This is a genomic window from Enterobacter asburiae, assembly GCF_024599655.1.
GTDB lineage: Bacteria > Pseudomonadota > Gammaproteobacteria > Enterobacterales > Enterobacteriaceae > Enterobacter > Enterobacter asburiae_D.
Window position 1 is genome coordinate 115,343 of record NZ_CP102247.1, and the last position, 230,686, is coordinate 346,028.

The following is a 230,686-nucleotide window of genomic DNA, read 5'->3' on the forward strand; positions in this document are numbered from 1 at the left end:
CTGCTAACGTGTCACTCTAAATGAAAGGAGCACCACCATGAAATGTAAACGTCTGAATGAAGTTATTGAACTCCTCCAGCCCGCCTGGCAAAAAGAGCCAGAGCTAAATCTGATGCAATTTTTACAGAAACTGGCGAAAGAGTCAGGTTTTGACGGCGATCTGGCAGACCTTTCTGACGACATCCTGATCTACCACCTTAAAATGCGTGACTCTGCCAAAGATGCTGTTATTCCTGGTATTCAGAAGGATTATGAGGAAGATTTTAAGACTGCATTATTGCGCGCCCGAGGCGTAATTAAAGAGTAAAAGCTTGTAAGCGGCGGCACCGAAATCGCCACAAGATGATATCCTGAATCATTCGTATAATTTCCGGATGATCGGATGAACGACCAGGCTTTTACTTTCCAGACATTACACCCGGACACCATTATGGATGCCCTGTTTGAACAGGGTATTCGGGTGGATTCCGGGCTAACACCGTTAAACAGCTACGAAAACCGCGTCTATCAATTTCAGGACGAGGATCGTCAGCGCTTCGTCGTAAAGTTCTATCGTCCTGAACGCTGGTCCGCAGAACAAATTCAGGAAGAGCATCAGTTTGCTCACGATCTGCTGGATGACGATGTTCCCGTTGCCGCACCGCTAAAATTCAATAACCAAACGCTCCTCACGCACGAAGGGTTTTACTACGCTGTATTCCCGAGCCTGGGTGGTCGACAGTTTGAAGCGGATAATATCGATCAGATGGAGTGGGTTGCCCGCTATCTTGGGCGTATACACCAGACGGGACGCAAAAAAGCCTTTATTGCTCGCCCGACTATCGGGATTCAGGAATACCTTCTTGAACCGCGGGGAATATTCGAAACGTCTGCCATGATCCCCACTGCGTTAAAGGATGATTTCCTCAACGCCACCGATAAGCTCATTGCTGCAGTTAAAACCTGCTGGCGCGACGATATTGCCGTTCTGCGCCTGCATGGTGATTGTCATGCTGGAAATATCCTCTGGCGTGATGGCCCGCTGTTTGTCGATCTCGATGATGCGCGTATGGGGCCAGCGGTTCAGGACCTGTGGATGCTTCTCAATGGCGATAAAGCCGAGCAACGCATGCAGCTTGAAACCATTATTGAAGCTTATGAAGAATTTAGCCCGTTTAATTCAGACGAAATTGCCCTGATTGAGCCTTTACGTGCGATGCGTTTTGTTTATTATCTCGCATGGTTAATCAGGCGTTGGGACGATCCCGCATTTCCCCGGAATTTCCCGTGGCTTACCGGAGAGGATTACTGGCGTAGCCAGATATCTACATTTACTGAGCAGGTCAAGGTTCTTCAGGAACCCCCTCTGCAATTAACGCCGATGTATTAATTAGACACACCCAGGAGAGAGTTAATCATGAAAAAAATTTGGCTGGCGCTGGCAGGTATGATTCTGGCATTTAGCGCTTCTGCTGCGCAGTTTACCGACGGCAAACAGTTCATCACGCTGGACAAACCGGTTGCTGGCGAGCCACAGGTTCTGGAGTTCTTCTCGTTCTACTGCCCGCACTGCTATCAGTTCGAGCAGGTTCTGCATGTTTCTGACAACGTGAAGAAAAAGCTGCCAGAAGGCACCAAAATGACCAAGTACCACGTCGAGTTCCTGGGCCCATTGGGTAAAGACCTGACTCAGGCGTGGGCTGTTGCTATGGCACTGGGCGTGGAAGATAAAATCACTGCGCCAATGTTTGAAGCCGTACAGAAAACCCAGACCGTTCAGACCACAGCGGATATCCGTAAAGTGTTCGTTGATGCCGGCGTGAAAGGTGAAGATTATGACGCTGCATGGAACAGCTTTGTGGTGAAATCTCTGGTGGCTCAGCAGGAAAAAGCGGCTGCTGACCTCCAGCTTCAGGGCGTTCCGGCGATGTTTGTTAACGGCAAATACCAGCTGAACATGCAGGGCATGGACACCAGCAGCATGGATATCTTCGTACAGCAGTATGCTGATACCGTGAAATACCTGGTTGAGAAGAAGTAATTTCGCTGATGTAAAAACGCCGGTCACTGACCGGCGTTTTTGTATGAAGATTTAATCTTGTCTATCTGTTCGTCTTTCTCTTTCCAGATCGTATTGAGCCACTGCTGGAAACGACGTTTGAAATTCTTATCGTTAACGTAATCACCGTGCAGCCCGGCATCTATCGGGACCAGATCGACACGCACAACAATGCGCGTCAGTTTGCCGCTGAGCATATCGAAGAATGGCGTCTTATCATTTTCCGGATAGCAGAGCGTGACGTTCAGGAGTTTATCGAACTGTGCACCCAGTACGTTAAGCGCCATCGCAATACCCGCCGCCTTCGGCGGCAGCAGATGCTGATAGGGAGACCGGGTTTGTTGATGCTTCTCTTCCGTAAACCGGGAGCCTTCAACAAAGTTCACGATGGTCGTTGGATGCGCGCGAAACTTTTCGCAGGAACGGCGCGTGGTCTCCACATCTTTGCCGCGACGCTCGGGATGACGAATCAAATAGCTGCGCGAATAGCGTTTCATAAACGGCATATCGAGCGCCCAGCAGGCCAGCCCGATAAAAGGCACCCAGGCGAGCTGCTGTTTCAGAAAGTATTTGTTCATCGGGATGTGTTTGCGAAAAAGCACGCATAACACCACGATGTCCGCCCAGCTGTGGTGATTGCAGATCAGCAGATACCAGTTCTTCTTGTTAAGGCTCTCCAGCCCTTTGATATCCCACTTCAGATGCGGGTTAAGGCACAGCAGTATCGCCAGTCCTTCGCACCAGCAGTACATCATGAAGTTACAAAATGCGGACACGGCTCGCCACACCGCGGGGACAGGCAGCAGCAGTTTAATGATTCCGGCGAGAATGATCGGTACAGAGCAGGCGACCGTCACCAGAATAGTTAAAATAATGCTTAACAGTAATGTTATTGCAGCGAGCAATCTCGGCATGATGAGCTTTTTCAGGTAGTTAGCTGTAAATTCGCGGCCGGCTATGCGACGCTGGGCGCTGATTTTACCAGAAAACAGACAAATTAATGGCGCTTTCATGTGATGATTTGGCCGCTTTTACCCTATCGTAGAAGATTCCACTGTGATTCTGCGCTTATCAAGGCTTATATCCACATAGACTAAATTGCCATCAGTTGGCCATATAGATAAGATCTAATGCCATAACAGCATGATAATTAAGATCTAAAAAATATCGCATATGTGTTTTTTGTGTCTGTTATTCATATGAAGTGAAAATATGCACAAACTTATCCACAGTTTGATTTTTGCGAGCGATCCTCACGATCGCAAAATCTTTTCCGGTATCAGGCGCTAATAACTGATGTTTTCATCCTTCTGTGGCATCCTTTACCCATAAATTGATTAAAGGCACGGACATTATGGTTCAGATCCCAGAAAACCCTCTTATTCTCGTCGATGGCTCTTCTTACCTGTATCGGGCATACCATGCGTTTCCTCCTCTGACCAATAGCGCAGGGGAACCCACCGGCGCAATGTACGGCGTGCTGAACATGCTGCGCAGCCTGATCCTTCAGTATCAGCCAACCCATGCGGCTGTGGTCTTTGATGCGAAAGGTAAAACTTTCCGCGATGAGCTGTTTGAGCATTACAAATCTCACCGTCCGCCAATGCCTGACGATCTGCGTGCGCAGATTGAGCCGCTGCACACCATGGTAAAAGCGATGGGGCTGCCGCTGCTGGCCGTCTCTGGCGTTGAAGCCGATGACGTCATCGGTACGCTGGCGCGTGAAGCAGAAAAGATGGGGCGTCCGGTACTGATCAGCACCGGTGATAAAGATATGGCGCAGCTGGTGACGCCAGGTATCACCCTGATTAACACCATGACCAACACCATTCTGGGGCCTGAAGAGGTGGTCACAAAGTATGGCGTGCCGCCTGAGCTGATTATCGACTTCCTCGCGTTGATGGGCGACTCCTCGGATAACATCCCGGGTGTCCCTGGCGTCGGTGAAAAAACCGCGCAGGCGCTGCTTCAGGGGCTGGGCGGTCTGGACACGCTGTACGCGGAATCGGATAAAATCGCCGGGCTCTCCTTCCGTGGCGCAAAAACCATGGCCGGAAAACTGGAAGAGAACAAAGAGGTGGCTTATCTCTCCTATAAGCTGGCGACAATCAAAACCGATGTCGAACTGGAGCTGGGTTGTGAGCAGCTTGAAGTGCAACAGCCTTCCGCTGACGATCTGCTGAGCCTGTTTAAGAAATACGAATTCAAGCGCTGGATCACTGACGTGGAAGCCGGTAAATGGCTGCAGGCAAAAGGGGCCAAACCTGCTGCAAAGCCGAAGGAGACGATCGTCGTTGACGCAGAAGAGCAGGCGGAAGAAGAAGCCGTGGCGCTTTCCTTCGACAACTACGAAACCATTCTTGAAGAGTCGCAGCTGATCGCCTGGATCGAGAAACTGAAAAAGGCACCGGTCTTTGCCTTTGATACCGAAACTGACAGTCTCGATAACATCTCAGCCAATATGGTTGGCCTGTCATTTGCGACAGAGCCGGGTATTGCCGCCTACGTTCCTGTGGCGCACGATTACCTGGATGCGCCGGAGCAAATTTCCCGTGAACGCGTGCTTGAGCTGCTGAAGCCGATCCTGGAAGACGAAAAGGCGCTCAAGGTTGGGCAAAACCTCAAGTACGACCGCGGCATTCTGCAAAACTACGGCATTGAACTGCGCGGGATTGCCTTCGACACCATGCTTGAATCCTACATTCTGGACAGCGTCGCGGGCCGTCATGATATGGATTCCTTATCTGACCGCTGGCTGAAGCACAAAACCATCACCTTTGAAGAGATTGCCGGTAAAGGGAAAAATCAGCTCACCTTTAACCAGATTGCTCTTGAAGAGGCGGGGCGCTACGCGGCGGAAGACGCCGATGTCACGCTGCAATTGCACCTGAAGATGTGGCCAAAACTGCAGAAGCATGAAGGACCGCTGAACGTGTTCCAGCATATCGAGATGCCGCTGGTGCCCGTGCTGTCACGCATTGAACGTAACGGCGTGAAAATCGACCCAACGGTGCTGCATAACCACTCCGGGGAGCTGGCGCAGCGCTTGACCGAGCTCGAGCAAAAAGCGCATGAGCTTGCAGGCGAGCCGTTTAACCTCTCTTCACCGAAGCAGCTGCAAACCATTCTGTTTGAAAAGCAGGGCATCAAGCCGCTGAAGAAAACCCCAGGCGGCGCACCGTCAACCTCTGAAGAGGTGCTGGAAGAGCTGGCGCTGGATTACCCGCTGCCAAAAGTGATTCTGCAGTACCGTGGTCTCGCGAAGCTGAAGTCCACCTACACCGACAAGCTCCCGCTGATGATCAACCCTAAAACGGGTCGTGTGCACACGTCGTATCATCAGGCTGTCGCGGCGACCGGTCGTCTCTCATCAACAGATCCTAACCTGCAGAACATCCCGGTACGTAACGAAGAAGGCCGCCGTATTCGCCAGGCTTTCATCGCGCCAGAGGATTATCTGATTGTCTCTGCTGACTACTCGCAAATTGAGCTGCGCATTATGGCGCATCTGTCCCGCGACAAAGGCCTGCTGACCGCGTTTGCCGAAGGGAAGGATATCCACCGGGCAACCGCGGCGGAAGTCTTCGGCCTGCCGCTGGACAGCGTGACCAACGAGCAGCGCCGCAGTGCTAAGGCGATCAACTTCGGCCTGATTTACGGCATGAGTGCATTTGGTCTTTCGCGCCAGCTCAACATTCCGCGTAAAGAGTCGCAGAAGTATATGGATCTCTACTTCGAGCGTTATCCGGGCGTGCTGGAATATATGGAACGCACCCGCGCGCAGGCGAAGGAAAAAGGTTACGTCGAAACCCTGGATGGCCGCCGTCTCTACTTACCGGACATCAAATCCAGCAACGCGGCGCGTCGCGCTGGCGCAGAGCGTGCGGCGATCAACGCCCCGATGCAGGGTACCGCGGCGGACATTATTAAGCGTGCAATGATCGCCGTTGATGCCTGGCTGGAAGAAGAGAAGCCTCGCGTGAAAATGATCATGCAGGTACACGATGAACTGGTATTTGAAGTGCACAAAGACGACCTAGACGCCGTGTCGAAGAAGATCCACGAACTGATGGAAAGCAGCATGACGCTAGACGTGCCGTTGCTGGTGGAAGTGGGAAGTGGCGAAAACTGGGATCAGGCTCACTAACGGTTCTTCGCATAACGCGCTTTTTATGTAAGTTTGCAACATAACAACGCGCGTTTTGTGACGATCATTAGAATTCCCTATGTAAAGAATGAAAAAAAACTACAAAAAGTGCTTTTTCTGCAGCACAAAAAGGGGTAGAGTTATCGACGTAGGGTACAGAGGTAAGATGTTCTATCTTTCAGACCTTTTACTTCACGTAATCGGATTTGGCTGAATATTTTAGCCGCCCCAGTCAGTAATGACTGGGGCGTTTTTTATTGCGGCAAAGAAAAATTCAGGCAAAAAAAACGCGGCCATCGCCGCGCTCGGTATTACTCTTCTTCCGCTTCCGTCGCGGGTTCCAGCTCGCTAAACCAGGTGTCGAGCTTCTGACGCAGCTTGTCCACGCCCTGCTTTTTCAGGGAGGAGAACGGTTCAACCTGCACATCACCGTTGAACGCCAGCACCGCTTCGCGAACCATATTCACCTGCGCTTTGCGCGCGCCGCTTGCCAGCTTATCGGCTTTCGTCAGCAGCACCAGCACGGCGATGTCGCTTGCTACAGCCCAGTCGATCATCTGCTGATCCAGATCTTTCAGGGGATGGCGAATATCCATCAGCACCACCAGACCTTTCAGGCACAGGCGTTTTTCCAGGTATTCACCCAGCGCACGCTGCCACTTGATTTTCATCTCTTCCGGTACCTGCGCGTAACCGTAGCCCGGTAAGTCGACCAGGCGTTTGCCCTCAGCGACTTCAAACAGGTTGATCAGCTGGGTACGGCCAGGTGTTTTTGAGGTACGCGCCAGGCTCTTCTGATTGGTCAGCGTATTCAGGGCGCTGGATTTCCCCGCATTGGAGCGGCCAGCAAATGCCACTTCAATACCGGTATCAGAAGGAAGGTGGCGAATATCGGGCGCACTGGTGACAAAATGCGTCTGTTGGTAGTTCCAGGTAGTCACGTGGTCGTCTCCAAAATCGTAATCTGAAGGGGATTATACCCGAATGCAGGCAAAAGGCTTTTCTGATTGCTATGACCTGTAGGCGAATGCCCCAACCGGTGTGAGAGATCGGCCTGTGATGCTATGGGAGATTTCAGAGAATTCGCAGGCGTCAAAAAAGCCAAACTGTTTTAAATCATAAGCTTATTTCCGGGTAATTGTCTGAAAATCCCTTTTTGTACCGTTTCGTTGCTTGTTAGTTTAACGGAACAAGGTAAAGTGTGCGTCAGGGCGAGGAAGCCAACAGGATATCGACTTAAGGACAAGGGTCAGGAACGCCAGGAGGCGAAGACGCAGGATTGTCAGGATGACCAGCGCCTGGAGGCGTTTTAACAGGAAACGGAACCGTATCACGGACGGTATTTGCCAAGGGATAAACAGGGTTTGTTGTTGGCAAACATGGATTGTCTGACCCGCTAAGGGTTGTGAGTCAGGAAAAAAGGCGACAGATTGCTCTGTCGCCTTTTTTCTTTGCTTGCTTTCTGCTAGATTTCGCCGCAATTCTATACTGAAGAAAACGACTTAAAGATAAAACATCATGAAAAAACCAACCTCCGCTGCGGGCGCGAAACGCCCTGCAAAAGCACGCCGCAAAACGCGCGAAGAACTGAACCAGGAAGCGCGCGATCGTAAACGCGACAAAAAACATCGCGGTCATACTGCGGGTAGCCGTGCCAACGGTGGTGGTGCAGCGGGTGCTTCTGCAAAAGGCAAACAGCAGAAAGACCCTCGTATCGGCAGTAAAACTCCCATTCCACTGGGCGTGACAGACACCCCGGTCACTAAGCAGCACAAACCAAAGAGCGAGAAACCTATGCTTTCACCGCAGGCTGAGCTGGATTTGCTGGAGAACGATGAGCGCCTGGACGCGCTGCTGGAACGTCTTGAAGAGGGTGAAACCCTGACCGCTGAAGAGCAGTCATGGGTGGATGCCAAGCTGGATCGTATCGATGAACTGATGCAGAAGCTGGGCCTGTCATACGACGATGACGAAGATGAAGAAGAAGAAGAAGACGAGAAGCAGGAAGATATGATGCGTCTTCTGAAGGGTGGAAACTAACATTTGCACCCGGCAGGCACGATAGTCCTGCTTATAACCCTTCCGGTTATATGTTATCTGGTGTGGTTATTCGTTAAACTACGGCGGTTGTCGCGGCGAAAGAAGTGGCTGCGCACCCGAGTGATGGCCCGCAACGGGGCCAGAACGGGCCGCCGTATACGAACGCGACACCAACGGAAGGAGTGAGCATGTCAGCACCAACTATCGACTGGGATTTGGCCCTAATCCAGAAATATAACTATTCCGGGCCGCGTTATACGTCATACCCCACCGCGCTGGAGTTCTCCGATGCCTTCGGCGAGGGTGATTTCCAGCAGGCTGTCGCGCGCTATCCTGAGCGTCCGCTGTCGCTCTACGTCCATATTCCGTTCTGCCACAAGCTGTGTTACTTCTGCGGCTGCAATAAAATCGTTACCCGTCAGCAGCATAAAGCCGACCAGTATCTTGATGCGCTCGAACAAGAAATTGTGCATCGCGCACCGCTGTTTGCTGGCCGTCACGTCAGCCAGCTTCACTGGGGCGGCGGTACGCCAACCTATCTGAATAAAGCGCAAATCAGCCGCCTGATGACCCTGCTGCGCGGCAATTTCAGTTTTAACGCCGACGCTGAAATCTCGATCGAAGTCGATCCGCGTGAAATTGAGCTGGATGTACTGGATCACTTACGCGCCGAAGGCTTCAATCGTCTGAGCATGGGCGTGCAGGATTTCAATAAAGAGGTTCAGCGTCTGGTGAACCGCGAGCAGGACGAAGAATTTATCTTCGCCTTACTCAACCACGCGCGTGAGATTGGTTTCACCTCGACCAATATCGACCTGATTTACGGCCTGCCAAAGCAGACGCCGGAGAGCTTCGCCTTCACCCTGAAGCGCGTGGCCGAACTCAACCCGGACCGCCTGAGCGTCTTTAACTATGCGCACCTGCCGACGCTCTTTGCCGCCCAGCGCAAAATCAAAGATGCCGATCTTCCTTCTGCCCAGCAGAAGCTGGATATTCTGCAGGAAACCATCACCTCGCTGACCGAAACCGGCTATCAGTTTATCGGGATGGATCACTTCGCCCGTCCGGATGACGAGTTGGCGATTGCTCAGCGGGAAGGCGTTCTGCACCGCAACTTCCAGGGCTACACGACGCAGGGCGATACCGATTTGCTGGGGATGGGCGTCTCCGCCATCAGTATGATTGGCGACTGTTACGCGCAGAACCAGAAAGAGCTGAAGCGCTACTACCAGCAGGTTGATGAAACGGGCAACGCGCTGTGGCGCGGCATTGCGTTAACGCGCGACGACTGCATCCGTCGTGATGTCATTAAGGTGCTCATCTGCAACTTCCGTCTCGATTTCAGCGACGTTGAGTCGCAGTGGGATCTGCATTTTAGCGATTATTTTGCGGAAGACCTGAAGCTGATTGCACCGCTGGCGAAAGACGGGCTGGTGGATGTGTCAGAGAGCGCGATTGAGGTCACGCCGAAAGGGCGTCTGTTGATTCGTAATATCTGCATGTGCTTTGACGCCTATCTGCGTCAGAAAGCGCGCCTGCAGCAGTTCTCGCGGGTGATTTAAGGCGCATTGCCAAAAGCACGAAACGTAGGCCGGGTAAGGCGAAGCCGCCACCCGGCTTTTACGTTCAACTCGCTAGCTAAACAGCCCAACCAGCGCCGCGCACAACATAGCCGCAACGGCTGTTTGTGGCGTGTGGCTTTCAGCGGCTCCGCTAGAGAGCATATTCACGATTGTTTCCAGCATGATGTTCACCCCCAATTTCCGGGCACGATCATACAAAACTCATCGGAACAGTAAAGCGCAAAATAACGGCAATTTGCGCTCAATTAATAACCTTTACACAGCGGCGTACGATCACTCCATTCCCAGCTCTTTAAGCTTGCGCGTCAGGGTATTACGTCCCCACCCCAACAGGCGAGCGGCTTCCTGCTTATGACCCTGCGTATGACGAAGCGCGGTGGTTAACAGCGTACGCTCCATCTCTGGCTGAGCTTCAGACAGCAGGTTTTGATGACCGGAACGCAGCGCGCGGTCGGCCCACTGTGCCAGCAGCGTCGCCCAGCTGTCCGGCAGCGCGTGCCCGGTACTGCTTTCAGGTGCGGTCGCTTCAAACAGCTCGGCCGGTAAATCCTGAATCAGCACTTCCTGCCCGGCGGCCATTACGGTTAACCAGCGGCAGGTATTTTCCAGCTGACGCACGTTGCCCGGCCACGCCAGACGCGTCAGAGCGGCATCGGTTTCCGGGTGAAGCTGCTTGGCTTCCACACCCAGCTCGCGGGCGGCCACCTGCAGGAAATGGCGTGCCAGGCGGGGAATATCTTCCCGACGCTCACGCAGCGGCGGCAGATGAACGCGGATGACGTTCAGACGGTGGAATAAATCCTCGCGGAATTTTCCTTCCTGCACGCGTTGCTCCAGGTTCTGGTGGGTCGCGGCGATAATACGCACGTCCACCTTCACCGGCGCATAGCCGCCCACGCGATAAAACTGCCCGTCGGCCAGCACGCGCAGCAGGCGGGTCTGGACATCCAGCGGCATATCGCCGATTTCATCCAGGAACAGCGTGCCGCCGTCTGCCTGTTCGAATCGCCCCTGACGAATGGTATTTGCGCCGGTAAATGCCCCTTTTTCATGGCCGAACAGTTCGGACTCAATCAAATCCTTCGGGATCGCCGCCATATTCAGGGCGATGAACGGCGCTTTTGCCCGTGGGCTATGGCGATGCAATGCATGCGCTACAAGCTCTTTACCGGTTCCCGATTCACCGTTAATCAATACGCTAATGGATGAGCGGGACAAACGGCCAATAATGCGAAATACGTCCTGCATCGCCGGCGCTTCGCCGATGATGTCTGTCGTTGGCCCAAAATCGGGTGCGTGGCGCGGCTGTTGCTGTTCCTGATAATGGCTAATCGCACGCTCAACCAGCGCCACCGCTTCGTCGATATCAAACGGTTTGGGCAGGTAATCGAACGCCCCTTGCTGATAGGCGCTTACTGCAGCATCCAGATCGGAGTGCGCGGTCATTATGATGACCGGGAGCATAGGGTGGCGTTGTTTGATCTGCTTTAACAGCGCCAGCCCGTCCATGCCCGGCATACGAATATCCGAAAGCAGAACATCTGGCGTTTTGGTGGTGAGTGCGTCGAGCACTTCGCTGCCGCTCTCAAACGTCGTGCAGCTTAATCCCGCCCCTGTGAGCGCGCGTTCAAGCACCCAACGGATGGAGCTATCGTCATCGACTACCCAGACTATCCCTCGTTGCATAAACGTCACCTTTATTTTTTAATCGGCAGGAAAACCGAAAACTCGGTATGTCCCGGCCAACTGGTAAATTCAATTTTCCCGGAGTGTTGATCGATCAAACTGCGGGCAATGGATAAGCCCAGGCCGGTACCGCCTTCGCGACCGCTTACCATCGGGTAGAACAGGGTATCCTGCAGATGCGATGGAATGCCGGGCCCGTTATCCTCAACGTCAATTCGGGCCGCCAGCCGGTAGCGCACGCCGTGTAACGTGAGCTGGAAGGCGGTGCGGGTGCGTAAAATAATCTCGCCCCCTTCAGGTCCCAGCGCCTGCAGGGCATTACGCACAATATTCAACAGGACCTGCTCAATCTGGTCCGGGTCATGGGCCAGTTCCGGCAGGCTTGGGTCGTAATCACGTACCAGCGTGACGTTCTCCGGCAGCTCCATTGAGACGAGCTTCACCACCCGTTCAGCCACTTTATGGATGCTTTCAGTGACGTGCATTCCCGGCTGCTGTGGCCCAAGAAGACGGTCTACCAGATTCCGCAGACGGTCCGCCTGCTCAATGATGACGTTGGTATACTCCGCCAGCGCGGGGTCGGGCAGCGCCTTGGTCAGAAGCTGCGCCGCGCCGCGTAATCCACCCAGCGGGTTTTTGATTTCATGCGCCAGACCGCGCACCAGGTCACGGGCGGCAATTTGCTGCGCATGCTGAAGCTGTTCCTGGCTCAGTCGACGCTGGTTATCCATCGGCGCCATTTCCAGCAGGATCATCCCATCGGGAAGACGCTGCGCGGTCAGCGACAGAATGTGCGAGCGCCCGTCGATCACCAGCGTCACTTCGTTATCGGTAAACCCCTGGCCAGCCTGCAAACTTTCCTGCATCAGGCCAATATTCAGCGAAAAATAGCTCAGGAGTTCAGGAAGCGGGGTGCCGAACAGTTTACGTGCGCTTTGGGCGAGCAGCTGCTGCGCCGCCGGGTTGGCGTAATGAACGGCCAGCTCGTCATCGACCAGCAAAATGCTGTTAATCAAAGAATTGAGGATCTGCCCAGCATCGGGCAGCGTGCCAGTTGCCATTCAGCAGTCTCCTGGAGTTGTTGCACTGTTTTAGTGCAGTATAGCGTTTTCGGCGTAAAAAGCGCGTGAGATCAGGTTGTTGGTGGAGAAAAAAGCCCATCCGGAGATGGGCTAAAAGTTTCCACGGCAACTACCCCCGGCGCTTATCACGCCGGGTAAAACAACTTTATTAAACGCTGTAGTACAGCTCGAACTCAACCGGATGCGGAGTCATACGTACACGGTCGTTCTCTTCAATACGCAGAGCGATGTAAGCGTCGATCGCTTCATCAGTAAACACACCGCCCGCAGTCAGGAACTCACGGTCTGCGTCCAGCGCCTGCAGGGCTTCTTCCAGAGAACCAGCAACCTGTGGGATCTCTTTAGCTTCTTCTGGCGGCAGGTCGTACAGGTTTTTGTCCATCGCTTCGCCCGGGTGGATCTTGTTCTTGATACCGTCCAGACCGGCCATCAGCAGTGCTGCGAAGCACAGGTATGGGTTAGCCGCTGGATCCGGGAAGCGCACTTCGATACGACGTGCTTTAGGAGAAGCCACCACCGGGATACGGATAGAAGCAGAACGGTTACGTGCAGAGTAGGCCAGCATCACTGGCGCTTCGTAGCCCGGGACCAGACGCTTGTAGGAGTTAGTGGTTGGGTTTGCCAGGGCGTTGATCGCTTTAGCGTGCTTGATAACACCACCGATGTAGTGCAGCGCCTGCTCGGACAGACCGGCATATTTGTCGCCAGAGAACAGGTTGGTCCCGTTCTTGGACAGAGACATGTGGCAGTGCATACCGGAACCGTTATCGCCAAACATTGGTTTTGGCATGAAGGTCGCGGTTTTACCGAAACGGTGCGCAACGTTGTGCACAACGTATTTGTAGATCTGAATCTCATCCGCTTTCTTGGTCATGGTGTTGAAGCGGGTAGCGATTTCGTTCTGGCCAGCGGTCGCCACTTCGTGGTGGTGCGCTTCAACAACCAGGCCCATCTCTTCCATGATCAGACACATGGTAGAACGGATGTCCTGTGAAGAATCGACCGGAGGAACCGGGAAGTAACCGCCTTTCACGCCAGGACGGTGACCTTTGTTACCACCTTCGTATTTGGTGGAAGAGTTCCATGCGCCTTCGATGTCGTCGATAGCCACGTGGGAACCAGAAATTGAAGCGCCGAAACGGATGTCGTCAAACAGGAAGAACTCTGGCTCTGGCCCGAACAGAACGGTGTCCGCGATGCCGGTAGAACGCAGGTACTCTTCAGCACGTTTTGCGATAGAACGTGGGTCGCGGTCGTAGCCCTGCAGCGTGCCTGGCTCGAGGATGTCGCAACGGATGATCAGGGTTGGTTCTTCGAAGAACGGGTCAATGAGCGCAGTAGTCGCGTCCGGCATCAGAACCATGTCGGATTCGTTAATGCCTTTCCAGCCACCAATGGAGGAGCCGTCAAACATTTTGCCTTCTTCAAAGAATTCGGCGTTCACCTGATGAGCAGGGATTGTGACGTGCTGTTCTTTACCTTTGGTATCGGTGAAGCGCAGATCAACAAACTTCACTTCATGTTCGTTCAGCATCGTCAAAACGTGTTCAGCGGACATACTTAACTCTCCAGATTGGTCATTGTCGTCGTGGTAACGAGGTCTTCAATTTCTGTTTGTACTGGCTGTTGCCATGTATTTTTTATAAAGCGAAATCTGTGCCAACTTTTAAAACACCCCAAAAAGGCGTTATCATGCGCACCATAGTGCAAAAGGGCTGCACCACGATGGATTTGTTGCACCAGTATAGTGCTTCAATGTGAACATTGAGCACCATATTGGTGCAATTTACGTTAAAGTGCCCTTTTACCGCTCCGTGAAAGCGATCACAAAGCATCTCTGCAATACTTGTTTGCGGGGGATGTTTGTGATCCTGTTTTGTAGTGCGATTAATCCGTGTACAATAACGCGCTATTTCTAAATGCCTGAGGCAAAGTTGTGATCGAAAATTTGCGTAACATCGCCATCATCGCGCACGTAGACCATGGTAAAACTACCCTGGTTGACAAGCTGCTGCAGCAATCCGGTACGTTTGATGCGCGTGCCGAAACCCAAGAACGCGTGATGGACTCCAACGATTTGGAGAAAGAGCGTGGGATTACTATCCTCGCGAAAAACACCGCGATTAAATGGAATGACTACCGTATCAACATCGTTGATACCCCAGGGCACGCCGACTTCGGTGGTGAAGTTGAACGTGTAATGTCCATGGTAGACTCCGTTCTGCTGGTCGTTGACGCAATGGATGGCCCAATGCCACAGACGCGCTTCGTGACCAAAAAAGCTTTTGCCCATGGTCTGAAGCCAATCGTTGTTATCAACAAAGTTGACCGCCCTGGCGCGCGTCCTGACTGGGTTGTCGACCAGGTCTTCGACCTGTTCGTTAACCTCGACGCGACCGACGAGCAGCTGGACTTCCCTATCGTTTACGCCTCTGCGCTGAACGGTATCGCAGGTCTGGACCACGAAGACATGGCTGAAGACATGACCCCGCTGTATCAGGCGATTGTTGACCGTGTTCCTGCGCCAAACGTCGATCTCGACGGCACCCTGCAGATGCAGATCTCTCAGCTCGACTACAACAACTACGTTGGCGTAATCGGCATTGGTCGTATCAAGCGCGGTAAAGTGAAGCCTAACCAGCAGGTTACTATCATCGATAGCGAAGGCAAAACCCGTAACGGTAAAGTCGGTAAAGTACTGACTCACCTGGGTCTTGAGCGTATCGAGAGCGACATCGCTGAAGCAGGCGACATCATCGCTATCACCGGTCTGGGTGAACTGAACATCTCCGACACCATCTGCGATCCGCAGAACGTCGAAGCACTGCCAGCCCTGTCCGTTGATGAACCAACCGTATCCATGTTCTTCAACGTCAACACCTCTCCGTTCTGTGGTAAAGAAGGTAAGTTCGTTACCTCTCGTCAGATCCTTGACCGTCTGAACAAAGAGCTGGTGCACAACGTTGCGCTGCGCGTTGAAGAAACCGAAGACGCTGATGCATTCCGCGTTTCGGGTCGTGGTGAGCTGCACCTGTCTGTTCTGATCGAAAACATGCGTCGTGAAGGTTTCGAAATGGCGGTTTCCCGTCCGAAAGTAATCTTCCGCGAAATCGATGGCCGTAAACAAGAGCCGTTCGAAAACGTAACGCTGGACGTTGAAGAGCAGCACCAGGGTTCTGTGATGCAGGCACTGGGTGAGCGTAAAGGCGACCTGAAAAACATGAATCCAGATGGCAAAGGCCGCGTACGTCTTGACTACGTGATCCCAAGCCGTGGTCTGATCGGCTTCCGTTCAGAGTTCATGACCATGACCTCCGGTACCGGTCTGCTGTACTCCACCTTCAGCCACTACGACGACGTTCGTCCGGGCGAAGTGGGCCAGCGTAACAACGGCGTGCTGATCTCCAACGGTCAGGGTAAAGCGGTTGCGTTTGCGCTGTTCGGTCTGCAGGATCGCGGTAAGCTGTTCCTGGGTCACGGTGCTGAAGTTTATGAAGGCCAGATCATCGGTATTCACAGTCGTTCTAACGACCTGACCGTAAACTGCCTGACCGGTAAGAAACTGACCAACATGCGTGCGTCCGGTACTGACGAAGCAACGGTTCTGGTTCCACCGATCAAGATGACTCTGGAGCAGGCTCTGGAATTCATCGATGATGACGAACTGGTAGAAGTGACTCCACAGTCAATTCGTATCCGTAAACGTCACCTGACCGAGAACGATCGTAAACGTGCTATGCGCGGTGCGAAAGAAGAGTAATACGGTCAATCCGTAGTAAAAAAAGCCGCTGAGAAATCAGCGGCTTTTTTGTTGTTATTTGAAGCTGTATTTCACCCCCAGCATCCCCTGGGTATCGCTGTAGCCTTTGTCGCCCATCTGCTGAGCCACGTTGCCCCATACGCTAAGCTGCGGCGTAATCTGTCCCTCTACACCTGTCTTAAGTTCACCGATATTGCGAGTACCGCGCATTTCATTGCTGACGTCATCCATGCGGATGCGCGTGGTCTGGGTATTGTGGATCCAGTTCGCCTCGATAAACGGCTGGAAGGTGCGGGATTTACCGTCGTCAATCGCGTTATGTCCGCTGATATAGGCCTTCACGCCGAGACGTGTCATCAGGTTCCCCTGAGTCTCGTCTTTCACCCGCGTGCCGTTGCGCTCGCGATGGTCGTCAGCCTGCACGTCCATCCAAACGGCCTGCGCCTTCGGCTGGAGCCAGTAGCTGTTGCGGCCGCTTTCACCCACCTTAACGCTATAGCCAGCTTCTACAGAGGCGGTTACGCCGCTGGAGCGATAACGCTCAGTCGCCTGATCCTGCCCCATCACCTTATTGTCGAACCAGTTATACAGCATCCAGCTATCAACGTAGGTACCACTTTTATCCGCGTCGTTTGCGTACCAGGTACCGTACAGGCCGACGCTATAGCCATTCACTTCGCCACGCGAGTGGTATCCGGTCAGGCTGGAAGCACTCCGACTCTGGCTGTTGCCGTAGCCCGCCATCAGGCCGAGATGCCACCGATCCAGGCCATCTGTGCTCCACTGGGCTACATCACCACCCAGCTGCAGCACGTAGCGATTGGCGGTCGTTTTTAACTGGCCGCTGCCGTCTCTGAAACGCGTATGGCCGCCGACGTTACGCATCCACAGGCTCGTTACTTTTTCCTCGCCGGTGAGCATGTCGGTGTACTGCGTTTCACCCAGACGGTCGTGCAGGCGGGTCATAAACAGCGTATTTGCCGCATAGCTGTTCGCCTGATAGCTACCAAATTCCGGGCGATACTGATGCTCGCTTTTCGGTGGTGCAGCAGGGGGAACCGGTTCCTGCGGCGGAATCACCGGATCGACGGGTGGATCTACCGGGTCGACAGGCGGGTCCACAGGGTCAACAGGTGGGTTTACGGGATCCACCGGTGGGTCCACAGGGTCAACCGGTGGGTCAACGGGCTCAACCAGGCTGGTCAGAAACCAGTTTTTCCCTTTTTGCACAACGTTATAGTCATAGCCTCCCGCCACGATACGGCTGGCCTTCTCAAACGTTCCGTCAGAGTTGCCGCCCACGCTGACAATTTCAATCCCTTCTACGGTTTGTGCGCCAGTACCGCCAATGTTATTCACTTCCACCCCGGTATGACCGGAGGTGTTGCCTTCAACGATCAGTTTGTCCGTTTCCGAGGTATCGTCAAACAGCACGGTATTGAAAACCAGCTTGCCGCCGTTGCCGATAAAATCGTCGCTGATGGTCAGGGTTTGCCACGCCGCATCCTCAGCATGCTGGAAGTTAATCGTGCCGCCCGCATTCAGCGTCAGGCTGGTCAGCGTCGAGCTGTCGCGCATATTCCACACGGCATCATTCATCGTAAGCGCGATTGTCCCGGTACCGTTGGCGTTGCTCTCAATATAAGACGCCCCGTTCCAGAGTGAGTTGTCATCCATATTCAGCGTAATGGTACTGTTTTGAGTCGGAAGCGTGCTGGTGGCCGCGACGCCGCCTGCGGAGAGGATATCGCCGTTGAGGACGAATTTTCCGCCCGCAGAGGCATCAATCACGCCACCGTTGCCGGCGTTCAGGGCATAGCTTCCGCTGTCGCGCTGGCCTGCGGTGGTAATGGTTGCGCCACCCTCGAGCGTTATCACGCCGCGTGACCAGGCATACATCCCGTGCGGCGCCTGCGCGGAGCTGCTGGTTTTCTCGCTGCTGTTGACCGCAATGATGACGTTATCTCCAAGATTCACCGCGCCTGTGTACGCATAGACGCCATGCGCGCTGGCTCCGTTGGTGGTGATGGTCGCGCCCTCATCAAGGGTGATGGTTGACGAACCGGTAGAATAAACCCCGGAGGCGCTGGCCGCGTCGGTAGTTATCGCCGCTTTTTTTCCCAGCTCAATTTTGGATGCGGAACCTGCATACAGGCCGTAGGCCGATGTGCCGTACGTTTCGATGGCGGCCTCATTCCCCAGACGAACGTATGAGCCGCTCTGGTTGGTACGAATCCCCTCGGCGTAGGTACCACGCGTTACAATATGCGCACGATCGCCGACGATAACGTTATTTTTTGCCTTTGACGCATCGTTTAGTGCATTGGCGCTGATCCCTCGACCGGTACTGCCGGTGGTTTCGATATAGAGATCGTCACCCACATAAATATTGGCGGAGCCGAGAGAGCCCTGGCTGAAGGAGCTATATCCGGCATTGATGCCGTCACCGCTTTGGCCATTGACGTAAATATGGGTGCGGTCGCCGGTAATGATAAACACCGGGTTGTCCGGCGTGTTCATACCATGGGTGCGAATGCCGTCCACGTCTTTACCATTATTGGCGGCCACTTTTGACTGGGTGCGAATAGTGAGATCGTCACCAAATATCACCCCCGGGCTGCCGGACGTGGAGTTCTGAATAACGGTGACCGAATGCTCAAAGGCTTCCGCCCCTGGTCCTTCGAGGGTGATCCCATCTCCGTAGATCGGGATATTACCCGCGCTGTACTGGTAGACATAGTTAGGATCGCCGGTATTTTTGCTAAAGTTCGCGTTTGCCGTTGCAGGAATCAACGCCTGTATTTCTGCAGGCAAATCCGTTACTGCTCCGGAGGCAGGTAAATTAGCAAAATCTATTACCGCCGCATGTGCGGTAAATAGCGCTGACGATAACGCCAGAGAAATCGCCGCGGCGACTGGTGAGTGTTTCATTAAATATGGCATAGATAGCCCCTTTCTTTCAGGCGTAGAACATCCTCCACAGCATTAAATGTGGGTATGTTAAGTGGTTGAAATTACAAAATAGAAACGAGAATTTTATGAATGCTGGTACCTAACTTCCTCTCAAGTCGTATTTTATGAACATAAATTTTTTTAACATCAATGCTGTCTGTTTTTATAATCTCCTGGAGGCACGCTCCTGATAAAAATCGGTTAAGTAAAGTGAATTCGACGGTATTCAACGTACTTCCTCGTCTGCTATTCACCCTTCTACCGGAGAAAAGATGGTTAATTTTTTCCTGTAATATAACGTCCTTATCATCCGAATAAATAACGCCCTTTATTTCACTGCGGTGATTGAATAAATAATTAGCTAGCGCCTCCAGCCTGCGGTCCGTGATAATCACGATGTTCATGTTGGTTATCGCCAGACGTTCAATCCATTGCGGATCGGCAAGTACGCGCAGGTTGTACATCGAAAAATCCACAAAAATAAATCCACGTGATAAGTGATTCTTGTTCCCGTGCAATATTTTATTTTCAACTGCAGTCTGCAGGAAATGGTTACCAACCGGCCAAACCGCGAACGAGGCGTTGCCACAGTATTGTGATCGTACTGCGTTATCTGGATATAACTGACAGGACAATTCACAGCTTATACAGCGGACAACCTTTTGCGACGATGTTATCATCCAGTCCACTCCTGTCTTATTTTCATAGTCAATATTTCACTGCCGCTCAAATGTGTCAATCTTGAAACATATTTGGTGAACCTGCCTTATTTACGAAAAACAATGGCAGGGAATATAAATTCCTGGTGGTCTCTATTCCGTCAGGCCGTCGTCAAAGCGAAAGAACATCAGCTGGCAGAAGAAACCAGGAATATTCATCAATCCTTTAAGATTATTCGACGAAAAAAAGTCGAAAAGGAGATTCACGAAATAGCACTAATAGCTAAAAATTCGTTTCTTAAATCTGCCGTTACGTCAGTCTTTTCTCTGGTTGCGGCTCAATATAATTATTTGACCTGGCGAAGTGTAATGAAATCTCATTATGTCGTTTTAGATGAGGTAAGCCTAAGAAAAGCGGCTTGTAACAGATTGAAAAATAATACGTTGTTTTTAATCTTAGGTGGGGTGGTATCGCGTCCTAATCCATCTGACCTATAATGTTGTTAAATATACGAATATGTTTTTAGCGTATAAAGTTAAGCATTGTTATTGCAGAGGAAAGGAAAATTGTATCTCATTAACAAGTTGGTCGAGTATGATCCAGAAAACAAAACGCTGGCGAATCATATTACCGGGCGCTCGATACAATTGCAGCTTCCTGCCAATCTCTGTTTTCTTTATCTCGTCACTCATCCTGGGGAAATTATTTCGCAAAACCAGTTAATGGTGGTGGGGTGGGGGGAGCGCAATGACGTCACCACACCGAATACCTTTTATCAGGCCATTTTGACATTACGCAATGCTCTGGCTGAGGTGGGGTTACCGCGCGATACGGTAAAAACGATTTCTCGCCGCGGGCTGATGCTTTCCGAAGCCACTCAGGTTGAAGTATTTAGCCCAACCGCTGAGCTGACAATCGTCAATAAAGACGTGGCAATAGCCGAAAGCACCGCGAGGCAGAAGCCGGCCTGGCTGATAATTACCACCGCGACGCTTTTGCTGATCGCGCTTATCAATGGGGTGATATTATATAAAAACCACCAGAACATGCCGTTTAGTCACTTTATTCCACTTTCAACGGGCAGCACGACCAGCGCCTGCCAGCTTTTTTATGCGCCTAATGAACATATTCAGGATCATTACTTGACTCTGTTAAAAAACAATCCCGGTCTGTGCGCCGAAAAACGATACGTTTTTCTCATCGGCTATAGTAAAACGGAGCGGATCGCGGCGTTTGTCTGTAATAACGATGCGCGACGGGACTCGGCAGCATTATGTACCACGCATTATTTTTGGGCGCATGAGCAATGAAAACACTCCGGAACCGTATTATTTTGCTGGTGGCGTTTCTGATGGCCGCTATCACCAGCAGCTGGTTAGCGTATTCGCATTTTTCGAGTACGCCGATACGCTGTACGGGAGATGTGGAATGGACGATTGGTAAAAACCGATTTGTGGGTACGGTGTCCTGGCGGATGCAGCATCGGGAGGGGTCTACCGTCATTAATGGTAAATTATTTGGTCAGACGGTTTCTGAAGTTAACCGGACCATCTATTTTCACTACAGCTATCATCAGAGCGCGCGCGTATTAAATAACGATCGGATTGTTAAAACCTTCGCCGATGATGCGGATGAGGTTGATATCAACGCCACGCTGCCGGGTTTTTATCGTACGCCGGGAAGAGAGCTGAGCCTGATGATCGATGAGTATCGCGGGGCCTGGCTTTTCGCCGCGTCAAACGTCCCTTCACTTTACTGTCGTAAAAACGCGCCGTAGAAATCGATCGCACACCTTAGACAGCACGCATAGTCAAATCTCTCTATTCCCGCTACAGTTACTTCTCCACGGCGAGCAGGAGATAACCATGCTTTATATCTTTGATTTAGGAAACGTAATCGTCGATATCGATTTTAATCGCGTGCTGGGTGCATGGAGCGACTTTAGCCGCGTTCCGCTGGCGACACTGAAGCAGAATTTCGCGATGGGCGAGACCTTCCATCAGCATGAACGCGGCGAGATTAGCGATGAAGAGTTCGCTGAACGCTTCTGTCAGGAGATGGATCTCCCGTTAAGCTACGAGCAGTTTTCACACGGCTGGCAGGCAGTATTTGTCGCCATCCGGCCTGAAGCGATCGACATCATGCATAAGCTTCGCGAGCAGGGCCATCGGGTCGTCGTGTTGTCAAATACCAACCGTCTGCACACCACGTTCTGGCCTGAGGAATACCCTGAAGTTAAGGCGGCAGCCGATAAGATCTACCTTTCGCAGGAGATGGGGATGCGTAAGCCTGAAGCGCGAATTTATCAGGCTGTTCTGCAGTCAGAGGGATTCACCGCGGCCGATGCGGTCTTTTTCGACGACAACGCCGATAATATAGAGGGAGCTAACCAGTTGGGTATTACGTCAATTCTGGTGACCGGAAAAGAGACGATACCAAACTACTTCGCGAAACAGCTATGCTAAAAACCGTTCATCAAAAAGCCACGCATCATACTCGCCCGCTGAGGGCCTGGCTGAAACTGCTCTGGCACCGTATTGATGAGGACAACATGACCACGCTGGCGGGTAACCTCGCCTACGTGTCGTTACTCTCATTAGTGCCGCTGGTGGCGGTCATCTTTGCCCTGTTTTCCGCCTTTCCGATGTTTGCGGACGTCAGCCTGCAGCTTCGTCATTTTGTCTTCGCGAATTTCATTCCTGCAACCGGGGATGTCATCCAGAACTACATTGAGCAGTTTGTCGCCAATTCCAGCAAGATGACGGCAGTGGGGGCATGCGGTCTTATCGTCACTGCGCTGCTGTTGATGTATGCCATCGATAACGCGCTGAACACGATCTGGCGGAGTAAAAAAGCGCGGCCAAAAGTGTATTCCTTTGCCGTGTACTGGATGATCCTCACGCTGGGGCCGCTGCTGGCCGGGGCGAGCCTGGCGATCAGTTCGTATCTCCTTTCCTTGCGCTGGGCGAGTGATCTCAACGGCGCTATCGATAATGCGCTTCGCATCTTTCCGTTGATCCTGTCGTGGCTCTCGTTCTGGCTGCTCTATAGCGTCGTGCCGACCACGCGCGTGCCTAACCGCGATGCGGTTGTGGGGGCGCTGGTGGCGGCGCTGCTTTTTGAGCTCGGTAAAAAAGGGTTTGCCCTCTACATCACCATGTTCCCGTCTTATCAGCTAATTTACGGCGTGCTGGCGGTGATCCCCATTTTGTTTGTATGGGTCTACTGGACCTGGTGTATCGTCTTGCTTGGTGCCGAAATAACTGTCACTCTCGGTGTATACCGCGAACTGAAAAAAGCAGCAGAAGCTGAAAAACAACAAGAAGCAGACCAACCATGATTGCATTGATACAGCGCGTAACCCGTGCCAGCGTCACCGTGGAGGGAGAGGTGACGGGTGAAATTGGCCCAGGACTTTTGGTGTTGTTAGGTGTCGAAAAGGATGACGACGAACAAAAAGCCAACCGCTTGTGTGAGCGCGTGCTGGGCTACCGTATTTTCAGCGATGCGGAAGGCAAGATGAACCTGAACGTCCAGCAGGCGGGCGGCAGCGTGCTGGTGGTTTCCCAGTTTACGCTGGCAGCGGATACCGAGCGCGGCATGCGCCCGAGCTTCTCCAAAGGCGCCGCGCCGGATCGTGCAGAAGCACTTTACGAGTACTTTGTTGAGCGTTGTCGCCAGCAGGAAATGAATACGCAAACCGGACGATTCGCTGCAGATATGCAGGTTTCGCTGGTGAACGATGGCCCCGTCACATTCTGGCTCCAGGTATGAGCCAACTGGCGGCGTGGCCGCGGGTAACAAGAGAGAGTACAGCTATGTATCACCTTCGAGTACCGCAAACGGAAGAAGAGTTAGACGCTTATTACCAGTTCCGCTGGGAAATGCTGCGCAAGCCACTGCATCAGCCAAAAGGCTCTGAACGCGATGCCTGGGACGCGATGGCCCACCATCAGATGGTGATGGACGAAGAGGGTAACCTCGTCGCCGTTGGGCGCTTGTATATCAACGCCGATAACGAAGCGTCTATTCGCTTTATGGCGGTTCATCCCTCCGTGCAGGACAAAGGACTGGGGACGCTAATGGCGATGACCCTTGAGTCCGTTGCCCGTCAGGAAGGCGTTAAGCGCGTCACCTGTAGCGCCCGCGAAGATGCCGTAGAATTCTTCGCCAAACTTGGTTTTGTAAATCAGGGGGAGATCACGACCCCGCAAACCACGCCGATTCGTCATTTTTTGATGATCAAACCCATCGCCACGCTGGATGATATTCTTCATCGCGCCGACTGGTGTGGTCAGCTGCAGCAGGCCTGGTATCAGCACATTCCGCTCAGTGAAAAAATGGGCGTGCGCATTCAGCAGTACACCGGACAAAAATTTATTACCACCATGCCGGAAACCGGCAATCAGAACCCGCACCACACCCTGTTTGCCGGAAGTCTTTTCTCGCTGGCCACGCTCACCGGCTGGGGGCTTATCTGGCTGATGCTGCGCGAGCGCCATCTGGGCGGCACCATCATTCTGGCCGATGCCCACATTCGCTATAGCGCACCGATAAGCGGCAAGCCGACCGCCGTGGCCGATCTGGGGTCACTGGGTGGCGATCTTGATCGTCTGGCACGCGGTCGCAAAGCGCGCGTACAAATGCAGGTCGAACTGTTTGGCGATAAAACACCGGGTGCGGTGTTTGAAGGCACCTACATTGTTCTTCCGGCGAAGCCTTTTGGAGCGTATGAAGAGGGTGGGAACGAGGAGGAGTAATCGCCTGTTCACTCTTGTCGGATGTGATGAATCCGCCATGCGATATCCCGCACAACATCTCGCGCTGATTGGCTAATTCCACCAAGCTGGAAGAAGCCATGTATTACTCCCAGCCATCGCTGAGCGGTACACGTCACTCCTTGCTCCGTGAGGCGTTGAAACAGCGCCTCTCCTTCATCGCATAACGGATCGTACTCAGCGGTAACGATATGGACAGCTGGCAGGCCGCTGAAGTCTTCTCGCCACAGCGGGCTAACCTCAGGATGCTTACAGTCGGCTCCAGCCAGATATATTTCATAGCCGCTCAGCAGGGTATCGCGAGTAATTACGTAATCCATGCCGTTGAGGGTATAGCTTTCAAAACTGGCCGTGGCGTCGAGCATGGGGTAGATAAGAATAAGCTGTACAGGTTGCCAGAGCCCTTTAGCCTTAAGCCGCAGCGCCGTCACAAGCGCCAGGTGTCCCCCCGCGCTGTCTCCACAGAGAGTGATCTGATTCCTATCCACGCCCAATTTGTCTGCATACTTCCAGATCAAATCCGCACCTTTTTCGGCATCGTCATGTGCGGCGGGGAAGGTATGCTCCGGCGCCAGCCTGTACTGAACCGCAATCATCCGGCAATTGCCGTAACAGGCTAACTGGCGGAGTTGGTTATCATGGGTATCAAAGCCGCCGCTGATGAAGCATCCGCCGTGATAGTAGATGGCTGCAGGCAATATTTCAGGGGTATTAAGAGGTGAAAATACCCGAATGGTAAGGCCCTCAAGCACTAGCGTCTCCACCTGAACGCGCGTTTCTGTCTTCCCGGCAAGCCCCGTGCTGGCAATGTACCCTGCTCGTCGTACCTCAATGGTCTGTCGACGTGACAAAGGCCGGCCTGCTGCGATAAACCCCTGAACCAGCTGCGCAATACCCTGTTCCAGTGCCATGAAAATTCCCTTTAACTGTATGGATATACAGTTTTATGACCTGGTTTGATTCAAAAGAAAACAAGAATATTGTCGAGGACAAAAAACCGGAAAGCGGCCCGCAAAGGTGAGTCATGTTTTTATTATCTGCTTCAGCCACACCTGTAAAGCGTATGCCTTGCCTGGAAATAATCAGGGATGAAATAGTCAGGGGGGATATGAGTTCTTTGGCGGGCCCTGATATGGGCAGAATACTTATCGGTACATCTGATGTCGTGATTCTACGGCTGGATAATCTCAGGCACGAAAGACTTTTCGGGCATCACCGGGGTCGTTTCACCTTACCAGCTGTAGGCCGGGCAAGCTCGCGCCGCCCGGCACTGTCAGAGGAAATTACTCCCCTTCACCCGGGAACAGGAACGGGTTGATCGAGCTGCGGGCAAAGCCCTCCTGCTCCATCTTCGCGTCCAGAATCAGCGAGGCGAGATCGTCGGCCACCGCTTCGACTTTCGGGTCTTTTTCCTGATACAGAATCTTCAGGTAGGTCCCGCAGTCGCCGCAGCTTTCCGCTTTCACCGCCGCTTCTTCATTTTCCAGCGACCAGTAGTTCAGATCGCGGGTCTGCTCGCAGTTGCTGCACTTGATGCGCACCACGTGCCACTCGGTTTCACACAGGTTGCAGTGCAGGTAGCGCAGCCCCTGAGTGGTGCCGATTTGCACCATGCTCGATACCGGCATGGAGCCGCAGACCGGGCAGAACTGGCGCGCTTCACCGTATTCGGCGCGGGCTTTGCCAGGGATCAGGCTGGCCATTTGCGCCCAGTAGAGCGACAGCGCAGCCCAGATAAATGGCGCTTTATCGCTGCTGACCAGAGAGAAGTCAGAGGCAAACAGCGCGCTCGCCATCTCTTCCAGCTCCAGGTCAGAGGCTTTTTCCAGATTCTCAATGACCGCCAGCGCGGTGCCGCTCATCTCCGGCTTCAGCTCGGCAATCAGCGAATGCAGCAGCTTTTGCCAGTGCTTGTCGCGCGGGAGGACGTGAATGTCCAGCGGCGGCTTGCCCTGCGCGTTGGCTTCTTTGATGCGCGCGGTCAGATCCATTTGCAGCGGGTGGTCGTACAGCACCACTTCCTGCGCGTGGGCAACCAGCGCGGCAAAGCGCAGAAAATCACCCAGCGGGTTGTTCTCTGCCAGCTCGCGCAGACGCTCTGCGCGGCGGTTGTAGAGGTTCTTGAGTCTGGGGAATAACAACGGCGGAATATAATCCGCCGTGCGTTTCTCGCTCGACCCCAGCTCATCTTGCGGGATTATGCGAATACTCATTCAGATGACTTTTCCTGTTTCTGGCGGACCTCTCGGTACCAGCGCGGGTGATGTTTCTTCGCCCACGTACTGGTTACCCATCCTTCCACCATCGCGGTAATGGTGCCTTTCACCCAGAGGGCGGCGTAGATATGCACCATGATAACCACAATTAACGCCACTGCGGCAAATGAATGCAACATCAGCGCGAATCGGATCACCGGGATTGAGAAAGCAGGCGCAAAGTACGGACGCCAGATGATCACGCCGCTTACCAGCAACAGGACCAGGAAGATAATCGCCGCCCAGAATACGCATTTCTGGCCGAAGTTATAACGCCCGGTATCACCCACTTCCTCGTTGACGACGATCTTACGAATATTCTTCGCCCAAAAGATATCATCCCGATTGATTAGGTTATGGTGCCAGTAGCGGAAAAACATGATGATAAACGACGCGAACATGATGACACCCACAAACGGGTGCAGAATACGCGCCAGCTGTGGTGTCCCCATGATCTGCATCAGCCAGTTGAAGGATGGGAAGAAGAACCCCAGCCCGCTTATCGCCGCCAGCATGAAGCAGAAGGCGGTGACCCAGTGGTTGATGCGTTCCGGCGCGGTGTAGCGCACGATGGTGTCACGTTTTCTCATTTGCGCACCTCGTCTTTCTCTTCATGCAGGTTGTCGTCTTCCTCTTCCGCGCGGTTCGGACCAACGCCGACGTAGTGGAAGATGCTCGCTGCGAAGGTGGCAGCAAAACCGACCGCTGCCAGCGGTTTCCAGATGCCTTTCCAGAACTTCACGGTGGCGCTGATTTCCGGGTTCTCCGGCAGGCCGTGATACAGGTTCGGCTTGTCGGCGTGGTGCAGCACGTACATCACGTGCGTACCGCCAACTCCGGCCGGATCGTACAGGCCCGCGTTGTCGTAACCACGTGTTTTCAGCTCGCCCACGCGCTCTGCCGCCAGCGTTTTCATATCCTCTTTGGAGCCAAAGTGGATAGCGCCGGTTGGGCAGGTCTTCACGCACGCTGGCTCCTGGCCGACGGTGACGCGGTCAACGCACAGCGTGCATTTGTAGACGCGGTTGTCTTCCGGGTTCAGGCGCGGTACGTCGAACGGACAGCCCGCGATGCAGTAGCCACAGCCGATGCACTGTTCGGACTGGAAGTCGACGATGCCGTTGGCATACTGAATGATAGCCCCTTCTGACGGACATGCCTTCAGGCAGCCCGGATCCGCACAGTGCATACAGCCGTCTTTGCGGATAAGCCATTCCAGTTTGTCGTTCTGCTCCACTTCCGAGAAACGCATCACCGTCCAGGACTTGGCGGTCAGGTCCGCCGGGTTGTCATACACCCCGACGTTGTGACCCACTTCGTCACGCAGATCGTTCCACTCCGAGCACGCCACCTGACAGGCTTTACAGCCGATACAGGTGGTCACGTCGATAAGCTTCGCCACTTCCTGCTGGTGGTCCCGCGCCTGAGGCGCGGGCGTGAAACTGTTTGTCGCGGAACGACGGATAATGTCTTGAGATTGATAAGCCATAAGTCGTCTCCGTTACACCTTTTCCACGTTCACGAGGAAGGCCTTAAACTCCGGCGTCTGCGTGTTCGCATCGCCGACGAACGGCGTCAGGGTGTTCGCAATGAACCCTTTCTTCGCCACGCCCTCATAGCCCCAGTGGATCGGAATACCGATGGTATCCACCTGCTGACCGTGAACGTTCAGCGTGCGGATACGCTTGGTCACCACCGCCTTGGCTTTAATATAGCCGCGGTTAGAGGAGACCTTCACGGTATCGCCATGGGCGATGCCGAGCTTGCCCGCCAGCTTCTCGCCGATCTCTACAAACTGTTCCGGCTGCGCGATGGCGTTAAGCAGCGCGTGCTTGGTCCAGTAGTGGAAGTGCTCGGTCAGACGGTAGGTGGTACCCACGTACGGGAACTTGTCCTTTTTACCCAGCGCTTCGAAATCGCCCTTAAAGATACGGGCTGCCGGGTTAGAGACCACGTTCGGGTGCAGCGGGTTGGTGCCCAGCGGCGTCTCAAACGGCTCGTAGTGTTCCGGGAACGGACCTTCCGCCATCTTATCGATAGCAAACAGGCGTCCCATCCCTTCAGGCTGCATGATAAACGGCCCAACGTCGCTGCCCGGTGCGGCAGTGCTGTAGTCCGGAATATCCACGCCGCCCCATTTCGCGCCGTCCCACTTCAGAAGCTGACGCTTCGGATCCCACGGGTTGCCCTGCGGGTCAGCGGATGCGCGGTTGTAGAGGATGCGGCGGTTGAGCGGCCACGCCCATGCCCAGCCCAGCGTATTGCCGAGGCCCGACGGGTCGGCGTTATCGCGGTTGGCCATCTGGTTGCCTTTCGGCGTCCAGCTACCGGCAAAAATCCAGCAGCCGCTGGAGGTCGTGCCGTCATCGCGCAGGTGCGCGAAGGTGCTGAGCTGATCGCCTTTCTTCGCCAGCACGGTACCGGTGGCCGGGTCGATAACGTCCGCCAGCGCCTTACCGTTGCTCTCCATCGCCACTTCTTCTGGGGCAGGGTTTTCCGGCGTCGAGTAGTTCCAGGTCATGTTCAGCACCGGTTCCGGGTTCGCGCCGCCTTCTGCCGCATACATCTTACGCAGGCGTAAGAAGATGCCGGCCAGGATCTCGCCGTCGTTCATGGCGATGCCCGGGGCGTCCGCGCCTTTCCAGTGCCACTGCAGCCAGCGTCCGGAGTTGACGATAGAACCGTTCTCTTCCGCGAAGCAGGTAGACGGCAGACGGAACACTTCGGTCTGAATCTTCGATGGATCGACGTCGTTCGATTCACCGTGGTTCTGCCAGAAGGTCGAGGTCTCGGTATTGAGCGGGTCAATCGTCACCAGGAACTTCAGCTTCGACAGCGACTCAACAACCTTGTTCTTGTTCGGGAACGAGGCAACCGGGTTAAAGCCCTGGCACAGATAGCCGTTCACTTTGCCCTGGTGCATCATCTCGAAATACTGCAGAACGTCGTAGCCTTTGTCCCACTTCGGCAGCCAGTCAAAGCCCCAGCTGTTTTCCGCCGTCGCTTTGTCGCCGAAGAAGGCTTTCATCATTGAGACGAAGAACTTCGGATAGTTGCCCCAGTAGTTCACCTGGCCTTCGAGCAGCGGTTTAGGCGTGCTGGCCGTCAGGTAGGTTTGCAGATCGGTCTGTTTCTCGCTTGGCAGGTTCATGTAACCCGGCAGGCTTTGAGACAGCAGGCCGAGGTCGGTCAGACCCTGAATGTTGGAGTGACCGCGCAGGGCGTTCACGCCGCCGCCTGCCATCCCCATGTTGCCGAGCAGGAGCTGAACCATCGCCATGGTACGGATGTTCTGCGCACCGATGGAGTGCTGCGTCCAGCCGAGGGCGTACAGGAACGATGCGGTTTTGTCTTTCGCGCTGGTTTCTGCGATCAGCTCGCACACCTTCAGGAAGTCTGCCTTCGGCGTCCCGCAGATGTTTTCGACAACCTCCGGCGTGTAGCGGGATACGTGCTCTTTCAGCAGGTTCCACACACAGCGCGGGTGTTGCAGGGTGGTATCGCGCTTCGCAAAGCCTTTTTCATCCAGCTCGTAGTTCCAGCTGGTTTTGTCGTATTTGCGTTTTTCGGCGTCGTAACCGCTGAACAGGCCATCTTCGAAGTGGTAATCCTCACGCACGATCAGGCTGGCGTTGGTATAGGCTTCGGTGTATTCGCGGTTATATTTTTCGTTGGTCATCAGGTACAGCAATACGCCTGACAGGAAAGTGATGTCAGTACCTGAACGAATAGGGGTGTAGAAATCCGCCACTGACGCAGTACGCGTAAAGCGGGGATCGATCACAATCAGTTTCGCACCGTTGTGGATTTTGGCTTCCATCGCCCAGCGGAACCCGACAGGGTGCGCTTCAGCGGCGTTACCGCCCATCACCACAATGAGGTTGGCGTTCTTGATGTCGACCCAGTGGTTGGTCATCGCACCGCGACCAAATGTTGGAGCAAGACTTGCTACCGTTGGTCCGTGTCAGACACGCGCCTGGTTGTCGACCGCGAGCATACCGAGTGCGCGCGTAAATTTCTGGGTTAAATAGCCTGTTTCGTTGCTGGAAGCAGAGGCACACAGCATCCCGGTGGAGAGCCAGCGGTTGACCGTAACGCCGTCGGCGTTCTTCTCAACAAAGTTGGCATCGCGGTCTTCTTTAATGTGTTTTGCGATGCGGTCGAACGCCTCTTCCCAGCTGATTTGCTGCCATTTGTCGGAGCCAGGCGCGCGATATTCAGGGAATTTGAGGCGGCTTTCGGAGTGGATAAAGTCCACCAGACCGGCCCCTTTCGGGCACAATGCGCCGCGGTTGACCGGATGATCCGGGTCGCCTTCGATATGGAAAATAGACGCTTTGGCGTTTTTAGCACCGTCGCCGAGGCTATACATCAACAGCCCGCAACCGACAGAGCAGTACGTACAGGTATTACGGGTTTCACGGGTGCGCAGCAGTTTATACTGCCGCGTTTCCGCCAGCGCTACGCCGGGCGCAAAGCCCAGTGCCGCTGCCGTGGTGCCTGCCATACCGCCAGCGCAGATCTTAAAGAACTGCCTTCTGCTGACCTGCATGGGTCACTCCTTGTTTCGACATTGCTTACATATGTAGTTTTGACTTCGCGGCTGAAGATTGACCGCAAAGGAAAAAAATTTGCGTTAATCCCTCAATTCCACGAGGGATATCATCAGAATACCACAATGTCGGTACAGCTGTTCTAATGGCGTTAATACAAAGTGAACGTATTATCACCATGTTGATTATAAAGTGTGATATCGATCACATTAACAGCTCCGCTTGTTAAAGGGGTGTAGCGGGTGTCGGGTTGCACCCCTTCTAAATGAGTAGGAGAATGATTGTTGAAAAGTTGATCCATACTATGCGTAACGCCTGTGGATTATGCTGCAATAGCAGGCTCACCTCCGTGGTTGTTCAGGAATACCGCTGTGTCTAAACAAAACCGTGCTCCCCACTCGTCACCACTGCCTGCGGGCATTGTGGAACTGTCGGTACACAGACCGCCCCACATCACCCATGCCACGCCGGATTTTCTGGCGGAAGAGGTGCCCGTTGCGCTCGTTTACAACGGTATCTCCCACGTGGTGATGATGGCTTCGCCGAAGGATCTTGAGCTGTTCGCCATCGGTTTTTCCCTCTCGGAAGGCATCATCGACCATCCGCAGGAGATCTACGGCATGGACGTGGTGCAGGCGTGCAACGGCCTTGAAGTGCAAATCGAACTCTCCAGCCGCCGCTTTATGGGGCTGAAAGAGCGCCGCCGTGCGCTGGCCGGCCGTACCGGCTGCGGCGTCTGTGGCGTTGAGCAGCTCAATGATATTGGCAAACCCGTTGCGCCACTGCCGTTTACTCAGTCCTTTGATCTGGCTCACCTCGACCATGCGCTCGAGCACCTGAACGATGTACAGCCCATCGGCCAGCTGAGCGGCTGCACGCACGCGGCGGCATGGGTGTTGCCGTCGGGCGATATTGCCGGCGGACATGAGGACGTTGGCCGCCACGTGGCGCTGGATAAGCTGCTCGGTCGCCGGGCGCGTGAAAGTGACGTCTGGCAGCAGGGCGCGGCGCTTGTTTCCAGCCGCGCCAGCTATGAGATGGTGCAAAAATCCGCGATGTGCGGTGTGGAAATTCTGTTTGCGGTGTCGGCGGCGACCACGCTGGCAGTAGAGGTGGCGGAGCGCTGCAACCTGACGCTGGTGGGCTTCTGCAAGCCGGGAAGGGCGACCGTTTATACCCATCCACAGCGGTTAATGGTTAATCAATAATTTTGAATGATAATAGCAAATCCTTCCGCTTTTAGTTGTTCAGGATGAGGGCTAGTATTTATCTCATCAAGGCACGGTGCCTTACCTAAACAACTTAATGAAAGGGTTTATATTATGAAAAGCATCAAAACTTTTGTCGCTGTAATCGCTCTGGCTACTTCTTTCGGTTCTTTCGCTGCACAGACCGTGACCGCAACCGCGTCAACCATTGATGGCGCAGAAGCGAAAATCGCGGCTCAGGCTCAGGAAGCCGGCGCGTCATCTTACAAAATTACCCAGGCGTTCTCAGGTAACCGCGTACACATGACCGCTGAACTGACTAAATAAGCTGTCACACCGTCGAAAGAGCGCCCTCGGGGCGCTTTTTTAGTTTATGCCCGCCACGCGCAGCAGCGCGGTTACCACAGCCGCCGCTACGATCACCACAATTAACGGCATCTTTCTCCAGGCCAGAAATACCGCAAACGCCACGCCCAGCACGCGCGCCATTCCTGCGAAATGTTCGCCTTCATAAAACGTGGTCGCCAGCGCCACGGAAAACAGCAATACCGTTGCCGCATCTGACAGCAGCGCCTGCGAACGCTCTGACAATGCCAGCCTGCTGCCCAGTTTCGCCCCGCCAAGACGCATCAGATACGTTCCAGCAGACAAAATGGCGATGCCGAGAATAAAAAACGTCATATTTCCCATTATTTTTTCCTCGCAGCGAGACCCAGTAAAGAGAGCAGCACCGGTAATCCCACCGGGGCAAACGGCACGGCGGCCAGCGACACAACGGCACCGCTGCAGGCGCGGATGAGCGTGGTACGGTTTTTAAACGCGGGAACCACCAGCGCCAGCAATATGGCCGGGAATACCGCGTCCAGGCCAATGGTTTCCGGGTCCGGCAGCAGTTTGCCGACCATGGCGCCCAGCAGGGCCCCCAGCGGCCAGACAATCGCCACGCCTAAACCACATAACCAGTACGCCGCTTTGCGCTGTTCGGCCGTTTTTTGCGAAAGGCCAAAGACCACGCTTTCGTCGTTCATGATGTGGCAGCCTAAAAGGCTCAGGCCACGCTTGCCCACCAGTTCACGCACCGTCACGCCAAACGGCACGTGCCGCGCGTTGACCAGCAACCCCGCGGCCGCAGCCGCCAGCGGGTTACCGCCGCTTGCCACAATGCCGATAAACATAAACTCTGACGCGCCCGCGAGTACGGTGATGGAGAGTACAAACGGTACCCAGACCGGGAAACCGTAGGCCATCGCCAGGGAGCCGTATGACATCCCGACCACGCCAACCGCGAGGCAGACCAGGATGATTGCTTTTATGGTGTCGCCTTTCAGGCAAGAGAGATGATGCTTCATACATTTTTAGCCATATCGAACGTGTATCCATTATAATGAACGCAACAGAAGTGTTTTTCAAGATGAACGATTCGTTCGATTTATAGAACAAAGAGGCCGTTATATGACGCAGCCAATCAGCCTGATCGCTAAAAGTCTGGTGCGGGAACGCCTGCGAACCGGGCTTTCACTGGCGGAAATTGCCCGCCGCGCCGGGATCGCTAAATCCACCCTTTCCCAACTGGAGTCCGGCAACGGTAACCCTAGCCTGGAAACGCTGTGGTCGCTTTGCGTGGCGCTGGATATTCCTTTCGCCCGCCTGCTAGAGCCGCAGTTGCCGACCACGCAGGTGATCCGCCGTGGTGAAGGGACGAAAGTGGTCGCTGGACAGGCTAACTATGAAGCCATTTTGCTGGCAGCATGCCCCCCTGGCGCGCGCCGCGATGTCTATCTTCTGATGACCCAGCCGGGTGCAGACCGTATTTCCCAGCCGCATCCGCCGGGTTCGGTAGAGCATATTATTGTGACGCAGGGACGGGCGCTGGTTGGTCTGCTTGACGCGGCGGAAGAGCTCGGCCCGGGAGATTACATCTGTTATCCAGCCGATCTGCCGCATATCTTTAAGGCGCTGGAGCCGGATACGCACGCGCTGCTGGTGGCGGAACAAAACTAACAGGGGTCCGACATCCTCGCTGCAGGAGGATGTCGGCTACGTCTTCACGCCAGGTAAAACACCTCGTTCAGCTCGGTACTCACCGGGCTATTATCCAAATTTGACGGCATGACATCCCGCATGTGTTTCCACCAGCGTTGGCAAACCTCGGTGTTCGCTACCGCGCTCCAGCGCTCCTCCGATTCAATCTCTACGGTCGCAAACAGCAGGTTGCGGGCTTTATCGAGATAAATGGCGTAGTGGTGTGCGCCATGGTCTTTCAACACCGATTCAAGCTCGGGCCAAATCGGGTTGTGGCGACGCGCGTACTCCTCGTGCGCGTCCGGGTTCATCTGCATCACAAACGCTTTGCGGATCATAATGCCTCCAGATAGAGCTCGCGAACTTCCTCACGGCTGGCGGTGCGCGGGTTACACGGCGCGCACGGGTCGGCGAGGGCCTTATCCAACCAGCCTTCAATATCGGCTTTGGTGACGCCGAGCTGGCTGAAGCCCGCAGGGATACCGACGCGGGCGCTCAGGTCGCGAATCGCCTGAATGGCGGACATGCTGGCGGCTTCATCGCTCATGCCGCGGGTATCGACGCCCATTGCCTGCGCTACACGGGCGAAGCGTGCGACTGCGTTCGGGCGGTTAAAGCTTTCAACGATCGGCAGCAGAATGGCGTTGCATACGCCGTGCGGCAGGTTGTGCGTCGCGCCCGGCTGGTGCGCCAGGGCGTGTACCAGACCCAGACCGGCGCTGTTAAACGCCATGCCCGCCAGATACTGACCAAACGCCATCTGCTCGCGCGCTTCAAGGTTATGGCCGTTGTCGACCGCTTCCGGCAGCCACAGGTTGATCAGGCGAATCGCTTCCAGCGCGTTGGCGTCGGTCAGCGGATGCGCGCCAACGGACACGTAGGCTTCAATGGCGTGGGTCAAGGCATCCATACCGGTTGCGGCGGTCACGGAGGCGGGAATATCGAGCATCACGCTGGCATCGTCCACGGCGATGTCCGGGATGATGTTCGGGTCAATAATCACCTCTTTCACCTGACGCGCGGAGTCGATGATCACCGCATTGCTGGTCATCTCCGCCGCCGTGCCTGCGGTGGTGTTGATCGCCACCAGCGGCACGCCCGCGTTTTTCACCTTGCCGACGCCGGAATAATCGGTTGACGGGCCGGGGTTGGCGGTGAGAATTTTAATCGCCTTGGCGGTATCAATCGGGCTGCCGCCGCCGAAGGCAATCACGTAATCACACTCCGCGTCCCGGTAAGCCGAGAATCCTTTTTGCACCAGCGCTTCCGTCGGGTTCGGGAACACCTCATCGAACAGGTGATACGACATCTGATGGGCGTCCAGCGCGGTAAACAGGCTGTCGAGCAGGCCCAGCTTTACCAGCTGGCCGTCGGTGACAATCAGCGCTTTTCCCCACTGCTTGTTTGCTACCAGGTTGACCATATCGCCGATTGCGCCCGCGCCGTGAAGGCTGATTTTTGGAAGTGCCAACATAAAGCTCATGATAATTTTCCTTAACGATCAACGTTTTTCCTGCGAAAGCGTTATGCGTATAAATCCAGCGCGGACCGCAACGGGCTCACGCCAAAGCGTTTGCCCAGTGCGATCAGTTCTTCCCGGGTGATGGTTTGCTTCATGCCGCCCATGGAGTACACCTTCACCAGCACTTCCGCTGATTTCTCGGCGGTGTCGATCAGGCCAAAGGTTTCATCCAGCGTTGGGCCGCTGCCGAAGACGCCGTGGAACGGCCACAGCACCAGAGAATGCTTCTGCATATCCACGGCGGTTGCCTGGCCGATTTCGTCGGTACCCGGCACCATCCACGGCAGAATGCCCACGCCGTCCGGGAACACCACCAGACACTCGGTGCTGCCTTCCCATAGCTTGCGGGTGATGAAGTCGGCGCTGTTTTCCAGCACGTAGGTCAGGGCGATCAGGTTGGTGGCGTGGCAGTGCATGATCACGCGGTCTTTGCCGTGAGTCGCCTTGATGCGCTCGCAGTGGGAGAGGAAGTGCGCCGGCAGTTCAGACGTGGGCACCGCCTCGTCGGTCAGGCCCCACAGAATGTGGTAGCCCGCGCCGTCGCTGTCCACCTTCACCACGCCGAGATTGGCCTGCGGGTCGAGCTGGACGTTGCGGAAGAACTTGCCGGAGCCGGTAACGATAAACGGTGTGTTGGCGAGCAGCGGCATCGGCTGGCTCAGCGCAATATAGCGCGGCGTCTGGTGGAAATCGGCCGTGAACGGTTCGATATCCGCGTCGTCCAGGCGCAGCGTCAGGTTGCCGCCGTTGCGCTCGTCCCAGCCCTTCAGCCAGGCGTCGGAGGTGGCTTTGATCATGCCCTGGACGAACCAGGAAGTGGTGATGGTCTGCATAGTTTTCATTTCCAGTTATCGCGGTGAGAGTTCCCCCTCACCCTAACCCTCTCCCCAAAGGGGCGAGGGGATGGTTTGCTCCCTCTCCCCTTTGGGGAGAGGGCAGGGGTGAGGGGGCAGTTACCCGCGCTGACTCAACACGTCTTTCTCGTACGCCCGCACGTTGTCCAGCCACTGGCTGCCCGCCGGGGCGTCGTTACGCTGGCAATACATCTCCCACACCGCCTGCCACGGCAGGGATTTCTGCTCTTCCAGCAGCGCCAGACGCGCGGTGTAGTTGCCGTTAGCCTCCAGCTGTTTTAGCGCGGCGACAGGCTCCAGCAGCGCGCGCAGCAGGGCTTTCTTCATGTTGCGGGTGCCGATAACCCACGCCGCGATGCGGTTGATGGAGGCATCGAAGAAGTCGAGGCCGATGTGCACGCGGTCAAAGAGGTCGTGACGGATGATTTCGCTGGCAATCGCCTGGGTTTCGTCATCCAGCAGCACCACATGGTCGCTGTCCCAGCGCACCGGACGGCTGACGTGCAGCAGCAGGCGCGGCACGTAGAGCATGGCGGCGGAGATTTTGTCGGAGATCACCTCGGTCGGGTGGAAGTGGCCGGCATCCAGGCACAGCGCGGTCTGGCGGCTGGTGGCGTAACCCATATAGAACTCGTTCGAGCCAACGGTATAGCTCTCGGCGCCAATGCCGAACAGCTTGCTCTCTACGGCGTCGATGTGGTGCGCCGGGTCCAGCTTCTCGCTGAGAGCCTCATCCAGCGCGGCCAGCAGGCGCTGGCGCGGAGCCAGACGATCGACGGTGATGTCCTTCATGCCGTCCGGGATCCAGATGTTCATCACCGACGGCGTGCCGAGCTGCTCGCCGAAATACGCCGAGACGCGGCGGCTGGCCTTCACGTGGTCGATCCAGAACTGGCGGATGTCGTCGTCCGCGTGGGCGAGGGTAAAACCGTCCGCGCTCAGCGGATGTGAGAAGCAGGACGGATTAAAGTCCAGGCCCAGCCGGTTGGCTTTGGCCCACTCCACCCAGTTCTTAAAGTGTTCTGGTTTGATTGCGTTGCGCGCCACCGGCTCGTCGGATTCGAGATAAATCGCGTGCAGGTTCAGCCGTTTTGGCCCCGGGATCAGGCTCAGCGCCAGCGCCAGGTCGGCGCGCAGTTCGGTCGCGTTACGCGCTTTGCCAGGGTAGTTACCCGTGGCCTGAATACCGCCCGTCAGGGAACCGCCCGGGTTCTCGAAACCGGCGACGTCATCGCCCTGCCAGCAGTGCATGGAGACGGGCAGACGGTCGAGCTGGCGCAGCGCCTCTTCGACATCCACGCCGACGGCGGCGAAACGCTGTTTAGCCAGGCCCCAGGCTTGTTCTAATTGAGTGGTCATGCGCAAAGCTCCTTAGTCAGTCGGTTTTGCTGAAACTGCGCCCGAAAGCGGGCAATTTCACGGCAGGGATTGGGGGTAAAGGTGGTCAGGCTGGCGTTCGCCGCCACCACCGAACGGAAGTCGTCAACGTTGGAAAGTTCGTCCAGGGTCATCAGCTGGATGCCGATATTGCCGAGCGTGGAGGCCTCCACGGGACCTGCTATCACGGTGATGCCGCAGGCATCCGCGCAGAGCTGGTTTAGCAGCTGGTTCTGGCAGCCGCCGCCCACGATATGCAGCTGGCTGAACGGTTTTCCGCGAAGACTCGCCAGCTCGCTGAGGATGTCGGCATACAGCAGGGCGAGGCTGTCAAAAATGCAGCGCGCCAGTTCGGAAGGGCTGGACGGCACCGGCTGTCCGCCCTCAACGCAGGCGGCCTGAATTTCGGCGCTCATATGCGCCGGGTTGATAAAGCGGTCATCGTTCGGGTTGATCAGGAACGTGCAGGCCTTCAGCTTCTCGGTTTCGGCGATAAGCGCAGGCAGGTCGGTAATGTTCTGCTCTTTCAGCACCCGCTGGAGCAGCCACAGCCCCATGATGTTTTTCAGTACGCGGTAGCGGCCTTCGGCACCGCCTTCGTTGGTAATGTTTGCGGCCATCGCGGCGTCGCTGGCGTACGGGGTTTTGCTCTCAAAGCCCATCAGCGACCAGGTGCCGGACGAGAGGTATGCCGCGTCTTTACTCGCAAGTGGGGACGCTATCACCGCGCTGGCGGTATCGTGGCTGGCGACGGCAACGACGGGGATTGCGTTCCCCTGGGGGCAAATCCAGTGACCTATCACATTGCCCGGGTGGGTTGGCGTGCCGAACCAGGAAGGCGACGCCCCCGTCCAGGCCAGCAGATGTTCGTCCCAGCTATCCGAGTTGATATTGACCAGCTGCGTGGTGGTGGCGTTGGTATATTCCCAGTTCATGTTGCCGGTCAGGCGATAGCTCAGGTAGTCCGGGATCAGCAGCGCATGAGCCACGTCCGCGACCAGCTCCGGCTGTTGCTCGACCAGGGCACGCAGCTGATAAAGCGTGTTAAACGGCAGAAACTGGATGCCGCTGCGCCCGTAGATGTTGTCCTTGCCAAGCTGGGCGATAGCGTGCGCCATCAGGCCGTCGGTGCGGCTGTCGCGATAAGACACCGGTAAGCCGACACGCTCGCCATGGCTATCAAGCAGAACGTAGTCCACGCCCCAGGTATCGATGCCGATGCTGTCGATGCGAATGCCATCGTCGCAGACGTTGTTCAGTCCGATACGGATCTCCGCCTCCAGGGCATCGATATCCCAGGCCTCAAAACCGTCCTGCTTTTGCAGGCAGTTGGCGAAACGGTGCATTTCGCGAAGCGAAAGCGTGTGCTGCTCACGGTCCCAGCTCGCGAGCATTACGCGGCCGCTGGATGCGCCTAAATCGACAGCCACACAATGGCGAAAAGTCATGGTCGGGTCCTTTCTTTAGTCATTAGCGGTGAGTGTAAAAAAGGGAAGAAAAAGTCACCTTCTCACCACTGACAGGCCAAATCTCGCGCTGGCAAGAAAGCAAAGGTGAATGTGAGGGAGTTCACAGTTTCCGGCAGCGGCGGGATCCTCAGGCAGTGTGACGCTGGCCGCATTTCCCGATCTTTCCCCCTGTTTCTTGAAAAATGGACAGCTTTTGCGAGGTTTACTACCAAAAATTGAAGGTGAGCGAGGGAGGCCTTAATTACTATTTTGAGAACATTTTTCATTGGTGGGGGCCGTTATGACCGTACTGCACTGCGTGGATTTTTTTCCTTCAGGAGGTTCGCCTGTCGCGATTGAGCCGCGGCTTCCTCAGGCTGCGTTCCCGGAGCATCATCATGATTTTCATGAGATTGTGATTGTTGAGCGCGGGACGGGGATTCATGTCTTCAATGGTCAGCCCTATACCATCAGCGGCGGTACGGTGTGCTTCGTGCGCGACCACGATCGGCACCTGTATGAACATACCGACAACCTGTATCTGACTAATGTGCTCTACCGTTCCCCGGATGCGTTCCAGTTTCTTTCGGGGCTGAATCAGCTGTTGCCCCAGGAGCAGGACGGACACTATCCATCGCACTGGCGGGTGAATCAGTCCATCCTGCAGCAGGTGCGTCAGCTGGTGGGCCAGATGGAGAAGAGTGAGGACGGGCAGGAGACGCACGCCATTGCCACGCGCGAACTGCTGTTTATGCAGCTTCTGGTGCTGCTGCGCCGCAGCAGCCTGGTGGAAGGGCTGGAAGATAACAACGCGCGCCTGAACCATCTGATGGCCTGGCTGGAAGATCATTTCGCCGAGGACGTCTGCTGGGAAACGCTGGCGGATGATTTTTCACTGTCGCTGCGTACCCTGCATCGCCAGCTTAAGCAGCACACCGGGCTGACGCCGCAGCGCTACCTTAACCGCCTGCGCCTGATCAAAGCGCGTCATCTTTTACGTCATACCGACGAAAGCGTCACAGATATTGCCTACTGCTGCGGTTTTGGCGACAGCAATCACTTTTCAACGCTGTTTCGCCGGGAATTTAGCTGGTCGCCGCGCGATATTCGTCAGGGGAAAGACGCGATGCTTCAGTAACGCGAGGGCAGTCACCGTTTTATTTCCGCAAAAAAGCTAATAGTGACAGGTTATTCGGCGTAGAGGTCGTGGTGTGGCTGCTCAGTTAATTCTTCGCAAAGATGATTTTTATGCCTCCGCGAGTCAGGCCGTCACGGTGGCCGATCGCTACCCGCAGGACGTGTTTGCCGAACATACCCACGAGTTTTGCGAGCTGGTGCTGGTGTGGCGCGGTAACGGCCTGCACATCCTCAACGACCGTCCCTACCGCATTACGCGCGGCGATCTGTTCTATATTCGCGCGGAGGATAAACACTCCTACGCCTCGGTTAACGACCTGGTGCTGCAGAACGTTATTTACTGTCCGGACAGGCTCAGGCTTAACGTGGACTGGGCCGCGAACATTCCAGGCTTTCATGATGCTAAGGGTTCTCCACACTGGCGCTTAAGCAGTAACGGCATGGCTCAGGTCCGGCAGGTTATTTCTCAACTGGAGCAGGAGAGTCAGAAAAACGACCCGGTGGCTAACCAGCTGGCGGAGTTGCTTTTCGCCCAGCTGGTGATGACGTTGAAGCGCCACCGTTACGCCACTGATAACCCCTCCGCCACGACGCAGGAAGCGCTGCTGGATAAGCTCATCACCCGGCTTGCGGGCAGCCTGAATAAAAACTTTGTACTGGAGAAATTCTGCGAGCAGGAACAGTGCAGCGAGCGCGCGCTGCGCCAGCAGTTTCGCACTCTGACCGGGATGACGGTGAACCACTATCTGCGCCAGCTGCGCATCTGCCATGCACAATATCTCCTGCAGCATACGGAGTGGATGGTCAGCGATGTGGCGATGTGCTGCGGCTTTGAGGACAGTAACTACTTTTCAGTGGTGTTTAACCGCGAGGTGGGGATGACGCCGGTACAGTGGCGTCATCGCAGTCGAAAAGGGTCGTAATCAATTTGCCATGCCGAGGCCGACGATATTGGCAGCGATAATAATCACCACGCAGCCGAGGCTCAGTACGCCAACCGGACGACGTCCGGCGTTCTTCCACTCTTTCAGCACCAGCCCTACCAGCCCGCCGCAAAGTACGTAGAAGCTCATGTGCAGCATCCAGCTTATGTAGTCGTACTGCGCCGGAATACTGGCGTGGCCCCAGGCGTAGAAGAAGAACTGCAAATACCACATCAGGCCGCCGAGCGCGGAGAGCAGCACGTTGGTGATGATAAGCGATGTTGCCAGCGAGAAGTCGGTTTTTACCGACAGGTTTTTGACTTTTGCCAGACGAATAAAGCAGAAGCCCAGGTTAACCATCGCACCGCCACCCATAATCACGACATAGCTCGGCAGCGCAACGTACAGCGGGTCGACGCCCAGCGCGGCGGCCGCTTCGTGCATCGGTTTGGCGGCGTTCATGGCAAACGACATGCCGGCCGAGAAGATGCCGCACATCACCGCCAGCAGCAGGCCTTTCTTCAGGTTAAAATCCTCGGCCTTAATGCCCATCTTGCGCTCTTTCAACTGCCCCGCGCGAGTCACAATTCCTACGCCAATGACCGCCACCAGCACGCCCAGGAGCGTCATCCGCCCACCCTGAGTATTAACAAGCACGTCGAAGTTGCCGTTGAGAATTGGCGTCATCAGGGTACCGACGATCAGCGTGATGCCAATCGCGATACCAATACCCATCGACATGCCGAGATAGCGCATGGTGAGGCCATAGTTGATGTTGCCGACGCCCCACATCGCGCCGAACAGGAACACCGGCAGCAGGGTGGAGGCGCTGAAGGAGGAGAAGTAGCCCCAGAAATCGGGCAGCAGCATGGCGCTAATGGCCCAGGGCAAAATCAGCCAGGAGACGATCCCGCCGACGGACCACATGGTTTCCCAAGACCAGCCCCTCACTTTTTTAAACGGAGCATAGAAACAGGCTGCACTGGCAGCGCCTATCAAATGCCAGAAGATACCCATCGTAATCGCATGATTCATTTTTACACCCTCATCGTTTTTATCGTCAGTGGCTTCCCACCGACTTGAGGAGTGTAAAAATTAGGCGGTTTGGGAACCTTCAGAAGGTTGCCGCACATGTGTTCTGGATGGCAATCAGCACGTTAACCGCGTGAGCAGACGCACATTTCCGCTATTAATCGAAAAACCAATAACCATATAAAAACTACGGCATTGATAATCATTTTCAATATCATTTAATTAACTATAATGAACCAACTGCTTACGCGGCATTAACAGCTGTGCCGCCCGACAATAATGGAGAGGATTATGAGTTATACACTGCCATCCCTGCCGTATGCCTACGACGCACTGGAACCGCATTTCGACAAGCAGACGATGGAAATCCATCACACTAAACACCACCAGACCTATGTGAACAACGCGAACGCCGCGCTGGAAAGCCTGCCAGAGTTCGCTAACCTGTCTGCTGAAGAGCTGATCACCAAGCTGGACCAGCTGCCAGCGGACAAGAAAACCGTTCTGCGTAACAACGCTGGCGGCCACGCAAACCACAGCCTGTTCTGGAAAGGCCTGAAGACCGGTACCACCCTGCAGGGCGACCTGAAAGCGGCTATCGAGCGCGACTTCGGCTCTGTTGACAACTTCAAAGCGGAATTCGAAAAAGCCGCTGCAACCCGTTTCGGCTCTGGCTGGGCGTGGCTGGTTCTGAAAGGCGACAAGCTGGCGGTAGTGTCTACTGCTAACCAGGACTCCCCGCTGATGGGTGAAGCAATTTCTGGCGCATCCGGCTTCCCAATTCTGGGCCTGGACGTGTGGGAACACGCTTACTACCTGAAATTCCAGAACCGTCGCCCGGACTACATCAAAGCCTTCTGGGACGTGGTGAACTGGGACGAAGCAGCAGCACGTTTCGCCGCTAAAAAATAAGGTTGCATTGACGCCTGTGAGAAGCGAGTCTTATGACTCGCTTTTTTTGTATCTGCGTAATGGAGGCAGCCATGCATTACCCGGTGAACGTGTTTACAGGCAAGGTCAGGGAGTACGACGGCAGCCGCCCAAGCGCCATCGCCAAAATTCAGGTCGACGGCGAGCTGACGTTAACCGACCTCGGGTTGGCGGGTGACGAGCAGGCCGAAAAGAAAATCCACGGCGGGCCCGAGCGCGCGCTGTGCCACTATCCTCGCGAACACTATCAGCACTGGAAAACCGAGTTCCCCGAGCAGGCGGACCTCTTCGTCGCCCCCGCGTTTGGCGAGAATCTCTCCACCGAAGGGCTCACCGAAGAGAACGTGTTTATCGGTGATATCTACCGCTGGGGCGATGCCCTGATTCAGGTGACGCAGCCGCGCTCGCCGTGCTTCAAGCTCAACTACCATTTCGGCATTCAGGATATGTCTGCTCAGCTGCAAACAGCAGGCAAAACCGGCTGGCTGTACCGCGTGGTGCTGGCAGGGCAGGTTTCAGCGGACGCGCCGCTTGAGCTGGCGTCGCGCCTGAGCGATGTGTCTGTTTATGACGCCTGCGCCATTGCCTGGCATATGCCGTTTGACGACGAGCAGTATCACCGCCTGCTGTCGGCGGCGGGGTTATCGACCAGCTGGACAAGAACGATGCAGAAGCGGCGTTTAAGCAGCAGGATCGAGGATAATTCGCGGAGATTGTGGGGGAAGTAGTCCTCCGCAGAAAGTAGGCCGGGTAAGGCGAAGCCGCCACCCGGCACTAACAGCTACGAACGCTTATACAACGGTAGCCACAGCGTTAACCGTAGTCCACCCAGCGGGCTGTCGTCGGCTTTCACCCAGCCACGGTGCTGCTGCATGGCGGTTTCAACAATCGCCAGACCCAGTCCCGTACCACCCGATTCCCGGTCGCGCGCCTCATCGGTACGATAGAACGGACGGAAAATCTGCTCGCGGTCTTCCGGGCTGACGCCGGGGCCGTCGTCATCGACAATGACGGTGATCCCGTCTTTATCCACCGAGAACGCCACCTCAATCTTGGTATGCGAGTAGCGCAGGGCGTTACGCACGATGTTCTCCAGCGCGCTTTCCAGCGTGTTGGGGTTACCGTATAGCGGCCACGGGCCCGGCGGGAAGTTGACGGTGAAGGATTTACCCATCTGTTCCGCTTCGAACGCTGCGTTGTCCAGCACCTCGTGCCACAGGTGATTGGCTTTCACCGTTTCGCTCACCAGCGCGTTTTTCTGCTGATTGCGCGACATCACCAGCAGATCGTTGATCATGCTGTCCAGGCGGTGAGCTTCCGTCTCAATACGCTCCAGCTCTTTGCTCTCACCGCTGCGGCGGCGCAGGAGCGCGGTGCCAAGCTGCAAGCGCGTAAGCGGGGTACGCAGCTCGTGCGAGATATCCGACAGCAGGCGTTGCTGTGCGGTCATCATGCGATCGAGCGCGCTCACCATCTGGTTAAAACTGGTCCCGGCGGCCAGGAACTCCTGCGGTCCGGCTTCCAGTTCAGGGTGTTGTCGCAGGTTACCCTGCGCCACTTCATCGGCGGCATTCTTCAGCTTACGCGCCGGTTTTGCCAGGCTCCACGCCAGCCATAACAGCAGCGGCGAGCTGACCAGCATGGTGACAATCAGCAGCAGGAGAGGGCGGTCAAACAGCAGGTTGATAAAATCAGACTGGGAGTTACTCGCCGGACGGATCAGGTAGAGCTGATAATTATCCTCTCCGTCTCTGACGGAGAAAGGCCCCACCATTTCTACGCGGCCATATTTCTTCTTCTGGGGATGATCGGCGTTATCCGCCTGGCCAATGAAGTTGCGGATAATCTGCATTTCATTGCGATCGGCCCCAATGACGCGGCCTTCGCTGGTCACCAGCAGCAGGCGTTGTCCGGGCGGCGCCCACTTGTCGATAGCGCGAAACAGCCTGCGCCACCACATTAAATCGTTCGGCGGATCGTTTGCCAGCTCGGCTTCCACGTGCTGCTCGATCATCACGCCCTGACGCTGCTCGCTGTCGAGCAGCTCCGTCATCTGGCGTGAGTCGAGTTTTGGCAACATCAGTACGAGCATTAAAACCAGTGCCAGCGTCAGCCAGAAGATGGCGAAGATGCGGGCGGTTAAGCTTCCTATCATGAAGCGGAAACCATCAGATAACCGCGACCACGCAGGGTTTTAAACCATGGATGACCGTCTTTACGCTCCGGCAGCTTACGGCGCAGGTTAGAGATGTGCATGTCGATGGCGCGGTCAAACGGGGTCAGACGTTTGCCCAGCACTTCCTGACTTAAATGTTCACGCGATACCACCTGGCCGAGGTGCTGCGCCAGCAGATACAGCAGGGTGAACTCCGTGCCGGTCAGTTCCAGCGTCTGGCCATCAAAGCTCGCTTCCTGACGGCCCGGGTTCAGGCTCAGGGAGTCGACTTCAAGGGTGGGTGAGCTGTTGTCGGTATTTTGCTGCTGCTCGCTCCAGTGGGAACGACGCAGGATAGCGCGAATACGGGCAACCAGTTCACGGTCGTTAAACGGCTTCGGTAAATAGTCATCCGCGCCCAGCTCAAGGCCGAGTACGCGGTCAAGTTCGCTGCCGCGTGCGGTCAGCATAATAACGGGGGTCTGGTGTGTCTGGCGAAGTTCTTTCAACGTATCAATGCCGTTTTTCTTCGGCATCATCACGTCGAGCAAAAGTAAATCGATGCTGTCGTCAAGGAGACTCAGCGCCTGCTCGCCATCATGGGCAACCAGGACGTTGAAACCTTCCATGTCGAGCAACTCCTTTAAAAGGGATGTGAGCTCTCGGTCATCATCAACTAACAGGATTTTATTCATTGTTTAAATACCTCCGAGGCAGAAATTACGACATCAAGGCCGTCTAATCCATGACTTTACGTTGTTTTACACCCCCTGACGCATGTTTGCAGCCTGAATCGTAGACTGTCTCTCGTTGAATCGCGACACGAAAGATTTTGGGAGCAAGTGATGCGCAAAGTTACCGCTGCCGTCATGGCCTCAACGCTGGCGTTCAGTGCGTTTAGCCAGGCTGCTGTAGCTATCATCAGCGATAACAGTCCCTTACAAGAGGGTGCAACGCAGAACAGCAGCCAAAGCCATATGTTTGACGGCATAAGTTTAACCGAACATCAGCGTCAACAGATGCGAGATCTGATGCAGAGGGCACGACACGACCAGCCCCCTGTTAATGTTAGCGAAATGGAGACAATGCATCGCCTTGTCACCGCAGAAAATTTTGACGAAAGCGCTGTACGCGCTCAGGCCGAAAAAATGGCACAGGAACAGGTTGCCCGCCAGGTAGAATTGGCGAAGGTCCGCAACCAGATGTTCCACCTGCTAACGCCCGAGCAGCAAGCGGTTTTGAACACCAGACATCAGCAGCGAATGGACCAGTTGCGTGAGGTTGCACGGATGCAGCGAAGCTCAGAAACGACGTTTTTCAGTAGCAATAGCAGTACCCGTAGTAACCAGTAAACCCTGTTTTCCTTGCCATAGACACCATCCCTGTCTTCCCCCACATGATGTGGGGGTTTTTTTTATCCCTTCTTCTGCCACCCCCCCTAAATCAAGGGCTCATTATTTTCATTGCGACGATATATTCTTTTTTAAAATAGTATTTTTCTTAATTGTTTGTAAAATATGCAAGCTACTGATAAGAAACAAAAGGGGATATCATGTCAGGAATGGTTTTTTGCCGAGGATGTGGCAAGGAGTTGCACAGTACCGCTAAGGCCTGTCCGCATTGTGGCGCAAGCCAGGTTGCAGCAGGAAGTAAAAATAAGCTTACCGCAGCATTGCTCGCTTTCTTCTTAGGAGGCCTGGGCGCACATAAATTTTACTTAGGTAAGATTGGCCAGGGATTCCTTTACCTCATCTTTTGCTGGACCTTCATACCGTCAGTCATTGCCTTCATTGAGTTTATTATCTATCTGTGCACCTCTGAAGACGATTTTGCCAGAAAATATGGTTAAGTGCTGACTTAGCATTTTCAGGTTTCAAACCAGGAAAGCCCCTTTTTAACGGGGCTTTCTTATTGATGTACGCCACGGCTACTTCTCTTCATCTGCGACAGGTCTTTTGCTCGTTATTCTCTTTTGTTAACCGTTTATTCATCCTTCGACTCCCCATGCTTCCGTTATAATAGCGGCATGACATGACAGGAGCGTTTATGAATCAATCCTATGGAAGACTGGTAAGCCGGGCCGCAATGGCCGCGACGGTAATGGCGTCGTGTTTGCTGGTCATTAAGGTTTTCGCGTGGTGGTATACCGGTTCGGTCAGTATTCTGGCGGCGCTGGTGGATTCGCTGGTGGATATTGCCGCCTCGCTGACCAACCTGCTGGTGGTGCGTTACTCCCTGCAGCCAGCGGATGAAGAGCATACGTTTGGGCATGGCAAAGCGGAGTCGCTGGCCGCGTTGGCGCAAAGTATGTTCATTTCCGGTTCTGCGCTTTTCCTGTTTCTGACCGGCATTCAGCATCTCGTCTCCCCGACACCGATGAAGGATCCCGGCGTGGGCGTGATTGTGACGGTCGTTGCGCTTATATGCACACTTGTTCTGGTAACGTTCCAGCGCTGGGTTGTTCGCAAAACGCAAAGTCAGGCTGTACGGGCGGATATGCTTCATTATCAATCTGATGTTATGATGAATGGGGCTATTCTTATTGCGCTCGGTCTGGCCTGGTATGGCTGGCATCGGGCCGATGCGTTGTTTGCGTTAGGGATTGGTATCTATATTTTATATAGCGCCCTGCGGATGGGGTATGAAGCGGTGCAATCACTGCTTGACCGCGCCCTCCCGGACTCAGAACGTAATGAAATTTTTTCCATCGTGACTTCCTGGCCCGGCGTCAGCGGTGCACACGATCTTCGAACGCGGCAGTCAGGGCCGACCCGCTTTATTCAGATTCACATTGAAATGGAAGACAACCTGCCACTGGTACAGGCTCACGTTATTGCTGAGCAGGTCGAGCAGGCGATTTTGCAGCGTTTTCCTGGTTCAGACGTCATCATTCACCAGGATCCCTGCTCGGTTGTACCCGGTCATGTTGGGCTTTCGTAATTCGTTGTAAAAAAGTGAGCCAGGCCAGCATTTTGTGTATAAATTACCGCCATTTGGTCTGACCTGAATCAATTCAGCTGGAAGGGATTGATATACTATTTGCAGTATTCGTTGGTCGATAAGTTTCTTCCGGCAACAGATTTCAATTTTGCATTCCTAAGTTCAGAGGTAGTCATGATTAAGAAAATCGGTGTGTTGACAAGCGGCGGTGATGCGCCGGGCATGAACGCGGCAATTCGTGGTGTTGTCCGTGCAGCGCTGACGGAAGGCCTGGAAGTTTTTGGCGTTTATGACGGTTATCTGGGCCTGTATGAAGATCGTATGGTTCAGCTCGACCGTTACAGCGTGTCTGACATGATCAACCGCGGCGGTACTTTCCTCGGTTCTGCACGCTTCCCGGAATTCCGTGATGAACACGTTCGTGAAGTGGCTATCGAAAACATGAAGAAACGCGGCCTGGACGCCCTGGTGGTTATCGGTGGTGACGGCTCCTACATGGGTGCAAAACGTCTGACCGAAATGGGTTTCCCGTGCATCGGTCTGCCGGGCACCATCGACAATGACATCAAAGGCACTGACTACACTATCGGCTTCTTTACTGCACTGGGTACCGTTGTTGAAGCGATTGACCGTCTGCGTGACACCTCGTCTTCTCACCAGCGTATCTCTATCGTTGAAGTGATGGGCCGTTACTGCGGCGACCTGACGCTGGCGGCAGCCATTGCGGGCGGTTGCGAATTTATCGTCGTGCCAGAAGTTGAATTTAGCCGTGAAGATCTGGTGGCTGAAATCAAAGCGGGCATCGCGAAAGGTAAAAAACACGCGATCGTGGCTATCACCGAGCACATCTGTGACGTTGACGAGCTGGCGAAGTACATCGAAGCCGAAACCAAACGCGAAACCCGCGCAACCGTACTGGGTCACATCCAGCGTGGCGGTTCCCCAGGCCCTTACGACCGTATTCTGGCGTCCCGTATGGGCGCGTACGCTATCGATCTGCTGCTGCAGGGTCACGGCGGCCGCTGCGTCGGTATTCAGAACGAAAAACTGGTTCACCATGACATCATCGACGCGATTGAAAACATGAAGCGTCCGTTCAAAGGTGACTGGCTGGACTGCGCGAAAAAACTGTACTGATCGGCGTTTGTTTTGTGCCGGGTGGCGGCTTCGCCTTACCCGGCCTACAAGGCACGGTTCGTAGGCCCGGTAAGCGAAGCGCCACCGGGCTTTTTTGTTCGCACAATTTGCCTTTTTATTCCACTACGTTATAGCCAATCTTTTTTTATTCTTTAATCCTCGAATCGCTTTCTGGCACGCTGCATTCATCAAAACACTACATAAGAGAGCTGGGCGATGAATAAATGGGGCGTGGGTTTAACATTATTGCTGGCATCGACCAGCGTTCTGGCTAAGGACATCCAGTTATTGAACGTGTCATACGACCCGACGCGTGAACTGTACGAGCAGTACAACAAAGCGTTTGCAGCACACTGGAAGCAGGAAACTGGTGACAATGTCGTGGTTCGCCAGTCTCACGGTGGTTCTGGCAAGCAGGCGACCTCCGTCATCAACGGGATTGAAGCCGACGTGGTAACCCTGGCGCTGGCCTACGATGTCGACGCTATCGCCGAGCGTGGCCGCATCGACAAAAACTGGATCAAACGCCTGCCGGATAACTCCGCACCCTACACCTCGACTATCGTCTTCCTGGTGCGTAAAGGAAACCCGAAACAAATTAAAGACTGGAACGACCTGATCAAACCGGGCGTTTCTGTGATTACCCCGAACCCGAAAAGCTCCGGCGGCGCTCGCTGGAACTACCTCGGCGCGTGGGGTTATGCACTGCATCACAACAATGGCGACCAGGCCAAAGCGCAGGAATTCGTGAAGGCGCTGTATAAAAACGTTGAGGTGCTGGACTCCGGCGCGCGTGGCGCCACCAACACCTTCGTCGAGCGCGGGATTGGCGACGTGCTGATCGCATGGGAAAACGAAGCCCTGCTGGCTACCAACGAGCTGGGCAAAGACAAATTTGAGATCGTGACCCCGAGCGAATCGATTCTGGCTGAGCCGACCGTCTCTGTAGTCGATAAAGTGGTTGAGAAAAAAGACACCAAAGCGGTAGCGGAAGCGTACCTGAAGTATCTCTACTCACCGGAAGGCCAGGAAATTGCGGCGAAAAACTTCTACCGTCCACGCGATCCGGCCGTTGCGAAGAAATACGAAAGCGTATTCCCTAAACTGAAACTCTTCACCATCGATGACGAGTTCGGCGGCTGGACCAAAGCGCAGAAAGAGCACTTCTCTAACGGCGGCACTTTCGACCAGATCAGCCAGCGCTAACCATTAGCCAATGACACAGTAACCCGGCGTGAGAAATCCGCCGGGTTTTTTATTTGGTCATCATTTTGCGTTACTCTTTTGCCTCTATTGAAAACAGGGAACGCGTTGTGAAAAAAATTATCTTATTGATCCTCATTGTCATCGCCCTTGCCGCTGGCGGCTGGTACTGGATGAAGGCGGGTAATCCGAATGCGTTGCGACATATCGTTCTCGACCAGTGTGTGCCGAATCAGATCCAGAACCGTAACCCGGCGCCGTGTGCGCAGGTGAAAACGGATGCAGGCTATGTGGTATTTAAAGATCGCAACGGGCCGCTGCAGTACCTGCTGATGCCGACATATCGCATCAACGGTACCGAGAGCCCGCTGTTGACCGAAGCTCATACGCCGAACTTTTTCTGGCTGGCGTGGCAGTCGCGCAGCTTTATGACCCTGAAGCGTGGATCCGAGGTGCCTGACAGCGCCATTTCGCTGACGATTAACTCCCCGACGGGTCGTACGCAGAACCATTTCCATATTCATATCTCCTGCCTGCGCCCGGACGTGCGTGAGAAGCTCAACGCGGCGCAGGGAGAAATCAGCACCCAGTGGCTGCCTCTTCCTGGGGGGCTGGAAGGACATGAGTATCTTGCTCGCCGGGTGACGGAGAATGAACTGGTCCAGCGCAGCCCGTTTATGATGCTGGCAGAAGAGCTGCCGGAAGCGCGCGACCATATGGGGCGCTTTGCCCTGGCGATGGCGCAGCAGTCGGACGGCTCGTTTGTGTTGCTGGCGACCGAGCGCAATCTGCTGATGCTCAACCGCGCGTCGGCAGAGGAATTGCAGGATCATCAATGCGCTATCCTGAAGTAACCCCACCATAAATCGCGTTTACTCGGGCTGCCTGTCACCGTAGACTTGCTGAAAAATTCTACAGGAGACAGGTATGTCGCTCTGGTTAACGCATCCTCTGCTGCTGCCCTCACTGATCGTTGGCGTCACCATCGTTCTGTGGGCGACGTCGCTATTGCCGGAATTTATCACCGCGCTGCTGTTCTTCACGGCGGCGATGACCGCCAGAATCGCCCCGCCGGAGGTCATCTTCGGTGGTTTTGCCTCGTCGGCTTTCTGGCTGGTATTCAGCGGTTTTGTGCTCGGCGTGGCAATCCGTAAAACCGGACTAGCGGACAGGGCCGCCCGGGCGCTGTCGGCAAAGCTCACCGACTCCTGGGTGTTGATGGTGGCGAGCGTGGTGCTGCTGAGCTATGCGCTGGCGTTTGTGATGCCGTCGAACATGGGGCGTATTGCGCTGCTGATGCCGATTGTCGCGGCGATGGCAAAACGCGCCGGTATTGCCGACGGCTCCCGCGCCTGGTATGGGCTGGCGCTGGCCGTGGGGTTCGGGACTTTCCAGCTTTCGGCGACCATCCTGCCTGCTAACGTCCCTAATCTGGTAATGAGCGGTGCGGCGGAAGGCTCGTACGGCATCCATCTGAACTATGTCCCGTATCTGCTGCTGCACACGCCGGTGCTGGGCATTCTCAAAGGCCTGATCCTGATTGGCCTGATCTGCTGGCTATTTCCCGGTAGCCCGAAACCGCCGAAGGAACAGGCACCGTCTGATCCGATGGGGCGGGACGAAAAGCGTCTCGCCTGGCTGCTGGCGGTGGTGCTGGGGATGTGGGTGACGGAGAGCTGGCACGGCGTGGGGCCCGCGTGGACGGGGCTGGCGGCGTCGATCGTCGTCATGCTGCCGCGCATCGGCTTTATCACCGGGGAAGAATTTTCAGCGGGCGTGAACATGCGTACCTGCATTTACGTCGCGGGTATTCTCGGTCTGGCAATCGTGGTGACGCAAACCGGTATCGGAGCGGCGGTGGGCGAGGCATTGCTTCGCATTATGCCGCTGGATGCAGACAGACCGTTCACCAGTTTCCTGGCGCTGACCGGTATTACCACCGCGCTCAACTTCATTATGACCGCCAACGGCGTGCCGGCGCTGTACACCACGCTGGCGCAGAGTTTTTCGGACGCGACCGGTTTCCCGCTGCTGTCGGTGATCATGATTCAGGTACTGGGCTATTCCACGCCGCTGCTGCCGTATCAGGCGTCGCCGATTGTGGTGGCCATGGGGCTCGGGAAGGTGCCTGCAAGGGCGGGGATGGTGCTTTGTCTTGCGCTGGCGGTGGCAACCTATCTGGTGCTGCTGCCGCTGGATTATCTGTGGTTTAGCGTGTTAGGTAGGTTGTAGGGTTTTTGTAGGGCGGGTAAGCGCAAGCGCCACCCGCCACAAAGGCAATTACGCCTGTTTAGCCGCTTCTGCCGCTTTAACGATCACCGCGAAAGCGTCCGCTTTCAGGGATGCACCGCCAACCAGCGCGCCATCGATGTCTGGCTGGGTGAACAGCTCAGCAGCGTTGGAAGCGTTAACGGAACCACCGTACTGGATGATCACTTGCTCAGCGACTTTTGCGTCGGCTTTAGCAATGTGGTCACGAATGAATTTGTGAACCGCCTGAGCCTGCGCAGGGGTTGCAGATTTGCCGGTACCGATCGCCCAGACTGGCTCGTATGCGATTACCGCGCCTTCGAACGCTGCCGCGCCCTGAGTTTTCAGCACTGCGTCGATCTGACGTGCGCACACTTCTTCGGTTTTGCCCGCTTCGTTTTCCGCTTCGGTTTCACCGATGCACAGAACCGGGATCAGACCCTGCTCTTTCAGCACGGCGAATTTCTTCGCGATGAACTCGTCGGATTCTTTGTGATAGGTGCGACGCTCGGAGTGGCCGATGATGATGTATTTCGCGCCGATATCTTTCAGCATTTCAGCGGAGGTTTCACCGGTGAACGCGCCAGACAGGTTAACGTCAACGTTCTGCGCGCCCAGAACGATGTGGCTGCCGTCAGCGGCGTGTTTAGCCAGATCCAGGTACATATCCGGCGGAGCGATAGCAACCGCGCAGCCCGTCACGCCAGCCAGCTCTTTACGCAGGTTCGCAACCAGCTCGTTTACCATGTGGCGGCTGCCGTTCAGTTTCCAGTTACCCATCACTAAAGGATGTCGCATTTCAATTCTCCACGCTAAATAAGCGAATTAAGGAATATGGCCACCCTGTCGGGCAGCATGGTCTGTGAATCAGTATAGAGATTTTCCCTCGAAAGGCTTTGCTTTTTGTCATTAATTCGCCCCGCCGAGAGTGTCAGATAGTGCCAGCTTAATCGGTTCAACAGCGAAGGTCAGTCCTTTTTCGCCGTTGTCCGCCACAACATAGCGGATCGCGCCTTCGGTATCGGCGTAGTAACGCTTGTTTTTCCCGGCAGTAAGGAGTTTTTGCAGCTTTTGCTGACTTTGCTTTTTCGTCAGCGCAGGGGTGAAGGCCTGCAGTACCGCGCTCATGTACTCCAGCGCTTTCGCCTTAGCGGCTTTCTGCTCTGGCCCCTGTATCGGCAGCCAGGTGATTTGCATGCTTTTAATTTTTAACGTACCGCGCTCCAGCGCCGTGGAGGCATACAAATTCTCGTTAATCTTGCTTGCCGCACGGGTCAGGGTAGGCGCGTCGCGGGGGCCATCAATAGCGCGAAACTCATCCAGCGGGAGCGTTGGGTTGGCCTGATTGAAGGCTTCACGAAACTGGCTGATGGACTGATCGAACGACGGCGCGCCCGCCAGCAGATAGGGTGCTGTGGTCGGGGCAGTGGTTTCGGCGGCGTGCAGGGGATAACCCACGCTGAGCAGCGCTAAACACAGGAAGAGAGAACGTGCCGAACTTTTCATCAACATTGCCCCTGGCCGTAAGTGCTCATGATTAAAACGATATCTGGTCGGCTTGTCAAAAGGTCACAACTCCAGGGTAAAATGCGCGCTATACGATAATAAGGAACCTTACATGACCATACAGCAGTGGCTGTTTTCGTTCAAAGGGCGTATTGGACGCCGTGATTTCTGGATCTGGATGGTGACGTGGATTGTCGCCATGCTGCTTCTGTTTTTCGTTGCTTACAATGCCTGGCTGAGCACGCAAACGGCGGCCTTCGCGCTGGTCTGCCTGCTATGGCCAACGGCGGCGGTTGTGGTAAAACGGCTGCACGATCGCGGACGTTCCGGCGCGTGGGCATTTCTGATTATTCTGGCGTGGATGCTGGTAGCGGGAAACTGGGCGATGCTTCCGTCCATCCTGCCGTGGGTCGTGGGCAGGCTGCTGCCGTCGGTCATCTTCGTGATGATGATTGTCGATCTGGGCGCGTTTATTGGCACCCAGAGCGAAAACAAATACGGTAAAGACACCCTTGAGGTGAAATACCGCTGATCACCAGTAGTGTTCGGCGGTCATATGGCCCGGTCGGCGACGAAGGTGTTTCGTCATCTGCCGGGTATCCTTCAGAAGCTGCTGCGTGTCACGTACCATCTGCGGGTTGCCACACAGCATGACGTGGCTGGTTTCAGCGTTAAGCGGCAAACCCACCGCGTCTTCCAGGGCCCCACTCTCAATTAACGCCGGGACGCGACCGGTAAGCGCTCCTGCTACGGTTTCGCGGCTGACCACCGTCTGAATCTTTAACTTCCCGCCGTACTGCTCTTCAAGCGCCTGCATCTGCGGCAGGTAGCTCAGGTCTGCGGCGTAGCGCGCAGCGTGCACCAGCACGATGTTTTTAAAGCGCTCCAGGTCTTTGCCGTACTGCAAAATAGAGAGATAAGGGCCGATGGCCGTACCGGTTGCCAGCATCCAGAGCGTGTCACAGTCAGGGATCTCTTCAAGCACAAAGAAGCCTGCCGCTTCACTCACAATTTGCACGTCGTCGCCGGGCTTTAGGGCGGCAAGGCGCGGGCTGAGCTTACCGTCAGGAACGGTGACCAGATAGAACTCGAGATCCGGGTTATCAGGCGCGTTAACGTAAGAGTAGGCGCGCTGCACGCGCTCGCCGTCGACGTCCAGCCCCAGCTTCGCAAATTGCCCGGCTTTAAACGGGTTAACGGGAGCATGTACGGTGAGACTAAATAGCGCATCGGTCCAGAACTGTACCTTTGTGACTTTACCTGTTACCCAGTCCGCCATGATCTTCTCCTGTGCTGTTTCTCTGTTCTATCTTCCGTACTTGTGGTGACAATTTCCAGCCCGTCAGGGCCGGAAAGCTCTATCGATCAAACGGTTTTACAGAATGTGCGTCTGCACGTCCGGGTCTTTGCGGTCGAGATAGTGGATAGACTGGATGCGGCGAATGGTGCGTGATTTACCGCGGATCAGCAGCGTTTCGGTGGTGGCCATATTACCCTTGCGGGTAATGCCGTCCAGCAGATCGCCTTTGGTGATGCCGGTCGCCGAAAAGACAACGTTATCGCTACGCGCCATCTCGTCCAGAGCCAGCACTTTATTGGCCTCGATGCCCATCGCTTCGCAGCGCGCCAGCTCGTTTTCCCCGATACGGCGGTTCTCTTCGCTGTCGCCTTTCACCTCATGGCGGGGCAGCAGACGGGCCTGCATATCGCCATCCAGCGCGCGGATCACCGCCGCAGAGACGACACCTTCCGGCGCGCCGCCGATGCCGTACAGCACGTCGACTTCGCTGTCCGGCATGCAGGTCAGGATCGAGGCGGCAACGTCACCGTCCGGAATGGCAAACACGCGCACGCCGAGCTTTTGCATCTGCGCGATGGTGGCGTCGTGGCGCGGTTTTGCCAGAATCGTCACGGTCAGTTCGCTAAGGGGTTTGCCCAGGGCTTTGGCGATGTTGTGCAGGTTCTCTTCCAGCGGCAGGCTAAGGTCGATTGCGCCTTTCGCGCCAGGACCGACAATCAGCTTTTCCATGTACATATCCGGCGCGTTGAGGAAGCAGCCCTTATCGCCCACGGCCATCACCGCTAAGGCATTGGCCTGACCCATCGCCGTCATGCGGGTGCCTTCGATCGGGTCAACCGCGATATCCACGGCATCGCCTTTGCCGGTACCGACTTTTTCACCGATGTAGAGCATCGGCGCTTCGTCGATCTCGCCTTCACCGATCACGATGGTGCCGTCGATGTTGACTTGGTTAAGGACAATGCGCATGGCATGGACGGCTGCGCCGTCTGCGGTATTTTTGTCGCCACGACCCAGCCATTTATAACCTGCGAGGGCGGCAGCTTCGGTGACGCGGGAAAACTCGATAGCAAGTTCACGTTTCATGAGGTACTCGTGCAATCAAAAGGAATTGCACGAAGTTTATCACAGAGTGGGTAAGGTGCGGTCTGTACTCCCCTCACCCTAACCCTCTCCCCAAAGGGGCGAGGGGACTTAAAACACCCTCTCCCCTTTGGGGAGAGGGCCGGGGTGAGGGGGATTACTCTTCGTGCTCTTCCCACGCCAGGGCACGTTTCACCGCTTTCTTCCAGCCGCTGTAGCGGAAGTTACGCTCGGTGGTTTCGATGCCAGGGCGGAATTCGCGTTCAATAACCGCTTTTTCCTGCAGCTCGTCCAGGTTCTGCCAGAAGCCTACCGCCAGACCGGCAAGGTACGCTGCGCCCAGCGCCGTCACTTCACGCACTTCAGGGCGCTCAACGCGGGTGCCCAGAATGTCGGACTGGAACTGCATCAGGAAGTTATTTGCTACCGCACCGCCGTCCACGCGCAGGGCGTGCAGACGAATGCCGGAGTCAGCCTGCATCGCTTCCAGCACGTCGCGCGTCTGGTAGGCGATGGATTCCAGGGTGGCGCGAATAATGTGGTTAGAGTTCACACCGCGCGTCAGACCGAAAATCGCCCCGCGTGCATACGGGTCCCAGTACGGTGCGCCCAGACCGGTGAACGCAGGCACCACGTACACGCCGTTGGTGTCTTTCACTTTGGTCGCGAAGTACTCGGAATCGAACGCATCGCTGATCAGCTTCATCTCGTCGCGCAGCCACTGGATAGACGCGCCGGCCATGAACACCGCACCTTCCAGGGCATAGTTCACTTCGCCGCGCGGGCCGCAGGCGATGGTAGTCAGCAGACCGTTTTCTGATTTCACCGCTTTCTCGCCGGTGTTCATCAGCATAAAGCAGCCGGTGCCGTAGGTGTTCTTCGCCATCCCTTCTTTGACGCACAGCTGGCCGAATAGCGCCGCCTGCTGGTCACCGGCAATACCGGCGATAGGAATACGGGTGCCGCCTTTGCCGCCGATGTTGGTCTGACCGTACACTTCTGAAGACTTGCGCACTTCAGGCAGCATCGCGCGTGGGATATCCAGCGCGTCCAGCATCTTGTCATCCCACTCCAGGGTGTTGATGTTGAACAGCATGGTGCGCGAGGCGTTGGTGTAGTCGGTGACGTGAACGCGTCCTTGGGTCATCTTCCAGATGAGCCAGGTGTCAACGGTACCGAACAGCAGCTCGCCGCGTTTAGCACGCTCGCGTGAACCTTCCACATGGTCGAGGATCCATTTCACTTTGGTGCCGGAGAAATACGGGTCAACCACCAGGCCGGTGGCGCTGCGCACGTACTCTTCCATGCCGTCGCGCTTCAGCTGTTCGCAGATCTCAGAGGTACGGCGGCACTGCCAGACGATGGCGTTGTAAATAGGCTTACCGGTTTCACGTTCCCAGACAATCGTCGTTTCACGCTGGTTAGTGATACCAATCGCGGCAATCTCGTCGGAACTGATATCGGCTTTCGCCAGCACTTCGACCAGCGTGGAGCTTTGTGATGCCCAAATCTCCATCGGGTCGTGCTCTACCCAGCCTGGACGAGGATAAATTTGCTCAAATTCGCGCTGTGACACGCTGACGATGTTCGCGTCATGATCCATTACGACAGCGCGGGAGCTGGTAGTGCCCTGGTCGAGCGCAACGATATATTTTTTTTCGGTCATGGTATGTGTCCCGTAGTCAGATTACAGCGAAGCTTTTTGTTGTGCGGTAGAAGTCGTTTCCTTCTCCTCTTCCACACAGGTGTCGCACGGTAAGTGGCGACCAATTAATTTGCGGTAGCTAAACGCACCCAGCGCAGCCCCGAGAACCGGCGCAAACAGCGGTACCAGGAAGTAAGGAATGTCTTTGCCGCCGGTGAAGGCGACGTCGCCCCAGCCTGCGATAAAGGCGAACGCTTTTGGTCCGATATCACGTGCCGGGTTCATCGCGAAGCCGGTCAGCGGGCCCATGGAGGCGCCAATCACCGCAATCAGCAGGCCAATCAGCAGGGGGGCCAGCGGGCCGCGCGGAATGCCGTTTCCGTCGTCGGTCAGCGCCAGGATAACGCCCATCAGAATAGCGGTAATCACCATTTCAACTGCGAACGCCTGCACAAAATTGATATGCGGGTTAGGGTAGGTTGAGAAGATGCCTGCCAGATCCAGACTTTCGACGCTGCCGCGTACCATATGATGCGTCTGTTCGAAGTCGATGAAAAGATTGTAATAAAGCCCGTAAACTAACGCCGCTGCGCAAAACGCGCCGGCAAACTGAGAAAGAATGAAAGGTACAACTTTGCGTCCGTCGAAGCACGCGAACAGCCACAGTGCGATTGTCACCGCCGGGTTAAGATGTGCACCAGACACCCCTGCGGTCAGGTAGATGGCCATCGCCACGCCCAGACCCCAGATGATACTGATTTCCCACTGACCAAAACTGGCACCCGCCACTTTCAGTGCAGCGACACAGCCCACTCCGAAGAATATCAACAACCCGGTACCAAGGAACTCGGCAATGCACTGGCCTTTTAAGGTTGATGTCTGACTCATAATCGGAATCCTGAAGAAATTGATGTTTATTGTTAGCATGACCGCCCGTGACAGCCACGATGCCCTGTAGACATAGTGTTAATTTATCGTTAACGAGCAAAAACGAGAAATATCGAAATCAAAATGTGTGGTCTGCGTCAATAAAATGAGCGTTTTCGCGCCATAAGGCACATTTTTGCATCAGTACAGGAATGTGAGCTGAATCATTTCATTAACGAATCGGTTAACAATTTAGGGGTATATGACGCGAACGCACCAGGACCAGACCTAAAAGTGTTGCAAACCGCGATCTGCGCGGTGTGTCGCTGGACACAGAGCGCCGCGCTCCATACAATCGACGGTATATGTCGTGCGCGTTTATGTTAAAGCGTCGCCTTGCAATTCAGGAGAGGTAGCATCATGTCTTTAGAAGTGTTTGAGAAACTGGAATCGAAAGTACAGCAGGCGATTGACACCATCACCCTGCTGCAGATGGAAATTGAAGAGCTGAAAGAGAAGAACAACAGCCTGGCGCAGGAAGTTCAGAACGCTCAGCACGGCCGCGAAGAACTGGAGCGCGAAAACAACCAGCTGCGCGAACAGCAGAACGGCTGGCAGGATCGCCTGCAGGCGCTGCTGGGACGTATGGAAGAGGTTTAATTCTGTCGGGATTTAACTGAAATAGCCGGGTAGGCGTCGCCGCTACCCGGTTTTTTTACTCGATATCCAGCGCATCTTCCGACAGGATAATGCCGGTATTATCAGCATAAAGATGGTCGTGGAAGAAGAAGGTGACGCCGCCCGAAATTCACGCGTACGTCGCTTTCGCCAGTATTCGGTTCATGACCGATAAGCCCCTCAGTCCGCATGGTTCTGTCCGCCATATTTGGCTTTCAGCCGGGCAACGACCCGGTCCATTGCTCCGCGCTCTTTTGCAAACTTGCGGGCATAACGCTCCTTGCCCTGCAAGCCCAGCATCGGTCGCCAGACCTGCGGTGAATTATGCTCAGCGCCTTTATTGACAGGGTCATTCTCGTCTGGCTGACAGGCCGAAGCTACCTCCGCAGGCCATTCCGGTATTTTGCAGGTCAGCATGACCAGCCAGCGCGGAAAGCTGATGACGAAAAAGAAGGGAAGCTGCAGCGCATTCACCAGAAGGCCGAGCCGCCCGAACCACTGCTTGCTAAGGTAGAGCAGTCCGAACAGCCAGCCCTCTTTCTGCTTTTCAACCGGCGGGCACCAGGCAATGGAGTCCGCGAGGTCCGGGAGATACTCATCCCCTTCTTCCATATAGCAGCGGATAAATTCCCAGTACATGGTCAGGACATCGGGGTCACTCTCCAGATTGATCGGGAGAGGGATAGCCTTCGCTACCGTGTCTCCATCCTCTTCCGTAGTACAACCCACAATGGTCCACTGCGTTGAGAATCGCATCTTTGCTGAAGTCAGGACAAAACTAAGCTCCTGCCACGGAACGGACAACACCGTTCCACCGGACTGGTAGATATATACCATCCTGTTTTTACGGTTAAAGCGGATTGGATAGTAGGTGCTGAAAAATACCTCAGAGGTCATCATTCGGTATGTAAGCAGAGAGATCGGCAACGTAATAACCCACGTTAAAATAACTGCAAACCAGACGCCAAAACTGCGTCCCCCCCATCCCAATACCAGCCCGATAATGCTGTAGCAAAACAAACCAAAGAACAGACAAAAAAAGATTACCCCTGCCAGCGTCCACGTTCCGCGCCAGTTGTAAGAACGGTCAACCAGCTCCAGATAGGTTGAGTTCAGCCGCACCACGCTGTCAAACCCGGAAATTCCTGGAACATCCGGATCACCTGTTTTCTGCGAATAAATTTTAAAAACACCTTTATCGCTGAGATGACGAAATCCCTTATAGAACCGATTCGATGACGGGTCGACAGGGAATCGCTTAAAAGGGTTAAACATGTGCTCCTCCCTGTGCATTCAGGGCCATATAGCCGTCCTTTTCCATTTGTGCATTCGGCCAGATAGCCGGGATATCGCTTTCATCCGGCGGAATTCGTCGCCACTGTGTACTGAGAAGCCAGGTCTGTATATCGTTCCAGCTATGGCTTAACAACCAGGCTCCAGCACCCAGAACCAGCAGCATCCCGACAAATATTCCCGCCAGACCGATAAGCCCCTCAGTCTGCATGATTCTGCCTTCCATATTTGGCTTTCAGTCGGGCAACGACCCGGTCCATTGCTCCGCGCTCTTTTGCAAACGTGCGGGCATAACGCTCCTTGCCCTGCAAGCCCAGCATTGGTCGCCAGACCTGCGGTGGATTATGCTCAGCGCCTTTGTTGACAGGGTCATTCTCAGCCGGCTGACAGGCCGCAGCTACCTCCGCAGGCCATTCCGGGATTTTGCAGGTCAGCATGACCAGCCAGCGCGGAAAACTGAGCACGAAAAAGAGAGGCAACTGCAGCGCATTCACCAGCAGGCCGAGACACCCGAACCACTGCTTACTGAGATAGAGCAGTCCGAACAGCCAGCCCTCTTTCTGCTTTTCCACTGGCGGGCACCAGGCAATGGAGTCCGCGAGGTCCGGGAGATACTCATCTCCCTCTTCCATATAGCAGCGGATAAATTCCCAGTACATGGTCAGGTCTTCAGGGTCCCAGTTGACATTAATCGGGAGAGGAATCGCTCTCGTGACAGTATCTCCGTCATCACCCGTAAGACATCCCACAATGGTCCACTGCGTTGAGAGTCGCCCCTTCGTTGGGTACAGGACAAATTTGAGTTCCTCCCACGGAATGGACAGCACCGTTCCACCGGACTGGTAGACATATACCATCCTGTTTTTACGGTTAAAGCGGATCGGATAGTAGGTACTGAAAAATATCTCAGAAACCATTAGCCTGTATGCAGCCCAGGAAAGAGGAAGTGATATTAAGCACCAGACAACAATCAAATATATCCAGGTCTTAAGCGGATATCCTCCCTCCCAGAGCATAGGGATTAACAACCCTAGAAAACCGCGAATAAACATAATATAGAATATTATTGCGGCCCCAAGAGTTAAGACACCTCTCCAGTTGTAATACCGGTCAACCAGCTCCAGATAGGTTGAGTTCATGCGCACCACGCTGTCGAATCCGGATATGCCTGGAACGTCCGGATCGCCTGTTTTCTGCGAGTAAATCTTAAAAACACGTTTATCACTGAGGCGGAGAAATCCCTTATAGAACCGTTTTGAAGGATCTTTTGCCAATCGTTTGAAGAGATTAAACATGCGTCCCCCCCTGTGCGTTCAGGGCCATGTAGCCGCCCTTTTCCATTTGCGCATTAGGCCAGATAGCCGGAATATCGCTCTCACCCGGCGGAATCTGCCGCCATTGCGTGCTGAGCAGCCAGGTCTGTATATCGTTCCGGCTATGGCTTAATAGCCAGGCTCCAGCACCCAAAACCAGCAGCATCCCTATAAAAATCCCTGCAGGACCAAGGAAGAAGGCCGCCACAGATCCAGCCAGAGTGGCATCCGACACCCCAAAAAGGGAAATGATCGCAACCGTGATATCACTCCCGCCCCCGACAGTCATCATTCCGACACCGAGGGCATTAATCAGATGAGCTATGCCAACGCTGTAGTTGCCCTCTTTAATTCCAGCAACACCATTGAATACCTCAACTCCGGCGTAAACCAGCCCCCCACCGAGTCCAAATAATCTCCAAATCTCCGCCCCGACAACCTTCATCATTACGTTTCTTATCATCGACACAGTCGATGGCAGCTCCAGCCTCATCAGCGGCGTCATCGCCAGCTTCAGCGCTTCCGCCGTTGACGCTACCGCCATGCTGGCATTCGCCCCGAACACCGTCGCTGCTTTACCTTCGGACGGCAGGCCGCTCTCTTTCACACCGTACCCCAGCACCATCCACTGGAAGTACGCTGAGAACACCGTCCCGCCAAACGTCATGCCTTTCGCCGCCATCTCCGTCGCCAGCGTGCCGGGTTTCATCCCGCTCAGTTGCGCCACCGAGGAGCCCGGCGATTTCGGGAACAACATTCGCGCCAGCTCGTCCTCCGTGAGCATTGCCGTACTGAGCTTCGCCAGCCGCTCTTTAACCGGCAGGGCGGCCAGTGCCTTCGCCTCCTGCACGTCAATAATCCGCGGCAGAGATATTTTCTCCAGCGAGCGAGCCGGTAGCTCCTTCACCAGTCTCTCGGTCAGCTTACGCATCGCGGTATATAATTGCCCGCCGCTGCGTCCGCTCATTTCCAGCATCCCGGCCATTCCCCGGGTCATCGCCCCGACAAAGTTTTTCGTCCCCGGCACCACGCTGACGGCTGAGAACGCCTTACCCTGCATCGCCAGTATCCCGACAGCAAAGCGCACCGGCGTCCCTTTCACCATCAGATCCACCGATTTCATCATCGTGTCAGACCAGAGCATGCTGAGTTTTTCCAGCCCGGTCAGGATCGCACTGGCGTAGCTGCCGCTGTACTCCTTCGCGCCGTCCGCCAGACGGTCCCAGCTTATGCCCAGCCACCAGTCTGGTCCGCCGCTTTTCAGCTGTGCATTCACCTCGGCAATCCAGCCGCCATGATTAAAGAAGGCCGCCCGCTGAAGATAGTTTTCCGGCGTCAGCGGAGCCTGATTCAACTGCTGATCGATGTAGGTAATCACTCCGCCTTTGTCGTTCATTCCTGCCAGTACTTTCCCTACTGTCTGGATATAGCGTCCGCCGCTGTGCGCGCAGGTCGGATCAAAGTGCTGCACAAAGTAATTCGCCATCACCGGCCCCTGCAGCCAGGCCAGATACATCCGGGTGATGGGGATGACGGAACTGTTGTCATATTCGGTCAGCCAGTCTTTCAGCCTCTCACTGAATGCCTGTGTCTTCGCCCGGTCGATGTATTTTTCGTAGCTGGTCTGCCATGCCTCATCCACCCGGTCCTTCCGGCTGGCCTCATTCAGGACATGCATCCGGTCGGCCATGTCCGGAGCCGGAAATCTCGGTCCTGCCGGCGTGTCCCTGCCGTAGCGCATCTGGCGCTCATAGCTTTCATCCCCGGCTTCTGCCCGCAGGTAAAAATAATTACGCATTGCCAGTTCGACGCTGCCGAGCATGGTCAGCAATGCAGTGCCACGGCTCAACTCCGGATCCGTGGCGATAGCCTGCTGCATCCGGTAGCGTGCCAGGGCTGAAATCTCCGTCGCTACGCCAACCGGGTCAGACAACATCAGAATTGCACCGTTGCCCGCGTTCAGATTATCTGCCGCCTGTTGTAAATCGGCCGCAGAATGACTACTGACCGCTTTGAGGGGAGAGGGAGTCCAGGCTTTAAGGGTGCTGTTGCGCAGTCCTGGACTGTATTCAGCCACGCAGCTGGCGAGTTGACGGAAGGGCAGGGCCTGCTGGCCGCTGTGGCTGGCAAGCCAGGCATCCATATCAAATTTCTGCATATACTGGCTTCGCCAGGCGACATCTTCATGCTGTTTGCGTACCACCGGTGTCCACGACTCTTCAGACCACGCAAACCAGTACACCCCGTTAAGGATACCGGCGGGCTTTACCGGCAGTGTCACCAGGGAAGCGGTTGCCAGTTCATCTGGTCGGGTAATACAGGGGGTAATGTCCCCGCTTTCCACGCGCGGCGGCACGGTGCCATCCTCTGGAAGAGGATAAAAATAGCCGTCGCCGGTAGCATAATAGTTAATCCAGCGTTGTGAACGTTCCGCCCAGATGTATAAAAAGCCCTGCCTCAGCAGACGGGCGGTATAGTCTGCACCTCCTTCGGCCGTTACTGGTACGGTAATACTGCCGGGTAATGTCGGTAGCGCGTCGCCTTTTTCCATGATTGCCGGACGAACGGGCAGGACGGGTAAACCGTCGCGCTGGCAGAACTTACATCCCTTTTGATTGCTCATGATGAATCCATTCTTCTTCTGTCAGGTAAGCCCGTCCGGTAAGCAGGAAAGGTAACCCTGAAATTGTGGCGGTTATTTACTCATAATACACCGTAAAGACGTTAACCTAAGCTAAATTTTCTTTATGTCGTAAGCAGTTAGTGCGCACCTGCTGTGCAGGGAAAGTATGACGTGATATGCAAAATATGTGGCAAACGACGGCGATTGAATGAACGATTATTCTGGAGCGCCGAAACCGTCAGGAGACGCTCCGGGGGAGTGTTATTGCAGTATAAAAAGTGGAGATATCTAAACCTGTGTTAACTTCACGGTTTGGGTGACGATAAAAACAAAGGCCATCCGATAAAAGATGGCCTGTTAAATTACTCGATATCCAGCGCGTCTTCCGACAGAATAATGCCGGTATTATCGGCGTAGAGATGGTCCCCAGAGAAGAAGGTCACGCCGCCGAAATTGACGCGCACGTCGCTTTCGCCGATACCGTCACCCGCCGCCCCTACCGGTATGGCCGCGATGGCCTGAATCCCGATATCCAGGTCTTCCAGATCGTCCACCTGCCGCACGGAACCATACACCACAAGGCCTTCCCACTCATTCTGAACGGCAATGCCGGCCAGTTCAGCATCAATTAATGCACGGCGCACGGAACCGCCGCCGTCGACCACAAGAACGCGGCCGCGGCCATTCTGTTCGAGCAGATCGTACAGCAACCCGTTGTCCTCGAAACATTTCACCGTGACGATCTGTCCGCCAAACGACGACCGCCCACCAAAGTTGGAGAACAGCGGTTCAACGACGTTGACATCTTCCTGGTAGATGTCACAAAGCTCGGAGGTATCGTATTTCATAGGTTTAACGCTCAGTTGCTGCGAATGTGTTCAGTATATCGTGCGAAATGCGTTGTTGGCAAAATCATCAATTGTTAATTGATATTTGTCAGCTAACGCAGCGTCTGGCTTAACACAATCCCGATGACGAACAACAGGTTAGTCAGCAGCGCACCTTTTACCGTGCGCTCCAGCATTGGCGGCATGGCGGACGGACTGAGTTCACGCATCACAAAACGGGCCTGCTTAATCAGCAGCGGCGCGGCAAGCACAAACAGCCAGCCCCACAGGCTCTGCAAGGAAATCAGGTTAAACAGCGCCAGGCAAACCAGCGCGCCAATGAGCAGGCAGGCATGATAGCGGCGCGCATTAACCGGCCCCAGACGAACCGCCAGGGTGTTTTTGCCGTTCTCGCGATCGCTGTCGATGTCGCGCAGGTTGTTGATGTTGAGCACCGCCGTCGCCAGCAGACCGCAGGCGGTCGCGGGCAGGAACAGGGCAGGGATCACCGTATGCGCCTGCAGGTACCAGCTTCCCATCACGCTCAGCCAGCCGAAGAATACCAGTACGGAGATATCGCCAAGCCCAATATAACCGTAAGGACGTGTGCCGACGGTGTAGGTGATGGCCGCGATAATGGCCAATAAACCCAGCACCAGGAAGCCAATAAAATCGCTGGTGGTCTTAGACGCCACCGTCACCAGCGCCAGGCCGGATACGCAGATCAGCACCACGGTGATAATCAGCGCGCGTTTCATCTGCGCCTGGGTAATCACCCCTTTCTGCATTCCGCGCAGTGGCCCTATGCGGTCCGGCTTGTCGCTGCCCTTTACCGCGTCGCCGTAGTCGTTAGCGAGATTGGAGAGGATTTGCAGCAGGCCAGCGGTAATCAACGCCAGCGCGGCGACCAGCGGATCAAAATAACCCTGCCACCAGGCAAGGGCGGTGCCGACGATAATCGCGGCAAAGGCCAGAGGAAGTGTTTTAGGGCGCAGACTTTCGAGCCACGCCTGAGTACGGCTGATGTCAGTCATAAGTATTTAGCCAATAAAAATGGGGGCATTAGCCCCCATTAAACGTGATGAGAATCCAGTAACCGCGATTATAGGATAAAACGGCTCAGATCTTCATCTGCCACTAACGCATCCAGATGTTTACTCACATATTCTGCGTCAATGGTAACGGTTTGACCGTTAAGGTCGCTTGCGTCGTAAGAGATATCTTCTACCAGGCGTTCCAGCACGGTATGCAGGCGACGCGCACCGATGTTCTCGGTGGTTTCGTTGACCTGCCATGCGGCCTGGGCAATACGTTTGATACCGTCTTCGGTGAACTCGAGGTTCACGCCTTCGGTCGCCATCAGCGCTTTGTACTGTACGGTAGCAGAGGCATTCGGCTCGGTCAGGATACGTTCGAAATCTTCGGTGGTCAGCGCCTGCAGCTCAACGCGGATAGGCAGACGGCCCTGCAGTTCCGGGATCAGATCCGACGGGCTGGCAACCTGGAACGCACCGGAAGCGATAAACAGGATGTGGTCCGTTTTCACCATACCGTGCTTGGTGGAGACAGTGCAGCCTTCAACCAGCGGCAGCAGGTCGCGCTGAACGCCTTCGCGGGACACGTCCGGGCCGGAGCTGTTGCCGCCGCGCTTACAAATTTTGTCGATTTCGTCGATAAACACGATGCCGTGCTGCTCAACCGCGTCGATAGCATCCTGCTTCAGCTCTTCCGGGTTTACCAGCTTCGCCGCTTCTTCTTCAATCAGCAGCTTCATCGCGTCTTTAATTTTCAGCTTACGCGCTTTCTGCTTCTGGCCGCCCAGGTTCTGGAACATGGACTGCAGCTGGCTGGTCATCTCTTCCATGCCCGGAGGCGCCATGATTTCCACACCCATTGGCGCGGCAGCGAGATCGATCTCAATCTCTTTGTCGTCCAGCTGGCCTTCACGCAGCTTCTTGCGGAATGCCTGACGCGCAGCGGACGGTTCCGCCTGCTGTTCTGCCTGGCCCCAGTTGTTTTTTGCCGGTGGGATCAGCACGTCGAGAATGCGCTCTTCGGCCATCTCTTCCGCACGGTAGCGGTTTTTCTCGATTGCCTGGACGCGCACCATCTTGATCGCCGAGTCGGTCAGATCGCGGATGATGGAGTCCACTTCTTTACCCACATAGCCCACTTCGGTGAACTTGGTGGCTTCAACTTTAATGAACGGTGCGTTAGCCAGCTTCGCCAGACGACGGGCGATTTCGGTTTTACCGACGCCGGTCGGGCCGATCATCAGAATGTTTTTCGGCGTCACTTCGTGGCGCAGCTCTTCGTCAAGCTGCATACGACGCCAGCGGTTACGCAGAGCGATAGCCACGGAACGCTTGGCGTTATCCTGGCCGATAATGTGTTTGTTCAGTTCGCTGACAATTTCGCGTGGGGTCATTTCAGACATGGGAGATCCTTACGCTTTGGAGGTCAATTCTTCGATGGTGTGGTTGTGGTTGGTATAAATGCAGATATCGCCTGCAATATCCAACGCCTTCACCGCAATATCACGCGCGTTCATGTCGGTATTTTCCAACAGCGCGCGGGCTGCAGCCTGGGCATAAGGGCCGCCAGAGCCGATGGCAATCAGGTCATTTTCCGGCTGAATCACGTCACCGTTACCGGTGATGATCAGCGAGGCGGTTTCATCGGCTACCGCCAGCAGCGCTTCAAGCTTGCGCAGCATGCGGTCGGTACGCCAGTCTTTCGCCAGCTCAACGGCAGCTTTCACCAGATGACCCTGGTGCATTTCCAGTTTGCGTTCAAACAGTTCAAACAGCGTGAAGGCGTCCGCCGTGCCGCCTGCAAAACCGGCGATCACTTTGTCGTTGTAGAGGCGGCGCACTTTCTTCACGTTGCCTTTCATGACGGTATTACCCAGCGTGGCCTGGCCATCACCGGCGATTACCACATGGCCGTTACGGCGTACACTTACTATTGTTGTCACGAGCAGACCCCCTGGTTACAGAATCGGGAAACAGAAGCCCTGAGCCTGTGCTCAGGGCTGAATTAAATGATAGATGGGGGGGATTTTGGGGGTTTCAACCCCCGGAGGCGAGTCGAATGCAGTTTGTGTGGCCAGCCACTTTCAAACGCGAAATGGTGCCATCGGCATTTTCTTTGCCTTTGACCGGACCAATCACCACGCGATTCCAGCCGTTGTTGGTGGTAATACGCGAATCAAACCCTTCAAAGGCCAGTTGAGCACGTACCGTTTCCGCCTGCTCGGCGCCTTTGAACGAACCGCACTGTACCATCCAGCGGCGTTCGTCTTTTTTCTCCGCCGTCTGCTTCGGCGCTTCGGTCTCATTGGTGACCGGCGCGGCCTGCTGCGTTTTCGGCTGCTGTGCGGTGGTATGCGCTGGCGTCTGGAGCAGATCCTGATACGGCTGAGCCGCCTGTTTCTGCGGCTGCGTTTTCGGCGGCTGTTGGACAGGCTGAGACTGCACCGTACGCGTCTGCTGCTGGTATGGCTGTTCCGTTACCCGCGGCTGTGCTTTCGGCTGCTGCACCGGCTGGGTTTGCGCCCATTGCTGCTGTTGTTGCTGTTGCTGGATCTGCTGTTGCGCCTGACGCCGCTGCAGCGTTTGCTGGCGCTGCGCCGGGGTCTGCTCATTCCACGGCACTTCGTTCAGCTGCGTAGGCTGCTGGCGCATATCGGCCTGCATTTGTGCCAGTAGCTGACGCTGTTCATCCGTCAGCTGATTCGCATTCTGCACTTCACCACCCGCAGAAGGTTCGGTTGGCGCACGCACCCCAGGCTGACGGCTTTCCAGCTCTTTGATGTAGCGCCAGCGCTCTTCAGGCTTCGGAGGAAGGCCATTTCCGGCAACTTTACTGGCCTGAAGCGCCTCAGACTCTTCTTTTTTATGGTGCGTGATAAAGTACAGGCCACCAATAAAGGCGACGACTACAGCCGCAGCAATAGCGACCATTGCTGGCGATACAGCAGGCAGGTTACGTTGCTTTTTCCTTGAGCTACTCTTTTTGCGTCGCGAAGGTGCCGGCTGGCCGCGACGTACATAATCTCGTTGTGCCACTATCGTTTCGCTGTATTTATTCGTTCGTCAGTCCGCCATGTTACTTAAGCGGCGGGGCTTTGACCAGATAAGGGTATCCGAAAGACGTTTACTTTAAGTCAATGCCTGGGTAGTACCGCGAACAATCAGTTCGCAGTCCAGCAACCGCGAGCCGCTGCTAACTGTTTGACCGTGAAGCTGATCCAGCAGAAGCAGCATCGCTTCCCGGCCGATTTGATAGCGCGGCTGAGCGACCGTTGAGAGCGGCGGATCGCAAAATTCTGAAAGCGAAATATTATCGAATCCGATGATTGATAAATCTTTCGGTATCCGCAGGCCGCGGCGTTTAGCGTACGATAATGCGCCCAGCGCCATCACGTCGCTGTGACAAAATACGGCGGTTGGCGGTTCAGGCAGGTCCAGAAGTTTCTCCAGCGCTTGTCCACCCGCGGCGAAGGTAAAATCCCCGCGCGCAATGTAGTGTGGATCGACGGTGACGCCGGTACGGCGCAGCGCCTGGACGTAGCCCTGTAAGCGATAGTGACACAGCGGCATCTCTTCCGGCCCGGCAATACAGCCAATGCGCTTATGCCCCAGTTCCTGGAGATAGTTTACGGCGTTGAACGCGGCGGTGAGGTTATCAATATGGACCGTCGGCAGCTCCAGCTCTGGCGCAAACTCGTTGGCCATCACCATCGGCGGTAAATTACGCTGCTCTTCAATGCTGGCATCAAACGGCAGGCGAGAGCCAAGCAGCAGCATGCCGTCGATCTGCTTGGTGATAATGAGATCGATGAAGGTTTTTTCCTGCTGGTTCTGGTGAGCACAGTCGCCAATCAGCACCAGGTAACCCTGTTCCGCTGCGGTGACTTCAATACCGCGGATAATCTCGCTGAAGAAGGGGTCACAGATGTCCGGCACAATCACCAGAATGGTGCGCGACTCATTGCGTTTAACGTTACGCCCCATCGCCTGTGGGAAATAGCCCACTTCAAGCGCAGCCTGCTCCACCCGATTACGGGTCGCCTGGGAGACTTTATCCGGGTTCATTAATGCGCGGGATACCGTTGCCGTAGAGACTTGTGCTTTCTGGGCAACGTCTTTCATGGTCGCCGGTGCAACCTCTTTCCTGGACTTCAACGTCTTCTCCTCGCCTGAACACCGAACTTCTGACATCACCATTTTTACAGATAGTTAATGGAATCGGTTACAGAATTTTCATAAAAAGTGTGAGGAGCGTTAAATTTTTCGATCCGTCTTCAGCCTTCGATGGGATCGACGTCCAGTACCCACTTCACTTTTCGCGCTTCCGGCAGGGTATTAATCAGTACCAGCGCGCCGCTGACGATGTGCTGAAGACGAACCCGCGAGGGGTGCTGGAGCAAAATTTGCCAGCGGAAACGTCCGCCGCGTTTTGGGGCCAGCGCTGGAACCGGGCCCAAAATCCACAGCTGATTATCCACCAGCGGGCTGGCCTGCAGGAGGTTTCTCAGCTGCTGCAGGAAAAGCGGCGCCTGCTGGTTGTTATGGTCTTCCGCGCGGATGATGACGTGGCTGGTCCACGGCGGCAGCTGCATGGTCTGGCGTTCGGCCAGCGCCTGCTCGGCAAAGGCGTCATAGCCTTTGTGCAGGAGGGTTTGCAGCAGCGGGTGCTCAGGATGGTGCGTTTGCAGCACCACTTCGCCCTGTTTACCGGCGCGACCGGCACGCCCTGCTACCTGGGTATAAAGCTGGGCGAAGCGCTCGGCTGAGCGGAAATCTGCCGAGAACAGCGCGCCATCCACGTCCAGCAGGGCGACCAGCGTCACGTCCGGGAAGTGGTGGCCTTTGGCCAGCATCTGGGTGCCAATCAGGATGCGCGCGCCGCCGCGATGCACTTCCGCCAGTTGCTGTTCCAGCGCGCCTTTGCGGCTGGTGGTGTCCCGGTCGATACGCGAAATAGGCACGTCCGGGAAGAAAGGGCCAAGCGCCTGTTCCAGCTGTTCCGTTCCCAGCCCCACCGGCACGATATGCGTGGAACCACACGACGGGCACTGGCGCGGCACCGGACGCTGGCTGTCGCAGTGGTGGCAGCGCAAATGCCGCTGGGCCTGGTGGAAGGTATAGTAGTGGTCGCAGCGCGGACACTCGGCAATCCAGCCGCAGTCGTGGCACAGCAGGGCGGGCGCGAAACCGCGTCGGTTAAGGAACAGGATCACCTGGTTGCCCGCCTGCAGGTGCTGGCGCATTCGGGTAATTAAGGCAGGCGCAAGCCCGGCCTGGACCTGCTGACCTTTCAGATCCAGTACGTGCTGAATGGCCGGACGGGCATTCCCCGCGCGACGCGTCAGGCGCAGCATGTGGTATTTGCGCTGGCGCACGTTGTGCAGCGTTTCGAGCGCAGGCGTGGCGGAGCCGAGAATAATAGGGATCTGCTCACTGTGCGCGCGATAAACAGCCAGATCGCGGGCGTGATAGCGCCAGCCTTCCTGCTGTTTATAGGAGCTGTCGTGTTCTTCGTCGATCACGATAACGCCGAGATTTTTAAACGGCGTAAACAGCGACGAGCGGGTGCCGATCACAATCGCCGCTTCGCCGTTTTTCGCTTTCAGCCAGGCGCTGAGGCGTTCGCTGTCGTTCAGGCCGGAGTGCAGCACCTCAACCGGCGCGTTAAAGCGTTCGCGGAATCGGGCGATGGTTTGCGGCGTCAGGCCAATTTCCGGCACCATCACCAGCGCCTGTTTGCCCTGAGCGAGCACGTTTTCCAGCACGCTCAGGTAGACCTCCGTTTTGCCGGAACCCGTCACTCCTGCCAGCAGCCAGGCAGAGAAATGATCGGAGGCGCTATGAATCGCGCCCACGGCGGTGGCCTGCTCGGTATTCAGACGCAGGCGATCCCCTGAAACGGAGAAACTCTCGCGCCAGTCGTAAAGGGCTGGTGCTTCGCTTGCCAGTTCGCTTAGCCCTTTCTTTCTTAATGCCTGTAGCGCCGTTTCGCTGACCTCAAGCTCGTCGACCTGATGCCGCCAGATTTTCCCCTGACGCAGCGCCGCCAGCGCCTGCTGCTGTTTCTGCGAACGCTTCAGGCTGTTGATATCCACGGCCTGACCCTGCTCGGTAGCAAACCAGTACCACATCGGCGCGTGGCTGGCGCTCTTGCCCTGGCGCAGCATGATGGGTAGAGCGTGGAACAGGACGTCACCAATGGGGTGATGATAATAATCCGCCGCCCACAGCAGCAGTCGCCAGGTACTGGTGGAGTAAACCGGCTCGCTGTCCAGCACCTCAACGACCGACTTCAGTTCATTGAGCGGCAGTTCGCTTTGATCGCTGACGGAGACAACAATCCCCACGCGCTGCTGTTTGCCAAACGGCACGGTCACGCGACAGCCCGCTTTGGCGCTCATGCTGTCAGGCAGCAGGTAGTCAAAGGTACGGGGAAGCGGAACGGGCAGGGCAACGTGAGCGACGGGCATCGAATCTTCCTGACTTGAAAAGTGGCGCGTTAGTATACACATTAGTGAAAGCGGCGTGCGGATCAGTTTGCATACGTTGGTCAAATTCTGTATGATTCGCCGCCTTTGGTGTATATTACGCCAGAGAAATTACATTCAACATCGCGTGGTGTCTGGCGTTAGGGCTGGAAGAGCGACGCGGCCTTAACTGAGGTTCTCCCATGAAAAAAGATATTCACCCGAAATACGAAATGATTACTGCAAACTGTTCTTGCGGTAACTCTATCCAGATCCGCTCTACCGTGGGCCACGATCTGAACCTGGACGTGTGCGGCAAATGCCACCCGTTCTACACTGGTAAGCAGCGTGATGTTGCAACCGGTGGCCGTGTTGACCGCTTCAACAAGCGTTTCAGCATCCCGGGCGCTAAATAAGCATCCAGGAAAAACCGCCTTCGGGCGGTTTTTTTGTGCCTGTTATACCCCTTCTGAATAAATCACATCTTAATATTTATATCTAAAATAATTAATTACGTATCATTGTATTAAATATATTTGTCTGATTTATTCTTTAACGGATAGTGAACTGTATCTCTCATTTCTTTAATTCTTTGCCATCCTTTTGACGGGGGTGTCAAAAATTAAAAGGTTTCTCTCGTTTCGTAAACTTACACTGCGCCCGTCATACATTCTTATTTGCCATGACGACACAGTGGCTTTCAGGGTGCGTTTACTTCGAGGGAAATGTTATGAAATTGAAGCAACTCTTATTTGTGCTTCCGTTAATATCGTGCGCGGCGCAGGCGGGATATGTGGACTACCGACACGAGTATTACGACGATGGGCGTAATTACGACCGTGTGTACATGTCACACCGCTTTGGCACCGGCTTTGGCGTAGCGGTTGAGGCGGTATCGCGCTCCGATAACAAGCAGTCTAACGACGCGCTTAATAATATGGAAAGTAACAGCAACGAATATACCGCAAGCTATCAATTTACCTGGCAAGGTTTTATCTGGCAGCCGGGCGTCGCCGTTGAAATGGGTGATGACATGGCCATCTATAAGCCTTATCTGCGCGTGCAGTATAATATTAATGACAGCTGGTGGACGGCGTTTCGTTATCGTACGGAATACACTCGCCGCAATGCGGACGGAAAAGATGACCGTATGGTTTATCGTCCGGAAATGTGGCTGGGTTATAATATTGATGGCTGGATGTTCGAGCTAAACGGCATATATAAATTCGCCGACAACGAAGACCTGTATAACAATAAAAAAGAAGATTACGAATATAACTTCCGCGTGGCGTATAACATCGACTCGTGGATCCCCTTTGTGGAAGTGGGCAACGTCTCTTCCGGCTATAACACCGCCACCAGCGACGACCGCCAGACGCGTCTGCGCGTGGGTTTAGGCTACAACTTCTAAGTAACCATCCCGCTGAGTAACCTCAGCGGGATCGCACCGCAGTTAGTATTCCCACGTCTCCGGGTCAATGCCCAGTTCACGCATGATGACTTTCGCCTCTTCCGGAATTTCATCACTACGCTCTTTGCGCAGATCTTCATCGTTCGGCAACGGTTGACCGGTAAACGCGTGCAGGAACGCTTCGCACAGCAGTTCGCTGTTGGTCGCGTGGCGCAGGTTGTTCACCTGACGACGCGTACGTTCATCGGTGAGGATCTTCAACACCTTCAGAGGAATAGAAACCGTAATTTTCTTTACTTGTTCACTCTTCTTACCGTGCTCAGCGTATGGGCTGATATATTCGCCGCTCCATTCAGCCATGAGATACCTTTAATCCTCTCAGTCATTTATTTAAAGGTGCAAAACCTGTAACCACCCGTTTTGAACCGCAATCTTGCCTAGTTTACCGTAGAGACGATACCGTGGCACGGATATTGCCGCTGCAGCGTGCACTAAAGCATATAATTTTAACGGCTATTTGCGCATTGCTCAATCTATACGCAAAGAAGTTTAGATGTCCAGATGTATTGACGTCCATACTTTCAATGTTTACTCTGGTGCCTGACTTTTCACCTCATTCGCCAGGAAGCCCTCACCATGACGCGTAAACAGGCCACTATTGCAGTGCGTAGCGGATTAAATGATGACGAGCAGTACGGCTGCGTTGTCCCGCCGATTCATCTTTCCAGTACCTACAATTTCACCGGATTTAATGAACCCCGCGCGCATGATTATTCGCGTCGTGGCAACCCTACGCGTGACGTGACCCAGCGTACGCTGGCCGAGCTGGAAGGTGGCGCAGGTGCAGTATTAACCAATACGGGGATGTCCGCCATTCACCTGGTGACCACGGTGTTCCTGAAACCAGGTGACCTGCTGGTCGCGCCGCACGATTGCTACGGCGGCAGCTATCGCCTGTTTGATAGCCTGGCGAAACGCGGCTGCTATCGCGTGCTGTTTGTCGATCAAAACGACGAACAGGCGCTGAAACAGGCGCTGGCAGAGAAGCCAAAGCTGGTTCTGGTGGAAAGTCCAAGTAATCCATTGTTGCGCGTTGTCGATATTGCGAAAATTTGTCAGCTCGCAAGGGATGCGGGAGCGATAAGTGTAGTGGATAATACGTTCCTCAGTCCGGCCCTTCAGAACCCACTCGCACTGGGTGCCGATCTGGTATTGCATTCATGCACTAAATATCTGAACGGCCATTCTGATGTGGTAGCGGGCGTGGTGATTGCCAAAGATCCCGACGTTGTCACCGAACTGGCATGGTGGGCCAATAATATTGGCGTCACCGCGGGTGCCTTCGACAGCTATCTGCTGTTGCGCGGCATCCGCACGCTGTCGCCGCGCATGGAAGTGGCGCAGCGCAATGCCCAGGCGATTGTTGATTTCCTGAAAACCCAGCCGCTGGTGAAGAAGCTCTATCACCCGTCGCTGCCGGAAAACCAGGGGCACGAGATTGCCGCGCGCCAGCAGAAGGGATTTGGCGCGATGTTAAGTTTTGAACTGGACGGTGACGAGCAAACGCTGCGTCGCTTCCTGAGCGGGCTGTCATTGTTTACGCTGGCGGAATCATTAGGTGGGGTTGAAAGCTTGATCTCCCACGCCGCGACCATGACGCACGCAGGTATGGCACCCGAAGCACGTGCCGCCGCCGGGATTTCTGAGACGTTGCTGCGGATCTCAACCGGTATTGAAGATTCTGAAGATTTAATTGCCGATCTGGAAAATGCCTTCCGGATCGCAGCCAAGGGGTAATCATGAGTGTGATAGCGCAGGCAGGGGCGAAGGGTCGTCAACTGCATAAGTTTGGTGGTAGTAGTCTTGCTGATGTGAAATGTTACCTGCGTGTCGCAGGGATCATGACGGAATATTCACAGCCGGGTGACATGATGGTTGTCTCGGCGGCGGGCAGCACCACCAACCAGTTGATTAGCTGGCTGAAACTGAGCCAGACCGATCGCCTTTCTGCGCATCAGGTGCAACAGTCCTTACGCCGTTACCAGAGCGAGCTGATTGCCGGCCTGCTGCCTGCGGACGTGGCGGACGGGCTGATCAGCGCCTTCACGCATGACCTTGAGCGACTGGCTGCCCTGCTGGACAGCGGGATTACCGACGCGGTGTATGCCGAAGTGGTGGGCCACGGTGAAGTGTGGTCCGCGCGCCTGATGGCCGCCGTGCTGCAGCACCTGGGTGTGGAAGCGGCCTGGCTCGACGCGCGTGATTTCCTGCGCGCCGAACGCGCCGCGCAGCCGCAGGTGGATGAAGGGTTGTCCTACCCGCTGCTGCAACAGCTGCTGGTGCAGCATTCGGGCAAACGTATTGTCGTCACCGGCTTTATCAGCCGCAGCAACGCGGGCGAAACCGTGCTGCTGGGCCGTAACGGCTCGGACTACTCGGCAACGCAGATTGGTGCCCTGGCGGGCGTGTCCCGCGTCACCATCTGGAGCGACGTGGCCGGTGTTTACAGCGCGGACCCGCGTAAAGTAAAAGATGCCTGTCTACTGCCGCTGCTGCGTCTCGACGAAGCCAGCGAGCTGGCGCGTCTGGCCGCGCCGGTACTGCACGCGCGCACGCTGCAGCCGGTTTCCGGCAGCGATATCGACCTCCAGCTGCGCTGCAGCTATACCCCGGATCAAGGCTCTACCCGTATTGAACGCGTACTGGCCTCCGGTACCGGGGCGCGTATTGTGACCAGCCACGACGACATCTGCCTGATTGAGTTCCAGGTGCCTGCGGGCCAGGACTTCAAACTGGCGCATAAAGATATCGACCTGGTATTAAAGCGCGCGCAGGTACGCCCGCTGGCCGTTGGCGTTCACAATGATCGCCAGCTGCTGCAGTTCTGCTATACCGCTGAAGTGGCTGACAGCGCGCTGAAAATTCTGGATGAAGCGGGCCTGCCTGGCGAGCTTCGCCTGCGTCAGGGGCTGGCGCTGGTGGCGATGGTGGGTGCGGGCGTCACCCGTAACCCGCTGCACTGCCACCGCTTCTGGCAGCAGCTGAAAGGCCAGCCGGTGGAGTTCACCTGGCAGTCAGAAGAGGGCATCAGCCTGGTCGCCGTTCTGCGTAAAGGGCCAACCGAGAGCCTGATTCAGGGCCTGCACACCTCCCTGTTCCGCGCGGAAAAGCGCATCGGTCTGGTGCTGTTTGGTAAAGGCAACATCGGTTCACGCTGGCTGGAGCTGTTCGCCCGCGAGCAGGTCACGCTCTCGGCGCGTACCGGATTTGAATTCATTCTCGCGGGCGTGGTGGACAGCCGCCGTAGTCTGTTGAATTACGAAGGGCTGGACGCCAGCCGCGCGCTGGCCTTCTTTAATGATGAAGCCGTTGAGCAGGATGAAGAGTCGCTGTTCCTGTGGATGCGCGCGCACCCTTACGATGACCTGGTAGTGCTGGACGTGACCGCCAGCGAGCAGCTTGCGGATCAGTACCTTGATTTCGCCAGCCACGGCTTCCACGTCATCAGTGCGAACAAGCTGGCGGGGGCGAGCAGCACCGATAAATACCGCCAGATCCACGACGCGTTTGAAAAAACAGGGCGCCACTGGCTTTATAACGCCACTGTAGGGGCTGGCCTACCGGTTAACCACACCGTGCGTGACCTGATTGAAAGCGGTGACAGCATTCTGGCGCTGAGCGGTATCTTCTCCGGCACGCTCTCCTGGCTGTTCCTTCAGTTCGACGGCACCGTACCGTTCACCGACCTGGTGGATCAGGCGTGGCAGCAGGGTTTAACGGAGCCCGATCCGCGCGTTGACCTTTCCGGCAAAGACGTGATGCGTAAGCTGGTGATCCTGGCGCGTGAAGCCGGTTACGATATCGAACCGGATGCCGTACGCGTCGAATCGCTGGTACCTGCCGGCTGTGAAGAAGGTTCTGTGGACCATTTCTTTGAAAATGGTGAAGAGCTTAACGAGCAGATGGTGCAGCGTCTGGAGGCCGCGAACGAGATGGGGCTGGTGCTGCGCTACGTGGCGCGTTTCGAGGCCAACGGAAAAGCGCGAGTCGGCGTCGAGGCGGTGCGTCCTGAACATCCGCTGGCGGCGCTGCTGCCGTGCGATAACGTCTTCGCCATCGAAAGCCGCTGGTACCGCGATAACCCGCTGGTGATCCGCGGTCCGGGCGCGGGGCGCGATGTCACCGCCGGGGCCATCCAGTCCGATATCAACCGTCTGGCTAAGCTGCTGTAACCCCTCACCCTAACCCTCTCCCCAAAGGGGAGAGGGGACTGCTCGGTGCGGTCTTTTCCCCCTCGCCCCTTTGGGGAGAGGGCCGGGGTGAGGGGCCTTCTCACCCTCATCCTGAATTTCTCTCATCTTCCCTGAGCAAACCTCACCGTTATTGTTGATTATTTATGTTGACGTCCCTCCGCTTTTCCGTCATTTTTACATCTGGACGTCTAAACGTATAGAAGTTCACAACACAACAGACAACGACATGCGATTGATAGAGGTAAGGTATGAGCTTTTTTCACGCCAACCAGCGGGAAGCACTGAATCAGAGCCTGGCCGAAGTAAACGGCCAGATTAACGTCTCTTTTGAATTTTTCCCGCCGCGCACCAGTGAAATGGAGCAAACCCTGTGGAGCTCTATCGATCGCCTGAGCAGCCTGAAACCGAAGTTTGTCTCCGTGACTTACGGTGCGAACTCCGGCGAGCGTGACCGTACGCACAGCATCATTAAGGGCATTAAAGATCGTACCGGCCTGGAAGCGGCGCCGCACCTCACCTGTATCGACGCCACTCGCGACGAGCTGCGGGCCATTGCCCAGGATTACTGGAACAACGGCATCCGCCATATCGTTGCGCTGCGCGGTGACCTGCCGCCGGGTAGCGGCAAGCCGGATATGTATGCAACCGATCTGGTCGCGCTGCTGAAGGATGTGGCCGACTTTGATATCTCCGTTGCCGCTTATCCTGAAGTGCATCCGGAAGCGAAAAGCGCCCAGGCCGACCTGCTTAACCTGAAGCGTAAAGTGGACGCCGGTGCGAACCGCGCCATTACCCAGTTCTTCTTTGATGTGGAAAGCTACCTGCGCTTTCGCGACCGCTGCGTCTCCGCGGGCATCGACGTTGAAATTATCCCGGGTATTCTGCCGGTCTCTAACTTCAAACAGGCGAAGAAATTTGCTGATATGACCAATGTGCGCATTCCGCTGTGGATGTCTAAAATGTACGAGGGGCTGGACGATGACCCGGAAACACGCAAGCTGGTGGGCGCAAATATCGCGATGGACATGGTGAAGATCTTAAGTCGTGAAGGGGTGAAGGATTTCCACTTCTACACGCTGAACCGTGCAGAGATGAGTTACGCCATATGCCACACGCTCGGCGTTAGACCAGGCGTGTAACAAAAAAGAGCCCTCTTCGGAGGGTTTTTTGATTTATAAGGGTTTTATTTTCCTGCCATATCAGCAATGCTGCCTTTGACGTACAAAACTCATGTATTTTCCATGGGAAATTAAACGGATTTAACTATCGAATCTGTGGGTTATCTCAACTATACCTTATCAACAAGGGCGTATATCGTAACGGTAACACTGTAAAAGGGAGCAAAGCGATGAGCACGTCAGACGAGACCAATAAAGCGGCATCAGTCGGCAAATGCCCGTTCCATCAGGGCGGCGTCGATCACAGCGCGGGCGCAGGTACAGGCAGCCGCGACTGGTGGCCAAAACAACTCCGCATCGATCTTCTTAATCAGCATTCCAATCGTTCGAACCCACTGGGTGAAGACTTCGACTACCGCAAAGAATTTAGCAAGCTGGATTACTCCGCCCTTAAAGGCGACCTCAAAGCACTTTTAACCGACTCCCAACCGTGGTGGCCTGCCGACTGGGGCAGCTATGCGGGCCTGTTTATCCGTATGGCCTGGCACGGCGCGGGCACCTATCGCTCCGTTGACGGGCGCGGCGGTGCCGGACGCGGTCAACAGCGCTTTGCGCCGCTGAACTCCTGGCCGGATAACGTGAGTCTGGATAAGGCGCGCCGTCTGCTGTGGCCCATCAAGCAAAAATACGGACAAAAAATTTCCTGGGCTGACCTGTTTATCCTCGCGGGTAACGTGGCGCTGGAGAACTCCGGCTTCCGCACCTTTGGTTTTGGTGCCGGGCGTGAAGACGTCTGGGAGCCGGATCTGGACGTGAACTGGGGTGATGAAAAAGCCTGGCTGACCCACCGCGACCCGGAAGCGCTGGCGAAGCGCCCTCTGGCCGCCACCGAAATGGGCCTGATCTACGTTAACCCGGAAGGGCCAAACGCCAGCGGTGAACCCCTGTCTGCTGCGGCGGCCATTCGCGCGACCTTCGGCAACATGGGGATGAACGACGAAGAGACCGTTGCGCTGATCGCGGGCGGCCACACTCTCGGCAAAACCCACGGCGCGGGTGAAGCCACGCACGTCGGCACTGACCCGGAAGCCTCGCCAATTGAAGCGCAGGGCCTGGGCTGGGCGAGCACGCACGGCACGGGCGTTGGCGCAGATGCCATTACCTCCGGTCTGGAAGTCATCTGGTCACAAACCCCGACCCAGTGGAGCAACTACTTCTTCGAGAACCTGTTCAAATACGAATGGGTACAGACCCGCAGCCCGGCAGGTGCGATTCAGTTTGAAGCCGTGGATGCACCGGAAATCATGCCCGATCCGTTCGACCCGTCGAAAAAACGCAAACCTACCATGCTGGTCACCGACCTGACGCTGCGTTTTGACCCGGAATTCGAGAAAATTTCCCGCCGCTTCCTGAACGATCCGCAGGCTTTCAACGAAGCCTTCGCCCGTGCCTGGTTCAAGCTGACCCACCGTGATATGGGGCCAAAAGCGCGTTACATCGGCCCTGAAGTGCCGAAAGAAGATCTGATTTGGCAAGACCCGCTGCCGCAGGCGGTGTTCAATCCGTCGAAAGAAGACATTGAAAGCCTGAAGGCAGAGATTGTGGCATCCGGTCTGTCCGTGAGCGAACTGGTTTCGGTTGCCTGGGCGTCAGCTTCAACCTTCCGCGGTGGCGATAAGCGCGGCGGTGCCAACGGCGCGCGTCTGGCGCTGGCTCCTCAGCGCGACTGGGATGTTAACGCCGCGGCGGTTCGCGCGTTGCCGGCTCTGGAAGCTATCCAGCGCACCACCAACAAAGCCTCACTGGCCGATATCATCGTGCTGGCGGGCGTCGTGGGTGTTGAGCAGGCGGCAAAAGCCGCAGGCGTTTACGTCAACGTGCCGTTCACCCCAGGCCGCGTGGATGCGCGTCAGGATCAGACGGATATCGAGATGTTTAACCTGCTCGAACCGATTGCCGACGGCTTCCGCAACTACCGTGCGCAGGTGGATGTGTCCACCACTGAGTCACTGCTGATCGACAAAGCCCAGCAGCTGACGCTGACCGCGCCTGAGCTGACGGTGCTGATCGGTGGCCTGCGCGTGCTGGGTGCAAACTTTGATGGCGGTAAGAACGGCGTGTTCACCGACCGCGAGGGCGTGCTGAGCAACGATTTCTTCGTGAACCTGCTGGACATGAATACCCAGTGGAAGGCGACCGACGAATCTAACGAACTGTTTGCCGGAAGCGATCGCGCCAGCGGTGAAGTGAAATACACAGCCACCCGCGCCGATCTGGTCTTCGGTTCGAACGCCGTCCTGCGCGCGCTGGCAGAGGTTTATGCCAGTGACGATGCGCATGAGAAGTTTGTCCGTGACTTCGTTGCCGCATGGGCGAAGGTGATGGATCTGGACCGGTTTGACCTGCAGTAACCCTTGTGCCGGGTGGCGCTAACGCTTACCCGGCATACAGGCAAAAAAATCCCCGCTGATGCGGGGATTTTTATTCACGCTATTTACTCCCACTCCTGCAGGAACCGCTGCCCATACTGGTCGGCCACCAGCAGCGCCGCATATACCTGATCCGGCGTTACGCCGCCGGGCATGTTGTGGATGGTTTCCCCTTCGGCACAGGCGGCTTCCGCGATCAGACGCATTTTGGCCGGAATATCCTCTTTGATGTTCAGCTGTGCAAGCGTGATCGGCAGCCCAACGCTGTGACAAAGCGCGGCGACGGTCTCTATTTCTTCTACCGGCGCGTTTTCCAGTACCAACTGCGTCAGCGTACCAAACGCCACTTTTTCGCCGTGATAGAAGTGGTGTGCGTCCGGTACCGCCGTCATACCGTTATGAATAGCATGTGCCGCCGCCAGACCACCGCTTTCAAAGCCTACGCCGCTGAGATAGGTGTTGGCTTCGATGATGCGTTCCAGCGCCGGTGTAACCACATGCTGTTCTGCGGCCAGCATGGCTTTTTCACCCTCTTCAACCAGCGTGTTGTAGCACAGCTCGGCCAGCGCGAGAGCTGCCTGAGTACATTTGCCGCCCGCCATGGTGGTCGCACCGCTGCGCGAGCAGGCGCGTGCTTCAAACCACGTCGCCAGCGCATCGCCAATCCCGGCGGCAAGCAGACGTGCTGGCGCACCCGCCACCACTTTGGTGTCGACAATGACCATGTTCGGGTTGTGCGGCAGCATCAGGTAGCGATCGAACTCACCGCTGTCGGTGTAAATGACGGAAAGGGCGCTGCACGGTGCATCGGTGGAGGCGATAGTTGGCGCAATAGCTACGGGTACGTCCATAAAATGGGCCAGCGCTTTGGCGGTATCCAGCGTTTTACCACCGCCAATGCCCAGCACCGCCATGCAGTCGGCGCTGTCGGCCAGCTTTTTCAGGCGATCGATTTCATTTTGTGAACATTCGCCACCAAACGGCGCGATTTCGGCATGCAGTTCGGCTTTTTTAAAACTCTGACGCAGGGTCTCTTCGGCAAAACCCAGCACAAATTTATCGCCGACAACCAGCCAGCGATTGGCCAGGGGCTTCAGATAGTCGCCGAGACGGGTAAGCACATCAGCGCCCTGGATATATTTCCCCGGCGATTGAATGATACGGTCCATAACAGTTCTCCCTTAGAGGTTGAGGTTACCAAACGCGTTTTTCCAGTCCTGCTCGAACTTCTCTATGGCTGACTCTACCGCTGGCGTGCCGAGCATTTGTTGCGCTACGTCTAAGGGAAGCGTAATTGCTTCACATCCGGCGAGCAGGCAGTCCAGCGCCTGACGCGGCGTTTTGAAGCTGGCGGCCAGCACTTTGCTTTCCGGCGCGTGCAGTTCCAGCAGGGATTGCAGTTCCTGGACCGTGCGAATGCCATCACCGCCCTGAGCGTCAACGCGGTTTACATACGGCGCGACATATTTCGCGCCTGCCAGCGCGGCAAGCAAACCCTGTGCGGCGCTATAAACGGCGGTCCCCAGCGTGGTTATCCCCTCTTTTTTCAGCGCCTTAATAGCGGTAAGGCCCTCAGCCGTAACCGGGATTTTCACCACGATGTCCGGGATGGCGTTACTCAGACGTTTTGCCTCCGCCACCATGCCTTCTGCGTCGCGGCTCATGGTTTGAGCAAACAGCGTGCCTTCCGGTCCAATGGCTTTTTGCAGGCGCGGGAGCACGTCCCAGATGGATTCACGGCTGGCGGCAATGATGCTCGGGTTGGTGGTGACACCCGCAATAGGGAAGATGCGGGCCAGACGTTCAACTTCCGCCACGTTGGCGGTATCCAGATACAGTTCCATTACTCTTCCTCGTTTCAGAGTTCTAATTCGTGTTGCAGCAGGGAGGCGATGGCCTCTTCTGAGCTGGCGTTGACCAGCGCGCTGCGGAAATCGTCATGCATGATGCGGCGGGCCAGGCGGGAGAAAATACGCATATGCTGGTCGCCCGCGGCGTGTTTGTTCAGCGTCAGCATGATGATGAACTGTGCTTCTTCATCTCCCCACATGACGGGGGATTTCAGGCGCGCAACGCTGATGGTGGATTGCTCAATATGCTCAGACTTGCTGTGCGGAATGGCGAAGCTGAAGCCAAGTCCGGTAGAGAAAACGGCTTCGCGCGCCCACAGATCGGCCTCCAGCTTGCGGGGGTAGCGGCAACGTCCGGCGAGCAGCAGGTTATCGGTCATCCCTTTCATGACCTCTTCTTTACTGTTCCAGTCGTTATCCAGCGAAATACAGCGTGGCGTCACCAGCGGCGTGTCCTGCTGATTCATGCGGAACTGCGCCAGCAGGTGTTCCACTTCAAGCGAGGTGCGACACGCCATGGCCTGGTTCAGCAGCTGGCGGCAGGCGCGGCTATCAAGCTGTGCCAGGCGCGCCTTGGTTGCCGGAATGGCGGGCGACCCCATGCTCAGCTCGTCCAGTCCCAGCCCCACCAGCAGCGGCAGCACTGAACCTTTTGCGCCCAGCTCGCCGCACAGGCCAATCCATTTCCCCTGGCGATGGACGGCCTGTACCGCATAATCCAGCGCCCTCAGGAAGGCCGGGTTCAGGCTGTTGTAGTGGCGTGTGACTTTGGCGTTGTCGCGGTCGACGGCCAGCAGATACTGCGTCAGGTCATTGCTGCCGATGCTAAAGAAATCAATCTCTTCACAGCACTGATCGATGATGAACATCACCGAAGGCACTTCCAGCATGATGCCGAGCGGGATTTTTTCATCGAACGGAATATGTTCAGCGCGAAGCTGCTGTTTCGCTTCGGCAAGTTTCTCTTTCACCCACAGGATCTCTTCCATAGAGGAGATCATCGGGATCATGATCTTCAGGCTGCCGTGAGCAGAGGCACGCAGGATCGCCCGAAGCTGGGTGATGAAAAGGGCTGCATACTCTTCGTAAATACGTACGGCGCGGTAGCCGAGGAACGGGTTATTTTCCGCCGGGATATTCAGGTATTCCACCGGCTTATCGCCGCCAATATCCATGGTGCGCACGATAATGCTGCGCCCGTTTGCACTTTCCAGCGCCTGACAGAAAATGTTGTACAGCTCGTTTTCACCGGGCGCGCTGCTGCGGTCCATATACAGCATTTCGGTGCGGAACAGGCCAACGCCCTCGGCGCCGTTACCGAATGCCGCCTGCGCTTCCACCGCGTGGGCGATGTTCGCAGCAATCTCAATGCGCAAGCCATCGGCGGTTCTGGCTTCCCGATCGAGCCAGATACGCTGCTGCTCGCGTAGTGCCTGTTGTACCCGTGCTTCCTGGCGGTAGTAGCGCGCTACCGCATCGCTGGCGTTGACCACGACCGCACCGGCATTGCCATCAATAAATACGGGTTTATTGCGCCACAGCAGCAGGCTTTCACTGTCAACGCCCACCAGCGTCGGAATATTAAAGGAACGTGCAAGAATGACGGTGTGCGAGGTTGTTCCGCCGCTTTTTAACAGCAGCCCCTTAAGTAAGGTTTTATCGAGTTCCAGGAATTGGCCGGGCGTAAGATCATCCGCCAGACAAACGCTCTGCTGAGTTAGCTGTCCCGGTGCCGGGAAGCGTTGTTCACCATAAATCTGTTGTAAAAGTTGATAGCAGACATCGCGCACATCCAGCACGCGTTCCTGCAGATAGCTGCTGCTGGAACGAGAGAACGTATCGCAGAAATGGTTGGCTGTGGCGATTGTCGCTTGCGCGCAGCTTAGCCCCTGGCTCAAGCCCGCAAGCAGATGCTGGCGTAAAGAGGTATCCGTCGCGAGCGATCGATGTGCCTCAAGAATGGCGCCGGCGGTGCTGTCGCTGTCCAGCGCGCGAAGCTCAATGTTTTTCACCAGCAGGATGAGGCCGTTATCCAGCGCGGACTGCTCCTCTTCTGGGCTTTTTGCATCGGGCAAATCCGTCAGTGCATTGAGATCCAGCAAGGTCAGCAAGGTTAACACGCCCCGGGCGCTACCGCTGCAAACGGGCAGGGCGCGGAAAAGCGTTGGGTTAAGGCGCGAGAGGGATTCTGGCAGCGGATCGCGCTCAATATTGATGTCTTCTGCGAGCGGCGCATCACAGTGTGGAAACTCTTCCCGGAGCCACTGTTCCAGCTGTTGATGGGCGCTCTGCTCATCTTCGCCTTGGATCACCAGTCGACAGGCGTCGCCTGCCAGCGTGTCGGTGCCAATAAGTGCCAGTGCGCTCTTGGCATTTCCTTTGCGGTCAGTGCGCAGGTTATGCCACTCGATCTGTGAGATAAACGTATTGCACAGCGTCTCCACATGACTTGCCGGACGCGCGTGCACCCCGTTGGGCAATTCACAGGTAAATTCCACTACCAGAGCCATACACACTCCTGAAACCAATCATCATTCATTGGGGAACAGCATACGAGTGTGTTGATGGCGCACGCCATGTGACAAATCTGCCAAAAGCTGGACAAATGTAATATCAGGTGAAAAGTGAGATTTAACTCACAGGTTGTGGTGGTTTGTCTTAAGCGTAGCGTCTATCAGAAATATCGAGGCAGATCGCATTTTTATTTCGATATTACAAAAATCCAGTAAATGGCCTTTTTGTCTCCTGTCCGCCGTCTTCCTGATTGCCTATTGTTTGCCACAACATCTTTATGGTTTTAGGCCAGGAGCGACATATGAAAGAGTTGGTGCATATTCTCAAGAACACGCGGCAGCATCTGATGACCGGGGTGTCGCACATGATCCCGTTCGTGGTCGCGGGCGGTATTTTGCTGGCGGTTTCGGTCATGCTGTACGGCAAGGGCGCGGTACCGGATGCCGTAACCGATCCCAACCTCAAAAAGCTATTCGATATCGGCGTGGCGGGGTTAACGCTGATGGTGCCTTTCCTGGCCGCCTATATTGGCTACTCCATTGCCGAACGTGCAGCGCTTGCTCCCTGCGCTATTGCCGCGTGGGTCGGTAACAGCTTCGGTGCGGGGTTCTTCGGCGCCATTATTGCCGGGATCCTCGGCGGGATTGTGGTCTGGTATCTGAAAAAACTGCCGGTCCCGAAAGTCCTGCGCTCCGTCATGCCTATCTTCATCATCCCTATCATCGGCACCTTTGTTACCGCGGGCATCATGATGTGGGGTCTGGGTGAACCAGTTGGTGCGTTGACGACGGGCTTAACCCAGTGGCTGCAAGGAATGCAGCAGGGCAGCATCGTCGTGTTGGCCATCATCATTGGGTTGATGCTGGCCTTCGACATGGGCGGCCCGATTAATAAAGTCGCCTATGCCTTCATGCTGATCTGCGTTGCTCAGGGCGTCTACACCGTGGTGGCGATTGCGGCGGTAGGCATCTGCGTTCCACCGCTGGGATTAGGCCTGGCGACGCTGATTAATCGCAAGAATTTTACCGGTGAAGAGCGTGAAGCGGGAAAGGCTGCATTAGTGATGGGCTGCGTAGGGGTCACCGAAGGGGCCATTCCGTTCGCCGCTGCTGACCCTCTGCGTGTCATTCCCTCCATCATGCTGGGATCGGCATGTGGCGCAGTGACGGCTGCCGTGATGGGCGCGCAGTGTTATGCCGGCTGGGGCGGGCTCATCGTTCTCCCTGTGGTGGAGGGCAAACTGGGCTACATCGCGGCGGTCGCCGTAGGGGCTGTGGTGACGGCCCTTAGCGTCAACGTGCTGAAGAGTATTGCCCGCAAGAATGCAAAACCGGTCGATGAAAAAGAGGACGACCTGGATCTGGATTTCGAAATTAACTGAGTGAGGAAGAGAACATGGCCCGAATTATCGCAGTAACAGCATGCCCGTCAGGCGTTGCCCATACCTACATGGCGGCCGAAGCGCTGGAAAGCGCCGCGAAAGCCAAAGGCTGGGAAGTGAAGGTTGAAACGCAGGGGTCGATTGGTCTTGAGAACGAGCTGAATGCTGAGGATATCGCCGCAGCGGATATGGTGATCCTGACCAAAGATATCGGCATCAAGTTTGAAGAACGTTTTACCGGGAAAACCATCGTGCGCGTCAACATTAGCGACGCGGTAAAACGCGCCGACGCCATCATGAACAAGATTGATGCCCACCTGGCGCAAACCGCCTGACGTTCTCCCGCCCTTCGGGGCGGGCTTGTTTTCCGTTACAGGAGTTCCCTCATGACGAATCGTACCCAACGTTTGAAAGACGCACTTTTTGCCAGCCCACGTGAAATCTCGCTTGAGCGTGCTTTGCTCTATACCGCCAGCCATCAGCAGACGGAAGGTGAGCCGGTTATCCTCAGGCGTGCAAAAGCCACGGCGTACATTCTTGACCATGTGAACATCGCGATTCGTGAGGAGGAACTAATTGCCGGAAACCGGACCGTTAAACCGCGTGCGGGCATCATGTCGCCTGAGATGGATCCGTACTGGCTGCTTAAGGAGTTGGACCAGTTTTCCACGCGTCCGCAGGACCGCTTTGACATCAGCGATGAGGACAAGCAGACCTACCGTGACGTGCTGTATCCCTACTGGGAAAAACGGTCGATGAAGGATTTCATCAACAGCCAGATGACGGATGAGGTGAAAGCCGCTGTGGGGACGCAAATTTTCAGCGTCAACCAGACGGACAAAGGGCAGGGGCATATCATTATTGATTATCCGCGCCTGCTCAATAACGGCCTGGGTGCGCTGGTGGAGGAATTGCGCGAACACTGCGCCCGCGATGCGCAGAACACGTTTTATGCCGCAGCGCTGATTCTGCTTGAAGCGTCCCAGCGTCATATTCTGCGCTACGCCGCGCTGGCTGAAACGCTTGCAACCGTCTGTGATGACGCTTCACGGCGTGAAGAATTACGGAAGATGGCAGAAATCTCGCGCCACAACGCGCAGCATAAGCCACAAACGTTCTGGCAGGCGTGTCAGCTGTTCTGGTACATGAACGTCATTTTGCAGTATGAATCCAACGCCAGCTCGCTCTCTATCGGGCGCTTTGACCAGTACATGCTGCCCTTTTATCAGGCCTCGCTCTCACAAGGCGAAGATCCCGCGTTCCTGAAAGAGATTCTGGAATCGCTGTGGGTGAAGTGCAATGACGTGGTGCTTTTACGCTCGACCAGCAGCGCCCGCTATTTTGCCGGGTTCCCGACAGGCTATACCGCACTATTGGGCGGCCTGACGGAGAGCGGGCGTAGCGCGGTCAACGTGCTTTCCTTCCTGTGTCTGGATGCTTACCAGAGCGTTCAGCTTCCTCAACCTAACCTCGGCGTGCGGGTTAACGAACTTATCGACCGGCCTTTCCTGCTAAAAACGGCGGAGACGATCCGCCTGGGTACCGGCATCCCGCAGATCTTCAATGATGAAGTGGTGGTGCCTGCCTTCCTCAATCGGGGTGTGTCGCTGGAAGATGCCCGCGACTACGCGGTGGTTGGCTGTGTAGAGCTGTCGATTCCGGGGAAAACCTACGGTCTGCACGATATCGCGATGTTTAACCTGCTGAAGGTGATGGAAATCGCGATGCAGGAGAACGAAGGCAACGCAGGGCTGAGTTATGAAGGGTTGCTGGGGCATATTCGCGCCAAAATTAATCACTACATTGCGCTGATGGTCGAGGGGAGCAATATCTGCGATATCGGCCATCGTGACTGGGCTCCGGTGCCGTTGCTCTCTTCTTTTATCAGCGATTGTCTGGAAGCGGGAAAAGACATTACCGACGGTGGCGCACGCTATAACTTTTCCGGCGTGCAGGGGATCGGGATAGCGAATCTGAGCGACTCGCTGCATGCCCTGAAAGGGCTGGTCTTTGAACAGCAGCGCTTAAGTTTTGACGAGCTGTTAGCCGTGTTAAACGCTAACTTTGCCACGCCTGAGGGCAAAAAAATCCGCGCCCGGTTGATCAATCGCTTCGAAAAATACGGCAATGATATCGATGATGTCGACAACATCAGCGCTGAACTGCTGCGCCACTACTGTAAAGAGGTCGAAAAATACCGGAACCCGCGCGGCGGGCAGTTCACGCCCGGTTCTTATACCGTATCGGCACACGTACCGCTGGGGGCGGTGGTGGGGGCAACGCCCGATGGCCGTTTTGCCGGGGAGCAACTGGCAGACGGTGGGCTCTCGCCGATGCTGGGGCAAGATATGCAGGGCCCGACGGCGGTACTGAAATCGGTAAGTAAGCTGGATAACTATCTGTTATCTAACGGTACGCTGCTAAACGTTAAATTCACCCCAGCGACGCTGGAAGGCGATGCCGGGCTGCAAAAGCTGGCGGATTTCCTTCGCGCCTTCACCCAGCTTAAGTTGCAGCATATCCAGTTCAACGTGGTGAATGCGGACACATTGCGTGAAGCGCAACAGCGTCCACAGGATTTTGCCGGGCTGGTGGTACGCGTTGCCGGATACAGCGCCTTCTTTGTTGAGTTATCGAAGGAGATCCAGGATGACATTATCCGCCGCACAGCGCATCAGCTGTGACGTGGTTGAAACGCGGGCCGATGTGGCGCGTATTTTCAACATCCAGCGCTACTCATTGAACGACGGACGCGGCATCCGTACGGTGGTTTTTTTTAAAGGCTGCCCTCACCGCTGTCCGTGGTGCGCGAATCCGGAGTCGATCTCGCCGAAAATCGAGACGGTGCGTCGGGAGAGTAAATGTCTGCGCTGTGCTCCCTGCCTGCGGGACGCTGAGGAGTGTCCCTCCGGCGCGTTCGAGCACATCGGGCGCGATGTGACCCTGGATGAGCTGGAAAACGAGGTAATGAAAGACGATGTCTTCTTTCGTTCCTCGGGAGGCGGGGTGACGCTTTCGGGCGGGGAAGTGTTGCTGCAGGCGCCTTTCGCGACACAGCTTCTACAGAGGCTGCGTCGTTTCGGCGTGCATACGGCCATCGAAACGGCAGGCGATGCGCCGTTGTCCCGACTCATGCCGCTGGCCCGCCAGTGTGATGAAGTGCTGTTTGATTTGAAGATCATGGACACGGCGCTGGCCCAATCAATTGTGGCAATGAATCTTCCCAGAGTGCTGGATAATTTCCGCCAGCTGGTGGCTGACGGGATAAACGTGATTCCCCGTGTCCCGCTTATTCCTGGCTATACGCTTAACGAAACGAACATGGCGCGCGTGCTGGCTTTCCTGCTACCTTCAGGAATACGGCAGCTGCATTTATTGCCCTTCCATCAGTATGGGGAGCCAAAATACCGTCTGCTAGGACAGGAGTGGGGAATGCGGCAAGCGAGCCCGCCGACAGAAGATGAGGTGCTAGCGATGCGTCTACTGGCCGAGCGCGAAGGTTTCATTGTTACTCTGGGAGGCTGAACATGACAGTGATAACGGGACGTCATCTGGTGGCGGTGACCGCGTGCGTCAGTGGCGTCGCACATACCTATATGGCTGCCGAACGGCTGGAAAAGCTCTGCCAGCAGGAGAAGTGGAGCGTTAACATCGAGACGCAGGGAGCGCTGGGCGTTGAGAGCGAGCTTACGGAAGAGGACATTCAGCGTGCAGATGTCGTATTGCTCATTACTGATATCGAACTGGCGGGCAGTGAACGTTTCGAGCATACGCGCTACGTGAAGTGCGGTATTAACGCCTTTTTACGTGACCCACAAAAGGTGATGGGCGCGGTGCGTAAAATGCTATCCGCTCCGCAGCATACTCAGGTCATTCTGGACTAGCGGCCTTCCCGGTGAGCTGGCTGTGATACTGGCGACGGTACTCTGACGGCGAACGCTCCGTGTTCTTGCGAAATAACCGGCAGAAATAGTTGCTGTCGACAAATCCGCAGGCATGCGCCACCTCTTTCACTTTTAAATCATACCCTTTCAACAGCTGGCGCGCGTGTTCCAGCCGGGTATGCGTCAGGTATTCATTGAAACCCACAGCGCCCGTTTTCTGGAACAGATGCGACAGGTAGTTTGGGGAGATATAAAACGCCTGCGCGACGGATTCCCGGGTAAGCGGAGTGGCGTAGTGTTCGTCAATATAGACCCGAATCGCTTCAAAGAGAGCCTGACTGCGGGAGGCGGTTTGGATCTGACTCCCCAGCAGGTCGACGCAGTGGCTAAGCAGGCTGGCGATAATCAGCCGCGCGGTTTGCTGCTCGTGCGGTTGCATCTGCATTTCATGGAGCGTTTGTAAGAGTAGCGATCCAATGCGCGGACCGCGGCGGGCAACGTGCTGCTTCGCCAGGTTACGAACGTCTACACCATCCCAGTGCAAAAGGCTAAACCCAAGCTGCTGTTTACCAAACAGGATGCTCAGCGTGGTTGCGGGGGCTTGCCATTGTGGATTATTCCAGCCGCCAGCCGGGACGTATAAAACATCACCCTGATGTAAAACGCAGTCAGCCAGGTCTTTCATCGAACCTTCGATCACCATCTCCAGACGCGGAAAATCGACCTGCAAGGCAAATTCGGGGGCGGAGGTCGCAGGGTTTGCAAAATGCACCTGACGCAGCGGCGTTGTGCCGTTGATCAGGTCAGTCAGGATATGAGTGATGTCGTGGTGCATGGTGTGGATACCAGGATATTGCCGGGTGGCGCTAACGCTTACCCGGCCTACTTAACGTAGGCCCGTGCAAGCGCAGCGCCGCCGGGCGTAAAGCATTAGCCGGTGTTACGCATACCCGCCGCAACGCCCGCAATCGTCACCATCAGCGCCTGTTCAACGCGCGGATCCGGCTCTTTACCTTCCTCTTCCGCCAGACGCGAACGGTGCAGCAGCTCTGCCTGCAGAACGTTCAGCGGGTCGGTGTAGATGTTACGCAGCTGGATAGACTCTGCAATCCACGGCAGGTCCGCCATCAGATGTGAGTCGTTAGCGATGTCCAGCACCACCTTGATGTCGCCTTCCAGCAGTTCGCGCAGCTCTTTACCCAGCGCCCACAGCTCTGGTTTCACCAGACGCTGGTCGTAGTATTCCGCCAGCCACAGGTCAGCTTTCGAGAAGACCATCTCCAGCATACCCAGACGGGTAGAGAAGAACGGCCAGTCGCGGCACATGGATTCCAGTTCGTTCTGTTTGCCGTCTTCCACCACTTTTTGCAGCGCGGCGCCGGCACCCAGCCAGGCGGGCAGCATCAGGCGGTTCTGCGTCCAGGCGAAGATCCACGGGATCGCGCGCAGAGACTCTACGCCACCGGTTGGGCGACGCTTCGCAGGACGTGAGCCCAGCGGCAGTTTACCCAGCTCCTGCTCAGGCGTGGCCGAGCGGAAGTAAGGGACGAAATCTTTGTTTTCACGCACGTAGCCGCGGTACAGATCGCAGGAGATATCGGACAGTTCGTCCATGATATGGCACCAGGATACTTTTGGCTCCGGCGGCGGCAGCAGGTTTGCTTCCAGGATCGCGCTGGTATAGAGCGACAGGCTGCTGATGGTCACTTCCGGCAGGCCGTATTTGAAGCGGATCATCTCGCCCTGCTCGGTGACGCGCAGGCCGCCTTTCAGGCTTCCCGGCGGCTGCGACAGCAGCGCTGCGTGTGCCGGTGCGCCGCCACGGCCAATTGAACCACCGCGTCCGTGGAACAGGGTCAGTTCAATACCGGCTTTCTCGCAGGTTTTGATCAGTGCGTCCTGCGCCTGATACTGCGCCCAGGATGCCGCCATCACGCCCGCATCTTTAGCGGAGTCGGAATAGCCAATCATCACCATCTGTTTGCCCTGAATAAAGCCGCGGTACCAGTCGATATTCAACAGCTGGCTCATGACGTCGTTGGCATTGTTCAGGTCGTCGAGGGTCTCAAACAGCGGGGCGACCGGCAGAGCGTAGTCGATTCCCGCTTCTTTCAGCAGCAGATGAACGCCCAACACGTCGGACGGGGTCTTCGCCATGGAGATCACATAGGCGGCCACCGATCCTTTCGGCGCATCCACGATCGCTTTACAGGTGTTGAGCACTTCGCGGGTTTCGTTGCTTGGCTCCCAGTTGCGCGGCAGCAGAGGGCGCTTCGAGTTCAGCTCGCGGATCAGGAAGGCCTGTTTGTCGGCTTCGGACCAGCTTTCATAATCGCCGATGCCGAGATAGCGGGTCAGCTCGCCCAGCGCTTCGGTATGACGGGTACTTTCCTGACGGACGTCGATACGCACCAGCGGCACGCCGAAACACTTCACGCGGCGCAGGGTGTCGAGCAGTTCGCCGTTAGCGATGATGCCCATCCCGCAGGCCTGCAGTGATTTATAGCAGGCGTAGAGCGGCTCCCAGAGCTGTTCGTTCTGGCTGAGCAGGCCTTCCGGTTTTGGCAGGCGCTGACCTTTCAGACGCGCTTCCAGCCAGGCCTGAGTGGCCATCAGCTGACCACGCAGTTTTTTCATCAGGAAACGGTACGGCTCGCTGGCACCTTCTTCCCCGGCCAGCGCGCGCAGTTCCGGCGTTGCCTCAACCATCGACAGCTCGGAGATCAGCACCTGAATGTCTTTCAGGAACAGGTCGGTCGCTTTCCAGCGGCTCAGCAGCAGGACATGACGGGTGATTTCCGCGGTCACGTTCGGATTACCGTCGCGGTCGCCGCCCATCCAGGAGGTGAAGCGCACCGGAACAAAGTCGACCGGCAGGCGGTAACCGAGGTTCTCTTCCAGCTGTTCGTTCAGCTCGCGCAGGTAGTTAGGCACCCCTTCCCACAGGCTGTTTTCCACCACCGCAAAGCCCCATTTGGCTTCGTCGACCGGGCTTGGGCGATGCTTACGAATTTCATCGGTGTGCCAGGACTGGGCAATCAGCTGGCGCAGACGGCGCATCAGCTGGTTGCGTTCGTAGTCGGCAATGTCTTTGTTATCCAACTGCTTCAGACAGTTGTTCACTTCCACCATTTTGTGGATCAGGGTGCGACGGGTAATTTCGGTTGGGTGTGCGGTCAGCACCAGCTCCAGCGAAAGCGACTCCACCGCTTTTTTGATGGTGGCTTCGTTGAGGTCTGGCTGGTCTTTCAGTTTACGAAGGGTGCGGGCAATGACTTCCGGGTTGCTGGCCGCTTCGCCGTTTGGCGAAATGCTGTGGTATTGCTCAGCGGTATTTGCCAGATTCAGGAACTGGCTGAATGCGCGTGCAACGGGCAGCAGCTCATCGTTAGAGAGGTTCTGCAAGGTGGTGAGCAGCTCCTGACGACTGGCCTCGTTACCGGCACGGGAAGATTTAGACAGCTTGCGGATGGTTTCAACGCGGTCAAGGATGTTCTCCCCCAACGCATCTTTGATGGTATCTCCAAGCACTTTGCCGAGCATACTGACATTACTACGCAACGCGGAATATTGTTCGTTCATAAAAACCCAGTCACCCCATCATTTTTGTTTATGCCCAGGCGAAAATCTTCTGGACATTATTTTGTCATCTCCCTTTATAAAGCCACGTAAAACCCCCGTCGTCAATTGCTGCGAAAACGGTTCAGCAAACGAATAAATGCGGGCAATTTACGAAATTTAATTCGCATTGCGTCAGATAAGAGATGCTTATGGGAATGTGACGGAGATCATGCGATTTGTTGCCCTCACCCTAACCCTCTCCCACAGGGAGAGGGGACTCTTCGGTGCGGTTTTAATGCCAGCAGAAGTGATGCACAACCTGGGTAATCAGTTCGCGGGTGGGCTTGATGAAGCGGGTTTCCAGATATTCATCCGGCTGGTGCGCCTGGTTGATGGAGCCAGGGCCAAGGACCAGCGTTGGGCAAAGCGTCTGAATAAACGGCGCTTCGGTGCAGTAGTTCACCACGTCGGTTTTCTCACCGAGCAGTTTTTCCACCACTTCAACCAGCTGATGGTCCGGCGGGCATTCGTAACCCGGGATCGGCGGATGCAGTTCGGAGACCGTCAGGCGGCCCGGCCAGCGCTCGCTCACCGGGGCCAGCGCTTCATTCAGCAGGCCGTCGAGATCGCTCAGGGTCATGCCCGGCAGCGGGCGGATGTCCATATGCAGTTCGCAGCAGGCGCAGATGCGGTTGGAGGCATCACCGCCGTGCAGGCTGCCGAGGTTTAGCGTCGGATACGGCACGGTGAACGCCTCGTAGTGATAACGTTCTTTCAGATCGTCGCGCAGGGTCATGATGCGGCCGATGGCGTCATGCATCAGCTCGATGGCGTTCACGCCGCGCGCCGGATCGCTGGAGTGGCCGGACTGGCCCAGCACGCGCACGGCGGTAGAAATATGGCCTTTGTGCGCGCGGATCGGCTGCAGAGAAGTCGGCTCACCGATGATCGCGCAGTCCGGGCGGATCGAGGTGTTTTCAGAGAAGTAGCGCGCGCCCGCCATGCTGGTCTCTTCATCGGCGGTCGCCAGAATGTAGAGCGGTTTTTTCAGCTTCGTCACGTCCACGTCACGCAGCGCGTCGAGGATAAAGGCGAAGAAGCCTTTCATATCGGCGGTGCCCAGCCCGTAAAGCTTGTTGTCGTGCTCGGTCAGGGTGAACGGATCGCGCGTCCAGCGGCCATCGTCAAAGGGCACTGTGTCGGTATGACCGGCCAGCAGCAGGCCGCCCGCACCGGTTCCGGTGCTGGCAAGCAGGTTAAATTTGTGGCGTGTTCCGGGGACGGGCTGAACCTCAACGTTAAACCCAAGATCGCTAAACCAACCCGCCAGCAGATTGATTAAAGACTCATTGCTCTGATCCAGCGCTTCTTCCGTTGCGCTGATGGACGGTGTGGCAATCAGGGCGCGGTAGATCTCGATAAATGGCGGTAAGTTCATTTTCATTGTTGACACACCTTAGGTCGTGATAGTATCAATATTCATGCAATAAATGTGAATAAAAATACATTAACGTTGAGCATAAAGGAACCCGATGTTGAATACGCTGATTGTAGGCGCTAGCGGTTATGCGGGCGCAGAGCTTGTAAGCTACGTGAATCGCCATCCACATATGACCATAACCGCTTTGACCGTGTCAGCGCAAAGCAATGATGCAGGAAAGTTAATTTCCGATTTGCATCCGCAACTTAGGGGCATTGTCGATCTGCCGCTGCAGCCAATGTCTGACATCAGCGAGTTTACCGACGGCGTCGACGTGGTGTTTTTAGCCACCGCGCACGAGGTCAGCCACGACCTGGCGCCGCAGTTCCTGGCGGCCGGCTGCGTGGTCTTTGACCTCTCCGGCGCGTTCCGCGTTAACGACGGCGCGTTTTACGAAAAATATTACGGCTTCACTCATCAGCACCCGGATCTGCTTGAAAAAGCGGTGTACGGCCTGGCGGAGTGGAGCGCGGACAAGCTGAAAGAAGCGGACCTGATTGCCGTGCCGGGCTGCTACCCGACGGCGGCGCAGCTTTCACTGAAGCCGCTGATCGACGCAGGGCTGCTGGATCTGAGCCAGTGGCCGGTGATCAACGCCACCAGTGGCGTGAGCGGAGCAGGTCGGAAGGCCGCTATCTCTAACAGCTTCTGCGAAGTGAGCCTTCAGCCGTATGGCGTGTTTAACCACCGTCATCACCCTGAAATCACGACCCATCTGGGCGCCGAGGTGATTTTCACCCCGCACCTGGGCAGCTTCCCACGTGGGATCCTCGAAACTATTACCTGCCGCCTGAAGCCCGGCGTGAGCAAAGAGCAGGTGAACGAGGTCTTCACCCAGGCGTATGCGGATAAACCGCTGGTGCGCCTGTACGACAAAGGCGTGCCGGCGCTGAAAAACGTGGTCGGCCTGCCGTTCTGCGACATCGGCTTTGCCGTGCAGGGCGAGCACCTGATTGTGGTCGCCGCGGAAGATAACTTACTCAAAGGCGCTGCCGCACAAGCAATGCAGTGTGCAAATATTCGTTTCGGTTTCCCGGAAACGCAGGCTCTTATTTAAGGTGTGATGATGAACCCATTAATTATCAAACTCGGTGGTGTACTGCTGGACAGCGAAGAAGCGCTGGAGCGTCTGTTTACCGCGCTGGTGAACTATCGCGAATCACACCAGCGTCCGCTGGTGATCGTGCACGGCGGCGGCTGCGTGGTGGATGAGTTGATGAAAGGGCTCAACCTGCCGGTGAAAAAGAAAAACGGCCTGCGCGTGACGCCTGCTGACCAGATTGACATCATTACCGGCGCGCTGGCGGGTACGGCGAACAAAACGCTGCTGGCGTGGGCGAAGAAACACCACATCGCGTCCGTTGGCCTCTATCTGGGCGATGGCGACAGCGTAAAAGTGACCCAGCTCGACGAAGAGCTCGGCCACGTTGGACTGGCACAGCCAGGTTCGCCTAAGCTGATTAACACGCTGCTGGAAGGCGGTTTCCTGCCGGTGGTGAGCTCTATCGGCGTGACCGAAGAGGGCGCGCTGATGAACGTCAACGCTGACCAGGCGGCGACGGCACTGGCGGCAACGCTGGGTGCGGATCTGATCCTGCTCTCCGACGTGAGCGGCATTCTGGACGGTAAAGGCCAGCGCATTGCGGAAATGACGCCTGAGAAAGCCGAGCAGCTGATTGCTCAGGGCATTATTACCGACGGCATGATCGTCAAAGTGAACGCCGCGCTGGATGCCGCACGCACGCTGGGCCGTCCGGTGGATATCGCCTCCTGGCGTCACGCGGAGCAGCTCCCGGCGTTGTTTAACGGCACGCCGATTGGCACGCGTATTTTAGCGTAATTTTTTATTGAATGACCGTAGGCCGGGTAAGCGTAGCGCCACCCGGCGGAACTAACGAATAAAGGAAGCATGTTATGGCACTTTGGGGTGGGCGTTTTACACAGGCAGCGGATCAGCGGTTCAAACAGTTCAACGACTCTTTGCGCTTCGACTACCGCCTGGCCGAACAGGATATTGTCGGCTCTGTGGCCTGGTCCAAAGCGCTGGTGACGGTGGGCGTACTGACCGCAGACGAACAATTACAGCTGGAAGAAGCGCTGAACAATCTGCTGGAAGAGGTGCGTCTTAACCCGCAGCAGATCCTCGAAAGCGATGCTGAAGATATTCACAGCTGGGTGGAAGGCAAGCTTATCGACAAAGTCGGTCAGCTGGGTAAAAAGCTGCACACCGGGCGCAGCCGTAACGACCAGGTCGCCACCGACCTGAAGCTGTGGTGTAAAGACACCGTCGGCGAACTGCTGGCGGCCAACCGTCAGCTGCAGAGCGCGCTGGTGGAAACCGCGCAGAACAACCAGGACGCGGTGATGCCGGGTTATACCCACCTGCAGCGCGCGCAGCCGGTGACCTTTGCGCACTGGTGTCTGGCCTACGTTGAGATGCTGGCGCGTGATGAAAGCCGTTTGCAGGATACCCTGAAACGTCTGGACGTCAGCCCGTTGGGCAGCGGCGCGCTGGCCGGTACGGCGTATGAAATCGACCGCGAACAGCTGGCAGGCTGGCTGGGCTTTGCCTCCGCCACCCGTAACAGCCTGGACAGCGTCTCTGACCGCGACCACGTGCTGGAGCTGCTCTCCAATGCGTCTATCGGGATGGTGCACCTGTCGCGCTTTGCCGAAGACCTGATCTTCTTTAACTCTGGCGAAGCGGGCTTCGTCGAGCTGTCCGACCGCGTGACCTCAGGCTCATCCCTGATGCCGCAGAAGAAAAACCCGGACGCGCTCGAGCTGATCCGCGGCAAATGTGGCCGCGTGCAGGGCGCGCTGACCGGCATGATGATGACCCTGAAAGGGCTGCCGCTGGCGTACAACAAAGACATGCAGGAAGACAAAGAAGGGCTGTTCGACGCGCTCGACACCTGGCTGGACTGTCTGCATATGGGCGCGCTGGTGCTGGACGGCATTCAGGTGAAACGTCCGCGCTGTCAGGAAGCGGCACAGCAGGGCTATGCGAACTCTACCGAACTGGCGGATTATCTGGTGGCGAAGGGCGTACCGTTCCGTGAAGCGCACCATATTGTGGGTGAAGCGGTAGTGGAAGCCATTCGTCAGGGTAAACCGCTGGAAGATCTGTCGCTGGCCGACCTGCAGAAGTTCAGCGCGGTTATCGGGGATGATGTGTATCCGATTCTGGCGCTGCAGTCTTGCCTGGATAAGCGTGCTGCAAAAGGCGGCGTGTCGCCGAAGCAGGTGGCGCAGGCGATTGCGGATGCGAAAAACCGGTTGGTTTGATTTGTGCGGGCTGGTGCCCTCACCCCGGCCCTCTCCCACGGGGAGAGGGAGCAAACACTAAAAATGGCAACTTCGGTTGCCATTTTGCTTTTACCTCGGGCTTTTTTACGCAAAAAAAAATGCGGACCACGGGGTCCGCAAAAGTTCACGTTGGCTTTAGTTGTTCGAGTTTTGAGAGAAACTCGCTGACGGTGCAGGGACGTCAAGGGTCAAACACGTGCCGCCTCGTCTATGTGGTGTATTATTCAACAGAATGCTTGATAGGGATAATCGTTCGTTGCTATGCTATCTATCGCCATGAACTATCGTGGCGACGGAGGATGAATAATGAATATTCGTGATCTTGAATACCTGGTAGCGTTAGCCGAGCATCGTCACTTTCGCCGCGCGGCAGATTCCTGCCACGTCAGCCAGCCCACGCTGAGCGGTCAGATCCGCAAGCTGGAAGACGAGCTGGGCGTGATGCTGCTGGAGCGCACCAGTCGTAAGGTTCTGTTCACACAGGCAGGTCTTCTGCTGGTGGATCAGGCGCGTACCGTGCTGCGCGAGGTCAAAGTGCTCAAGGAAATGGCAAGCCAGCAGGGGGAGGCGATGTCCGGCCCGCTGCATATTGGCCTGATCCCAACCGTTGGCCCGTACCTGTTGCCGCACATCATTCCGATGCTGCACCAGACGTTCCCGAAACTCGAAATGTACCTGCATGAAGCGCAAACCCATCAGCTGCTGGCGCAGTTAGATAGCGGCAAGCTCGACTGCGCCATTCTGGCGCTGGTGAAAGAGAGCGAAGCGTTTATTGAAGTGCCGCTGTTCGACGAGCCGATGATGCTGGCGATTTATGAAGATCACCCGTGGGCGAACCGCGATCGCGTGCCGATGGCCGATCTGGCCGGCGAAAAGCTGCTGATGCTGGAAGACGGTCACTGCCTGCGCGATCAGGCGATGGGCTTCTGCTTTGAAGCGGGTGCGGATGAGGATACCCATTTCCGCGCAACCAGTCTGGAAACGCTGCGTAATATGGTTGCGGCGGGAAGTGGCATCACGCTGCTGCCTGCGCTGGCCGTACCGCGCGAGCGTAAGCGTGATGGCGTGGTCTATCTGCCGTGCATCAAGCCGGAGCCGCGTCGCACTATCGGCCTGGTGTATCGTCCGGGTTCACCGCTGCGCAGCCGCTATGAGCAGCTGGCAGAGGCCATCCGTGGTTCTATGGATGGCCATTTCGACAGCGCGTTAAAACAGGCGGTTCAGGCCGTTTAGTGCCGCGACCCGATAGGCTTCCGCCATGGTCGGGTAGTTAAAGGTGGTGTTAACGAAGTACTCAATGGTGTTACCACCACCTTTCTGCTCCATTATCGCCTGGCCGATATGAATGATTTCCGCGGCGCGTTCACCAAAGCAGTGAATGCCGAGGATCTCTTTCGTCTCGCGGTGGAACAGGATCTTCAGCGTCCCCACGCTCATCCCCACGATTTGCGCCCGCGCCAGATGTTTAAACTGCGCGCGACCCACCTCGTAAGGCACCTTCATTGACGTCAGCTGCTGCTCGGTTTTGCCGACTGAACTGATTTCCGGGATGGTATAGATGCCCGTCGGAATATCTTCGATCAGATGCGCCGTCGCTTCGCCTTTTACCAGCGCCTGTGCGGCAATACGTCCCTGGTCGTAAGCGGCTGATGCCAGGCTTGGGTAACCAATCACGTCGCCGACCGCGTAAACGTGCGGCAGGGCGGTCTGATACATGCTGTTGACCTTCAGCTGACCGCGGCTGTCGGTTTCAAGCCCGATATTTTCCAGCTGCAGTGAGTCGGTGTTGCCGGTACGGCCGTTGGCGTACAGCAGGCAGTCTGCTTTCAGCTTTTTACCGGACTTCAGGTGCATGATCACCCCGTCGTCACAGCCTTCGATTTTCTCGTACTCTTCGTTGTGGCGAATGACCACGCCGCTGTTCCAGAAGTGGTAGGAGAGCGAATCTGACATCTCCTGATCGAGGAACGCCAGCAGGCGGTCGCGGGTGTTGATCAGGTCAACTTTGACGTCCATTCCGCGGAAGATCGACGCATATTCGCAGCCAATGACCCCTGCGCCATAGATAATGACGTGGCGGGGTTCATGGTGCAGGCTCAGAATCGAGTCGCTGTCGTAGACGCGCGGGTGCGAGAAGTCCACGTCGGCGGGATGGTACGGGCGTGAACCGCAGGCAATCACAAATTTTTCAGCCGTGATGGTTTCGACCGAACCGTCGTGGCATTCGAGTGCCAGGGTGTGTTCATCCACAAAATGCGCGTTGCCCTGCAAAATCTCACAGTGGTTACGCTCATAAAACCCCTGACGCATGCGCGTCTGCTGGTTAATAACGGTATCCGCGTGATTCAGGATGTCAGCAAAAGATGAACGAAGAAGTCGGGAGTGGTCGCTGTAAAGAGGGTTCTGGTTAAATTCGATAATGCGGCTAACGGCGTGGCGGAGGGCTTTCGAAGGGATGGTGCCCCAGTGGGTGCAACCGCCGCCGACATTATGGTAGCGCTCGATGACCGCTACTCTGGCTCCCTGTTTCACCAGACCCATAGCAGCACCTTCGCCGCCGGGGCCGGAACCAATAACTATTGCGTCGTAATCGTAGGAATGTGGCATGGCAAGGCTTACCTGTTCTTATACATAAAAGCAACAGAATCATAACATCATTGCCAGAGTAACCCAATTATCGTTGTGCTTTTTTCCGGCAGTGGAGCACAAACCGCACGTAAACAATCATTCACAAAGCCAGGCAAACAGATTAATTTTATTCTCTGGTATAGTGCCATCAGGCCTTTGGAAGGATTCAACTATCGTGATGGGCGTAAGAGCACAACAAAAAGAGAAAACCCGGCGTTCGCTGGTGGAAGCCGCATTCAGTCAACTGAGTGCTGAGCGGAGTTTTGCCAGTTTGAGCCTGCGTGAAGTCGCACGCGAGGCCGGGATTGCGCCAACGTCCTTCTATCGTCACTTCCGTGATGTGGATGAACTGGGCCTGACCATGGTCGACGAGAGCGGCCTGATGCTGCGCCAGTTGATGCGCCAGGCACGTCAGCGTATCGCAAAAGGGGGCAGCGTGATCCGCACCTCCGTATCGACCTTTATGGAATTTATCGGCAATAACCCCAACGCGTTTCGTCTTCTTCTGCGCGAGCGTTCGGGGACATCGGCGGCGTTTCGTGCCGCCGTCGCGCGTGAAATTCAGCACTTCATCGCGGAACTTGCCGACTATCTTGAACTCGAAAACCATATGCCGCGTGCGTTTACTGAAGCACAGGCTGAGGCGATGGTGACGATTGTTTTCAGCGCGGGTGCCGAAGCGCTGGATGTCAGCATTGAACAACGCAAGCAGCTCGAAGAGCGACTGGTATTGCAGCTCAGGATGATCTCCAAAGGCGCGTACTACTGGTATCGCCGTGAACAAGAGAAACTGGCACATCAAACCGAAGAGTGAAGGTGAGTAATGAAACAGTCAGGTCAGGATAAAGGGACGCTGTTGCTGGCATTGATCGCTGGCTTATCCATTAATGGTACGTTTGCCGCTATTTTTAGCTCAATCGTGCCGTTTTCGATTTTCCCGCTTATTGCGCTGGTGCTGACGGTTTACTGCCTGCATCAACGTTACCTGAACCGCACCATGCCGGTGGGGTTACCGGGGCTGGCCGCTGCCTGCTTTATTCTGGGCGTATTGCTGTACAGCACCGTGGTTCGCGCGGAATATCCGGATATCGGCTCTAACTTCTTCCCTGCGGTACTGTCTGTGGCGCTGGTGTTCTGGATTGGCTCGCGCATGCGTAGCCGTAAGAGCCAGTTACCAGAGTAAAGGGTTTCGTCATTGTAGGCCGGATAAGCGAAGCGCCATCCGGCTTTTTTGGCAGGTGGCGCTTCGCTTACCTGCCCTACAATCCCAACATTACTTCGCCGTGAGCAGTACGCCGCACTCCATATGATGCGTATACGGGAACTGATCGAACAGCGCCAGACGTTCAACCTTGTGCGTCTGGCCTAATGTTTCGAGGTTCTTGCACAGCGTCTCCGGGTTACAGGAGATGTACAAAATGCGCGGGTACGCCTGCACCATCTTCTCGGTTTCGCTGTCCAGGCCACTGCGCGGCGGGTCGACAAAAATCGTCTCACACTGGTAGCTCTTCAGATCGATCCCTTCCAGGCGGTTAAACTGGCGTACGCCGTTCATGGCCTGCGTGAACTCTTCTGCGGCCATACGAACGATCTGCACGTTGTCGATATGGTTGGCGGCAATGTTGTACTGCGCGGCGGCCACCGACGGCTTGGCGATTTCCGTTGCCAGCACGCGATCGAAGTTACGCGCCAGCGCCAGCGAGAAGTTGCCGTTACCGCAGTAGAGCTCAAGCAGATCGCCCGTTGACCCTTCCGTCGCCTTCAGCGCCCACTCCAGCATCTGCACGTTCATCGCGGCGTTCGGCTGGGTGAAGCTGTTCTCGACCTGACGATACACCATCTCTTTACCCGCTACCGGCAGGCGCTCGTCGATGTAGTCCTGATCCAGCATGATTTTGGTTTTGGTCGCCCGGCCAATCAGGTGAACGTTGATGTTCTGCGCACGCAGCCCATCGCGCAGCGCTTCCGCCTGCTCGCGCCACTCGTCGTTAAGCGCTTTGTGATACAGCAGAGAGACAATCGCCTGATTGCTTTGCGTGGTCAGGTAGTCAATCTGGAACAGCTTGTTACGCAGTACCGGATTGTTGCGCACGCCGTCCATCATCAGCGTCATCAGTTGGTTAATGAGCTCGCTCGCTGCCGGAAAGCTGTCCACGCGGATACGGGACTTCGTCTGCTGATCGAAAATGATGTGGTACAGGTCGTCGCCGTCGTGCCAGATGCGGAACTCGGCGCGCATGCGGTAGTGGCTGACAGGAGAGCGGAACACCTCGGGAACGGGCGCGTTGAAAGGCGTCATCATACTTTGCAGGCGGACGACTTTCTCTGCCAGCTGCGCGTCGTACTGTTCTGTCGGGAGGTGTTCTGGGGTCATGATGCGTCCTGAGTGATAAAGAATTACGCGGGGATTGTAGGCATTGTTCAGGGGATGTCCAGATTTAATGGCCAATAGCTGTCTGGACATCCATACGTGTCTAATTGTAGCATTCTGTTTCCGGTCTCCTGAGAGTGAAAAGGGAATCCAGTGTAAATCTGGAGCTGACGCGCAGCGGTAAAGTCTGGCGGGATGAGCGTTGTAGACACTGTGAAAATGGGAAGTCTTCATCCTTATATGCCACCTAGCCCGAAGACCTGCCGGGATCACGTCGCATTTGGTTTCATCATCGCGTGCTATCGATGAGGCCTGCGGCATCCTTCTTATATTGTGGATGCTTTAACAATGATTAAAAAAGTATCGCTGTTGACGGCGTTGTCCGTCACGGCATTTTCGGGCTGGGCGCAGGATAGCGCCGACTCGTTGGTGGTGACGGCAAATCGTTTTGAACAACCGGCAAAAACTGTTCTGGCGCCGACGTCCGTCGTAACGCGTGAAGATATTGAACGCTGGCAGGCAAAGAGCGTGGTGGAAATCATGTCGCGTCTGCCTGGCGTGGATATCGCGCAAAGCGGTGGAATGGGCTCGAACTCTTCAACTTTTATTCGCGGAACGGAATCTCGCCATGTGCTGGTGCTGATTGACGGTATTCCTTTGAATAACGCCGGGATCAGCAACGTTCCCGATCTGAGCCAAATCCCGACCTCGCTGATTCAGCGTATTGAGTACATCCGTGGCCCGCGTTCGGCCCTGTATGGCTCCGACGCGATTGGTGGCGTGATTAACATCATCACCGGACGTGACAAGCCGGGTGCAGAGATCTCAGCGGGTGTCGGCTCTAAGGGTTATCAGACCTATGACGGCGCTTTCCAGCAGGTATTGGATAAAACCAAAATCACCATGGCGGGTAACTACACCTATACCCGTGGTTTTGACATCGCCGCAAAAGATGCGCCGCGCCAGCCTGACCGCGATGGCTTTATGAGTAAATCGCTGTACGGCTCCGTGGAACAGCAGATTACCGACAGCGTGAGCGGCTTCTTCCGTGGCTTTGGTTACGACAACCGCACCGCGTATGACGGTTACGATCACTACGACGCCAATTTTATGGTGGATGGACGACCTGATACTCGCCAGCTCTACAGCCAGAACTGGGATACCGGTCTGCGTTACAACCAGGGAATTTTCCAGTCACAGCTGGTGGCGGGTTACGGTCGCAGTAAAGATCAGAACTATGATCCGAAGAAAGGGCGTTACGCTGATTCCGCCACCATGGATGATGTGAAGCAGTACACCACCCAATGGCTCAACACTGTGGAAGTCGGTCACGGCAACATTGGTGCAGGTCTGGACTGGCAAAAGCAGAAGACGCAGGCCGGAACGGGCTACCTGGATAAAGGCTACGAGCAACGCAATACCGGTGTGTTTGTTTCGGCGATGCAGCAGTTCAGCAGCGTGACGCTGGAGGCGGCGGCGCGTAATGACGACAACTCCAACTTTGGTAACCATGGAACATGGCAAACCAGCGCCGCGTGGGAGTTTGTGGATGGCTATCGCGTGATTGCCTCCTACGGTACCGCTTTTAAAGCACCGACCATGAGCCAGATCCACAGCGCTTCTTACGGCAATCCGGATCTTAAACCGGAGGAGAGTAAGCAGTGGGAAGGGGGCTTTGAAGGCCTGACGGGACCGGTCAACTGGCGTATCACCGGTTATCGCAATGATATCGATAATCTTATTAGCAGCGATCCGCATACGTATCGTTACTACAACGTTGACGAAGCACGTATTAAAGGTGTGGAAGCGACGGCACAGTTCGATACTGGCCCGGTCGGACATCAGATTTCCTATGATTATGTCGACCCGCGTAATGCAAAAACCAATGAAGTACTGGCCCGCCGTTCTAAGCAGCAGGTTAAGTACCAGCTTGACTGGCAGGTATGGGATCTCGACTGGAACCTTGCCTACCGTTATCTGGGCACACGCTATGATGTCGCGATTGATCCAGACACCTATTCGTCAGAACGCGTGAAAATGGGCGGTGTCAGTCTCTGGGATGTCGCAGTTTCGTATCCTGTCACCTCACATCTCACAGTTCGTGGTAAAATAGCCAACCTGTTCGATAAAGATTACGAGACAGTTTATGGCTACCAAACTGCAGGACGGGAATACACCTTGTCTGGCAGCTACACCTTCTAATCCGCGTCCCACCGTGCTGGTGTTTGATTCCGGCGTCGGTGGGCTTTCGGTCTATGATGAGATTCGGCATCTTCTGCCGGATCTCCATTACATCTATGCCTTCGATAACGTCGCTTTCCCGTATGGGGAAAAGAGCGAAGATTTTATTGTTGAGCGCGTGGTTGAAATCGTCACTGCGGTACAAAAGCGCTATCCCCTTGCGCTGGCCGTCATCGCCTGTAATACGGCGAGCACCGTTTCTCTTCCCGCCCTGCGTGAAAAATTCCCGTTCCCGGTTGTGGGCGTCGTTCCTGCAATAAAGCCTGCCGCGCGTCTGACGGCGAACGGCATTGTGGGTTTGCTGGCAACGCGAGGTACGGTAAAGCGTCCTTATACCCGCGAGCTGATCGACCGTTTTGCCAACGAATGCCAGATTGCGATGCTGGGTTCGGCTGAGCTGGTGGAAATGGCTGAAGCTAAGCTGCATGGAAAGGCGGTATCACTCGACGAGCTGCGTCGTATTCTTCGTCCGTGGCTGCGGATGCCCGAACCCCCGGATACCGTTGTGCTGGGCTGCACCCACTTCCCGCTATTACAGGAAGAGCTGTTAGAGGTGTTACCGGAAGGAACGCGCCTGGTGGATTCCGGTGCGGCTATCGCCCGTCGTACGGCCTGGCTGCTGGAGCACGAAGCACCCGATGCGAAATCTACCGATGCGAATATCGCGTTTTGTATGGCCATCACGAAAGAGACTGAGCAACTTTTACCCGTTTTACGCCGTTATGGCTTTGAAACGCTCGAAAAACTGTCGCTGTAGCACGGTTTTGAGCAAAAAAGAGACGGTTGAAAGTTTTTTTTAAAAGAGGGGTTGTCAACGTCTGAGAACTCCCTATAATGCGCCTCCACTGACACGGAACAACGGCTTACAGGCCGCCGGGTTAGCGGGGTTCAGAGATGAACGCCAGCAGAGAAAAGCGAAAATAATCACTTGACTCTGAATGAGGAAAACGTAATATACGGGACCTCGCAACGGTGAGCGAAAGCCGCGTTGCACTGCTCTTTAACAATTTATCAGACAATCTGTGTGGGCACTCAAAGTGACATGGATTCTTAACGTCCTCGGACGAAAAATGAATACCAAGTCTCTGAGTGAACATACGTAATTCATTACGAAGTTTAATTCACGAGCATCAAACTTAAATTGAAGAGTTTGATCATGGCTCAGATTGAACGCTGGCGGCAGGCCTAACACATGCAAGTCGAGCGGTAGCACAGGGAGCTTGCTCCTGGGTGACGAGCGGCGGACGGGTGAGTAATGTCTGGGAAACTGCCTGATGGAGGGGGATAACTACTGGAAACGGTAGCTAATACCGCATAACGTCGCAAGACCAAAGAGGGGGACCTTCGGGCCTCTTGCCATCAGATGTGCCCAGATGGGATTAGCTAGTAGGTGGGGTAACGGCTCACCTAGGCGACGATCCCTAGCTGGTCTGAGAGGATGACCAGCCACACTGGAACTGAGACACGGTCCAGACTCCTACGGGAGGCAGCAGTGGGGAATATTGCACAATGGGCGCAAGCCTGATGCAGCCATGCCGCGTGTATGAAGAAGGCCTTCGGGTTGTAAAGTACTTTCAGCGGGGAGGAAGGTGTTGAGGTTAATAACCTCAGCAATTGACGTTACCCGCAGAAGAAGCACCGGCTAACTCCGTGCCAGCAGCCGCGGTAATACGGAGGGTGCAAGCGTTAATCGGAATTACTGGGCGTAAAGCGCACGCAGGCGGTCTGTCAAGTCGGATGTGAAATCCCCGGGCTCAACCTGGGAACTGCATTCGAAACTGGCAGGCTAGAGTCTTGTAGAGGGGGGTAGAATTCCAGGTGTAGCGGTGAAATGCGTAGAGATCTGGAGGAATACCGGTGGCGAAGGCGGCCCCCTGGACAAAGACTGACGCTCAGGTGCGAAAGCGTGGGGAGCAAACAGGATTAGATACCCTGGTAGTCCACGCCGTAAACGATGTCGACTTGGAGGTTGTGCCCTTGAGGCGTGGCTTCCGGAGCTAACGCGTTAAGTCGACCGCCTGGGGAGTACGGCCGCAAGGTTAAAACTCAAATGAATTGACGGGGGCCCGCACAAGCGGTGGAGCATGTGGTTTAATTCGATGCAACGCGAAGAACCTTACCTACTCTTGACATCCAGAGAACTTAGCAGAGATGCTTTGGTGCCTTCGGGAACTCTGAGACAGGTGCTGCATGGCTGTCGTCAGCTCGTGTTGTGAAATGTTGGGTTAAGTCCCGCAACGAGCGCAACCCTTATCCTTTGTTGCCAGCGGTCCGGCCGGGAACTCAAAGGAGACTGCCAGTGATAAACTGGAGGAAGGTGGGGATGACGTCAAGTCATCATGGCCCTTACGAGTAGGGCTACACACGTGCTACAATGGCGCATACAAAGAGAAGCGACCTCGCGAGAGCAAGCGGACCTCATAAAGTGCGTCGTAGTCCGGATTGGAGTCTGCAACTCGACTCCATGAAGTCGGAATCGCTAGTAATCGTAGATCAGAATGCTACGGTGAATACGTTCCCGGGCCTTGTACACACCGCCCGTCACACCATGGGAGTGGGTTGCAAAAGAAGTAGGTAGCTTAACCTTCGGGAGGGCGCTTACCACTTTGTGATTCATGACTGGGGTGAAGTCGTAACAAGGTAACCGTAGGGGAACCTGCGGTTGGATCACCTCCTTACCTTAAAGAACCTGCCTTTGTAGTGCTCACACAGATTGTCTGATGAAAAACAACAGTAAAAATCTCTGCAGGCTTGTAGCTCAGGTGGTTAGAGCGCACCCCTGATAAGGGTGAGGTCGGTGGTTCAAGTCCACTCAGGCCTACCAAATTTTTGCTGATGCTGCGTTGCGGCGACACTCACATACTTCAGTATGCTTCGTGTCACCACGCCTTGCCTCAACAAAAATTACCGGTACAGAGGTTGGCAAAACGATGGGGCTATAGCTCAGCTGGGAGAGCGCCTGCTTTGCACGCAGGAGGTCTGCGGTTCGATCCCGCATAGCTCCACCATCTTTTACTGCAAACACAAGAAAACTTCAGAGTGAACCTGAAAAGGTGCACTGCGAAGTTTTGCTCTTTAAAAATCTGGATCAAGCTGAAAATTGAAACGACACACATGTTATGTGTGTTCGAGTCTCTCAAATTTTCGCAATTTGATGATGAATCGAAAGAAACATCTTCGGGTTGTGAGGTTAAGCGACTAAGCGTACACGGTGGATGCCCTGGCAGTCAGAGGCGATGAAGGACGTGCTAATCTGCGAAAAGCGCCGGCGAGGTGATATGAACCTTTGACCCGGCGATGTCCGAATGGGGAAACCCAGTGTGTTCCGACACACTATCGTTAACTGAATACATAGGTTAACGAGGCGAACCGGGGGAACTGAAACATCTAAGTACCCCGAGGAAAAGAAATCAACCGAGATTCCCCCAGTAGCGGCGAGCGAACGGGGAGCAGCCCAGAGTCTGAATCAGCTTGTGTGTTAGTGGAACGGTCTGGAAAGTCCGGCGATACAGGGTGATAGCCCCGTACACGAAAGCACACAGGTTGTGAACTCGAAGAGTAGGGCGGGACACGTGGTATCCTGTCTGAATATGGGGGGACCATCCTCCAAGGCTAAATACTCCTGACTGACCGATAGTGAACCAGTACCGTGAGGGAAAGGCGAAAAGAACCCCGGCGAGGGGAGTGAAAAAGAACCTGAAACCGTGTACGTACAAGCAGTGGGAGCACCTTCGTGGTGTGACTGCGTACCTTTTGTATAATGGGTCAGCGACTTATATTCTGTAGCAAGGTTAACCGTATAGGGGAGCCGAAGGGAAACCGAGTCTTAACTGGGCGTTAAGTTGCAGGGTATAGACCCGAAACCCGGTGATCTAGCCATGGGCAGGTTGAAGGTTGGGTAACACTAACTGGAGGACCGAACCGACTAATGTTGAAAAATTAGCGGATGACTTGTGGCTGGGGGTGAAAGGCCAATCAAACCGGGAGATAGCTGGTTCTCCCCGAAAGCTATTTAGGTAGCGCCTCGTGAATTCATCTTCGGGGGTAGAGCACTGTTTCGGCTAGGGGGCCATCCCGGCTTACCAACCCGATGCAAACTACGAATACCGAAGAATGTTATCACGGGAGACACACGGCGGGTGCTAACGTCCGTCGTGAAGAGGGAAACAACCCAGACCGCCAGCTAAGGTCCCAAAGTCATGGTTAAGTGGGAAACGATGTGGGAAGGCACAGACAGCCAGGATGTTGGCTTAGAAGCAGCCATCATTTAAAGAAAGCGTAATAGCTCACTGGTCGAGTCGGCCTGCGCGGAAGATGTAACGGGGCTAAACCATGCACCGAAGCTGCGGCAGCGACGCTTATGCGTTGTTGGGTAGGGGAGCGTTCTGTAAGCCGTTGAAGGTGTGCTGTGAGGCATGCTGGAGGTATCAGAAGTGCGAATGCTGACATAAGTAACGATAATGCGGGTGAAAAGCCCGCACGCCGGAAGACCAAGGGTTCCTGTCCAACGTTAATCGGGGCAGGGTGAGTCGACCCCTAAGGCGAGGCCGAAAGGCGTAGTCGATGGGAAACAGGTTAATATTCCTGTACTTGGTGTTACTGCGAAGGGGGGACGGAGAAGGCTATGTTAGCCGGGCGACGGTTGTCCCGGTTTAAGCATGTAGGCGGGAGTTTTAGGTAAATCCGGAACTCTTCTAACGCTGAGGTGTGATGACGAGGCACTACGGTGCTGAAGTAACAAATGCCCTGCTTCCAGGAAAAGCCTCTAAGCATCAGGTAACATCAAATCGTACCCCAAACCGACACAGGTGGTCAGGTAGAGAATACCAAGGCGCTTGAGAGAACTCGGGTGAAGGAACTAGGCAAAATGGTGCCGTAACTTCGGGAGAAGGCACGCTGATATGTAGGTGAAGCCCCTGCGGGTGGAGCTGAAATCAGTCGAAGATACCAGCTGGCTGCAACTGTTTATTAAAAACACAGCACTGTGCAAACACGAAAGTGGACGTATACGGTGTGACGCCTGCCCGGTGCCGGAAGGTTAATTGATGGGGTTAGCGGCAACGCGAAGCTCTTGATCGAAGCCCCGGTAAACGGCGGCCGTAACTATAACGGTCCTAAGGTAGCGAAATTCCTTGTCGGGTAAGTTCCGACCTGCACGAATGGCGTAATGATGGCCAGGCTGTCTCCACCCGAGACTCAGTGAAATTGAACTCGCTGTGAAGATGCAGTGTACCCGCGGCAAGACGGAAAGACCCCGTGAACCTTTACTATAGCTTGACACTGAACACTGGTCCTTGATGTGTAGGATAGGTGGGAGGCTTTGAAGCGTGGACGCCAGTCTGCGTGGAGCCGCCCTTGAAATACCACCCTTTAATGGCTGGTGTTCTAACGTAGACCCGTAATCCGGGTTGCGGACAGTGTCTGGTGGGTAGTTTGACTGGGGCGGTCTCCTCCCAAAGAGTAACGGAGGAGCACGAAGGTTAGCTAATCCTGGTCGGACATCAGGAGGTTAGTGCAATGGCATAAGCTAGCTTGACTGCGAGAGTGACGGCTCGAGCAGGTGCGAAAGCAGGTCATAGTGATCCGGTGGTTCTGAATGGAAGGGCCATCGCTCAACGGATAAAAGGTACTCCGGGGATAACAGGCTGATACCGCCCAAGAGTTCATATCGACGGCGGTGTTTGGCACCTCGATGTCGGCTCATCACATCCTGGGGCTGAAGTAGGTCCCAAGGGTATGGCTGTTCGCCATTTAAAGTGGTACGCGAGCTGGGTTTAGAACGTCGTGAGACAGTTCGGTCCCTATCTGCCGTGGGCGCTGGAGAATTGAGGGGGGCTGCTCCTAGTACGAGAGGACCGGAGTGGACGCATCACTGGTGTTCGGGTTGTCATGCCAATGGCATTGCCCGGTAGCTAAATGCGGAAAAGATAAGTGCTGAAAGCATCTAAGCACGAAACTTGCCCCGAGATGAGTTCTCCCTGACCCTTTAAGGGTCCTGAAGGAACGTTGAAGACTACGACGTTGATAGGTCGGGTGTGTAAGCGCAGCGATGCGTTGAGCTAACCGATACTAATGAACCGTGAGGCTTAACCTTACAACGCCGAAGCTGTTTCGGCGGACGAGAGACAGAAGATTTTCAGCTTTGATACAGATTAACAGAATTTGCCTGGCGGCTTTAGCGCGGTGGTCCCACCTGACCCCATGCCGAACTCAGAAGTGAAACGCCGTAGCGCCGATGGTAGTGTGGGGTCTCCCCATGTGAGAGTAGGGAACTGCCAGGCATCAAATTAAGTAGTAAGCCGGTGCATAAATCCGGTGGTTACAAGCAGTCTTCGGTGGAGCGGTAGTTCAGTCGGTTAGAATACCTGCCTGTCACGCAGGGGGTCGCGGGTTCGAGTCCCGTCCGTTCCGCCACTTATTAAGACATTAAGCCTGCCTTCCTGGCAGGCTTAATGGCAAAAAACTTTAGGGGCGTAGCTCAGTTGGTAGAGCACCGGTCTCCAAAACCGGGTGTCGCGAGTTCGAGTCTCTCCGCCCCTGCCATATAGAATCCTTTGCTTCGGCAAAGGATTTTTTTTGCCTGAAACACGGCAGAAAACACTCTTCTTAATTTTCAGCCAGCATTTCTGCTGGCTGATGTATCAATCCATTACGTTGATTTTTAACAGATCTTTTATCTGCGATTGCTTATCACTGTTTTGCAGCCAAATCGCATACAGCGGCCTGGTAAGCGTGGTGGAATCCATCACTGTGTGCAGCCCGGCTTTAGTGTCTGCCCAGCGAACGGGTAACCAGGTACAACCTTTCAGCAGGGACAGCTGCTGACAGGCGATCTCTGCAGAGCTGGTCGTTAACTGCGGAACATCATCAGGTGCAATCAATCCCGTCTCGTGCTGCTGAAAATCCGGCCCCCATTCCAGGCGCAAATAGGTCAGGTCTGCCTTCATCATCGAAGGTTCTGAGGCGTAAAGTGCCAGGCCAAACTGCCCCACAATCTGGCTGCTAAATTCGTCCATCTTGGGTGCTTCGGTGGTGATCAGAAGATCAAGCTGGCGCTCATGAAGTTGCTTAACCAGCGACTGCCGTTGTGCAATTCTGGCCTCAAATTGCAGGTGCCCGTGTGAGTGATATAGCCGGGTAAGCCACTGACTTAGCATGCATTCCCACAGAGAAGCGCTGGCCCCTATCGAGAACTCATTATGCCTCGAAGTATGTGCCACCTCTTTACGTGCCGCCTGCCAGGTATTCATCAGCGTTTCTGCGTACGGCAGCAGTTTCTCGCCGGCAGGCGTTAAGCGAATATTGTTACGATGGCGGGTAAAAAGATTCACACCCAATTGATTTTCCAGCTGTCGAATACGAAAACTGACTGCTGACTGCGTCAGGTAAAGGGCTTCAGCTGCTCGCCCAAAGTGGCGTGTTCTGCTCACTTCAAGGAAAGTTTTAAGCAATTCCGTATCCACATCTTTCTCCGCAAAATTATTTGTCGTTATGATTTAAATGTTTTGTTTTACACTCTGTCAAGCGTAACTAATACTCCGCGCCATAAATAGCTCGGCCAAAGAATTAGGAGCGTGTAGGATGGCGGAAAGCTTTACGACGACTAATCGTTTTTTCGACAATAAACATTATCCGCGCGGGTTCTCTCGTCACGGCGATTTCACCATCAAAGAAGCTCAACTGCTTGAGCGCCATGGTTATGCCTTTAACGAGCTGGATCTTGGGAAGCGTGAACCTGCTACCGAAGACGAAAAACAGTTTGTTTCTGTTTGCCGTGGTGAGCGTGAGCCGGAGTCTGAAGCGGAACGTGTATGGATCAAGTACATGGCGCGCATTAAGCGTCCAAAGCGCTTCCATACGCTGTCTGGCGGCAAGCCGCAGATGGAAGGTGCAGAAGACTACACCGAGTCTGATGACTAGAATGAAGAGAAGGGGCTACGGCCCCTTTTTTTATGCCAGCAATTTCTGCAAATGCAGCAGTAAACGATCGATAGCGCGGTAGCTCAGCGCCTCCTGCAAATGTTTCCTCTCAATGTCAGTGCATCCCTCCACGTCAGCAATGGTTCTGGCCACTTTCAACAAACGCTGCCACGCACGTATGGACAGCCCGAACCGCGTCAACGTCTCCTCCAGCCATCCCGCATCCTCGACGTTAAGAGAACAGAACTGTCGGATCCCGGCATTATCCAGCCGCGCATTCAGCCTGTTCTGACGAGCGTACTGCCGCGTCTGGGCTGCAATCACCCGCTCGCGTACATCCGCTGAGCTTTCACCCGTTATACCCGTTTGCCTGAGCAGACCCGGCGGGGGAAGGGGGATTTCGAGGGATAAATCGAAACGGTCGAGGAACGGGCCGGATAACTTACCCAGATAGCGTAACGTCTGCTCTGGCGTACAGCGGTTATGGTTGCCCTGGTAGTGACCCGTCGGGCTGGGATTCATCGCCGCGACCAGCTGAAACCGCGCGGGATAGCTTATTTTGGCTCGCGTACGTGAGATATGTATCTCGCCGGATTCAATGGGCTCCCTCAGTGCATCCAGCACGCGGCGCTCAAACTCCGGCAGCTCATCAAGAAACAGAATGCCATTGTGTGCCAGCGAGATCTCTCCCGGCCCGGGGATAGACCCTCCGCCGACCATTGCCGTCAGTGAAGCGCTATGGTGCGGGGAACGAAAAGGACGACGGCGCCACTGTTTTTGCAACGACGTCGAACTGATAAGGCTGTATATGGCGGCGCTTTCCAGCGCTTCATGATTATTAAGCGGTGGAAGCAACCCACTCAACCTGCTTGCCAGCATTGTTTTACCCGTACCCGGCGGACCAATTAACAAAAGGTTGTGTCCACCTGCAGCCGTAATCTCCAGCGCCCGTTTCCCTTGCTCTTGCCCCATAATCTCGCTGAGATCCTCTGGAGCATCCGCTATAGCATCATCACATTCCTCCGGCTCGGACAGTTCATGTCGCCCTTCCAGCCAGGCACAAACTTCCTGTAAATGCCCCGCGATGAGGCACCCCTTCTCGGCGATAAGACTCACTTCTGATGCGTTTTCATTGGCGACAATGATTTGCCGCCCTGCACGTATGGCTTCCAGCGCTCCCGATATCGCCCCGGGAACGCCTCTTAACGCGCCTGTAAGCGCGAGTTCGCCAACGAACTCATACGAGCCTAGCCGTGTCGTATTAAGCTGCTCAGAAGCCGCGAGAAGGGCAATTGCGATAGGTAAATCGTATCGTCCCCCCTCTTTAGGCAGGTCGGCGGGAGCAAGGTTGATGGTGATCTTCTTCGCGGGGAAGGCATAACCGCTATTTATTATTGCGCTGCGTACGCGATCCCTGGCCTCCTTAACCGTCGTTTCAGGTAACCCGACAAGCGTGAGTCCGGGGAGTCCGTTACTCAAATGAACCTCGACGGAAATAAGCGGTGCCTTTACCCCGAGAGCCGCACGCGTATAAACAACTGACAGTGACATTTGCACTACCTCCTGGGGTAACTATGCCAGTGCCTGTTTTGTCTGTTTAGCGTCATTTTGCGAATTTACGCCGCCTGTTCAGAGATTTTAAGCGCACACTGAAACCATTGCATAACCGTGGAAGCCTCCTCGCAGAATGTAAAAAACCCCGTTTTGACGCTTAAAACCGCAGTAAAAAAATGAAAAATATTCATTTTCTATTTTCCTCATATAAAACAACGATTTTAAGAAATATGATTTGCTGGCTAATCAAATGAGCCATAAATAAATCTTGTGTTTGTTTTGAATTCTGTGATAACTCTTTAGGTATTCCTTCGAACAAGATGCAGAAAGAACTGAAAATGACAGCCCTTCTACGAGTGATTAGCCTGGTCGTGATTAGCGTGGTGGTGATTATTATCCCACCGTGCGGGGCTGCACTTGGACGAGGAAAGGCTTAGAAATCAAGCCTTAACGAACTAAGACCCCCGCACCGAAAGGTCCGGGGGTTTTTTTATGACTAAAAAACGTAAATGAGGAGCAGAGCATGACGGCTAGCACAAAATTCTGTTTCTCCCGATTTATGACGGGGAACTAACTATGAATGGGGCACAGTGGGTAGTACATGCGTTGCGCGCGCAGGGAGTCGAAACAGTATTCGGTTATCCGGGTGGCGCAATTATGCCGATTTACGATGCACTGTATGACGGCGGCGTGGAACATCTCTTGTGCCGGCACGAGCAGGGTGCAGCGATGGCTGCCATTGGTTACGCCCGTGCCACGGGCAAAACCGGTGTCTGCATGGCCACTTCAGGCCCGGGCGCAACTAACCTCATCACTGGCCTGGCTGACGCGCTGCTGGATTCCGTTCCCGTTGTCGCCATCACCGGGCAGGTGGCGTCTCCGTTCATCGGTACCGATGCTTTCCAGGAAGTCGACGTCCTCGGTTTATCGCTGGCCTGCACCAAACACAGCTTCCTCGTTCAGTCTCTGGAAGAGCTGCCGCGCGTAATGGCAGAAGCGTTCGAAGTGGCAAGTTCCGGCCGTCCTGGTCCGGTTCTGGTCGATATCCCGAAAGATATCCAGGTGGCGCTTGGCGATCTGGAACCGCACTTCTCTACCGTTGAAAGCGACGATGCGTTTCCGGATGCGGAAGTGGAAGAGGCCCGTCAGATGCTGGCGCAGGCGAAACAGCCGATGCTGTACGTCGGCGGTGGCGTCGGCATGGCGCAGGCCGTTCCAGCCCTGCGCGAATTTATCGCAACAACGCAGATGCCAGCGACCTGCACGCTGAAAGGTCTCGGTGCTGTCGATGCGGATTATCCATACTATCTGGGCATGCTGGGGATGCACGGCACCAAAGCGGCAAACCTGGCGGTGCAGGAGTGCGATCTGCTCATCGCCGTAGGTGCCCGTTTTGACGACCGCGTTACCGGCAAGCTGAATACCTTTGCGCCGAACGCCAAAGTCATCCATATGGATATCGACCCGGCGGAGATGAACAAGCTGCGCCAGGCGCACGTTGCGCTGCAGGGCGATCTCAACGCGCTGTTACCGGCATTGCAGCAGCCGCTGGAAATCAACGCATGGCGTCAGCACACCGCAGACATGCGCGCCGAGCACGCCTGGCGTTACGACCACCCCGGCGAGGCCATCTACGCGCCGCTGCTGTTGAAGCAGTTGTCCGACCGTAAACCGGCTGACAGTGTCGTCACTACCGACGTAGGCCAGCACCAGATGTGGTCCGCGCAGCACATGACCTACACCCGCCCGGAAAATTTCATCACCTCCAGCGGGTTAGGGACGATGGGCTTCGGTCTGCCAGCAGCCGTTGGCGCACAGGTTGCCCGCCCGAACGATACCGTTATCTGTATCTCCGGTGACGGCTCCTTCATGATGAACGTTCAGGAGCTGGGCACCGTTAAGCGTAAGCGGTTGCCGCTGAAAATCGTCTTGCTCGACAACCAGCGTTTAGGGATGGTTCGCCAGTGGCAGCAGCTGTTCTTCCAGGAGCGTTACAGCGAAACGACGCTCACCGACAACCCCGATTTCCTCACCCTGGCCAGCGCCTTCGGCATCCCTGGCCAGCACATCACCCGTAAAGATCAGGTTGAAGCGGCGCTCGACACCATGCTGAACAGCGATGGGCCTTACCTGCTTCATGTCTCAATCGACGAACTCGAGAACGTCTGGCCGTTGGTACCGCCTGGTGCCAGTAACTCACAAATGATGGAGAAATTATCATGATGCAGCATCAGGTCGCCGTACAGGCTCGCTTCAACCCGGAAACCTTAGAACGCGTTTTGCGTGTGGTGCGTCATCGTGGTTTTCAGATTTGCTCTATGAATATGGAAACGGCCACAGACGCTCAGAACATCAGTATCGAATTAACCGTTGCCAGCCCGCGGCCGGTCGACTTACTGTTTAGTCAGTTATCAAAGCTGGTAGACGTTGCCCATGTTGCCATCTGCCAGAGCACAACCACATCACAACAAATCCGCGCTTGAGCGTGACAGGACGAAAAAATGACGACAAAAAAAGCTGATTACATTTGGTTCAACGGTGAGATGGTTCGCTGGGAGGACGCGAAGGTCCACGTGATGTCCCACGCGCTGCACTACGGTACCTCCGTATTTGAAGGCATCCGCTGCTACGATTCTCACAAAGGGCCAGTGGTGTTCCGCCATCGCGAACACATGCAGCGTCTGCATGACTCAGCCAAAATTTATCGTTTTCCGGTTTCTCAAAGCGTCGACGAGCTGATGGAAGCCTGTCGCGACGTGATCCGTAAAAACAACCTGACCAGCGCCTATATTCGTCCGCTGGTGTTCGTGGGCGACGTCGGCATGGGCGTGAACCCGCCAGCCGGTTATAACACCGATGTGATCATTGCCGCGTTCCCATGGGGTGCCTACCTGGGTGCAGAAGCCCTGGAGCAGGGGATCGACGCAATGGTCTCTTCCTGGAACCGCGTGGCGCCAAACACCATCCCGACCGCCGCGAAAGCAGGCGGTAACTACCTTTCTTCCCTGCTGGTCGGTAGCGAAGCGCGCCGCCACGGCTATCAGGAAGGTATCGCCCTGGACGTGAACGGCTACATCTCTGAAGGCGCGGGCGAAAACCTGTTTGAAGTGAAAGACGGTATTCTGTTCACGCCGCCGTTTACCTCGTCCGCGCTGCCGGGCATCACCCGTGACGCCATCATCAAGCTGGCGAAAGATCTGGGTATCGAAGTGCGCGAGCAGGTGCTGTCCCGCGAATCCCTGTATCTGGCCGATGAAGTGTTCATGTCCGGTACCGCGGCTGAAATCACGCCGGTGCGCAGCGTAGACGGTATCCAGGTGGGCGAAGGCCGCTGTGGCCCGGTCACCAAACGCATTCAGCAAGCGTTCTTTGGCCTCTTCACCGGCGAGACAGAAGATAAATACGGCTGGTTGGATCAGGTTAATCACTAAGCATAAATTTGGGACGGCACGCACCGTCCCATTAAATAGTCAGACGGGAGTAAATAAAGCATGCCTAAGTATCGTTCAGCCACCACCACCCACGGCCGTAATATGGCGGGTGCCCGCGCACTGTGGCGCGCCACCGGAATGACCGACGCCGATTTCGGCAAGCCGATTATCGCCGTGGTGAACTCCTTCACCCAGTTCGTACCGGGCCACGTGCACCTGCGCGATCTCGGCAAACTGGTTGCCGAGCAAATCGAAGCCTCCGGCGGCGTGGCGAAAGAGTTCAACACCATTGCGGTGGATGACGGTATCGCGATGGGCCACGGGGGCATGCTCTATTCACTGCCGTCGCGCGAGCTGATCGCCGACTCGGTTGAGTACATGGTTAACGCCCACTGCGCCGATGCGATGGTCTGCATCTCCAACTGTGACAAAATCACCCCGGGGATGCTGATGGCCTCCCTGCGCCTGAATATTCCGGTGATCTTCGTCTCCGGCGGTCCAATGGAAGCGGGGAAAACCAAGCTCTCCGACAAAATCATCAAGCTCGACCTGGTTGATGCGATGATCCAGGGCGCGGACCCGAAAGTCTCTGACGAGCAGAGTGACCAGGTGGAACGCTCCGCGTGTCCGACCTGCGGCTCCTGTTCCGGTATGTTCACGGCGAACTCCATGAACTGCTTGACCGAAGCGCTGGGCCTTTCTCAGCCGGGTAACGGCTCGCTGCTGGCGACCCACGCCGACCGTAAGCAACTGTTCCTCAATGCCGGTAAGCGCATCGTTGAGCTGACCAAACGCTACTACGAGCAGGACGACGCCAGCGCGCTGCCGCGCAACATCGCCAGCAAGGCCGCGTTCGAAAACGCCATGACGCTGGATATCGCCATGGGCGGCTCCACCAACACCGTTCTGCACCTGCTGGCCGCCGCGCAGGAAGCCGAAATCGACTTCACCATGAACGACATCGACAAGCTGTCCCGCAAGGTGCCGCAGCTGTGTAAGGTCGCACCGAGTACCCAGAAATATCATATGGAAGACGTACACCGCGCGGGCGGCGTGCTGGGCATTCTGGGCGAGCTGGATCGCGCCGGGCTGCTGAACCGTGACGTGAAAAACGTGCTTGGCCTGACGCTGCCTGAGTCGCTGGACCAGTACGACGTGATGCTGACCAAAGACGACGCGGTGAAAAAGATGTTCCGTGCGGGTCCAGCGGGTATTCGTACCACCCAGGCGTTCTCGCAGGACTGCCGCTGGGATACCCTGGACGATGACCGCGCCGAAGGCTGCATCCGCTCGCTGGAACACGCCTACAGCAAAGACGGCGGTCTGGCCGTGCTGTACGGTAACTTTGCGGAAAACGGCTGCATCGTGAAAACCGCAGGCGTGGATGACAGCATCCTGAAATTCACCGGTCCGGCGAAGGTGTACGAAAGCCAGGATGAAGCGGTAGACGCGATCCTCGGCGGTAAAGTGGTGGAAGGCGACGTGGTTGTCATCCGTTATGAAGGGCCGAAAGGCGGCCCGGGCATGCAGGAGATGCTCTACCCAACCACCTTCCTGAAATCGATGGGCCTCGGTAAAGCCTGCGCGCTGATCACCGACGGGCGTTTCTCCGGCGGCACCTCTGGTCTCTCCATCGGCCACGTTTCACCGGAAGCGGCAAGCGGCGGCAACATTGCCATCATCGAAGACGGCGACCTGATCGAAATCGACATTCCGAATCGCGGCATTCAGCTCAAGCTGAGCGACCAGGAAATTGCGGCCCGTCGTGAAGCGCAGGAAGCCCGCGGCGACAAAGCCTGGACGCCGAAAGACCGCCAGCGTGAAGTCTCCTTCGCCCTGCGCGCCTACGCGAGCCTTGCCACCAGTGCAGATAAAGGCGCGGTGCGCGATAAATCTAAACTTGGGGGCTAATGATGGCCGAGTCACAACCCTTATCCGCCGCCCCCGAGGGGGCGGAATACCTGAGAGCGGTGCTGCGCGCGCCGGTCTATGAAGCCGTGCAGGTTACGCCCCTGCAGAAAATGGAAAAACTCTCTTCGCGCCTCGACAACGTGATCCTGGTCAAGCGCGAAGACCGTCAGCCGGTGCACAGCTTCAAGCTGCGCGGCGCCTACGCGATGATGGCCGGGCTGACCGACGAGCAGAAAGCGCGCGGCGTGATTACCGCCTCGGCGGGCAACCACGCCCAGGGCGTGGCGTTCTCGTCTGCCCGTCTGGGGCTGAAAGCGCTGATCGTGATGCCGGTCGCAACCGCGGACATCAAAGTCGATGCGGTACGCGGTTTCGGCGGCGAAGTGCTGCTCCACGGGGCTAACTTCGACGAAGCAAAAGCCAAAGCGATCGAGCTGGCGCAGCAGCAGGGTTTCACCTGGGTGCCTCCGTTCGACCACCCAATGGTGATTGCCGGGCAGGGGACGCTGGCGCTTGAACTGCTGCAGCAGGATGCCCATCTCGACCGCGTCTTCGTACCGGTGGGCGGCGGCGGCCTGGCCGCGGGCGTGGCGGTGCTGATCAAACAGCTGATGCCGCAGATTAAAGTCATCGCCGTTGAAGCGGAAGACTCTGCCTGCCTGAAGGCGGCGCTGGATGCGGGTCACCCGGTAGATCTGCCGCGCGTCGGGCTGTTTGCCGAGGGCGTGGCGGTGAAGCGCATTGGGGATGAAACCTTCCGCCTGTGCCAGGAATATCTCGACGATATCGTCACGGTGGATAGCGATGCCATCTGCGCGGCGATGAAAGATCTGTTCGAGGATGTGCGCGCGGTGGCGGAACCTTCCGGCGCGCTGGCGCTGGCGGGGATGAAAAAATACATCGCGCAGCACAACATTCGCGGCGAGCGGCTGGCGCACGTGCTGTCTGGTGCCAACGTGAATTTCCACGGTCTGCGCTACGTTTCCGAGCGCTGCGAGCTGGGGGAACAGCGGGAAGCGCTGCTGGCGGTGACGATTCCGGAAGAGAAGGGCAGCTTCCTGAAGTTCTGTCAGCTGCTGGGCGGTCGTTCGGTGACGGAGTTTAACTACCGTTTTGCCGATGCCAAAGACGCCTGTATTTTTGTCGGCGTGCGCCTGAGCCGCGGCGTGGAGGAGCGCAAAGAGATCCTCAACCTGCTGCATGAGGGCGGCTACAGCGTGGTCGATCTCTCTGACGACGAGATGGCGAAGCTGCACGTGCGCTACATGGTCGGCGGGCGTCCATCGAAGCCGCTCAGGGAACGTCTGTTCAGCTTCGAGTTCCCGGAATCGCCGGGCGCGCTGCTCAAGTTCCTGCACACGCTGGGCACGCACTGGAACATCTCTCTGTTCCACTACCGCAGCCACGGCACCGACTACGGCCGCGTGCTGGCGGCGTTTGAACTGGGCGAGCACGAGCCGGATTTCGAAACGCGGCTGAACGAGCTTGGCTATGAGTGTCACGACGAAACCCATAACCCGGCCTTCCGCTTCTTCCTCGCGGGCTAAGGGTTGAGCTGCGTGTAGGCCGGGTAAGCGCAGCGCCACCCGGCTTTAGTGGTTCGGCAATATCTGCCAGAACGCATCAATAAGCGGCTCATGCAGCCGCTTTTTTTGTGCGCACACGCCAAGCTCAAACGGCGTCTTCTCGTCGCTGCGCTCCAGAATCATCACGCGATTGCGCACCGGCTCCGGGCTATTTTCCAGCACCACTTCCGGCAGCAACGCCACGCCGCAGCCGAGCGCCACCATCGACACCATCGCCTCATGGCCGCTGACCGTGGCGTAAATCGACGGGTTGCTGATTTTCTGACGGCGGAACCATAGCTCAATGCGGCGGCGCACCGGTCCCTGATCGGCCATGATAAACGGCACCGTGGACCAGTCCGGTTTTTCCACCAATACCTGGTTACGCACCGGGCAGGGCAGCGCCGGGGCAATCAGCACCACCGCCAGGTTCTCCAGCATTGAGAATGCCACCGCGCCCGGCAGGGTTTCAGGTTTCCCGGCAATGGCGAGATCTGCTTCACCCGTCACCACTTTTTCCATTGCGTCGGAGGCGTCGCCGGTCGTGAGCTTAATTTCAACCGACGGATGCGCCGCGCGGAAGCGGTCGAGAATCGGCGGCAGATGGCTATAGGCGGCGGTCACGGAGCAGAAAATATGCAGCTCGCCGGAAAGTGACGGCCCCTGCTGGTCAATCGAATGCCGCAGCTGCTGGTACTGCAACAGCGTCTGCTGAGCAAAAATGCGCAGTTCTTCACCTGCTTCCGTGAGGGTGACGGTGCGGTTGTCGCGCACGAACAGCGGCTGGCCGAGGTCTTCCTCAAGGCGCTGGATCTGGCGTGAAAGCGTGGAGGGGCTAACGTGCATCGCCCGGGCGCTGCGGCCAAAATGGCGGCTTTCCGCCAGGTGCAGGAACATTTTCAGATCGCGTAAATCCACCGATTCCACTCCCTCTTTTTATATTGCAAAAATTGCAACGTGATGTTGTGAATATATCAATTTCCGCAATAAATTTCCTGTTGTAATGTGGGTACATTCTCGCTGAAACGCGAACCGAACAATAAGACACACAACATCACGAGGTATCACCCATGGCTAACTACTTTAATACACTGAACTTGCGCCAGCAGCTGGCGCAGCTGGGCAAATGCCGCTTCATGGCGCGCGACGAATTTGCCGATGGCGCGAGCTACCTTCAGGGTAAAAAAGTGGTCATCGTCGGCTGTGGTGCACAGGGTCTGAACCAGGGCCTGAACATGCGTGACTCCGGTCTGGATATCTCCTACGCCCTTCGTAAAGAAGCGATTGCTGAGAAGCGTGCTTCCTGGCGCAAAGCGACCGAAAACGGCTTCAAAGTGGGTACCTACGAAGAGCTGATCCCGCAGGCGGATCTGGTGGTTAACCTGACCCCGGACAAGCAGCACTCTGATGTTGTGCGTTCCGTACAGCCGCTGATGAAAGACGGCGCCGCGCTGGGTTACTCCCACGGCTTCAACATCGTTGAAGTGGGTGAGCAGATCCGTAAAGACATCACCGTAGTGATGGTGGCACCGAAGTGTCCGGGTACGGAAGTGCGCGAAGAGTACAAACGTGGCTTCGGCGTGCCGACGCTTATCGCAGTTCACCCGGAAAACGATCCAAAAGGCGAAGGTATGGCGATTGCCAAAGCATGGGCAGCGGCGACCGGCGGCCACCGTGCGGGCGTTCTGGAATCGTCCTTCGTTGCCGAAGTGAAATCTGACCTGATGGGCGAGCAAACTATTCTGTGCGGTATGCTGCAGGCCGGTTCTCTGCTGTGCTTCGACAAGCTGGTGGAAGAAGGTACTGACCCGGCCTACGCGGAAAAACTGATTCAGTTCGGCTGGGAAACCATCACCGAAGCGCTGAAGCAGGGTGGTATTACGCTGATGATGGACCGTCTGTCCAACCCGGCAAAACTGCGTGCTTACGCGCTGTCTGAACAGCTGAAAACCATCATGGCGCCGTTGTTCCAGAAACACATGGACGACATCATCTCCGGCGAATTCTCTTCCGGCATGATGGCGGACTGGGCAAACGACGATAAAAACCTGCTGACCTGGCGTGAAGAGACCGGTAAAACCGCGTTCGAAACCGCACCACAGTATGAAGGTAAAATCGGCGAGCAGGAGTACTTCGATAAAGGCGTACTGATGATCGCGATGGTGAAAGCAGGCGTTGAGCTGGCGTTCGAAACCATGGTGGATTCCGGCATCATCGAAGAGTCTGCGTACTACGAATCTCTGCACGAGCTGCCGCTGATCGCGAACACCATCGCTCGTAAGCGTCTGTACGAAATGAACGTGGTGATCTCTGATACCGCAGAATACGGTAACTACCTGTTCTCTTACGCCTGCGTACCGCTGCTGAAAGAGTTTATGACCACTCTGCAGACGGGCGATCTGGGCAAAGCGATTGCGGAAGGTGCCGTGGATAACGCGCAGCTGCGCGATGTGAACGAAGCGATTCGCAGCCACCAGATCGAGAAAGTGGGCCACAAACTGCGTGGCTACATGACCGATATGAAGCGTATCGCGGTAGCGGGCTAACAGCCTTGTCGGGTGGCGCTTCGCTTACCCGACCTACAAAACCGCACGATGTAGGCCGGGTAAGGCGTAGCCGCCACCCGGCTTTTTTAATTGCGATACAGAACCTTAATAATGTGATACCCGAACTGGGTATGCAGCGGGCCGGTTGGCTCCAGCACCGGGCAGGAGAACACCACTTTATCGAACGCTGGAACCATCTGACCCTGGCGGAACTCACCCAGATCGCCGCCGCGTTTGCCTGACGGGCAGATGGAGTGCTTCTTAGCCAGCTTGCCGAAGTCGGCACCGTTTTTAATCTGCTCCAGAAGATCTAAAGCCAGTTTCTCTTCTTTAACGAGAATGTGCACTGCTGCTGCTGTTTTTGCCATGATCGTGCCTTGAATAGGTTGAAATAAATCGGGGCGCAATATACCACGCGTCAGCGGCGATAAAGCACCTTAATGATATGGTAGCCAAATTTGGTTTTTACCGGGCCGTAGGGCTTCAGAAGCGGGCAGCTAAAGACCGCCTGATCGAACGGGCCGACCATCGCACCTTGTTGAAACTCGCCGAGATCCCCGCCATTGCGTCCGGACGGGCATTTAGAGTAACGCTTCGCCAGATGATCAAAGCTGATGCCGCGCTCCAGCTTGGTCAGGATCTCCTGGGCCAGTTTCTCTTCTTTTACCAGAATATGCAGGGCTGCTGCGGTCTTTTTCATGGTTCTGCTCTACGGGTTAAACGCGATTTCTCCACTTTATCATTAGCCGGTAAATCTGCGCCCGGCTTTCTGCTACAATCCACACCCCGTTCGAAGATTGAGCAACACTCCCATGCGTTTAAACCCTGGACAACAACAAGCGGTCGAATTCGTTACTGGACCATGCCTGGTGCTGGCAGGGGCCGGTTCGGGTAAAACCCGCGTGATCACCAACAAAATCGCCCATCTGATCCACAACTGCGGGTATCAGGCGCGACACATTGCGGCGGTCACCTTTACCAATAAAGCGGCGCGCGAGATGAAAGAGCGTGTCGGACAGACGCTGGGCCGTAAAGAGGCGCGCGGCCTGATGATCTCCACCTTCCACACGCTGGGTCTGGATATCATCAAACGCGAGTATGCGGCGCTGGGAATGAAGTCCAACTTCTCGCTCTTCGATGATACCGATCAGGTGGCGCTGCTCAAAGAGCTCACCGAGGGGCTGATCGAAGATGACAAAGTGCTGTTGCAGCAGCTGATCTCGACGATCTCGAACTGGAAAAACGATCTGATGACGCCAGCCCAGGCCGCGGCGATCGCCAAAGGTGAACGGGATCGGATCTTCGCCCACTGCTACGGTCTGTACGATGCGCATATGAAAGCGTGCAACGTGCTGGACTTTGACGACCTGATCCTGCTGCCCACGCTGCTGCTGCAGCGCAATGAAGAAGTGCGCGAGCGCTGGCAGAATAAAATCCGCTACCTGCTGGTGGATGAATATCAGGACACCAACACCAGCCAGTACGAGCTGGTGAAGCTGCTGGTGGGGCAGCGCGCGCGTTTCACCGTGGTAGGCGACGACGACCAGTCGATTTACTCCTGGCGCGGTGCGCGCCCGCAAAACCTGGTGCTGCTGAGCAAAGATTTCCCCGCCCTGCAGGTGATTAAGCTGGAGCAAAACTACCGCTCCTCCGGGCGTATCCTGAAGGCAGCAAACATCCTGATTGCCAATAACCCGCACGTATTTGAGAAGCGTCTCTTCTCCGAACTGGGCTACGGCACGGAGCTGAAAGTGCTCAGCGCCAACAATGAGGATCATGAAGCGGAGCGCGTGACGGGCGAGCTCATCGCTCACCACTTCGTCAACAAAACCGAATATAAGGATTATGCGATCCTCTATCGCGGCAATCACCAGTCGCGCGTCTTTGAAAAGATGCTGATGCAGAACCGCATTCCGTACAAAATCTCGGGTGGCATGTCGTTCTTCTCACGACCAGAAATCAAAGATCTGCTGGCCTATCTGCGCGTGCTCACTAACCCGGATGATGACAGCGCGTTTCTGCGCATCGTGAATACGCCAAAACGCGAGATTGGCCCGGCGACGCTGCAAAAGCTCGGCGAGTGGGCGATGACCCGCAACAAAAGTATGTTTACCGCCAGCTTCGACATGGGGCTAAGCCAGACGTTAACCGGGCGCGGGTATGACTCGTTAACCCGCTTCACCCACTGGCTCGGTGAAGTGCAGCGTCTCGCGGAGCGCGAGCCGGTGGCGGCAGTGCGCGATCTCATTCACGGCATCGACTATGAGTCCTGGCTGTATGAAACCTCAGCCAGCCCGAAGGCGGCTGAGATGCGCATGAAAAACGTTAACCAGCTCTTCAGCTGGATGACCGAAATGCTGGAGGGCTCTGAAATCGACGAGCCAATGACCCTGACGCAGGTGGTCACCCGCTTTACCCTGCGCGACATGATGGAGCGCGGCGAGAGCGAGGAAGAGGCCGATCAGGTTCAGCTGATGACGCTGCATGCGTCCAAAGGGCTGGAGTTCCCGTATGTGTATCTGGTCGGCATGGAAGAGGGATTGTTGCCGCACCAGAGCAGCATTGATGAAGACAACGTCGACGAGGAACGCCGTCTGGCCTACGTGGGGATCACCCGCGCGCAGAAAGAGCTGACGTTCACGCTGTGTAAAGAGCGCCGCCAGTATGGTGAACTGGTTCGCCCGGAGCCGAGTCGTTTCCTGCTGGAACTGCCGCAGGATGACGTGATCTGGGAACAGGAGCGCAAAGTGATTACCGCAGAAGAGCGGATGCACAAGGGGCAGGCCAACGTGGCAAACATCCGCGCCATGCTGGCAAAAGCCAAAGAGAAAGGATAAGTCCGAAGGGCTTGTAGGCCGGGTAAGCGCAGCGCCACCCGGCATTTTTCACTCTCTTATTTTACTTCCAACACCCAGTGCACATAGCTCTGCCACTGGCACTCCTGCTCGATCATCTCTGCACCTAACGGGTGACGATCAATCCAGTTCTCCGGGAGCGTCAGCGAAAGCTTCTCGTCATCGGCCACCAGATTAATGGCGGGCAGCAAATCATCGCGGCGGCGGCTGGCAAACAGGATCGCCAGACGCAGCAGGCGGCACATATGCTCGGCCACGCGCGGCGGTACGGCGTTTTGCTGATGCAAAGAGGAGAGATCGACGGCATTGGTCTGGTTCAGCAGCAGCGTTGCCAGCAATTTTTTCTGCGCGGGTGTATAGCCCGGTAAATCAAGGTTTCGCACCAGATACGCTGCATGAGACGGTGCCTGCTTAAAATCAATGCTCAGCCCGACTTCATGGAGCGCGCAGGCGCTTAGCAATAAATCCCGGCTCAGATGATCAAGATCCCAGACGTTAGCGACCCGATCGGCGAAGCGTGACGCCAGCTGCGATACGCGTCCTGCCTGATCGATATCAACCAGAAAACGACGCTGCACGTTGCGCAGGGTACGGCTGCGGATATCCTGATCGACCGACAGATGCAACATCCCGTAGACCAGACCTTCGCGCAGCGCGCCGCCGGCCAGGGTCATACACTGGATGTTCAGCTCGGTGAAAATGGCGATAAGAATGGCCAGCCCGCTCGGGAAGACCAGCGCGCGTTCCAGCGTCAGGCCTTCAATTTCCAGCTCTTCCAGGCGTCCGCACTGAATAGCGCGCTGTTTCAACTGCTGAAGTTTGGCAAGCGTAATCCGCTCGTCCATTCCCTGCGCCATCATGATTTCCTGCAGAGCCTGCACGGTACCCGAGGCACCCACGCAGACTTTCCAGCCGTGATAGCGCAGCTCGTCCATCACCGGGCGTAACACTTCGCGCGCGGCGTTTTCTGCCTCGTCGAAGTTCTCTTTACCCAGGTTCCGATCGGTAAAGTAGCGCTCAAGCCAGGTCACGCAGCCCATCGACAGGCTGAACAGCGACGTTGCCTGCGCGCCGGTGCCGGTCACAAGCTCGGTACTGGCACCGCCAATATCCACTACCAGGCGACGATCGTCACCCCCCGTGGTGTGTGCAACACCCTGATAAATCAGGCGAGCCTCTTCTTCACCGCTGATAACCTGAACCGGACAACCGAGAATTTCCTGCGCTCTGGCAATAAAATCCACGGCGTTAACCGCCAGGCGGAGTGTCGCAGTGGCGACCACGGTGATTTGGGCATGCGGGATATCCTGCAGACGCTCGGCAAAGAGTCGCAGACACTGCCAGCCACGTTCCATGGCTTCAGGTGAGAGGTGATTGTCACTGCTCAGGCCCGCCGCGAGGCGGACCTTGCGCTTGATGCGCGTCAGCGTTTGTATGCTTCCCGCCACCTCGCGCACAACCAGCATATGAAAACTATTCGAACCGAGATCAATTGCCGCATAAAGCGAGGTGGAGCTGAGCATATTTTTTAACCTGAACGACGACGATTACGCGGTGCGCCGCCTGAACGACGCGGACCATTGCCGGAGCGTGGGCGGGTTAGACGCTTAGGCGGCGGCAGTTCGCTTAACAGCGCTTCCGGATTGTATTTGCTCTGCGGAATAGAGTGACCGATATAAGTCTCAATGGCTGGAAGATTCAGCGCATACTCTTCACACGCAAGGCTAATCGAGTGACCGCTTGCGCCCGCACGACCGGTACGACCGATACGGTGTACGTAGTCTTCGCAGTCGTCTGGCAGATCGTAGTTAAAGACGTGCGTCACGGCCGGAATGTGCAGACCACGAGCAGCAACGTCGGTTGCGACCAGAATATCGAGATCGCCACGGGTAAATTCTTCAAGAATACGCAGGCGTTTCTTCTGCGCCACGTCGCCGGTCAGCAGGCCAACACGGTGACCGTCTGCAGCCAGATGGCCCCAGATGTCTTCACAACGGTGTTTGGTGTTCGCGAAGATAATGGCGCGATCTGGCCACTCTTCTTCGATCAGCGTTTGCAGCAGACGCATTTTCTCTTCATTGGAAGGATAGAAGAGCTCTTCTTTAATGCGGTGACCCGTTTTCTGCTCAGGTTCCACTTCTACATATTCGGCGTTGTTCATCTGTTCGAACGCCAGTTCGCGAACGCGGTAGGAGAGGGTTGCAGAGAACAGCATATTCAGACGCTGATTGGCCGGAGGCATACGGCGGAACAGCCAGCGGATGTCTTTAATGAAGCCCAGATCGTACATGCGGTCAGCTTCATCGAGCACCACAACCTGGATTGCGCCGAGGTTGATGTGGTTCTGTTTAGCGTAGTCGATAAGACGACCGGTGGTACCGATCAGGATATCCACACCGCTTTCCAGCACTTTCAGCTGTTTATCGTAGCCGTCGCCGCCATAGGCCAGGCCAAGTTTCAGGCCGGTAGACTGCGCCAGAGGTTCAGCGTCTGCGTGGATCTGTACCGCCAGTTCTCGCGTCGGGGCCATAATTAGCGCGCGCGGCTGGTTAACTTTGCGGTCTGCAATCGCTGGGTGAGAAAGTAAATAATGAAACGTTGACGTTAAAAACGCCATCGTTTTGCCGGTACCGGTTTGCGCCTGCCCGGCAACATCGCGACCGGCCAGCGTCAGCGGCAGCGCGAGGGCCTGAATGGGCGTGCAGTTATGAAACCCTTTATTTTCAAGGGCTTCAATCACCTTCGGGTGCAGCGCGAAGTCGGAAAACTTCTGTTCTGTTAAATGTGTTTTGCTCATAGTGTGGTAGAATATCAGCTTACTATTGCTTTACGAAAGCGTATCCGGTGAAATAAAGTCAACCTTTAGTTGGTTAATGCGACATCAACACGTCGTTGGTGGAGACAAAACCAACGTACCAGGCTTATTCCTGTGGAGTTATATATGAGCGATAAAATTATTCACCTGACTGACGACAGTTTTGACACGGACGTACTTAAGGCTGACGGGCTGATCCTCGTCGATTTCTGGGCTGAATGGTGTGGTCCTTGCAAAATGATCGCCCCGATTCTGGATGAGATCGCCGACGAATATCAGGGCAAACTGACCGTTGCCAAGCTGAACATCGACCAGAACCCGGGCACCGCACCAAAATACGGTATCCGTGGCATTCCGACCCTGCTGCTGTTCAAAAACGGCGAAGTGGCGGCGACCAAAGTGGGCGCGCTGTCCAAAGGTCAACTGAAAGAGTTCCTGGACGCTAACCTGGCGTAAGGTTTCTCCGCTGTGCGTTCAGAGCTCCCGGCTAAATGATGTGGAACTCTGGACGCCCGGCTTAAGTCGTGCTAAGTTAGCTATGACTTCGTTTTAAACATATCTTGTTGTTTGAATCTTGTTTTACCCGATACTTCCCGTTGTTAACATGAACAGTGCGTGAAGTGGCTAAATTCCGGGCTTGTCACTCAATCCGTCTTGTCGTTTCAGTTCTGCGTTCTTTCCCTGTGACCAGACAGCGAACAGACATGAGTTGATGGCCGCTAAACAGGCATGGATGACCCTGCCATACCATTCACAACATTAAGTTCGAGAATCACCCCGAGTTTAAGAACCCACACCATTATGAATCTTACCGAATTAAAGAATACGCCGGTTTCTGAGCTGATCACTCTCGGCGAAAATATGGGGCTGGAAAACCAGGCTCGTATGCGCAAGCAGGACATCATTTTCGCCATCCTGAAGCAGCACGCTAAGAGTGGCGAAGATATCTTTGGCGACGGTGTGCTGGAGATATTGCAAGACGGATTTGGTTTCCTCCGCTCTGCAGACAGCTCCTACCTCGCCGGCCCTGACGACATCTACGTATCCCCTAGCCAAATCCGCCGTTTCAACCTCCGCACTGGTGACACCATTTCAGGTAAGATTCGTCCTCCTAAAGAGGGTGAACGCTACTTTGCGCTGTTGAAAGTTAACGAAGTTAACTACGACAAACCGGAAAACTCGCGTAATAAGATCCTCTTTGAGAACTTAACGCCGCTGCACGCGAACTCTCGCCTGCGCATGGAGCGTGGTAACGGTTCTACCGAAGACTTAACCGCGCGTGTTCTGGATCTGGCATCACCAATTGGTCGTGGCCAGCGTGGTCTGATTGTGGCACCGCCGAAAGCGGGTAAAACCATGCTGCTGCAGAACATCGCGCAGAGCATCGCCTACAACCACCCAGACTGCGTGCTGATGGTGCTGCTGATTGACGAACGTCCGGAAGAAGTGACCGAGATGCAGCGTCTGGTTAAAGGTGAAGTGGTTGCTTCTACCTTCGACGAGCCAGCTTCTCGCCACGTTCAGGTTGCGGAAATGGTTATCGAGAAGGCGAAACGCCTGGTTGAGCACAAGAAAGACGTGATCATCCTGCTCGACTCCATCACCCGTCTGGCGCGTGCGTACAACACCGTGGTTCCAGCGTCCGGTAAAGTGCTGACCGGTGGTGTGGATGCTAACGCCCTGCATCGTCCGAAACGCTTCTTCGGTGCCGCACGTAACGTGGAAGAGGGCGGCAGCCTGACCATCATCGCGACGGCGCTGATCGATACCGGTTCAAAAATGGACGAAGTAATTTACGAAGAATTTAAAGGTACAGGTAACATGGAACTGCACCTCTCTCGTAAAATCGCTGAAAAACGCGTCTTCCCGGCTATCGACTACAACCGTTCCGGTACCCGTAAAGAAGAGCTGCTCACCACGCAGGAAGAGCTGCAGAAAATGTGGATCCTGCGCAAAATCATCCATCCAATGGGTGAAATTGACGCGATGGAGTTCCTCATTAACAAACTGGCGATGACCAAAACTAACGACGATTTCTTCGACATGATGAAACGCTCGTAACGCAAATAAAGCCAGCAAACGCCACGTTTTTACGTGGCGTTTTTCTTTTATGGACTATACGCTAGTACCATCTACTCCCATTTTTGATCGGTCGGTGCGACAATAGGGCCGTTTGTGCAGCTAAAGAAATAATTGATTGAAAAATATACAAAGGGAGTTGTAAGAAGCCATCTTTATTACTTCTGAGGCTGTGGCTTCATGGTTATACTTCCGGGACTAACATTTGTTGAGAGCAATCCATTGTGAATCTATTCACCGCCGTTACTGAACTGATCAGTATTTTTTTATTCACAACCTGTTTTTTGTTCATTGCGCGCAAGGTGGCAAAACGAATAGGGTTGGTGGATAAGCCTAATTTTCGTAAACGCCATCAGGGACTTATTCCTTTAGTCGGCGGCATTTCTGTTTACGCAGGAATTTGCTTTACGTTTGGTATTGCCGACTATTATATCCCGCATGCCGCCCTCTACATTGCCTGCGCCGGTGTCCTGGTGTTAGTCGGGGCCCTTGATGACCGGTTCGATATCGCGGTGAAAATACGCGCCACCGTTCAGGCGGGCATTGGCGTGGTGATGATGGTTGTGGGCGGACTGTATCTGCGAAGTCTCGGCTATGTGTTCGGCCCCTGGGAATTAGTTCTGGGCCCATTTGGCTTCTTCCTGACACTCTTTGCCGTCTGGGCGGCAATCAATGCTTTCAACATGGTGGATGGCATTGACGGCCTGCTCGGTGGGTTGTCATCCGTTTCGTTCGCCGCTATCGGCATTATTTTATGGTTTGATGGCCAGTACAGTCTGGCAATGTGGTGTTTCGCCATGATTGCCGCCATTCTGCCTTATATCCTCTTGAACCTCGGTGTGCTGGGCCGTCGCTATAAAGTCTTTATGGGAGACGCGGGCAGTACGCTGATTGGTTTTACGGTTATCTGGATCCTGCTTGAAACTACACAGGGTCAAACCCATCCGATAAGTCCCGTAACAGCGCTGTGGATTATTGCCATCCCATTAATGGATATGGTGGCGATTATGTACCGCCGCCTGCGCAAAGGGATGAGTCCTTTCTCTCCCGACCGCCAACACATTCATCATCTCATTATGCGCGCGGGTTTTACTTCTCGTCAGGCATTTGTGCTGATTACGCTTGCCGCCGCTATTTTGGCCGCGATTGGTGTAGCTGCAGAATATTCTCATATTATTCCTGAATGGGTTATGTTGGCATTATTCTTGCTGGCATTTTTCCTGTACGGCTACTGCATTAAGCGCGCATGGAAAGTAGCGCGATTTATTAAACGTCTTAAACGCAGGATGCGTCGTAACAGTGGCAAAAATACAACATTAACTAAGTAAAACCGGGACTATGATGACTCAACCGTTGGCGGGAGCGAAATCAGTGGTAACTGAGAATGAACTGGATATTCGGGGTTTGTTTCGCGTGTTATGGGCAGGCAAACTTTGGATTGCGGGGATCGCGCTGGGGTTTGCACTGTTAGCGCTGGCCTATACGTTCTTTGCAAAACAAGAGTGGAGCGCCACGGCAATCACAGACAAACCAACGGTTAACATGCTTGGGGGATACTATTCCCAGCAGCAATTCCTGCGAAACCTGGACATCAAAGCCAGTCTTGCAACGCCAGATCAGGCTTCCGTTATGGATGAAGCCTATAAAGAGTTTGTGATGCAGCTGGCTTCGTGGGATACCCGCCGCGACTTCTGGTCCCAGACGGATTACTACAAGCAGCGCCGGGTTGATAACACCAAAGCCGATGCCGCCCTGCTGGACGATCTGATTAACAATATTCAGTTCATGCCGGGCGACGCGCTGCGTAACGTCAACGACAGCGTCAAGCTGATTGCAGAAACCGCGCCGGATGCCAACAACCTGTTGCGGCAGTACGTCGCATTTGCCAGCCAGCGCGCCGCAAGCCATCTTAACGAAGAGCTTAAAGGTGCCTGGGCGGCTCGTACCATCCAGATGAAGGCGCAGGTGAAACGTCAGGAAGAGGTGGCGAATACCATTTTCGGTCGCCGCGTGCATAACATTGAGCAGGCGCTGAAAATTGCGGAACAGCACAATATTTCCCGTACTGAGACGGACGTACCGGCTGATGAACTGCCTGACTCTGAAATGTTCCTTCTTGGCCGCCCTATGCTGCAGGCGCGTCTGGAAAACCTGAAGGCCGTTGGGCCTGATTTTGACCTCGATTACGATCAAAATCGCGCGATGCTCAATACGCTTAATGTCGGTCCGTCCCTGGACCCGCGTTTTCAGACCTATCGTTATTTGCGAACGCCTGAAGAACCTGTAAAACGCGATAGTCCGCGTCGTGCATTCCTGATGATTATGTGGGGGATTGTAGGCGCACTGACGGGCGCTGGCGTGGCGTTAACGCGTCGTCGCAAAAACTAAGAACGCCGTCTACGATGAAGGCTGCGGCCTTCATCGCCTAATCGAAGAGAATCGATGTGAAAGTACTAACCGTATTTGGCACCAGGCCGGAGGCCATTAAGATGGCACCTCTGGTTCATGCGCTGGCCTGCGATCCTGATATTGAAGCGAAAGTGTGCGTCACTGCTCAACACCGTGAGATGCTCGATCAGGTTTTAACGCTCTTTTCCATCGTCCCGGATTACGACCTTAATATTATGAAACCGGGGCAAGGGCTAACGGAGATAACCTGTCGCATTCTGCAAGAGCTTAAGCCGATCCTGGAGTCATTCAAACCTGACGTGGTGCTGGTACACGGTGACACCACCACTACCGTGGCGACAAGCCTGGCCGCGTTTTACCAGCGAATTCCCGTGGGTCATGTTGAGGCGGGTCTGCGTACCGGCAATCTTTATTCGCCGTGGCCGGAAGAGGCCAACCGCACGTTAACGGGTCATCTGGCGATGTACCACTTTGCGCCAACGGAAAACTCGCGTCAGAACCTGCTGCGTGAAAATATCGCCGATAACAAAATCTTTGTGACCGGCAATACGGTCATTGACGCGTTAATTTGGGTACGTGACCGCGTCCTGGCAAATAGCGATCTTCAGAAAGAGCTCGCTGCCCGCTATCCGTTCCTTCACAACGGCAAAAAAACCATTCTGGTCACTGGCCACCGACGCGAAAGCTTTGGCCGGGGTTTTGAGCAAATCTGCCATGCGCTGGCTGAAATCGCCGCGCAGAACGACGATGTGCAAATTGTCTATCCGGTCCATCTCAATCCTAACGTCAGCGAGCCGGTTAACCGGATCCTGGGCCACGTCGAAAACGTCCTTCTGATCGAACCGCAGGACTACATGCCGTTTGTCTGGTTGATGAACCATGCCTGGCTTATCCTCACCGATTCCGGCGGCATTCAGGAAGAAGCGCCATCCCTGGGCAAACCGGTGCTGGTGATGCGTGAAACGACCGAACGTCCGGAAGCCGTCAAAGCCGGTACGGTGCGTCTGGTCGGCACCAACGCACAGCTGATCGTCGAAGAGGTCACGCGCCTGCTGCACGACGATGAAGCGTATCAGGCGATGAGCCGGGCCCACAATCCGTATGGAGACGGGCAGGCTTGTGGTCGTATTTTGCATGCACTTAAACACAATCGGGTATCGCTATGAGTTTTAAAACCATCTCTGTCATTGGTCTTGGCTACATTGGCTTGCCCACCGCGGCGGCGTTTGCCTCTCGTCAAAAACAGGTTGTCGGTGTGGATATCAACGCACGCGCGGTGGAAACCATTAACCGTGGCGAAATTCATATTGTAGAGCCCGACCTTGACCGCGTGGTGAAAGAGGCGGTAGAGGGGGGCTTCCTGCGTGCCAGCACGACCCCTGTTGAAGCGGATGCCTACCTGATTGCCGTCCCTACCCCGTTTAAAGGCGACCACGAGCCCGACATGGCGTTCGTCGAGGCGGCGGCAAAATCCATAGCACCTGTGCTGAAGAAAGGGGCGCTGGTGATCCTGGAATCGACCTCTCCGGTCGGTGCTACCGAGCAGATGGCACAGTGGCTGGCCGACGCTCGCCCTGATTTAAGCTTCCCGCAGCAGGCAGGTGAGCAGGCAGATATCAACATCGCCTACTGTCCAGAGCGCGTGCTGCCGGGCCAGGTTATGGTCGAACTGATTAAAAACGACCGCGTCATTGGCGGTATGACGCCGGTCTGTTCCGAACGTGCCAGCGCGCTGTACAAGATTTTCCTCGAAGGCGAGTGTGTGGTGACCAACTCCCGCACCGCCGAGATGTGCAAGCTGACGGAAAACAGCTTCCGCGACGTCAATATCGCCTTTGCGAACGAACTGTCGCTGATCTGCGCCGATCAGGGGATTAACGTCTGGGAGCTGATTAGCCTGGCAAATCGCCATCCGCGTGTAAACATTCTCCAGCCAGGCCCGGGCGTGGGCGGACACTGTATCGCCGTCGATCCGTGGTTTATCGTGGCGCAGAATCCGGCGCAGGCGCGTCTGATTCGTACCGCGCGTGAAGTGAATGACAGCAAGCCTCACTGGGTGCTCAATCAGGTTAAAGCGACGGTAGCGGATTGCCTGGCAGAGAGCGGCAAGCGCGCCAGCGAGCTGAAAATTGCCTGCTTTGGCCTGGCATTTAAACCCAATATTGACGATCTGCGTGAAAGCCCGGCGATGGAAATTGCCGAGATGATTGCCGAATGGCACAAGGGTGAAACGCTGGTGGTTGAGCCGAATATTCATGAATTACCGGCAAAACTGGCGGGGCACTGTACGCTGACGGCGCTGGACGACGCGCTGGCGACGGCGGACGTGCTGGTGCTGCTGGTGGATCATAAAGAGTTTAAAGCGACGTCCGGCGATGCCGTTCGTCAGCAGTATATTGTGGATACCAAAGGTGTCTGGCGTTGAACAGCCTGAATGGGGTGCTCGAGTCCCTGCAGTGGGAGAGTGCCTTTTTCGGCCTGCCGTCGGCCATCGTGCGTCTGCGCGATGACGCGCCGGTGCTGGCTGAATCAGATTTTATCGCCTGGCAACGGGTGCAGGCGAAGATCCCTGCGGAGCGTGCCGATCTGCTTGACGCGCTCCAGCAGCATGGCTTTCAGCTGGTTGAAGGTGAGGTCGATCTTTCCATTACCCTCACCCGGCACGATGCGTCCGGCGCGGAAATTGCAACGGATCGGGACATCCCCGTGCTGCGTCAGATGGCGACCCGGGCGTTTGCGCAGAGCCGCTTTCGTGCGCCCTGGTATGCACCTGACGATAGCGGGCGTTTCTATGCCCAGTGGATAGAGAATGCGGTCAAAGGCACCTTTGACCACGTCTGCCTGGTTTTCCGTGCAGGGGACGGTCAAATCCAGGGGTTCGTCTCGCTGCGTAAGCTCAACGAGCGCGAGGCGCGCATTGGCTTATTAGCCGGGCGCGGCATGGGTGAGAAACTCATGCAGGCGGCGCTGCACTGGGCGCAGCAGCAGCAGCTTGTGACGCTGCGGGTTGCGACCCAACTGGGCAACACCGCCGCGCTTAAACGTTATATTGCGAGTGGTGCCAACATCGACGCCACCGCCTACTGGTTATACAGGTGACAAGATGATTCCATTTAACGCACCACCCGTTGTCGGAACTGAACTCGACTATATGCAGTCTGCCATGGGCAGCGGCAAACTCTGTGGTGACGGCGGTTTTACCCGTCGCTGTCAGCAGTGGATGGAACAGCGTTTTCGCAGCGCCAAAGTGCTGCTGACCCCGTCCTGTACAGCATCGCTGGAAATGGCGGCGCTGTTGCTGGATATCCAGCCCGGTGATGAAGTGATTATGCCGAGCTATACCTTCGTTTCCACCGCGAACGCCTTTGTCCTGCGCGGAGCGAAAATCGTCTTTGTGGATATCCGCCCGGATACCATGAACATTGATGAGACGCTGATTGAAGCGGCGATCACTGACAAAACGCGCGCGATCGTGCCGGTTCACTACGCGGGCGTGGCCTGTGAAATGGACACCATCATGGCCATCGCCAAAAAACATAATCTGTTCGTGGTGGAAGATGCCGCGCAGGGCGTGATGTCCACCTACAAGGGACGTGCGCTGGGCACTATCGGCCACATTGGCTGCTTTAGCTTCCACGAAACCAAAAACTACACGGCGGGTGGAGAAGGTGGGGCGACGCTGATTAACGACCGGGCCCTCGTGGAGCGGGCGGAAGTGATCCGCGAAAAAGGCACCAACCGCAGCCAGTTCTTCCGGGGGCAGGTAGACAAATACACCTGGCGCGATATCGGCTCCAGCTATCTGATGGCGGATCTGCAGGCGGCGTACCTGTGGGCTCAGCTGGAAGCGGCGGAACGTATCAACCTTCAGCGTCTTTCCCTATGGCAAACGTATTACGATGCGCTTGAGCCTCTGGCCAAAGCCGGGCGTATTGAACTGCCGACCATCCCGGCAGATTGTGTCCACAATGCGCATATGTTCTACATCAAGCTGCGCGATAACGACGACCGCAGCGAGCTCATCGCCTGGCTGAAAGAGGCCGAGATTATGGCGGTGTTCCACTATATCCCGCTGCACTCCAGCCCGGCCGGAGAAGCGTTTGGCACGTTCGCGGGTGAAGATCGTTACACCACGAAAGAAAGTGAGCGTTTGCTTCGCCTGCCACTGTTCTACAACCTCGCGCCTGTTAACCAGCGTACGGTGATTAATACCCTTCTGAGTTATTTCGGCTGATATGTCTCTGGCAAAAGCATCGGTGTGGACCGCCGCGTCCACGCTTGTAAAAATTGGCGCCGGGCTGCTGGTCGTCAAGCTGCTGGCCGTCTCATTTGGCCCCTCTGGCGTGGGGCTGGCGGGTAATTTCCGCCAGCTTGTCACCGTCCTTGGGGTGCTGGCCGGTGCCGGTATCTTCAACGGCGTGACCAAATACGTTGCGCAGTATCACGATGATGCGGCTCAACTGCGCAGAGTGGTGGGCACCTCTTCGGCGATGGTCACGGGTTTTTCGACCCTGATGGCGATGATATTTCTGCTGGCGGCGGCGCCCATCAGCCAGGGGTTGTTCGGGCACACCCATTACCAGGGGCTGGTGCGTCTGGTCGCGTTGGTTCAGATGGGCATTGCCTGGGCTAACCTGCTGCTGGCGCTGATGAAAGGGTTTCGTGATGCTGCCGGGAACGCGCTTGCCTTAATCCTGGGCAGCGTCATCGGCGTGATTGCCTATTACTTCTGCTTTCGCCTGGGCGGTTATGAAGGCGCACTGCTTGGGCTGGCGCTGGTCCCGGCGCTGGTTGTTGTGCCTGCGGCATTTATGCTGATGCGTCGGGGCGTCATCCCGCTGAGCTACCTGAAACCGCAATGGGACACGATGATTGCCAGCCAGCTGGGTAAATTTACCCTGATGGCGCTCATCACCTCCGTCACGCTGCCGGTGGCCTACGTGATGATGCGAAACCTGCTGGCGGCGCATTATAGCTGGGATGAAGTGGGGATCTGGCAGGGCGTAAGCAGTATTTCCGACGCCTATCTCCAGTTTATTACGGCTTCCTTTAGCGTTTACCTGCTGCCAACCTTATCGCGTCTGACGTCCAGACAGGATATTACCCGTGAGATTTTCCGTTCGCTGCGCTTTGTGTTGCCGGCCGTTGCGGCGGCAAGCTTTACCGTCTGGTTACTGCGCGATGTTGCCATCTGGCTGCTTTTCTCAGCGAAGTTCACCGCCATGCGCGATCTCTTTGCCTGGCAGCTGGTGGGTGATGTGCTGAAAGTGGGTGCTTACGTTTTCGGCTATCTGGTGATTGCAAAAGCGTCCCTGCGGCTGTATATCCTGGCGGAAATTAGCCAGTTTGCGTTACTGACAGCATTTTCACACTGGCTGATACCCGCGCACGGTGCGCTGGGGGCGGCTCAGGCCTACATGGCAACCTATATCGTTTATTTCGCCGCCTGTTGCGGCGTATTTTTATTGTGGCGTAAACGCGCATGACTGCACTGATTCACATCCTGGGATCGGATATCCCACACCATAACCAGACCGTTTTGCGGTTCTTCAACGACCAGCTGGCATCGGGTAATCCCGATGCGCGTGAGTTTATGGTTGCAGGTCAGGATAAGGGCCTGAGCGCAGCATTTCCGGCGCTGACTGTTCGCTTCTGGCCGGATAAGGCCGCGCTGGCGAAGGCGGTCGTTGCCAAAGCCAAAGCGGATCGTAGGCAACGTTTCTTTTTCCACGGGCAGTTCAATACCGGCCTGTGGCTGGCACTGCTCAGCGGGGGCATTAAACCCTCCCAGTGCAGCTGGCATATCTGGGGAGCCGATCTCTACGAAGTCTCCCGCGGCTGGAAATTCCGTCTTTTCTATCCGCTGCGCCGCATGGCGCAGGGGCGTGTAGGGTGTGTGTTTGCCACCCGTGGCGATCTCAACTATTTTGCTAAACAGCACCCGAACGTGCGCGGAGAATTACTCTATTTCCCAACCCGCATGGATCCTGCGCTGAACGCCATGGCGAATGACACGGTGCGTGAAGGCAAGCTAACTATCCTGGTGGGGAATTCCGGCGATCGCAGTAACGAACACGTCGCGGCGCTCAGGGCGGTGCATCAGCAGTTTGGCGACACGGTGAACGTGGTGGTGCCGATGGGCTATCCCGCCAACAACGACGCTTATATTAATGAGGTTCGCCAGCAGGGACTTGCGCTGTTTAGTGCAGAAAATCTGTACATCCTCAGCGATAAGCTGGAATTTGATGAGTATCTTGCGCTGCTGAGAAAATGCGATCTTGGCTATTTCATCTTTGCCCGACAGCAGGGAGTCGGCACGCTGTGCCTGCTGATTCAGGCGGGTGTACCGTGCGTGCTCAACCGCGACAACCCGTTCTGGCAGGACATGGCCGAGCAGCATATTCCGGTGCTGTTTACCTCTGACACGCTGAATGTCGAGGTGGTACGGGAAGCCCAACGCCAGCTCACGCTGGTGGATAAAAATAGCATCGATTTTTTCAGCCCGAATTATCTCACGCCGTGGCACCGCGCGCTGCGTATCGCTTCAGGAGACAAAGCATGAGTCAGTTGCAATTCAGCGGCTTACTGGTTGTCTGGCTTCTGAGCACCCTGTTTATCGCCACGCTTACCTGGTTTGAGTTCCGCCGGGTGCGCTTCAACTTTAACGTGTTCTTCTCGTTACTGTTTCTGCTGACTTTCTTTTTCGGCTTCCCGCTCACCAGCATTCTGGTCTTCCGTTTTGACGTGAGCGTCGCGCCGCCGGAAATCCTGCTCCAGGCGCTCCTGGCGGCGACCTGCTTCTATGCGGTCTACTACGTCACCTATAAAACGCGTCTGCGTTCAGCGCAGGCTACAGCCCCGCGTCGGGCGCTGTTTACCATGAATCGGGTGGAGACCCACCTGACGTGGGTGATGCTGATGACCATCGCCCTGGTCAGCGTCGGTATCTTCTTCATGCATAACGGCTTCCTGCTGTTTAAGCTCCACTCCTACAGCCAGATTTTTTCGGCAGAAGTCTCGGGCGTGGCGCTTAAGCGTTTCTTCTACTTCTTCATTCCGGCGATGCTGGTGATCTTTTTCCTGCGTCAGGACAGCAAAGCGTGGCTGTTCTTCCTGGTCAGCACCGTCGCGTTTGGCATCCTGACCTATATGATTGTGGGCGGTACGCGCGCGAACATTATTATCGCCTTCGCTATCTTCCTGTTTATCGGCATCATCCGCGGCTGGATCTCGCTGTGGATGCTGGTTGCGGCAGGGGTGTTTGGCATTGTGGGCATGTTCTGGCTGGCGCTGAAGCGCTACGGGATGAACGTGGCGGGGGATGAGGCGTTTTACACGTTTCTCTACCTGACGCGCGATACCTTCTCGCCGTGGGAAAACCTGGCATTACTGCTGCAAAACTACGACAAGATTGATTTCCAGGGGCTGGCACCGATTGTTCGCGACTTCTACGTCTTCATCCCTTCCTGGCTATGGCCGGACCGGCCTGGCGTGGTGCTTAACACGGCAAATTACTTTACCTGGGAAGTGCTGAACAACCATTCCGGTCTGGCAATCTCGCCAACGCTGATTGGTTCCCTGGTGGTGATGGGAGGGGCGTGGTTCATTCTCCCCGGGGCGGTTGCCGTGGGGCTGATTATCAAGTGGTTCGACTGGCTTTACGTGCGTGGCAACGAAGAGACCAACCGCTATAAAGCCGCCATTTTGCACAGTTTCTGCTTTGGTGCCATTTTCAATATGATCGTTCTGGCGCGCGAAGGGCTGGACTCGTTCGTGTCGCGCGTGGTGTTTTTCATGGTCGTGTTCGGCCTCTGCCTGTTGCTGGCCAAACTGCTGTACTGGCTGTTTGACAGCGCCGGGCTTGTGCACAAGCGCGAGCGGCAGGGCAGCACAACGCTGTCGCAAGTCTGAGTAAGGATAGTAATGACTGATAAAATTTCTGCGCCGCGCTATGCGCTACGTGGCCTGCAGCTTATTGGCTGGCGCGACATGCAGCACGCGCTGGACTTTCTGTTCGCCGACGGCCAGATGAAATCCGGTACGCTGGTGGCCATCAACGCGGAAAAAATGCTGGCGGTTGAGGATAATGCGGAAGTCAAAAGCCTGATTGAAGCGGCTGAATTTAAATACGCGGACGGGATCAGCGTGGTCCGCTCTATCCGTAAAAAGTATCCTGATGCTAATGTTTCCCGCGTGGCGGGGGCCGATCTCTGGGAGCAGCTTATGGCCCGCGCAGGTGCGCAGGGCACGCCCGTGTTCCTGATTGGCGGTAAGCCGGAAATATTGGCCCAGACGGAGGAGAAACTGCGTCGCCAATGGAATGTTAATATCGTCGGCAGCCAGGATGGTTACTTCAAACCGGAAGATCGGCAGGCTCTGTTTGAGCGCGTTCGTGACAGCGGGGCGAAAATTGTCACCGTGGCGATGGGATCCCCGCGCCAGGAGATCCTGATGCGTGACTGCCGGCTGGTCTGTCCGGATGCCCTCTACATGGGTGTCGGCGGCACGTACGACGTCTTTACCGGCCACGTTAAGCGTGCGCCCAAGGTCTGGCAAAATCTGGGGCTGGAGTGGCTGTACCGCCTGCTATCGCAACCGACGCGCATTAAACGACAGATCCGTCTGCTTCGCTACCTCGCCTGGCATTACACCGGGAAAATGTAATCAAAATGTAGCGCGATATGCTATTCGCGCTGCAACTCGCCTGCAAAACTGCTGATAATCTGTGCAATGCATTCATTTTTTTAATGCATCGTTTGCCATTTGGCAGATTTTAGGAAACCATTCGCTCCGTATTTTAGTCCCCCTAAAAAACAATACCCGGTATTAAGCCGGGAAACAGCAAACACAATCGAGGATCTATGGCAGAGAAACAACCGGAGCTACAGCGTGGGCTGGAAGCTCGTCATATTGAACTGATAGCGCTGGGCGGCACTATCGGCGTGGGCCTGTTTATGGGCTCCGCAAGTACGCTCAAATGGGCAGGCCCTTCCGTATTACTGGCGTATATTATCGCCGGGCTGTTTGTTTTCTTCATTATGCGTTCCATGGGCGAAATGCTCTTCCTGGAGCCGGTAACCGGCTCCTTCGCCGTTTACGCGCATCGTTATATGAGCCCGTTCTTCGGCTACCTGACGGCCTGGTCATACTGGTTTATGTGGATGGCGGTGGGCATCTCAGAGATCACCGCGATAGGGGTCTACGTCCAGTTCTGGTTCCCGGACATGGTCCAGTGGATACCCGCGCTCATTGCCGTGGGGCTGGTGGCGCTGGCAAACCTGGCCGCCGTGCGCCTTTACGGTGAAATTGAGTTCTGGTTCGCAATGATCAAAGTCACCACGATTATCGTGATGATTGTCGTCGGCCTGGGTGTAATTTTCTTCGGCTTTGGCAACGGTGGACACGCTATCGGCTTCGGCAACCTGACCGAAAACGGCGGCTTCTTCGCCGGCGGCTGGAAGGGTTTCCTGACGGCGCTGTGTATCGTTGTGGCCTCGTATCAGGGCGTGGAGCTGATCGGTATTACCGCCGGTGAAGCGAAAAACCCGCAGGTCACGCTGCGTAGCGCGGTAGGCAAAGTGCTGTGGCGTATCCTGATTTTCTATGTGGGTGCGATCTTCGTCATCGTGACCATCTTCCCGTGGAACGAAATTGGCACGACCGGTAGCCCGTTTGTATTAACCTTCGCCAAAATTGGTATCACGGCGGCGGCGGGTATCATCAACTTTGTGGTCCTGACGGCAGCGTTGTCAGGCTGTAACAGTGGGATGTACAGCTGCGGGCGTATGCTCTATGCGCTCTCGAAGAACAACCAGCTGCCTGCGGTGATGAGCAAAGTCTCACGTGCCGGGGTGCCGGTGGCGGGGGTGGCGGTCTCCATTGCGATCCTGCTGATTGGCTCTTGCCTGAATTACATCATTCCTAACCCGCAGCGCGTGTTCGTTTACGTCTACAGCGCCAGCGTACTGCCGGGCATGGTGCCGTGGTTTGTTATCCTCATCAGCCAGCTGCGTTTCCGTCATGCGCATAAAAAGGCGATTGAAAGCCATCCGTTCCGCTCAATTCTGTTCCCCTATGCGAACTATTTGACGATGGCGTTCCTGATTTGCGTATTAATCGGTATGTACTTTAATGAAGATACCCGCATGTCGCTGTTTGTCGGGATGATCTTCCTGGCGGCTGTAACGGCTGCATATAAGCTTTTTGGCCTGGGTCGCCGTGCCACTACGCAGAAAGTGGAGGAATAAGCGGCAAAATGTGCAAACCATAACCAAACGCGCATTTTTTTCAAAAAAGCACTAGACAGCGGGGACGGAGGTACGTAATATCCAGCCCCGCAACGGCGCTAAGCGCCCGTAGCTCAGCTGGATAGAGCGCTGCCCTCCGGAGGCAGAGGTCTCAGGTTCGAATCCTGTCGGGCGCACCATTTACCCGGTGCTGGAGCTGCGGTGGTCTGAGAAGTAGTCAGTACCGCGTGAGTTAAGAATACAGTGGTGGCTATAGCTCAGTTGGTAGAGCCCTGGATTGTGATTCCAGTTGTCGTGGGTTCGAATCCCATTAGCCACCCCATTATTTGAAAGAGTTGTGAATTGCGAAGGTGGCGGAATTGGTAGACGCGCTAGCTTCAGGTGTTAGTGTCCTTTGGATGTGGGGGTTCGAGTCCCCCCCCTCGCACCACGACTTTTTAAATGAATTGAACTAAAAATTCAAAAAAGCAGTACATCGGCGAGTAGCGCAGCTTGGTAGCGCAACTGGTTTGGGACCAGTGGGTCGGAGGTTCGAATCCTCTCTCGCCGACCAATTTTGAACCCCGCTTCGGCGGGGTTTTTTGTTTTCTGTGGTTCTTCATCCCCGTCGTCATTCCCCAACAACGTTCTTTTTCATTGTCGCAATCCAGCGACATACAACTCATTGAAAGTTAGATAAAAAACCATTTATGGGTTTTGCTGTCTCCTCCTGGCGACATATTCCCGCCTTTTCCCGATACGTTGTAGAGCTTAAGACGGCGCTTAACAGCATAATTTCCTTTTATCTTAAAATGTTGCGTCATGTAAAAGTTCTGCGTGTAAATCTGGCACGTTACGTGCAATAATATGCGTGTAGATGCTCATTCCATCTCTTATGTTCGCCTTAGTGCCTCATAAACTCAGGAATGACGCAGAGCCATTTACGGTGCTTATCGTCCACTGACAGATGTCGCTTCGGCCTCATCAGACACCATGGACATAACGTTGAGTGAAGCACCAAATATGTTGTCTTACAGACCTGTTTTAACGCCTGCTTTTATAGCAGGCGTTTTTTTATGCCTTATTACCTATACCTGCGCATGATCAGGGCGACCAACAGTAGGGCGGCTGACGAGACCGTATAGAGCGCCTGCACTGAGCCAAACTCAACTGCCACCATTGCTGCAATGCCGGTGAAAAGCGAGGCGCTGAGAGTTTGCCAGCGCCAGGCTTTACCGCTGGCTGAAGCGGTTTGCGTGAAATGAAAACTACTGAGTACGCCAAACGTGCCCGCTGCGAAGAGAACATTCGAGGCCAAATGTGCGATAAAGACCATGCCCAGCGCACATGCCGTCCACCCGGACAAAAACGGCAGCACACCATAACCGGTCAGGAAGATGCCGAGACAAAAGATGATTCGCGGCGTATGAGCGGCAAAGCGCGTCAGGCTCTCTTTTTTTAGCAGCATGGGGCCGCAAAGTTGTCCCATGCTCCTCGCGAAAAGCAGAGGCAAAGCAAGGCCCGCCGCATCCTGAGGATGGAGTTGCTGCGCCAGTGCCGGAAGAAGTGCCATGGCAGGTGAGCCGACGGCTGCCAGCGCAGGTAAAATGAGCAGGCTGCGTTTTTGCCGAACGGTCAGCGTCTGCCAGCGCAGTGGTGCGGGGGCTTCCTCTTCACCGGAGAGCGGTAGCAATGGCGCAGAAAACCGACGTCCAGCCAGCCATAGCAGTAACAGTGACCCGAAAAAGCTCGCGGCATCAATAGCCAGTAAGGTAAACACGGAGGTCTGCTGGAACAGCACCACGCCGAGTCCGGTACCTAATAACACCTGAGAAGCAAAAATTACATTTTCCAGACAGGTCGCAGCAGGCAGCTCTGCTTCGCTAAGTCCGCGCTTAAAGAGCAATGTCAGCGCGGGCCAACTCATCCCGCTGAGCAGCGCTTCGGTGGATTGCACAGCGAGTAATGCGGCAACGCTGTGGTAACCCACGCCAAGCAGGGGAAAGAGCAGGGCGAGCAGGCCTAGTCCCTCGGTCAGTATCAGCAGGGAGATCGGAGAATAGCGTGAGCACAGCTTTTCACCGATCGTGCTGCCGATGAATCCGGGTACCGTAGCGAAAAGAAAAGCGAGAGTGAGCAGAGCGGGCGGGGCTGACCATGCTAACAGCAAACCGAAGACCACAACCTGGGTTAGACCATTCCCCAGTGAAGAAAAGATAAAAGCACAGGCAAGCAGGCGTAGCCAGCGGTGGCAGCGCAGCGCCTGGATAAGCGCATACAAAAGCGAGTTCATTGAGATTTCCTTTCAAAAACGATTTAGTCCACGCTGCAAAATGTGCGCGTGTGTGAAAAAAGGTTAATGAAAAGACATCGTTACATTGGCGGATTCGTTTGCGGATGTGGGTGTAAAGAATGTAGCAGCAGAAAGGTGATAAAAAAAGGAGGCCATCTGGCCTCCTTTTTATTTACTGCTGCGTACCGTTATTTTGCAGCGTCAATAGCAATCCATCACGACGCATGGCGGCTGCCTCTTCCGGCTTATGCTGCTTGTCCAGCGTATCGGCAAGCCATGCGTAGTCGAAGGCATCCGGACGCTGTTTCAGCGCCGCGCGGAAGGCGAGGCTCGCCTCCTGCCATTCACCGTGCTTCATCAGCGACTGACCGAGCGTGCTCCACAGCAGCGGGCGGTCACCGACGGTTTTAATCTGCTGACGCAGCACTTTTTCGATTTGCTCTGGATTATTGGTTTTCAGGCGCGGGATCACCATTACCAGACGATCGTCGTACTGGCGCTTCAGACCGTCGAGAAGGATTTCCTGAGCCGTGTCATGGTCGTCACATTCAATAAGATGTTCCGCCATGGCAACCTGCAGAGGAACCTGCTGGCGCGTTTTACGGCTCTGATTCTTCCACCACGTTTTCAGACCGTCGCTGCCCAGGTCGGCGCGCGCCTGATCCATCAGGCCAATCCATGCCAGACGCTGAAGCTCATCACGATGTTCATCGTCGCCTACCTCGGCCTTCGCCATTGACGGAATGATGTCCAGCAGCGAGCCCCAGGCACCGGTACGAATATACGCCTGCTTGGCAAGACGCAGCACTTCCGGATGGCGTGGCGCAACTTCCAGCAGGCGATCGATACCGTGGCGGGCCGCGTGATTTTCATTGCGCGCCAACTGCAGACGAACGCGCGTGATTTCTACCGGAATCGGGTCACCATGAGCCAGCTCTGCCGCTCGCTCCAGATGCTGATTGGCGCGGGCTTCGTCACCGCGCTGCTGCGCCGCTTCGGCTGCGAGCAGATAATTCACCACCGGCTGTTCGGCATGGTCGGCGTTTTTCGACATCAGCTTTTCAACCTGCTGATAGTCACCCTCGGCAAGCTTAAGCAGCGCCTGTTCGGTTTGCTTACGGGCGCGGCGACGTTTGCGGCCAACGAACCAGCCGCGCGTGTGAACACCGGTGCGGAAAATACGGCGCAGGATCCACTCGATCGCAAACAGCACCACCATGCCGAGGATCAGAATGATCGCCAGGCCCGTTACGCTGGTTTCGATGTTGTAGTTATCGGTCTGGATCAGGACGTAACCCTGATGGCCCGCAAGCATGGGGCCCAGCACGATCCCGGCGATCAGCAGGATGAAGAGTAAGAGAACTTTTAGCATCATTACTCTCCCTGCGGTGTGCTTTCAGGCGCCGGAGCCGGGGCAGGTGCCGCTCCGCCCGACGGCTCTGCCGGCACGCCCGGCTGCGCCAGCAGGTTACGTACGCGCGTCTGCATCAGCTTCTCCAGAATCGGCTGGCTGGCCAGCTTATCCGGCACGTTCATGGTGATGTTCTGCTGGCTCAGCTTATCAATGTCTTCGAGGAAGGCGGTGGTCGTCGCATCATCGGTGTTGTAGTAGGCGCGTACCCACGTTGAAACGTTATCCAGTGCCTGTTTATAGGTCTCTTCCTGATGACGCGGTACGGCCTGAGCCGCTACCAGCAGGCGGGAACGAATGTTCTCGCGCAGATAGATATCCTGGTTCGGCGCCAGCAGCGGCACGGCGGTTTCGTCGCGACGGCGGATAGTAATGAAGCTGTCCATAAAGTTCTGCCAGCTTTTCTGCAGGTTTATGCGCCATTCGCTCAGGGAGCTGGAAAGCTCGGTACCGTCGGAATCCATCGGAGAGTCGTCGTCGTTATTATCTGCCAGCTGCAGGTTATCAATCTGATTCGAAAGCTGATTCACCTTGAGGATAATGCCGTCGTAATCCACCTGCGAGACGGCGGAGAGGCTGGCGATGTCTTCGGTAATCGCGCGACGGGCCGCGATGAGGCTCGGGTCGTTCATGTCTGCCAGGCTCGCATCGGCGCTTTTCAGCAGCGCGGCGGCAGTGGTGACGTCCTGGTCGCTCCAGAGCTTACGTCCGGCGAGCTTCACCAGGAAGTCCGCCTGCGAGAGCAGCCAGGTTTTGGCATCGGTGCCGGAAATTGTGGCGACTTTCTGCTGCACGTCGCCCAGCTGTTTGGTCAGCTCTTCCTGTTTGCTGTTCGCTTCGGCAAGCGCGGCGGCCTGCTGCTTAATCACCGCTTCCAGCTCGGTTTTCTGCGTCTCCTGCGCTTTTTGCAGGGCGGTGAGCTGATTCACCAGCGCATCGCTGGTGGACCTTTGATTAGCACCCTGTTGCTTCACCAGACCGTACAGGCCAACCCCTGCTGCCAGCGCAATGGCGATGGCAATCGCGCTCAGCGTGAGGCTCGTTTTGTTGCTGCCGTTTTTCTTCTCAGCGGTTTTCTCTGTCGTCTCTGGCTGTGGCGTCGTCTCCACAGTCTCCCTGGTCTCTTCAACCACGGCGGAGGATTTGTCGTGTTCCGTCATTATGGCTTCCCATTTGAGAGTTATTGTAATGCGCGCAGCAGCGCATCGTTGTCGGCGTTATCAGCGATCCGAATATCCTGCCAGCCCAGTTCCCGGGCCTGGTTCGCCAGACGCTCACTGACGACCAGAAGCCGACAGCGGAGTAACCAGTTTTCGCGATACCAAAGCGGTATCAGCGACCAAAGCTGTTGTAACATTTCACCGCTGGTGACCACCAGCGTATTAATGCCGCGCGCGTGCCAGCGCATCGCCTCTTCCGCGCCATCGTAGTGTTTTGCACAACGCTGATAGCACTCAATGAACGTTACGTCTGCACCACGTTCACGCAGCGTTTCGCCCAACAGTTCGCGGCCACCATTACCGCGCAAAATGAGCGCACGCTTTCCGGCAATAGTTTGTAATTCAGGTAATTGTAGCAAGACTTCGCTGATTTCCCGATCTAACGGGTAACGAACGTCCGCGCTGCTTACGGTATGCAGCGCCAGTGCCGTTGTGCGGCCAATCGCGAAATAGCGGGGGGCGGTTGGCCAGGTCAAACCCTGCTGTTGCAGCTGCGCGTGGGCAAATTCCACGGCATGTTGCGACAGCGCAAACAGCAGGTCGCCTTCCTGAAGGGTATTCATCTGGTCGGCGAGCGCAGAGAGCTCCCGACCGGGGGAGAATTCAATGAGCGGCAAACTCCAGGCCACCTGCCCCAGTGCGCGCAGACGGCTCACTAACTGCTCTCCTGCGGGAGAAGGGCGGGTGACGAGAATACTCATGCAGGGGGCTCTCCATTATAAACGTCAGCCAGAATCTCGCGGGCGCCGTTATCCAGCAGCTCTTCAGCCAGCGACACGCCAAGCTGCTCGGCATCTTGCGCTTTACCGCGACGTTCGCCGCGTACCATCAGCGAACCGTCCGGGGCGCCCACCAGCGCGCGTAGCCACAGTTCGCCATCTGTTAATTCAGCATAGCTGCCAATCGGTACCTGGCATCCCCCTTCGAGGCGGGTATTCATCGCACGCTCGGCTTTTACGCGAATAGCGGTCTCGTCGTGGTTCAGCGGCGCGAGCAGTTCGCGGGTACGCGCATCGTCCAGACGGCACTCGATGCCGACGGCACCCTGGCCCACGGCCGGCAGCGACAGTTCTGGCGGCATCGCCACGCGAATGCGCGACTCCAGCCCCAGACGCTTCAGACCGGCAACGGCGAGGATTATGGCATCGTAGTCGCCGTTATCCAGCTTGCCCAGACGCGTGCCGACGTTACCGCGCAGCGAGCGAATGATCAGGTCAGGACGACGTTCCGCCAGCTGACATTGACGGCGTAAACTGGACGTGCCAACCACACTCCCTTCCGGCAGCGCGTCGAGGGAGTCATAGTGGTTAGAGACAAACGCATCGCGCGGATCTTCACGCTCGCAGATGGTCACCAGCCCCAGCCCTTCCGGGAACTCGACGGGCACGTCTTTCATCGAATGTACGGCGATATCGGCGCGGTTCTCAAGCAATGCCAGTTCCAGTTCTTTGACAAACAGGCCTTTGCCGCCCACTTTCGCCAGGGGCGTATCGAGGATCACGTCACCGCGCGTGACCATCGGCACCAGCTCGACGCGCAATCCGCTGTGGCAGGCTTCAAGGCGCTGCTTCACATAATGTGCCTGCCAGAGCGCGAGAGGGCTTTGGCGTGTGGCAATTCTCAAAACATTGTCTAACATGCTTGTTACCGTCATTATCAATCGCTAACCATCCTAACATTGTTGACTCTGGGATGGCAGTTTTACGGTTGATGAAGCGTGAGAGGGACAAGGCGGCGTATTCGTCAGCCATAGCCGTATTCAGGAATTTACACGTACAGAACGGTGCTACACTTGTATGTAGCGCATCTTTCTTTACGGTCAACCGGCAAGGTGTTAAATTGATCACGTTTTAGACCATTTTTTCGTCGCTACCACCAAAAATGATAAGGGCGAAAAAGGGTAACGGTTATCTTTTTGAAATACTGCGGGTCCGCTGTTATTCGTGTTTTGAATAGCTTGCGACACCCGGAAACATCAGGCGATACGTCTTGTACCTCTATATTGAGACTCTGAAACAGAGACTGGATGCCATTAATCAACTGCGTGTGGATCGCGCGCTTGCTGCCATGGGCCCTGCTTTCCAGCAGGTATACAGTCTGCTGCCGACATTATTGCACTATCACCATCCGCTGATGCCTGGCTACCTTGACGGTAACGTTCCCCAGGGCATTTGCCTTTTCACGCCTGATGAAACCCAACAGCATTACCTGAACGAGCTGGAACTCTACCGCGGCATGCCGCCACAGGAGTCTCCGAAAGGTGAACTGCCGATTACCGGCGTTTACTCTATGGGGAGCACCTCATCGGTAGGGCAAAGCTGTTCTTCGGACCTGGACATCTGGGTCTGCCATCAGTCATGGCTCGATAACGACGAGCGTCAGCTGCTGCAGCGCAAGTGCAGCCTGCTGGAGAGCTGGGCGGCCTCGCTCGGTGTGGAAGTGAGCTTCTTCCTGATTGATGAAAACCGTTTCCGCCATAACGAAAGCGGCAGTCTGGGTGGTGAGGACTGCGGCTCGACTCAGCACATCTTATTGCTGGATGAATTTTATCGTACTGCCGTGCGTCTGGCCGGGAAGCGTATTCTGTGGAATATGGTCCCGTGCGAAGAAGAAGAGCATTACGATGACTACGTCATGTCGCTTTACGCGCAGGGCGTACTGACGCCAAACGAATGGCTGGACCTCGGCGGTCTGAGCTCTCTGTCAGCCGAAGAGTACTTTGGCGCAAGCCTCTGGCAGCTCTATAAAAGTATCGACTCGCCGTACAAAGCGGTGCTGAAAACGCTGCTGCTGGAAGCCTACTCTTGGGAATACCCCACGCCGCGCCTGCTGGCGAAAGATATCAAGCAGCGTTTGCACGATGGGGAGATCGTCTCCTTCGGGCTGGACGCCTACTGCATGATGCTGGAGCGCGTGACCGAATACCTGAAAGCCATTGATGACACCACGCGTCTTGACCTGGTGCGTCGATGTTTCTATCTCAAAGTCTGTGAGAAATTGAGCCGCGAGCGCGCCTGCGTGGGCTGGCGTCGTGAAGTGGTCAGTCAGTTAGTGAAAGAGTGGGGATGGGACGAAGCGCGTCTGTCCATGCTCGACAACCGGGCCAACTGGAAAATCGATCAGGTGCGTGAAGCGCACAACGAACTGCTCGATGCGATGATGCAAAGCTACCGTAACCTGATCCGCTTTGCGCGCCGTAACAACCTCAGTGTTTCCGCCAGCCCGCAGGACATCGGGGTGTTGACCCGTAAGCTGTACGCCGCGTTTGAAGCGCTGCCGGGTAAAGTCACCCTGGTTAACCCGCAGATTTCGCCAGACCTGTCAGAACCGAACCTGACCTTTATCTATGTGCCGCCGGGCCGCGCGAACCGCACCGGGTGGTATCTGTATAACCGTGCGCCAAGCATGGATTCGATCGTCAGCCATCAGCCGCTGGAATATAACCGCTACCTGAACAAGCTGGTGGCGTGGGCCTGGTTCAACGGCCTGCTGACCTCGCGCACGCGCCTGTTTATCAAAGGCAACGAGGTGGTTGATCTCGCTAAGCTGCAGGAGATGGTCGCGGATGTCTCGCACCACTTCCCGCTGCGTCTGCCTGCCCCAACGCCGAAAGCGCTCTACAGCCCGTGCGAAATTCGCCATCTGGCGATTATCGTCAACCTGGAATACGACCCGACGGCGGCCTTCCGCAATCAGGTGGTCCACTTTGACTTCCGCAAGCTGGACGTCTTCAGCTTTGGCGAGCAGCAAAACTGCCTGGTGGGCAGCGTGGACCTGCTGTACCGCAACTCGTGGAACGAAGTGCGTACCCTGCATTTCAACGGCGAGCAGGCGATGATCGAAGCGCTGAAAACCATTCTCGGTAAGATGCACCAGGATGCCGCCCCGCCGGACAGCGTCGAAGTGTTCTGCTACAGCCAGCATCTGCGCGGTTTAATTCGTACCCGCGTGCAGCAGCTGGTTTCTGAGTGTATCGAACTGCGCCTCTCCAGCACCCGTCAGGAGACCGGACGCTTCAAAGCGCTGCGCGTCTCCGGTCAGACCTGGGGCCTGTTCTTCGAGCGCCTGAACGTGTCGGTACAGAAGCTGGAAAACGCCATCGAGTTCTACGGCGCGATTTCGCACAACAAGCTGCATGGCCTGTCGGTGCAGGTGGAAACCAACCACGTTAAGCTGCCGCAAGTGGTGGACGGATTCGCCAGCGAAGGGATTATCCAGTTCTTCTTTGAAGAGTCGGGCGAGGATGCCGGGTTTAACATCTACATTCTGGATGAGACCAACCGCGCCGAGGTGTATCACCACTGTGAAGGCAGTAAAGAGGAGCTGGTGCGCGACGTCAGCCGCTTCTACTCCTCTTCGCATGACCGTTTCACCTACGGCTCAAGTTTTATCAACTTTAACCTGCCGCAGTTCTACCAGATTGTAAACGTCGACGGTCGTACGCAGGTGATCCCGTTCCGGACCCAGGCCGTAACGCCTGCCGCGCCTGCCAATCAGGACACCGCGCCGCTGTTGCAGCAGTATTTCTCCTGAGCCTTTTCGCTCGCCCGGTGGCGGCTACGCCTTACCGGGCCTACAACAGCTCGAATCCGTAGGCCGGGTAAGCGCAGCGCCACCCGGCAACAAAACTACCTGAAACTCACCGCCTCACCCGCCTGCGCGGTCGCGGCCTGTTCCAGCAGGTCCCAGAACGGTACGCCGCTACGGTCGCAAACCCACTCCCCGTCTTTCAGATCGAAATGATAGCCGCCCTGTTTAGCGGCCAGCCAGACCTGGTGAAGCGGCTCCTGGCGGTTAATAATAATTTTGCTGCCATTTTCGAAGCTCAGGGTCAGAATGCCGCCGTTGATTTCACAATCGATATCGCTGTCGCCGTCCCAGTCGTCAAGACGCTCTTCGATGGTCATCCACAGGTTGTCGGCAAGGCGATGGAATTCACTGTCGTTCATGGTTTTGTTCCTGTTTTTCGTGATGCCGGCAGTATAACCCTAAATAATTCCCGTTGCAGGAAAGCGGCAAACTCTTGCTTTTGTGTCTTCTCCTGCGATGATAGAAACAGATTTGAACTTACGGGCAACTTTATAATGAAAAACGCTTTCCGAACGCTTGCCGTTCTCATCACGCTGTTTAGCCTGACTGGCTGCGGACTGAAGGGACCACTGTACTTCCCACCTGCGGATAAAACCGCGCCGCCGCCAACGAAACCCGTGCAAAGCGGCATTGAGTCTACCACGCCAAATACTAACGATCGTGGCGACAACGGCGGCCCGACTCAGGTTAATCTCTGACGACAACGTTCTGTACCCGCGCAATGGAGCAAATGATGCAGTTCTCTAAAATGCATGGCCTTGGCAACGATTTTATGGTCGTCGACGCGGTAACGCAGAATGTGTTTTTCTCCCCGGAACTGATCCGTCGCCTGGCGGATCGGCATCTGGGCGTGGGGTTCGATCAGCTGCTGGTGGTCGAGCCACCGTACGATCCCGACCTCGATTTCCACTACCGTATTTTTAACGCGGACGGCAGCGAAGTTAACCAGTGCGGAAACGGCGCGCGCTGTTTTGCCCGCTTTGTCCGCCTGAAAGGGCTGACCAACAAGCGTGATATTCGCGTCAGCACGGCCAATGGTCGCATGGTGCTCAGCGTCACCGATGATGAACTGGTGCGCGTGAACATGGGTGAGCCTAACTTCGAGCCCTCCGTCGTGCCGTTTCGCGCAAACAAAGCGGAAAAGACCTATATTATGCGTGCGGCCGAGCAGACAGTATTGTGCGGCGTCGTCTCAATGGGTAACCCGCACTGCGTGATTCAGGTTGATGATGTGGAAACCGCCGCGGTCGAAACGCTCGGCCCGGTGCTGGAAAGCCACGAACGTTTCCCGGAGCGCGCAAACATCGGCTTTATGCAGGTGGTGAAGCGCGAGCACATTCGCCTGCGGGTTTACGAGCGCGGCGCGGGCGAGACTCAGGCCTGCGGAAGCGGCGCCTGTGCTGCGGTGGCCGTGGGCATCTCTCAGGGGTTACTGGCAGAAGAGGTTCGCGTGGAGTTACCGGGCGGTCGGCTTGATATCGCCTGGAAAGGACCGGGTCATCCACTGTATATGACTGGCCCGGCGGCACATGTCTATGACGGGTTTATCCATCTATGAAACAACCAGGGGAAGAACTGCAGGAAACAGTGACGGAACTGGACGACAGAGCTGTTGTTGATTATCTGCTGCGCAATCCTGAGTTTTTTATTCGCAATGCACGCGTCGTCGAAGAGATGCGCGTGCCGCATCCGGTTCGCGGAACCGTGTCGCTGGTCGAATGGCACATGGCGCGCTCGCGCAACCACATCAATCAGCTTGAAGAGAACATGACGCTGCTGATGGAGCAGGCCAGCACCAACGAAAGCCTGTTCTATCGTCTGCTGCACCTGCAGGCGCGTCTGGCGTCGGCGCACAGTCTTGACGAGTTCCTCAGCCGCTTCCACCGCTGGGCCCGGGAGCTGGGGCTGGCAGGCGCAACGATTCGTCTGTTCCCTGACCGCTGGCGCATTGGCGCGCCGTCCGGGTTTACCCATCTGGCGCTCAGCCGTCAGGCGTTTGAACCGCTGCGCATTCAGCGTCTGGGCCATGAGCACCACTATCTGGGGCCGCTGAACGGACCTGAGCTGCTGGTGGTATTACCGGAAGCCAAAGCGATTGGCTCGGTAGCGATGTCGCTGATGGGGCGCGATGGCGATCTGGGGGTCATGTTATTTACCAGCCGCGACGCGCATCACTATGAGCAGGGGCAGGCCACGCACCTGCTGCAGGAGATCGCCCTGATGCTGCCCGAGCTGCTGGAGCGCTGGATTGAGCGCGTATGACGGACGGACTGCTCGCCACTGACGTTTCGCGCTTTCTGCGCTATCTGGGCGTGGAGCGTCAGCTTAGCCCCATTACCCTGCTCAACTACCAGCGTCAGCTTGATGCCATCATGCAGATTGCCGACGAAATCGGCCTGAAAAGCTGGCAACAATGTGACGCTGCGACGGTACGCGGGTTCGTCGTGCGTAGCCGTAAAAAAAATCTCAGCCCGGCGAGCCTGGCGCTCAGGCTTTCTGCGCTGCGCAGTTTCTTCGACTGGCTGGTCAGCCAGGGGGGCTTAAAAGCCAACCCGGCAAAGGGGATCGCCACGCCGAAAGCGCCGCGCCATCTGCCTAAAAATATCGACGTCGACGACGTAAACCGCCTGCTGGATATCGACCTTAACGATCCGCTCGCCGTGCGCGACCGCGCGATGCTGGAGGTGATGTACGGCGCAGGCCTGCGTCTGTCTGAACTCGTCAACCTTGACCTCAAGCATCTCGATCTGGAATCTGGTGAAGTGTGGGTGATGGGTAAGGGCAGCAAAGAGCGCCGTCTGCCGATTGGCCGGAATGCGGTCTCCTGGATTGAGCACTGGCTTGACCTGCGCGGGCTGTTTGGCAGCGAAGAGGATGCGCTGTTCCTGTCGAAACTCGGCAAACGGATCTCGGCGCGTAACGTGCAGAAGCGCTTTGCGGAGTGGGGCATTAAGCAGGGGCTGAACAGCCACGTTCACCCGCACAAGCTGCGCCACTCCTTTGCGACACACATGCTTGAGTCGAGCGGCGATCTGCGCGGCGTGCAGGAACTGCTGGGCCACGCAAATCTGTCGACCACTCAAATCTATACCCACTTAGACTTCCAACACCTTGCCTCGGTGTATGACGCGGCGCATCCACGCGCCAAACGGGGGAAATAATGCGTTTTTACCGCCCACTTGGTCAGATCTCGGCCCTGACGTTTGACCTTGATGACACCCTTTATGACAACCGCGAGGTGATCCTGCGTACCGAGCAGGAGTCGCTGGCGTTTGTGCAGAACTACCATCCCGCGCTGAAAGCGATACAGAACAAGGACTTTCAGAAGCTGCGTCAGTCCCTGCGTGAGACCGAGCCGGACATTTACCACGACGTGACCGAATGGCGTCGTCGTGCGGTTGAGCAGGCGATGCTCAACGTGGGCCTGAGCGTGCAGGACGCGGCCATCGGGGCCGAAGCGGCAATGGAAAACTTCGCCAAATGGCGCAGCCGTATCGACGTGCCGCAGGAGACCCACGAGACGCTGGCGAAGCTTGCTGAAAAGTGGCCGTTGGTGGCCATCACCAACGGCAATGCCCAGCCGGAGCTGTTTGGCCTGAGCGATTACTTTGAATTCGTGCTGCGCGCGGGCCCGCACGGGCGCGCGAAGCCGTTCAGCGATATGTACCATCTGGCGGCGGACAAGCTTAACCTGCCGCTGGGGAACATTCTGCACGTGGGGGATGACCTGACCACGGACGTGGCCGGGGCTATCCGCTGCGGCATGCAGGCCTGCTGGATCAAGCCGGAAAACGCCGACCTGATGACCACGCTGGACAGCCGTCTTCTGCCGCACGTGGAAATTTCACGGTTGGCATCCCTCACGACGCTGATATAATCACCAGTAATATTGTATAAATTACCAGGGGTTTGCAGTTGTAGGCCCGGTAAGCGAAGCGCCACCGGGCGTTTTGCTGTGTTCCTGAATACTATGTGACGGTGCCAATGGACGTTTCTTACCTGCTCGACAGCCTTAATGATAAACAGCGTGACGCGGTTGCCGCCTCGCGCACCAACATGCTGGTGCTGGCTGGGGCGGGCAGTGGTAAGACGCGCGTGCTGGTTCACCGTATCGCCTGGCTGCAGAGCGTGGAGAACTGCTCCCCGTACTCCATCATGGCGGTGACGTTTACCAACAAGGCGGCGGCAGAGATGCGCCACCGTATTGCACAGCTGATGGGCACCAGCCAGGGCGGCATGTGGGTCGGCACCTTCCACGGTCTGGCGCACCGCCTGCTGCGCGCGCACCATATGGACGCCAACCTGCCGCAGGATTTCCAGATCCTCGACAGCGAAGACCAGCTCCGCTTGCTGAAGCGCCTGATCAAGGCGATGAACCTCGACGAGAAGCAGTGGCCGCCGCGTCAGGCGATGTGGTACATCAACGGGCAGAAAGACGAAGGGCTGCGTCCGCACCATATTCAGAGCTTCGGCAACCCGGTCGAGCAGACCTGGCAGAACGTCTACAAGGCCTATCAGGAAGCGTGCGATCGCGCCGGTCTGGTGGATTTCGCCGAGCTGCTGCTGCGCGCCCACGAGCTGTGGCTCAACAAGCCGCACATTCTTCAGCACTACCGTGAACGCTTCACCAATATCCTGGTGGACGAATTCCAGGATACCAACAACATCCAGTACGCGTGGATCCGCCTGCTGGCCGGTGATACCGGCAAGGTAATGATCGTGGGCGATGATGACCAGTCGATTTACGGTTGGCGCGGGGCGCAGGTAGAAAACATCCAGCGCTTCCTCAACGATTTTCCCGGCGCGGAAACCATCCGTCTGGAGCAGAACTACCGTTCAACCAGCAACATCCTGAGCGCGGCCAACGCCCTGATTGAAAACAACAACGGGCGTCTGGGGAAAAAGCTGTGGACCGACGGCGTCGACGGCGAACCGATTTCGATTTACTGCGCTTTCAACGAGCTCGACGAAGCCCGCTTCGTGGTGAACCGCATAAAAACCTGGCAGGACAACGGCGGCGCGCTGGAGCAGTGCGCCATTCTCTATCGCAGCAACGCCCAGTCGCGCGTGCTGGAAGAGGCGCTCCTGCAGGTGAGCATGCCGTACCGCATTTACGGCGGCATGCGATTCTTCGAACGTCAGGAAATCAAAGATGCGCTGTCGTATCTGCGCCTCATTGCGAACCGTAACGACGACGCGGCGTTTGAACGCGTGGTCAATACGCCGACCCGCGGGATTGGCGACCGCACGCTGGACGTGGTGCGTCAGGCCTCGCGCGATCGCCAGCTGACGCTGTGGCAGGCGTGCCGCGAGCTGCTGCAGGAAAAAGCCCTCGCCGGGCGCGCAGCCAGCGCGTTACAGCGCTTCCTTGAGCTGATTGACGCCCTGGCGCAGGAAACCGCCGACATGCCGCTGCACGTGCAGACCGACCGGGTGATTAAAGACTCCGGCCTGCGCACTATGTACGAGCAGGAGAAAGGCGAGAAGGGCCAGACCCGTATTGAGAACTTAGAGGAGCTGGTCACGGCAACGCGCCAGTTCAGCTACAACGAAGAAGACGAAGACCTGATGCCGCTGCAGGCGTTCCTCTCCCACGCCGCGCTGGAAGCGGGTGAAGGGCAGGCGGACACCTGGCAGGATGCGGTTCAGCTGATGACCCTGCACTCCGCCAAAGGCCTGGAGTTCCCGCAGGTGTTTATTGTCGGGATGGAAGAGGGGATGTTCCCGAGCCAGATGTCGCTGGATGAAGGCGGCCGTCTGGAAGAGGAGCGTCGTCTGGCCTACGTGGGCGTGACGCGCGCGATGCAAAAGCTGACGCTGACCTACGCCGAAACCCGCCGTCTGTACGGTAAAGAGGTTTATCACCGTCCGTCGCGCTTTATCGGTGAACTGCCGGAAGAGTGTGTGGAAGAGGTGCGTCTGCGGGCGAGCATCAGCCGTCCGGTCAGCCATCAGCGCATGGGCTCGCCGATTGCGGAAACCGACACCGGCTACAAGCTGGGCCAGCGCGTGCGCCATTCGAAGTTTGGCGAAGGCACCATTGTGAATCTGGAAGGCAGCGGCGAGCACAGCCGTCTGCAGGTGGCGTTCCAGGGGCAGGGGATCAAATGGCTGGTAGCGGCCTATGCGAAGCTGGAAACAGTCTAACATTCAGAAAAATATCATTATTTTGTAATAATCTGCTAGCCTTATACAGTGAAGGTCAATTAATGCCCTTCAGCGTTCCGTTGCGTGTTGACGCCACAGTTATAGCTGGCGTAACATGCGCGCACGATTACGCTAAGAGGACATTCGCCTTGGACACACCCAGTAGATACTGGCTCAATTCCCTGTCATCCAGGAACAACTCCTAAGGCTATCTCCTCTTGCTGATGGCCTTAGTGGTTGTCAGCGACCTGCATTATTCCCGTCGCGCTGAGTCAGGCTGTTTAATGGTCTGAAACCCAATTTGTTTCTGTGTGCCCACCGAACTGTCCGATATTTTTTGCATTGGGAGTCCCGGTCATGTTGAGCGCATTTCAACTCGAAAATAACCGACTGACTCGGCTTGAAGCCGAAGAGTCACAGCCCCTCATTGATGCCGTATGGGTGGATCTGGTCGAGCCGGACGACGATGAGCGCCTTCGCGTACAATCTGAGCTGGGGCAAAGCCTGGCAACCCGCCCGGAACTGGAAGACATCGAAGCATCCGCGCGTTTTTTTGAAGACGAAGACGGTCTGCACATTCACTCCTTCTTCTTCTTTGAAGATGCGGAAGATCACGCGGGTAACTCCACCGTGGCGTTTACCATTCGCGACGGCCGTCTGTTTACCCTGCGCGAGCGCGAGCTGCCGGCATTCCGTCTCTACCGCATGCGCGCCCGCAGCCAGGCAATGGTGGACGGTAACGCTTACGAGCTGCTGCTCGATCTGTTCGAGACCAAAATTGAACAGCTGGCGGACGAAATTGAAAACATCTACAGCGACCTGGAAAAGCTGAGCCGCGTGATCATGGAAGGCCATCAGGGAGATGAGTACGACGAAGCGCTCTCCACGCTGGCGGAGCTGGAAGATATCGGCTGGAAGGTACGTTTGTGTCTGATGGATACCCAGCGCGCGCTGAACTTCCTGGTGCGCAAGGCGCGTCTGCCGGGCGGTCAGCTGGAGCAGGCGCGCGAGATCTTACGAGATATCGAATCCCTGCTGCCGCACAACGAATCTCTGTTCCAGAAGGTGAACTTCCTGATGCAGGCGGCGATGGGCTTTATCAACATCGAGCAGAACCGCATCATCAAGATCTTCTCGGTGGTGTCCGTGGTGTTCCTGCCGCCGACGCTGGTGGCGTCCAGTTACGGGATGAACTTTGAGTTTATGCCGGAGCTGAAGTGGAGCTTTGGTTACCCGGGGGCGATTATCTTTATGATCCTCGCGGGGCTGGCGCCGTATCTGTACTTTAAGCGTCGTAACTGGCTGTAAAAATCTGGCGGGTGGCGCTGCGCTTACCCGCCCTACGATAGAATTCCCTCTTCCTGTGGGAGAGGGTTACAACATCACAGCCCTTTGCGCACCCTGCGTTGGGTATAAATCGCATCCGCGACGAAAATCGCCAGCGCCACCCAGATAAAGGCGAACGTCACCATCTTATCCGCACCCGGCACTTCGCCGTAAAACACCACTGCCAGCAGGAACATCAGCGTCGGGCCAATATACTGGAAGAAGCCCAGCGTGGAGAGACGCAGACGCGTCGCGGCACCGGTGAAGCACAGCAGAGGAATGGTGGTCACCACGCCCGCCGCCATCAGCATCAGGTTCAGCGACCACGGGTTGCTGCCCATATGGCTGGTCGCGCTGTCGGCGATGCCAAAGAGATAAATCGCCGCCACGGGCAGCAGCCACAGGGTTTCAAACAGCATCCCCGTCTGCGCTTCCACCGCAATCTTCTTACGCACCAGGCCGTAGAAGGCAAAGCTGAACGCCAGGCCGAGGGCAATAATCGGCAGCGAGCCGAAGGTCCAGAGCTGCACCAGTACGCCGCAGAAGGCCAGAATCACCGCCACCCACTGCATCCGACGGAAGCGCTCACCGAGGAAAATCATCCCCAGCACGATGTTCACCAGCGGGTTAATGAAGTACCCCAGGCTCGCTTCGAGCATATGATGGTTATTCACCGCCCAGATAAACAGCAGCCAGTTGCCGCCAATCAGAACCGCTGACAGCGCCAGCAGGAAGACCTTTTTAGGGGTTTTAAACAGCGTTTTGACGCCTGACCACTGACGGCTGAGGCTCATCAGCGCGATCATAAAAAAGAACGACCAGATAACGCGGTGAGTCAGGATCTCATCGGCCGGAACGTAGGCGATTAGCTTGAAATACGCCGGGGCGATACCCCAAATAAAATAAGCGGCAAGGGCGAGTAAAACGCCCTGCCGCGTCTGTTTAGCATCCATCGGGAAAATCCGTTACAAAGAAGTGAATTAATTTTACCCGATTTTGCCGTATCAACCCACCATATAAGTGGCGGTTGCGCTGGCGATATACACCTGTTCTTCGTTGTGTAACTCAACGCGCGCCACGGCAACTTTATTCCCCGCGCGCAGCAGGCTGCTGGAACAGGTAAAGCGATTTCCGCGCCCCGGGCGAAGGTAATCGACGCGCAAATCAATGGTGCCCATGCGCGCCAGACGCTGGCGGAGTTCGTCTTCGTTGATGGTGTCATGGCGGGTCAGCGTACTGCCCACGCAGACCAGACCTGCCGCCACGTCCAGCGCGGAGGCGATCACGCCGCCGTGCAAAATACTTTGCGCCCAGTTACCCACCATCATCGGCTGGTTGTTGAAGCTCAGCTGGGCAAAATCTTTCTCGTAACGCTCCAGCTCCAGTCCCAGCGCACGGTTAAACGGCATATGGTAAACAAAAATCTCGCCCACGAGTTTTAACACTTCTTCGGCGGTAAGCATGGCTGACATGAGGCATCACATCCTTATTGTTAACGAAATGTTGATTTTATGCCTCGGCAACAAGGAATTCCACTTTCAGAAACGAGGATGCAGCAGTTGTCGCAGAAGTCTGTAGAATGTCCGCCACATAACTATTCAGCTAATTTTACTCTTTTGCAGGAGAACACCACCGATGCGGACGTATCTGGCATGGTTACTGGCGGCGGTTGCGCTGCCCCTCACAGCATATGCGCAGGAAGCGACGATCAAAGAGGTGCATGATAAACCTGCCGTTCACGGTAGCATTATCGCGAACCTTCTTCAGGAGCATGACAATCCGTTCACGCTCTATCCGTATGACACCAACTACGTGATTTACACCCAGACCAGCGATCTCAACAAAGAGGCGATAAGCTCCTATAACTGGTCTGATAATGCGCGTAAAGATGAGGTGAAGTTCCAGCTCAGCCTCGCGTTCCCGTTCTGGCGCGGCATTCTGGGGCCGAACTCGGTGCTCGGGGCGTCTTACACGCAGAAATCCTGGTGGCAGCTCTCTAACAGCGGAGAGTCCTCACCGTTCCGTGAAACCAACTATGAGCCGCAGCTGTTCCTCGGTTTTGCAACGGATTATGAGTTTGCGGGCTGGACGCTGCGTGACGTTGAAGTGGGCTTTAACCACGATTCCAACGGTCGCTCTGATCCTACCTCGCGCAGCTGGAACCGCGCCTATACGCGTCTGATGGCGCAGAACGGTAGCTGGATGGTGGAAGTGAAGCCGTGGTATGTGGTGGGCGAAACCGATGATAACCCGGATATCACCAAATATATGGGCTACTACCAGCTCAAAGTCGGCTACCAGTTAGGTGATGCCGTGCTCAGCGCCAAAGGTCAGTACAACTGGAACACCGGCTACGGTGGTGCGGAAGTGGGCTTAAGCTATCCAATGACGAAGCATGTCCGTATCTATACTCAGGTGTACAGCGGTTACGGCGAGTCGCTTATCGATTACAACTTCAACCAGACCCGCGTCGGCGTGGGCGTGATGCTGAACGATATTCTCTAGGCTGCTCGAATGTTTTTGCGTTAAACGTTGAAGTTTCTCTCTCAGGCGCTGAAAATAGCGCCTGTTTCATTTCAGGCATATGGGGTTAACGTGGCGCAGGCGGAAGTATTGAATCAGGAGTCGCTGGCTAAACAGGTTTTGCATGAAACCTTTGGCTACCAGCAGTTCCGCCCCGGCCAGGAAACCATCATTGAAACGGTGCTGGAAGGTCGTGATTGCCTGGTGGTGATGCCGACTGGCGGCGGTAAGTCCCTCTGTTATCAGGTGCCCGCGCTGGTGCTTAACGGCCTGACGGTCGTGGTATCCCCTCTCATTTCTCTGATGAAAGACCAGGTTGACCAACTGCTCGCCAACGGCGTGGCGGCAGCCTGTCTTAACTCCACGCAAACCCGTGAGCAGCAGCAAGAGGTGATGGCCGGGTGCCGCACCGGGCAGATCCGCCTGCTGTATATCGCCCCGGAACGCCTGATGCTGGATAACTTCCTCGACCATCTTGCGCACTGGAACCCGGTGCTGCTGGCGGTAGATGAAGCGCACTGTATTTCCCAGTGGGGACACGACTTCCGCCCGGAATACGCTGCCCTCGGCCAGCTGCGTCAGCGCTTCCCCGAGCTGCCGTTTATGGCGCTTACCGCCACGGCGGATGACACCACGCGGCTGGATATCGTTCGTCTGCTCGGGCTGAACGACCCCTATATTCAGGTCAGCAGCTTCGACCGCCCTAACATCCGCTATATGCTGATGGAAAAATTCAAGCCGCTGGATCAGCTCCTGCGCTACGTCCAGGAGCAGCGCGGCAAGTCCGGTATCATTTACTGCAACAGCCGTGCGAAGGTGGAAGACACCGCCGCGCGTCTGCAAAACCGCGGCTTTAGCGCCGCCGCGTATCATGCCGGGTTAGAGAACCACATCCGTGCCGACGTGCAGGAAAAATTCCAGCGCGACGACCTGCAAATCGTCGTCGCGACGGTGGCGTTCGGAATGGGCATTAACAAGCCCAACGTGCGCTTTGTGGTGCACTTCGACATTCCGCGCAATATCGAATCCTACTACCAGGAAACCGGCCGCGCCGGGCGTGACGGGCTGCCTGCGGAAGCGATGCTGTTTTACGATCCGGCCGATATGGCGTGGCTGCGCCGCTGTCTGGAAGAGAAACCGCAGGGACAGCTGCAGGATATTGAGCGCCACAAGCTCAACGCGATGGGTGCGTTTGCCGAAGCGCAAACCTGCCGCCGTCTGGTGCTGCTCAACTACTTTGGGGAAGGGCGCCAGGAGCCGTGCGGCAACTGCGATATCTGCCTGGATCCGCCGAAACAGTACGATGGCCTGATGGACGCGCGTAAGGCGCTCTCGACCATTTACCGTGTGAACCAGCGCTTCGGGATGGGCTACGTGGTGGAAGTGCTGCGCGGCGCGAATAACCAGCGTATCCGCGATATGGGGCATGACAAGCTGCCGGTCTACGGTATTGGCAAGGAGCAGAGCCACGAGCACTGGGTGAGCATCATTCGCCAGCTGATCCACCTCGGCTTCGCCACGCAGAACATTGCCCAGCACTCCGCCCTGCAGCTGACCGAAGCGGCGCGTCCGGTACTGCGTGGTGACGTTGAGCTCAAGCTCGCCGTGCCGCGCGTCATCGCCCTGAAGCCGCGCGTGATGCAGAAATCCTACGGCGGCAACTACGACCGCAAGCTGTTCGCCAAACTGCGCAAGCTGCGTAAAGCCATCGCCGACGAAGAAAACATTCCGCCTTACGTGGTGTTCAACGACGCGACGCTGATTGAGATGGCCGAGCAGATGCCGCTCAGCGCCAGCGAGATGCTCAGCGTCAACGGCGTGGGGACGCGCAAGCTGGAGCGCTTCGGTAAAGAGTTTATGGCGCTCATCCGCTCTCACGCCGATGGTGATGATGAGGAGTAGTCAGCCGGGCGAAAAAGTGCCAGGATGATGACTCACTGAATTATTTCCCCGCGAGTTAATTATGTTGATGCTATTTCTCACCGTGGCGTTAGTGCACATCGTTGCGCTGATGAGCCCCGGCCCAGACTTTTTCTTCGTATCACAAACGGCCGTTAGCCGCTCCCGCAAAGAGGCGATGATGGGCGTGCTCGGTATCACCATGGGCGTTATGGTCTGGGCGGCCGTTGCGCTGCTCGGTCTGAACCTTATCCTGGCGAAGATGGCCTGGCTGCATAACATCATCATGGTCGGCGGCGGGCTGTACCTGTGCTGGATGGGCTACCAGATGCTGCGCGGGGCGCTGAAGAAAGAAGAGAAAAAGCCGGAAGAGCCAAAGGTGGAGCTGGCAACGGGCGGCCGCAGCTTTGTAAAAGGGCTGCTGACCAATCTGGCGAACCCAAAAGCGATTATCTATTTCGGCTCCGTGTTCTCGCTGTTTGTCGGCGATAGCGTCGGTGCAGGCGCGCGCTGGGGCATCTTCCTGCTGATCGTTGTGGAAACCTTTGCCTGGTTTACCATCGTGGCCAGCCTGTTTGCCTTGCCGGCGATGCGCCGTGGCTACCAGCGTATCGCGAAGTGGATTGACGGCTTCGCCGGCGCGCTGTTCGCCGGCTTCGGCATTCATCTCATCATTTCTCGCTAAGCGTGACGCGCTGACGCAAGCAGCGCGCCAACCAGCATAAACAGCGAGCCAAAGACTTTATTCAGGGCCTTCATCTGCTTAAGCCCTTTAATCCACGCCGCAATTCGCTGCGCCAGCGTCGCGTAACCAATCATCACGATGATATCGACGATAATGGTGGTCGCACCCAGCACCACGTACTGCATCACCTGGGGCTGGTGCGGCACGATAAACTGCGGGAACAGCGCGGCGAGGAAAACGATGCTCTTCGGGTTGGTCAGGTTGACGAACACCGCGCGCTTAAACAGATGGCCGCGGTTTTGCGTCTGAGCGAGCGTATTCAGGTTGATGGAGCCTGCCGCGCGCCACTGCTGGATACCGAGCCAAATCAGATACGCTGCCCCGGCCCATTTCAGCACCTCAAAGGCCAGCACGGAGCGGGAGAACAGGGTCCCCAGACCAATCCCGACCAGCACAATATGAATGCCCAGCCCGGTCTGCAAACCGGCAATCGACGCCGCCGCACCGCGATAGCCATGGTTGATGGAGGTGGTCATGGTGTTAATGGCGCCCGAGCCCGGTGAAAGACTAAGGATGATGGATGTCAGCAGGTAAGCTAACCACCACTCGAAGGTCATTTGAAACTCCCGAATCGTCTGTTTTTATGCCACAATACGCTATTGTTGAGTCATTTTGTGACCGGTTACGAAAAAACGATATTCCTTGGCTTAGGTGAGTAGAAACCCGATGTTTCAGCAGAAAAAGGACTGGGAAACACGAGAAAACGCATTTGCTGCTTTCTCCATGGGGCCGCTGACCGATTTCTGGCGCCAGCGTGAGGAAGATGAGTTTACGGGCGTCGGTGAAATTCCGGTACGCTTTGTGCGTTTTCACGATAAGAAAAATGACCGGGTCATTGTGGTCTGCCCCGGGCGTATTGAGAGCTATATCAAATACGCCGAACTGGCCTATGACCTGTTCCATCTGGGCTTCGATGTGTTGATTATCGATCACCGCGGGCAGGGGCTTTCTGGTCGCCTGCTATCGGATACGCATCGCGGCCACGTGGATAACTTCAGCGATTACGTCGACGATCTCGCCGCGTTCTGGCAGCAGGAGGTCGAGCCTGGCCCCTGGCGGAAGCGCTATATTCTGGCGCACTCAATGGGCGGCGCGATTTCAACGCTGTTTTTACAGCGCCACGCGCACCAGTGCGACGCCATTGCGCTCACCGCGCCGATGTATGGCATCGTCATGCGTTTTCCTGACTGGATGGTGCGTCATATTCTTGACTGGGCTGAGGGCCATCAGCGCATTCGAGAAGGCTATGCCATCGGGACGGGGCGCTGGCGTGCACTGCCGTTTGCGATGAACGTGCTGACCCACAGCCGACAGCGCTATCGTCGTAACCTGCGTTTTTATGCCGATGAACCGCGCCTGCGCGTGGGCGGCCCGACCTATCACTGGGTACGGGAAGGTATTCTTGCCGGTGAGCAGGTGCTGGCTGGCGTCGGCAATGACGACACGCCAACGCTCCTGATTCAGGCTGAAGAAGAGCGTGTGGTGGATAACCGCATGCATGATCGTTATTGCGAACTGCGCGCTGCCGCCGGTCACCCTTGTGAAGGGGGAAAACCGCTGGTCATTAACGGCGCGTACCATGAGATCCTTTTTGAAAAGGACGCTATGCGCTCAGTCGCGCTCAACGCCATTGTTGAATTTTTCAACAGGCATAATTGATTTTTGTTTTCCACCAGAGGTTGAAATCCCTATGTACCAGGTTGTTGCATCTGATTTAGATGGCACGCTGCTTTCCCCCGACCACACCCTCTCGCCTTACGCGAAAGAGACCTTAAAACTCCTGACCGCCCGTGGCGTGAACTTCGTGTTTGCCACCGGTCGCCACCACGTGGACGTGGGGCAGATCCGCGATAATCTGGAAATCAAATCGTACATGATCACCTCCAACGGTGCCCGCGTGCACGATACCGACGGCAACCTGATCTTTACCCACAACCTGGATCGCGATATTGCCGCCGATCTGTTCGGCGTGGTGCACAATAATCCGGATATCGTTACCAACGTTTATCGCGACGACGACTGGTTTATGAACCGTCACCGCCCGGAAGAGATGCGTTTCTTCAAAGAAGCCGTATTCCAGTACTCACTGTACGAGCCGGGTCTACTGGAGCCGGAAGGGATCAGTAAGGTGTTCTTCACCTGTGTAAACCATGAGGAATTGCTGCCGCTGGAGCAGGCGATCAACGCCCGCTGGGGCGATCGCGTCAACGTGAGCTTCTCAACCCTGACCTGCCTGGAAGTGATGGCGGGGGGCGTCTCCAAAGGTCACGCGCTGGAAGCCGTCGCGAAACGTCTGGGCTTCGAGCTGAAGGACTGTATCGCCTTTGGTGACGGCATGAACGATGCCGAAATGCTTTCGATGGCAGGCAAGGGCTGCATTATGGAAAATGCGCACCAGCGTCTGAAAGATCTGCACCCGGAGCTGGAAGTGATCGGCACCAACGCAGACAACGCGGTGCCGAAGTATCTGCGCAAACTGTTCCTTGAATAATCTTCATTTGGTTGTTTATTGCTCAGATGTCAACTAAAGAGTTCGCTACAATGCCTCTCCTTCTTTTTGAGAGACAAGCATTGTGGCGCTACTCATTATCACCACTATCCTGTGGGCCTTCTCCTTTAGCCTGATTGGCGAATACCTTGCCGGTTCGGTCGACAGCTACTTCTCGGTGCTGATGCGCGTGGGGCTGGCGGCGCTGGTGTTCCTGCCGTTTCTGCGCACGCGCGGGCAATCGCTGAAAACGATTGTGCTGTACATGCTGGTGGGGGCGATGCAGCTTGGCATCATGTATCTGTTTAGCTTCCGGGCCTACGTCTACCTGTCTGTCTCCGAGTTCCTGCTCTTTACCGTGCTGACGCCGCTCTATATCACGCTGATTTACGACCTGCTCAGCAGACGCCGCCTGCGCTGGGGATACCTGCTTAGCGCGGCACTGGCGGTGATCGGCGCGGCGATTATTCGCTATGACAAAGTGAGCGATCACTTCTGGACCGGGCTGATGTTCGTCCAGCTCGCCAACATCAGTTTTGCCATCGGCATGGTGGGCTATAAGCGCCTGATGGAAACCCGTCCGATGCCGCAGCATAACGCGTTCGCCTGGTTTTATATGGGCGCCGCAATTGTCGCGGTGGCAGCGTGGTTTATGCTCGGTAACCCGCAAAAACTGCCGACCACCACCGTACAGTGGGGCGTTCTGGTCTGGCTGGGCGTGGTGGCGTCAGGGCTGGGGTACTTCATGTGGAACTACGGCGCTACGCAGGTAGACGCCGGTACGCTGGGGATCATGAACAACGTGCACGTCCCGGCAGGGCTTCTGGTCAACCTCGCCATCTGGCAGCAACAGCCGCACTGGCCGAGCTTCATTATTGGGGGAGCGGTGATCCTGGCTTCGCTGTGGGTCCATCGCCGATGGGTCGCTCCGCGCTCCGCACAAACGGAAGATGGTCGCACGCGTGGTTCCGCGCTGAGCGAATAAACGCCTCCGTAATCGGCTGACGCTGCTCGCCATCGCGCACGGCGGCGTACAGTCGGCTCCACAGCCCTTCACCCAGGGTTTTGGTCTGCACCAGACCCTGACGTTCAAAACTCTCCACCACCCAGTGCGGCAGCGCCGCGATACCCATTCTGGCCGCCACCATCTGAATCAGCAGCAGCGTGTTATCCACGCTTTTCAGCTGTGGGCTAACGCCTGCGGGCTGCAGGAAGTGGCGCCAGATATCCAGACGACTGCGCTGGACCGGATAAATCAGCAGCGTTTCCGTCGCCAGGTCTTCCGGCGTGATGCGCGTTTTGGTCGCCAGCGGATGGTCCGGGGCCAGCACCAGGCGCACTTCATAATCAAACATCGGCGAATAGTGCAGGCCGCTGCGCGGCAGGATGTCAGAGGTCATCACCAGGTCCAGCTCGCCCTGCTGCAGCGACGGCTGAGGGTCAAAGGTCACGCCGGATTTGAAGTCCATCTCCACCTGCGGCCACTTCTGGCGGAAGTTCTCAAGCGCGGGGGTCAGCCACTGAATACAGCTGTGGCACTCAATGGCGATACGCAGCTTGGTCTGCTGCGGTTCGTTACACGCCTGCAGCGCGCTGGCGATTTGCGGCAGTACCTGATTCGCCAGTTGAAGAAGAATTTCACCCTGAGGCGTAAAGCGCAGGGGCTGGCTCTTACGCACAAAAAGACGGAAGCCGAGGCGTTGTTCCAGATCGCTGAACTGGTGAGAAAGGGCGGACTGGGTCTGGTGCAGCGTGGCCGCAGCCGCCGCGAGCGAGCCGCAGTTCCGCAACGCTTGTAGCGTTTTCAGGTGTTTTATCTCGATCATGAAAGTCCTTCACTTCGCCATGAACATATTGCGCTTGAGGAATATACAGTACCTGCCAATTATAGATGTGTAAACATCTGGACGTCTAAATAACGAATTTCACAAGGGGCACACCATGACAATCCGCAATCACACTCTCGGTTTCCCTCGCGTTGGCCTGCGTCGCGAGCTGAAAAAAGCGCAAGAAAGCTACTGGGCGGGGAACGCCACCCGTGAAGAACTGCTGGCGGTGGGGCGCGAGCTGCGCGCCCGCCACTGGGAGCAGCAAAAACAGGCGGGTATTGACCTGCTGCCGGTGGGCGATTTCGCCTGGTACGACCATGTTCTGACGACCAGCCTGCTGCTTGGCAACGTGCCGGCTCGTCATCAGAACAAAGATGGATCGGTAGATATCGATACTCTGTTCCGCATCGGCCGCGGCCGCGCGCCAACGGGTGAGCCAGCGGCAGCGGCGGAAATGACCAAGTGGTTCAACACCAACTATCACTATATGGTGCCGGAGTTCGTGAAAGGTCAGCAGTTCAGGCTGACCTGGACGCAGCTTCTGGACGAGGTGGACGAAGCGCTGGCGCTGGGCCACCAGGTGAAACCGGTGCTGCTCGGGCCGGTAACCTACCTGTGGCTGGGCAAAGTGAAAGGTGAGCCGTTTGACCGACTCAGCCTGCTGAAGGATATCCTGCCGGTCTACAAACAGGTGTTGATTGAGCTGGGCAAGCGTGGCATTCAGTGGGTGCAAATCGACGAACCGGCGCTGGTGCTCGAGCTGCCCCAGGTTTGGCTCGATGCCTTCAAACCGGCGTATGACGCGCTCACCGGGCAGGTGAAGCTGCTGCTCACCACCTATTTCGAAGGCGTGACGCCAAACCTGAAGACCATTAACGCGCTGCCGGTGCAGGGCCTGCACGTTGACCTCGTACACGGTAAAGATGATGTGGCGGAGCTGCACAAGCGCCTGCCAGCGGACTGGCTGCTTTCCGCCGGGCTGGTTAACGGTCGCAACGTCTGGCGTGCCGATCTGACCGAAAAATATGCGCAAATCAAAGACATCGTCGGCAAACGTGAGCTGTGGGTGGCCTCTTCCTGTTCCCTGTTGCACAGCCCGATCGATCTGAGCGTGGAGACCCGCCTGGATGCCGAGGTGAAAAGCTGGTTTGCCTTCGCCCTGCAAAAATGCGAAGAGCTGACGCTGCTGCGCGACGCGCTGAACAGCGGCGACACGGCGGCGATTACCGAATGGAGCGCCCCGATCCAGGCGCGTCGCCACTCTGCGCGCGTGCACAACCCGGCGGTGGAAAAACGTCTGGCGGCCATCACCGTCCAGGACAGCCAGCGCCAGAGCCCGTACGAGGTGCGCGCTGAAGCGCAGCGCGCCCGTTTCAACCTGCCCGCCTGGCCGACCACGACGATAGGCTCTTTCCCGCAAACGACGGAGATCCGCGGCCTGCGTCTGGACTTCAAAAAGGGCAATCTGGATGCGAATCACTACCGCACCGGCATCGCGGAACACATCAAGCAGGCGATTATCGAGCAGGAACGCCTGGGGCTGGACGTGCTGGTGCACGGCGAGGCCGAGCGTAACGACATGGTGGAATACTTTGGTGAGCATCTGGACGGCTTTGTCTTTACCCAGAACGGCTGGGTGCAGAGCTATGGCTCCCGCTGCGTGAAGCCGCCGGTGGTCATTGGTGACGTCAGCCGCCCGGAAGCGATCACCGTGGAGTGGGCGAAGTATGCCCAGTCCCTGACCGACAAGCCGGTAAAAGGGATGCTCACCGGTCCGGTGACCATTCTCTGCTGGTCGTTCCCGCGTGAAGACGTGACCCGTGAAACCATCGCCAAACAGATAGCCCTGGCGCTGCGTGATGAAGTGGCGGATCTGGAAGCGGCAGGTATTGGCATCATTCAGATTGACGAGCCTGCGCTGCGTGAAGGTCTGCCGCTGCGCCGCAGCGACTGGGATGCCTACCTGCAGTGGGGCGTGGAAGCGTTCCGCATTAACGCCGCGGTGGCGAAGGACGACACGCAGATCCACACCCACATGTGCTACTGCGAATTTAACGACATCATGGATTCGATTGCCGCGCTGGACGCCGACGTGATCACCATCGAGACCTCGCGTTCGGACATGGAACTGCTGGAGTCGTTTGAAGAGTTCGACTACCCGAATGAAATCGGGCCGGGCGTGTACGACATTCACTCCCCGAACGTGCCGAGCGTGGAGTGGATAGAAGCCCTGCTGAAAAAAGCGGCCCAGCGCATTCCGGCAGAGCGCCTGTGGGTGAACCCGGACTGCGGACTGAAAACCCGCGGCTGGCCGGAGACGCGTGCTGCGCTCGCCAACATGGTGAAGGCGGCGCAGAATTTGCGTCAGGCGTAGTGGTGTTAGATTGCCCGGTAAGGCGTAGCCGCCACCGGGCTTTTTGCTTTATGCTTTCTTCCCGCCGTACTGGCTAAACCACGCCAGCATCCGCTGCCAGCCATCTTTGGCTGATTCAGCGTGATAGCTCGGACGATAATCGGCGTTAAAAGCATGCCCGGCATCCGGGTAGACCACAATCTCCGCCTTCGCATTTGCCGCACGGAGCGCATGGCGCATGGTCTCTACCGAATCAAGCGAAATACCGGTGTCCTGTCCGCCGTAAAGCCCTAACACGGGGGCATTTAACTCGGTGGCGATATCGACGGGATGTTTCGGTGAATTCAGCGTTTTTTCACCCACCAGTTTGCCGTACCAGGCGACAGCGGCTTTGAGCTGCGGGTTATGCGCGGCATACAGCCAGCTAATGCGCCCGCCCCAGCAGAAACCGGTGACCAGCAGACGATGCGGATCGCCGCCGTTGCGTGCCGCCCAGCTGGCGACGTGGTCGAGATCGGCCAGCACCTGCGCGTCCGGGACTTTGCTGACCAGGTTGCTGAGCAATGTTGGAATATCGCTGTAGTCGTTCGGATCGCCCTGACGGAAGTAGAGCTCTGGGGCAACGGCCAGATACCCTTCCAGCGCCAGCCGGCGGCAGAGGTCGCGAATGTGTTCGTGAACACCAAATATCTCCTGAATCACAATCACGATGGGCAGCGGGCCGTCTGCCGATTTTGGCCGTGCGTGATAAGCAGGCATATTCTCCCCCTGCGAGGGAATGGAGGTCTCACCCGCGGTAATTGCCGCTTCTGGCGTCGACACGATGGTTGAAGCATGTGGGGCCGCAGCAGGTGCAAAACCGGTTTTTTCAGTCATGGCATTCTCCGTACCAATGAGTTAGCGCAAAGGTAAATATAGACACCAGGTTAACAACTCACAGTGCCTTAAACGGTCTATCTTTTGTGCAGCACCTGGCGATATAACTTGTTAATGTGATGTAAATCACCTTTTTATGGAAATTCAATGTAATCATTTTCATTCATGGTGAGGTGCGTCACGAAAATATGCTTACTGCTTCTGTAAAGTACCGTTTTACTTCTTCTGACTAACCGACCCACAGAGGAGTCACCTATGTCTAAGTCTGATGTTTTTCATCTCGGCCTCACTAAAAACGATTTACAAGGGGCTACGCTCGCTATCGTCCCCGGCGATCCTGAGCGTGTGGAAAAGATCGCCGCGCTGATGGATAAGCCGGTCAAGCTGGCTGCCCATCGTGAGTTCACCACCTGGCGCGCAGAGCTGGATGGCAAAGCGGTGATCGTGTGCTCTACCGGTATCGGTGGTCCGTCTACCTCTATTGCTGTTGAAGAGCTGGCGCAGCTGGGCATTCGTACTTTCCTGCGTATCGGTACCACCGGCGCTATCCAGCCGCACATCAACGTCGGCGATGTGCTGGTCACGACCGCGTCCGTCCGTCTGGACGGTGCAAGCCTGCACTTTGCACCGATGGAATTCCCGGCAGTGGCTGATTTCGAATGCACCACCGCGCTGGTTGAAGCCGCGAAGTCCGTAGGCGCAACTACCCACGTGGGCGTAACCGCCTCTTCCGACACCTTCTACCCGGGCCAGGAGCGTTACGACACCTTCTCAGGTCGCGTGGTAAGCCGTTTCAAAGGCTCAATGGAAGAGTGGCAGTCCATGGGCGTGATGAACTACGAAATGGAATCCGCTACGCTGCTGACCATGTGCGCAAGCCAGGGTCTGCGTGCCGGTATGGTGGCGGGCGTTATCGTCAACCGTACCCAGCAGGAGATCCCTAACGCCGAAACCATGAAGCAGACCGAAAGTCATGCAGTGAAAATCGTGGTTGAAGCCGCGCGTCGCCTGATCTAGTCCTCTCCTTTCGAAATCAAAGGCCGACACGTTCGGCCTTTATTTTTTGCGTAGCGCCTCGCAGGAAAACCCTTTCAAACTGGACGTTTGTACAGCACAATCCTATTTTGTGCGGGTAATACGTTGATGCAGGGGGCATTGTGGATATCTCAATCCTGATTTATGCGGTGATTGCGCTGGCGGGCGTGGCGATAGGCTGGCTCATTTCCAGCTATCAGCATGCACAGCAGAAGGCCGACCAGCTGGCAGAGCGCGAAGAGATAGTCGCTGAATTAAGTGCGGCAAAGCAGCAGCTTGCGCTGAGTGACCACTGGCGAGAGGAGTGCGAGCTGCTCAACAACGAGCTGCGCAACCTGCGAGATATCAATACCTCGCTGGAGGCCGATCTCCGCGAAGTGACCACCCGCCTTGAATCCACCCAGCTGCATGCGGAAGACAAAATCCGCCAGATGATCAACAGCGAGCAGCGCCTCAGCGAACAGTTTGAGAACCTAGCCAACCGTATTTTTGAGCACAGTAACCGCCGCGTTGACGAACAGAACCGCCAGAGCCTGAACAGCCTGCTGACGCCCCTGCGCGAACAGCTTGACGGTTTTCGTCGTCAGGTGCAGGACAGCTTTGGGCAGGAGGCGCGCGAGCGTCACACGCTGGCGCATGAGATTCGCAATCTCCAGCAGCTGAATGCCCAGATGGCGCAGGAAGCGGTCAACCTGACCCGCGCGCTGAAAGGGGATAACAAAACCCAGGGCAACTGGGGAGAAGTGGTGCTGACCCGCGTACTGGAAGCCTCTGGACTGCGGGAAGGATATGAATACGAAACGCAGGTAAGTATCGAAAACGACGCCCGCTCTCGTATGCAGCCGGATGTGATTGTGCGGCTGCCGCAGGGTAAAGATGTGGTGATTGACGCCAAAATGACGCTGGTGGCCTATGAGCGCTACTTCAACGCCGAAGATGACTACACCCGCGAATCGGCGCTGCAGGAGCACATTGCCTCCGTGCGTAACCACATTCGCCTGCTCGGCAGAAAGGACTACCAGCAGCTGCCGGGTCTCCGCTCGCTGGACTATGTCCTGATGTTTATCCCGGTAGAACCCGCGTTTCTGCTGGCACTCGACAGACAGCCTGAGCTTATCACCGAAGCGCTCAAAAATAACATTATGCTGGTCAGCCCCACCACGTTGCTGGTGGCGTTACGCACCATTGCGAACCTGTGGCGCTATGAGCACCAGAGCCGCAACGCGCAGCAGATTGCCGAGCGCGCCAGCAAGCTTTACGACAAAATGCGCCTCTTCGTGGACGACATGTCCTCAGTCGGGCAGAGCCTGGATCGTGCGCAGGATAACTACCGTCAGGCGATGAAAAAACTCGCCTCGGGACGCGGCAATTTGCTGGCACAGGCCGAATCCTTCCGCAGCCTGGGGGTTGAGGTTAAACGCGAGATTAATCCGGAATTGGTCGAACAGGCCACCGCCCAGGACGACGAGTTTCGCCTGCGAGAAGGTGCGGACGAACAAAAGACAAACAGTGAAGACAACACGTTAGCGGTGAATTTATCACCAGACGAGACGCCAGCGCGTTTCTTTCGCGGTGGTTGAAACGTAGGGCAAACGCGCCCAATCTGTTACACTTCACGAACATTTTACTGATAAGCAGGCTCTAAGATGGCTGACGATTCACAAGACACAACGCACTTTGGCTTTCAGACCGTCGCCAAAGCGCAGAAAGCTGACATGGTGGCCCACGTATTTCATTCCGTGGCGGCGAAGTACGATGTGATGAATGACCTGATGTCGTTCGGCATTCATCGCTTGTGGAAGCGCTTCACCATTGACTGTAGCGGCGTGCGTCGTGGACAAACGGTGCTGGACTTAGCCGGCGGCACGGGCGATTTAACCGCGAAGTTCTCCCGTCTGGTGGGCGAAACCGGTCGCGTTGTTCTTGCCGATATTAATGACTCCATGCTGAAAATGGGACGCGAAAAGCTGCGTAACATCGGCGTGGTGGGGAATGTGGAATATGTGCAGGCAAACGCCGAAGCGCTGCCATTCCCGGATAATACCTTTGACTGCATCACGATCTCTTTCGGTCTGCGTAACGTGACCGATAAAGAAAAAGCGCTGCGCTCCATGTACCGCGTGCTGAAGCCGGGTGGACGTCTGCTGGTGCTCGAGTTCTCTAAACCGATCATTGAGCCGCTGAGCAAAGCCTACGACGCCTATTCCTTCCACGTGCTGCCGCGTATTGGCGAGCTGGTGGCTAATGACGCTGAAAGCTACCGCTATCTGGCGGAATCTATCCGTATGCACCCGGATCAGGACACATTAAAAGCCATGATGCAGGATGCAGAATTTGAAAATGTTGAATATTTCAACCTGACGGCGGGCGTCGTCGCGCTGCATCGCGGTTACAAATTCTGAGTGGAGGTGTCCCGTGCCCTTTAAACCCTTAGTCTCCGCAGGCGTCGAGAATGTACTGAACGCTTTTCTGTATCGCGCTCCGGCGCTGAAAGCTGCACGTCAGCGGCTAAACGGGAAGGTATTACGCATTGTTTTAAAAGAGTTCTCGACGCCGCTTGTGCTGGTATTCAGCGAACGTCAGCTTGACGTTCTGGGGGCGTGGGAAGGTGAAGCCGACTGCTCGGTCATCACGCACATGAGCGTGCTGCCAAAACTGCGCGATCGCCAGCAATTAACGGCGCTTATCCGCAGCGGTGAGCTGGAAGTGGAAGGCGACATTCAGGTCGTGCAGAACTTCGTTGCGCTCACCGATCTGGCGGAGTTCGATCCGGCAGAGCTGCTTGCGCCTTTTATCGGCGACATCGCCGCCGAAGGCATCGGGAAAGTCCTTCATGGTGGCGCCTCCTTTGCGCGTAAAAGCCTCCAACGCCAGCAACGCTATGCGGCGGAAGTGCTGACTGAGGAGTGGCGAATGGCGCCCGGGGCACTGGAAGTTGCATGGTTTGCGGAAGAGACCGCTGCTGTTGAACGTGCGGTTGACGCGTTAACCAAACGGCTGGAAAAACTGGAGGGCAAATGACGCCTGGTGAAATTCGGCGCCTCTATTTTATTATTCGCACCTTTTTGAGCTACGGGCTCGACGAGCTTATCCCCAAAATGCGTATCACGCTGCCGCTTCGTATCTGGCGGCGGATGCTGTTCTGGATGCCCAATCGCCATAAAGGTCAACCGCTGGGTGAGCGTCTGCGCCTGGCGCTGCAGGAGCTCGGTCCGGTTTGGATTAAATTCGGACAGATGCTGTCGACCCGCCGCGATCTGTTCCCCCCTCTCATTGCCGATGAGCTCGCGATGTTGCAGGATCGCGTCGCACCGTTTGACGGCGCGCGCGCGAAAAAGCAGATTGAAGAGGCGATGGGGAATGTACCCGTCGAGACCTGGTTCGACGATTTCGACATTAAGCCACTGGCGTCGGCCTCAATCGCGCAGGTGCACACCGCGCGTTTGAAAGAAAACGGCAAAGAAGTCGTTATTAAGGTCATTCGACCGGACATCCTGCCCATCATCAAAGCGGACATGAAGCTGATTTATCGTCTGGCGCGCTGGGTACCACGCTTGCTGCCGGACGGGCGTCGCCTTCGTCCACTGGAAGTGGTGCGGGAATATGAAAAAACGCTGATTGATGAGCTTAATCTGCTGCGCGAATCGGCAAACGCCATTCAGCTGCGTCGCAACTTTGAAAACAGCCCGATGCTCTATGTACCTGAAGTCTATTCTGACTACTGCAGCCAGGACATGATGGTGATGGAGCGTATCTACGGTATTCCGGTTTCGGATGTGGTGGCCCTGGAGAAACAGGGAACGAACATGAAGCTGTTGGCCGAACGTGGCGTACAGGTCTTCTTTACCCAGGTATTCCGCGACAGTTTTTTCCATGCGGACATGCACCCGGGCAATATCTTCGTGAGCTACGAACACCCTGAGGATCCGAAGTATATCGGGATCGACTGCGGGATTGTGGGGTCGCTGAACAAAGAAGATAAACGGTATCTGGCAGAAAATTTCATCGCGTTCTTCAACCGCGACTACCGTAAAGTGGCCGAGCTGCACGTTGATTCCGGCTGGGTGCCGCCGGATACCAACGTCGAAGAGTTCGAGTTCGCGATCCGGACAGTTTGTGAACCGATTTTTGAAAAACCGCTGGCGGAAATCTCCTTCGGGCACGTACTGTTAAACCTGTTTAATACGGCTCGCCGCTTTAATATGGAAGTTCAGCCACAGCTAGTTTTACTTCAGAAAACATTACTTTACGTTGAGGGTGTAGGCCGACAGCTCTATCCTCAGTTAGACTTGTGGAAGACCGCGAAACCTTTCCTTGAATCCTGGATTAAGGATCAGGTTGGCATTCCGGCGCTGGTGCGCTCGCTGAAAGAGAAAGGCCCGTTCTGGATAGAAAAAATGCCTGAAATTCCTGAACTGGTTTATGACAGTTTGCGTCAGAGCAAGAACCTTCAGCACAGCATGGATAAAATCGCCCGCGAGCTTCAGTCCAGCCGTGTTCGCCAGGGACAGTCACGCTATCTCTTTGGGATTGGCGCAACGCTGCTGCTGAGCGGCACGCTGCTGCTGATCAACCGTCCGGACTGGCAGATGATGCCCGCCTGGCTGATGGCTGGCGGAGTGGTAGTCTGGCTAGCAGGCTGGCGAAAAACGCGCTGAGCGTGCGTCGCTATCGACGGGTCGCATACGTATAATGCGACCTGACTCATTAATCATCTATCCCTGAGGAACATGTATGGGTGGAATCAGTATCTGGCAATTAGTCATTATTGCCGTCATCGTCGTGCTGCTGTTTGGCACCAAAAAGCTCGGTTCTATTGGTTCCGATCTGGGCGCGTCTATCAAAGGCTTCAAGAAAGCGATGAGCGATGATGAGAACAAGCAGGATAAAACCAGCCAGGACGCTGATTTTACTGCTAAAACCATCGCCGATAAGCAAGAAGAAGCCAAAAAGGAAGACGCTAAACGCCACGATAAAGAGCAGGTGTAAGTCGTGTTCGACATTGGTTTTAGTGAGCTCCTGCTGGTCTTTGTGATTGGCCTGATTGTGCTGGGGCCGCAGCGTCTGCCGGTGGCAGTGAAAACCGTTGCGGGCTGGGTTCGTGCGCTGAGATCGCTGGCATCGACCGTTCAGAATGAACTGGCGCAGGAGCTTAAGCTGCAGGAATTTCAGGAAAGCCTGAAAAAGGTTGAGAAGGCGAGCATGGATAACCTGACGCCGGAGCTGAAAGCGTCCATGGATGAGCTGCGCGAAGCGGCGGAATCGATGAAGCGCTCCTATAGCGTTAACGATCCTGAAAAAGCGAGCGATGAAGCGAATACCATCCATAACCCGGTGGTGAAGGGCAGCGAGGAGCAGCGCGAGGGCATAACGCCTGCCAGCGCTGAACATCAGGCTGCCGCGCCAGAGCAGACGCCGCAGGAAACCGAAGTGAAAAAACAGGCGCAGCCGGAAGAGCCGGTAGCAAAAACGGCGGAAGTGAAGCCCGCTGCGTCCGTTTCCGAACCCTCCCCCTCGTCGAGTGATAAAGCGTAAACATGGCAGTAGATGATACTCAACCGCTGATTACGCACCTCATTGAGCTGCGTAAGCGCCTGTTAAACTGCATTATTGCGGTTTTACTCATATTCCTGTGCCTGGTCTATTTTGCCAACGACATCTATCAGGTGGTCTCTGCGCCGCTGATCAAGCAGATGCCGCTGGGCGCAACGATGATTGCAACAGACGTTGCTTCTCCGTTCTTTACCCCCATCAAGCTGACCTTCTGGGTGTCGTTGATTGCCTCTGCACCGGTCATTCTTTACCAGGTGTGGGCGTTTGTGGCGCCAGCGCTGTATAAGCATGAACGCAAGCTGGTGATCCCGCTGCTGGTGTCCAGCTCACTGCTGTTCTATATCGGCATGGCGTTTGCCTATTTCGTTGTCTTCCCGCTGGCCTTCGGCTTTCTGACGCATACCGCGCCGGAAGGGGTCCAGGTGTCGACGGATATCGCCAGCTACCTCAGCTTTGTGATGGCGCTGTTTATGGCATTTGGCGTGGCATTCGAAGTGCCGGTGGCCATTGTGCTGCTTTGCTGGGTAGGGGTAACCACCCCGGATGACCTGCGTAAGAAGCGTCCGTATATCCTGGTGGGCGCCTTTGTTGTCGGCATGCTGCTGACGCCGCCGGATGTATTCTCGCAGACGCTGCTGGCCATACCGATGTACTGTCTGTTTGAGGTCGGCGTATTCTTCTCGCGTTTCTACGTGGGTAAAGGACGTCGAGCGGATGACGAAGACGATACGTCCGACAAGACCACTGAAGAGTAAAACCAGCCGCCCGTCAGGGCGGTTGTTATATGGGGATTTGCATGTTTGATATCGGACTCAATCTGACCAGCTCGCAGTTTGCGAAAGATCGTGATGAGGTGGTTGCGCGCGCGTTTGCCGCCGGGGTGAAAGGACTGCTGCTGACAGGCACCAACCTGCATGAGAGCGAGCAGGCGCAGCAGCTGGCACAACGCTACGATCGCTGTTGGTCTACTGCTGGCGTGCATCCTCACGACAGCAGCCAGTGGACCGCGGAGAGTGGCGACACCCTGTACAGGCTGGCGAAGACGTCAGACGTTGTGGCGATCGGCGAATGCGGTCTCGATTTCAACCGTAACTTTTCCACGCCTGAAGAGCAGGAAAAGGCGTTCACTGCCCAGCTTGCGCTGGCAGCAGAGCTTGGAATGCCCGTATTTATGCACTGCCGCGACGCGCATGAGCGTTTCCTGGCACTTCTGGATCCGTGGCTGGAGAAACTGCCCGGCGCGGTACTGCACTGCTTCACCGGTTCACGGCACGAAGCGCTGGATTGTCTGAAGCGAGGGCTGTATCTGGGCATTACCGGCTGGGTTTGCGATGAACGTCGCGGGCTTGAACTTCGTGAGCTGTTGCCGGTAATCCCGGCTGACCGGTTGCTCTTTGAAACCGATGCGCCCTATCTGCTACCGCGCGATATGAAGCCCAAACCGACATCGCGGCGAAATGAGCCCGCGTATCTGGGGCACATTGTTGAGAGCGTTGCGAAGTGGCGCGGAGAGGATCCGCACTGGCTTTCGGCGCAGACGGATGACAACGTGCGTAATCTGTTCGGGATAAACGTTTAAAGCTTGCGGAAGTCGGTATTTTTAACGCTCTGCAGGACCTGCTTGTTCAGCAGATTGAGCAACAGCATAGAGCGAGCTTCCCCGTCCGGCTCGGCAAAAATCGCCTGCAGACCTTCGAAAGCGCCTTCGGTAATCACGACGCTATCGCCGGTGTAAGGAGTTTCGGGGTCGGTGATTCCTTCAGGCTGTTGATAAATCGACAGTTGATGAATGACCGTCGACGGAACTGTTGCCGGGTGGGCGCCAAAACGAACGAAGTGGCTGACGCCACGCGTTGCGCTGATGGTGGTGGTGTGGATGACTTCCGGGTCGAACTCCACGAACAGGTAGTTCGGGAACAACGGCTCACTGACGGTTGTGCGCTTCCCGCGCTGCATTTTTTCAAGCGTGATCACGGGTGTCAGGCAATTTACAGACTGACGTTCAAGATGTTCCTGCGCGCGCTGAAGTTGCCCGCGTTTGCAATACAGTAAATACCAGGCCTGCATAATCACTCTTTCCCTTAGTTCGGGGCGCAAGCATATCAAAACCCTGGCGGGATCGCTAAGTTGATTATAATGGGGGAAAATGGAACAGAACGCATAAGTTCACGCTTATTTAACAAAATTACAGCATCAAGCAGGCTTACGCCGTATAATGAAGCGCTTACAGAGAGGCCATGATTAACTGCATGAAATACCACGATCTCCGCGACTTCCTGACGCTGCTGGAAAAGCAGGGTGAACTCAAACGTATTACACTTCCTGTTGATCCTTATCTGGAGATGACAGAAATTGCTGACCGCACCCTGCGTGCCGGTGGCCCCGCATTACTGTTTGAAAATCCGAAAGGTTACTCAATGCCGGTGCTGTGCAACCTGTTTGGTACACCGCGTCGTGTTGCATTGGGGATGGGGCAGGAAGACGTCACGGCGCTGCGTGAAGTCGGTAAACTGCTGGCGTTTCTGAAAGAGCCGGAGCCACCGAAAGGCTTCCGCGATCTGTTCGACAAACTGCCGCAGTTTAAGCAGGTGCTGAACATGCCTACCAAACGCCTGCGCGGCGCGCCGTGCCAGCAGAAAGTGCTGGAAGGCGATGCGGTTGATCTGACCAAAATCCCTATCATGCAGTGCTGGCCTGAAGATGCCGCTCCGCTGATCACCTGGGGGTTGACCGTTACGCGCGGCCCGCACAAAGAGCGGCAAAACCTCGGTATTTACCGCCAGCAGTTGATTGGCAAGAATAAACTCATCATGCGCTGGCTGTCGCATCGCGGCGGCGCGCTGGATTTCCAGGAGTGGTGCGCCGCGCATCCGGGGGAACGTTTCCCGGTATCTGTCGCCTTAGGCGCCGATCCGGCCACCATTCTGGGAGCCGTCACCCCCGTGCCGGATACCCTTTCTGAATATGCGTTTGCAGGCCTGCTGCGCGGAACGAAAACCGAAGTCGTGAAGTGTATTTCTAACGATCTCGAAGTTCCGGCCAGTGCAGAAATTGTTCTGGAAGGTTACCTTGAGCAGGGTGAAATGGCGCCAGAAGGACCTTACGGCGACCACACCGGCTATTACAACGAAGTGGATAACTTCCCGGTGTTTACCGTCACGCACATTACCCAGCGTGAAGATGCGATTTATCACTCCACCTATACCGGACGTCCACCGGACGAACCGGCGGTGCTGGGCGTGGCGCTGAACGAAGTGTTTGTGCCAATCCTGCAAAAGCAGTTCCCGGAAATTGTTGATTTTTATCTGCCGCCTGAAGGATGCTCGTATCGCATGGCGGTGGTCACGATGAAGAAGCAGTATCCTGGCCATGCTAAACGCGTGATGATGGGCGTATGGTCTTTCCTGCGCCAGTTTATGTATACCAAATTTGTTATTGTCTGCGATGATGACGTTAACGCCCGCGACTGGAATGACGTAATCTGGGCCATTACCACGCGAATGGACCCGGCGCGCGATACGGTGTTAGTCGAAAACACGCCGATAGATTACCTGGATTTTGCCTCGCCGGTTTCCGGTCTTGGCTCAAAGATGGGACTGGATGCCACAAATAAATGGCCTGGCGAAACCGACCGTGAATGGGGTCGCCCGATCAAAAAAGATCCTGCAGTGACCGCGCGAATTGACGCGATCTGGGACGAGCTGGCCATAATGAATAACGGTAAACCCTGAGCTGACCGTTAAGCCCTATAGACTTCCCGACAGAGAGAGCGAATGACAACCTTAAGCTGTAAAGTGACCTCGGTAGATGCCATCACCGACACCGTATATCGCGTCCGTTTAGTGCCAGAAGCGCCATTCTCTTTCCGCGCGGGTCAGTACCTGATGGTTGTGATGGATGAGCGTGATAAGCGTCCTTTCTCTATGGCCTCAACGCCAGCGGAGCAGGAATTTATTGAGCTTCATATTGGTGCGTCAGAGCTTAACCTGTATGCGATGGCGGTGATGGATCGGATCCTGAAGGAACGTGAAATCGTGGTGGATATTCCGCACGGTGATGCGTGGCTGCGCGATGACGAAGACCGTCCGCTGATCCTGATCGCTGGCGGTACGGGCTTCTCTTATGTGCGCTCTATTCTGTTGACCGCACTGGCGCGTAACCCGGACCGCGACATCACCATTTACTGGGGTGGCCGCGAAGAGAAACATCTGTACGACTTGTCTGAGCTGGAAGCGCTGAGCGTAACCCATCCTAACCTGCGCATTGAGCCGGTGGTTGAGCAGCCGGAAGAGGGCTGGCGTGGTCGTAGTGGGACGGTGCTGACGGCGGTGCTGCAGGATCATGGCACGCTGGCAGGGCACGATATCTATATCGCTGGCCGTTTTGAGATGGCGAAAATTGCCCGTGACCTGTTCTGTAACGAACGTGACGCGCGTGAAGACCGCCTGTTTGGCGATGCGTTTGCCTTCATTTAAATAAAAAACCCGCCCCTGACAGGCGGGAAGAACGGCAACTAAACTCTTTCTCTTCGCCAATGACGCCACTGGCGGCGAGGTACCTCTCGTAGGCCGGGAAAGCGCAGCGCCTCCCGGCAAAAGCCCGATGGCGCGATGCTTATCGGGCCTACGTTATAGCCTTACACTCTCTCAAACACCGTCGCGATACCCTGACCCAGCCCGATACACATCGTTGCCAGACCAAACTGGGCATCTTTGCGTTCCATCAGGTTGATAAGCGTCGTGCTGATACGTGCTCCGGAGCAGCCCAGCGGGTGACCGAGGGCGATCGCGCCGCCGTTGAGGTTAATCTTCTCGTCGATCTGCTCCATCAGCCCCAGATCCTTAATGCACGGCAGGATCTGCGCGGCGAAGGCTTCGTTCATTTCGAACAGGTCAATGTCGCTGGCGGTTAATCCCGCTTTTTTCAGCGCCAGCTTCGAGGCAGGAACCGGGCCGTAGCCCATGATTGAAGGATCGCAGCCCACGACCGCCATCGAACGTACCCGAGCGCGAGGGGTTAAGCCCAGCTCGCGGGCGCGGCTTTCGCTCATCACCAGCATCGCGGCGGCACCGTCTGACAGCGCCGACGAAGTACCTGCCGTTACCGTACCGGTGACCGGATCAAACGCCGGGCGCAGCGTAGAAAGCGCTTCTACGGTGGTTTCCGGGCGGATGACTTCGTCGTAGCTGAACTGCTTCAGTACGCCGTCCGCGTCGTGGCCGCCGGTCGGGATGATCTCATTCTTAAAGGCGCCGGACTGCGTCGCCGCCCATGCGCGAGCGTGGGAGCGCGCGGCAAAGGCATCCTGCATTTCACGGCTGATGCCGTGCAGACGAGAGAGCATCTCGGCGGTCAGACCCATCATCCCCGCGGCTTTCGCCACGTTACGGCTCATGCCAGGGTGGAAATCGACCCCGTGGCTCATCGGCACGTGGCCCATGTGCTCAACGCCGCCCACCAGGCAGGCCTGCGCATCACCGGTCATGATCATACGCGCCGCGTCGTGCAGCGCCTGCATTGACGAACCGCACAGGCGGTTGACGGTGACAGCCGGAACCGAATGCGGGATCTCCGCCAGCAGCGACGCGTTGCGGGCGATGTTGAAACCTTGCTCCAGGGTCTGCTGCACGCAGCCCCAGTAGATATCGTCCAGCGCAGCAGGATCCAGCGCCGGGTTACGCGCCAGCAGGCTACGCATCAGATGCGCGGAGAGATCTTCTGCACGCACGTTACGGAACGCGCCGCCTTTTGAACGGCCCATCGGGGTGCGAATCGCATCAACAATGACAACCTTTTCCATTGTGACTCCTTAAGCCGTTTTCAGCTCGCCAACCGGACGGGCTGGCTCAACTGCTGGATAGTAGGGTTCGTTATGGCGCGCTTTGTTGCGCAGCCCTTCCGGCACCTCATAAAGCGGGCCGAGGTGCTGATACTGCTGAGCCATATCGAGATAGCGGGCGCTGCCGAGCGTGTCCAGCCAGCGGAACGCGCCGCCGTGGAACGGAGGGAAGCCCAGGCCGTATACCAGCGCCATATCGGCTTCTGCCGGGCTGGCGATGATGCCTTCTTCCAGGCAACGCACCACTTCGTTGACCATCGGGATCATCATCCGGGCGATGATTTCATCGTCGGAGAAGTCGCGTTTTGGCTGACTGACTTCAGCCAGCAGGCCATCGACCGCGGCATCTTCTTCTTTCTTCGGTTTGCCTTTGCTGTCTTCTTTATAGCGCCAGAAGCCCAGGCCGTTTTTCTGGCCGAAGCGGTTGGCGTCAAACAGTGCGTCAATGGCGTCGCGATAATCTTTCTGCATACGCTGCGGGAAGCCTGCCGCCATCACCGCCTGAGCGTGGTGGGCGGTATCAATGCCGACCACGTCCAGCAGATACGCCGGGCCCATCGGCCAGCCGAACTGTTTTTCCATCACTTTGTCGATTTTGCGGAAGTCCGCACCGTCGCGCAGCAGCTGGCTGAAACCGGCGAAGTAAGGGAACAACACGCGGTTGACGAAGAAGCCCGGGCAGTCGTTAACAACGATCGGCGTTTTGCCCATCTTGCTTGCCCATGCCACCACTTTAGCAATGGTTTCGTCGGAGGTTTTTTCCCCACGGATCACTTCGACCAGCGGCATACGGTGTACCGGGTTGAAGAAGTGCATCCCGCAGAAGTTTTCCGGACGCTTCAGGACGCTCGCCAGTTCGCTAATCGGAATGGTGGAGGTGTTAGAGGCCAGCACGGTCTCAGGACGAACCTTGTCTTCCGTTTCCGCCAGCACCGCTTTTTTGACTTTCGGATTCTCGACGACGGCTTCGACCACCACGTCGACACGGTCGAAACCGCTGTATTCCAGCACAGGCTGAATGGTGGAGATCACGCCTGCAAGCTTCAGCCCGTCAATTTTTCCGCGTTCCAGCTGTTTATTCAGCAGCTTGGCCGCTTCGGTCATGCCCAGCGTCAGGGATTTCTCGCTGATGTCTTTCATCACTACCGGCACGCCTTTCCAGGCCGACTGGTAAGCGATGCCGCCACCCATAATGCCGGCGCCGAGTACCGCCGCATGTTTTGGCGTCTCAACGTTTTTAGTCAGCTGTTTGGCTTTACCCTTCACGAACTGATCGTTGAGGAAGATACCGACCAGCGCGCGGGCTTCATTGGTGTGCGCCAGCGGAACAAAGCTCTGATTTTCGAGCTTCAGCGCCTCATCGCGACCGAGGCGGGCAGCCGCTTCAATGGTTTTCACCGCCGTGATAGGCGCCGGGTAGTGTTTACCCGCCGTCTGCATCACCATGCCTTTGGCGATGGTGAAGCTCATGGTGGCTTCAATTTTGCTGAGTTTTAATGGCTCCAGCTTCGGCTGGCGTTTGGCTTTCCAGTCGAGGTCGCCGTTAATGGCCTGACGCAGAATGGCGAGTGCGCCTTCAACCAGTTTCTCTGGCTTCACAACGCCGTCGACCAGGCCAATTTTCTGCGCCTGTTCGGCGCCGACATCTTTACCTGCGGCAATGATCTCCAGGGCGCTGTCGGCACCCAGCATGCGCGGCATACGTACGGAACCGCCAAAGCCCGGCATGATGCCCAGCTTGGTTTCCGGCAGGCCGATGCGCAGGTCCGGCGTCGCCAGACGATAGTCGGTCGCCAGCACGCACTCGCAGCCACCGCCCAGCGCATAGCCGTTAACGGCGGAAATGGTCGGGACAGGCAGATCTTCCAGACGATTAAAGACGCTGTTGGCAAAGTGCAGCCACTGGCTCAGCTGTTCTTCCGGGACCAGGAACAGCGAAAGGAACTCGGTGATATCGGCACCGACAATAAAGGCCGCTTTGTTCGAACGCAGCAGCAGCCCTTTTAATTCAGGTTGTTTTTCAAGAACATCCAGCGCCTGGCCAAGACTGGCCACCGTCGCGGTATCAAGCTTGTTCACTGAGCCGGGGGCATCGAACACCAGTTCGGCAATGCCATCTTCCAGCCAGTTGAGGTACAGGGTGTCGCCTTTGTAGAGCATGTCAGTCTCCTGAATCGAGCAATTGGATCTGGTCATACCAGATGAATCGGAGTGTGGGATTTATGTTAATAAAATGCAAATTACTCATTAAGAAAATGCTGCATTGATCACGGTCGGTGGAAATCACGCAGCCGGAGTGAGGTGTGCTAAGATGCGATGACTTGAGGTCAAAAAAACGAAAGGAAGAATGATGGACTCACTGGCTTCGCTTTATAAAAATCATATCGTTACCCTACAGGAACGTACCCGCGATGTACTGGCCCGCTTTAAGCTGGATGCACTGCTAATCCACTCCGGCGAGCTGATGAATACCTTTCTGGATGACCACGCGTATCCGTTTAAGGTGAACCCGCAGTTTAAAGCCTGGGTGCCGGTGACTCAGGTTCCGAATTGCTGGCTGCTGGTGGACGGCGTGAACAAGCCGAAACTGTGGTTCTACCTGCCGGTCGATTACTGGCACAACGTGGAACCGCTGCCGACCTCTTTCTGGACGGAAGAGATTGACGTGATTGCACTGCCGAAAGCGGACGGCATTGGCAGCCAGCTGCCTGCGGCGCGTGGCAACATCGGCTACATTGGCCCTGTTCCAGAGCGTGCTCTGGGTCTGGATATTCCGGCAGACAAACTCAATCCGAAAGGGGTGCTGGATTACCTGCACTATTACCGCGCGTATAAAACCGACTACGAACTTTACTGCATGCGTGAAGCGCAAAAAACGGCGGTGAACGGTCACCGTGCGGCGCATGAAGCGTTCCAGTCCGGCATGAGCGAGTTCGACATCAACCAGGCCTATCTGACCGCGACAGGCCACCGTGATACCGACGTGCCGTACAGCAACATTGTCGCGCTGAACGAGCACGCGTCTGTGCTTCACTACACCAAACTGGATCACCATGTTCCGTCGGAAATGCGCAGCTTCCTGCTGGACGCAGGGGCAGAGTATAACGGCTACGCGGCCGACCTGACCCGTACCTGGGCGGCGAATGCGGATACCGATTTCGCGCAGCTGATTAAAGACGTGAACGATGAACAGCTGGCGCTGATTGGCACCATGAAAGCCGGAACCAGCTATGTGGATTACCACATCCAGTTCCATCAGCGCATCGCAAAACTGCTGCGTAAGCATCAGATTGTGAAAGACATGAGCGAAGAGGCGATGGTCGAGAACGATCTGACCGGGCCATTCATGCCGCACGGTATCGGTCACCCGCTGGGCCTGCAGGTTCACGACGTTGCTGGCTTTATGCAGGATGATACCGGTACGCACCTGGCGGCACCGTCTAAATATCCTTACCTGCGCTGCACCCGTATTCTGGAGCCGCGTATGGTGCTGACGATTGAACCGGGGATCTACTTTATCGAATCCCTGCTGGCGCCGTGGCGTGAAGGCCAGTTCAGCAAACACTTCAACTGGGAAAAAATTGACGCGCTGAAGCCGTTTGGCGGTATTCGCATCGAAGATAACGTTGTGGTTCACGAAAACGGTATCGAGAATATGACGCGAGACCTGAAGCTGGCCTGATGGAAAGCTGGCTGATACCGGCTGAACCGGTCACCTTTGTTGAGGAAATCAAGAAAAGCCGCTTTATTACGCTACTGGCGCATACCGACGGCGTAGAGGCGGCAAAGGCGTTTGTCGAGTCCGTCCGGGCTGAGCATCCTGACGCACGTCACCACTGTGTGGCGTGGGTAGCAGGGCCGCCAGACGATTCGCAACAGCTGGGGTTTTCCGACGACGGTGAACCGGCGGGTACGGCCGGTAAACCTATGCTTTCGCAGCTGATGGGCAGCGGCGTGGGTGAAATTACCGCCGTGGTGGTGCGCTACTACGGTGGTATTTTGTTAGGCACGGGTGGGCTGGTTAAAGCGTACGGCGGTGGGGTTCAGCAGGCATTGAATATGCTCATAACCACCCGCAAAACGCCGCTCACCGAATATACTTTACTGTGCGATTACGCCCAGTTATCCGGCATCGAGGCGCTGCTGAGGCAGTTTAACGGCGTCATCGCGCACAGTGAATATCAGGCAATGGTGCAATTACGCGTGGCGCTTCCTCAGGCGGAACTGGCTGCTTTTTCAGCAAAACTGGCTGATTTTAGTCGTGGTTCGTTGCAATTGCTGCCGATTGAAGAATAATCCCCACCTCACTTTTGAATACCAAAGGAAGCGGCAGAGATGCATTTTCGTGCCATAACCCGAATCGTTGGACTGCTGGTCATACTCTTTTCCGGGACGATGATTCTCCCTGGACTGGTGGCGCTTATCTACCGAGACGGCGCGGGGCGGGCATTTACCCAGACCTTCTTTGTCGCGCTGGCGATTGGCTCGCTGCTGTGGTGGCCAAACCGTCGTCAGAAAGGTGAGCTGAAATCTCGCGAAGGCTTTTTGATTGTGGTCCTGTTCTGGACGGTGCTGGGGAGCGTCGGTTCGCTGCCCTTCATCTTCTCTGAACAGCCTAACCTGAGCATCACGGATGCCTTTTTTGAATCGTTCTCCGGTTTAACGACCACCGGGGCGACGACGCTGGTGGGGCTGGATTCACTTCCGCATGCCATTCTCTTTTATCGCCAGATGCTGCAGTGGTTCGGGGGGATGGGAATCATCGTCCTGGCGGTGGCTATTCTGCCGATTCTGGGCGTCGGGGGGATGCAGCTCTATCGCGCCGAAATGCCCGGACCGCTGAAAGATAACAAGATGCGCCCGCGTATTGCCGAGACGGCGAAAACCCTGTGGCTTATCTATGTCTTGCTGACGGTGGCCTGTGCGCTGGCGCTTTGGTTCGCCGGGATGCCCGCTTTCGACGCCATCGGACACAGCTTCGCGACGATCGCGATCGGCGGGTTCTCCACTCACGATGCCAGCGTCGGCTACTTCGACAGCCCAACCATTAACACGATTATTGCCATTTTCCTTCTGATTTCAGGCTGTAACTACGGTCTGCACTTCTCCTTACTGAGCGGGCGCAGCCTGAAGGTGTACTGGCGTGACCCAGAGTTCCGCATGTTTATTGGCGTCCAGCTTACGCTGGTGATCATCTGTACCCTGGTGCTGTGGTTCCATGATGTCTACAACTCCGCGCTGACTACGCTAAATCAGGCGTTCTTCCAGGTGGTATCGATGGCGACGACCGCCGGATTTACCACGGACAGCATCGCGCGCTGGCCGCTGTTCCTGCCGGTGCTGCTTTTATGCTCTGCATTTATCGGGGGCTGTGCGGGGTCTACGGGCGGTGGCCTGAAGGTGATTCGTATTCTGCTGCTGTTTAAGCAGGGGAACCGCGAGCTGAAGCGTCTGGTCCACCCGAACGCGGTCTACAGTATTAAACTGGGAAACCGCGCGCTGCCGGAACGTATCCTCGAAGCGGTGTGGGGATTCTTCTCGGCGTATGCGCTGGTCTTTATCGTCAGCATGCTGGCGATTATCGCGACGGGAGTGGATGATTTCTCCGCCTTTGCGTCCGTCGTCGCAACATTGAACAACCTCGGGCCTGGCCTGGGCGTTGTGGCGGATAACTTTGCCAGTATGAACCCGGTCGCGAAATGGATCCTCATTGCCAATATGCTGTTTGGTCGTCTTGAGGTCTTTACGCTGCTGGTGCTGTTCACCCCTACATTCTGGCGCGAGTAAGGAGCCGTTGATGAAAACACTGATTCTTTTCTCTACGCGAGACGGGCAAACGCGTGAGATTGCCGCGTATCTGGCATCGGAATTAAAAGAGCTGGGTATTTACTCGGATGTGGTGAACCTGAACCGTGCGGAGCAGATAACCTGGCAGGATTACGATCGCGTGGTAATTGGCGCGTCAATTCGTTACGGGCATTTCCATCCGGCGCTGGACCGCTTTGTGAAAAAGCACACGGCGGTACTCAACAAATTGCCCGGTGCGTTTTACTCGGTCAATCTTGTCGCACGTAAAGCCGAGAAGCGTACGCCGCAGACCAACAGCTACACGCGCAAGTTTTTGCTCAGCTCGCCGTGGCAGCCAGACCTGTGCGCCGTCTTTGCCGGCGCGCTGCGCTATCCTCGCTACCGCTGGTATGACCGCTTTATGATCCGCCTGATTATGAAGATGACCGGGGGTGAAACCGATACGCGTAAAGAAGTGGTTTATACCGACTGGTCGCAGGTGGCCAGTTTTGCGCGGGAAATCGCACATTTAACGGGCGATTCGCGACTTAAATAAGCGTTAAGTTTGAAAAGTGAGCGAACGAAAAGTTTTTTGTATTTTGTGCTTGTCACTTCAGAATAACTCCCTATAATGCGCCTCCACTGACACGGAACAACGGCTTACAGGCCACCGGGTTAGCGGGGTTCAGAGATGAACGCCAGCAGAGAAAAGCGAAAATAAACGCTTGACTCTGAAGCGGGGAAGCGTAATATGCACACCCCGCGCCGCTGAGAAAAGCGAAGCGGCACTGCTCTTTAACAATTTATCAGACAATCTGTGTGGGCACTCAAAGTGACATGGATTCTTAATGTCTTCGGACAATAAATGAATACCAAGTCTCTGAGTGAACATACGTAATTCATTACGAAGTTTAATTCACGAGCATCAAACTTAAATTGAAGAGTTTGATCATGGCTCAGATTGAACGCTGGCGGCAGGCCTAACACATGCAAGTCGAGCGGTAGCACAGGGAGCTTGCTCCTGGGTGACGAGCGGCGGACGGGTGAGTAATGTCTGGGAAACTGCCTGATGGAGGGGGATAACTACTGGAAACGGTAGCTAATACCGCATAACGTCGCAAGACCAAAGAGGGGGACCTTCGGGCCTCTTGCCATCAGATGTGCCCAGATGGGATTAGCTAGTAGGTGGGGTAACGGCTCACCTAGGCGACGATCCCTAGCTGGTCTGAGAGGATGACCAGCCACACTGGAACTGAGACACGGTCCAGACTCCTACGGGAGGCAGCAGTGGGGAATATTGCACAATGGGCGCAAGCCTGATGCAGCCATGCCGCGTGTATGAAGAAGGCCTTCGGGTTGTAAAGTACTTTCAGCGGGGAGGAAGGTGTTGAGGTTAATAACCTCAGCAATTGACGTTACCCGCAGAAGAAGCACCGGCTAACTCCGTGCCAGCAGCCGCGGTAATACGGAGGGTGCAAGCGTTAATCGGAATTACTGGGCGTAAAGCGCACGCAGGCGGTCTGTCAAGTCGGATGTGAAATCCCCGGGCTCAACCTGGGAACTGCATTCGAAACTGGCAGGCTAGAGTCTTGTAGAGGGGGGTAGAATTCCAGGTGTAGCGGTGAAATGCGTAGAGATCTGGAGGAATACCGGTGGCGAAGGCGGCCCCCTGGACAAAGACTGACGCTCAGGTGCGAAAGCGTGGGGAGCAAACAGGATTAGATACCCTGGTAGTCCACGCCGTAAACGATGTCGACTTGGAGGTTGTGCCCTTGAGGCGTGGCTTCCGGAGCTAACGCGTTAAGTCGACCGCCTGGGGAGTACGGCCGCAAGGTTAAAACTCAAATGAATTGACGGGGGCCCGCACAAGCGGTGGAGCATGTGGTTTAATTCGATGCAACGCGAAGAACCTTACCTACTCTTGACATCCAGAGAACTTAGCAGAGATGCTTTGGTGCCTTCGGGAACTCTGAGACAGGTGCTGCATGGCTGTCGTCAGCTCGTGTTGTGAAATGTTGGGTTAAGTCCCGCAACGAGCGCAACCCTTATCCTTTGTTGCCAGCGGTTCGGCCGGGAACTCAAAGGAGACTGCCAGTGATAAACTGGAGGAAGGTGGGGATGACGTCAAGTCATCATGGCCCTTACGAGTAGGGCTACACACGTGCTACAATGGCGCATACAAAGAGAAGCGACCTCGCGAGAGCAAGCGGACCTCATAAAGTGCGTCGTAGTCCGGATTGGAGTCTGCAACTCGACTCCATGAAGTCGGAATCGCTAGTAATCGTAGATCAGAATGCTACGGTGAATACGTTCCCGGGCCTTGTACACACCGCCCGTCACACCATGGGAGTGGGTTGCAAAAGAAGTAGGTAGCTTAACCTTCGGGAGGGCGCTTACCACTTTGTGATTCATGACTGGGGTGAAGTCGTAACAAGGTAACCGTAGGGGAACCTGCGGTTGGATCACCTCCTTACCTTAAAGAACCTGCCTTTGCAGTGCTCACACAGATTGTCTGATGAAAAACAGCAGTAAAAAATCTCTACAGGCTTGTAGCTCAGGTGGTTAGAGCGCACCCCTGATAAGGGTGAGGTCGGTGGTTCAAGTCCACTCAGGCCTACCAAATTTGCGAAGCAAATTTGAAGAGGTTAGCAAAACGATGGGGCTATAGCTCAGCTGGGAGAGCGCCTGCTTTGCACGCAGGAGGTCTGCGGTTCGATCCCGCATAGCTCCACCATCTTTTACTGCAAACACAAGAAAACTTCAGAGTGAACCTGAAAAGGTGCACTGCGAAGTTTTGCTCTTTAAAAATCTGGATCAAGCTGAAAATTGAAACGACACACATGTTATGTGTGTTCGAGTCTCTCAAATTTTCGCAATTTGATGATGAATCGAAAGAAACATCTTCGGGTTGTGAGGTTAAGCGACTAAGCGTACACGGTGGATGCCCTGGCAGTCAGAGGCGATGAAGGACGTGCTAATCTGCGAAAAGCGCCGGCGAGGTGATATGAACCTTTGACCCGGCGATGTCCGAATGGGGAAACCCAGTGTGTTCCGACACACTATCGTTAACTGAATACATAGGTTAACGAGGCGAACCGGGGGAACTGAAACATCTAAGTACCCCGAGGAAAAGAAATCAACCGAGATTCCCCCAGTAGCGGCGAGCGAACGGGGAGCAGCCCAGAGTCTGAATCAGCTTGTGTGTTAGTGGAACGGTCTGGAAAGTCCGGCGATACAGGGTGATAGCCCCGTACACGAAAGCACACAGGTTGTGAACTCGAAGAGTAGGGCGGGACACGTGGTATCCTGTCTGAATATGGGGGGACCATCCTCCAAGGCTAAATACTCCTGACTGACCGATAGTGAACCAGTACCGTGAGGGAAAGGCGAAAAGAACCCCGGCGAGGGGAGTGAAAAAGAACCTGAAACCGTGTACGTACAAGCAGTGGGAGCACCTTCGTGGTGTGACTGCGTACCTTTTGTATAATGGGTCAGCGACTTATATTCTGTAGCAAGGTTAACCGTATAGGGGAGCCGAAGGGAAACCGAGTCTTAACTGGGCGTTAAGTTGCAGGGTATAGACCCGAAACCCGGTGATCTAGCCATGGGCAGGTTGAAGGTTGGGTAACACTAACTGGAGGACCGAACCGACTAATGTTGAAAAATTAGCGGATGACTTGTGGCTGGGGGTGAAAGGCCAATCAAACCGGGAGATAGCTGGTTCTCCCCGAAAGCTATTTAGGTAGCGCCTCGTGAACTCATCTTCGGGGGTAGAGCACTGTTTCGGCTAGGGGGCCATCCCGGCTTACCAACCCGATGCAAACTACGAATACCGAAGAATGTTATCACGGGAGACACACGGCGGGTGCTAACGTCCGTCGTGAAGAGGGAAACAACCCAGACCGCCAGCTAAGGTCCCAAAGTCATGGTTAAGTGGGAAACGATGTGGGAAGGCACAGACAGCCAGGATGTTGGCTTAGAAGCAGCCATCATTTAAAGAAAGCGTAATAGCTCACTGGTCGAGTCGGCCTGCGCGGAAGATGTAACGGGGCTAAACCATGCACCGAAGCTGCGGCAGCGACGCTTATGCGTTGTTGGGTAGGGGAGCGTTCTGTAAGCCGTTGAAGGTGTGCTGTGAGGCATGCTGGAGGTATCAGAAGTGCGAATGCTGACATAAGTAACGATAATGCGGGTGAAAAGCCCGCACGCCGGAAGACCAAGGGTTCCTGTCCAACGTTAATCGGGGCAGGGTGAGTCGACCCCTAAGGCGAGGCCGAAAGGCGTAGTCGATGGGAAACAGGTTAATATTCCTGTACTTGGTGTTACTGCGAAGGGGGGACGGAGAAGGCTATGTTAGCCGGGCGACGGTTGTCCCGGTTTAAGCATGTAGGCGGGAGTTTTAGGTAAATCCGGAACTCTTCTAACGCTGAGGTGTGATGACGAGGCACTACGGTGCTGAAGTAACAAATGCCCTGCTTCCAGGAAAAGCCTCTAAGCATCAGGTAACATCAAATCGTACCCCAAACCGACACAGGTGGTCAGGTAGAGAATACCAAGGCGCTTGAGAGAACTCGGGTGAAGGAACTAGGCAAAATGGTGCCGTAACTTCGGGAGAAGGCACGCTGATATGTAGGTGAAGCCCCTGCGGGTGGAGCTGAAATCAGTCGAAGATACCAGCTGGCTGCAACTGTTTATTAAAAACACAGCACTGTGCAAACACGAAAGTGGACGTATACGGTGTGACGCCTGCCCGGTGCCGGAAGGTTAATTGATGGGGTTAGCGGCAACGCGAAGCTCTTGATCGAAGCCCCGGTAAACGGCGGCCGTAACTATAACGGTCCTAAGGTAGCGAAATTCCTTGTCGGGTAAGTTCCGACCTGCACGAATGGCGTAATGATGGCCAGGCTGTCTCCACCCGAGACTCAGTGAAATTGAACTCGCTGTGAAGATGCAGTGTACCCGCGGCAAGACGGAAAGACCCCGTGAACCTTTACTATAGCTTGACACTGAACACTGGTCCTTGATGTGTAGGATAGGTGGGAGGCTTTGAAGCGTGGACGCCAGTCTGCGTGGAGCCGCCCTTGAAATACCACCCTTTAATGGCTGGTGTTCTAACGTAGACCCGTAATCCGGGTTGCGGACAGTGTCTGGTGGGTAGTTTGACTGGGGCGGTCTCCTCCCAAAGAGTAACGGAGGAGCACGAAGGTTAGCTAATCCTGGTCGGACATCAGGAGGTTAGTGCAATGGCATAAGCTAGCTTGACTGCGAGAGTGACGGCTCGAGCAGGTGCGAAAGCAGGTCATAGTGATCCGGTGGTTCTGAATGGAAGGGCCATCGCTCAACGGATAAAAGGTACTCCGGGGATAACAGGCTGATACCGCCCAAGAGTTCATATCGACGGCGGTGTTTGGCACCTCGATGTCGGCTCATCACATCCTGGGGCTGAAGTAGGTCCCAAGGGTATGGCTGTTCGCCATTTAAAGTGGTACGCGAGCTGGGTTTAGAACGTCGTGAGACAGTTCGGTCCCTATCTGCCGTGGGCGCTGGAGAATTGAGGGGGGCTGCTCCTAGTACGAGAGGACCGGAGTGGACGCATCACTGGTGTTCGGGTTGTCATGCCAATGGCATTGCCCGGTAGCTAAATGCGGAAAAGATAAGTGCTGAAAGCATCTAAGCACGAAACTTGCCCCGAGATGAGTTCTCCCTGACCCTTTAAGGGTCCTGAAGGAACGTTGAAGACTACGACGTTGATAGGTCGGGTGTGTAAGCGCAGCGATGCGTTGAGCTAACCGATACTAATGAACCGTGAGGCTTAACCTTACAACGCCGAAGCTGTTTCGGCGGACGAGAGACAGAAGATTTTCAGCTTTGATACAGATTAACAGAATTTGCCTGGCGGCTTTAGCGCGGTGGTCCCACCTGACCCCATGCCGAACTCAGAAGTGAAACGCCGTAGCGCCGATGGTAGTGTGGGGTCTCCCCATGTGAGAGTAGGGAACTGCCAGGCATCAAATAAGTGAAGAGGCCATCCGGAAGGATGGCCTTTTTGCGTTTATACGCTGCACAAACTAATCCCCCAACGCCCTGCTTATACGGTAAACTACCTGCGTTTTTGCATCAGGATAGCGTCTATGAACCACTCCCTTAAGCCCTGGAATACCTTTGGCATTCAACGCAATGCTAATCAAATTGTACGTGCCGATACTGCACAGCAACTGCTGGATGCATGGCAAAACGCGACAGAAAATAATGAACCCGTACTGATTCTGGGCGAAGGAAGTAATGTCCTGTTTCTCGATGATTTTGCGGGAACGGTGATCGTTAACCGCATCATGGGAATTGATGTGGAAGAGCGTGCCGACAGCTGGCACGTGCACGTGGGTGCCGGAGAAAACTGGCATCATCTGGTGCAATTTACCCTCGAAAAAGGGATGCCGGGTCTGGAAAACCTTGCGCTTATTCCAGGCTGCGCCGGATCGTCACCTATTCAAAACATCGGCGCCTACGGCATCGAACTGAAACATGTCTGTGAATATGTCGACTGCATCGAACTGGCGACCGGAACGGCTAAGCGTTTAACGGCAGAACAGTGCCGATTTGGCTATCGTGACAGTATCTTCAAACATGAATATCAGGACCGCTACGTGATTGTCGCCGTCGGTCTGCGCCTGTCGAAGAACTGGCAGCCGGTGCTGACCTACGGGGATTTAACGCGTCTCGATCCGGCGACCGTTACCCCCCGCGACGTTTTTGACTCGGTTTGCCATATGCGGATGACCAAACTTCCCGATCCAAAAGTAAACGGAAACGCTGGCAGTTTCTTTAAAAACCCGGTTATCAGCAGCGAAATTGCAAAAGCCTTTCTTGAAGGGTGGCCAGCAGCGCCACATTACCCTCAGGCAGATGGCAGCGTGAAGCTGGCCGCGGGGTGGCTCATCGATCAATGCCAGCTAAAAGGCACTTCAGTAGGCGGTGCCGCCGTTCACCAACAGCAGGCCCTGGTACTGATTAATCAACGCGATGCGACCAGCGATGATGTTATACAGCTGGCTCATTATGTTCGTCAGCGTGTGGGCGAAAAGTTTAACGTCTGGCTGGAGCCAGAAGTTCGCTTCATTGGCCGCACAGGTGAAGTCAATGCCGTGGAGGCCATCGCGTGAAAGACAATACTATCCCCTTAACCCTGATTAGCATCCTTGCTGACGGTGAGTTTCATTCTGGCGAGCAGCTGGGTGAACAGCTTGGCATGAGCCGTGCCGCCATTAACAAGCATATCCAGACGCTTCGCGACTGGGGTGTTGATGTGTTCACGGTTCCCGGAAAAGGCTACAGCCTGCCGGAGCCGATTCAATTGCTGAATGAGGAAACGATCCGCAGCCAAATTGGACACGGCAATGTTGCGGTGCTGCCGGTGATTGATTCGACGAACCAGTACCTTCTGGATCGTCTGCCTGAGCTAAAATCAGGCGATGCCTGCGTTGCTGAATATCAACAGGCTGGTCGCGGCCGTCGCGGTCGCAAATGGTTTTCGCCATTTGGCGCTAACCTCTATCTGTCCATGTACTGGCGACTCGATCAAGGCCCTGCCGCTGCCATTGGCCTGAGTCTGGTCATCGGTATCGTCATGGCGGAGGTGCTGCACGATCTGGGAGCGGATAAAGTCCGTGTTAAATGGCCTAATGACCTGTACCTCAACGATCGTAAACTTGCCGGCATTCTGGTCGAACTGACGGGAAAAACGGGCGATGCGGCGCAAATCGTCATTGGCGCAGGCCTCAATATGGTGATGCGCAATGTACAAAATGATGTGGTGAATCAGGCCTGGACTAACCTCCAGGAGGCGGGGATCGTCATCGATCGTAACACCCTTTCCGTACGTATGATTAAAGAGTTGCGCAGCTCACTTACGCTTTTTGAACAGGAAGGGCTGGCACCGTTCCTGTCTCGTTGGGAAAAGCTGGATAACTTCATCAACCGCCCGGTGAAATTGCTGATTGGTGATAAAGAGATCTACGGGACTTCCCGCGGTATTGACGCACAGGGCGCGCTGCTCCTGGAGCAGGATGGCGTGATCAAACCCTGGATGGGCGGTGAGATTTCACTGCGAAGTGCCGAATAACCGGATTGAGTTAATTATGCGAAAACCCGTCTGCGCGACGCTGGCCGTCATGATGAGTCTGCTGTTCTCGCCTCTCTCTCATGCGGATCGGGCCTGGGAGAGCTACAAGGCCCGCTTTTTCAAACCGGAAGGCCGCATTGTCGATACCGGCAATGGCGGCGTGTCGCATACGGAAGGTCAGGGTTTTGCCATGCTGATGGCGGTGGCCAACGACGATAAAACCACGTTCGATAAGCTCTGGCAATGGACAGACAGTCAGCTGAAGAACAAAGAAAATGGTCTGTTTTACTGGCGCTATAATCCCGCTGAGTCCAACCCGGTCGCCGACAAAAACAACGCTGCAGATGGTGATGTGCTGATTGCCTGGGCGTTGCTCAAAGCCGACGCCCGCTGGCACGACAAACGCTACAGCGCTGCATCGGATGCCATTACAAAAGCACTGATTGACCACAGCGTGATCCGCTATGCGGGCTACCGCGTGATGCTGCCCGGCGTCCAGGGATTTAAGCTTGAGGGTGAAGTAGTCCTTAATCCTTCCTATTTCGTGTTTCCGGCCTGGCAGGCCTTTGCCGGACGCAGTCATTTGCCGGTCTGGCGCGATCTGATTAAGGACGGGAAACGTCTGATGGGGAAAATGGGTTCGGGCAAAGCGAATCTGCCCGCTGACTGGGTTTCACTGGCATCTGGCGGCAAGCTGGCCCCGGCTAAAGGCTGGCCGCCGCGAATGAGCTATGACGCGATTCGTATTCCGCTGTACCTTGCCTGGTCTGATAAGCAAAGCCCGCTGTTGACGCCGTGGAAAGCGTGGTTTGGGCAATTCCCCCGGGAGCAAACGCCCGCCTGGGTTAACGTCACCACTAACGAATATGCGCCTTACATGATGGAAGGCGGCCTGTTGGCCGTGCGTGATTTAACGATGGGGCAGCCTTCCGGAGAACCCGAAATCACCTCTAAAGACGACTACTATTCGGCAAGTCTGAAAATGCTGGTGTGGATTTCAGCGCAATAATAACGCACTGGCTATCCCCTCTCCCCGATGGGGAGAGGGTTAGGGTGAGGGGGAAATCAGTTACTGCGGATACGGTACCCAATCCCCGCCGTTCAGGCGAACATACGGTTTGTTCTGATACTGGATCACCACCGCGTTGGCGTTCTCGGAAACTTCCGCCGTTTGCGGCAGTTTGCTGGTGAGCTGATCCCAGTTCACACTATCTTCCACAAACAGCTTCCCGTCAACGGCGCGGGCAACCAGCTCAGAGATCGCCAGATAGCTGGTTGGCTGTGTAATCTCAATCGGTGCGCCCTGATGCGGTGCCTTCATCCCAAAGAATTTAATGCCTGCAGGCACGTTGGTGATGGACGGGCTTGGGATATCACGCAGGCCTGACACCTGCATTCTGTCACCCTTCAGCGCACCACCGTGCTCAGGCACCACAACCACCATCACTTTACGGCCTGACTTTTCCAGCTCCGTGAAGAACGCGTCCAGCTCGTCGAAGAATTTCTGCGCACGCACTTTATAATCTGCCGTTTTGCTCACGCCCGGGAAATGGTTACCGTCGTGGAGAGGCAGGGTATTAAAGAACGTCGCGCTGCGTGGATTACTGTCTTTTTCGATGGTCTGCAGCCAGCGTTGCAGGACGGCGGTATCGTCATAAACGGGCGAACCGTCGAAGCCCAGCAGAGAGACAGGAAGACCGGTTTGATCCATCAGCGGTGCCTGCATGCCACCCTGTTCGCGCACCTCTTTCAGGAAGTTACCGAACTGGCCGTTATGCCCCAGCATCAGATGCTGCGTAAAGCCCAGTTTTGCGAGGTTATCGAACAGATAACACTGGTTGCCGGCGGGTTGATACAGGTTTTTATGCGATGTCTGACCGCAGCTTGCACGCAGCAGGCGGATTGCCGCCGGGCCGCTGTACGAGGTGGCAGAGTTGAAATCTTTAAACTGAATGTCGAAATGTGACCACAGCGGATGAGACATCAAACCGGCGGCGTCCACGTCGGCCCAGGAGAGAGAGCAGATGTTAATCACCAGCAGTTCAAACGGCTGAGCATCCGCCGGCAGCGCATCCGGGAATTTAGTCTGTCGCTTGTCTTCCGCGGTATAGAAACTGGAGAGCCAGGCGTTCAGGTTGGTTGAGGTCGGCGGTGCGGTCTGGGTAGGGATATCACCCACCACAGGCGTATCGCCTGCCGTGGTGACGGTTGCCGCTGCGCTTCCCCCTGTGGTGGTCACCGTGGTGGTCGGTTGACCGGCAGGCCACAGCGAAAAGTTCGGCCCAGCCAGCGTCAGCACGTTAAGCCAGATCATAATCGCGACGACAAACACCGTTACGCGGATCCACTGTGACAGGAACAGCCAGGCAACCAGCAGCACAAATACCGCGCCAATCATCTGCCAGTTAATAAAGCGCTCGGTCAGATCGAGGACATAGCTGGCGCTAAAGCCCGCCACCTGCGACCCCTGGCTCATAATGCTGTCCGGCCCCGGTAGCCAGGTATCATGCCAGAACAGCGCAAAGCCGAGAGGGATAGCTACCCAGTGGCGTAAGCGATGCAGCCTGATATTCGGCAGCGGCATCAGCAGGAAGGCCATAAACACGAGGTTGAGAAGGGGATGGAAATTCAGATAGCCTGCCCACAGCAGACCAAACTTCACCAGAAAGTAGAAGTTCCAGCCGGAAAGGCCGCGCCAGTATTGCCAGAGCGGCGAGGGTGACGAAGCGGTATAGGTAGAATTAGTCATGTTTTCGGTCTGCCTTGACGTGTGATGCCCGTGTCAGTGTTCCGGCTGGTTTTACGTAGCGAGGTTTTATAAACAGCACTCTGGCCGTATCGCGGATACGGCGTATGGAATGGCGCGCATAGTAGCCAAGCGGGAAAAAGATCAGCGCACAGAATATAACCAGTTGAATGATATCGCTGATATTCATGATGATGCGTTCTCCGCGTTGTCTGTTAATAAGCGAAGGGGCTCCGGAATCCGACGCCAGACGTGTCCATCATGTCTGGCATTGAGGATCGGTTTGGCATCGCTCTTGATTGCGAGCGGTTTGGCCCATTGTTCTGGCTGGAGCGCACGCATCTGCACCAGCTCCGCGCTAATCGTATTATCTTCGAACCAAATCATACGGTTCGAGAAAATATCCCCGGTAGGCAGGGGGAAGATGTGGTTAAGCGCCGTATCGAGATCGTTGACCCGGCAGAAGGACAAAAACAGCACCAGGCGATTGTCGCCGATGGTCATGATGTCCCCTGTACGGTTCGGGCGACATAGGGTGAGAGCCTGTTCAACGCGAATACCCGGTACAGGACGCAGGGCGACCATAACCCCTTTTCCATCAGCAGGAAGAAGCGTGTTGCTCATCATGTTGCCGACGGCGTCGCAGAAGGTATCCCATTTTTGGTATCCACGCAGCTTCATCGGCTGCGTCATGGAGAGCAGCGTGGAAATATCTTCCGGCACATGGCGGCTAAACTGCTGGCCCTGAACGCTTTCGATAAGCGTCAGGCAGCGTGACAACGGCGCATTCCATGGAATAACCATATTGGCGCCGCAGCCCAGAAGCAGGCGCTCATCGGTTGCGCGCAGGCTGGTATTATTTTCGCGCACGATGATTTTCAACGCACTGCCGCGCTGGCGGCGTAAGGTGTGGATTTGCCTTGCCAGCGTCTCAATCTGGTTATTCTGCATCAGCGAGAAAATAATGGTTGCCGCCTGGGTTGTGCGGGCTTCATGGAAAAGGGCTTCGTTAGATTCAAACAGTGACCAGTTTTCCGACAAGGCAGGTGCACCCTCTAAAACCGCGATATGGCTCAGGATGCGTTTTTCATCACTGCGCGGCTGTACCACGGTTTCTTCCTGCTGCGCCAGGTGCCACTCGCCCTCAATATGTTTCAGCGTAAGCTGTTGCCTGGCGCTCACGCCTTTTTCATTACACCAGAAGGCAATATCGTAGAGATAGCTGCCCGCCTGGTCACGAATGCTTGCCAGACCAAACAGGGAGCGATATTCGCCCATTAAAAGTGAAAACAGCTTGTCATTATTACTGCCGGGATTGACTATCAATAGCGTGCAATTTTGAAATTTTGCCCATTTATTGATTTTTTCCAGCCACGGCAGCAGTTTTTCAGCAGGCATATTTTGCAGGACGTTATTTGCACATTTCAGAATCACTAAATAGTGATCCGGATCAATAGAGCACTGAACGTCGCGGGACAAAAAGTATAGACTATCGGCTTCCGAAGTCATGGAAAATAATCGCACCGTCTGGGGACCGCGACCACTTTCAAGCGCGATAATTTTTCTGGGCTCTTCGCCCATGCTAATGACGGCCACGCGGGAATCCTTATCCTGAGCAGCAATTGTCTGGTTTACCAGACTGATAGCATCTTCATTACGGTCCGTATTAATCCACCAGACTCCTCCGACTGGCATGTGGCTCAATTCGTCCCATAATGACTGGATGCCAATAGAAAATATGGAGTCCACGGTGTCCCTCTTTTCGTCTAATTTATCTGTATCTCAGTTTACTAGCGAAAGCGTAGAAATAAACCTAACATTGAAATTAAAGAACATCAGATTTAGCATGTAAATGAAATTTCATAGGGCAGGACGCCTCGCTACTTCTGATCTGGCGATTCTACGCAAAGGGATGGAAAAAGAATGGATAATAACGAACCCGGAACCCCAGTCGATTCGACCCTGGGTTACACATTCCAAAACGATTTTCTGGCGCTGACGCAGGCCTTTTCTTTACCTGAAATAGATTACACCGATATTTCCCAGCGGGAACAGTTGGCCGCGGCTATTAAACGCTGGCCGTTATTAGCTGAATTCGCCAATCAACAATAAGGGAGCCATTGATGGCCATACTCGGATTACAGGGTGTCCGTGGCGGTGTGGGTACCACATCTGTTACCGCGGCGCTGGCGTGGTCATTACAGCTTTTAGGTGAATCGGTGCTGGTTATTGACGCCTGCGCCGATAATTTGCTGCGTATGTCGTTTAACGTCGACTTTACTCGCGAAGAGGGCTGGGCCCGCGCGCTGCTTGATGATAAAGACTGGCAGGATGCAGGGATGCGCTATACCTCCCAGCTCGATCTGCTGCCGTTTGGTCAACTGACCACCACGGAGCGCGAGAATGAAGCCGCGTATCAGCGCCTGTTTTCGCAGTTCACGCTGGCGCTGCAGACTCTGAAAGAAAAGGGGCACTACAAGTGGATCCTGCTGGATCTGCCGCACGGCGCCGGCACGCTGACCCGACAGCTTATCGCCCAGTGCGATCATGTGCTCTCGATCGTCAACGTCGATGCGAACTGCCATATCCGCCTGCATCAGCAGGGGCTACCTCAAAATGGCCATATCCTGATTAACGATTTGCGCATTGGCAGCCAGATCCAGGACGATCTGTATCAGGTCTGGCTGCAAAGCCAGCGCCGTCTGCTTCCCATTGTCATCCATCGTGATGAGGGAATGGCGGAATGCCTTGCGTCTAAGCAACCGCTCGGCGAATACCGCAGCGATTCACTGGCGGCAGAAGAGATCCTGACGCTGGCTAACTGGTGTCTGCTGAACTTCGCCAACAGGGCGGAGCATGCAGGGAGTTCTGTATGAGTCGTCTCGCCAGCTGGTTACTCATCCCGCCGGTCAGTTCGCGTTTGAGCGAACGCTATCGGCATTTCCGCCGGCACGGTGCTTCGGCATTTAGCGCCGCGCTCGGCTGTTTCTGGATGATTCTGGCCTGGATGTTTATTCCACTCGAACACCCGCGCTGGCAGCGCATACGTGCCCGGCACAGTGAGCTCTATCCGCACATTAATCCCGACCGGCCGCGTCCTTTGGATCCGGCGCGTTATCTCATTCAGGCCATCTGGCTGGTGGCCACCTCATCCCGCTCAGAGAAAATAACGCCGCACTGGCGCAGTTTCTCCCGCGTGCAGCAGTTACGTGAACGCTACCACCAGTGGCTGGATAAACTGCCCAACAGCGTAAGCGATAAGACCAGCCATCTGGATAACCATAAAGAGCTCGGGCATCTCCACCCGGGCTTGCGGCGTTTTATCCTCGGCGTGATCGTGGTGTTCTCGCTCATTCTGGCGCTGGTCTGTATTACGCAACCTTTCAACCCTCTGGCGCAGTTCACCTTCCTGATCCTGCTGTGGGGCGTGGCGCTGCTGGTCCGCCGTATTCCGGGCCGCTTCTCGGCGCTGATGCTGATTGTGTTGTCGTTGACCGTCTCCTGTCGCTACATCTGGTGGCGTTATACCTCAACCCTGAACTGGGACGATCCGGTCAGCCTGGTGTGCGGCCTGGTGCTGCTGTTTGCCGAAACCTACGCCTGGATCGTGCTGGTGCTGGGCTATTTCCAGGTCATTTGGCCGCTCAACCGCCAGCCGGTTCCGCTGCCTAAAGACACCGCGCAGTGGCCGTCTGTTGATCTCTTTGTACCAACCTACAACGAAGATCTGAGCGTGGTGAAAAATACCATTTATGCCGCTCTGGGCATCGACTGGCCGAAAGATAAGCTCAAGGTCTGGATTCTGGATGACGGCAACCGTCCGGCGTTCCGCCAGTTCGCAGAAGAGGTTGGCGTCGAGTACATCGCCCGTCCGACTCACGAACATGCGAAAGCCGGGAACATCAACAACGCGTTGAAGTATGCCACAGGGGAGTTTGTCTCGATCTTTGACTGTGACCACGTGCCGACGCGCTCGTTCCTGCAGATGACCATGGGCTGGTTCCTGAAGGAGAAAGAGCTGGCGATGATGCAGACGCCGCACCACTTCTTCTCGCCGGATCCGTTTGAACGTAACCTTGGCCGTTTCCGTAAAACCCCGAACGAAGGCACGCTGTTCTATGGCCTGGTGCAGGACGGAAACGACATGTGGGATGCCACCTTCTTCTGCGGCTCCTGTGCGGTTATCCGCCGTAAGCCGCTGGATGAAATTGGCGGAATCGCCGTCGAAACGGTCACTGAAGATGCGCACACCTCTCTGCGCCTGCACCGTCGTGGCTATACCTCGGCGTATATGCGTATTCCGCAGGCTGCCGGTCTGGCAACGGAGTCACTGTCGGCGCACATTGGTCAGCGTATTCGCTGGGCGCGCGGGATGGTGCAGATTTTCCGCCTCGATAACCCACTGATAGGGAAAGGGCTCAAGCTGGCGCAACGTCTCTGCTACGTCAACGCCATGTTCCACTTCTTATCCGGAATCCCGCGGCTAATCTTCCTGACCGCGCCGCTGGCGTTCCTGCTCCTTCACGCTTATATCATTTACGCCCCGGCGCTGATGATTGCGCTGTTTGTTCTGCCGCACATGATCCACGCGAGCCTGACGAACTCGAAGATACAGGGTAAATACCGCCATTCCTTCTGGAGTGAAATCTACGAAACGGTGCTGGCCTGGTACATTGCACCGCCGACGATGGTGGCGCTGATTAACCCGCATAAAGGGAAATTCAACGTCACCGCGAAGGGCGGCCTGGTGGAAGAAGAGTACGTCGACTGGGTGATCTCCCGTCCGTACATCTTCCTGGTATTGCTGAATATCGTTGGCGTCATCGCCGGTATCTGGCGTTACTTCTACGGCCCGGAAAACGAAATCCTGACCGTCTTCGTCAGTATGGCCTGGGTCTTCTACAACCTGATTATCCTCGGCGGTGCGGTAGCGGTGTCGGTGGAGAGCAAACAGGTTCGTCGTGCGCATCGCGTTGAAATCTGCATGCCTGCGGCGATCGCCCGTGAAGATGGCCACCTCTTCTCCTGTACCGTACACGACTTCTCTGACGGTGGTCTGGGGATCAAAATCAACGGCCAGGCGAAGGTGCTGGAAGGGCAAAAAGTTAACCTGCTGCTTAAGCGCGGTCAGCAGGAATATGTCTTCCCGACGCAGGTGGTTCGCGTGGCGGGCAATGAAGTCGGTCTGCAGCTGATGCCGTTGACCAAAAAGCAACATATTGATTTTGTGCAGTGTACGTTTGCCCGCGCGGATACGTGGGCTCTCTGGCAGGACAGCTTCCCGGAAGATAAACCTCTGGAAAGCCTGCTGGATATTCTGAAGCTGGGGTTCCGTGGCTATCGTCACCTTGCAGAATTTGCCCCGTCGTCGGTGAAATTAATTTTCCGGTCACTTACTTCGCTGGTTTCCTGGGTCGTGTCGTTCATTCCTCGTCGTCCTGAGCGGGATGAGGCGAAGCAGGCGGACCCGGTTATGGCTCAACAATGATGATAACGCGATGAAAACAAAACTTTCCTGGTTATGTGCAGTGGCAATGGGGATGAATGTTATCCCCGCAACAATGGCTAACGCAGCTCCTGGTAACGCAGCGGCAACGCCTGCGCCAACGGTACCTGTCGTCGCGCAGGCAACCGATCCGGTTGTCACCGCGGCACCTGGTCAAACAGAAAATATCACGCCAAACCAGCCAACGGAGGGGAACACCCTGCCGGCAGACGGCCAGGTTATCGGGCAGGTGATGCCGGGCGTCCGGGGGGCGAACGCGCCCGTCGTCGCGGACAATGCGCCGTCACGGGACGTGAAGCTGACCTTCGCGCAAATCGCACCGCCTCCGGGCAGTATGGTGCTGCGCGGCATCAACCCTAACGGCGGCATTGAGTTTGGCATGCGCAGCGATGAGGTCGTCTCTAATGCGGTGCTGAACCTTGAATACACCCCGTCGCCGTCTCTGCTGCCGACACAGTCTCAGCTGAAGGTCTACCTGAATGATGAGCTGATGGACGTTCTGCCGGTCACGAAAGAGCAGCTGGGCAAGAAAACCCAGGCTCAGGTGCCGATCAACCCGCTGTTCATCACCGACTTTAACCGCATCCGCCTGGAGTTTGTCGGTCACTACCGCGATGTCTGCGAAAACCCGGCCAGCAACACGCTGTGGATGGACGTCGGGCGTAACTCCTCGCTGCAGATGACCTACCAGTCGCTGGCGCTGAAAAACGATCTCTCGGCCTTCCCGGTTCCGTTCTTTGATCCGCGTGATAACCGTCCGCTCACGCTGCCGATAGTGTTTGCATCGTCCCCGGACGTGACCGAGCAGCTGGCGGCCACCATTGTGGCGTCCTGGTTTGGTTCACGTGCCGGCTGGCGTGGTCAGAGCTTCCCGGCGATGTATGACAAACTGCCGGATAGAAATGCCATTGTGTTTGCGACCAACGCGAAACGCCCGGCCTTCCTGCGCGATCATCCGGACGTCAAAGCGCCGACCGTTGAGATGATAAGCCATCCGGAAAACCCGTACGTGAAGCTGCTGGTGGTCTTTGGCCGCGACGATAAAGATCTGGTGCAGGCCGCAAAAGCGATTGCCCAGGGCAACGTCCTTTTCCGCGGTAACAGCGTGGTGGTGGATGAGGTCAAACCGCTGCTGGCGCGTAAACCTTATGATGCGCCAAACTGGGTGCGTACCGACCGTGCGGTGACATTTGGCGAGCTGAAAACCTATGAAGAACAGCTGCAGGCGACGGGGCTTGAGCCCGCGCCGATTAGCCTGTCACTGAATCTGCCGCCGGATTTGTACCTGCTGCGTACCAACGGCATTGATATCAATCTGAACTACCGCTATACCGCGCCAGCGACCAAAGACAGCTCGCGCATGGATATCAGCCTGAACAACCAGTTCCTGCAATCGTTCAGCCTGCAAAGCACCCAGGATACTAACCGCCTGATGCTTCGCCTGCCGGTGTTGCAGGGGCTGCTGGACGGTAAAACGGATGTCTCCATCCCGGCACTGAAGCTGGGTGCGATAAACCAGCTGCGCTTTGACTTCCAGTACATGAACCCGATGCCTGGCGGCTCGGCGGAAAACTGCATTACCTTCCAGCCCGTACAGAACCACGTTGTGATTGGCGACGAGTCGACTATCGACTTCTCGAAGTACTATCACTTCCTGGCGATGCCGGATCTGCGCGCCTTTGCTAACGCGGGCTTCCCGTTCAGCCGCATGGCCGATCTTTCTGACTCCATTGTGGTGATGCCAAAAGCGCCAAGCGAAGGGCAGGTCACGACCCTGCTGGACACCATGGCGACCGTTGGGGGACAGACGGGATTACCGGCGATTAACGTCACGTTGACGGACGATGGCAGCCAGATTCAGAACAAAGACGCTGACATTCTGGTGATCGGTACCATTCCGGACAAGCTGAAGGATGACAAACGTATCGATCTGCTGGTGAAAGCGGCCCAGTCCTGGGTTAACACGCCGCTGCGCCAGACCGAGTTCCCGAGCATTATGCCGGATGCGAACGATCGTCAGGCCAGCGCGCAGACGACGGTCACGTCTCAGGGGGCAATGGCCGCGGTGGTAGGCTTCCAGTCACCATACAACGACCAGCGCAGCGTGGTGGCTCTCCTGGCGGACAGCCCGCGCGGGTATGAACTGCTCAATACGGCCATGAACGACAGCGGTAAACGTGCCGCGATGTTTGGCTCCGTGTCGGTGATCCGTGAGTCCGGCGTCAATAGCCTGCGCGTGGGCGATGTGTACTACGTGGGTCATCTGCCGTGGTTTGAACGCCTGTGGTATGCGATGGCTAACCATCCGGTTCTGCTCGCCATCCTGGCGGCGGTCAGCGTGGTCTTGCTGGCGTGGGTGCTGTGGCGTCTGCTGCGTATCATCAGCCGTCGTCGTCTGAACCCGGATGAGTAAGATGTGATGAAAGCCTTTCGCTGGTGTGCATTAGCAGCGTTGATGCTGGCGGCGCTTCCTCTTCGCGCCGCCTGCACCTGGCCTGCCTGGGAGCAGTTTAAAAAGGATTACATCAGCGAGGGCGGGCGTGTCGTTGATCCCAGCGACACGCGCAAAATTACGACGTCGGAAGGGCAAAGCTACGCCTTGTTCTTTGCCCTGGCGGCGAACGATCGCACCGCGTTTGACCAGCTGCTGACCTGGACGCGCGATAATCTTGCCAGCGGCAATCTCAACGACCACCTGCCTGCCTGGCTATGGGGTCAGAAAGATAAAGAGACGTGGGCGGTGATTGATACTAACTCCGCCTCTGACGCCGATGTCTGGATCGCCTGGTCACTGCTCGAAGCGGGTCGGTTGTGGAAACATCCGGACTATACCCGCACGGGTAAGGCGCTGCTGAAACGCATTGCCAGCGAGGAAGTGGTGAAAGTGCCGGGGCTCGGCGCAATGCTGCTTCCCGGTAAAGTCGGTTTTGCCGATGAACACGTCTGGCGCTTTAACCCCAGCTATCTTCCTCCGCAGTTAGCGAGCTATTTCACGCGTTTGGGTACCCCGTGGACCCAGCTTCGTGAAACCAATTTGCGCCTGCTGCTGGAGAGCGCGCCGAAAGGTTTTTCGCCGGACTGGGTGCAGTATCAGAAAAACAGAGGCTGGCGGTTACAGCAGGATAAATCGCTGGTGGGCGGCTACGACGCCATCCGCGTTTATCTCTGGGTGGGCATGATGAGTGATAAAGATCCTCAGAAAGCCCGGCTGCTGACCCGCTTCCAGCCGATGGCGGCAAAGACAATGAAACGGGGTGTGCCGCCGGAGAAAGTGGATGTGGCGACGGGTAAACGCACCGGGAATGGCCCGGTCGGGTTCTCTGCCGCCATGCTGCCGTTTTTACAACAACGTGATGCCCAGGCGGTTCAGCGCCAGCGCGTTGCGGACCATTTTCCCGATAACAATGCCTATTACAGCTACGTGCTGACTCTCTTTGGGCAAGGATGGGATCAGCATCGTTTTCGCTTCACCGCAAAAGGTGAATTAATACCGGATTGGGGCCAGGAATGCGCAAGTTCACAGTAAATCTACTCACTTTATCGCTTGGCCTGGCGCTTATGCCGTGGGCCCAGGCCGCCAACTCACCGCAGCAGAAACAGCTGCTGGAGCAGGTTCGGCTGGGCGAATCGACACAGCGTGAGGATTTGGTTCGTCAGTCGCTCTATCGTCTTGAGCTGATTGACCCAAACAACCCTGACGTCATTGCCGCACGCTTTCGCTACCTGCTGCGTCAGGGCGATAACGCTGGCGCACAAAAAGAGCTGGATCGTCTGAAAGGGATCGCGCCGGGCTCAAGTGCATACCAGTCATCTCGCAACACGATGCTGCTTTCCACGCCGGATGGCCGCCAGCAGCTCCAGCAGGCGCGACTGCTCGCCACTACGGGACACACCCAGGAGGCGATTGCCGCCTATGACAAGCTGTTTGACGGCAACCCGCCGGGCGGCGACGTGGCGACGGAATACTGGAACGTCGTGGCGAAAGACCCCGCTCGCCGGAATGCAGCCATTAACCAGCTCAAGAAAATAAACAGCAGTAGCCCCGGAAATACGCAGCTGCAGGCGACGCTGTCCCAGCTTTTATTCCAGAGCGAACGCCGTGATGAAGGCTTTGCGGTGTTGCAGGAGATGGCCAAATCTACCAATGGCCGTAGCCAGGCGTCTGATATGTGGTATGACCAAATCAAAGGCCAGCCTGCCAGCAGCGCCAGCGTTAGCGCGCTGCAAAAATACCTGAGCGTATTCAGCGATGGTGATAGCGTCGCGGCGGCGCGTGCCCAGCTTGAAGCGCAGCAAAAACAGCTCGCTGACCCGGCGTTCCGCGCGAAAGCGGAAGGGCTGGCGGCGGTGGATGCCGGGCAGGGAAGTAAGGCGGTGGCTGAGCTGCAGAAAGCCGTCAGCGCCAACCATGCCGACAGTGAAGCGGTGGGCGCCCTCGGCCAGGCCTATTCCCAGAAAGGCGACCGCGCACGCGCGGTGGCGCAGTTTGAAAAGGCGATTGCCCTCGATCCCCAGAGCGATAACCGGGGTAAATGGGACAGTTTGCTCAAGGTTAACCGCTACTGGCTGCTGATCCAGCAGGGCGATGCGGCGCTGAAGGCGAATAACCCGGCGCAGGCGGAGCGTTACTACCAGCAGGCTCGCGGTATCGACAATACCGACAGTTATGCCGTGCTGGGGCTGGGCGATGCCGCCGCGGCGCGTAAAGATAACGACGCGGCGGAGCGTTATTATCGCCAGGCGCTGCGTATGGACAGCGGCAACAGCAATGCGGTCCGCGGCCTGGCTTATATCTACCGCGCGCAGTCCCCGGAGAAGGCCTCGCAGTTTATCCAGTCTCTCTCCGCCAGCCAGCGCCGGAGCATCGATGATATTGAACGCAGCCTGACCAACGAGCAGCTCTCCGCTCAGGCAGAACAGCTGGAAAATCAGGGGAAATACGCTCAGGCGGCAGAGATTCAGCGTCGTCGTCTGGCGCTCTCTCCGGGCGACGTGTGGATCACCTATCGTCTCTCGCGCGATCTCTACAGCGCGGGTCAGCGCAGCCAGGCGGATACCCTGATGCGTGAGCTTGCCAGCCAGAAACCGTCCGATCCGGATCAGGTGTACGCCAGCGCGCTCTATCTTTCCGGCAACGATCAGGACCGCGCCGCGCTGGCGCATCTGGACACGCTGCCGCGCAGCCAGTGGAACGGCAATATTCAGGAGCTTGCCGACCGCCTGCAAAGCAACCAGGTGCTGGAAACCGCTAACCGTCTGCGCGACAGCGGCAAAGAGCAGGAGGCGGAAAACCTTCTGCGCCAGCAGCCAACCTCCACCCGCATCGACCTGACGCTGGCGGACTGGGCGCAGCAGCGTGGCGATCTGGCGTCGGCGAAAACGACGTACAGCGCCGTTCTGCTGCGTGAACCGCAGAACGAAGACGCGATCCTCGGCCTGACCGAGATTTATAGTGCGCAGGGTAACAAAGATGCCGCGCGCGCAGAGCTGGCGAAACTGCCCGCCGCGCAAAACGGCCAGCCGCTGTCGCTCAACATGCAGCGCCGGATCGCGATGGCGCAGGCAGGCCTGGGCGATTCCGCTGCCGCAGAACAGACATTCAACAAAATCATTCCGCAGGCTAAATCGCAGCCCGGCTCCATGGAAAACGCGCTGGTGCTGCGTGATGCCGCGCGTTTCCAGGCGCAAAACGGGCAGCCTCAGCAGGCGCTGGAAACCTATAAAGATGCGATGGTGTCGTCCGGCGTCACGACGACCCGTCCGGCCGACAACGACAGCTTCACCCGGCTGACGCGTAACGATGAAAAAGACGACTGGCTGAAGCGCGGCGTGCGCAGTGATGCCGGTGACTTGTACCGTCAGCAGGATGTTAACGTCACGCTGCAGCACGACTACTGGGGCTCCAGCGGTACGGGCGGCTATTCCGACCTGAAAGCGCATACCACCATGCTGCAGGTGGATGCTCCGCTCTCTGACGGACGCATGTTCTTCAGAAGCGATCTGGTCAACATGGACGCCGGTTCATTTGATAACAATAACGGGACTTACGATCCTAAATGGGGGACCTGCTACGAAACACCGTGTAGCGGCAATACCCATCAGTCCGACAATGGCGCAAGCGTTGCCGTCGGCTGGCAGAATAAAACCTGGGCGATGGATATTGGCACCACGCCAATGGGCTTTGACGTCGTCGACGTGGTGGGCGGCATCAGCTACAGCAGCGATCTGGGCCCCATCGGCTATACCGTTAACGCCCATCGCCGTCCAATCTCCAGCTCCCTGCTGGCGTTCGCCGGGCAAAAAGATGCCAACACCGGCACTACCTGGGGCGGTGTACGTGCCACCGGTGGTGGCGTGAGCGTGAGCTATGACAAAGGGGAGGCGAACGGCGTCTGGTCCAGCCTCAACGCGGAAACGCTGACGGGTAAAAATGTGGAAGATAACTGGCGCGTCCGCTGGATGACGGGTTACTACTACAAGCTCATTAATAAAAACAATGAGCGCCTGACGGTCGGCGTCTCCAATATGCTCTGGCACTACGACAAAGACCTGAGCGGTTATACCCTGGGTCAGGGCGGCTACTACAGCCCGCAGGAGTATGTCTCCTTCGCACTGCCGGTGACCTGGCGTAAACGCACGGAGAACTGGTCCTGGGAGCTGGGTGGCTCGGTGTCCTGGTCTCACTCCAAAACCAAAGACGAGTTGCGCTACCCGATTCAGAATCTGATCCCGACCGATGAGCCAGACCGCTATACCGACCGGGGCGCGATGGAAACCGGCAGCAGCTCCTCAGGAACGGGTTATACCGCGCGGGCCATTATCGAACGCCGCGTCACGTCCAACTGGTTTGTGGGCATGGGCGTGGATATTCAGGAAGCGAAAGACTATACCCCAAGCCACGCGCTGATCTATGTGCGCTACTCTGCCGCAGGCTGGCAGGGCGATATGGACTTACCGCCGCAGCCGCTCATCCCGTACGCGGACTGGTAATCGGATTTTCCTTAATCCATTTGTAAGTCTCTCTTAATAGCGCGGCAATCGGGTATACTCAGGCGCGCCAGGTTTACACCCTGGCGCGCCCTGCGCTTCGAGTTTTGTGGAGAGTCATTTTGCGTGTCAGCCGTTCCTTAACAATCAAACAGATGGCGATGGTCTCTGCCGTCACCATGCTGTTTGTACTGCTCTTCTGCGTAATTTTGCTGTTTCATTCCGTACAGCAGAATCGCTATAACACGGCTTCGCAGTTAGAAAGTATCGCCCGCTCGGTGCGCGGCCCGCTCTCCGCCTCTATCCTGAAAGGGGATATTCCCGAAGCGGAAACCATTTTAAAACGCATTCAGCCTGCCGGTGTCGTTAGCCGCGCCGACGTCGTCTTGCCCAACCAGTTTCAGGCGCTGCGGATGAGCTTTATTCCGGAGCGTCCCGTCCCGATGATGGTGATGCGCCTGTTTGAACTGCCGGTGCAAATTTCGCTGCCCGTTTATTCACTCGAACGCCCTGCCAACCCGCAGCCGCTGGCCTACCTGGTATTACAGGCGGACTCCTACCGCATGTATAAATTCGTCATGAGCTGGGTGGTTACGTTAGTGACCACTTGCTTACTTATGACGCTGATCCTCAGCGTGGCGCTCACCTGGTGCATTAACCGACTGATTGTTCATCCGCTGCGCCGCATCGCCCGCGAGCTGAATACGCTTGCGCCGCAGGATCAGATGGGGCATCAGCTTGAGCTGCCGCGTCTGCATCATGACGATGAGATAGGTATGCTGGTGCGCAGCTACAACCTCAACCAGCAGCGCATCCAGCGTCAGCAGGATGAGCTCAACAGCAGCGCCACGCGCTTCCCGGTGTCGGAGCTTCCCAATAAAGCCTTCCTGATGGCGATGCTGGAGCAGACCGTTGCCCGTCAGCAAACCACGGCGCTAATGGTAATCGCCTGTGAAACCCTGCAGGACACGGCGGGCGTGCTTCAGGAGAGCCAGCGAGAAATGCTGCTGCTGACCCTGGTGGAAAAAGTGAAGTCTGTCCTGGCCCCGCGCATGGTGCTGACCCAGGTCAGCGGTTACGACCTGGTGGTGATTGCCAATGGCGTAAAAGAGCCCTGGCATGCGATCACATTAGGTCAGCAAGTACTCACTGTCATTAATGAGCGGTTGCCCATTCAGGGTATCCAGCTTCGCCCAAGCGCCAGCATCGGTATCGCCATGTACTATGGTGATTTAACGGCGGAACAGCTTTATCGTCGCGCGTTCTCGGCGGCGTTTACCGCCCGGCGCAAAGGGAAAAATCAGATCCAGTTCTTCGACCCGGAGCAGATGGAAAAGGCGCAGCAGCGCCTGACGGAAGAAAGCGACATCCTGACCGCGCTGGATAACCGCCAGTTTGCCCTCTGGCTACAGCCGCAGGTGAATTTGCTGACGGGAGAAGTGAAAAGCGCCGAGGCGCTGCTGCGCGTGCAGCAGCCAGATGGTTCATGGGAGCTGCCGGAAGGGCTGATTGAGCGCATTGAGTCCTGTGGCCTGATGGTTACCGTCGGCTACTGGGTGCTGGAGGAGTCCTGCCGTCAGCTTGCGGCCTGGCAGGAACGCGGCGTGACGCTGCCGCTGTCGGTCAATTTGTCTGCCCTGCAGCTTATGCATCCGACCATGGTTTCAGAGATGCTGGAGCTGATCCATCGTTACCGCATCAAGCCTGATACGTTAACCCTGGAAGTGACTGAGAGCCGACGCATTGACGATCCCAACGAGGCGGTCGCAATCCTTAAGCCGCTGCGTAATGCCGGCATTCGCATTGCGCTGGACGATTTTGGCATGGGCTACGCCGGGCTGCGCCAGCTTCAGCACATGAAAACCCTTCCGGTGGATGTGCTCAAAATTGACAAAGCGTTTGTCGACGGTCTGCCGGGCGACAGCAGCATGGTGCAGGCGATTATCCAGATGGCGCGCAGCCTCAACCTGGATCTTATTGCCGAAGGGATTGAAACTGAAGCGCAACGCACCTGGCTGGCCGAGGCGGGCGTGGAGAGCGGACAAGGCTTCCTTTTTGCCCCTGCTGTTCCTTCGGATGTCTTTGAACAACGATACCTTTCTGGCGCTGACAACCACGCAAAAGTGTAATTTTGTTGCTGGCTTGTGCGAGCCAGCTCAAAGTTCTTAACATTTGTGTTTCAAATTTGAACTGAGTTTATTTCTGTCCTGTTATGTGGGTGTTATTTTAAAGCCGCAGGTTAACCATAACCTTACAAAACCTGTGGTTTTTCTTCCCAAGGACACCTTATGAAAACCTCACTCTTCAAAAGTCTTTATTTCCAGGTCCTGACAGCCATCGCCATCGGTATTCTGCTGGGTCACTATTACCCTGAACTGGGCGCGCAAATGAAACCGCTTGGCGACGCGTTCGTTAAGCTCATCAAAATGGTCATCGCTCCGGTGATCTTCTGTACCGTCGTGACGGGCATCGCTGGCATGGAAAGCATGAAGGCGGTAGGTCGTACCGGTGCAGTGGCGCTTCTCTATTTTGAAGTGGTCAGTACCCTTGCGCTGATTATTGGTCTGATCATCGTCAACGTGGTGCAGCCTGGCGCGGGGATGAACGTAGACCCGTCGACGCTTGATGCCAAAGCGGTCGCGGTATATGCCGAGCAGGCGAAGGATCAGGGCGTGGTGGCCTTCCTGCTGGACGTGATTCCGGGCAGCGTCATTGGCGCGTTCGCCAGCGGAAACATCCTGCAGGTTCTGCTGTTCGCCGTGTTGTTTGGCTTTGCCCTGCACCGTCTGGGCAGCAAAGGCCAGCTTATCTTTAATGTGATCGAAAGCTTCTCGCAGGTCATCTTCGGCATCATCAATATGATCATGCGCCTGGCGCCAATCGGTGCTTTCGGTGCGATGGCCTTTACCATCGGTAAGTATGGCGTCGGTACGCTGGTGCAGCTGGGTCAGCTGATTATCTGCTTCTATATCACCTGTATCCTTTTCGTGGTCGTGGTGCTGGGGTCCATCGCCCGCGCGACAGGTTTCAACATCTTCAAATTCATCCGTTACATCCGCGAAGAGCTGCTGATTGTTCTGGGGACCTCCTCTTCAGAGTCGGCGCTGCCGCGCATGCTCGACAAGATGGAAAAGCTGGGGTGCCGTAAATCGGTGGTCGGGCTGGTGATCCCGACGGGATACTCCTTCAACCTGGACGGCACCTCGATATACCTGACGATGGCGGCCGTGTTCATCGCTCAGGCGACCAACAGCCATATGGATATTTTCCATCAGATTACCCTGCTGGTGGTGCTCCTGCTCTCCTCTAAAGGCGCGGCAGGCGTGACGGGCAGCGGATTTATCGTGCTGGCTGCCACCATCTCCGCGGTGGGTCACCTGCCGGTGGCGGGTCTGGCGTTGATTCTGGGTATCGACCGCTTCATGTCAGAGGCGCGTGCGTTAACCAACCTGGTGGGTAACGGCGTGGCAACGGTGGTGGTTGCGAAATGGGTGAAAGAGCTGGATCACAAAAAGCTCGACGATACTCTGAATAACCGCTCAACTGACAGCAAAAATCCTGGCTTATCCTCTTAATCTTGTCACAAATGCCCGTATTCCCTTGTCGGGATGCGGGCTCCTGCGCATAATAACTGTTCGTACCTGTCATAATTCGACAAGATTTTTTTGGGTATATTTCACTTCGGACCGTGACGTTTTGCCGAACGCGCGGTCTAATCGACGTGTTTTCATCGTCATCTTTAAGAGTGAAGCGCGTCGCGAAACACTCTTTTTTAACCAGGAATGTTGATCAGGGGTTCACATGCAGGGCACAAAAATTCGACTCTTAACCGGCGGTTTGCTGATGATGGCAGCAGCCAGTTATGTGCAGGCAGATGCGCTCCAGCCAGACCCGGCCTGGCAACAAGGGACATTAGCGAACGGTTTTCAGTGGCAGGTGTTAGCCACTCCGCAACGTCCCAGCGATCGTATTGAAATCCGTCTGTCTGTTAATACCGGCTCCCTCACTGAAAGCACCCAGCAAACCGGTTTTAGCCACTTTATTCCCCGGCTGGCGCTCACGCAGAGCGGCAGCCTGCAAGCGGTTCAGGTGCGTTCGCTTTGGCAGCAGGCCATCGATCCGAAACGCCCGCTCCCCCCGGCCGTTCTCTCGTATGACTACACCATGTTTAACCTGAGCCTGCCAAACAACCGTAACGACCTGCTTAAAGAAGCGCTTACGTATCTCTCCGATGCCTCTGGCAATCTGGCGATTACGCCGGACACCGTCAACTATGCGCTGAGCAACAGCGACATGGTGGCGACCTGGCCTGGGGATACCAAAGAGGGCTGGTGGCGTTACCGCCTGAAGGGCTCAACGTTACTGGGACACGATCCGGCCGAACCGCTGAAACAGCCGGTGGACGCCGAACAGGTAAAATCGTTCTACCAGAAGTGGTACACCCCGGACGCGATGACGCTGATCGTGGTGGGCAACGTGGACAGCCGCGCGGTGGTGGAGCAGATCAACAAAGCGTTTGGTGATTTGAAAGGCAAGCGTGAAACGCCAGCCCCCGTTCCGACGCTTTCTCCGCTGCGTGCAGAGCCTGTCAGCATTATGACGGATGCCGTGCGTCAGGATCGCCTCTCCATCATGTGGGATAACGCCTGGCAGCCAATCCGCGAGTCCGCGGCGATGTTGCGCTACTGGCGTGCCGATCTGGCGCGTGAAGCGCTGTTCTGGCACGTTCAGCAGACGCTGAGCAAGAACAACGTGAAGAATATCGGTCTTGGCTTTGACTGCCGCGTGCTGTTCCAGCGTGCGCAATGCGCCATTAATGTTGAATCGCCGGGCGATAAGCTGAATGCCAATCTGGGTGTGGTCGCGAAAGAGCTGGCAAAAGTGCGTAAAGAGGGGCTTTCCGAAGAGGAATTCAACGCTCTCGTGGCGCAGAAAAAACTCGAGCTGCAGAAGCTGTTTGCGACCTACGCTCGCGCCGATACCGACATTCTGATCAGCCAGCGAATTCGCTCTCTGCAGAATCAGGTGGTGGACATTGCGCCGGAACAGTACCAGAAGCTTCGTCAGGACTTCCTGAACGGTCTGACCGTCGATATGCTCAATCAGGACCTCCGTCAGCAGCTGTCGCAGGAAATGGCGTTGATCCTCCTGCAGCCGAAGGGCGAGCCGGAGTATGACATGAAGGAACTGCAGAAGACCTGGGATTCCATTATGGCTACCGCTCCGCAGCCAGCGCAGGCCGCCACGGCTGATGATTTACATCCGGACGCGACGGATATTCCGCAGGGGCAGTAACCCCCTCACCCTAACCCTCTCCCCATAGGGGAGAGGGAACTATAAACACCCTCTCCCCTTTGGGGAGAGGGCCGGGGTAAGGGGAGATTAAACAGGCATCGCCTCACGCGGAATAATCGCCCCGCGATACTGAATCACCGTGCTGGCCGTCAGGTGCCCACGCTGTGCCGCCGCTTCCGGTGTTCCACCCGTCAGACGTACCGCCAGATAGCCCGCGCTGAATGAGTCGCCTGCCGCCGTGGTATCAATCACTTTCTCTTTGGCAAGCTTTACCGCCGGAACGTCAACCAGCGCTTCACCCGCCACCGCGACCAGGCACGACTCTGCACCGCGCTTAATCACCACTTCGCTCACGCCTGCCGCCTGGGTGCGTGCAATCACGTCTTCTACCGGTTTCTCACCCCACAGGGCGTCTTCATCGTCGAGCGTCAGGAAGGCGATGTCGGTGCACTGCAGCATCTGTTGATAGACCTGCTGCGTCTCTTCGCGGCTGGCCCACAGGCGCGGGCGGTAGTTGTTATCGAAAATAACCTTACCGCCGTTTGCACGGCATTCGCGCAGCAGCGAGAGCAGCTTTTCTCTGCTGGTGGGGCTTAAAATCGCCAGGCTAATGCCGCTCAGATAGAGATAGTCAAATGTCGCCAGCTCTTCACAGATGGCCGCGGCCGCGTCGCTCTCCAGCCAGAATTTGGCCGCGGCTTCGTTACGCCAGTAATAAAACGTGCGTTCGCCGGTGCTGTCGGTTTCGATGTAATAAAGCCCCGGGAGGCGGTTTTCCATACGCTGAATCAACGACGTTTCAACATGTTCACTCTGCCAGGCCTCCAGCATTTGCTGGCTGAAGCTGTCCGTACCCAGGGCGGTAACGTAGTTCACGGTAAGCGCGTCAGGCGCGACCTGACGGGCAATATAAACGGACGTGTTTAACGTATCGCCACCAAATCCGCGGCTGACTTCCGCGCCTTTTTGTGACAGCTCAATCATGCATTCGCCAATCACGGCAATTTTTTTGGACATAGTCGTGAACCTGAACAGAAGAATTATCAGCAGTGTGCGCTGAGTGAATTAACCGGTCAACTATATTAAAACAACGTTCCATTATTTTATTTGAGCCAGCGCGTGTTCCCGCGCATTTCTGTCATCTTAATTTCATTTTCACGGTGAATTGAACATAAAGTTCTCAATTGTCGCGCCGATAATCTTGTGACGAGTCCAGAAAGGCTATCCCAACAACAGGACATCTGAAATGAAGTCAGAGCAGGTTATCCAGCGGCTGAGCACTACGCCTGAGGCAAGTATTGAGAACTTGCAGGAGCATCGCTACTGGCTGCAATGTGAGCGTGCGTACACCTATCAGCCGATCTACCGAACAGATGGTCGACTGATGGCAATAGAGATTTTGACCGTCGTTACGCACCCCTCAAACCCTACTCAGCGCATCGCGCCGGATCGCTATTTTGCCGAAGTTGCCGTTCGCCAGCGCCTGGACGTGCTGGAAGAGCAGCTTCGCATGCTGGCGACGAAGCAGTCCTTTTTCGAACGGCACGATATCCTCGCCTCGGTGAACGTCGATGGCCCAACCCTGCTGGCGCTGCGCCAGAACGCGAAATTGCAGGAGCTCATCGCCACTCTGCCGTGGATGCGTTTTGAGCTGGTGGAGCATGTCCGCCTGCCACAGGATTCCTCGTTTGCTTCAATATGCGAATACGGCCCGCTGTGGCTGGATGACTTTGGCACCGGCATGGCGAACTTCTCCGCCCTGAGTGAAGTGCGCTACGACTACATTAAAGTGGCCCGCGATCTGTTCATTATGCTGCGTCAGACCCAGGAAGGGCGGAATCTGTTTACGCTGTTATTACAGCTGATGAACCGCTATTGCCAGGGCGTGATTGTTGAAGGTGTGGAAACACTGGAAGAGTGGCGTGATGTGCAAAACTCTCCCGCAGCGGCGGCGCAAGGCTATTATCTCTCTCGCCCGGTCCCCATGGATCGCCTCGATAGCGTTATAACGACCCTCTGATAAGCCCGCTTCCCTTTGTCTGGACTATAGTTTTACAGGACAGGTCATCAGGAAAGGGGATAAAAATGACGAGAACAACCAGGGTAATCTCCTGGACAGCAGGGATTTTCTTGTTGTTGATCGTGGTCGTCGCCATCATTATTGCGACGTTTGACTGGAACCGTCTCAAGCCGACCATCAACCAGAAAGTCTCAACCGAACTGAACCGCCCCTTCGCCATACGTGGTGATTTAGGGGTGGTATGGGAGCGTCAGAAAGAGGAGCCAGGCTGGCGAAGCTGGATCCCCTGGCCACACGTCCATGCCGACGACATCATCCTCGGCAACCCGCCGGATATCCCGGACGTCACAATGATCCACCTGCCGCGCGTTGAAGCCACGCTGGCTCCGCTGGCGCTCCTCACCAAAACGGTCTATCTGCCGTGGATCAAACTTCAGCAGCCCGATGCGCGCCTGATCCGACTCTCAGAAAAAAACAACAACTGGACGTTTAACCTTGCCAGCGACAGCGAAAAAGATCCGAATGCCCAGCCTTCTTCCTGGTCATTCCGTCTCGACAATATTCTTTTCGATCGCGGACGGATCGCCATCGACGATAAGGTCAGCAAGGCGGATGTGGAGATCCTGGTCGATCCGCTGGGCAAACCGCTGCCGTTTAGCGAGGTCACGGGCACGAAAGCAAAAGGCGACGCGGCAAGCGTAGGTGATTATGTCTTCGGCCTGACGGCAAAAGGGCGCTACAACGATCAGCCTCTCAGCGGTAAAGGGAAAATAGGCGGCATGCTGGCGCTGCGGAGCGAAGGCACGCCGTTCCCGGTGCAGGCGGACTTCCGTTCCGGTAACACCCGCGTGGCGTTCGTGGGCACGGTCAACGATCCGATGAATATGGGGGGCGTCGACCTTCAGCTTAAATTTGCCGGTGATTCGCTGGGCGAGCTGTATGAGCTGACCGGCGTACTGCTGCCGGATACCCCGCCGTTCGAAACGGACGGGCATCTGGTTGCCAAAATCGACACCGAAAAATCGTCCGTTTTTGACTACCGGGATTTCAATGGCCGCATCGGCGACAGCGATATCCACGGCACCCTGACCTACACCACCGGGAAACCGCGCCCGAAACTGGAAGGGGATGTTGAGTCCCGTCAGCTGCGTCTGGCCGATCTGGGTCCGCTGATTGGCGTGGATTCGGGCAAAGGAACCAAGTCGAAAGAGGTCAAAAAGGACGTTCAGCCTGCGGGTAAAGTGCTGCCTTACGATCGCTTCGAAACCGACAAATGGAACGTGATGGATGCGGATGTGCGCTTCAAAGGCGGAAAAATTGAACATGGCAGTACGCTGCCAATCAGCAATCTGACGACCCATATTCTCCTCAAAAACGCCGACCTGCGCCTGCAGCCGCTTAAGTTCGGCATGGCGGGCGGGACGATCTCCTCGAAAATTCATCTGGAAGGCGATAAGAAGCCGATGCAGGGACGGGCGGAGATCCAGGCGCGTCGATTGAAGCTAAAAGAGCTGATGCCGAACGTAGAGTTGATGCAGAAAACCCTCGGCGAAATGAACGGTGATGCCGACATTCGCGGCGTGGGGAACTCGGTGGCGGCACTGCTCGGCAGCGGCAATGGTAACCTGAAGCTGCTGATGAACGACGGGCTGGTGAGCCGCAACCTGATGGAGATCCTGGGGCTAAACGTGGGTAATTTCGTTATCGGGCAGATCTTCGGTGATGACGAGGTGCGGGTGAACTGCGCGGCGGCGAACCTTGATCTGGTGAACGGCGTGGCGCGTCCGCAGATATTTGCCTTCGACACGGAGAACGCGGTGATTAACGTGACCGGTACCGCGAGCATGGCCTCGGAGCAGCTTGATCTGACGATTGACCCGGAAAGTAAGGGGATCCGTATCATCACCCTGCGCTCGCCGCTTTACGTGCGCGGGACCTTCAAAAATCCGCAGGCGGGCGTGAAGCCCGGACCGCTGATTGCGCGTGGCGCAGTGGCTGCGGCGCTTGCGACGCTGGTTACCCCAGCCGCCGCGCTGCTGGCCTTGATTTCGCCGTCAGAAGGCGAAGCCAATCAGTGTCGGAATATTTTGTCGCAGATGAAGAAGTAAGGTGCGGCCTGTTTCGCCGGGTGGCGCTGCGCTTACCCGGCCTACAGGACTTTCTCCCTCTCCCTGTGGGAGAGGGCCGGGGTGAGGGCATCAGGCCTCAGTGAATTACAGAGCCTGATGCTTAGTCTCGTGCGTCAGCAGCAGCGCAATCAGCGTCAGCGCCGCCATGGCCGCCAGATAGACGCCTACATAGAACAGACCATAGTTCGCCTGCAGCCAGGTAGCGATATACGGCGCAACGGATGCGCCCAGAATTGAGGCTACGTTGTAAGAGAACGACGCGCCCGTATAACGCACTTCCGTCGGGAACAGCTCCGGAAGCAGCGCGCCCATCGGGCCGAAGGTCAGCCCCATCAGGCTCAGGCCAATCAGCAGATACGCCATCACCAGCGCAGGGCTACCGGAACCCAGCAGCGGCGGGAAGACGAACAGCGCGAACAGAATAATCAGCGTGGTGATCACAATCATGCTTGAGCGGCGACCAAATTTATCCGCCAGCAGACCTGCAATCGGCACCATCACACCGAAGCCAATCACCGCCATCATCAGCATCCACAGCACTTCGTTACGCGGCAGACCCAGCCCCACCGGCGCGGCGGCGGTGCTGTACGTCATGGAGTAGACGGTCATGATGTAGAACAGCGTATAGGTTGCCAGCATGATAAACGTGCCCAGCACGGTCACGCGGACGTGTTTGGTCAGCAGCGTTCCCAGCGGTACTTTTACCTGTTTTTTCGCAGCCGCGACTTTGGCAAAGACCGGCGTTTCGTGCAGGGAGACGCGCACATACAGACCAATCAGCACCAGTACGGCAGAGAAGACAAACGGAATACGCCAGCCCCAGCTCATGAACTGTTCATCCGTCAGCAGCCAGGAGAGCAGCAGGAACGTCCCGTTGGCAAAGAAGAAGCCAATCGGTGCGCCAAGCTGCGGGAATGAGCCATACAGCGCGCGCTTGCGCGCCGGAGCGTTCTCGGTGGCCAGCAGCGCCGCGCCGCCCCATTCACCGCCCAGGCCCAGACCCTGACCAAAACGCGCCAGCGCCAGCAGGACCGGTGCCAGAATGCCGATGGTTTCATAGGTAGGCAGCAGACCGATGGCCACGGTGGAGATGCCCATCGTCAGCAGCGAGGCCACCAGGGTGACTTTGCGGCCAATGCGATCGCCAAAGTGTCCAAACAGCGCAGAGCCAATCGGACGCGCAACAAACGCGATGGCAAAGGTCGCCAGAGACTGCAGCGTGGCCGCCGTCGGATCCCCCTGCGGGAAGAAAATATGCGGGAAGACGATGACCGCGGCGGTGGCATAAATATAAAAGTCGAAGAACTCAATGGCGGTGCCAATCAGCGATGCGACGACAACTTTATTGCGCGAGTTTACCGGAACGTTTTCCGTTCCCGAGTCGAGTGTGGTGGCTGTTGCTTGCATAATATTTTCTTATTTTTGTCGAACGAAAGGCCATATTACGCACAGCAAAAGCGACATTTCAATCTGTAACAAAGCCGCGCACTGGTGATAAAAGCAACAAAAAGCGGATAATTTTCATGCCAGCCAAAACACGTCTATGAAATGCTTCACAGATTTTAAATATCAGTCAATTAAACTGGTTTTCAGTTAAATAAAAGTTACGGACTGGATTTATATGCTGAAATGATGAATCGGGCTGAAATTTCAGCCCGAGAGCGGGGTTACCGGTGCGTTTTGCCCGGCATTCGCGGGTCGTCTTTGTACTCGGCGGTGGCAATCCACGCCGCGCAGAACAGAGTTAAACGCGCGAAGAAGTAGAAGAACGCCATCAGCCCCAGCACCGAGCCAAAGGCCGCGCCGGAAGGGGATTTAACCAGTGACGGTAAGGTGTAGGTCATCACGATTTTGATGACTTCAAAGCCGATCGCCGCAATCAATGTGCCGCGGAGCGCCTTCTTGCGCGGACGGTGGCGGG

Annotated in this window: 194 protein-coding genes, 10 tRNA genes, 6 rRNA genes, 1 pseudogene and 1 riboswitch (1 of these 212 only partly in view); of the genes and pseudogenes, 134 read left to right on the forward strand and 77 right to left on the reverse strand. The window is 55.9% G+C overall.

Annotated elements, in window-relative coordinates:
• Positions 1 to 37: 37 nt before the first annotated feature.
• From NQ230_RS00535 to dsbA, 3 genes are all read left to right on the forward strand, one after another.
• Positions 38 to 307, forward strand: coding sequence for a YihD family protein (locus NQ230_RS00535; protein ID WP_008501866.1), 270 nt, complete (start codon positions 38 to 40; stop codon positions 305 to 307).
• Positions 308 to 382: 75 nt separating this feature from the next.
• Positions 383 to 1,369 (forward strand): serine/threonine protein kinase, encoded by a 987-nt coding sequence (locus NQ230_RS00540; RefSeq protein WP_121423246.1) that lies wholly within the window; start codon positions 383 to 385, stop codon positions 1,367 to 1,369.
• A gap of 27 nt (positions 1,370 to 1,396) precedes the next feature.
• Entirely contained in the window at positions 1,397 to 2,020 is a 624-nt protein-coding gene (gene dsbA, locus NQ230_RS00545) for a thiol:disulfide interchange protein DsbA (RefSeq protein WP_121423247.1), read from the forward strand.
• A gap of 23 nt (positions 2,021 to 2,043) precedes the next feature.
• Here dsbA and yihG read toward each other — a convergent pair whose 3' ends face one another.
• Complete coding sequence (gene yihG / locus NQ230_RS00550) at positions 2,044 to 2,952, reverse strand: 1-acylglycerol-3-phosphate O-acyltransferase, YihG family (protein ID WP_121423303.1); 909 nt, start codon at positions 2,950 to 2,952, stop codon at positions 2,044 to 2,046.
• Positions 2,953 to 3,392: 440 nt separating this feature from the next.
• Here yihG and polA point away from each other — a divergent pair, with 440 nt between their 5' ends.
• Positions 3,393 to 6,185 (forward strand): DNA polymerase I, encoded by a 2,793-nt coding sequence (polA, locus tag NQ230_RS00555; protein WP_047646929.1) that lies wholly within the window; start codon positions 3,393 to 3,395, stop codon positions 6,183 to 6,185.
• Between the two features lie 166 nt (positions 6,186 to 6,351).
• Positions 6,352 to 6,399, forward strand: a complete 48-nt coding sequence (gene spfP, locus NQ230_RS23025; protein ID WP_071892919.1) for a small protein SpfP — start codon at positions 6,352 to 6,354, stop codon at positions 6,397 to 6,399.
• 97 nt (positions 6,400 to 6,496) lie between these two features.
• Here spfP and yihA read toward each other — a convergent pair whose 3' ends face one another.
• Positions 6,497 to 7,126: a ribosome biogenesis GTP-binding protein YihA/YsxC gene (gene yihA, locus NQ230_RS00560; RefSeq protein ID WP_023309768.1), complete on the reverse strand. Its 630-nt coding sequence runs from the start codon at positions 7,124 to 7,126 to the stop codon at positions 6,497 to 6,499.
• A gap of 577 nt (positions 7,127 to 7,703) precedes the next feature.
• Here yihA and yihI point away from each other — a divergent pair.
• Together yihI and hemN are read left to right on the forward strand one after the other, a co-directional pair.
• Positions 7,704 to 8,225 carry a Der GTPase-activating protein YihI gene (gene yihI, locus NQ230_RS00565; protein WP_257259526.1) on the forward strand — a complete coding sequence of 174 codons (522 nt, stop codon included), beginning with the start codon at positions 7,704 to 7,706 and terminating at the stop codon, positions 8,223 to 8,225.
• A gap of 188 nt (positions 8,226 to 8,413) precedes the next feature.
• Positions 8,414 to 9,787, forward strand: coding sequence for an oxygen-independent coproporphyrinogen III oxidase (gene hemN, locus NQ230_RS00570; protein WP_257259527.1), 1,374 nt, complete (start codon positions 8,414 to 8,416; stop codon positions 9,785 to 9,787).
• 72 nt (positions 9,788 to 9,859) lie between these two features.
• Here the strand turns inward: hemN and NQ230_RS00575 are convergent, their stop codons facing one another.
• From NQ230_RS00575 to glnA, 4 genes are all read right to left on the reverse strand, one after another.
• Positions 9,860 to 9,970 (reverse strand): YshB family small membrane protein, encoded by a 111-nt coding sequence (locus NQ230_RS00575; protein WP_023333898.1) that lies wholly within the window; start codon positions 9,968 to 9,970, stop codon positions 9,860 to 9,862.
• A 111-nt stretch (positions 9,971 to 10,081) separates the two neighbouring features.
• On the reverse strand, positions 10,082 to 11,494 hold the full coding sequence (gene glnG, locus NQ230_RS00580) for a nitrogen regulation protein NR(I) (RefSeq protein ID WP_023309765.1): 1,413 nt from the start codon (positions 11,492 to 11,494) through the stop codon (positions 10,082 to 10,084).
• A gap of 11 nt (positions 11,495 to 11,505) precedes the next feature.
• Positions 11,506 to 12,555 (reverse strand): nitrogen regulation protein NR(II), encoded by a 1,050-nt coding sequence (gene glnL / locus NQ230_RS00585; RefSeq protein ID WP_023333897.1) that lies wholly within the window; start codon positions 12,553 to 12,555, stop codon positions 11,506 to 11,508.
• Between the two features lie 169 nt (positions 12,556 to 12,724).
• The gene (gene glnA, locus NQ230_RS00590) at positions 12,725 to 14,134 is read right to left on the reverse strand and encodes a glutamate--ammonia ligase (RefSeq protein ID WP_014072406.1); all 1,410 of its coding nucleotides are present in this window, start codon (positions 14,132 to 14,134) and stop codon (positions 12,725 to 12,727) included.
• Between the two features lie 378 nt (positions 14,135 to 14,512).
• Here glnA and typA point away from each other — a divergent pair, with 378 nt between their 5' ends.
• Positions 14,513 to 16,336: a ribosome-dependent GTPase TypA gene (gene typA, locus NQ230_RS00595; RefSeq protein ID WP_047624623.1), complete on the forward strand. Its 1,824-nt coding sequence runs from the start codon at positions 14,513 to 14,515 to the stop codon at positions 16,334 to 16,336.
• Positions 16,337 to 16,390: 54 nt separating this feature from the next.
• Here typA and NQ230_RS00600 read toward each other — a convergent pair whose 3' ends face one another.
• Positions 16,391 to 19,279, reverse strand: a complete 2,889-nt coding sequence (locus NQ230_RS00600) for an autotransporter outer membrane beta-barrel domain-containing protein (protein WP_257259530.1) — start codon at positions 19,277 to 19,279, stop codon at positions 16,391 to 16,393.
• Between the two features lie 71 nt (positions 19,280 to 19,350).
• Positions 19,351 to 19,968: a helix-turn-helix transcriptional regulator gene (locus tag NQ230_RS00605; RefSeq protein ID WP_306671192.1), complete on the reverse strand. Its 618-nt coding sequence runs from the start codon at positions 19,966 to 19,968 to the stop codon at positions 19,351 to 19,353.
• 102 nt (positions 19,969 to 20,070) lie between these two features.
• Here NQ230_RS00605 and NQ230_RS00610 point away from each other — a divergent pair, with 102 nt between their 5' ends.
• The 7 genes from NQ230_RS00610 (at position 20,071) to fabY (ending at position 24,708) form a co-directional block, all read left to right on the forward strand.
• Positions 20,071 to 20,445: a hypothetical protein gene (locus NQ230_RS00610; protein WP_147429989.1), complete on the forward strand. Its 375-nt coding sequence runs from the start codon at positions 20,071 to 20,073 to the stop codon at positions 20,443 to 20,445.
• Between the two features lie 69 nt (positions 20,446 to 20,514).
• The gene (locus NQ230_RS00615) at positions 20,515 to 21,258 is read left to right on the forward strand and encodes a winged helix-turn-helix domain-containing protein (protein ID WP_257259536.1); all 744 of its coding nucleotides are present in this window, start codon (positions 20,515 to 20,517) and stop codon (positions 21,256 to 21,258) included.
• Positions 21,255 to 21,725 (forward strand): hypothetical protein, encoded by a 471-nt coding sequence (locus NQ230_RS00620; protein ID WP_257259538.1) that lies wholly within the window; start codon positions 21,255 to 21,257, stop codon positions 21,723 to 21,725. Before NQ230_RS00615 ends, NQ230_RS00620 begins: the two co-directional genes overlap by 4 nt.
• Positions 21,726 to 21,813: 88 nt before the next feature.
• Positions 21,814 to 22,413, forward strand: a complete 600-nt coding sequence (gene yihX, locus NQ230_RS00625; RefSeq protein ID WP_029740331.1) for a glucose-1-phosphatase — start codon at positions 21,814 to 21,816, stop codon at positions 22,411 to 22,413.
• Positions 22,407 to 23,288, forward strand: a complete 882-nt coding sequence (locus NQ230_RS00630) for a virulence factor BrkB family protein (RefSeq protein ID WP_063144322.1) — start codon at positions 22,407 to 22,409, stop codon at positions 23,286 to 23,288. The genes yihX and NQ230_RS00630 overlap by 7 nt, the downstream gene beginning before the upstream one ends.
• Positions 23,285 to 23,722, forward strand: coding sequence for a D-aminoacyl-tRNA deacylase (gene dtd, locus NQ230_RS00635; RefSeq protein ID WP_008501836.1), 438 nt, complete (start codon positions 23,285 to 23,287; stop codon positions 23,720 to 23,722). Before NQ230_RS00630 ends, dtd begins: the two co-directional genes overlap by 4 nt.
• A 44-nt stretch (positions 23,723 to 23,766) precedes the next feature.
• Positions 23,767 to 24,708, forward strand: coding sequence for a fatty acid biosynthesis protein FabY (gene fabY / locus NQ230_RS00640; RefSeq protein WP_008501835.1), 942 nt, complete (start codon positions 23,767 to 23,769; stop codon positions 24,706 to 24,708).
• Between the two features lie 8 nt (positions 24,709 to 24,716).
• Here fabY and NQ230_RS00645 read toward each other — a convergent pair whose 3' ends face one another.
• The 5 genes from NQ230_RS00645 to fdnG form a co-directional block, all read right to left on the reverse strand.
• On the reverse strand, positions 24,717 to 25,637 hold the full coding sequence (locus tag NQ230_RS00645) for an alpha/beta hydrolase (protein WP_257259540.1): 921 nt from the start codon (positions 25,635 to 25,637) through the stop codon (positions 24,717 to 24,719).
• Between the two features lie 372 nt (positions 25,638 to 26,009).
• The gene (gene fdhE, locus NQ230_RS00650; RefSeq protein ID WP_010436850.1) at positions 26,010 to 26,939 is read right to left on the reverse strand and encodes a formate dehydrogenase accessory protein FdhE; all 930 of its coding nucleotides are present in this window, start codon (positions 26,937 to 26,939) and stop codon (positions 26,010 to 26,012) included.
• On the reverse strand, positions 26,936 to 27,571 hold the full coding sequence (gene fdoI, locus NQ230_RS00655) for a formate dehydrogenase cytochrome b556 subunit (RefSeq protein WP_008501832.1): 636 nt from the start codon (positions 27,569 to 27,571) through the stop codon (positions 26,936 to 26,938). Before fdoI ends, fdhE begins: the two co-directional genes overlap by 4 nt.
• Positions 27,568 to 28,470 carry a formate dehydrogenase subunit beta gene (gene fdxH, locus NQ230_RS00660; protein WP_010436855.1) on the reverse strand — a complete coding sequence of 301 codons (903 nt, stop codon included), beginning with the start codon at positions 28,468 to 28,470 and terminating at the stop codon, positions 27,568 to 27,570. The genes fdoI and fdxH overlap by 4 nt, the downstream gene beginning before the upstream one ends.
• A 12-nt stretch (positions 28,471 to 28,482) precedes the next feature.
• Positions 28,483 to 31,533 (reverse strand): formate dehydrogenase-N subunit alpha, encoded by a 3,051-nt coding sequence (gene fdnG / locus NQ230_RS00665; RefSeq protein WP_121423257.1) that lies wholly within the window; start codon positions 31,531 to 31,533, stop codon positions 28,483 to 28,485.
• A 372-nt stretch (positions 31,534 to 31,905) separates the two neighbouring features.
• Here fdnG and fdhD point away from each other — a divergent pair, with 372 nt between their 5' ends.
• Complete coding sequence (fdhD, locus tag NQ230_RS00670; RefSeq protein ID WP_213822974.1) at positions 31,906 to 32,742, forward strand: formate dehydrogenase accessory sulfurtransferase FdhD; 837 nt, start codon at positions 31,906 to 31,908, stop codon at positions 32,740 to 32,742.
• A gap of 114 nt (positions 32,743 to 32,856) precedes the next feature.
• Positions 32,857 to 33,069, forward strand: a complete 213-nt coding sequence (locus tag NQ230_RS00675) for a YdgH/BhsA/McbA family protein (RefSeq protein ID WP_023309747.1) — start codon at positions 32,857 to 32,859, stop codon at positions 33,067 to 33,069.
• A gap of 39 nt (positions 33,070 to 33,108) precedes the next feature.
• On the opposite strand, the gene NQ230_RS00680 is transcribed toward NQ230_RS00675, so the two are convergent.
• Together NQ230_RS00680 and NQ230_RS00685 are read right to left on the reverse strand one after the other, a co-directional pair.
• Complete coding sequence (locus NQ230_RS00680; RefSeq protein ID WP_024909205.1) at positions 33,109 to 33,432, reverse strand: AzlD domain-containing protein; 324 nt, start codon at positions 33,430 to 33,432, stop codon at positions 33,109 to 33,111.
• Complete coding sequence (locus tag NQ230_RS00685) at positions 33,432 to 34,091, reverse strand: AzlC family ABC transporter permease (RefSeq protein ID WP_032662709.1); 660 nt, start codon at positions 34,089 to 34,091, stop codon at positions 33,432 to 33,434. Before NQ230_RS00685 ends, NQ230_RS00680 begins: the two co-directional genes overlap by 1 nt.
• A gap of 103 nt (positions 34,092 to 34,194) precedes the next feature.
• Between NQ230_RS00685 and NQ230_RS00690 the strand changes: the two genes are divergently transcribed.
• Entirely contained in the window at positions 34,195 to 34,743 is a 549-nt protein-coding gene (locus NQ230_RS00690) for a helix-turn-helix domain-containing protein (protein WP_257259543.1), read from the forward strand.
• Positions 34,744 to 34,787: 44 nt separating this feature from the next.
• On the opposite strand, the gene rhaM is transcribed toward NQ230_RS00690, so the two are convergent.
• The 5 genes from rhaM to rhaB all read right to left on the reverse strand — a co-directional run bounded on the left by rhaM (position 34,788) and on the right by rhaB (position 39,965).
• Positions 34,788 to 35,102, reverse strand: a complete 315-nt coding sequence (gene rhaM / locus NQ230_RS00695; RefSeq protein WP_257259544.1) for an L-rhamnose mutarotase — start codon at positions 35,100 to 35,102, stop codon at positions 34,788 to 34,790.
• A complete protein-coding gene (fucO, locus tag NQ230_RS00700; RefSeq protein WP_257259546.1) occupies positions 35,099 to 36,247 on the reverse strand; it encodes a lactaldehyde reductase in 1,149 nt (382 codons plus the stop codon). Before fucO ends, rhaM begins: the two co-directional genes overlap by 4 nt.
• A 41-nt stretch (positions 36,248 to 36,288) precedes the next feature.
• Complete coding sequence (gene rhaD / locus NQ230_RS00705; protein ID WP_257261286.1) at positions 36,289 to 37,119, reverse strand: rhamnulose-1-phosphate aldolase; 831 nt, start codon at positions 37,117 to 37,119, stop codon at positions 36,289 to 36,291.
• A 120-nt stretch (positions 37,120 to 37,239) separates the two neighbouring features.
• A complete protein-coding gene (rhaA, locus tag NQ230_RS00710; protein WP_257259548.1) occupies positions 37,240 to 38,499 on the reverse strand; it encodes an L-rhamnose isomerase in 1,260 nt (419 codons plus the stop codon).
• A complete protein-coding gene (gene rhaB / locus NQ230_RS00715) occupies positions 38,496 to 39,965 on the reverse strand; it encodes a rhamnulokinase (RefSeq protein WP_257259549.1) in 1,470 nt (489 codons plus the stop codon). Before rhaB ends, rhaA begins: the two co-directional genes overlap by 4 nt.
• 301 nt (positions 39,966 to 40,266) lie before the next feature.
• Between rhaB and rhaS the strand changes: the two genes are divergently transcribed.
• Both rhaS and rhaR read left to right on the forward strand, forming a co-directional pair.
• Positions 40,267 to 41,103, forward strand: coding sequence for an HTH-type transcriptional activator RhaS (gene rhaS, locus NQ230_RS00720; RefSeq protein ID WP_121423270.1), 837 nt, complete (start codon positions 40,267 to 40,269; stop codon positions 41,101 to 41,103).
• Positions 41,104 to 41,176: 73 nt separating this feature from the next.
• On the forward strand, positions 41,177 to 42,025 hold the full coding sequence (gene rhaR, locus NQ230_RS00725; protein ID WP_121423271.1) for an HTH-type transcriptional activator RhaR: 849 nt from the start codon (positions 41,177 to 41,179) through the stop codon (positions 42,023 to 42,025).
• On the opposite strand, the gene rhaT is transcribed toward rhaR, so the two are convergent.
• Entirely contained in the window at positions 42,026 to 43,060 is a 1,035-nt protein-coding gene (rhaT, locus tag NQ230_RS00730) for an L-rhamnose/proton symporter RhaT (protein ID WP_257259551.1), read from the reverse strand.
• 288 nt (positions 43,061 to 43,348) lie between these two features.
• Between rhaT and sodA the strand changes: the two genes are divergently transcribed.
• Together sodA and yiiM are read left to right on the forward strand one after the other, a co-directional pair.
• Complete coding sequence (gene sodA, locus NQ230_RS00735; RefSeq protein ID WP_004203668.1) at positions 43,349 to 43,969, forward strand: superoxide dismutase [Mn]; 621 nt, start codon at positions 43,349 to 43,351, stop codon at positions 43,967 to 43,969.
• Positions 43,970 to 44,040: 71 nt separating this feature from the next.
• Positions 44,041 to 44,715 (forward strand): 6-hydroxyaminopurine reductase, encoded by a 675-nt coding sequence (gene yiiM / locus NQ230_RS00740; protein ID WP_252034501.1) that lies wholly within the window; start codon positions 44,041 to 44,043, stop codon positions 44,713 to 44,715.
• A 53-nt stretch (positions 44,716 to 44,768) separates the two neighbouring features.
• On the opposite strand, the gene cpxA is transcribed toward yiiM, so the two are convergent.
• The gene (gene cpxA / locus NQ230_RS00745) at positions 44,769 to 46,142 is read right to left on the reverse strand and encodes an envelope stress sensor histidine kinase CpxA (RefSeq protein ID WP_023309731.1); all 1,374 of its coding nucleotides are present in this window, start codon (positions 46,140 to 46,142) and stop codon (positions 44,769 to 44,771) included.
• Complete coding sequence (gene cpxR, locus NQ230_RS00750) at positions 46,139 to 46,837, reverse strand: envelope stress response regulator transcription factor CpxR (protein ID WP_006179159.1); 699 nt, start codon at positions 46,835 to 46,837, stop codon at positions 46,139 to 46,141. Before cpxR ends, cpxA begins: the two co-directional genes overlap by 4 nt.
• Positions 46,838 to 46,987: 150 nt before the next feature.
• Between cpxR and cpxP the strand changes: the two genes are divergently transcribed.
• From cpxP to NQ230_RS00785, 7 genes are all read left to right on the forward strand, one after another.
• Positions 46,988 to 47,494, forward strand: coding sequence for a cell-envelope stress modulator CpxP (cpxP, locus tag NQ230_RS00755; RefSeq protein ID WP_121423274.1), 507 nt, complete (start codon positions 46,988 to 46,990; stop codon positions 47,492 to 47,494).
• 200 nt (positions 47,495 to 47,694) lie between these two features.
• Positions 47,695 to 47,991, forward strand: coding sequence for a TM2 domain-containing protein (locus NQ230_RS00760; RefSeq protein ID WP_115876978.1), 297 nt, complete (start codon positions 47,695 to 47,697; stop codon positions 47,989 to 47,991).
• Between the two features lie 197 nt (positions 47,992 to 48,188).
• Positions 48,189 to 49,082, forward strand: a complete 894-nt coding sequence (gene fieF / locus NQ230_RS00765; RefSeq protein ID WP_159515143.1) for a CDF family cation-efflux transporter FieF — start codon at positions 48,189 to 48,191, stop codon at positions 49,080 to 49,082.
• A 174-nt stretch (positions 49,083 to 49,256) separates the two neighbouring features.
• Positions 49,257 to 50,219, forward strand: coding sequence for a 6-phosphofructokinase (gene pfkA, locus NQ230_RS00770; protein ID WP_023309696.1), 963 nt, complete (start codon positions 49,257 to 49,259; stop codon positions 50,217 to 50,219).
• A gap of 216 nt (positions 50,220 to 50,435) precedes the next feature.
• Positions 50,436 to 51,425 carry a sulfate ABC transporter substrate-binding protein gene (locus tag NQ230_RS00775; RefSeq protein ID WP_029741703.1) on the forward strand — a complete coding sequence of 330 codons (990 nt, stop codon included), beginning with the start codon at positions 50,436 to 50,438 and terminating at the stop codon, positions 51,423 to 51,425.
• A 107-nt stretch (positions 51,426 to 51,532) separates the two neighbouring features.
• Complete coding sequence (locus NQ230_RS00780) at positions 51,533 to 52,276, forward strand: CDP-diacylglycerol diphosphatase (RefSeq protein WP_063144377.1); 744 nt, start codon at positions 51,533 to 51,535, stop codon at positions 52,274 to 52,276.
• A gap of 73 nt (positions 52,277 to 52,349) precedes the next feature.
• On the forward strand, positions 52,350 to 53,654 hold the full coding sequence (locus NQ230_RS00785; protein WP_193941316.1) for an SLC13 family permease: 1,305 nt from the start codon (positions 52,350 to 52,352) through the stop codon (positions 53,652 to 53,654).
• A gap of 48 nt (positions 53,655 to 53,702) precedes the next feature.
• Here the strand turns inward: NQ230_RS00785 and tpiA are convergent, their stop codons facing one another.
• Positions 53,703 to 54,470, reverse strand: a complete 768-nt coding sequence (gene tpiA, locus NQ230_RS00790; protein WP_148400105.1) for a triose-phosphate isomerase — start codon at positions 54,468 to 54,470, stop codon at positions 53,703 to 53,705.
• A 111-nt stretch (positions 54,471 to 54,581) separates the two neighbouring features.
• Positions 54,582 to 55,178, reverse strand: a complete 597-nt coding sequence (locus NQ230_RS00795) for a DUF1454 family protein (protein ID WP_121423278.1) — start codon at positions 55,176 to 55,178, stop codon at positions 54,582 to 54,584.
• A 112-nt stretch (positions 55,179 to 55,290) separates the two neighbouring features.
• Between NQ230_RS00795 and NQ230_RS00800 the strand changes: the two genes are divergently transcribed.
• A complete protein-coding gene (locus NQ230_RS00800) occupies positions 55,291 to 55,710 on the forward strand; it encodes a DUF805 domain-containing protein (protein ID WP_121423279.1) in 420 nt (139 codons plus the stop codon).
• Here NQ230_RS00800 and fpr read toward each other — a convergent pair whose 3' ends face one another.
• From fpr to NQ230_RS00820, 4 genes are all read right to left on the reverse strand, one after another.
• Entirely contained in the window at positions 55,711 to 56,457 is a 747-nt protein-coding gene (fpr, locus tag NQ230_RS00805) for a ferredoxin--NADP(+) reductase (protein ID WP_257259564.1), read from the reverse strand. It abuts the gene before it with no gap.
• 96 nt (positions 56,458 to 56,553) lie between these two features.
• Positions 56,554 to 57,564 carry a class II fructose-bisphosphatase gene (gene glpX / locus NQ230_RS00810; protein WP_054829771.1) on the reverse strand — a complete coding sequence of 337 codons (1,011 nt, stop codon included), beginning with the start codon at positions 57,562 to 57,564 and terminating at the stop codon, positions 56,554 to 56,556.
• Positions 57,565 to 57,718: 154 nt separating this feature from the next.
• Complete coding sequence (glpK, locus tag NQ230_RS00815) at positions 57,719 to 59,227, reverse strand: glycerol kinase GlpK (protein WP_023309688.1); 1,509 nt, start codon at positions 59,225 to 59,227, stop codon at positions 57,719 to 57,721.
• A gap of 21 nt (positions 59,228 to 59,248) precedes the next feature.
• Positions 59,249 to 60,094 (reverse strand): MIP/aquaporin family protein, encoded by an 846-nt coding sequence (locus NQ230_RS00820; protein WP_257259569.1) that lies wholly within the window; start codon positions 60,092 to 60,094, stop codon positions 59,249 to 59,251.
• Between the two features lie 399 nt (positions 60,095 to 60,493).
• Between NQ230_RS00820 and zapB the strand changes: the two genes are divergently transcribed.
• Positions 60,494 to 60,733: a septal ring assembly protein ZapB gene (gene zapB / locus NQ230_RS00825; protein ID WP_010436935.1), complete on the forward strand. Its 240-nt coding sequence runs from the start codon at positions 60,494 to 60,496 to the stop codon at positions 60,731 to 60,733.
• A gap of 55 nt (positions 60,734 to 60,788) precedes the next feature.
• On the opposite strand, the pseudogene NQ230_RS00830 reads toward zapB, so the two are convergent.
• The 12 genes and pseudogenes from NQ230_RS00830 to priA form a co-directional block, all read right to left on the reverse strand.
• A pseudogene (locus NQ230_RS00830) lies at positions 60,789 to 60,903 on the reverse strand (ribonuclease E activity regulator RraA); the annotation flags it as partial.
• Between the two features lie 28 nt (positions 60,904 to 60,931).
• Positions 60,932 to 62,026, reverse strand: coding sequence for a DUF6708 domain-containing protein (locus tag NQ230_RS00835; RefSeq protein WP_257259571.1), 1,095 nt, complete (start codon positions 62,024 to 62,026; stop codon positions 60,932 to 60,934).
• A complete protein-coding gene (locus tag NQ230_RS00840; RefSeq protein ID WP_257259572.1) occupies positions 62,019 to 62,255 on the reverse strand; it encodes a hypothetical protein in 237 nt (78 codons plus the stop codon). Before NQ230_RS00840 ends, NQ230_RS00835 begins: the two co-directional genes overlap by 8 nt.
• Positions 62,245 to 63,339, reverse strand: coding sequence for a DUF6708 domain-containing protein (locus tag NQ230_RS00845; protein ID WP_257259573.1), 1,095 nt, complete (start codon positions 63,337 to 63,339; stop codon positions 62,245 to 62,247). Before NQ230_RS00845 ends, NQ230_RS00840 begins: the two co-directional genes overlap by 11 nt.
• On the reverse strand, positions 63,332 to 65,980 hold the full coding sequence (locus NQ230_RS00850; protein ID WP_257259574.1) for a T6SS effector BTH_I2691 family protein: 2,649 nt from the start codon (positions 65,978 to 65,980) through the stop codon (positions 63,332 to 63,334). Before NQ230_RS00850 ends, NQ230_RS00845 begins: the two co-directional genes overlap by 8 nt.
• A 362-nt stretch (positions 65,981 to 66,342) precedes the next feature.
• The gene (rraA, locus tag NQ230_RS00855; protein WP_032662736.1) at positions 66,343 to 66,828 is read right to left on the reverse strand and encodes a ribonuclease E activity regulator RraA; all 486 of its coding nucleotides are present in this window, start codon (positions 66,826 to 66,828) and stop codon (positions 66,343 to 66,345) included.
• A gap of 92 nt (positions 66,829 to 66,920) precedes the next feature.
• On the reverse strand, positions 66,921 to 67,841 hold the full coding sequence (gene menA, locus NQ230_RS00860; RefSeq protein WP_033146936.1) for a 1,4-dihydroxy-2-naphthoate polyprenyltransferase: 921 nt from the start codon (positions 67,839 to 67,841) through the stop codon (positions 66,921 to 66,923).
• A gap of 68 nt (positions 67,842 to 67,909) precedes the next feature.
• A complete protein-coding gene (hslU, locus tag NQ230_RS00865) occupies positions 67,910 to 69,244 on the reverse strand; it encodes an ATP-dependent protease ATPase subunit HslU (protein WP_023309685.1) in 1,335 nt (444 codons plus the stop codon).
• A gap of 9 nt (positions 69,245 to 69,253) precedes the next feature.
• Complete coding sequence (gene hslV, locus NQ230_RS00870) at positions 69,254 to 69,784, reverse strand: ATP-dependent protease subunit HslV (RefSeq protein ID WP_008501802.1); 531 nt, start codon at positions 69,782 to 69,784, stop codon at positions 69,254 to 69,256.
• A 94-nt stretch (positions 69,785 to 69,878) separates the two neighbouring features.
• Positions 69,879 to 70,877, reverse strand: a complete 999-nt coding sequence (gene ftsN / locus NQ230_RS00875) for a cell division protein FtsN (protein WP_257259580.1) — start codon at positions 70,875 to 70,877, stop codon at positions 69,879 to 69,881.
• 93 nt (positions 70,878 to 70,970) lie between these two features.
• A complete protein-coding gene (gene cytR, locus NQ230_RS00880) occupies positions 70,971 to 71,996 on the reverse strand; it encodes a DNA-binding transcriptional regulator CytR (RefSeq protein WP_023309683.1) in 1,026 nt (341 codons plus the stop codon).
• A 119-nt stretch (positions 71,997 to 72,115) separates the two neighbouring features.
• On the reverse strand, positions 72,116 to 74,311 hold the full coding sequence (gene priA, locus NQ230_RS00885; protein ID WP_159515137.1) for a primosomal protein N': 2,196 nt from the start codon (positions 74,309 to 74,311) through the stop codon (positions 72,116 to 72,118).
• 200 nt (positions 74,312 to 74,511) lie between these two features.
• On the opposite strand from priA, the gene rpmE reads away from it, so the two are divergent.
• Together rpmE and NQ230_RS00895 are read left to right on the forward strand one after the other, a co-directional pair.
• The gene (gene rpmE, locus NQ230_RS00890) at positions 74,512 to 74,724 is read left to right on the forward strand and encodes a 50S ribosomal protein L31 (RefSeq protein ID WP_003862040.1); all 213 of its coding nucleotides are present in this window, start codon (positions 74,512 to 74,514) and stop codon (positions 74,722 to 74,724) included.
• Between the two features lie 314 nt (positions 74,725 to 75,038).
• Positions 75,039 to 75,719, forward strand: coding sequence for an oligogalacturonate-specific porin KdgM family protein (locus NQ230_RS00895; protein ID WP_063144388.1), 681 nt, complete (start codon positions 75,039 to 75,041; stop codon positions 75,717 to 75,719).
• A 42-nt stretch (positions 75,720 to 75,761) separates the two neighbouring features.
• On the opposite strand, the gene metJ is transcribed toward NQ230_RS00895, so the two are convergent.
• Positions 75,762 to 76,079: a met regulon transcriptional regulator MetJ gene (metJ, locus tag NQ230_RS00900; protein ID WP_015966498.1), complete on the reverse strand. Its 318-nt coding sequence runs from the start codon at positions 76,077 to 76,079 to the stop codon at positions 75,762 to 75,764.
• A gap of 276 nt (positions 76,080 to 76,355) precedes the next feature.
• Here metJ and metB point away from each other — a divergent pair, with 276 nt between their 5' ends.
• The 4 genes from metB to katG all read left to right on the forward strand — a co-directional run bounded on the left by metB (position 76,356) and on the right by katG (position 83,501).
• Positions 76,356 to 77,516, forward strand: coding sequence for a cystathionine gamma-synthase (gene metB / locus NQ230_RS00905; RefSeq protein ID WP_063144389.1), 1,161 nt, complete (start codon positions 76,356 to 76,358; stop codon positions 77,514 to 77,516).
• A 2-nt stretch (positions 77,517 to 77,518) separates the two neighbouring features.
• The gene (locus NQ230_RS00910) at positions 77,519 to 79,951 is read left to right on the forward strand and encodes a bifunctional aspartate kinase/homoserine dehydrogenase II (protein ID WP_257259582.1); all 2,433 of its coding nucleotides are present in this window, start codon (positions 77,519 to 77,521) and stop codon (positions 79,949 to 79,951) included.
• Positions 79,952 to 80,220: 269 nt separating this feature from the next.
• Positions 80,221 to 81,111 (forward strand): methylenetetrahydrofolate reductase, encoded by an 891-nt coding sequence (gene metF, locus NQ230_RS00915; RefSeq protein ID WP_257259583.1) that lies wholly within the window; start codon positions 80,221 to 80,223, stop codon positions 81,109 to 81,111.
• A gap of 209 nt (positions 81,112 to 81,320) precedes the next feature.
• Positions 81,321 to 83,501, forward strand: a complete 2,181-nt coding sequence (gene katG, locus NQ230_RS00920) for a catalase/peroxidase HPI (protein WP_121423287.1) — start codon at positions 81,321 to 81,323, stop codon at positions 83,499 to 83,501.
• A gap of 83 nt (positions 83,502 to 83,584) precedes the next feature.
• On the opposite strand, the gene gldA is transcribed toward katG, so the two are convergent.
• Genes gldA through ptsP form a run of 3 tightly spaced genes read right to left on the reverse strand, consistent with a single transcriptional unit; the run spans position 83,585 to position 87,879 of the window.
• Entirely contained in the window at positions 83,585 to 84,688 is a 1,104-nt protein-coding gene (gene gldA, locus NQ230_RS00925; protein WP_159515136.1) for a bifunctional L-1,2-propanediol dehydrogenase/glycerol dehydrogenase, read from the reverse strand.
• A gap of 12 nt (positions 84,689 to 84,700) precedes the next feature.
• Positions 84,701 to 85,363 carry a fructose-6-phosphate aldolase gene (gene fsa, locus NQ230_RS00930; protein WP_257259586.1) on the reverse strand — a complete coding sequence of 221 codons (663 nt, stop codon included), beginning with the start codon at positions 85,361 to 85,363 and terminating at the stop codon, positions 84,701 to 84,703.
• A 14-nt stretch (positions 85,364 to 85,377) separates the two neighbouring features.
• Positions 85,378 to 87,879, reverse strand: coding sequence for a phosphoenolpyruvate--protein phosphotransferase (ptsP, locus tag NQ230_RS00935; protein WP_257259588.1), 2,502 nt, complete (start codon positions 87,877 to 87,879; stop codon positions 85,378 to 85,380).
• A 305-nt stretch (positions 87,880 to 88,184) separates the two neighbouring features.
• On the opposite strand from ptsP, the gene NQ230_RS00940 reads away from it, so the two are divergent.
• Genes NQ230_RS00940 through NQ230_RS00960 form a run of 5 tightly spaced genes read left to right on the forward strand, consistent with a single transcriptional unit; the run spans position 88,185 to position 93,148 of the window.
• Positions 88,185 to 89,264 (forward strand): PTS fructose transporter subunit EIIC, encoded by a 1,080-nt coding sequence (locus tag NQ230_RS00940; RefSeq protein WP_257259589.1) that lies wholly within the window; start codon positions 88,185 to 88,187, stop codon positions 89,262 to 89,264.
• 14 nt (positions 89,265 to 89,278) lie between these two features.
• Positions 89,279 to 89,599, forward strand: coding sequence for a PTS fructose-like transporter subunit IIB (locus tag NQ230_RS00945; protein WP_024909180.1), 321 nt, complete (start codon positions 89,279 to 89,281; stop codon positions 89,597 to 89,599).
• Positions 89,600 to 89,650: 51 nt separating this feature from the next.
• A complete protein-coding gene (locus tag NQ230_RS00950) occupies positions 89,651 to 91,948 on the forward strand; it encodes a formate C-acetyltransferase (protein WP_257259590.1) in 2,298 nt (765 codons plus the stop codon).
• Positions 91,914 to 92,789 carry a [formate-C-acetyltransferase]-activating enzyme gene (locus NQ230_RS00955; RefSeq protein WP_257259592.1) on the forward strand — a complete coding sequence of 292 codons (876 nt, stop codon included), beginning with the start codon at positions 91,914 to 91,916 and terminating at the stop codon, positions 92,787 to 92,789. The genes NQ230_RS00950 and NQ230_RS00955 overlap by 35 nt, the downstream gene beginning before the upstream one ends.
• 2 nt (positions 92,790 to 92,791) lie before the next feature.
• A complete protein-coding gene (locus NQ230_RS00960) occupies positions 92,792 to 93,148 on the forward strand; it encodes a PTS fructose-like transporter subunit IIB (protein ID WP_121423294.1) in 357 nt (118 codons plus the stop codon).
• Here NQ230_RS00960 and NQ230_RS00965 read toward each other — a convergent pair.
• The 3 genes from NQ230_RS00965 to argE all read right to left on the reverse strand — a co-directional run bounded on the left by NQ230_RS00965 (position 93,135) and on the right by argE (position 98,153).
• Positions 93,135 to 93,983, reverse strand: a complete 849-nt coding sequence (locus tag NQ230_RS00965; protein WP_257259595.1) for a helix-turn-helix transcriptional regulator — start codon at positions 93,981 to 93,983, stop codon at positions 93,135 to 93,137. The genes NQ230_RS00960 and NQ230_RS00965 overlap by 14 nt on opposite strands.
• Positions 93,984 to 94,078: 95 nt before the next feature.
• Complete coding sequence (ppc, locus tag NQ230_RS00970) at positions 94,079 to 96,730, reverse strand: phosphoenolpyruvate carboxylase (RefSeq protein WP_257259597.1); 2,652 nt, start codon at positions 96,728 to 96,730, stop codon at positions 94,079 to 94,081.
• Between the two features lie 271 nt (positions 96,731 to 97,001).
• Positions 97,002 to 98,153 carry an acetylornithine deacetylase gene (argE, locus tag NQ230_RS00975; RefSeq protein WP_008501790.1) on the reverse strand — a complete coding sequence of 384 codons (1,152 nt, stop codon included), beginning with the start codon at positions 98,151 to 98,153 and terminating at the stop codon, positions 97,002 to 97,004.
• Between the two features lie 88 nt (positions 98,154 to 98,241).
• On the opposite strand from argE, the gene argC reads away from it, so the two are divergent.
• The 4 genes from argC to oxyR all read left to right on the forward strand — a co-directional run bounded on the left by argC (position 98,242) and on the right by oxyR (position 102,731).
• Positions 98,242 to 99,246: an N-acetyl-gamma-glutamyl-phosphate reductase gene (argC, locus tag NQ230_RS00980; RefSeq protein WP_213822952.1), complete on the forward strand. Its 1,005-nt coding sequence runs from the start codon at positions 98,242 to 98,244 to the stop codon at positions 99,244 to 99,246.
• 6 nt (positions 99,247 to 99,252) lie between these two features.
• Complete coding sequence (gene argB, locus NQ230_RS00985) at positions 99,253 to 100,029, forward strand: acetylglutamate kinase (protein ID WP_193942004.1); 777 nt, start codon at positions 99,253 to 99,255, stop codon at positions 100,027 to 100,029.
• 74 nt (positions 100,030 to 100,103) lie between these two features.
• The gene (gene argH / locus NQ230_RS00990; RefSeq protein ID WP_121423299.1) at positions 100,104 to 101,477 is read left to right on the forward strand and encodes an argininosuccinate lyase; all 1,374 of its coding nucleotides are present in this window, start codon (positions 100,104 to 100,106) and stop codon (positions 101,475 to 101,477) included.
• 327 nt (positions 101,478 to 101,804) lie between these two features.
• Positions 101,805 to 102,731, forward strand: a complete 927-nt coding sequence (gene oxyR / locus NQ230_RS00995) for a DNA-binding transcriptional regulator OxyR (protein ID WP_023333839.1) — start codon at positions 101,805 to 101,807, stop codon at positions 102,729 to 102,731.
• Here the strand turns inward: oxyR and sthA are convergent.
• Positions 102,705 to 104,105 (reverse strand): Si-specific NAD(P)(+) transhydrogenase, encoded by a 1,401-nt coding sequence (gene sthA, locus NQ230_RS01000; RefSeq protein ID WP_008501785.1) that lies wholly within the window; start codon positions 104,103 to 104,105, stop codon positions 102,705 to 102,707. The genes oxyR and sthA overlap by 27 nt on opposite strands.
• A 196-nt stretch (positions 104,106 to 104,301) precedes the next feature.
• Between sthA and fabR the strand changes: the two genes are divergently transcribed.
• Both fabR and NQ230_RS01010 read left to right on the forward strand, forming a co-directional pair.
• The gene (gene fabR, locus NQ230_RS01005; protein ID WP_008501784.1) at positions 104,302 to 104,940 is read left to right on the forward strand and encodes an HTH-type transcriptional repressor FabR; all 639 of its coding nucleotides are present in this window, start codon (positions 104,302 to 104,304) and stop codon (positions 104,938 to 104,940) included.
• Positions 104,941 to 104,949: 9 nt separating this feature from the next.
• Positions 104,950 to 105,309 (forward strand): YijD family membrane protein, encoded by a 360-nt coding sequence (locus NQ230_RS01010; RefSeq protein WP_008501783.1) that lies wholly within the window; start codon positions 104,950 to 104,952, stop codon positions 105,307 to 105,309.
• Between the two features lie 90 nt (positions 105,310 to 105,399).
• Here NQ230_RS01010 and trmA read toward each other — a convergent pair whose 3' ends face one another.
• Positions 105,400 to 106,500: a tRNA (uridine(54)-C5)-methyltransferase TrmA gene (trmA, locus tag NQ230_RS01015; RefSeq protein WP_257259606.1), complete on the reverse strand. Its 1,101-nt coding sequence runs from the start codon at positions 106,498 to 106,500 to the stop codon at positions 105,400 to 105,402.
• Positions 106,501 to 106,604: 104 nt separating this feature from the next.
• Positions 106,605 to 106,779: riboswitch (cobalamin riboswitch) on the forward strand.
• Between the two features lie 66 nt (positions 106,780 to 106,845).
• Between trmA and btuB the strand changes: the two genes are divergently transcribed.
• From btuB to NQ230_RS01060, 9 genes are all read left to right on the forward strand, one after another.
• Positions 106,846 to 108,699, forward strand: coding sequence for a TonB-dependent vitamin B12 receptor BtuB (gene btuB, locus NQ230_RS01020; protein ID WP_159515128.1), 1,854 nt, complete (start codon positions 106,846 to 106,848; stop codon positions 108,697 to 108,699).
• Positions 108,644 to 109,495 carry a glutamate racemase gene (gene murI, locus NQ230_RS01025; protein ID WP_159515127.1) on the forward strand — a complete coding sequence of 284 codons (852 nt, stop codon included), beginning with the start codon at positions 108,644 to 108,646 and terminating at the stop codon, positions 109,493 to 109,495. Before btuB ends, murI begins: the two co-directional genes overlap by 56 nt.
• 381 nt (positions 109,496 to 109,876) lie before the next feature.
• Positions 109,877 to 111,416, forward strand: a 16S ribosomal RNA gene (locus NQ230_RS01030).
• Positions 111,417 to 111,485: 69 nt separating this feature from the next.
• Positions 111,486 to 111,562, forward strand: a tRNA-Ile gene (locus NQ230_RS01035).
• 108 nt (positions 111,563 to 111,670) lie between these two features.
• Positions 111,671 to 111,746, forward strand: a tRNA-Ala gene (locus NQ230_RS01040).
• A 180-nt stretch (positions 111,747 to 111,926) separates the two neighbouring features.
• Positions 111,927 to 114,832: ribosomal RNA gene (locus NQ230_RS01045) — 23S ribosomal RNA — on the forward strand.
• Between the two features lie 71 nt (positions 114,833 to 114,903).
• Positions 114,904 to 115,019, forward strand: a 5S ribosomal RNA gene (rrf, locus tag NQ230_RS01050).
• Together the 16S, 23S and 5S rRNA genes with 4 tRNA genes alongside form the textbook arrangement of a ribosomal RNA operon.
• 56 nt (positions 115,020 to 115,075) lie before the next feature.
• Positions 115,076 to 115,152: transfer RNA gene (locus NQ230_RS01055), tRNA-Asp, on the forward strand.
• Positions 115,153 to 115,205: 53 nt separating this feature from the next.
• Positions 115,206 to 115,281: transfer RNA gene (locus tag NQ230_RS01060), tRNA-Trp, on the forward strand.
• Between the two features lie 98 nt (positions 115,282 to 115,379).
• On the opposite strand, the gene hdfR is transcribed toward NQ230_RS01060, so the two are convergent.
• Positions 115,380 to 116,201, reverse strand: a complete 822-nt coding sequence (gene hdfR / locus NQ230_RS01065) for an HTH-type transcriptional regulator HdfR (RefSeq protein WP_029739573.1) — start codon at positions 116,199 to 116,201, stop codon at positions 115,380 to 115,382.
• A gap of 118 nt (positions 116,202 to 116,319) precedes the next feature.
• On the opposite strand from hdfR, the gene NQ230_RS01070 reads away from it, so the two are divergent.
• Complete coding sequence (locus tag NQ230_RS01070; RefSeq protein ID WP_023309658.1) at positions 116,320 to 116,658, forward strand: MaoP family protein; 339 nt, start codon at positions 116,320 to 116,322, stop codon at positions 116,656 to 116,658.
• Positions 116,659 to 116,688: 30 nt separating this feature from the next.
• Here NQ230_RS01070 and NQ230_RS01075 read toward each other — a convergent pair whose 3' ends face one another.
• On the reverse strand, positions 116,689 to 118,209 hold the full coding sequence (locus NQ230_RS01075; protein ID WP_159515126.1) for a YifB family Mg chelatase-like AAA ATPase: 1,521 nt from the start codon (positions 118,207 to 118,209) through the stop codon (positions 116,689 to 116,691).
• A 341-nt stretch (positions 118,210 to 118,550) separates the two neighbouring features.
• Between NQ230_RS01075 and ilvL the strand changes: the two genes are divergently transcribed.
• The 7 genes from ilvL to ilvA all read left to right on the forward strand — a co-directional run bounded on the left by ilvL (position 118,551) and on the right by ilvA (position 125,101).
• On the forward strand, positions 118,551 to 118,649 hold the full coding sequence (ilvL, locus tag NQ230_RS01080) for an ilv operon leader peptide (RefSeq protein WP_001311244.1): 99 nt from the start codon (positions 118,551 to 118,553) through the stop codon (positions 118,647 to 118,649).
• Positions 118,650 to 118,735: 86 nt separating this feature from the next.
• On the forward strand, positions 118,736 to 118,786 hold the full coding sequence (ilvX, locus tag NQ230_RS01085; RefSeq protein WP_193941730.1) for a peptide IlvX: 51 nt from the start codon (positions 118,736 to 118,738) through the stop codon (positions 118,784 to 118,786).
• Between the two features lie 2 nt (positions 118,787 to 118,788).
• Positions 118,789 to 120,435 (forward strand): acetolactate synthase 2 catalytic subunit, encoded by a 1,647-nt coding sequence (gene ilvG / locus NQ230_RS01090; RefSeq protein ID WP_193941726.1) that lies wholly within the window; start codon positions 118,789 to 118,791, stop codon positions 120,433 to 120,435.
• A complete protein-coding gene (gene ilvM, locus NQ230_RS01095; protein ID WP_003860184.1) occupies positions 120,432 to 120,695 on the forward strand; it encodes an acetolactate synthase 2 small subunit in 264 nt (87 codons plus the stop codon). The genes ilvG and ilvM overlap by 4 nt, the downstream gene beginning before the upstream one ends.
• Before the next feature lie 18 nt (positions 120,696 to 120,713).
• Positions 120,714 to 121,643, forward strand: a complete 930-nt coding sequence (ilvE, locus tag NQ230_RS01100) for a branched-chain-amino-acid transaminase (RefSeq protein ID WP_023326297.1) — start codon at positions 120,714 to 120,716, stop codon at positions 121,641 to 121,643.
• A 60-nt stretch (positions 121,644 to 121,703) separates the two neighbouring features.
• The gene (gene ilvD, locus NQ230_RS01105; protein WP_159515124.1) at positions 121,704 to 123,554 is read left to right on the forward strand and encodes a dihydroxy-acid dehydratase; all 1,851 of its coding nucleotides are present in this window, start codon (positions 121,704 to 121,706) and stop codon (positions 123,552 to 123,554) included.
• A gap of 2 nt (positions 123,555 to 123,556) precedes the next feature.
• On the forward strand, positions 123,557 to 125,101 hold the full coding sequence (ilvA, locus tag NQ230_RS01110) for a threonine ammonia-lyase, biosynthetic (RefSeq protein ID WP_024907958.1): 1,545 nt from the start codon (positions 123,557 to 123,559) through the stop codon (positions 125,099 to 125,101).
• A gap of 45 nt (positions 125,102 to 125,146) precedes the next feature.
• Here ilvA and ilvY read toward each other — a convergent pair whose 3' ends face one another.
• Complete coding sequence (gene ilvY / locus NQ230_RS01115) at positions 125,147 to 126,037, reverse strand: HTH-type transcriptional activator IlvY (protein ID WP_257259610.1); 891 nt, start codon at positions 126,035 to 126,037, stop codon at positions 125,147 to 125,149.
• 152 nt (positions 126,038 to 126,189) lie between these two features.
• Here ilvY and ilvC point away from each other — a divergent pair, with 152 nt between their 5' ends.
• Positions 126,190 to 127,665 carry a ketol-acid reductoisomerase gene (gene ilvC, locus NQ230_RS01120; RefSeq protein ID WP_023333828.1) on the forward strand — a complete coding sequence of 492 codons (1,476 nt, stop codon included), beginning with the start codon at positions 126,190 to 126,192 and terminating at the stop codon, positions 127,663 to 127,665.
• Between the two features lie 86 nt (positions 127,666 to 127,751).
• Here the strand turns inward: ilvC and ppiC (NQ230_RS01125) are convergent, their stop codons facing one another.
• On the reverse strand, positions 127,752 to 128,033 hold the full coding sequence (gene ppiC, locus NQ230_RS01125) for a peptidylprolyl isomerase PpiC (RefSeq protein WP_003017999.1): 282 nt from the start codon (positions 128,031 to 128,033) through the stop codon (positions 127,752 to 127,754).
• 50 nt (positions 128,034 to 128,083) lie between these two features.
• Entirely contained in the window at positions 128,084 to 128,365 is a 282-nt protein-coding gene (gene ppiC / locus NQ230_RS01130) for a peptidylprolyl isomerase PpiC (protein WP_059311514.1), read from the reverse strand.
• A 112-nt stretch (positions 128,366 to 128,477) separates the two neighbouring features.
• Between ppiC (NQ230_RS01130) and rep the strand changes: the two genes are divergently transcribed.
• Positions 128,478 to 130,502 carry a DNA helicase Rep gene (gene rep, locus NQ230_RS01135; RefSeq protein ID WP_257259613.1) on the forward strand — a complete coding sequence of 675 codons (2,025 nt, stop codon included), beginning with the start codon at positions 128,478 to 128,480 and terminating at the stop codon, positions 130,500 to 130,502.
• Positions 130,503 to 130,558: 56 nt separating this feature from the next.
• Here the strand turns inward: rep and gppA are convergent, their stop codons facing one another.
• The gene (gppA, locus tag NQ230_RS01140) at positions 130,559 to 132,043 is read right to left on the reverse strand and encodes a guanosine-5'-triphosphate,3'-diphosphate diphosphatase (RefSeq protein WP_121423337.1); all 1,485 of its coding nucleotides are present in this window, start codon (positions 132,041 to 132,043) and stop codon (positions 130,559 to 130,561) included.
• A 5-nt stretch (positions 132,044 to 132,048) separates the two neighbouring features.
• Complete coding sequence (rhlB, locus tag NQ230_RS01145) at positions 132,049 to 133,317, reverse strand: ATP-dependent RNA helicase RhlB (RefSeq protein ID WP_023309646.1); 1,269 nt, start codon at positions 133,315 to 133,317, stop codon at positions 132,049 to 132,051.
• A gap of 144 nt (positions 133,318 to 133,461) precedes the next feature.
• Between rhlB and trxA the strand changes: the two genes are divergently transcribed.
• The 17 genes from trxA to NQ230_RS01230 all read left to right on the forward strand — a co-directional run bounded on the left by trxA (position 133,462) and on the right by NQ230_RS01230 (position 148,623).
• Positions 133,462 to 133,791 carry a thioredoxin TrxA gene (gene trxA / locus NQ230_RS01150; RefSeq protein WP_006179218.1) on the forward strand — a complete coding sequence of 110 codons (330 nt, stop codon included), beginning with the start codon at positions 133,462 to 133,464 and terminating at the stop codon, positions 133,789 to 133,791.
• Positions 133,792 to 134,136: 345 nt separating this feature from the next.
• Complete coding sequence (rho, locus tag NQ230_RS01155; protein ID WP_001054528.1) at positions 134,137 to 135,396, forward strand: transcription termination factor Rho; 1,260 nt, start codon at positions 134,137 to 134,139, stop codon at positions 135,394 to 135,396.
• Positions 135,397 to 135,638: 242 nt separating this feature from the next.
• The gene (gene wecA, locus NQ230_RS01160) at positions 135,639 to 136,742 is read left to right on the forward strand and encodes a UDP-N-acetylglucosamine--undecaprenyl-phosphate N-acetylglucosaminephosphotransferase (RefSeq protein ID WP_024907962.1); all 1,104 of its coding nucleotides are present in this window, start codon (positions 135,639 to 135,641) and stop codon (positions 136,740 to 136,742) included.
• Positions 136,743 to 136,755: 13 nt separating this feature from the next.
• Positions 136,756 to 137,802 carry an ECA polysaccharide chain length modulation protein gene (gene wzzE, locus NQ230_RS01165; RefSeq protein WP_047652205.1) on the forward strand — a complete coding sequence of 349 codons (1,047 nt, stop codon included), beginning with the start codon at positions 136,756 to 136,758 and terminating at the stop codon, positions 137,800 to 137,802.
• Between the two features lie 56 nt (positions 137,803 to 137,858).
• Positions 137,859 to 138,989, forward strand: a complete 1,131-nt coding sequence (gene wecB / locus NQ230_RS01170; protein WP_024907964.1) for a non-hydrolyzing UDP-N-acetylglucosamine 2-epimerase — start codon at positions 137,859 to 137,861, stop codon at positions 138,987 to 138,989.
• Positions 138,986 to 140,248, forward strand: a complete 1,263-nt coding sequence (gene wecC, locus NQ230_RS01175) for a UDP-N-acetyl-D-mannosamine dehydrogenase (protein WP_213823069.1) — start codon at positions 138,986 to 138,988, stop codon at positions 140,246 to 140,248. The genes wecB and wecC overlap by 4 nt, the downstream gene beginning before the upstream one ends.
• A complete protein-coding gene (rffC, locus tag NQ230_RS01180) occupies positions 140,245 to 140,922 on the forward strand; it encodes a dTDP-4-amino-4,6-dideoxy-D-galactose acyltransferase (protein ID WP_213823068.1) in 678 nt (225 codons plus the stop codon). The genes wecC and rffC overlap by 4 nt, the downstream gene beginning before the upstream one ends.
• A 4-nt stretch (positions 140,923 to 140,926) precedes the next feature.
• Complete coding sequence (rffA, locus tag NQ230_RS01185; RefSeq protein WP_023309640.1) at positions 140,927 to 142,057, forward strand: dTDP-4-amino-4,6-dideoxygalactose transaminase; 1,131 nt, start codon at positions 140,927 to 140,929, stop codon at positions 142,055 to 142,057.
• A 1-nt stretch (position 142,058) separates the two neighbouring features.
• Positions 142,059 to 143,309 (forward strand): lipid III flippase WzxE, encoded by a 1,251-nt coding sequence (gene wzxE / locus NQ230_RS01190; RefSeq protein ID WP_257259615.1) that lies wholly within the window; start codon positions 142,059 to 142,061, stop codon positions 143,307 to 143,309.
• Entirely contained in the window at positions 143,306 to 144,385 is a 1,080-nt protein-coding gene (locus NQ230_RS01195; RefSeq protein ID WP_257259617.1) for a TDP-N-acetylfucosamine:lipid II N-acetylfucosaminyltransferase, read from the forward strand. Before wzxE ends, NQ230_RS01195 begins: the two co-directional genes overlap by 4 nt.
• Positions 144,382 to 145,734, forward strand: a complete 1,353-nt coding sequence (wzyE, locus tag NQ230_RS01200) for an ECA oligosaccharide polymerase (RefSeq protein WP_121423329.1) — start codon at positions 144,382 to 144,384, stop codon at positions 145,732 to 145,734. The genes NQ230_RS01195 and wzyE overlap by 4 nt, the downstream gene beginning before the upstream one ends.
• A gap of 12 nt (positions 145,735 to 145,746) precedes the next feature.
• The gene (gene wecG / locus NQ230_RS01205; RefSeq protein WP_029739560.1) at positions 145,747 to 146,487 is read left to right on the forward strand and encodes a lipopolysaccharide N-acetylmannosaminouronosyltransferase; all 741 of its coding nucleotides are present in this window, start codon (positions 145,747 to 145,749) and stop codon (positions 146,485 to 146,487) included.
• A gap of 197 nt (positions 146,488 to 146,684) precedes the next feature.
• The gene (gene thrP / locus NQ230_RS01210) at positions 146,685 to 148,070 is read left to right on the forward strand and encodes a bifunctional threonine/serine APC transporter ThrP (protein ID WP_159515116.1); all 1,386 of its coding nucleotides are present in this window, start codon (positions 146,685 to 146,687) and stop codon (positions 148,068 to 148,070) included.
• A gap of 102 nt (positions 148,071 to 148,172) precedes the next feature.
• Positions 148,173 to 148,249 (forward strand) — tRNA-Arg (locus NQ230_RS01215).
• A 67-nt stretch (positions 148,250 to 148,316) separates the two neighbouring features.
• Positions 148,317 to 148,392: transfer RNA gene (locus NQ230_RS01220), tRNA-His, on the forward strand.
• 22 nt (positions 148,393 to 148,414) lie between these two features.
• Positions 148,415 to 148,500, forward strand: a tRNA-Leu gene (locus NQ230_RS01225).
• Between the two features lie 46 nt (positions 148,501 to 148,546).
• Positions 148,547 to 148,623, forward strand: a tRNA-Pro gene (locus NQ230_RS01230).
• A 510-nt stretch (positions 148,624 to 149,133) separates the two neighbouring features.
• Here NQ230_RS01230 and NQ230_RS01235 read toward each other — a convergent pair.
• The 5 genes from NQ230_RS01235 to hemC all read right to left on the reverse strand — a co-directional run bounded on the left by NQ230_RS01235 (position 149,134) and on the right by hemC (position 154,612).
• Positions 149,134 to 150,342, reverse strand: coding sequence for an MFS transporter (locus NQ230_RS01235; protein WP_257259620.1), 1,209 nt, complete (start codon positions 150,340 to 150,342; stop codon positions 149,134 to 149,136).
• A 172-nt stretch (positions 150,343 to 150,514) separates the two neighbouring features.
• Entirely contained in the window at positions 150,515 to 151,714 is a 1,200-nt protein-coding gene (hemY, locus tag NQ230_RS01240) for a protoheme IX biogenesis protein HemY (protein WP_257261292.1), read from the reverse strand.
• A 2-nt stretch (positions 151,715 to 151,716) separates the two neighbouring features.
• Positions 151,717 to 152,913 carry a uroporphyrinogen-III C-methyltransferase gene (gene hemX, locus NQ230_RS01245; protein WP_213823063.1) on the reverse strand — a complete coding sequence of 399 codons (1,197 nt, stop codon included), beginning with the start codon at positions 152,911 to 152,913 and terminating at the stop codon, positions 151,717 to 151,719.
• A gap of 20 nt (positions 152,914 to 152,933) precedes the next feature.
• The gene (gene hemD / locus NQ230_RS01250; RefSeq protein ID WP_257259623.1) at positions 152,934 to 153,674 is read right to left on the reverse strand and encodes a uroporphyrinogen-III synthase; all 741 of its coding nucleotides are present in this window, start codon (positions 153,672 to 153,674) and stop codon (positions 152,934 to 152,936) included.
• Positions 153,671 to 154,612 carry a hydroxymethylbilane synthase gene (gene hemC, locus NQ230_RS01255; protein WP_257259625.1) on the reverse strand — a complete coding sequence of 314 codons (942 nt, stop codon included), beginning with the start codon at positions 154,610 to 154,612 and terminating at the stop codon, positions 153,671 to 153,673. Before hemC ends, hemD begins: the two co-directional genes overlap by 4 nt.
• 350 nt (positions 154,613 to 154,962) lie before the next feature.
• On the opposite strand from hemC, the gene cyaA reads away from it, so the two are divergent.
• Positions 154,963 to 157,506, forward strand: a complete 2,544-nt coding sequence (cyaA, locus tag NQ230_RS01260; protein WP_121423324.1) for a class I adenylate cyclase — start codon at positions 154,963 to 154,965, stop codon at positions 157,504 to 157,506.
• 95 nt (positions 157,507 to 157,601) lie between these two features.
• Here the strand turns inward: cyaA and cyaY are convergent, their stop codons facing one another.
• Positions 157,602 to 157,922, reverse strand: coding sequence for an iron donor protein CyaY (gene cyaY / locus NQ230_RS01265; protein WP_023333807.1), 321 nt, complete (start codon positions 157,920 to 157,922; stop codon positions 157,602 to 157,604).
• Positions 157,923 to 158,057: 135 nt separating this feature from the next.
• Here cyaY and lptM point away from each other — a divergent pair, with 135 nt between their 5' ends.
• The 8 genes from lptM to corA all read left to right on the forward strand — a co-directional run bounded on the left by lptM (position 158,058) and on the right by corA (position 165,018).
• Complete coding sequence (gene lptM, locus NQ230_RS01270; protein WP_014885650.1) at positions 158,058 to 158,261, forward strand: LPS translocon maturation chaperone LptM; 204 nt, start codon at positions 158,058 to 158,060, stop codon at positions 158,259 to 158,261.
• Positions 158,262 to 158,296: 35 nt separating this feature from the next.
• Entirely contained in the window at positions 158,297 to 159,121 is an 825-nt protein-coding gene (dapF, locus tag NQ230_RS01275) for a diaminopimelate epimerase (RefSeq protein WP_008501545.1), read from the forward strand.
• The gene (locus NQ230_RS01280; protein WP_023309626.1) at positions 159,118 to 159,825 is read left to right on the forward strand and encodes a DUF484 domain-containing protein; all 708 of its coding nucleotides are present in this window, start codon (positions 159,118 to 159,120) and stop codon (positions 159,823 to 159,825) included. The genes dapF and NQ230_RS01280 overlap by 4 nt, the downstream gene beginning before the upstream one ends.
• Positions 159,822 to 160,724, forward strand: a complete 903-nt coding sequence (xerC, locus tag NQ230_RS01285; protein ID WP_121423322.1) for a tyrosine recombinase XerC — start codon at positions 159,822 to 159,824, stop codon at positions 160,722 to 160,724. Before NQ230_RS01280 ends, xerC begins: the two co-directional genes overlap by 4 nt.
• Positions 160,724 to 161,440, forward strand: a complete 717-nt coding sequence (yigB, locus tag NQ230_RS01290) for a 5-amino-6-(5-phospho-D-ribitylamino)uracil phosphatase YigB (protein ID WP_159515109.1) — start codon at positions 160,724 to 160,726, stop codon at positions 161,438 to 161,440. The genes xerC and yigB overlap by 1 nt, the downstream gene beginning before the upstream one ends.
• 107 nt (positions 161,441 to 161,547) lie before the next feature.
• Positions 161,548 to 163,710, forward strand: coding sequence for a DNA helicase II (uvrD, locus tag NQ230_RS01295; protein WP_033146899.1), 2,163 nt, complete (start codon positions 161,548 to 161,550; stop codon positions 163,708 to 163,710).
• Positions 163,711 to 163,859: 149 nt separating this feature from the next.
• Positions 163,860 to 163,916 (forward strand): YsgD/CorL family protein, encoded by a 57-nt coding sequence (gene ysgD / locus NQ230_RS01300; RefSeq protein ID WP_212743980.1) that lies wholly within the window; start codon positions 163,860 to 163,862, stop codon positions 163,914 to 163,916.
• 151 nt (positions 163,917 to 164,067) lie between these two features.
• Positions 164,068 to 165,018 carry a magnesium/cobalt transporter CorA gene (gene corA, locus NQ230_RS01305; RefSeq protein ID WP_008501540.1) on the forward strand — a complete coding sequence of 317 codons (951 nt, stop codon included), beginning with the start codon at positions 164,068 to 164,070 and terminating at the stop codon, positions 165,016 to 165,018.
• Between the two features lie 74 nt (positions 165,019 to 165,092).
• Here the strand turns inward: corA and rarD are convergent, their stop codons facing one another.
• Both rarD and yigI read right to left on the reverse strand, forming a co-directional pair.
• The gene (gene rarD / locus NQ230_RS01310; RefSeq protein ID WP_023333804.1) at positions 165,093 to 165,989 is read right to left on the reverse strand and encodes an EamA family transporter RarD; all 897 of its coding nucleotides are present in this window, start codon (positions 165,987 to 165,989) and stop codon (positions 165,093 to 165,095) included.
• A 51-nt stretch (positions 165,990 to 166,040) separates the two neighbouring features.
• The gene (gene yigI, locus NQ230_RS01315; RefSeq protein ID WP_032644790.1) at positions 166,041 to 166,508 is read right to left on the reverse strand and encodes an acyl-CoA thioesterase YigI; all 468 of its coding nucleotides are present in this window, start codon (positions 166,506 to 166,508) and stop codon (positions 166,041 to 166,043) included.
• Between the two features lie 163 nt (positions 166,509 to 166,671).
• Here yigI and pldA point away from each other — a divergent pair, with 163 nt between their 5' ends.
• The 3 genes from pldA (at position 166,672) to rhtC (ending at position 170,143) form a co-directional block, all read left to right on the forward strand.
• Positions 166,672 to 167,541 (forward strand): phospholipase A, encoded by an 870-nt coding sequence (gene pldA, locus NQ230_RS01320; protein WP_257259634.1) that lies wholly within the window; start codon positions 166,672 to 166,674, stop codon positions 167,539 to 167,541.
• A gap of 90 nt (positions 167,542 to 167,631) precedes the next feature.
• Entirely contained in the window at positions 167,632 to 169,461 is a 1,830-nt protein-coding gene (gene recQ, locus NQ230_RS01325) for an ATP-dependent DNA helicase RecQ (RefSeq protein ID WP_029741834.1), read from the forward strand.
• A gap of 61 nt (positions 169,462 to 169,522) precedes the next feature.
• The gene (gene rhtC / locus NQ230_RS01330) at positions 169,523 to 170,143 is read left to right on the forward strand and encodes a threonine export protein RhtC (protein WP_010426287.1); all 621 of its coding nucleotides are present in this window, start codon (positions 169,523 to 169,525) and stop codon (positions 170,141 to 170,143) included.
• Here rhtC and rhtB read toward each other — a convergent pair.
• A complete protein-coding gene (rhtB, locus tag NQ230_RS01335) occupies positions 170,140 to 170,760 on the reverse strand; it encodes a homoserine/homoserine lactone efflux protein (RefSeq protein ID WP_257259638.1) in 621 nt (206 codons plus the stop codon). The genes rhtC and rhtB overlap by 4 nt on opposite strands.
• A 109-nt stretch (positions 170,761 to 170,869) precedes the next feature.
• Here rhtB and pldB point away from each other — a divergent pair, with 109 nt between their 5' ends.
• The 3 genes from pldB to NQ230_RS01350 all read left to right on the forward strand — a co-directional run bounded on the left by pldB (position 170,870) and on the right by NQ230_RS01350 (position 173,676).
• Entirely contained in the window at positions 170,870 to 171,862 is a 993-nt protein-coding gene (gene pldB, locus NQ230_RS01340) for a lysophospholipase L2 (RefSeq protein ID WP_121423319.1), read from the forward strand.
• 31 nt (positions 171,863 to 171,893) lie between these two features.
• Positions 171,894 to 172,694, forward strand: coding sequence for a sugar/pyridoxal phosphate phosphatase YigL (gene yigL, locus NQ230_RS01345; protein WP_121423318.1), 801 nt, complete (start codon positions 171,894 to 171,896; stop codon positions 172,692 to 172,694).
• A gap of 82 nt (positions 172,695 to 172,776) precedes the next feature.
• Positions 172,777 to 173,676, forward strand: coding sequence for a carboxylate/amino acid/amine transporter (locus NQ230_RS01350; protein ID WP_047652229.1), 900 nt, complete (start codon positions 172,777 to 172,779; stop codon positions 173,674 to 173,676).
• Here NQ230_RS01350 and metR read toward each other — a convergent pair.
• Positions 173,564 to 174,517 (reverse strand): HTH-type transcriptional regulator MetR, encoded by a 954-nt coding sequence (metR, locus tag NQ230_RS01355; RefSeq protein WP_121423317.1) that lies wholly within the window; start codon positions 174,515 to 174,517, stop codon positions 173,564 to 173,566. The two genes, NQ230_RS01350 and metR, sit on opposite strands and share 113 nt — an antisense overlap.
• 115 nt (positions 174,518 to 174,632) lie before the next feature.
• Between metR and metE the strand changes: the two genes are divergently transcribed.
• Positions 174,633 to 176,894 (forward strand): 5-methyltetrahydropteroyltriglutamate--homocysteine S-methyltransferase, encoded by a 2,262-nt coding sequence (gene metE, locus NQ230_RS01360; protein ID WP_257259646.1) that lies wholly within the window; start codon positions 174,633 to 174,635, stop codon positions 176,892 to 176,894.
• A 48-nt stretch (positions 176,895 to 176,942) separates the two neighbouring features.
• On the opposite strand, the gene NQ230_RS01365 is transcribed toward metE, so the two are convergent.
• Entirely contained in the window at positions 176,943 to 177,749 is an 807-nt protein-coding gene (locus tag NQ230_RS01365) for a dienelactone hydrolase family protein (protein WP_023333795.1), read from the reverse strand.
• A 255-nt stretch (positions 177,750 to 178,004) separates the two neighbouring features.
• Here NQ230_RS01365 and udp point away from each other — a divergent pair, with 255 nt between their 5' ends.
• The 9 genes from udp to tatD all read left to right on the forward strand — a co-directional run bounded on the left by udp (position 178,005) and on the right by tatD (position 185,916).
• The gene (gene udp, locus NQ230_RS01370) at positions 178,005 to 178,766 is read left to right on the forward strand and encodes a uridine phosphorylase (protein WP_003860792.1); all 762 of its coding nucleotides are present in this window, start codon (positions 178,005 to 178,007) and stop codon (positions 178,764 to 178,766) included.
• A 140-nt stretch (positions 178,767 to 178,906) separates the two neighbouring features.
• Positions 178,907 to 180,364: a DNA recombination protein RmuC gene (gene rmuC, locus NQ230_RS01375; protein WP_257259647.1), complete on the forward strand. Its 1,458-nt coding sequence runs from the start codon at positions 178,907 to 178,909 to the stop codon at positions 180,362 to 180,364.
• A 66-nt stretch (positions 180,365 to 180,430) separates the two neighbouring features.
• Positions 180,431 to 181,186, forward strand: a complete 756-nt coding sequence (ubiE, locus tag NQ230_RS01380) for a bifunctional demethylmenaquinone methyltransferase/2-methoxy-6-polyprenyl-1,4-benzoquinol methylase UbiE (RefSeq protein ID WP_023309612.1) — start codon at positions 180,431 to 180,433, stop codon at positions 181,184 to 181,186.
• 13 nt (positions 181,187 to 181,199) lie between these two features.
• Positions 181,200 to 181,805 (forward strand): ubiquinone biosynthesis protein UbiJ, encoded by a 606-nt coding sequence (gene ubiJ, locus NQ230_RS01385; protein WP_257259649.1) that lies wholly within the window; start codon positions 181,200 to 181,202, stop codon positions 181,803 to 181,805.
• On the forward strand, positions 181,802 to 183,442 hold the full coding sequence (ubiB, locus tag NQ230_RS01390; protein WP_213823059.1) for a ubiquinone biosynthesis regulatory protein kinase UbiB: 1,641 nt from the start codon (positions 181,802 to 181,804) through the stop codon (positions 183,440 to 183,442). The genes ubiJ and ubiB overlap by 4 nt, the downstream gene beginning before the upstream one ends.
• A gap of 76 nt (positions 183,443 to 183,518) precedes the next feature.
• Positions 183,519 to 183,773 carry a Sec-independent protein translocase subunit TatA gene (gene tatA / locus NQ230_RS01395; protein WP_121423311.1) on the forward strand — a complete coding sequence of 85 codons (255 nt, stop codon included), beginning with the start codon at positions 183,519 to 183,521 and terminating at the stop codon, positions 183,771 to 183,773.
• A gap of 3 nt (positions 183,774 to 183,776) precedes the next feature.
• Positions 183,777 to 184,319, forward strand: a complete 543-nt coding sequence (tatB, locus tag NQ230_RS01400; protein ID WP_121423310.1) for a Sec-independent protein translocase protein TatB — start codon at positions 183,777 to 183,779, stop codon at positions 184,317 to 184,319.
• A 2-nt stretch (positions 184,320 to 184,321) separates the two neighbouring features.
• The gene (gene tatC, locus NQ230_RS01405; RefSeq protein ID WP_023309607.1) at positions 184,322 to 185,092 is read left to right on the forward strand and encodes a Sec-independent protein translocase subunit TatC; all 771 of its coding nucleotides are present in this window, start codon (positions 184,322 to 184,324) and stop codon (positions 185,090 to 185,092) included.
• A 41-nt stretch (positions 185,093 to 185,133) separates the two neighbouring features.
• A complete protein-coding gene (tatD, locus tag NQ230_RS01410; RefSeq protein WP_257259652.1) occupies positions 185,134 to 185,916 on the forward strand; it encodes a 3'-5' ssDNA/RNA exonuclease TatD in 783 nt (260 codons plus the stop codon).
• On the opposite strand, the gene rfaH is transcribed toward tatD, so the two are convergent.
• On the reverse strand, positions 185,913 to 186,404 hold the full coding sequence (gene rfaH / locus NQ230_RS01415) for a transcription/translation regulatory transformer protein RfaH (RefSeq protein ID WP_023309605.1): 492 nt from the start codon (positions 186,402 to 186,404) through the stop codon (positions 185,913 to 185,915). The two genes, tatD and rfaH, sit on opposite strands and share 4 nt — an antisense overlap.
• Before the next feature lie 173 nt (positions 186,405 to 186,577).
• Between rfaH and ubiD the strand changes: the two genes are divergently transcribed.
• On the forward strand, positions 186,578 to 188,068 hold the full coding sequence (ubiD, locus tag NQ230_RS01420; protein ID WP_162269347.1) for a 4-hydroxy-3-polyprenylbenzoate decarboxylase: 1,491 nt from the start codon (positions 186,578 to 186,580) through the stop codon (positions 188,066 to 188,068).
• A 42-nt stretch (positions 188,069 to 188,110) separates the two neighbouring features.
• On the forward strand, positions 188,111 to 188,812 hold the full coding sequence (gene fre / locus NQ230_RS01425) for an NAD(P)H-flavin reductase (protein WP_008501516.1): 702 nt from the start codon (positions 188,111 to 188,113) through the stop codon (positions 188,810 to 188,812).
• Positions 188,813 to 188,973: 161 nt separating this feature from the next.
• Here fre and fadA read toward each other — a convergent pair whose 3' ends face one another.
• Together fadA and fadB are read right to left on the reverse strand one after the other, a co-directional pair.
• Positions 188,974 to 190,137 (reverse strand): acetyl-CoA C-acyltransferase FadA, encoded by a 1,164-nt coding sequence (fadA, locus tag NQ230_RS01430; RefSeq protein ID WP_008501515.1) that lies wholly within the window; start codon positions 190,135 to 190,137, stop codon positions 188,974 to 188,976.
• Positions 190,138 to 190,146: 9 nt separating this feature from the next.
• Positions 190,147 to 192,336: a fatty acid oxidation complex subunit alpha FadB gene (gene fadB / locus NQ230_RS01435; protein WP_213823057.1), complete on the reverse strand. Its 2,190-nt coding sequence runs from the start codon at positions 192,334 to 192,336 to the stop codon at positions 190,147 to 190,149.
• A 190-nt stretch (positions 192,337 to 192,526) separates the two neighbouring features.
• Here fadB and pepQ point away from each other — a divergent pair, with 190 nt between their 5' ends.
• The 12 genes from pepQ (at position 192,527) to NQ230_RS01495 (ending at position 205,091) form a co-directional block, all read left to right on the forward strand.
• Complete coding sequence (gene pepQ / locus NQ230_RS01440; protein ID WP_023333783.1) at positions 192,527 to 193,858, forward strand: Xaa-Pro dipeptidase; 1,332 nt, start codon at positions 192,527 to 192,529, stop codon at positions 193,856 to 193,858.
• Entirely contained in the window at positions 193,858 to 194,472 is a 615-nt protein-coding gene (locus tag NQ230_RS01445; RefSeq protein WP_121423306.1) for an IMPACT family protein, read from the forward strand. Before pepQ ends, NQ230_RS01445 begins: the two co-directional genes overlap by 1 nt.
• A gap of 39 nt (positions 194,473 to 194,511) precedes the next feature.
• A complete protein-coding gene (gene trkH / locus NQ230_RS01450; protein ID WP_023309600.1) occupies positions 194,512 to 195,963 on the forward strand; it encodes a Trk system potassium transporter TrkH in 1,452 nt (483 codons plus the stop codon).
• Between the two features lie 10 nt (positions 195,964 to 195,973).
• Positions 195,974 to 196,519, forward strand: a complete 546-nt coding sequence (gene hemG / locus NQ230_RS01455; protein WP_257259656.1) for a menaquinone-dependent protoporphyrinogen IX dehydrogenase — start codon at positions 195,974 to 195,976, stop codon at positions 196,517 to 196,519.
• Between the two features lie 377 nt (positions 196,520 to 196,896).
• Positions 196,897 to 198,436 (forward strand): 16S ribosomal RNA (locus NQ230_RS01460).
• A gap of 70 nt (positions 198,437 to 198,506) precedes the next feature.
• A tRNA-Ile gene (locus tag NQ230_RS01465) sits at positions 198,507 to 198,583 on the forward strand.
• Positions 198,584 to 198,621: 38 nt separating this feature from the next.
• A tRNA-Ala gene (locus tag NQ230_RS01470) sits at positions 198,622 to 198,697 on the forward strand.
• A 180-nt stretch (positions 198,698 to 198,877) separates the two neighbouring features.
• Positions 198,878 to 201,783 (forward strand): 23S ribosomal RNA (locus tag NQ230_RS01475).
• Positions 201,784 to 201,854: 71 nt separating this feature from the next.
• Positions 201,855 to 201,970: ribosomal RNA gene (gene rrf / locus NQ230_RS01480) — 5S ribosomal RNA — on the forward strand.
• 124 nt (positions 201,971 to 202,094) lie between these two features.
• Positions 202,095 to 203,123 (forward strand): UDP-N-acetylmuramate dehydrogenase, encoded by a 1,029-nt coding sequence (gene murB / locus NQ230_RS01485; protein ID WP_193941732.1) that lies wholly within the window; start codon positions 202,095 to 202,097, stop codon positions 203,121 to 203,123.
• Complete coding sequence (gene birA / locus NQ230_RS01490; protein ID WP_159515101.1) at positions 203,120 to 204,082, forward strand: bifunctional biotin--[acetyl-CoA-carboxylase] ligase/biotin operon repressor BirA; 963 nt, start codon at positions 203,120 to 203,122, stop codon at positions 204,080 to 204,082. Before murB ends, birA begins: the two co-directional genes overlap by 4 nt.
• A 16-nt stretch (positions 204,083 to 204,098) precedes the next feature.
• Positions 204,099 to 205,091 carry a family 8 glycosyl hydrolase gene (locus tag NQ230_RS01495; protein ID WP_257259657.1) on the forward strand — a complete coding sequence of 331 codons (993 nt, stop codon included), beginning with the start codon at positions 204,099 to 204,101 and terminating at the stop codon, positions 205,089 to 205,091.
• Positions 205,092 to 205,151: 60 nt separating this feature from the next.
• Here NQ230_RS01495 and bcsG read toward each other — a convergent pair whose 3' ends face one another.
• The 3 genes from bcsG to bcsE are packed head-to-tail and all read right to left on the reverse strand — an operon-like array spanning position 205,152 to position 208,577.
• The gene (gene bcsG / locus NQ230_RS01500) at positions 205,152 to 206,831 is read right to left on the reverse strand and encodes a cellulose biosynthesis protein BcsG (protein ID WP_159515099.1); all 1,680 of its coding nucleotides are present in this window, start codon (positions 206,829 to 206,831) and stop codon (positions 205,152 to 205,154) included.
• Positions 206,824 to 207,021 carry a cellulose biosynthesis protein BcsF gene (bcsF, locus tag NQ230_RS01505; RefSeq protein WP_024908822.1) on the reverse strand — a complete coding sequence of 66 codons (198 nt, stop codon included), beginning with the start codon at positions 207,019 to 207,021 and terminating at the stop codon, positions 206,824 to 206,826. Before bcsF ends, bcsG begins: the two co-directional genes overlap by 8 nt.
• Positions 207,015 to 208,577 (reverse strand): cellulose biosynthesis c-di-GMP-binding protein BcsE, encoded by a 1,563-nt coding sequence (gene bcsE / locus NQ230_RS01510; protein ID WP_257259658.1) that lies wholly within the window; start codon positions 208,575 to 208,577, stop codon positions 207,015 to 207,017. The genes bcsF and bcsE overlap by 7 nt, the downstream gene beginning before the upstream one ends.
• Positions 208,578 to 208,751: 174 nt before the next feature.
• Here bcsE and bcsR point away from each other — a divergent pair, with 174 nt between their 5' ends.
• From bcsR to NQ230_RS01555, 9 genes are all read left to right on the forward strand, one after another.
• Complete coding sequence (gene bcsR, locus NQ230_RS01515; protein WP_121426188.1) at positions 208,752 to 208,940, forward strand: cellulose biosynthesis protein BcsR; 189 nt, start codon at positions 208,752 to 208,754, stop codon at positions 208,938 to 208,940.
• Between the two features lie 11 nt (positions 208,941 to 208,951).
• Positions 208,952 to 209,704: a cellulose biosynthesis protein BcsQ gene (gene bcsQ, locus NQ230_RS01520; RefSeq protein WP_213329065.1), complete on the forward strand. Its 753-nt coding sequence runs from the start codon at positions 208,952 to 208,954 to the stop codon at positions 209,702 to 209,704.
• Complete coding sequence (bcsA, locus tag NQ230_RS01525) at positions 209,701 to 212,316, forward strand: UDP-forming cellulose synthase catalytic subunit (RefSeq protein ID WP_257259659.1); 2,616 nt, start codon at positions 209,701 to 209,703, stop codon at positions 212,314 to 212,316. The genes bcsQ and bcsA overlap by 4 nt, the downstream gene beginning before the upstream one ends.
• A gap of 10 nt (positions 212,317 to 212,326) precedes the next feature.
• Positions 212,327 to 214,747 (forward strand): cellulose biosynthesis cyclic di-GMP-binding regulatory protein BcsB, encoded by a 2,421-nt coding sequence (gene bcsB, locus NQ230_RS01530; RefSeq protein ID WP_257259660.1) that lies wholly within the window; start codon positions 212,327 to 212,329, stop codon positions 214,745 to 214,747.
• A 6-nt stretch (positions 214,748 to 214,753) separates the two neighbouring features.
• On the forward strand, positions 214,754 to 215,860 hold the full coding sequence (bcsZ, locus tag NQ230_RS01535; RefSeq protein ID WP_159515681.1) for a cellulose synthase complex periplasmic endoglucanase BcsZ: 1,107 nt from the start codon (positions 214,754 to 214,756) through the stop codon (positions 215,858 to 215,860).
• Positions 215,842 to 219,324: a cellulose synthase complex outer membrane protein BcsC gene (gene bcsC / locus NQ230_RS01540; protein ID WP_257259661.1), complete on the forward strand. Its 3,483-nt coding sequence runs from the start codon at positions 215,842 to 215,844 to the stop codon at positions 219,322 to 219,324. The genes bcsZ and bcsC overlap by 19 nt, the downstream gene beginning before the upstream one ends.
• A gap of 119 nt (positions 219,325 to 219,443) precedes the next feature.
• Positions 219,444 to 221,450, forward strand: coding sequence for a biofilm formation regulator HmsP (hmsP, locus tag NQ230_RS01545; protein ID WP_121426182.1), 2,007 nt, complete (start codon positions 219,444 to 219,446; stop codon positions 221,448 to 221,450).
• Between the two features lie 159 nt (positions 221,451 to 221,609).
• On the forward strand, positions 221,610 to 222,896 hold the full coding sequence (locus tag NQ230_RS01550) for a dicarboxylate/amino acid:cation symporter (RefSeq protein WP_023333768.1): 1,287 nt from the start codon (positions 221,610 to 221,612) through the stop codon (positions 222,894 to 222,896).
• Between the two features lie 226 nt (positions 222,897 to 223,122).
• On the forward strand, positions 223,123 to 224,616 hold the full coding sequence (locus tag NQ230_RS01555) for a M16 family metallopeptidase (RefSeq protein WP_257259664.1): 1,494 nt from the start codon (positions 223,123 to 223,125) through the stop codon (positions 224,614 to 224,616).
• Positions 224,617 to 224,703: 87 nt separating this feature from the next.
• Here the strand turns inward: NQ230_RS01555 and kdgK are convergent, their stop codons facing one another.
• Entirely contained in the window at positions 224,704 to 225,633 is a 930-nt protein-coding gene (kdgK, locus tag NQ230_RS01560) for a 2-dehydro-3-deoxygluconokinase (RefSeq protein WP_193941747.1), read from the reverse strand.
• Between the two features lie 229 nt (positions 225,634 to 225,862).
• Between kdgK and pdeH the strand changes: the two genes are divergently transcribed.
• Both pdeH and NQ230_RS01570 read left to right on the forward strand, forming a co-directional pair.
• Entirely contained in the window at positions 225,863 to 226,636 is a 774-nt protein-coding gene (gene pdeH, locus NQ230_RS01565) for a cyclic-guanylate-specific phosphodiesterase (protein WP_121426179.1), read from the forward strand.
• 65 nt (positions 226,637 to 226,701) lie between these two features.
• Positions 226,702 to 228,744, forward strand: a complete 2,043-nt coding sequence (locus tag NQ230_RS01570) for an AsmA family protein (RefSeq protein WP_193941749.1) — start codon at positions 226,702 to 226,704, stop codon at positions 228,742 to 228,744.
• Between the two features lie 105 nt (positions 228,745 to 228,849).
• Here the strand turns inward: NQ230_RS01570 and NQ230_RS01575 are convergent, their stop codons facing one another.
• Positions 228,850 to 230,172, reverse strand: coding sequence for an MFS transporter (locus NQ230_RS01575; protein ID WP_023333763.1), 1,323 nt, complete (start codon positions 230,170 to 230,172; stop codon positions 228,850 to 228,852).
• A 260-nt stretch (positions 230,173 to 230,432) separates the two neighbouring features.
• On the reverse strand, positions 230,433 to 230,686 hold the final stretch of the coding sequence (yhjD, locus tag NQ230_RS01580) for an inner membrane protein YhjD (RefSeq protein ID WP_257259665.1). 769 nt of this gene lie beyond the right edge of the window; the window shows 254 of its 1,023 coding nt (coding positions 770–1,023); its start codon lies off the right edge, out of view; its stop codon occupies positions 230,433 to 230,435.

Excerpts from the sequence above, each read along its gene's own strand:
- ilvM (WP_003860184.1), top strand. The coding sequence starts at position 120,432 with ATGATGCAGCATCAGGTCGCCGTACAGGCTCGCTTCAACCCGGAAACC.
- bcsR (WP_121426188.1), top strand. The coding sequence starts at position 208,752 with ATGGATAATAACGAACCCGGAACCCCAGTCGATTCGACCCTGGGTTAC.
- hemX (WP_213823063.1), bottom strand. The coding sequence starts at position 152,913 with ATGACGGAACACGACAAATCCTCCGCCGTGGTTGAAGAGACCAGGGAG.
- NQ230_RS00675 (WP_023309747.1), top strand. The coding sequence starts at position 32,857 with ATGAAAAGCATCAAAACTTTTGTCGCTGTAATCGCTCTGGCTACTTCT.
- rfaH (WP_023309605.1), bottom strand. The coding sequence starts at position 186,404 with ATGCAGGCCTGGTATTTACTGTATTGCAAACGCGGGCAACTTCAGCGC.
- NQ230_RS00950 (WP_257259590.1), top strand. The coding sequence starts at position 89,651 with ATGACGAATCGTACCCAACGTTTGAAAGACGCACTTTTTGCCAGCCCA.
- fabY (WP_008501835.1), top strand. The coding sequence starts at position 23,767 with ATGTATCACCTTCGAGTACCGCAAACGGAAGAAGAGTTAGACGCTTAT.
- pdeH (WP_121426179.1), top strand. The coding sequence starts at position 225,863 with ATGAAGTCAGAGCAGGTTATCCAGCGGCTGAGCACTACGCCTGAGGCA.
- NQ230_RS00620 (WP_257259538.1), top strand. The coding sequence starts at position 21,255 with ATGAAAACACTCCGGAACCGTATTATTTTGCTGGTGGCGTTTCTGATG.
- NQ230_RS00955 (WP_257259592.1), top strand. The coding sequence starts at position 91,914 with ATGACATTATCCGCCGCACAGCGCATCAGCTGTGACGTGGTTGAAACG.
- metE (WP_257259646.1), top strand. The coding sequence starts at position 174,633 with ATGACAATCCGCAATCACACTCTCGGTTTCCCTCGCGTTGGCCTGCGT.
- NQ230_RS00785 (WP_193941316.1), top strand. The coding sequence starts at position 52,350 with ATGTCGCTCTGGTTAACGCATCCTCTGCTGCTGCCCTCACTGATCGTT.
- murB (WP_193941732.1), top strand. The coding sequence starts at position 202,095 with ATGAACCACTCCCTTAAGCCCTGGAATACCTTTGGCATTCAACGCAAT.
- priA (WP_159515137.1), bottom strand. The coding sequence starts at position 74,311 with ATGCCCGTCGCTCACGTTGCCCTGCCCGTTCCGCTTCCCCGTACCTTT.
- NQ230_RS01575 (WP_023333763.1), bottom strand. The coding sequence starts at position 230,172 with ATGCAAGCAACAGCCACCACACTCGACTCGGGAACGGAAAACGTTCCG.
- fadB (WP_213823057.1), bottom strand. The coding sequence starts at position 192,336 with ATGCTCTACAAAGGCGACACCCTGTACCTCAACTGGCTGGAAGATGGC.
- NQ230_RS01280 (WP_023309626.1), top strand. The coding sequence starts at position 159,118 with ATGAAACAACCAGGGGAAGAACTGCAGGAAACAGTGACGGAACTGGAC.
- fre (WP_008501516.1), top strand. The coding sequence starts at position 188,111 with ATGACAACCTTAAGCTGTAAAGTGACCTCGGTAGATGCCATCACCGAC.
- NQ230_RS00945 (WP_024909180.1), top strand. The coding sequence starts at position 89,279 with ATGGCCCGAATTATCGCAGTAACAGCATGCCCGTCAGGCGTTGCCCAT.
- NQ230_RS00845 (WP_257259573.1), bottom strand. The coding sequence starts at position 63,339 with ATGTTTAATCTCTTCAAACGATTGGCAAAAGATCCTTCAAAACGGTTC.
- oxyR (WP_023333839.1), top strand. The coding sequence starts at position 101,805 with ATGAATATTCGTGATCTTGAATACCTGGTAGCGTTAGCCGAGCATCGT.
- wzzE (WP_047652205.1), top strand. The coding sequence starts at position 136,756 with ATGACTCAACCGTTGGCGGGAGCGAAATCAGTGGTAACTGAGAATGAA.
- metJ (WP_015966498.1), bottom strand. The coding sequence starts at position 76,079 with ATGGCTGAATGGAGCGGCGAATATATCAGCCCATACGCTGAGCACGGT.
- menA (WP_033146936.1), bottom strand. The coding sequence starts at position 67,841 with ATGACTGACATCAGCCGTACTCAGGCGTGGCTCGAAAGTCTGCGCCCT.
- wzxE (WP_257259615.1), top strand. The coding sequence starts at position 142,059 with ATGTCTCTGGCAAAAGCATCGGTGTGGACCGCCGCGTCCACGCTTGTA.
- metR (WP_121423317.1), bottom strand. The coding sequence starts at position 174,517 with ATGATCGAGATAAAACACCTGAAAACGCTACAAGCGTTGCGGAACTGC.
- bcsB (WP_257259660.1), top strand. The coding sequence starts at position 212,327 with ATGAAAACAAAACTTTCCTGGTTATGTGCAGTGGCAATGGGGATGAAT.
- ilvL (WP_001311244.1), top strand. The coding sequence starts at position 118,551 with ATGACAGCCCTTCTACGAGTGATTAGCCTGGTCGTGATTAGCGTGGTG.
- rhaM (WP_257259544.1), bottom strand. The coding sequence starts at position 35,102 with ATGATCCGCAAAGCGTTTGTGATGCAGATGAACCCGGACGCGCACGAG.
- pfkA (WP_023309696.1), top strand. The coding sequence starts at position 49,257 with ATGATTAAGAAAATCGGTGTGTTGACAAGCGGCGGTGATGCGCCGGGC.
- cpxP (WP_121423274.1), top strand. The coding sequence starts at position 46,988 with ATGCGCAAAGTTACCGCTGCCGTCATGGCCTCAACGCTGGCGTTCAGT.
- rhaS (WP_121423270.1), top strand. The coding sequence starts at position 40,267 with ATGACCGTACTGCACTGCGTGGATTTTTTTCCTTCAGGAGGTTCGCCT.
- fdoI (WP_008501832.1), bottom strand. The coding sequence starts at position 27,571 with ATGAGAAAACGTGACACCATCGTGCGCTACACCGCGCCGGAACGCATC.
- ilvD (WP_159515124.1), top strand. The coding sequence starts at position 121,704 with ATGCCTAAGTATCGTTCAGCCACCACCACCCACGGCCGTAATATGGCG.
- NQ230_RS01195 (WP_257259617.1), top strand. The coding sequence starts at position 143,306 with ATGACTGCACTGATTCACATCCTGGGATCGGATATCCCACACCATAAC.
- ilvA (WP_024907958.1), top strand. The coding sequence starts at position 123,557 with ATGGCCGAGTCACAACCCTTATCCGCCGCCCCCGAGGGGGCGGAATAC.
- tpiA (WP_148400105.1), bottom strand. The coding sequence starts at position 54,470 with ATGCGACATCCTTTAGTGATGGGTAACTGGAAACTGAACGGCAGCCGC.
- ppc (WP_257259597.1), bottom strand. The coding sequence starts at position 96,730 with ATGAACGAACAATATTCCGCGTTGCGTAGTAATGTCAGTATGCTCGGC.
- cyaY (WP_023333807.1), bottom strand. The coding sequence starts at position 157,922 with ATGAACGACAGTGAATTCCATCGCCTTGCCGACAACCTGTGGATGACC.
- NQ230_RS01445 (WP_121423306.1), top strand. The coding sequence starts at position 193,858 with ATGGAAAGCTGGCTGATACCGGCTGAACCGGTCACCTTTGTTGAGGAA.
- NQ230_RS00820 (WP_257259569.1), bottom strand. The coding sequence starts at position 60,094 with ATGAGTCAGACATCAACCTTAAAAGGCCAGTGCATTGCCGAGTTCCTT.
- glnG (WP_023309765.1), bottom strand. The coding sequence starts at position 11,494 with ATGCAACGAGGGATAGTCTGGGTAGTCGATGACGATAGCTCCATCCGT.
- trmA (WP_257259606.1), bottom strand. The coding sequence starts at position 106,500 with ATGACCCCAGAACACCTCCCGACAGAACAGTACGACGCGCAGCTGGCA.
- NQ230_RS00800 (WP_121423279.1), top strand. The coding sequence starts at position 55,291 with ATGACCATACAGCAGTGGCTGTTTTCGTTCAAAGGGCGTATTGGACGC.
- ilvE (WP_023326297.1), top strand. The coding sequence starts at position 120,714 with ATGACGACAAAAAAAGCTGATTACATTTGGTTCAACGGTGAGATGGTT.
- gppA (WP_121423337.1), bottom strand. The coding sequence starts at position 132,043 with ATGCTCAGCTCCACCTCGCTTTATGCGGCAATTGATCTCGGTTCGAAT.
- glnA (WP_014072406.1), bottom strand. The coding sequence starts at position 14,134 with ATGTCCGCTGAACACGTTTTGACGATGCTGAACGAACATGAAGTGAAG.
- rffA (WP_023309640.1), top strand. The coding sequence starts at position 140,927 with ATGATTCCATTTAACGCACCACCCGTTGTCGGAACTGAACTCGACTAT.
- fucO (WP_257259546.1), bottom strand. The coding sequence starts at position 36,247 with ATGAGCTTTATGTTGGCACTTCCAAAAATCAGCCTTCACGGCGCGGGC.
- rhaB (WP_257259549.1), bottom strand. The coding sequence starts at position 39,965 with ATGACTTTTCGCCATTGTGTGGCTGTCGATTTAGGCGCATCCAGCGGC.
- rhtB (WP_257259638.1), bottom strand. The coding sequence starts at position 170,760 with ATGACCTTCGAGTGGTGGTTAGCTTACCTGCTGACATCCATCATCCTT.
- rhaD (WP_257261286.1), bottom strand. The coding sequence starts at position 37,119 with ATGCAGACCATCACCACTTCCTGGTTCGTCCAGGGCATGATCAAAGCC.
- NQ230_RS00540 (WP_121423246.1), top strand. The coding sequence starts at position 383 with ATGAACGACCAGGCTTTTACTTTCCAGACATTACACCCGGACACCATT.
- NQ230_RS00535 (WP_008501866.1), top strand. The coding sequence starts at position 38 with ATGAAATGTAAACGTCTGAATGAAGTTATTGAACTCCTCCAGCCCGCC.
- NQ230_RS00630 (WP_063144322.1), top strand. The coding sequence starts at position 22,407 with ATGCTAAAAACCGTTCATCAAAAAGCCACGCATCATACTCGCCCGCTG.
- NQ230_RS00690 (WP_257259543.1), top strand. The coding sequence starts at position 34,195 with ATGACGCAGCCAATCAGCCTGATCGCTAAAAGTCTGGTGCGGGAACGC.
- bcsQ (WP_213329065.1), top strand. The coding sequence starts at position 208,952 with ATGGCCATACTCGGATTACAGGGTGTCCGTGGCGGTGTGGGTACCACA.
- NQ230_RS00850 (WP_257259574.1), bottom strand. The coding sequence starts at position 65,980 with ATGAGCAATCAAAAGGGATGTAAGTTCTGCCAGCGCGACGGTTTACCC.
- rhlB (WP_023309646.1), bottom strand. The coding sequence starts at position 133,317 with ATGAGCAAAACACATTTAACAGAACAGAAGTTTTCCGACTTCGCGCTG.
- NQ230_RS00960 (WP_121423294.1), top strand. The coding sequence starts at position 92,792 with ATGACAGTGATAACGGGACGTCATCTGGTGGCGGTGACCGCGTGCGTC.
- bcsA (WP_257259659.1), top strand. The coding sequence starts at position 209,701 with ATGAGTCGTCTCGCCAGCTGGTTACTCATCCCGCCGGTCAGTTCGCGT.
- dapF (WP_008501545.1), top strand. The coding sequence starts at position 158,297 with ATGCAGTTCTCTAAAATGCATGGCCTTGGCAACGATTTTATGGTCGTC.
- hemG (WP_257259656.1), top strand. The coding sequence starts at position 195,974 with ATGAAAACACTGATTCTTTTCTCTACGCGAGACGGGCAAACGCGTGAG.
- cpxR (WP_006179159.1), bottom strand. The coding sequence starts at position 46,837 with ATGAATAAAATCCTGTTAGTTGATGATGACCGAGAGCTCACATCCCTT.
- bcsG (WP_159515099.1), bottom strand. The coding sequence starts at position 206,831 with ATGACTAATTCTACCTATACCGCTTCGTCACCCTCGCCGCTCTGGCAA.
- sodA (WP_004203668.1), top strand. The coding sequence starts at position 43,349 with ATGAGTTATACACTGCCATCCCTGCCGTATGCCTACGACGCACTGGAA.
- NQ230_RS00895 (WP_063144388.1), top strand. The coding sequence starts at position 75,039 with ATGAAATTGAAGCAACTCTTATTTGTGCTTCCGTTAATATCGTGCGCG.
- corA (WP_008501540.1), top strand. The coding sequence starts at position 164,068 with ATGTTGAGCGCATTTCAACTCGAAAATAACCGACTGACTCGGCTTGAA.
- argB (WP_193942004.1), top strand. The coding sequence starts at position 99,253 with ATGATGAACCCATTAATTATCAAACTCGGTGGTGTACTGCTGGACAGC.
- btuB (WP_159515128.1), top strand. The coding sequence starts at position 106,846 with ATGATTAAAAAAGTATCGCTGTTGACGGCGTTGTCCGTCACGGCATTT.
- xerC (WP_121423322.1), top strand. The coding sequence starts at position 159,822 with ATGACGGACGGACTGCTCGCCACTGACGTTTCGCGCTTTCTGCGCTAT.
- ppiC (WP_003017999.1), bottom strand. The coding sequence starts at position 128,033 with ATGGCAAAAACAGCAGCAGCAGTGCACATTCTCGTTAAAGAAGAGAAA.
- NQ230_RS01550 (WP_023333768.1), top strand. The coding sequence starts at position 221,610 with ATGAAAACCTCACTCTTCAAAAGTCTTTATTTCCAGGTCCTGACAGCC.
- argE (WP_008501790.1), bottom strand. The coding sequence starts at position 98,153 with ATGAAAATGAACTTACCGCCATTTATCGAGATCTACCGCGCCCTGATT.
- udp (WP_003860792.1), top strand. The coding sequence starts at position 178,005 with ATGTCTAAGTCTGATGTTTTTCATCTCGGCCTCACTAAAAACGATTTA.
- dtd (WP_008501836.1), top strand. The coding sequence starts at position 23,285 with ATGATTGCATTGATACAGCGCGTAACCCGTGCCAGCGTCACCGTGGAG.
- NQ230_RS00685 (WP_032662709.1), bottom strand. The coding sequence starts at position 34,091 with ATGAAGCATCATCTCTCTTGCCTGAAAGGCGACACCATAAAAGCAATC.
- rep (WP_257259613.1), top strand. The coding sequence starts at position 128,478 with ATGCGTTTAAACCCTGGACAACAACAAGCGGTCGAATTCGTTACTGGA.
- NQ230_RS00605 (WP_306671192.1), bottom strand. The coding sequence starts at position 19,968 with ATGATAACATCGTCGCAAAAGGTTGTCCGCTGTATAAGCTGTGAATTG.
- cpxA (WP_023309731.1), bottom strand. The coding sequence starts at position 46,142 with ATGATAGGAAGCTTAACCGCCCGCATCTTCGCCATCTTCTGGCTGACG.
- argH (WP_121423299.1), top strand. The coding sequence starts at position 100,104 with ATGGCACTTTGGGGTGGGCGTTTTACACAGGCAGCGGATCAGCGGTTC.
- yihG (WP_121423303.1), bottom strand. The coding sequence starts at position 2,952 with ATGCCGAGATTGCTCGCTGCAATAACATTACTGTTAAGCATTATTTTA.
- NQ230_RS00940 (WP_257259589.1), top strand. The coding sequence starts at position 88,185 with ATGAAAGAGTTGGTGCATATTCTCAAGAACACGCGGCAGCATCTGATG.
- yigI (WP_032644790.1), bottom strand. The coding sequence starts at position 166,508 with ATGTCAGCCATGCTTACCGCCGAAGAAGTGTTAAAACTCGTGGGCGAG.
- dsbA (WP_121423247.1), top strand. The coding sequence starts at position 1,397 with ATGAAAAAAATTTGGCTGGCGCTGGCAGGTATGATTCTGGCATTTAGC.
- wzyE (WP_121423329.1), top strand. The coding sequence starts at position 144,382 with ATGAGTCAGTTGCAATTCAGCGGCTTACTGGTTGTCTGGCTTCTGAGC.
- NQ230_RS01010 (WP_008501783.1), top strand. The coding sequence starts at position 104,950 with ATGAAACAGTCAGGTCAGGATAAAGGGACGCTGTTGCTGGCATTGATC.
- fdxH (WP_010436855.1), bottom strand. The coding sequence starts at position 28,470 with ATGGCTTATCAATCTCAAGACATTATCCGTCGTTCCGCGACAAACAGT.
- NQ230_RS00575 (WP_023333898.1), bottom strand. The coding sequence starts at position 9,970 with ATGCTGGAAACAATCGTGAATATGCTCTCTAGCGGAGCCGCTGAAAGC.
- yigB (WP_159515109.1), top strand. The coding sequence starts at position 160,724 with ATGCGTTTTTACCGCCCACTTGGTCAGATCTCGGCCCTGACGTTTGAC.
- katG (WP_121423287.1), top strand. The coding sequence starts at position 81,321 with ATGAGCACGTCAGACGAGACCAATAAAGCGGCATCAGTCGGCAAATGC.
- rhtC (WP_010426287.1), top strand. The coding sequence starts at position 169,523 with ATGTTGATGCTATTTCTCACCGTGGCGTTAGTGCACATCGTTGCGCTG.
- glpK (WP_023309688.1), bottom strand. The coding sequence starts at position 59,227 with ATGACCGAAAAAAAATATATCGTTGCGCTCGACCAGGGCACTACCAGC.
- ubiB (WP_213823059.1), top strand. The coding sequence starts at position 181,802 with ATGACGCCTGGTGAAATTCGGCGCCTCTATTTTATTATTCGCACCTTT.
- tatA (WP_121423311.1), top strand. The coding sequence starts at position 183,519 with ATGGGTGGAATCAGTATCTGGCAATTAGTCATTATTGCCGTCATCGTC.
- NQ230_RS00760 (WP_115876978.1), top strand. The coding sequence starts at position 47,695 with ATGTCAGGAATGGTTTTTTGCCGAGGATGTGGCAAGGAGTTGCACAGT.
- wecG (WP_029739560.1), top strand. The coding sequence starts at position 145,747 with ATGACTGATAAAATTTCTGCGCCGCGCTATGCGCTACGTGGCCTGCAG.
- ilvG (WP_193941726.1), top strand. The coding sequence starts at position 118,789 with ATGAATGGGGCACAGTGGGTAGTACATGCGTTGCGCGCGCAGGGAGTC.
- hslU (WP_023309685.1), bottom strand. The coding sequence starts at position 69,244 with ATGTCTGAAATGACCCCACGCGAAATTGTCAGCGAACTGAACAAACAC.
- yihX (WP_029740331.1), top strand. The coding sequence starts at position 21,814 with ATGCTTTATATCTTTGATTTAGGAAACGTAATCGTCGATATCGATTTT.
- metF (WP_257259583.1), top strand. The coding sequence starts at position 80,221 with ATGAGCTTTTTTCACGCCAACCAGCGGGAAGCACTGAATCAGAGCCTG.
- rhaA (WP_257259548.1), bottom strand. The coding sequence starts at position 38,499 with ATGACCACTCAATTAGAACAAGCCTGGGGCCTGGCTAAACAGCGTTTC.
- NQ230_RS00835 (WP_257259571.1), bottom strand. The coding sequence starts at position 62,026 with ATGTTTAACCCTTTTAAGCGATTCCCTGTCGACCCGTCATCGAATCGG.
- fpr (WP_257259564.1), bottom strand. The coding sequence starts at position 56,457 with ATGGCGGACTGGGTAACAGGTAAAGTCACAAAGGTACAGTTCTGGACC.
- rraA (WP_032662736.1), bottom strand. The coding sequence starts at position 66,828 with ATGAAATACGATACCTCCGAGCTTTGTGACATCTACCAGGAAGATGTC.
- wecC (WP_213823069.1), top strand. The coding sequence starts at position 138,986 with ATGAGTTTTAAAACCATCTCTGTCATTGGTCTTGGCTACATTGGCTTG.
- NQ230_RS01235 (WP_257259620.1), bottom strand. The coding sequence starts at position 150,342 with ATGAACTCGCTTTTGTATGCGCTTATCCAGGCGCTGCGCTGCCACCGC.
- NQ230_RS01365 (WP_023333795.1), bottom strand. The coding sequence starts at position 177,749 with ATGACTGAAAAAACCGGTTTTGCACCTGCTGCGGCCCCACATGCTTCA.
- rhaT (WP_257259551.1), bottom strand. The coding sequence starts at position 43,060 with ATGAATCATGCGATTACGATGGGTATCTTCTGGCATTTGATAGGCGCT.
- NQ230_RS00910 (WP_257259582.1), top strand. The coding sequence starts at position 77,519 with ATGAGTGTGATAGCGCAGGCAGGGGCGAAGGGTCGTCAACTGCATAAG.
- NQ230_RS01570 (WP_193941749.1), top strand. The coding sequence starts at position 226,702 with ATGACGAGAACAACCAGGGTAATCTCCTGGACAGCAGGGATTTTCTTG.
- trkH (WP_023309600.1), top strand. The coding sequence starts at position 194,512 with ATGCATTTTCGTGCCATAACCCGAATCGTTGGACTGCTGGTCATACTC.
- NQ230_RS00610 (WP_147429989.1), top strand. The coding sequence starts at position 20,071 with ATGGCAGGGAATATAAATTCCTGGTGGTCTCTATTCCGTCAGGCCGTC.
- glnL (WP_023333897.1), bottom strand. The coding sequence starts at position 12,555 with ATGGCAACTGGCACGCTGCCCGATGCTGGGCAGATCCTCAATTCTTTG.
- sthA (WP_008501785.1), bottom strand. The coding sequence starts at position 104,105 with ATGCCACATTCCTACGATTACGACGCAATAGTTATTGGTTCCGGCCCC.
- pldA (WP_257259634.1), top strand. The coding sequence starts at position 166,672 with ATGCGGACGTATCTGGCATGGTTACTGGCGGCGGTTGCGCTGCCCCTC.
- fadA (WP_008501515.1), bottom strand. The coding sequence starts at position 190,137 with ATGGAAAAGGTTGTCATTGTTGATGCGATTCGCACCCCGATGGGCCGT.
- NQ230_RS00680 (WP_024909205.1), bottom strand. The coding sequence starts at position 33,432 with ATGGGAAATATGACGTTTTTTATTCTCGGCATCGCCATTTTGTCTGCT.
- zapB (WP_010436935.1), top strand. The coding sequence starts at position 60,494 with ATGTCTTTAGAAGTGTTTGAGAAACTGGAATCGAAAGTACAGCAGGCG.
- NQ230_RS00775 (WP_029741703.1), top strand. The coding sequence starts at position 50,436 with ATGAATAAATGGGGCGTGGGTTTAACATTATTGCTGGCATCGACCAGC.
- glpX (WP_054829771.1), bottom strand. The coding sequence starts at position 57,564 with ATGAAACGTGAACTTGCTATCGAGTTTTCCCGCGTCACCGAAGCTGCC.
- bcsZ (WP_159515681.1), top strand. The coding sequence starts at position 214,754 with ATGAAAGCCTTTCGCTGGTGTGCATTAGCAGCGTTGATGCTGGCGGCG.
- ubiE (WP_023309612.1), top strand. The coding sequence starts at position 180,431 with ATGGCTGACGATTCACAAGACACAACGCACTTTGGCTTTCAGACCGTC.
- fieF (WP_159515143.1), top strand. The coding sequence starts at position 48,189 with ATGAATCAATCCTATGGAAGACTGGTAAGCCGGGCCGCAATGGCCGCG.
- rarD (WP_023333804.1), bottom strand. The coding sequence starts at position 165,989 with ATGGATGCTAAACAGACGCGGCAGGGCGTTTTACTCGCCCTTGCCGCT.
- NQ230_RS00600 (WP_257259530.1), bottom strand. The coding sequence starts at position 19,279 with ATGCCATATTTAATGAAACACTCACCAGTCGCCGCGGCGATTTCTCTG.
- rpmE (WP_003862040.1), top strand. The coding sequence starts at position 74,512 with ATGAAAAAAGATATTCACCCGAAATACGAAATGATTACTGCAAACTGT.
- NQ230_RS00645 (WP_257259540.1), bottom strand. The coding sequence starts at position 25,637 with ATGGCACTGGAACAGGGTATTGCGCAGCTGGTTCAGGGGTTTATCGCA.
- yiiM (WP_252034501.1), top strand. The coding sequence starts at position 44,041 with ATGCATTACCCGGTGAACGTGTTTACAGGCAAGGTCAGGGAGTACGAC.
- NQ230_RS01070 (WP_023309658.1), top strand. The coding sequence starts at position 116,320 with ATGGCGGAAAGCTTTACGACGACTAATCGTTTTTTCGACAATAAACAT.
- NQ230_RS00965 (WP_257259595.1), bottom strand. The coding sequence starts at position 93,983 with ATGCACCACGACATCACTCATATCCTGACTGACCTGATCAACGGCACA.
- hemD (WP_257259623.1), bottom strand. The coding sequence starts at position 153,674 with ATGAGTATTCTCGTCACCCGCCCTTCTCCCGCAGGAGAGCAGTTAGTG.
- ilvC (WP_023333828.1), top strand. The coding sequence starts at position 126,190 with ATGGCTAACTACTTTAATACACTGAACTTGCGCCAGCAGCTGGCGCAG.
- pldB (WP_121423319.1), top strand. The coding sequence starts at position 170,870 with ATGTTTCAGCAGAAAAAGGACTGGGAAACACGAGAAAACGCATTTGCT.
- lptM (WP_014885650.1), top strand. The coding sequence starts at position 158,058 with ATGAAAAACGCTTTCCGAACGCTTGCCGTTCTCATCACGCTGTTTAGC.
- thrP (WP_159515116.1), top strand. The coding sequence starts at position 146,685 with ATGGCAGAGAAACAACCGGAGCTACAGCGTGGGCTGGAAGCTCGTCAT.
- argC (WP_213822952.1), top strand. The coding sequence starts at position 98,242 with ATGTTGAATACGCTGATTGTAGGCGCTAGCGGTTATGCGGGCGCAGAG.
- ppiC (WP_059311514.1), bottom strand. The coding sequence starts at position 128,365 with ATGAAAAAGACCGCAGCAGCCCTGCATATTCTGGTAAAAGAAGAGAAA.
- NQ230_RS00795 (WP_121423278.1), bottom strand. The coding sequence starts at position 55,178 with ATGAAAAGTTCGGCACGTTCTCTCTTCCTGTGTTTAGCGCTGCTCAGC.
- polA (WP_047646929.1), top strand. The coding sequence starts at position 3,393 with ATGGTTCAGATCCCAGAAAACCCTCTTATTCTCGTCGATGGCTCTTCT.
- ptsP (WP_257259588.1), bottom strand. The coding sequence starts at position 87,879 with ATGGCTCTGGTAGTGGAATTTACCTGTGAATTGCCCAACGGGGTGCAC.
- murI (WP_159515127.1), top strand. The coding sequence starts at position 108,644 with ATGGCTACCAAACTGCAGGACGGGAATACACCTTGTCTGGCAGCTACA.
- hemN (WP_257259527.1), top strand. The coding sequence starts at position 8,414 with ATGTCAGCACCAACTATCGACTGGGATTTGGCCCTAATCCAGAAATAT.
- NQ230_RS01075 (WP_159515126.1), bottom strand. The coding sequence starts at position 118,209 with ATGTCACTGTCAGTTGTTTATACGCGTGCGGCTCTCGGGGTAAAGGCA.
- uvrD (WP_033146899.1), top strand. The coding sequence starts at position 161,548 with ATGGACGTTTCTTACCTGCTCGACAGCCTTAATGATAAACAGCGTGAC.
- yigL (WP_121423318.1), top strand. The coding sequence starts at position 171,894 with ATGTACCAGGTTGTTGCATCTGATTTAGATGGCACGCTGCTTTCCCCC.
- gldA (WP_159515136.1), bottom strand. The coding sequence starts at position 84,688 with ATGGACCGTATCATTCAATCGCCGGGGAAATATATCCAGGGCGCTGAT.
- rho (WP_001054528.1), top strand. The coding sequence starts at position 134,137 with ATGAATCTTACCGAATTAAAGAATACGCCGGTTTCTGAGCTGATCACT.
- fsa (WP_257259586.1), bottom strand. The coding sequence starts at position 85,363 with ATGGAACTGTATCTGGATACCGCCAACGTGGCGGAAGTTGAACGTCTG.
- NQ230_RS01555 (WP_257259664.1), top strand. The coding sequence starts at position 223,123 with ATGCAGGGCACAAAAATTCGACTCTTAACCGGCGGTTTGCTGATGATG.
- kdgK (WP_193941747.1), bottom strand. The coding sequence starts at position 225,633 with ATGTCCAAAAAAATTGCCGTGATTGGCGAATGCATGATTGAGCTGTCA.
- yihI (WP_257259526.1), top strand. The coding sequence starts at position 7,704 with ATGAAAAAACCAACCTCCGCTGCGGGCGCGAAACGCCCTGCAAAAGCA.
- hemC (WP_257259625.1), bottom strand. The coding sequence starts at position 154,612 with ATGTTAGACAATGTTTTGAGAATTGCCACACGCCAAAGCCCTCTCGCG.
- fdhE (WP_010436850.1), bottom strand. The coding sequence starts at position 26,939 with ATGAGTATTCGCATAATCCCGCAAGATGAGCTGGGGTCGAGCGAGAAA.
- metB (WP_063144389.1), top strand. The coding sequence starts at position 76,356 with ATGACGCGTAAACAGGCCACTATTGCAGTGCGTAGCGGATTAAATGAT.
- trxA (WP_006179218.1), top strand. The coding sequence starts at position 133,462 with ATGAGCGATAAAATTATTCACCTGACTGACGACAGTTTTGACACGGAC.
- bcsC (WP_257259661.1), top strand. The coding sequence starts at position 215,842 with ATGCGCAAGTTCACAGTAAATCTACTCACTTTATCGCTTGGCCTGGCG.
- NQ230_RS00840 (WP_257259572.1), bottom strand. The coding sequence starts at position 62,255 with ATGCAGACTGAGGGGCTTATCGGTCTGGCGGGAATATTTGTCGGGATG.
- tatC (WP_023309607.1), top strand. The coding sequence starts at position 184,322 with ATGGCAGTAGATGATACTCAACCGCTGATTACGCACCTCATTGAGCTG.
- pepQ (WP_023333783.1), top strand. The coding sequence starts at position 192,527 with ATGGACTCACTGGCTTCGCTTTATAAAAATCATATCGTTACCCTACAG.
- tatD (WP_257259652.1), top strand. The coding sequence starts at position 185,134 with ATGTTTGATATCGGACTCAATCTGACCAGCTCGCAGTTTGCGAAAGAT.
- hemY (WP_257261292.1), bottom strand. The coding sequence starts at position 151,714 with ATGCTAAAAGTTCTCTTACTCTTCATCCTGCTGATCGCCGGGATCGTG.
- NQ230_RS01495 (WP_257259657.1), top strand. The coding sequence starts at position 204,099 with ATGCGAAAACCCGTCTGCGCGACGCTGGCCGTCATGATGAGTCTGCTG.